Origin of the sequence: Proteus sp. FZP2095, from assembly GCF_023701425.1 — a bacterium.
Classification (GTDB): domain Bacteria; phylum Pseudomonadota; class Gammaproteobacteria; order Enterobacterales; family Enterobacteriaceae; genus Proteus; species Proteus cibarius.
Genome location: NZ_JAMQBJ010000004.1, coordinates 57,672 through 260,289, shown reverse-complemented (window position 1 = coordinate 260,289; position 202,618 = coordinate 57,672). Strand labels below are relative to the sequence as shown.

The window sequence follows — 202,618 nt, the reverse complement described above, 5'->3', positions numbered from 1 at the left end:
AAACGTTGTAGCGCCGATGGTAGTGTGGGGCCTCCCCATGTGAGAGTAGGGAACTGCCAGGCATTAAATAAGACGAGAAAGCCAACCCAATGGGTTGGCTTTTTTGCGTTTGGAGGTTTAGCTACTCCGAATAAAAAACTATTATTGTTGTTATATTCCTCAATAAAATAGCCACTCTTAGCGCTATTAAACCCTATTTATGGTACTTCATTGATGCGGTTATCCTTTCCTAACATCACTTAATTTGATACCTAGCATTCTGCTCTTTTCAACTCTTGTCATCTCAGATAGATCTTATTAGAAATAGATAATGAGGATATAAATACACTTTTTATTATTAAGTGTATTTCGTATTTAGATATTTTGGGGTGAAGATATTATTGTGGTTCCTGCTCTTCTGAACTTAATAAATCATAGTTTAAGAGGTTTTTATTCCCATCAATAACCGTTATTGGTGATTTAGGCTGATAGCATTCATTTAATGGTGAATGGCATTTTTGGGGTGAATTATGTTCTATCCCAAGCCAACTACTTAATAGCCAATAGTTATTTACCGTTGAATAAGGTTTATTCACTGCATCATCATTAATAATAGGTTTAATAGATAATCGGCTATACCAAATAAATAGCGGTATATCATAAGCTTCTTTTCGTGGTGTATTTACACCATGATGATAACGAACCTCTCTATTTTTATCGAGACGCTGTAAAGCGTGATCTGCAAAGTAGAGAATAGAAGCTGGCTTGTCTTTGACTCTCTCAATAATGTCATTAATTAATTTATCTGTATAAGCGATAGAGCTGTCATAGCAGTTATCATCATCTTCTTGCGTGAATTTCTTTAAATATTGATTTGGAAATCGATTACAGGCTGGTTCATGGCTACCATATGTATGTAAGATAATTAGTTTTTTCTGTGTAGAAGGTTCATTGAGAGCCTGATCTAAATAAGGAAGTAGTTCTTCATCATAACCGATAAACTCATTCCACTTTTTATTTTGAGCCATATTAGCAATGACAGAAATAACACTGGTTTTTTGATTACCTTCACCTTGGTTACTTAGCCAATATGTTTTAAATCCGGCGTGATTAGCGAGAGAAACAATATTATCAGCATAATGACTTTTATCTTGTAATTGTTCCAATCCTATATTTGAGAGTGAAATGGGTACAGAAAGAATAGTTACTGGAGCTGGAGAATAAACTCGATTGAATAGAATAAGATTACTCTTTTCTTTCATCAAATTAGGCGTTGTATCGTACTGATAGCCATAAATTCCTAGATGATCTCTACGAACTGATTCCCCAAGAATAAGAATATAAACTTCTGTATTATCATTACTTTTATTATATTGATACTCTACTTTCTGATCTGCAATTTTTCTAATTTGGCGATTTTCATGGAAGGTTCGGACAAGTGCTGCAGCATTATAAAAAGGGGTATTTAAAAGAGTATATTCTGCAAGTAATTTACTTTTCTCATCGTTTCTTAATGCTAAGTTTTTATATATTGGAATAATGGCGATTAACATAACAAATGCAATCACACTTTTTTTTGCTGTTTTTAGATCAGAGACTCGAGCCGTTTTATGAATGAGAAAATAGTAAATGGCAAAAGCACATAGGTAAAATAAGACATAGTACTTATTATAAGAGAGCATACCAACAGTTTCACTACCATTAGTATTAATAAAAGTTTCAGCAATAGATGATGAAAAAGCAATATCGTGTTCACGATGGAAAAACAGAGAAATAGAAAGATTTAAAGCCCATAATGCACTAATAATAAAGGTTATTATTTTTCCAAAAAAAGAACGATAAATACCACTACACATCAGCATAAGTAGCCAACCAATAAGAACAATATAGATTTTTTGTTCTATATACAGCGTTGAGCCACCCAATATTGCTGGTGCCATAGATAAGAAAAATAAAAGTGCGTAATGAGTTAACTGAGACATAACCTATTTAAAAACTATCACCTCTTCTTATGTAGAATAAAAAGTTAACCATTTACTTTTTGACAATACAAGCCTTGTTTGGCGGAAGTGTGTCTGAAATTGCTATTATTATGGTTATTCCTCACTATTTTGGGCTTTTTGAGTTTATTAATAAGCGATATAGCAAATAAATTATGTTTGTTTTTATTTTTAATTAATTGATTTTAATTTAATTTATCTTTCTATTTAAATAATCGTATAGATATGTAGTTAAAGCTTAAAATTATTCTAAATAAGTAAATGATAGAAATATAATCGAGATTCTTATGGTCATTGATAAAAAGGTTAAAAATGAATAACCCCAAAGTTGAAAATCACTTTGGGGTTACTTTTATTTAGAAAGATAACATTATTTCAGGCTGTTAGTGTTGTTTACCTTGTTCGATGCCTAAGCCAATTTGAGAACGAATAAATTGTGCTTGGAATTTTGCCTTCTCTTGCTCACCTAAAGATGATTTATCTGTAATAGAGAAAAGCCACGAGACAATAAAAGCAATAATTATTGAGAATAATGCTGGATATTCATAAGGATAGATAGGTTTTTCATGGCCTAAAATACTTACCCAAATTGTTGGTCCTAAAATCATCAACGTGACCGCAACTAATAGACCAGACCATCCTCCCGCTACAGCACCTCGCGTTGTAAGTCCTTTCCAATACATAGATAACAATATGATTGGGAAGTTACAGCTTGCCGCAATAGAGAAAGCTAATCCCACCATAAAGGCAATATTTTGCTTTTCAAATAAAATACCTAAACCAATAGCGACGACACCTAAGATAACTACAGTAATTTTGGATACTTTAAGCTCTTGTCTTTCATCCGCATGACCATTTTTAATTACATTGGCGTAAAGATCATGTGATACCGCAGATGCACCCGCCAAAGTTAGTCCTGCAACAACGGCTAAAATAGTGGCGAAGGCAACAGCTGAGATAAAGCCTAAGAAGAAATTACCTCCAACAGCATCTGCTAAGTGAACAGCCGCCATATTGGTTCCACCAATCAAAGCGCCAGCGGCATCTTTGAACACAGGATTAGGGCTAACGAGTAAGATAGCGCCGAAACCAATAATAAAAGTAAGGATATAGAAATAACCGATAAAACCTGTTGCATAGAAAACACTCTTACGGGCTTCTTTTGCATCGCTAACAGTAAAGAAGCGCATGATGATATGAGGAAGTCCTGCTGTACCAAACATAAGTGCAAGACCTAAAGAGAGTGCAGATATAGGATCAGAAACCAAACCACCTGGGCTCATGATAGAGAACCCTTTTGAGTGAACACTAACGGCTTCTTTAAATAAGGTGTTGAAATTAAAATCGACGGCTTTCATAACCATAACAGCCATAAAACTTGCACCTGCAAGTAATAAAATAGCTTTAATGATTTGAACCCATGTGGTGGCGAGCATGCCTCCAAATAAAACATATAGCACCATTAGAATACCGACGAGCACAACAGCAATATGGTAATTTAAGCCGAAAAGGAGTTCGATTAATTTTCCGGCACCTACCATTTGTGCAATTAGATAAAGAGCAACAACAACCAGTGATCCAACAGCAGAGAGTGTTCTAACGGGTTTAGGGCTTAAGCGATAGGAAACAACATCAGCAAAAGTATAACGCCCTAAATTACGTAAGCGCTCAGCAATGATAAAAAGAATGATAGGCCAACCAATCAGAAATCCAATTGAATAGATAAGTCCATCATAACCAGAGGTATAAACTAGTGCGGAGATCCCTAAGAAGGAGGCAGCAGACATAAAGTCACCTGCGATCGCCATACCGTTTTGAAAGCCAGTAATTTTTCCGCCAGCAGTATAGTAATCAGCACGAGAACGGGTGCGTTTAGATGCCCAATAAGTGATGTAAAGTGTTAATCCTACGAATATTAGGAACATTATAATGGCCTGAATATTCATAGGTTGTTTCTCTCCTCCTTCTGTTATTGCGCTAGCGTAAGCAATTGTTGAGGAGAGGAAAAATAAGCTTATTGCATAGAGTAACTTTCTCATTTTTCTACCTCTTCAATAATTTCAGCGGTAAGTTTGTCGAACTCTGTATTGGCTTTAATAACGTAAACGCCTGTTAATAGAAATGAGGCGATGATTAAGCCCATACCAATAGGAATACCTCGTGTAATGTAGCTTCCTTCATACAGAGGCGTGCCTAACCATTGTGGATAGAACGCAATAAGTAAAATAAATGAGACATACATAACGAGCGTAATAATTGAAAGTGTCCATGAAAAACGACTACGTTTTTTAACCAGTTCTTTAAAGCGAGGGTTGTTTTCTATCTCTTGATAAATATTGGCATTCATCAGAGTTCTCCTCTATATAATTGTTTGGTTTATCACTTGATTTAGAGGTTTCAATCCCCCGCATTTCATGATTTTTAGGTAAGAGAGCCCAGCAAAGGCATTTTCATGCCTTTGCTTTGTCGTATTACGTTTTTTTAAATGACAGCTATTTGTTGTGTATTAAGCAGTAAGTGATAGAGACTGTTTTTCTTCTAACAGTTTCTCTACAACACCCGGATCGGCGAGTGTTGAGGTATCCCCGAGGTTAGTTGTGTCGCCAGAGGCAATTTTGCGCAAGATACGGCGCATAATTTTCCCTGAACGTGTTTTAGGTAAGGAATCTGTCCAATGTAGGATATCTGGTGTGGCTATTGGTCCAATTTCTTTACGTACCCAGTTGCGAACTTCAGTGTAAAGTTCAGGTGTTGGTTCTTCACCGTGATTTAAAGTGACATAAGCATAAATAGCTTGCCCTTTAATATTGTGAGGAATACCAACTACTGCGGCTTCCGCAATCTTAGGATGTGCAACAAGAGCGGATTCAATCTCTGCTGTTCCTAAACGGTGACCTGAAATATTCAAGACATCATCAACTCGCCCTGTTATCCAATAGTCACCATCTTCATCGCGACGAGCACCGTCACCAGAGAAATACATACCTTTAAAGGTTGAGAAGTAAGTTTGTTCAAAACGATCATGATCGCCAAAAAGTGTTCTTGCTTGGCCTGGCCAAGAATCAGTAATCACTAAGTTGCCTTCACAAGCCCCTTGCTGTACTTCTCCCATATTGTCGACAATTGCTGGCTGAACGCCGAAGAAAGGGCGTGTTGCTGAACCAGGTTTTAGATCCATAGCACCTGGTAATGGGGTTATCATGAATCCCCCGGTTTCTGTTTGCCACCATGTATCAACAATAGGACATTGGCTACGCCCCATCTTCTGATAGAACCATTCCCATGCTTCTGGGTTAATAGGTTCACCTACAGAGCCTAGAATACGCAGAGAGGTGCGTTGAGTGCCTTCAATCGCCTTATCACCTTCAGCCATTAATGCACGGATTGCTGTAGGTGCAGTATATAAGATATTGATTTGGTGCTTATCAACGACCTGAGCCATACGATTAACTGATGGATAATTAGGAACACCTTCAAACATAACAGTAGTAGCACCATTTGACAGAGGGCCATACAGTAAGTAGCTGTGTCCTGTTACCCAACCTACGTCAGCGGTGCACCAATAAATATCGCCTTCATGATAATCAAAGGTGTATTTAAAGGTCATTGAAGCATAAACGAGGTAGCCTCCTGTTGTGTGCAGTACACCTTTAGGTTTACCTGTTGAGCCGGAGGTATACAGGATAAAGAGTGGATCTTCTGCATCCATAACTTCAACATCACATTCTGTGCTGACACCTTGAATGATTTCATCCCACCAAACATCACGTCCTTCAATCCATTGTTCGGTATGTCCTGTTCGACGAAATACCACAACATGATTAATAGGAGGGATATCAGCGTGATTTAAAGCATCATCAACATTTTTCTTTAAAGGGATGGCACGACCCGCACGTAATCCTTCATCAGCTGTGATCACTAATTTAGCTTTTGAATCAATGATCCTACCAGCGACAGCTTCAGGAGAGAAACCACCAAAAATAACAGAATGAATAGCTCCAATACGAGTACAAGCGAGCATAGCAACCGCTGCTTCTGGCACCATTGGCATATAAATCGCCACAACATCGCCTTTTTTAATACCTAAGTTTTTTAATACATTAGCGAACTGGCAAACATCTTGATGGAGTTGTCTGTAAGTAATTTTTTTCGACTCATTAGGTGAGTCACCTTCCCAAATAATGGCGACTTGATCTCCTCGTGTTTTAAGGTGGCGATCAAGACAGTTTTGGCTGATATTTAGCTGACCATCTTCAAACCAGCGAATGCGTACATGGCCTGGGTCAAAAGAAGTATTCTTTACCACGGTATATGGTTTTATCCAGTCAATGATTTTCCCTTTATCTGCCCAAAAGGCCTCCGGGTTTTTGATGGATAATTCATAATCTTTTTGGTATTGCTCTTTATTGATCAGGGCATGTTCTGCAATGCTTGCAGTAATATGATGTTGGTTTATTTTTGTCATAATAGTTCTCCTCACTATTGTTAATACTATGTCAAAAAGTCGTTAACAAAAGAGGGTAAATAAAGATTGTTTCTTTTTTGCGCAGAAGATCACGAATTAATGGAAATGCTTTTCATGGAATGTTCAATTAGTGCTAAAGCTAGCATGGCATTATTTATCTACTATTTTCTTGTTTAATAGGATTATCGTTTAATAGAAAGCTTTTAAATTAAAATAATATACTGTGAAAATTAATTTAACCGTGCTGGATAAAAAAACCACAAAAATAATATGGATATGATAATGATTTTCATTAACGTTTTTTTCACTATAATGAAATGAAAAGATAAATCACATGGTGTGATCCAAGATAAAACAGCACTGGAGATTAATATGAGCTATACATTACCTGCACTGCCTTATGCTTATGATGCATTAGAGCCTCACTTTGATGAGCGTACAATGGAAATTCATCATACTAAGCATCATCAAACTTATGTGAATAATACCAATACAGCATTAGAAAAATTGCCTGAGCTTGCTGGCTTAGAAATTGATGAGTTAGTTAAAAATCTTCATAAAGTCCCTGCTGATCAACGTACTTTTCTACGTAATAATGCTGGTGGTCACTCTAACCACTCATTATTCTGGAAAGGTCTGAAGCTAGGCACTCAATTACAAGGCTCACTAAAAGACGCGATTGAACGTGATTTTGGTAGTGTTGATGCTTTTAAAGAGTTATTTGAAAAAGCTGCGGCTAGCCGTTTCGGTTCTGGTTGGGCTTGGTTAGTATTAAAAGACGATGGCAAACTTGCGGTTGTTTCTACTGCAAACCAAGATAGCCCATTAATGGGTGAAGAGTTAGCTGGCGCATCAGGTTACCCAATTGTAGGGTTAGATGTGTGGGAGCATGCTTACTACTTAAAATATCAAAATCGTCGCCCTGATTATATTAAAGCATTCTGGTCAGTGGTTAACTGGGATGAAGCGCAAAAGCGTTTTCAGAGCAAGGCATAATTGAGTTAATAACTTCCTTTCTTTTTATATTTTTAATGCCGACAAATGTCGGCATTGTTTCTTTTGAACACTATCTTTACTATGAGTTATTCTTTTCTGTATAGGTAGTGAGCTATGCGTTATTTTCCTAGTGTTTTTATCGGTAATGTCACAACAACATCTAATGGATTTACCAGTGCGATCACCAAAAGGCTGGTGGATGGTCATATCAAATTAACATCACTGGGATTAGAAGGTGATGAGCAAGCAGAAAAGAGTTTTCACGGTGGCCCTGATCGCGCACTTTGTCACTATCCTAAAGAGCATTATCTTTATTGGGCTGAGCAATTCCCACAATTGACAGATTTTTTTCATGCCCCTGCATTTGGTGAAAATATCTCAACAACAGGTATGACAGAAGAGAATGTTTTTATTGGTGATATTTATCAGTGGGGAACAGCATTAATCCAAGTTACTCAACCTCGCTCTCCTTGCTATAAACTTAATACTGTGACAGAAGTCAGTAACTTTTCGCAAATTATGCAAGATAGTGGCTATTGTGGCTGGTTATATCGTGTTGTGAGTATAGGTGAAACAGGCAGTCATCATCCTCTTGTCTTGGTTTCAAGAAACAGCGATGTCTCTGTTAAAGAAGCGATTTCGATTGCTTTTCATATGCCATTCGATGAAGAGCTTTATCATCGTCTATTAAGTGCCTCAGGATTATCAGCAAGTTGGAGCAAGACTATGCAATTAAGACTGCAAAATCAAACCATTGAGAGTTTTAATCGACGGTTATTTAAAGAGTAAATAGTTAACTTATTAATAATTAATATTATTATTAATAAAAATTAGCTTGTAGTATTAAGAACCCAATAATTCCTCTTTACTAAAAAACACCTCCCTAAAAATAGGCGAGGTGTTTTTATGTATTAATGAAAAATTACGGATGTGCAATAAATCCGATTGCGTCATAAACCTTGTCTAAGGTTGCTTGAGCGCGAGCTTTGGCTTTATCAGCACCTTCTTTCATGATTTTATTGAGCAGTGCTTCATCATTACGGAAAGTGTTAAAACGTTCTTGAATGTTGGTTAGCATTTCAGATACTGCATCAGCGACAGCACCTTTTAGATGACCGTACATTTGGCCTTCAAATTCAGCTTCTAATTCAGGGATCGTTTTACCTGTAACACCCGCTAAAATATCGAGTAAGTTAGAGACACCTGCTTTGTTTTCAAGATCGTAAATAACACGAGGTGGCTCTTCTGAATCTGTCATTGCACGTTTGATCTTTTTAGCCGCTGCTTTTGGATCTTCTAGCAATGCGATAACGTTATTGCGGTTATCATCAGACTTAGACATTTTTTTAGTCGGATCTTGTAATGCCATCACACGAGCACCGCCTTTTGGAATAAAAGGATCTGGTACAGTGAAGATATCGCCATAAATAGCGTTAAAGCGCTGAGCAATATCACGGCTTAATTCAAGATGTTGTTTTTGGTCGATACCAACAGGCACTTGGTTTGTTTGGTAAATCAGAATATCCGCTGCCATTAATACAGGATAATCGAATAACCCTGCGTTGATATTTTCAGAGTGACGTGCTGATTTATCTTTAAATTGAGTCATTCGGCTCAATTCACCAAAATAGGTATAGCAGTTAAGTGCCCAGCTTAATTGTGCATGTTGTGGAACATGTGATTGAACAAAAATAGTGCTTTTTTCTGGATCAATACCACAAGCAAGATACAGAGCCAGTGTATCTAAGGTTCTTTTTCTTAGCTCTTTAGGATCTTGGCGTACTGTAATGGCGTGTTGGTCAACGATACAGTAAATGCAATCGTAATCATCTTGCATTTGTACCCATTGACGCAGTGCACCCATATAGTTTCCGATAGTTAATTCACCAGAAGGTTGTGCACCACTGAATACAATTGGCTTTTGTGCCGTTTTTTCTACTGAAGTCGTCATTTTAATTCTGTTCCACAGTTGTCATTGGCGTGATATCGAGGATAGAAAGCAAGTCAGCAAAGTTATCGAGAGTAAAATCAGGTTTGCTGTCTGCAATAGATACGCCGTAGTTATAGCCGTAGGTTAAACCTACGCAAGGGCATTCAGCCACTTGTGCTGCAATAATATCGTTGCGAGAATCCCCAACAAAAAGGAGTTCTTCCTTTTTAACACCAAACGTGCCCATTGTTAAATATAATGGTGCTGGATGCGGTTTTTTTTCTTTCACATCATCGCCACCTAACACTAAGGAAAAATATTTTTCAATTTCCAGCTGTTGTAGTAATGGTGCGATAAATGGTGTTGGTTTGTTTGTCACGATCCCCAGAGGAATATCGTGTGAAGCTAATACTTCAAGGGTTTCTTTAACGTGAGGGAATAAATCACTGCCTGTTTTGACTGAGGTTGCATAATGTTCATCAAAAAGATCACGCATCTCTTTTAATAAGGTATCAGTCACATCTTCAACACCCGCATTGTGCAAAGCGCGTGTCAGTAGCATATCCACGCCGTTTCCAACCCAAATAGTAACATTATGTTTGCCAGCTGGCGGGAAGCCTTTTGCTTTTAATGCATAGTCTGTCGCTTCTGTAAGACCAACAGCGCTGTCGGTGAGAGTGCCATCAAGATCAAAGGCGATAGCACGGATACCTTTGAGTTTTTTATCTGTCATTACGATACCTTTTCTAATTCACGGCGCATATTGTCGATAACATGCTTATAGTCTGGCTGATTGAAAATAGCAGAGCCTGCAACAAACATATCAGCGCCAGCTTGCGCTATTTCAGCAATATTATCGACTTTGACACCGCCATCAATTTCTAAACGAATGTCATAACCACCATCATCAATCATCTTACGAACTTGGCGTAATTTATCGAGGGTATTAGGAATAAATGATTGCCCACCAAAGCCTGGGTTAACAGACATCAGCAGAATAAGATCCAATTTATCCATAACATAGTCGAGATAGTTTAATGGGGTTGCTGGATTAAGCACTAAGCCTGCTTTACAACCACAATCTTTGATTAATTGAATAGTACGATCGACGTGGTCACTGGCTTCAGCGTGAAATGAGATATAAGTTGCGCCCGCTTTTGCAAAATCGGGGATGATACGGTCAACGGGTTTAACCATTAGATGAACATCAATAGGTGCTGTAATACCGTAGTTACGCAGAGCCTTACAAATTGGCGCACCAAATGTCAGATTAGGAACATAGTGGTTATCCATAACATCGAAGTGGACAACATCTGCACCTGCTGCGAGCACTTTTTCAGTATCTTCACCAAGGCGAGCAAAATCAGCGGATAAAATAGAAGGGGCAATCAGAAAATCTTTCATCGCATTCTCCAGACAACACTCCCATTGTCGGGAGGTGTTAACGATTATTTATATAAGGCAAGTAATTCGTTCACTTTGCTACGACCGAGTGTGTTGCTACTAATTGTTCTTCTGACTTTCACACTGTGTAGCTCTTTTGCGTCTACATACCACTCTTTTGTTAACGCAGTCTCATGATTTGATATTAACACGGGTATCTGTCTCTCGTAAGCCAGCATTGAGGCAAGTTGAGCCAGATGTTCCTGCTCTTGAAAACTAAAGCTATTTGTATGGTATGACGTAAAATTTGCAGTCGGTGATAATGGTGCATAAGGAGGATCGCAATAAACAACGGCGCCTTTTTCTGCATTTGTCATAGTTGATGAATAGCTTTGGCAAACAAATTCGGCTTTTTGGGCTTTTTCAGAAAACCAGATTAGCTCTGCTTCAGGAAAATAAGGTTTTTTATAACGACCAAAAGGGACGTTGTATTCACCTTTTGAATTATAACGACACAGCCCATTGTAGCAATGACGGTTAAGATAGAGAAATAACACACTACGCTGATAAGCGTCCGTTGAACGATTAAATTCTTGTCGTAGCTGATAAAACTCTTCTGCGATATTCATTTGAGGGATAAATAATAAGCGGGCATCCTTCATAAATTTTTCAGGATGTTGCTTTACCGTATTATAGAGATGAATTAGATCACTATTTATATCGGCAAGAATATATGAATCGTATTCTGTATTCAAAAAAACAGAACCGGCACCCATAAAAGGTTCAATTAAACAATTACCCTCAGGCAGATGACGTTTAATGTCATCTACCAAAGGATATTTACCACCAGCCCATTTTAGGAATGCGCGTTTTTTTTTCATGCCGTCCAAATTTCTCAATCGTTTCAGAGTCGCCGATTGTACTCTGTTTCAGACAGCATATCAGCGGTGAACTTCGTCTTAATTATTTTTTTAGATCCTGATGAACATGTTTCATCGGTCTAACCCAAGGTTGTTTTGCTTGTACTGGCGCTGGTAAAGAAGAAACGGCCTGTTTGGCTTCGCTTATATTACGATAATTTCCATAGATGAGTACATACCATGGATTACCATTACGCTGTGTTTTGTAAATAGCGTAGTTTCCATTGAGGTTCTTTTTAGCGAAAGCCTCTAAGGTATCTTGGCGACTTGCGCCACTTAATTGCAATGTATAGTTAGTGGCAGGAATAGCATTTAAATTACCTGCTGATAATGAACCTGAAACAACAGGTTTAGTCGTTGTTGGTTTAGGTTGCGTTGTTGCTGGTGGTGTCACTGGTTTTGTCGGTGGTGTTTTTACTTCAGCCGGTTTTTGTACAGGTTTGGTGACAGGAGGTTGTGTAACAGGCTGTACCGGTTTTGGTTGTTGAGCATTTAACTGCTGACTAGTCGCTTGATTAATACCCGATTGTTGTTGATTTAATGAATCAACGATATCTCCAGGGATCTCAACTCGTTGACCTTGCGAATCAATCATTGAAGGTAAATTTTGTGAAGGTGGTGTCACTGGCTGTATATCTTGCCCAGAAATAGATTGAGGTGTTGATAGCTGACCATTTTCTGAAGGCGTAACGGATGACGGTTGTTGAGACAGATCGATATTTCTTTCTGTATTGGTCGGAGATGTAGGTTCAGTTGTTTCTGGTGATTTTAATGCTGAACTTATTGCGATAATTAGTAGAATAAGGACTAAAACACCTACACCAATCATCATCTGTTGACGGGATACAGAGAATCGTGCGTTTTTTAATGGATTGCTACGAGGTCGGTTAGTTCGACGTTCAGGTCTATCCGATGTATCAGGTTTGAGTGAATTATCACCCTTGGTTTCATTGTCAGGTTTGAACTCGTCCATTATGCCCTCCGTCAGAGCGTCAAAAAGCGAAAAATATTCTATTCAGCCTTAGCCATTACCTCATAGTATAAGGATGAAACGCTTTTTCTGAAACGTTGCATTTGACAATATTAACCAGAATTTTCCTTAAATGAATATTCTGGTTTATTTCTTGTCAGGTAATGGGATGCTTAATTTGCATTAATGCAAGATGTTATCGCTTTGTGGACTTGTTCGCGAGTAATATCGGCACGCAATTCAGATTGGCCGATACCTTTTGGTAAAACAAGGTGTAATTTGCCGCCAGATACCTTTTTATCTCTCATCATATGAGGTAAATAGTCATCAGGTGTCATTTCAATAGGGCCATTGACGGGGAGATTGGCTTTCTCAAGCAATTGAATAACACGTTGAGTCTCTTCTTCCGTGAATTGACCAAGCGCTTGAGATGTTCTTGCCGCCATTACCATACCTGCGGCAACGGCTTCACCATGCAACCAAACACCATATCCCATATGAGCTTCGATAGCGTGTCCATAAGTATGGCCAAGGTTGAGTAGTGCGCGTAAACCACTTGTTTCTTTTTCATCAGCAGCCACGACGTCAGCTTTTAGTTCACAGCAACGACGGATACAAAATGCCATGGCTTTAGGATCAAGAGCCAAGAGTTTATCAATATTATTTTCAAGCCAGATAAAAAAGTCTTTATCTAAAATGATGCCATATTTAATAACTTCAGCTAAACCCGATGAAAGTTCACGAGGCGGTAATGTGGCTAGACAATCGAGATCGATAACAACAGAAGCGGGCTGATAAAACGCACCAATCATGTTTTTGCCAAGAGGGTGATTAACTGCAGTTTTGCCACCAACAGAAGAATCTACTTGAGATAACAGTGTGGTTGGTACTTGGATAAAGCGAACACCGCGTTGATAACTTGCAGCGGCAAAACCCGTTAGATCACCAATAACCCCACCGCCTAATGCGATAAGTGTTGTATCTCGATTGTGATTTTTTTCTAATAATGCAGTAAAGACATCATTCATGATCTCAAGCGATTTATATTGTTCACCATCAGGTAAAATCACGCTATCAACCAAAACACCCTGTTTTTTTAAGGTGTCTGTTACCTTTTCTAAATAGAGTGGAGCAAGCGTCACGTTTGTGACTATCATAACTTGCTGCCCTGATTTTAAAGGTAAAAAGGTATCTTCTTGATGAAAAAGGCCAGAAGCAATGGTAATGGGATAGCTTCTTTCACCTAATGTGACAGTGATTTTTTCCATAACAGTGGCCTTCTTCTTGTTGTCTTTACTTAACCTTGTAAATAGCTGAATTTATTAGTTTTGTTCTAATAATTCAATTATTTGATTGGCTACAATTTTTGCACTCTGATCATCAGTATGAATAGTGATGTCAGCAATCTCTTCATAAAGAGGATTACGTTCTTCAGCTAATGTCTCTAATACATCGCGCACAGGTTCAACACCTTGCAATAAAGGACGTTTTTTATCACGTTGGGTACGAGCGAGTTGTTTTTCAATATTGGTTTCTAAATAAACAACCACACCACGTGCAGATAGTCTGTTACGGGTTTCTCGCGATTTCACCGAACCCCCACCTGTAGCAAGTACAATGCCTTGTTTTTCAGTAAGTTCGTTGATTATTTTCTCTTCTCGTTGACGGAAGCCTTCTTCGCCTTCAACATCAAATACCCAACCTACATCCGCACCTGTACGCCGCTCAATTTCCTGATCGGAATCATAAAACTCCATACTAAGTTGTTGAGCTAACTGACGACCAATAGTGCTTTTGCCGGCACCCATAGGCCCAACCAGAAAGATATTACGTTTCTCTGCCATGTTTTTGGTATTACTAAGATATTCGTTAATGATAACCCGCCCCGCCAAATTCATTCAGCGACGGGACCTAAACTGAAATTTATGAGTGTTTATCTAATTCACACCTGATAACATTTGTTATCTACTCTCATAATAAGACTGAGTTCTTTCAGTAGATCGCTATAAAATAACCACATGCTGTCATAAACGACAACATAGGATAAAAATCCCTTTGCCCACAGTACATAACAAAAACTACTAAAAAAGTAATTATCTTTGTTGGCAACGCGGAGATTCTAACACAATTTAGTCGGAAAACCGCATCTGATAATATTGTCTTTTTCGTCATCAATCGATCAATATTACATATAAAAAGCCCTACCTCCAAGAATAGAGGAAGTGCATAAAATGTATCCGTATTTTTATTGTGATGTTTCAGGTTCACTCAAATTAGCTAACCCTTGTAAGCTAAATCGTCCTCATCGTCAAATCTATAAATACTGATTATAAGAAAAAACAATGAATAACTCTAAGTTTAATCCTAGTAAAAAACATATAGTGCTTTGTATTTTATGATAAAAATATTTATCGCATAAAAAATTAGATTAATTTGGGTGTAATAAAAATAACCAATTCATGGCGACTGTGTTGATCTCTTTTATGACTGAAAAGTACCCCTAATAATGGAATTGAGGATAATAAAGGGATCTTTGCCGTGTGTTCTTGCTGTTTTTGTTGAAATATTCCTCCTAACATAATGGTTTCTCCGTCACGAATAGTCACTTCTGTGCTGATCTCTTGTTTATCGATAGATAGATGTTCACTTCCACCTTGAACAAGTGCAATACCCGGTGTGTTTTGACTAATTTTAAGTATTAATCTTATCTTTTTATTTCTTTGGATCATGGGTGTTACCTCCATACCCAAGACAGCCTCTTTAAATTGAACTCGTGTCATTTCATTATCCCTACTGACATAGGGGATCTCCGTTCCTTGTTTGATGGATGCTGTTTTTTCATGAGCAGTCATTAGCCGTGGACTTGCAATAATAGATAACTGTTTTTCTTGCTCTAACGCGCTTAATTCAAGCTCTAATAGACGTCCATTAATTCTGGCAATATTAAATGCAATATAGTGAAGGGGATTTTTGGTGTTTTGATGGAGTGATAAAGCAGAAAGTGAAGGGGTTGATAACGTTGAATTAAGCGAAGAGGTTGTTGGAATAGCATTAGGTGTTGTAGATGCGTTTTCGGTTTGTGTTTTTAATGCTTGTAATCCCCATTGAGTGCCTAATTCATTTAAAGCATCCTGACTGCTACTCACAATATGTGCGGTGATATGAACTTGTTGTTGGGGAGTATCCCGTAATTTTAACCAATCCTCAATTTCAGACAGTGTCTTACTATTATCAACTATAGAAAGGCTATTTGATTCACTATCTACAATAACGCGTCCCTGCTGACTAAGTAATGGAATGGTATGATTACTTAGTTGTTCACCTAATTTATCAGCATCAGCATAATTTAAAGAATAAAGTTGGTGATATAATTTTTCGGGTTGTTCTGTGATTGATGTTTGCTCTTCAATAAAGGTGGATGATATTTTTTCATCATCGCTATTCTCAGGAAAGAAGGGATCTCTGGTATGAGCCCAAATGTTGGTTGTCATACATAAGATGACAATTAAAATTCCTATCTTCATGATATATCACCTTGTATTGCGCTAGGATAACTTAGCTCCGTAAGGCTCATTTGTACTGAAATTAAATGGGTTTCTATTGGAACAATATTCAGAGAAATAAGCGCTAAGCTCGTTTGATTAAGATATTCCAATAGTGTTAAAAACTGTGAGTAAGACAAAGTAAAAGTCAGTTTATATAAAGAGTTAGGCATGACTTCCCAAATCTCTGGTATAAAGTGATAAGTCATCAGTAAGCGTTGTAATTGCTCACTAACTGGTGAGCTATTTAATGGGATGTCATAATCTATTTGCTGTGTGATCAGTGAATTAATAGAAGGCATTGTCTCTAACGTATTTTGATGGTGATTAATGCGCTTTAGTCTTTGTGCCATTTCTATATGTTGTTGAGTTATCTCTTGTTGGTAATCTGTGTAGATAAAGAGGTAATAAAATAGAAAGGCAATAAAAGGTATAATTAAGCTCAGTAAAGTGAGTTTCCACTTAGGTAAAAATGCAATAAATAACAACCATTGTGTATTTATTTTCATTGGCTTCCCTTATCTTCTTCATTTTCGTACCCTCGACCTTGTTCCTCTGATTTTCCGTTTAAATATACTTCTGTATAAGACGGATTAGCTTTGCTTTGTTTTAAATAACTCAATGTTAAAGAGGATAAAATAGGGTGACTTTTAAGGTTGGTAATAAAGGAGAGTGATTGTGTATTGGGGAGAGTGAGATACAGGGAGCGTTGATTATCTGCTTCATTATAGTGGCTAATCCAACCTGCTGAAGGAAGATGCGTTTCGATAGCTCGAAAGAAGCGAATGTAATGTAAATAGCGCAGCCAGTTTTGATAATAGAGTGAATAATTTTGATAGTGTAAAAGTGTCTGTTTTCTTTGTTCTTGATATATATCGAGCTGTTTTAGTAATAAATCTTCTTGTTGTTGTGTTTGACGTTGTTGCGTTGTTATGAGCGTTCGCTTTTGTGTCAGATGGTAAGTGTAATAGCTACAAATAACGAAAGTGATTGTGACCAATGATAGCGTTTGAGAAAGCCATAACAATGCTTTCTGTCTAAATAACCTGTGACGCCAAGGTAGGTAATTTACTTGATACATAACACCTCTTCAGGGCGTAATGCCAAACCCAAAGCAATAAGTGGAATGAGATCTTTATTTGACGTTATTTTAAATAAGTCGTGGGAATGATTGGGCCAAATAGGCATTAACTGGTTAAAATATTCCTCATTATCACCCGTTAAGTAACAGTGCTCTAATGACCAATGATATTTTTCTATTAACTGGTCAATACATGCTTGTTGTTCTTGTTGGTTTTCATAGGCGAGAGAGCCGTAATGGGGCATATTTTCATCAGATGATACCCAAAGTAGCATTTTGTTTTTACAGTATAAAAGTGGATCTTGAGGTGAGATATCAAGGTAAGTTGCTAAGTAGCGTAGTGCACATGCAGGGGTATCAATTGCAGTTATTGTTAAGTTTATTCGAGAAAATAAGTCAATATATTTATCTAAAATTGGTTTATGGCACAGATGAATAGCGAGTTTCCCTTTATTTTGCCGATAATCAAAATTAACAGGGATTTTCGTGTTTTGTGTGTAAGATGTGGCTCGTAGTTGCGCTAACCGATAACATGCTGCTGATGTAAGGGAAATAGCATGAGGTAGTGGGATAATTTGATAATTTTCATAAATATCCGGTAGAGAAAGCGTAACATTATTAACAGAGGGTAATTTTTTACGCCAATCAATTAGGATTTTTCTTAATTTTATATCATCCAAATCGTCATTAAGAGGTAAAGGGAATTGCCAAAATGCACTGATCTTCCATTGATTATTCTGCTGAAATACCAAAACTGCATTGATATGATGAGTGTTAATTTCAATACCAATCTGGTAATTGTGTGTTTCCATAAATGATATCCATATCTATTGATGAGTAATTGCCTATTTTCAAAGAGGCGTTACCTTTATACTACGTACTGTTTGTTTATAAACTGCCCAATTCACACTACATGGGAAATTTAAGGTGAAGTTCTTAAAATATTTTTTCATCTTCGTTTTTGCTTGCATAATTTTGGGAGGAGCCTCGATATACGGTATGTATAAGTATGTTGAGCCTCAGTTACCCGATGTCGCGACATTAAAAGATGTTCGTTTACAAACCCCTATGCAGGTATTTAGTGCAGACGGAGAGTTAATCGCGCAATACGGCGAAAAACGTCGTTTACCGCTAACATTGGAGGAGATGCCTCCTCAACTTATTAATGCCTTTATCGCAACAGAAGATACTCGTTTTCGTGAACATCACGGTATTGACCCTATTGGGATCACTCGTGCTGTTGTCGTGGCATTAACATCAGGACAAGCCTCTCAAGGCGCAAGTACCATCACGCAACAATTAGCTCGAAATTTCTTTTTAACACCTGAAAAGAAATTAATGCGAAAAATTAAAGAGGCCTTTTTGGCGATCCGCATTGAGAAAGAGCTGACTAAAGATGAAATTTTAGCGTTGTATCTAAATAAAATTTATCTAGGTAACCGTGCTTACGGTGTGGGTGCTGCAGCTTATGTTTACTTTGGTAAAAGTGTTCATGAGCTTAGTCTAAATGAAATGGCAGTGATTGCTGGTTTACCAAAAGCGCCATCGACACTTAATCCGCTCTATTCTTATGATCGTGCTTTAAAACGTCGTAATGTCGTTTTACAGCGTATGTATGAAGAGAACTATATCACTCGTGCACAGTATGAAAGTACAAGAGCAGAGCCGATAGTTGCTAAATACCATGCACCGCAAATTGATTTCTCCGCACCTTATCTAACAGAAATGGTGAGAATGGAGATGTATGAGCGCTATGGTGAAAATGCTTATACAGATGGCTATAAAATCTACACTACGGTTGTGCGTAAAGATCAACTAGCAGCAGAAAAAGCGTTGCGTGACAATGTTATCGACTACGATATGCGTCATGGTTACCGAGGTGCTCAAGAAGTTTTATGGAGTGAAGGGCAAACGCCATGGGATAACGAAGCTATCAACAAGAAATTAAAAGGGATCCAAACTTATGGTCCTTTAATTCCGGCTGTTGTGTTATCCGCGGATGCTAAAGAAGCCAAAGTTATCTTAAAAACGGGTGACAACATTACGCTAGATTTAAAAGCAGTTCGTTGGGCTCGTAAATTTATTTCTGACACCGCTCAAGGTGCAACACCGACAAAAGTTGATGCCGTTGTCCATGTCGGTGAGCAAATTTGGGTACGCCAAAATAATGAAAATAACTGGGTATTAGCGCAACTTCCGGGTGTTAATGCTGCATTTGTTGCATTAGACCCAATCAACGGAGGGATTATTGCGCTTGTTGGCGGTTTTGATTTTGAGATCAGTAAATTTAACCGAGTTTCTCAATCTTTACGCCAAGTCGGTTCAAACATTAAACCTTTCTTATATGCTGCGGCGTTAGATAAAGGGTTGACGTTATCAACACTGCTTAATGATTTACCTATTAGCCGTTGGGATGCTGGGGCAGGAACAGATTGGCGCCCTAAAAATTCACCGCCAACTTACGCAGGTCCTATTCGTTTACGTCAAGGTTTAGGTCAGTCTAAAAACGTAGTGATGGTACGTGCAATGCGCGCAATGGGTGTGGATTATGCTGCTGATTATCTATTACGTTTTGGTTTCCCTAACCAAAATATTGATAGAACAGAATCTTTAGCATTAGGATCACCATCATTTACACCAATGCAAATGGTACGAGGGTTTGCTGTTATGGCAAATGGTGGATATCTCATTGAACCTTACTATATCCAACGTATTGAAAATGCTGATGGTGAAGAGCTGTTTACTGCAAAACCAAAAGTAGCCTGCCCAGATTGTACTGATATCCCTGTTATTTACGGCGATACTATGCGTTCTATTGCATTATCTGATGACTATATGGAAAACATTGCTCAATCTCATCAGTCTCAGTCTGTCAATGTAGCTCCTGACATTGAATTAGAACAAGCACCATTGGCTGAGACTGTAAAAGAAAGCCCTTATGCACCACACGTTATCAGTACACCACTGGCTTACTTAATGCATGATGCATTAAGAACAAACCTTGTAGGTGAACCGGGATGGTCTGGTACAGGTTGGCGAGCTGTTCGTGATCTTAAACGCCAAGATATTGGTGGTAAGACAGGAACAACAAACAGCTCTAAAGATGCGTGGTTCTCTGGATATGGCGCCAATATTGTTGCTACCGCTTGGATTGGCTTTGATGACAGTAGCCGCAACTTAGGTAGGACTGCGGCTAGTGGCGGTGAAGCGGGTGCTAAAACAGCACAACCTATTTGGAACGACTTTATGAAAGTGGCTCTCGATGGTGTACCAGTGAGTATGATGCCTGTACCACAAGGTGTCGTGGCTGTTCAAATTGATAGAAAAACAGGAAAGCTGGCGGGCGATGGTGCTTCAATGAAAGAATATTTTATTGATGGAACCCAACCGACAGAAAGAGCAAAAAATGAAGTAGGAACTCAGATTTTTGAGGATAATGGCGAATCTAACGAGTTATTCTAATTAATCGAAAATAAAAACCGGATGTCAAAGTCCGGTTTTTTATTATCTATTTATTATGTAATAGATAGCGGTGTGCAAAGAAGAGAGCACTGACGCTGCGAGCTTCAGTGAAGTCTGGATGGTCGAGTAAGTCCATCATTTTTGCGATAGGCCAACGTATTTGAAGCAGTGGTTCAGGTTCATCACCTTCAAGTTGCTCTGGATAAAGATCATGTGCAATAACAATGTTCATTTTGCTAGAAAAGTAAGACGGTGCCATAGAAAGCTTTGCAAGCTCTATTAATGAGTGAGCACCATAGCCAATTTCTTCTTTTAGTTCGCGGTTCGCGGCTTGTAGGGCATTTTCACCAGGATCGATAGCGCCTTTGGGAAAACCAAAATCGTAATTTTCGATACCTACGGCGTATTCACGAATAAGAATAAGATGGTCATCAATAATAGGAACAATCATAACGGCTTCACGATTAGCAGGTTTCATTCGCTCATAAGTACGCTTTTCTCCGTTACTAAACTCTAGATTAACGGATTGGATCTGAAATAATCGAGAACGGGCGATGTTATCAACGTTTAATATATTGGGTTTTTTTAGTTTTTTCATAACAGCCCCTGGCAGAATAGAGATTAACCTGAATTTAACACATTAATGACAAAATAAATCTAACAATTAGATTTAGCTTTTAAAGGAAAATTGAGTACACTCCGCTATCAAATCTTGTTATTTATTGATTTTTTGAGAATATTATTATTTATTGATTCGCTATTTTACCCGAAGATAGCATTGTTAGCAGATATAAACTTGATAAGAGATATAAATTATAACGCGACAACAAGAATATAATCTATTGTATTTAAATAAAAAATAGAACAAAAGAATAGGAATTGCCTTATGTTAGGCAGGGTTTTAAATTTGTTATTGTTACTACGCAGCATCAGTATAAGCATGGGGAAAAAATGAGATTATCAGTCATTATATTGGCTATCTTTATGATAAGCCTATTTATAATGGCCGCCTTTCTATTCTTTAAAAGAAGGCGGCTTGATGGCTCACATCATCTCCCATCTTTAGCTAAACCTACTTATCGCAAGCTCACTTCTGATGACTATGGGCTTATTAGTGATTATTTATCTTATTTTGGCACATCTGATTTCTCTTCTGGCTATTCATTACAAAACTTCCCCGACATGCCAATTAAAGGTGAAGTCGTTACTACATTAAGAAATATCGTTAATCGCTTTGCGGGCTCTAGTGAAGGATTAAATCATTGGCGTTACTATATTGATGCCGTAGAAATTCATATTCCCCCACTGCTTGTTCCTTATCTTCAGCAAGAAAACGTTCTTGATGTTGTCTGCACCCCTTCGATCCCCATCGTGGTTGGTGTGAATGGCCATTTCTTAAAAGATGAAAAAATTCATTTTTCTGCTTTAAGTTTAAAGCAGCTTTCTGAGCCTATATTGGCAAATGGTTCATCAACAATTCAAAAGAACGAAGGTGATGCTGCTCACTTATTACAAATCAGAGAAGAAACAAACGAAGAATATCGATTACATAACTCATCTGGTTTTTGGGATGGCTCTTTTGTTTGTCTTGGGTTGACGCTGTGCTTAACAGCCTTAATGATGCCTCAAGTTTTTCTTCCTTGGATCCTAGCTACCGGTGGTGCTTTTTTGGCTGTTGGTGTTTTTCTGATCCACAATCCTTTAATCAAGCCACGTAAACAAGAAATCCACTGCTTTAAGGGGCGTTTAAAGCGTTGGGGGCTTTTTGGCAACTTTGATCATGGACAGGTAAAAAATGTTTCTTTAGGGGGGATTGATCTCGTTTATCCGCCTCATTGGGAGCCTTATATTCAAAGTGATATTGATAAGGTAACTTATTTAGAAATGTATCCAAATCATCATGTAGTAAAGCAAGGAAACTACCTTTCATTGCATGATGAAGAGAAAAATTATCCATATAAACGCTATATTAAAAATATTATCTTCGTTTTTTGGAGCCTGTTTATTATTGGCATGTTGTATCTTTATCAACCTCTTTCTCTTTCAATGAAACTCAGTTTTTCATGGTTTAAAGATACAGAACCTCATTTAGTCACTAATTTTACTGAGTTAGAAACAACGGATTTGCATGTAGGAGACATTATTCAAGCGAAAGGGGTTGGGATGTGTTACATGCCACCTAATTTATCAAGTAAGAATAATAAAACTATTTTTGCACCTTTTGATTGTTCAGGAATTTACTGGAATAACAGTAATCCAATGCCAATGCCTGAATCGAGCACGATAGAAAAAGCTGCCGCATTATTGCATATGGTTGAAGAACAATTACATCCCGTTTCTAATAACCGAGTTAACCCGAGTTTAGGCCAAGCGATTACTAAGTCCGGGATGAATCTGTTAGATAATTTTGATGGCATTGTGTTGAAAACACAGGATTTATGCCCAAGAGAAAATGAGTGTATTCGCCTTAAAATGGCGTTAGTTAACTTAAGTAATGTCAATGATTGGGCTGCATTAGTTCAACGAGCTGAAAGTGGTAAATTAACTGGAACCAATGTTTTATTACGTGCTGTGAGTGCTGAGGCCTTGGAAAAGCTTATCGACACCACCACATCTTCTTTTATCTACCGAGAAATAGATAAAGCCGCAATACTGCTAAACAGTCCTCCACCGGGTGGCGTGCTGTTAATCAGTGATGAAAGAAAACAGCTTGTTGATTACGCTTCAAGTTCAAACTCCGTGTTTGAGCCTACTCCGTTAGAACAGTGGCGCGAACTACAACGTTTATCCGATATTTTATTACATACACCTTTTGATACAGGTGGCGTAATAACCGGCATGGTTATTGATGCGAATGGCACATTACAGATATTTTTACATAGCCTGCCCGATTCAATGACAATGTTATATTACATCGGGAATACGTTATTATTGTTTATCGCTATTGGGTTCTTAATATTGAACCTATTTCTTATCATCCGGCGTCGGCGACAAAATAACCAACGCATGAATAAAATCAGTCTCTACTATGAGCACTGTTTTTATCGCCCTCCTCAGTAAGTCCCTTGTTGTGGAAGGCTATGTGTTTACACTATCGCCTTCATAAAGAAGTTGAAGTTAAGGAGAAAGGGATGAGTCAACCATCGCAAGAAAGTGGCGTCCGTTTAGATAAATGGCTTTGGGCTGCACGTTTCTATAAAACGCGCGCAATCGCTCGCACAATGATTGAAGGTGGCAAAGTTCACTACAATGGTGTGAGAGGTAAGCCAAGTAAAATCGTTGAAGAAGGCGCAGAAATACGCCTACGACAAGGTAATGATGAACGGACAGTAACCATTCTTATGGTCAGTTCACAACGACAAGGTGCTACCCAAGCTCAGGCACTTTATTGTGAAACACCAGAGAGTATTGCTAAAAGAGAAAAAATTGCTCTAGCAAGAAAAATGAATGCGTTAACTATGCCTCATCCTGAACGTCGCCCTGATAAAAAGGAAAGACGCACCTTACTTCGCTTCAAACAGACAAATTTACAAGAATCGGATTAACCGATTCCCTGAAATGAGAGAAAATCATGTCTAAAAAAGACTCTTTATCACGTTTTTTATTTGAAAAAAACGCGGTACGTGGCGAATTGGTCAATGTGACTGAAACCTATCAATCAATGCTTGAGAATCACCATTATCCTGAGCCAGTTCAACACCTTCTGGGTGATTTACTGGTGGCTACCAGTTTGTTAACAGCTACGCTTAAATTTGAAGGTGATATTACGGTTCAAATACAAGGTGATGGCCCTGTGCGATTGGCAGTGATCAATGGAAATAACAATCAACAAATGCGTGGTGTTGCGCGTATTGGGGATGATGTTAAAGCGGGTAGTACCTTAAAAGAGATGATCGGGAATGGTTTTATGGTCATTACGGTAACACCTGAAAAAGGTGAACGTTATCAAGGTATTGTTGCTCTTGATGGTGAAACTATTGAAGCCTGTATTGATAACTACTTTAAGCAATCAGAACAGTTACCTACGCGCGTATTTATTCGTAGTGGTATGCAAGCGGGCAAACCAGCTGCTGCGGGTATGTTATTACAAGTATTGCCGGCATCAGAAGAGTTCACCGCAGAAAATACTGCTGAACATTTTGAATTGCTCACACAGTTAACACATACAATCAAAGCTGAAGAGCTATTTACGCTAGATACTAAAGAGATCTTACATCGCTTATATCACGAAGAAGATGTCACTCTTTATGATCCTCAAGTTGTTGAATTCCATTGCACTTGTTCGCGTGAACGTTGTGAAAATACATTAGTAACATTGTCGAAAGAAGATGTGAACCACCTGTTGCAAGAACAGGGAAATATTGATATGGAATGCGAATATTGTGGAACACATTACATCTTCACTGAGAATGATATTAATAATATCAATAAGTTGGATGGCTCTGAATTGCACTGATTCGATTTAGCAAGACTATTTTATCTAAAGGACGCTATTTTGCGTCCTTTTTTATTCAACAATTTTTCTGTAGTTTTGTGCATTAGCTCTCGTTCTTAACATAAAAAAATTATAAATTTTCAAAATATTGATAACAATCGCTGTTAATTACTCGTAACACCTTAATATTATTCGTAGAAAGGTCTATTTATCAGGAGCGAAACTATGAGCGTTAAAGGTCTTACCCCTAAGGATCTCCAGCAGTACGGTATTAAGGACACGAGCGAAATCATTTATAACCCAAGCTATGAGCTGTTATTTGATGAAGAAACCAAGCCAGGATTAACAGGTTACGAGCGAGGCACACAAACCTCGTTAGGCGCTATTGCCGTTGATACAGGTATATTTACTGGACGTTCTCCGAAAGATAAATACATTGTTCGTGATGATGTTACTCGTGACACCGTATGGTGGGCTGATCAGGGTAAAGGTAAGAACGATAATAAGCCACTTTCACAAGAAGTGTGGACTGACTTAAAATCATTAGTCACTAATCAGCTATCAGGCAAACGTTTGTTTGTTGTTGATGCGTTTTGTGGTGCGAATGCTGACACGCGTTTAAAAGTGCGTTTTATCACAGAAGTTGCTTGGCAAGCGCATTTTGTTAAAAATATGTTTATTCGTCCTGAACAAGAAGAGCTGGAAAATTTTACACCAGACTTCATTGTGATGAACGGAGCGAAATGTACAAATCCAAATTGGAAGGCACAAGGTCTGAATTCAGAGAACTTCGTTGCTTTCAATTTAACTGAACGCATTCAGTTAATTGGTGGTACTTGGTACGGTGGCGAGATGAAGAAAGGTATGTTCTCTATGATGAACTACTTCCTTCCTCTTAAAGGTATGGCTTCTATGCACTGCTCCGCAAACGTTGGCGAAAGTGGTGATGTTGCTATTTTCTTTGGTCTATCTGGTACAGGTAAAACAACTCTTTCAACCGATCCTAAGCGTAAGCTAATTGGTGATGATGAGCATGGTTGGGATGATGACGGTGTGTTTAACTTTGAAGGTGGCTGTTACGCAAAAACAATCCACTTATCAAAAGAAGCTGAACCCGATATCTATGGTGCAATTAAACGTGATGCACTGTTAGAAAACGTGGTTGTGTTATCTGACGGCTCTGTTGATTTCGACGATGGCTCGAAAACAGAAAATACCCGCGTTTCTTACCCTATTTATCATATCGATAATATCGTTAAACCTGTTTCCAAAGCAGGTCACGCTAAGAAAGTTATTTTCTTAACAGCGGATGCTTTTGGTGTGCTACCTCCTGTTTCACGTTTAACACCGGAACAGACGCAATACCACTTTTTGTCAGGTTTCACCGCTAAACTAGCGGGAACTGAACGTGGTGTGACAGAACCGACGCCAACATTCTCTGCTTGTTTTGGTGCAGCATTCTTATCTCTGCATCCAACACAGTACGCTGAAGTATTGGTAAAACGTATGCAAGCATCAGGTGCAAAAGCCTACTTAGTTAATACAGGTTGGAATGGTACAGGTAAGCGTATTTCAATTAAAGATACACGTGCGATTATTGATGCCATCCTAAATGGTGATATTGATAAAGCACCAATGAAAACATTACCAGTGTTTGATTTAGAGATCCCAACTGCATTGCCTGGCGTTAACAGCGAAATATTAGATCCTCGTGATACTTATGCGGATAAAACCCAATGGGATATCAAAGCAGATGATCTTGCCGATCGCTTTGTGAAAAACTTCGATAAATATACGGATACCCCAGCAGGTCAAGCATTGACTAAAGTTGGACCAAAACGTTAATTACTATTAACGTAAATAAAAATATAGTGTGAATAAAAACACCAAACTCATAGGATGTGATTTTGGTGTTTTTTTATTTTTGAGATTTTAGAGAAAAAAAATCCCTGAAATGCGAGAAGATTTCAGGGAATAGAAAAATAAAGTGAAATAGGTTATTAGAGAAAAAGTGGCTTTAGAGGGTGATAACCCAACTATGCTGTTACAGGAGGTAAGTCAAACAGCAAGATTTCACTATCTTCATCACCAACGAAACGGATCATATCTTCATTAGCAATGGCTACACCATCACTGGTGGTCGCAATAATGTCATTAATCGTTATTTTACCTTTCACAACTTGTAGCCAAACATGGCGACCAGCTTCGGCTTGATATTGTGCTTCTTCACCTTTTTTCAGGTTCCAGCGCCATAACGTCATATCTTGGAAGACTTTTAAGGAGCCATCACGGGCATCTGGCGATAAAACAAGCTGTTTGCTTACTGTCGTATCAAAACGGCGTTGATCGTAACGTGGTGTGATACCGACGGTGTTTGGCATAATCCAAATCTGGTAAAAATGCAGTCCTTTATCACTATTCGGATTATATTCTGAGTGAGTAATACCTGTACCTGCACTCATTATTTGAAACTCACCCGCAGGAACATTTTCTTTATTACCCATGCTGTCTTTATGCTCGATATTACCTTCAAGCACATAGGTTAAAATTTCCATATCTTTATGTGGGTGAGTACCAAATCCTTCACCGGGTATGACGCGATCTTCATTAATAACTCGTAGTGCAGAAAATCCCATAAAGTCACGATCGTAATAATTTGCGAAAGAGAAGGTATGCCAGCTATCTAGCCAACCATGATTAGCGTGTCCTCTTTCATTTGCTTTGCGTAGATAAATCATAATGTGTTTCCTTCTCTGAAGTTGTTGAACACAGTTTACTCAATAGCGCAAAGTAAAAAAGCGGAGGAATTTAACCTGAAGATCCAAATAATTTGAATAAGAGGAAACAAAAACATCGAATAAGTTCTAGAAAAGAAAAAGCCAGCACCCGGCTGGCTAAAGTAAAACACTGGAAGCAATGTGAGCAATGTCGTTCTTTCATATGACCCTGAAGGTGGTGCATCTGAAAGTGCTATTAATGATAATGGTTCTCAGTATCATTTGTAAAGCCATTTTTTTAAGCAAATTAGAAAAAAGAGTCAAAAAAGTCTTAACTCACTGATTAACGAGTTATTTTATTTTAATAATTTTTTAAAATATTAATATAACCAAATAGTTAACAATATTCTTTATAGGGTCATTTATAGGAAAAAGAAGAGAAAATGCGGCATAAAACCAGATAAAACGAAGGGATATAAGGTATTTTTAATCATTACTAAGAAATACAAGTAGGAAAAGCCATCACTGATTGATGATGGCTGGTTTTTATTATGTATGACTTATAAGTTTAAAGAATTATGAAGCCAATATTTATAACTTTACTATTTGCAAATTTATTCATTATTGCTCAACAAAAGTCGATTTTGGTGTAGAAATAAGGCTCTGTGCACAGGCATAAGCTGAACTCCATGCCCACTGGAAGTTATATCCTCCTAACCAGCCTGTTACATCGACCACTTCCCCAATAAAATAGAGTCCTTTTACTTTTGTGGCTTCCATTGTTTTAGAGGATAGGGCTCGAGTATCTACGCCACCCAGTGTGACTTCTGCGGTACGATATCCCTCAGTACCATTGGGTTGCACTTGCCATTCTTGTAGTAACGTTGCAATTTGCGTAATACGATCGTTATTAAGTTGAGTCAGAGAAACATCAGGTAACTGTTTATTTTCTATCATTATTTCAATAAAGCGCTTTGGTAATAAGCGAGAAAGCGTATTTTTTAATGATTGATTTGGATGCTCTTGACGTTTTTCTTGTAGAAAGCTTTCAAGATCAGTATTCGGAAGTAAGTTAATACTCACATACTCACCTGATTGCCAATAATTAGAGATTTGCAAAATAGCAGGGCCAGAAAGACCGCGGTGAGTAAAAAGAATGTTCTCTTTAAAACTCGTTCCATTCTTTGCTGTCACAATAGCGGGTACAGCTACGCCTGATAGCTGACTTAATTGCTCAAGTTGAGGTTTATGCAATGTAAAAGGAACCAATCCTGCGCGCGTTGGTAAAACTGAAAGCCCAAATTGCTCTGCAACTTTATAGCCAAAAGGGGTGGCACCTAAACCGGGCATAGAAAGACCTCCACTGGCAATAACCACCGAAGGTGTCGTAATAGCTTTTCCATCAACCCAAACAGTAAAGCCTACATCTGTTTTCTCTACTTTCGTGACTTCACTACGTAAGCGAACACTTACTTTTCCTTTTTGGCATTCAGTGAGTAATAAATCAACAATTTGTTGTGCTGAATCATCACAAAATAGCTGCCCTAGCGTTTTTTCATGGTAGGCAATGTTATGTTTTTGCACTAATTCAATAAAATCCCATTGTGTATAGCGAGCAAGTGCTGACTTACAGAAGTGTGGATTTTCTGATAAATATGCCGAAGGTTCGATATACATATTGGTGAAATTACAACGTCCACCACCTGACATTAGAATTTTACGGCCTGCTTTTTTACCATTATCGAGGACTAAAACAGATAATCCTGCTTGTCCTGCTAAAGACGCACAAAAAAGCCCTGCGGCACCTGCACCTATAATTACTGTATTGTATGATCCCACAATGATGTCTCGTTCTTGGTTTTCTCTGACTACTTAATCAATGATTTTCGCGTAAGATCAGAGTGTTTTTGTAAAATTATATGGAGAAATCTGCATTTTTCACCTAAATTCGTATTAGCAAGGAAAAAAATTGTCAGAAATTTACTTTTTTTTATTTTTATTAATTAAATGATATATAAGGAATTATCTTAAAAAGGCTCTGATTTTCTTGGTTATCAAATCAAAAAAAGGTTAAATTTCGCTTCCACCGTTCGCATTTGTCGCTGATAATGCGCCGCGTTCATGTCCAACTAACTGGCTTAACGTCTATGCTACATTTGTTTACTGACCTAGAATTTCATACAGGTTTAATGTTGGTTCTAGCACTGTTATTTGTGCTATTTTATGAAGCTATTAACGGCTTCCATGATACCGCAAATGCGGTAGCAACTGTTATCTATACTCGTGCTATGCGTGCGCAATTTGCGGTCGTGATGGCGGGTGTATTTAACTTCCTTGGAGTTTTGCTCGGTGGATTGAGCGTAGCTTATGCTATCGTTCACTTGTTACCGACAGATCTTCTGCTGAATGTGAGCTCGGCTCATGGCCTTGCCATGGTCTTCTCGTTGCTGTTAGCCGCCATTATCTGGAACTTAGGTACATGGTATTTCGGTATTCCAGCATCAAGTTCACATACGCTGATAGGTGCTATCATTGGTATTGGTTTGACAAATGCTATCGTGACAGATTCGTCTATCGTTGACGCATTAAACATACCAAAAATGATCAGTATCTTCCTATCACTCATTCTTTCACCAATTATCGGCTTGGTTATTGCAGGCGCGATGATTTTCTTACTACGCCGTTACTGGAGTGGTACGAAAAAACGTCGTCGTATTCACCTGACACCAGCTGAACGTGAGAAACAAGATGGTAAGCGTAAGCCGCCATTTTGGACTCGTACTGCACTGATTTTATCTGCAGTTGGAGTAAGTTTCTCTCATGGTGCAAATGATGGGCAGAAAGGTATCGGTCTTATCATGTTAGTATTAATTGGCGTAGCGCCTGCGGGCTTTGTCGTCAATATGAGTGCGAGCGGATACGATATCACCAAAACTCATGATGCAGTTGTACACTTACAACAATATTATGAGAAACACCAGCCAGCGCTACAGCATGCTATTGAGAATACACCAGTAGTACCAGCACAAGCTGATGCTAATGATACAGATTTCCATTGTAATAGCGCAAGAACGCCAGTTGTTCTGAATCAAACAGAACAAATGCTTGCAAATATTAGCTCTTATGATGAGCTAACAGCAGACCAGCGTGCTCAAATGCGCCGATTACTTATGTGTATCGCTGATACCGCAACAGAAGTGGCTAAACTACCAGAAACTAGCACCCAAGATGCACGGTTCTTAAAAACATTGAGTCGTGACCTGCTAAACACAGTGGAATATGCTCCAATTTGGATCATTATCGCAGTGGCATTAGCGCTCTCTATCGGGACAATGGTAGGTTGGAAACGCGTTGCAGTAACAATTGGTGAGAAGATCGGTAAAAAAGGTATGACTTACGCTCAAGGGGTTTCTGCTCAGGTAACAGCAGCAGTTTCCATCGGTGTAGCAAGTTATACGGGTATGCCTGTATCAACAACACAAGTTTTATCATCTGCGGTTGCAGGTACCATGATTGTTGATGGTGGTGGTGTTCAATCGAAGACAGTGAAAAACATTGCACTGGCTTGGATCTTAACATTACCAGTTAGCATTGGTTTATCAGGTTTACTTTATTGGATATCACTGACATTTATTGTGAATAGCTGATAGCAGTAATTTACCCAAGTTTGTTTATAAACGGTGACTTTTAGTCACCGTTTTTTTGTTTTTGTCACTACCAGAAAAGCATCGCAATTAAACTTGCGACAGCCAAAATACAAAAACGGCTAACAAGATAAAATTGCCGATAAATTCGCTCGCAACGCATAATAACTTCAGGATTATGATGGTTGATGTATTGGCGTTGGTTAATATAGCGGATAAGTCGCAACTGTTTTGAAAATTGCCCGTGCATAGTAAAAAATCCATTGCCATCCACCGATTGGTAGAGTAAAGGATCAGATTGGCGCAATATGGTGAGTAATACCCGAATAGATGAGAAATAACGCACCATATTAATCAGGCAAAGAATACATAGCGCCCAAAAGACAACAATGACATTAAACATAATCCCCTCCCTAGAATAATAGATTCTGAGATGAGAAAACCTTTACCAACAAAGGTTACTTTTTTCTCTAATTTAAGTTTAGGTGAAATTAAGCAATAAACAAAAGTGACTTTTTCAAGTTGTTTCCTTTTTCAGAAAAAAAGATAAAAAATAACTCTAAAAGGGTGTTTTTGTTGTTTTTTATACTCAATTCTCATTATTATGATGATATTGTCGGTGAATGACATCGTGCTAATCTAAAATGGTGTATATTGTTATTTATCGATAGATGCTTTCTTGATGAATTTGACATAAGTTGTGATCAAGGCGACATCTAACTTTCATCTTAAAACGTTATATTTAATACATAGGATTTAGGCTTAACCGCCTTTCCAACCGATTAATCAGCTTATGGAAGGAGTTCACGATGGCTTATAAGCATATTCTAGTGGCAGTTGATTTATCCCCTGAGAGTAACGTCTTAGTACAGAAAGCTGTATCTATGGCAAAACCCTATAATGCCAAAGTTTCCTTAATTCACGTTGATGTTAACTACTCTGATCTTTATACCGGTCTAATTGATGTCAACCTCGGTGATATGCAACAACGTATTACTGATGAAACCCGTAACGCGTTAAAAGACCTCTCTGATAAATCAGGTTATGAAATTCAGGAAACCCTGAGTGGTAGCGGTGATTTAGGTCAAGTTCTGGTTGATGCGATTAAGAAATACGATATGGATTTAGTCGTTTGTGGTCATCACCAAGACTTCTGGAGCAAATTGATGTCATCAGCACGCCAACTAATTAATACTGTGCATGTTGATATGCTAATTGTTCCTCTGAAAGATGATGAATAATAATTGCTTGCTTGTTTAAGCAAAAAAAATGCCTGCATATGCAGGTATTTTTTTTGCCTAAAATACCCATTTTTCCTGCTGTTAAATAGAGTCAACCTTTTTTTTTTGTCTAATTATGAAAAAAATGTCTTGAAGTGTGAATACATTTTAATGATATATTCAAGAAGCAAAACAACATCGACCTCACAAAACCCAAAAATATTCCGAATAAATGAGGTTATGCCAACATCACATTACACAAAAAAGGAATAGCTGAATGAATATATCTGGCTCATTGTCTTCGTTTTTAGAAGGGGTAGAAAAATACAACGCTCATCAGCCTGAGTATCATCAGGCGGTTCGTGAAGTTTTTACCACTTTGTGGCCTTTTTTAGAGAAAAATCCACAATATCGTGAACAATCATTACTTGAGCGCTTAGTTGAGCCTGAACGTATTATTCAGTTTCGCGTTTGTTGGTTAGATGATAAAGGGCAAGTACAGGTTAACCGCGCATGGCGCATTCAATTTAACTCAGCCATTGGACCTTACAAAGGTGGTATGCGTTTTCACCCTTCAGTGAACCTTTCCATCCTAAAATTCTTAGGTTTTGAGCAAACATTTAAAAATGCATTGACCACATTACCGATGGGAGGAGCCAAAGGAGGTTCTGATTTTAATCCTAAAGGTAAAAGTCATGGGGAAGTGATGCGTTTTTGTCAGGCACTAATGACTGAACTTTATCGCCATTTAGGCGCTAATACGGATGTTCCTGCCGGCGATATTGGGGTGGGGGCACGAGAAGTTGGCTTTATGGCAGGCATGATGAAAAAGCTGTCTAATAGCAATGAATGTGTATTTACAGGTAAAGGCCTTTCATTCGGAGGCAGTTTAATCCGCCCAGAAGCCACTGGGTACGGTTTAGTTTACTTTACTAATGCGATGCTTAAACGTCATGGTATGTCTCTTGAAGGAATGCGTGTGGCGGTTTCTGGCGCAGGTAATGTTGCACAGTTTACTATCGAAAAATGTTTAGAATTAGGTGCAAAAGTCATCACTGCATCAGATTCAGGTGGTACTGTGGTTGATGAAGCTGGATTTACTACTGAAAAACTAGCTCGCCTCACTGAAATTAAAAATAATTACGGTCGTGTTGAAGAGTACGCAAAAGAATTTGGTTTAACGTATCTTGAAGGGCAACAACCTTGGGCTGTGCCTGTTGATATTGCTTTGCCTTGTGCGACACAAAATGAGCTAGATTTAGAAGCAGCCAAAGTACTTATTAAAAATGGCGTTAAAGCCGTTGCTGAAGGCGCAAATATGCCAACAACAATCGCAGCAACCGATGCCTTTATCGAAGCAGGTGTCCTTTTTGCACCAGGTAAAGCAGCTAATGCGGGTGGTGTTGCAACTTCTGGTTTAGAGATGGCGCAGAATGCGGCACGTTTAAGTTGGAAAGCAGAGAAAGTGGATGCTCGCTTACATCACATCATGTTAGATATTCACCATGCTTGTGTGAATTACGGCGGTGAAGGTAAGCAGACTAATTATATTCAAGGCGCGAACATTGCAGGGTTTGTTAAAGTCGCTGATGCAATGCTGGCACAAGGCGTACTGTAATTTTACCTATTCTGAACGGGTGTTAAACACCCGTCAGATTTCAAATCTAATTTATTTTCTTCTAATGTGTAAGTGGTTACACACAAGGATAAATATCAAAACGGTGATTTTTGGTTGTTACATTGGCATGTGCAGGCTGATTATTTAATGGCTCTGCATAATCGGGACGTTTTACGACGACACGTTTTTTCGCCAAAGTGATTGCTGGTTCAAGTAATGCATCTGCATCTTCATCAGCACCCACTAAAGATTGAAACACTCGCATCTCTTTTTTTACTAACGCACTTTTCGCCTTATGCGGATACATCGGATCAAGATAGACGACATCAGGAGGCGGCGTGATCTCAGTCAGTGCTTGGGCAGAAGAGGCATGAATTAACGTCATTCTCTCTTGCATCCATTCGCCAATATCAGCATCAAGGTAAGCACGCTTTAGTCCATCTTCAAGTAATGCAGCAACGACAGGGTGACGCTCTACCATTCTGACTTTGCAACCAATAGACGCTAATACAAAGGCATCTCGACCAAGCCCTGCTGTCGCATCCACAACATCGGGTAGATAGTCTTTTTTGATCCCGACAGCTTTTGCTACCGCTTCACCTCGGCCACCGCCAAATTTACGACGATGTGCCATTGTGCCTTCTACGAAATCCACATAGATGCCCCCTAATTTAGGTTCATCTTGTTTACGTAATTCAAGGTGAGTAGGCGTTAACACTAAAGCCATGATTTGCGTTTCGTCGTGAACTAATCCCCAACGTTGCGCTAAATCAGATAAGGCGCTGTTATCAGCGCCTTCTTCACAAAGTAAACAGATATTCACATATCATCCTTTAATGCCGTAGCCTTTGAGCATAGCATCAAGTTTTGGCTCACGACCACGGAAGCGTTTGAACAACTCCATTGGCTCTTCTGAACCACCACGAGTTAAAATATTATCAAGGAATGATTGACCCGTTTCGCGGTTAAAAATACCTTCTTCAGAGAAGCGAGAGAAGGCATCAGCAGCTAGGACATCCGCCCATAAATAGCTGTAATAACCTGCGGCATAGCCACCGGCAAAGATATGGCTAAAGGCATGAGGGAATCGCGCCCAAGGAGTTGAAGGAACAACAGAAACTTGTTCTTTCACATCATTTAACGTTTCCATCACTTGAGCTCCCTTAGCGGGGTCATACTCTGCATGTAAACGGAAATCAAACAGACCAAATTCTAATTGGCGTAATACAAACATTGCTGACTGATAATTTTTTGCTTTAAGCATATTATCAAGTATTGCCTGTGGTAATGGTTCGCCAGTTTCATAATGACCAGAAATAAAGGCTAATGCTTCAGGCTCCCAGCACCAGTTTTCCATAAATTGGCTTGGTAATTCAACAGCATCCCAAGGTACACCGCTAATACCTGCAACATCAGCGGTATCAATTTGCGTTAACATGTGATGTAAGCCATGACCAAACTCATGGAACAGTGTGGTGACTTCATTATGAGTAAACAGTGCAGGTTTATCACCTACTGGCTTATTGAAGTTACAGGTGAGATAAGCAACGGGGTTTTGTAGTCTGCCATCGGCATGACGCATTCTTCCCATGCAATCATCCATCCAAGCACCGCCACGTTTGTGTTCACGCGCATATAAATCAAGATAGAAGCTACCACGTAAGGTGTTGCTTTCATCATAAAGCTCAAAGAAACGAACATCATCATGCCAAGTGTCGATGTCGTTACGTTCTTTAGCTGTTAAACCATAGATACGATGAACAACTTCAAATAAGCCACTTAAAGCACGTTGTTCTGGGAAGTAAGGACGTAGTTGTTCATCATCGATTGAGAACAGGTGTTGTTTTTGCTTTTCGCTGTAGTAAGCCAGATCCCATGACTCTAATTTATCAACGCCATAGTGTTCTTTTGCAAATTGAGTGAGTTCAGCTAACTCTTTTTCACCTTGCGGATGAGCTCGTTGTGCTAAGTCAGTTAAAAAGTTAAGGACTTGCTCTGGAGACTCTGCCATTTTAGTAGCAAGTGACTTTTCAGCGTAATTTTTAAAGCCAAGTAGTTGAGCAAGTTCGTGGCGTAATGCGAGGATCTCGGCAATAATTTCGCTATTATCCCACTGACCCGCATTTGGACCTTGATCAGAGGCTCGCGTGCTATAAGCGATACTCATCTCTTTTCTAAGTTCACGATTATCCGCATAGGTCATTACAGGAAGATAGCTCGGCATATCAAGTGTTAACAGATAACCATCTTGCTCTTTAGATTGTGCGATAGCTTTTGCCGCATCAATGGCACTTTGAGGCATACCTGATAAATCTTCTACATCAGTAATTAGTTTAGACCAACCCATTGTGGCATCTAATACATTATTACCGTATTTAGCACTTAACTCAGACATACGCGCACTGATTTCACCAAAACGCTGTTGTTTCTCTTTTGGTAAACCGATGCCTGATAATTCAAAGTCACGTAATGCATTTTCAACCGCTTTTTTCTGTGGTTGAGTTAACGCATTAAAATCAGCACTTTCTTTAATTGATTTATAAGCTTGATATAAGCCTTCGTGCTGTCCCATCCATGTACTGAATTCAGATAGCAACGGTAAACTCTGTTCATACGCTTCACGTAGTTCAGTACAGTTTTTAACAGAATTTAAATGGCTAACAGGGGACCAAACACGAGAAAGTTTATCACCTGCTTCAGCTAATGGTTGGCAAAGGTTATCCCAGTTAAACTGAGTATTATCAGCCAGTAATTTTTCAACTGTTTCACGATACGTGGTTAAAACTTCTTTTAGTGCAGGAACAACATGTTCTGGTTTGATAAGGGAAAATGCAGGTAATCCCGTTGTGCTAAGTAATGGATTTGACATAAAAAACATCCTGTATTTTGGTTTGCAGTGACGTAAAACACACCACTGAGTTTATTCGTTATAGATAGTAAGATGAGGATGAAACTATATAAGTTCAATAGTATCGCGGTAATTATCGGAGGTTTTACTCAAAAACGGGATTATTTTATTTGAAAGGGGTTTTATTGATTTGATGCACTTGGGATTAAAAATAATTCAGCGTATAATCATCTCGTTATTTCCTTTTGACCCATTCAAAAATGGAAGATCATCGTCCCCGGTGGGGCGGCTGGACTTCAAATCCAGATGGGGCCGCCAGCGGTCCTTGGCAGGTTCGACTCCTGTGATCTTCCGCCACTTCTTGTTTTATCACTTTCCAATAAAGCCTCTAATCAATGCTTTCTCTGAGAGGAAAATTGCCCAAAACACAACCATCCGGAAATTCCGGATAGTTCGATTAGAAGGTAATTGGCTTAGCTGTAATATACTGAATTACAATCTCTCAATGACTGCGAAGTGTAACGAGGTGTTGGTGGTAGTAGTAAGAAAGCTACGGATAACTGACGGTTCATAACAACAAAAGTGTATTAAGAACCTTTCAGTATTAGTCGAACATGGCAGGTTTTAGTTGAGGGCATTTTCTCACTAGAAATCAGTCTTAGAAAAACCGGTCATTCCCTCTAGCTCCATTTCGCGCCCTAATGCTGTCATTGGATGGACAATTATCAATCCTCGTACGGCTTTCTTCAGCTTGCCAATATCAGCTTGTTCTTTCTTAGTGATGAGGCGTTTGAATGGCATACTCTCTAATTTCTGGGCTTCTTTACTGAGTTTATTGTTACGTACTGCTTTCAGACGAGCGATTTCAGTTTCCAGTTCTGTTTTTTCTTTTTCAAACTCTGCATATTTTTCCGCTTCGTCTGATAACGAGAGGCTTGCCATCTTGTGACGAATAAAGTCTAAACGGTCGCTGAGGAGTTTGATTTTTGCTTTTTCGTTTTCTTTCATTATTAATTAACCATGAACAAATTTATGGTTGGCAAGTATACACTATTCTGCGTAAGAGCGTGAAAAGGGAGCCGGTTGGTTGCACCAAAGCTGACATTATCTTCACTATTTTTTCTTATTGAGCATCGACTTTAAATCAGCAAAAGGATTATAAGTGGCTGCACCGACATCATCTTGTGCATCTTCACCGGCAACAACCGTTGTGCCGTATTGGTCTGCTTCTGTGTATTTAGAGTGTTCATGATCATGGCAAAACAGACACAATAACTCCCAGTTACTGCCATCCTCTGGGTTATTGGTATGGTCGTGATCAATATGATGAACGGTGAGTTCACGTAAGTTCGAATAGACAAATTCACGCGCACAGCGCCCACATACCCATGGGTAGATTTTCAGTGCTTTTTCACGGTAGCCACTTTCTAACCGTGCATAGTTTTTTGGGATCAGAGCCATTGTTAGTATTACCTGTTATAAAAGAAAGTTTGATAATAGTTTTTCCAATATACTCTGAATGCGTGGATAGGTTCAAATTTCACAAGTCCAATTTCTCTCAATAAACCACCAATCTTACAATCTGATGCACTCTTGGAAATTACAGGTATAATTTCAAAAATTATTTAGCAGATTTAGGTATAAAAATGGCAAAACTTACCTTACAAGAGCAAATGTTAAAAGCAGGGCTTGTGACCAGTAAAAAAATGGCAAAAGTCCAAAGAACGGCAAAAAAATCACGAGTTCAAGCGCGAGAAGCAAGAGAGGCTGTAGAAGAAAATAAAAAAGCGCAACTTGAACGCGATAAACTGCTTAGTGAGCAACAAAAACAAGCCACTTTATCTAAAGAATATAAAGCGCAAGTTAAGCAACTTATTGAGATGAACAGAATTACGCCAGCAAAAGGCGATATTGATTTTAATTTTACTGATAATAATGTTATTAAAAATATCGTGGTGGATAAACTGACACAATCTCAATTGATCAGTGGGCGTCTTGCTATTGCTCGTCTGGATAATGCAGATAAAACGGAATACGCAATTATTCCAGCCAGTGTTGCGGATAAAATTATACAAAGAGACGTGGACTGTATCTTGTTAAATAACGCACTGAGCGAGACAGAACAAGATGAAGACGATCCTTATGCTGATTTTAAAATTCCAGATGATTTGATGTGGTAATAAGTAACGTCGCTTATTACCTCAAAGGCATAGTCTGTATACGCATTGTGCTTTATACTGCACCTGAAAATTTTTGTAGATAAACGATTGAGTAGGCGATAATGGCAATGAACGGAATAATCACAAAGTGGTTTGAAGATAAAGGTTTTGGATTTATAAAAGATGAAAACGGTGATAACCGTTATTTTCACGTGATTAAAGTTGCCAACCCTGCTTTGATAAAGACAGATGCTAATGTTACGTTTGAACCGACCACCAATACCAAAGGCCTGTCTGCGTATGCGGTTAAAGTGATCCCTGATAGCAAATATGTTTATATTGCAGGTGAGCGAGTTAAACTGGCATCCATTAAATCATTTCGTATTTATAGTGAAGATGTGTCCGCAGATACGCATATCAATAAAGAAAACACCGTACTTTCTGTCGGTACGTTAATGAATAGTATCAGACCAAAATCAGCGGATGGTGCTAATAATATGCGTACATTGAGAAAGCTTGCGATCATTACGATGCACGGAACCGAGATAATTTTTACTGAAGATGAAATTGATATCGATGAAACAGTAAAAGCACTTAAGTTGTAAATATCGACATTTAAAACGGGCTTTCGCAATGCGCTTTTATTGGTGCTTGGCTAATGGGGTGAACAAAATGAAGTTCACTAGCATGAAGCATAAGTCGCGGAGTCCGTTTAGTTCTTTCCATTCCTTCAATTAAGCCTCCATCACACCCACCATATAAATCACAACCTAAAATAGGATGCCTTATAAATTGGCTGTGAATACGAAGTTGATGCGTCCTTCCAGTTTCAGGTACAAATTGCACCCGTGTTAAAGGCAATAACGTTCCATCTTCTAACGTTTGATAAAAACGCTCAATAACGTGATAACGAGAGCGTGCTGGCTTACCATTAATCGGGCAAATTGACATGCGTGGGAACAGAGCTGGATCTTTTGCAATTGGCGCATCGATTATGCCTTCATTATCATCCAAATGCCCACACAGTAGTGCATGGTATATTTTGGTTACACTGCGCTGGCTAAATTGCTGACACAAAAGGGCATTGACTGCTTTATTGCGTGCCACAACCATCAACCCAGACGTACCAAAATCAAGTCGATGCACAAGAGTGCACCCCGGAAATAGTTTCACTAATCGATAATGTACGGAGTCTATATTTTGTGGATTTTTTCCTGATAAGCTCAATAATCCTGTCGGTTTATTGATAAGGACTAAGTGCTCGTCTTGATAAAGGATCTCGATTTCATCATGGCAAGGTGGAGCAATAAAAGTATCGATAATCGTAGACATTAGCTTATCCGCAAAAAAAGAAGGAAGTGGATAATAGCGAATTTTAGGTTAACAGGCGAATGTAGATATATACTCTTAGTTATTCGAATATGGAGAGTATAAACGTTAATTCTTGGGGACAACTTATGAACAATGAAATCCACTTTAAATATTATGATATGGTCGAAGAGTATTCACTGGAATCAACCGATCCTGTTGCTGAGAAAGAAGAAGATGCGCTTGCTCTCTATTTCCAGCTACTACTCACCAGATTAATGAATAACGAAGAAATTAGTGAGGACGCGCAGCAAGAAATGGCAAAAGAAGCGGGTATTGATAAAAAGCGCATTGATGATATCGCCATGTTTCTTAATCGCTGGGGTAACGAATAACACACGTATTGAGCTCATTAAAAAATGGGCTCAATATTATCCTAATTCACAAAATATCACTCTGATCCTACATAACTGTATGATTTAACGTATACTCGTTATGCACTTTATTTCACATAAACTCGCAAAAAGAACAGAACTGCTTTTTTGATATGTGCTGTTTTCATAAGATGTTTTAGATTAATTTATTGGGTGAGATATGCTGGATTTTTTAAAAAATTATGACAATTTAACCATCAGCGAAAAGAAAGTATTAAAATATCTCACCGATAATATTACGGATATCCCGTATTTAAATATTAATGATTTAGTTGCCAAAACCTTTGTATCAAAAACGGTTATCATTAATTTATCGCAAAAGTTAGGGTTTAGTGGATTTAAAGAGCTTAAATTCCAAATTAATAATTATATTTTGACGAGAAATAAAGTCGAAAAAACTAATGCGGCGTCTTATAAAAAACAATTAGAAAAAAATATTCATAAAACATTTACTTTAATTAATGAAGAACAAATTCAGGAATGCGCGAAGACTTTACGCCATTCTAGAAATATTTTTATTGTCGCAAGAGGTACGAGCAAAGCGGTAGGGTATTACCTTGAACATCTATTGTTTGCATTAGGTCTACATTGCTTTTTTATTAATGATTACAACTTATCTGATTCGTTTACACGCCTTGTTAATGAAGATGATACGGTTATCTTTATCTCACTTTCTGGTGGTACCAAGAAAATTATTGAGACAGCAAAAATTGTGCAGTTAAAAGATGCCAACATTATTAGCATGACAGCATTTAATACTAATGAATTAACCACTTATGCAACTCATGCTCTATTTTGTTTTGCTGATAATCATGATACTAAAAAAGATGATACCAAATCGCGTATTGGATTTTTTATGCTGGTGGATTTACTGATTAATGAGCTGGAAAATCTACTTTAAAAAGAGATAACAGCGTCTATATGATTTACTAAATACCCTTTCTAATGATTAAATCGTGAAGAGTATTAATATATTCTGTTAGATTAATCATCATTTATTCTAAAATAGCCTTTCTTTTCAATCTTACTTCTAAGTCCTAAAATAAATATTATTTAATAAAATAAAAAATTTTATTCATTGTTCTTTATTAAATCGATTTCTAATAAAAAAAGACCTAAGTCATAAAGTATGACCTGAGATAATATTTAAAACCAGCGCGTCATTCATTTCCTATAATCCCTAAGATAGAGTACCTCGGTAATTCTTTTATATTCGAGAAGTCATAAGGAAAAAAATATGGCCAGGAAAAAGTTCAGCGAATCTATTCAGCGCTTTGGTAGAACCCTACTTCTACCTATCGGCGTATTGGCACCTATTGGTATGATCTTAGGGATCAGTGGTGCTTTAGTTCAGTCTTATATGATTGCACGCTTTCCTTTTCTAGGAAATGAAACAGTTAATGCTCTATTAGTTAGTATCCGTACTATTGCCGGCGTGGTGTTTGATAATATTCCACTCTTATTTGCAATGGGTGTGGCATACGGTATGAGCCACAAAGATAAGGGGATAGCGGTCTTTGCCTCCGTTGTCGGCTATTTGACCTTGATAAGTACTATCAATATCTGGCTAGTATTGACAGGAAAGCTTGCTGATCCTGCGATTATGACGCAGGTAGGGCAAATCAAGGTGCTTGGTATACAAACCATGAATATCAGTGCTGCAGGGGGGATTATCACCGGATTAATCGCCGCATGGGCAACGGATAAATTCTATAACCTTGAATTACCGACGGCATTTGCCTTCTTCTCCGGGAAAAAATCTGTCGCCATTATTATGGTCGGATTGATGATCTGTGTAGGTGCATTACTACCATTTATTTGGGAAGTATTAGTCATGGGCTTAACTAAGCTCTCGGCTGTCTTCTTAAGTCCTGTCGGACCTTTCTTTACTGCGGGGGGTGAACGTCTATTTATTCCATTTGGTTTACACCACGTTTGGAACGTTCTGTTTAGATTTACCGAAGCGGGTGGTTCTTATGTGATTGACGGGCAAACCTATGTGGGCGTTGTTCCCGCAATGACAGAAGTGTTATTTAACCAAGGACCAAGCAGTGAATATTGGGCAATGATGCCAAGCCTAACGCGTTTTATGGCTCAACAACAAATGTTGGTTACGCTATTCCTGTTCCCAGCAATTGCATTAGCGATTTATAAAACCTCGAAAAAGGAGAACCGCGCTGAAGTTAAATCAATGTTGGTGACGATGGTCTTAACTGCAATGTTAGGTAACGTTACTGAACCGCTTGAATTTACCTTTGTCTTTATTGCACCGTTACTTTATTTAATTTACGCGATTATTGTGGGCATTGGTGCAGTTCTGCTCTCTTTTGCAGGTGTTGCGATCGGTTATATCCGAGGCACCGTCTTTGACTTCACTATTTTTGGTTTACTGTACGAACACACTAACTGGATCTTCTTAGTGCTGATTGGTAGTGCATTGGCTGTGGTGACCTACTTCATTTTCTACTGGGCTATCGTCAAGTTTGATATCAAAACACCGGGTAGAGAAGAATCAAGCAATATGAAAAATACGCTAATCAAAGAAAAACGTTATGGCGAAATTGCAGAGATCCTAATTAAAGCCTTAGGTGGTAAACAAAATATTCGTAATGTTGATAACTGTATTACACGATTACGTATTGATATTAGTGAAGTTAATCAGATAGATAAAGAATTAATGTTGGAGTCTGGATGTACAGCATTCTTCTTTCCGGCAGCAAACCATGTCCATGTCGTTTATGGCCCTAAAGTCGAATTTGTTCGCAATGCTGTTGATGAAGCAATGAAGAAATAAAAGGATACATGATGAGAGCGTTATACGATTCTAAAAGCAAAACAATCGACGATCGCGGTATTAAAAATCTGCTGTCCAATGAAGCTAAATATTCAACTTGGCTGATGTTTGAAGCAATGTTAGCGCAAGCACAAGCTGAATACGGTTTTATTCCACAGTCTGCTGCTGATGAAATTAAAGAAAAGGCGATTATTGAGAATATCGATTTCGAAGAGATGAACCGCATTTATCAAAAAATCGGTCATGGCTTTGTGCCTTTCTTAAAAGTGCTGGTAAATGCGTGCTCTGAAGAGAGCGGTAAATACGTGCACTATGGCATTACCACGCAAAACATACAGCAAAGTTCACAGCTGTATATGATGAAAACTGTACACAATAAGTTCATGTTATTGTTGAGCGAAATTATTGAAAACTTATCAAATCTTGCTGAAAAAACAAAACATATGGTAATGGCAGGTAGAACGCACGGTCGTCATGCTATTCCTATCACTTACGGATATAAAGTTTCAGTGTGGATCAGCGATTTTATTGATTGCTACCAGCGCATGAAAGAGAGTGAGAAACGTGTATTCACCATTATGATGGGTGGCGCAGTAGGTGCTTTTAACTCAATGCCTGAAGTAGGGATGAAAGTACAAAAACGTGTTGCTGAATTAGTGGGTATGCAGGCAATGGAGGTACCATCACGTAACCTCAGTACGCATAAATTAGAGTACATGATGAACTTGGCACTGATGGCAAATATTTGTCATAAAATTGGTGAAGAAGTTTATAGCACCACATTAGAAGAAATTGCTGAGGTTTCTGAAGGATTTACAAAAGGTACTGTGGGAAGTAGCACGATGCCTCATAAAATTAATCCAAAATTAGCCAAAGGTATTATTGCTAACTCACAGAAACTGTACTCATTACCTAATGTGGGCATGTACTCTGCGGTAAGACCTTATGAAGGTGACAGCAGTTCTTATATGTTATTCGATGGCTTAATTGAAGAATCGTTAGAATTAACAACAGAAATTTTATTAAGAACGGAAGAGCTTTCAAGAACCATCGTTCCTCATGAGGAGAGAATGCTACATAACGTGATGAGAAATAAGGGATTAGATAATACCGAATACGTTATGATGAAAATGGCAGAAAAATTAGGTAAAGATAAAGCGCATTCACTGTTATATGAAGAAGCTATTAAAACGGCTGCAGACGGTGAAGATTTTTATACTAACCTGATGAAGAATGAAACCATTACGGCGGCCTTTAATGCTGATGAAATTAAGGCAATGCTTGATCCTCGTTCTTATATCGGTTTATCCGTTGAACTTGCTGAAAAAGAAGCAAAACGTGGGTTAGCAATTTCTCAAGAAATTAAACAAAGTTATAAATAAATAGTAAAAACCATCAAGTATCTATAAAAAATCATTATCAGTTAAGTTAAGAGCCACTCAATTTGAGAGGCTCTTTTTTAATTAATAAACTGTTTTTGCAGGGAATTTGTTTAGCCAATTAATCCATGAACTAAAATAATACCGATACAAATTGGACCAATATAACGCCATACTAATAATAAACTTTGGCGTTTTAACCCAGTGATATTTTCAGGAATAAATGCGTTCGCTCTACTTGACCAACCAAAGATCAAACACATTGCAATACCAAACAGTGGCATCAAAATATTGGAAGTCAGGTAATCCAACAAATCAAAAACTGTTTTACCACCTAATGTCACATCACTCATAGGTCCAAAAGATAATGAAACCGGAATACCCATCAGCATAATAGAGGCTGTAACGACTAATCCTGCACGACGGCGAGTCCACTGAAAACGCATCTGTACATAAGCTACGATATGCTCAAGTAATGAAATTGCAGAGGTTAACGCCGCCATTAATAACAATACAAAAAAAGTTACTGCTAAAATATTACCACCGGGTAAGTTGGCAAAATAAACCGGCATCGTCATAAAGGTTAAACCGGGGCCTGCATTTGGCTCTAAGCCTGCGGCAGATAATGCAGGGAAAATCATTAATCCGGCAAGGACACACACCATACAAGATAAAATAACCACCCACATACTGGAGTTAGCGATCCCTTTGTTATCCGCCAAATAAGCACTGTAAGTGATGTGAATACCTAAACCGATAGACAGTGAGAAGAAGGCTAACCCTAACGCATCTAATACGCCTTGAGGGGTTAACTTACTGAAATCAGGGTATAAAAATAATTTTAAACCTTCAGAAGAACCGGGTAAACTGATACCAACAATAATCAATAAAATCATAATGATAAATAACATTGGCATCATGATTTTAACCGCTTTCTCTAATCCACGTTGTACACCCGCTAAAACTACAAAACAGGTTAATCCAGCAAAGGAAAGGTGAGCCAAAATAGGCCATAACGGATCACTAATAAAGCGGGTAAAAATACCTGTTAATTCAGCGCTATCTGTAATATTCAACTGACCTGTTGCCGCCATAACGGTATAGCCAATTGTCCAGCCACCGACAACGCTATAGAAGCTATAAATACACCATGAACTGAATACACCAATAACGCCAATGATGACCCAATTGCGTCCCATCATTCTTTTAAATGCGTTAACAGCTTCAGCGTGTGTACTACTGCCCAAAATATTCTCAGCCAGTAATACTGCAAGCCCGATAACAAAACTAAATAACAAGAAGACAATTAAAAATGCACCACCACCATTATTGGCTGCGACATAAGAAAACTTCCAGATTGCGCCAATACCGATTGCAGAGCCAGCGGCTGCTAAGATATGACCGACTCGTGATGTCCATTGTTGGCTCATTTTGCCCCCTGTGTTATCGAGTGAATGATAGAGGCTATTGCCATGCAGTGGCTTATTGGTAAGACGTTGTAACTCATCATCCTAATGGTGAAACTAAACATCATAGAAACTCCCCTAAAAAACAGTTCCACCAGTTGGGGCACAACAAAAAGCCACCTTACTGGTGGCTTTTGCAAAAAAATGAACGTGCTCGGCCACCTAACGAAGGAGTAGTAGGTTTAGGCCTAAGAGTCGGTTGTTGGTGTTCATATTCATCTTTTTGCTCTTTATTGAAATGGATATAATCGCAATGCAATATGAAATATTGTTTTTCAAAATGCGTATTTATTATTTATATCATAAATTCAAACTAAAGAAATAAATTTTATTAGAATTCAGTATTAATTTTTATTTCAAAATGTTTTCCTGATGCTAATCACTTAACTCCGTAATAAGTTCGAGTATTAACCCTATTTGTGCATGGTAATCATCGACAAAAATGACGAAACGATTATCAAATATTATTTTATTTTTATATCTCATTGATTATATTTTGAAAAACAATTGGCATGCTTCCTGCTTAGTTGAATGTTCTTTATGACTCTTTTACTCCCTAGTTAGGGGAAAGGATATCAAATGAACAAAATCAACTCCGTCTGTCCTTACTGTGGCGCTGGCTGCAAAATCAATCTCTGTGTCGAAAATGGTCGCATAATCAAAGCTGAAGGTGCCAATGGTGTCACCAATCAAGGAGAACTTTGCTTAAAAGGGCTCTATGGTTGGGATTTTCTTAATGACAATAAATTGCTGACAGCCAGAATTCATGAACCCATGATCCGCCGACAAAAAGGGGCTGATTTTGAAATTGTAAGTTGGAATGAAGCGATTCAATATACGGCAAAAAAATTACTGGAAATCAAAGAAAAATACGGTGCGAAATCCATCATGTGTACAGGATCTTCTCGTGGTACAGGGAATGAAACCAACTTTGTGATGCAGAAATTTGTTCGCGCGGTATTAGGTAATAATAATGTCGACTGCTGTGCTCGTGTCTGTCATGGCCCTTCTGTTGCGGGCTTACAAGAAACACTCGGCAATGGTGCTATGAGCAACTCGATTGCGGATATTGAAGATTCAGATTGCTTATTAGTTTTTGGCTATAACTGTGCTGACTCTCATCCTATTGTGGCGCGCCGTGTGGTTAAAGCGAAACAAAAAGGTGCGAAAATAATCGTTTGTGATCCTCGTAAAATCGAAACAGCCAAAATTGCTAATCAATATTTACCATTAAAAAATGGGACTAATATGGCGTTAGTCAATGCCTTTGCGTATACGCTAATTGATGAAGATCTTTATGATAATGATTATGTCAGCCGCTATACCGAAGGTTTCGAAGAATATAAAAAACAACTCGCAGACTATAGCCCTGAAGCGGTACAAGATATTGTCGGTATTCCTGCAATGGAAATCCGTAAGGCAATGCGTACTTATGCGGGCGCTAAAACAGCCACGATTATGTGGGGAATGGGGGTAACACAATTTGGCCAAGCAGTTGATGTGGTTAAAGGCTTATCTGGTCTTGCATTATTAACGGGTAATTTAGGTAAACCGCATGTTGGTGTTGCACCAGTTCGTGGACAAAATAATGTTCAAGGTGCGTGTGATATGGGTGTTTTACCCAACATGTTCCCAGGGTACCAATATGTTACCGATGAAAAAACACGTAAAAAATTTGCTCAAGCGTGGAATATTCCTGTTGAACAACTCGATCCTGAAGTGGGATATCGGATTACTGAAGTACCGCATTTAGCCATTGAAGGCAAAGTAAAAGCGTATTACATCATGGGCGAAGATCCACTCCAAACCGAAGCTGATTTAGGCTTGGTGAGAAAAGGCTTTGAAGCGCTCGATTTTGTGGTAGTTCAAGATATCTTTATGACCAAAACTGCAGAGCAAGCTGACGTGATATTACCATCAACAAGCTGGGGTGAACATGCTGGCATCTTTACCTGTGCGGATAGAGGATTCCAACGTTTTGAAAAGGCCATTGAACCACGCGGCAATGTAAAACGTGATTGGGAAATCATTAGTTTACTCGCCACTGAAATGGGCTACCCGATGTCTTATGAAAATAATGAAGAGATCTGGAATGAAGTCAGAGCATTATGCCCACTGTTCTTTGGTGTCACTTATGAAAAACTAGCAGGTTTAGCACATATTCAGTGGCCTTGTACTGATATTGAAGATAAAGGGACACCTTATTTATATTCAGGTAACCAATTCACCACTCCATCAGGCAAAGGTCAGTTGTTCGCGACACCATGGCGAGCACCTGCTGAATTACCCGATGCTGATTATCCAATGATTTTATCTACAGTGCGTGAAGTGGGGCATTATTCTTGTCGCTCTATGACGGGTAACTGTAAAGCATTGGCATCACTTGCGGATGAACCCGGTTATGTTCAAGTTCACCCTGATGTCGCCAAAGAAGCCGGTATTGGTGATCAAGAGATTGTTTGGGTTGAATCACGTAGAGGTAAAGTGATGTCTCGTTGTAATGTGAATGAGACAATCAATAAGCAAGCGATTTATATGACTTATCAATGGTGGATTGGGGCATGTAATGAGCTAACTCAAGATAATCTTGATCCTGTGTCTAAAACGCCAGAAACTAAATATTGTGCAGCTAGAGTGATTAAAATTGAGGATCAAAAATGGGCAGAAAGCCAAGTTTCTCAACACTATCACACAATGAGAAGCCGCTTAATAAACTTAGTGGAACAAGCAAAAACCGCGGCACATTAAGTTAATTGTTGATTAAAAATAGAAATGGAGGCCATAAAGCCTCCATTTTTTTCTCACATCTATTTTATAGAAAAAAGTAGTCTATTATTTTTGGTTTAATTTACTTTCTGCTTCTTTTTTCTCTTCTTCTAAAATCTCACGATACCAACGTGGATGGTGCTTTTTCGCCCAACCCCGAGTTACCCAGCCTTCAATCATGCTACGAATCGAACCTTTTACCCAAAACGCGGCGTAAGCATGAACAATCACCGTTATGATAAGTAAAATAGCGGACAGTGAGTGAGCCAGTAAGGCAATGCGAATAATGGGGATTGAGAAATAATCCGCAAAATAAGGACGCCAGATAATCACACCACTGATGGTAAGGACGATAAGGCTAAGACTTAATGTCCAATAAATCCCTTTTTGACCTAAGTTATAATGCCCAATATCACCAGCTTCTTCGTTTTGTAGCACTTTATGGATATTCTTCGCCCACACTAAGTCGTCTTTATCAACAAAGTTATGCTTTAAGTATCTAAAAAACATAAAGATAAAGAAGAATACCATCGCGACACCCGTAAATGGATGCAGTAAACGCGAAAGCTGTGGTGTGCCTAAAATATTCATAAACCAGTTTAGAGATGGGAAGAAAAAGCCCAATCCACTAAAAGTGGTAAAAATAAAAAAAATCGCCACAACCCAGTGATTAATACGCTCTGAGGCAGTATGACGAAGGATTTTATCACTTTTCTTCTTCATTATTTCTGCTCCTCTTTATTCACTGAATTTTGTGATGCTTCCATCTCTTTTTGTGCCTCTTCTTCATCTTCTTCTGTGGTGTGGTTAGGGCCAATACCTAAATAATGGAATATTGCACCCGCAAAAGTGGCTGCAAAACCCACTGCTGCTAATGGTTTCCAAATACCTTTCCAGAATTTAACCGTTGAGCTAATTTCTGGATTTTCGGGTAAGCCATGATACAAATTAGGTCTATCTGCATGATGAAGTACATACATAACGTGAGTTCCGCCAACCCCTTGAGGATCGTATAAACCGGCTTTGTCATAACCACGGGTATTAAGTTCAGCAACGCGCTCATTGGCAAGGTGAGTCATCGCTTCTTTAGAGCCAAAATGAATCGCACCTGTTGGACAGGTTTTTACGCAAGCTGGCTCTTGACCAACTTCAACACGATCAACACACAATGTACATTTATAAGCGCGGTTATCTTCTTCATTAATACGAGGGACATCGAAAGGGCAACCCGCAATACAATAACCGCAACCAATACAGTGTTCTGATTGAAAATCGACAATACCATTAGCGTATTGAATGATGGCACCTTCTGCGGGACATGCTTTTAAGCAACCCGGATCAGCGCAGTGCATACAGCCATCTTTACGAATTAGCCACTCCAGCTTGCCGTTTTCTTCGACTTCAGAAAATCGCATTACGGTCCACGATTTAGCGGTTAAATCCATCGGGTTATCATAAACACCGACATTAAGACCGACTTTATCGCGAATATCGTTCCATTCAGAACAGGCAACCTGACAGGCTTTACAGCCAATACAGGTTGTCACATCGATAAGCTTTGCCACTTCTTCTTTAAAGTCACGTACTTGTGGTGCAGGCGTGAGAGAATTGGTAGCAGAACGACGAATAATATCTTGAGATTGCAATGACATTAGTTTCCCCTTATGCCTTTTCGATATTGACTAAAAACGCCTTATATTCAGGTGTGAATGAGTTCGCATCACCCACAGATGGCGTTAATGTATTGGCAAGGAAACCTTTACGAGTTGCTCCCTCAAAGCCCCAGTGACAAGGAATGCCGATGGTATCAACGACTTTGCCATTGATCGTTAGTGGTCTAATTCGCTTAGTCACCACGGCTTTGGCTTTGATATAGCCACGTTTCGCGCTGACTTTAACTTCATCACCTTGAACAATGCCTTTGCGTGAAGCAAGTTGTTCACCAATCTCAATAAATTGATCAGGTTGTGCAATAGCATTAATCAGTGAGTGTTTTGTCCAGTGACGGAACAATTCAGTAATTGAATAGGTTGTTGCCACATAAGGGAATTCAACTGCTTTACCTAAATGTTCGGCATCGTAGCTATATAAACGTGCAACAGGGTTACGAGAGACTTTTGGGTGCAGAATATTATCTTCTGTTGGCGATTCAAACGGTTCGTAGAATTCAGGGAATGGACCATCAGCCATTTTATCAACAGCAAATAAACGTCCCATACCTTCTGGTTGCATAATGAACGGGCCTACACCGCTATTAGGCGCTGCATTGCTATAATCGGGTACATCAGGGCCAACCCATTGATTACCATTCCATTTGATAAGCTGACGCTTTGCATCCCAAGGCTGCCCTTGTGGATCAACTGATGCGCGGTTATATAACACACGACGGTTTTGAGGCCACGCAAAAGCCCAACCCGGTGTACAACCTAGCCCAGATGGATCGGCGTTATCACGGTTCGCCATTTGGTTGCCTTTTTCAGTCCAGCAACCAGAATAAACCCAACAGAAACTCGCAGTTGAACCATCTGATTTCAGTTGATGGAAGCCATCAAGTTGTTGTCCTTTTTTAAACAACAATTTGCCTGTTTCATCAAAGATATCTTGCATGGCTTGACCATTCGCTTCTTTCGCCACTTCTTCAGGTTGTGGATCGTAAGGGTCAACGTAGTTCCACGAAAGGTTCATTACGGGCTCAGGGCAAACGCCACCTTCTTCACGATAAAGCTCGCGCAGACGCATTAATAAATGCCCTAAAATTTTACCATCATGCCATGCTTGTGCTGGTGGTTTTGCGCCCGCCCAGTGCCATTGTAACCAGCGACCTGAGTTTGCAATTGAGCCATTTTCTTCAGCAAAACATGATGAAGGTAAACGGAAGATTTCAGTTTGAATATCTTTTGGTGAGACTTCATTCATCTCGCCGTGGTTTTGCCAGAAATTAGATGATTCAGTCACTAAGGGATCTATGACAACCATATATTTTAGTTTGGCTAATGCGGCGCTACATTTATTTTTATCGGCAAAAGCGGCTAATGGGTTAAAACCTTGAACGATATAACCATTCATTTTTCCATCGATCATCAATTGGGTTTGCGCCATGATGTCATAGCTTTTATCCCATTTTGGTAACCAGTGATAACCCCATTCGTTTTGTGCCGTTGCGTGCTCACCCCAGAAGCTTTTTAGTAAGCTAATAAAGAAATCAGGGGTTCTTTTCCAGTAGTTAACTTGGTCTGCAACCATGGTTTTCGGTGTTACCTGAGATAAATAAGTTTCTAATGATGTTTGTTTTTCATTAGGAAGAGGCATATAACCCGGTAGGTTTAATGATAATAAACCCAGATCACTATAACCTTGAATATTCGAGTGCCCACGTAACGCATTCACACCACCACCTGGCATACCCACGTTACCTAATAATAACTGGATCATACCTGCTGCACGGATAGTTTGAGCACCACCGGTATGGTGTGTCCAACCAAGGGCATACAAAATAGTTGAGGTTCTGTCTTTTACACTGGTAGACGCAAGCGCTTCACAGATATAGGTGAAATCTTCTAAAGGTGTGCCACAAAGAGTGGTAACAATTTCAGGGGTATAACGTGAAACGTGCTGTTTTAAAAGATTCCACACACAACGAGGATGTTGCAGTGAATTATCTCTTAATGCTAAACCATTCTCATCAAGTTCATAGTGCCATGAGGTTTTATCATAGCTTTGATTTTCTTTATCAAACCCACTGAAAAGACCTTCATCAAAGCTAAAATTTTCACGAACAATCAAAGAAGCATTGGTATAGGCTTTCACATATTCATGCTGAATTTTATTGTGTTCAATAAGGTAATGAATAACACCTAATAAGAACGCAGTATCAGAGCCTGCACGAATAGGAGAGTAGAGATCGGCAACCGCAGCACTACGGTTAAAACGAGGATCGACAACGATAACCTTCGCATTGTTCTTAATTTTAGCTTCGATAACCCATTTAAAACCGACAGGGTGCGCTTCAGCAGGGTTACCGCCCATGATCAGCACAACGTTAGCGTTTTTAATATCAACCCAGTTATTGGTCATTGCACCACGACCAAAAGTTGGAGCTAATGCTGCAACGGTTGGCGCATGGCAAAGTCTTGCCTGACAATCGATAGCAATCATGCCTAATGAACGAGAAAATTTATTATCTAAAATTCCGGTTTCATTACTAGCAGCAGAAGAACAAAGCATACCGGTGGTGAGCCAGCGGTTAACTTCCTGCCCTTTTTCATTATGGGTAACAAAGTTTTCATCACGATCTTTTTTCATCAGACGGGCGATTTTATCAATCGCTTCATTCCATGAAATGCGCTCCCACTTATCAGAGCCAGGTCTACGATATTCAGGATATTTCAGGCGATTTTCACTATGGATATAATCGACAAGCCCAGCACCTTTCGGGCATAAAGAGCCACGGCTAACGGGATGATCAGGGTCGCCTTCAATGTGATAAATACTTTTATCGACATTCTTTGCGCCATCCCCAAGGCTATACATCAAAATACCGCAACCTACAGAGCAATAAGTGCAGTTATTACGAGTTTCAACGGAACGTAATAATTTATATTGGCGAGCGTTCGCAATAGATACTTCAGGTGCCAAGCCTAGTAATGCAGCAGATGTGCCAGCCATACCGCCTGCACAGATCTTAAAGAAAGACCTACGACTGATTTGCATCAGTGTCTCCTCGATAAATTGATAAATAACATCCGTACCGGGCGTTTAAAAAACGTCCAGTAAAGATACGATTTCATTTTTCAATCATTCAAGACAGACCTGAGTATCGTTTTATGAACTCAATGTGATGAACTACTACTTAAAATGACGTTGGTGATTATAACGAGGAAAAAAAATAAATCCATGCTAACAATGCGGATACAAAATATATTAAAAAATAACAATTTAGTTTGATTTCCATCATGTTAAATAACCAATTTTTCAATTAACACACAAGGTAAAAATGAGGATGTAATCTATTAAAAAGGTGCTTGAAATAAAACTCCATTTTTACCTGTGTCATAAAAATTTTTTACTTTAAAAAAAGTAACATTATATTCTGCATAAAATCTCAATAATAATTTATTGAGACTGTATTTTATTCTATTGTCAGATTTTTATTCCTAAATTTGATTTAAAGAAAGTTGTAAAAATATAAGATTAAAAAATAGACATTTTGATCGCCTTCACAATTCAGAAAAGATCAATTTGAAGTTTAACTCCGAAAATAATTATATATTGGAGTGATATTTAAGATACAAGAAAAACCCCTACTTGATGACAATAATAAGAGCTAATAAGTATGAACAGAATAAAGAAAATATCTTACTCCTGTCTTTCTGTAATGCTAGTGTCGGCAATATTCACGTCTACTAGTTTTGCAGAAAAGCTGCCTAATTTACCAGTAACATTTAAAAGTGGCGCTGGAACAATTAGCGAAAATATTATTTATGTTGGTTTAGGTACAGCGGGAAAATCATGGTATAAGCTTGACCTGAATAGTTCGAAAAAACAATGGGAAAGAATAGCAGACTTTCCTGGAACACCAAGAGATCAAGCTATTGCTCTAGAGCTAAATAATGATATTTATATTTTTGGTGGAGCAGGAAAAGAAAATGAAAATAGCGAAACAATTAGTGCGCTGACAGATGTTTATCGCTATTCACCAAAAGAAAATAAATGGGAAAAGATCAACACTCGAGCACCTTACGGATTGGTTGGGCATACAGGAGTTAGTATTAACAATGATCAAGCTATTATTCTTGGTGGTGTTAATCAACAAATCTTTGACGGTTATTTCGTTGATTTAAACCGTACTAAATCGAATGAATCTGAAAATAAAAAAATTATTAGTGATTATTTTAATAAGCCTGCTGAAGGTTATTTTTTTAATCGAAATATAATGGAATATAATGCTGAAAATAATCAATGGAGATTATTAGGTATTACGCCATTTAATGGAACAGCAGGCTCTGCATTAGCTTATGATGGCAATAAAATCACTTTAATCAATGGTGAAATAAAACCAGGGGTACGCACCAGTGAAGTGCAAACTGCCACATTAAAAAATACTCAATTACAATGGGATTCTGTTGCTCAGAAATTACCCGACCCTACGCCTAATCAGCCACAAGACGGTTTAGCTGGTGCATTTTCCGGTTACAGTATGCACACTTTACTTGTTGCTGGCGGGGCAAATTTCCCGGGAGCACAGGCAAACTATGCACAGCAACATTACTTTGCGCATCAAGGATTAGAAAAGACATGGCATAAAGAAATTTATGGTTTTATTAATAATCAATGGAAAGTCATTGGTGAATTACCTCTTCCTCTTGGCTATGGTGTTACTGTTTCATATGATAATTCACTTTATTTAATTGGAGGCGAAACAAATAAAGGTGAAGCTGTTAATTCAGTTATTACTTTAACAATGAAAGATAAACAATTAATTATTGAATAATCTCTTCCTAAATATAAATTAAAATAATTCATCAAGATCTCCTTTGTTAATTCAGGGGATCTCACCTTTTTGGAAAAATATTATGCTAAATAAAAAGAAGAAACTTTTATTGTCATGCTGTACTTTATTAATGTCATCTCAATTATATGCGACTACATTAGACTTTCGTCATGAATATGCAGACTCTACTCGAATTAATAAAGATAGAGTTGCATTTATTCACTCTTTTTCAAACGGTGTTGGTTTCTATATTGATGCTAGCGTTAAATCGGGTGGTGTTGATGGTGAGAAAGATAAACTATTCAGTGATGTTGTTAATAATGCTATTGAAATGGGATTAAGTTATAACTATAAACTAAATAACTATATTACATTACAGCCTGGTCTTATTTTTGAAACCGTAACAGATACTTCTATATATAAACCCTATTTAAAAGCACAATATAACTTTGATAATGGTTTATATATTGCAGGGCGTTATCGTTTTGATTATGCCCGTAAAACAAAACAAGGTGTTGATGATGAAAAAACAAATCGTCTTGATGGTTTTATAGGTTATAAATATAACAAATTTAAAGTGGAATATGATTATACTCAAATGTATAGCGACGCCATAAAATATGATAATAAGAAACGCAATTACGAGCACAATGTCGCTTTTTCATATCAAATCAACAGCACTTTCACTCCCTACATTGAAGTTGGCAATATGGCTGTAAGCCCTCTTAGTGATGATCGCCAGACACGTTATCGAGTTGGGTTGCAGTTTCATTTCTAATTTAAGTTAAGTAACGCGGAATAAAAAAGAGAAAGAGTGGTGGAAACATCACTCTAATTTTTATTTAGTTTATTTATCAGTTGGTTAGAGACTGTTGATTATTGTTTGATCTTCTTCACAAATTACTGTTTTTTTGATTGAGAAATTAAACTCCGTAAAATACTATAATTTGGAGTTACATTTCAAATGAAGAGAATAGTGAGTCAAAATGACGCTAATTGAAAAGATGACTAAAGATATTCAACAAAAAGGTGGACTGATTGTGTCTTGCCAGCCTGTTGATAATAGCCCAATGGATAAGCCAGAGATTGTTGCTGCAATGGCTCAAGCAGCGGTAAATGCAGGAGCAATCGCTGTGCGTATTGAGGGAATTGATAATTTAAGAGCAACTCGTCCTCTTATTGATGTGCCGATTATTGGCATTGTGAAGCGTGATTTACCTGATAGCCCTGTAAGGATCACTCCGTGGCTTAGTGATGTTGATGACTTAGCTAAAGCGGGCGCCGATATTATTGCTTTTGATGGTACTGATCGTGTGCGTCCTATACCAGTGAAAACACTATTAGCTCATATTCATCGTTTAGGAAGATTGGCGATGGCAGATTGTGCCACCTTTGACGAAGGTATGTATTGCCAAGAGTTAGGCACTGAATTTATTGGCTCAACGATGTCGGGTTATACCGGTGGTGAGATACCAAAGCTACCTGATTTACAACTTGTTACCGCATTGGCCGAAAAGGGATGCCGAGTGATTGCCGAAGGGCGTTATAACACACCAATGATTGCCGCAAGAGGAATGCAAGCGGGTGCTTGGGCTGTCACAGTAGGCTCTGCATTGACGCGTCTTGAATATGTCTGTGATTGGTTTACTCAGGCATTAAAGTGGCAGCAGGAGTTAGATAAATGAATACATTAGCAATTGATATTGGAGGAACAAAAATCTCGGCGGCACTAATTAGTCGAGATAACCAATTGACACAACATACACAGATAGCCACACCCGCAAGTGCATCACCAACGCAACTTTATGAAGCTTTAGTTGCTATTACTACACCACTCAAAAGCGATGCAGATAGTGTTGCTGTCGCATCAACAGGGATTATTTGTAATGGCATTTTGACCGCATTGAATCCGGATAATTTAGGTGGACTAAAAGATTTTCCTTTAAAAGAAACACTTGTCTCACTTACAGGATTGCCTTGTTGGCTACTCAATGATGCTCAAGCGGCCACATGGGCTGAATATGATCATCGCCGTGAAACTATTTCCGATATGGCATTTATCACCGTATCGACAGGTGTTGGCGGTGGCGTAATTCAACAAGGACAGCTCTTTACAGGAAAGCGAGGTATTGCAGGTCATTTAGGTCACACGCTTGCCGATCCTCATGGCCCACTTTGTGGTTGTGGTCGCTATGGTTGTGTTGAAGCAATCGCTTCTGGTCGTGCAATTGCATCACAAGCGACACAGGAGCTTGCTGGAAAAGATGCAAAAGCGATTTTTGCTGCCTTTCATCAGGGAAACTTACAAGCAAAATCAATTATTGAACGTTCAGCAAACACCATTGCAAATTTGGTGACTGATATTAAAGCAACAACAGATGCTGATTGTGTCGTTCTTGGAGGAAGTGTTGGGCTGGCAAAGGGATATATCGAACTCGTTCAAGCCGCCCAGATAAAGCAACCAGTTGCATTACAAGTGCCGATATTATCGGCTCATTATCATCATGATGCCGGGCTCTGGGGCGCAGTCCTTTGGGCTAGAGAGCAATAAAAAAACTGTCGTAAAACTTACCTTTTACCCTACATATGGCAGGACTAAAAAATGCAATTACATGATTTTGGTTTTATTAACTATGCAGTGCTATTTGGTTATTTAGCTGCAATGTTACTCGTGGGTGTTTATTTCTCTAAACGCCAAAAAACAGCGGATGATTATTTTCGTGGAGGAGGTCGGGTTCCTGGTTGGGCTGCAGGGGTTTCTGTTTTTGCGACTACGTTAAGTTCTATTACTTTTATGTCGATCCCAGCAAAAGCCTATACCTCCGACTGGACTTTTATTATCGGGCAATATTTAGCTATCGCTATTTTGCCATTAGTTTTTTATTTTTATATTCCTTTCTTTAGAAAATTAAAAATCACTTCGGCTTATGAATATTTAGAAGCACGTTTTGATGTACGCAGTCGTTTATTTGCCAGCCTTTCGTTTATGTTATTCCATATTGGTCGGGTTGCTATTATTACTTATTTAACTGTACTTGCTTTACGTCCTTTTATGGGTATTGACCCTGTTGTTTTAATCGTACTGATTAGCTTGCTCTGTATTATTTATACTTGGATGGGCGGAATTGAAGGTGTTATTTGGACGGACGTTATCCAAGGGTTATTGCTTTCAGGTGGTGCAGTTCTTATTTTTATTATGATCTGCTTTAAAGTTGATGGCGGAATTAGTGAAATTTTCACTGCAACATCACAAGCTGATAAATTCTTTCCTACGACTCAATTTCGTTGGAGTTGGACGGATAGTACTATTCCTGTTTTGATGATCGGATTTTTATTCGCTAATATTCAACAATTTACAGCAAGTCAGGATGTCGTACAGCGTTATATCGTGACAGATTCTATTGAAGAAACAAAACGTACACTGATAACAAATGCGAAATTAGTTGCCATTATTCCTATCTTCTTCTTTGCTATTGGATCTGCCTTGTTTGTGTATTACAAACAGAATCCTAATTTCTTACCTGAAGGCTTTAATACAGGAGGTATTCTGCCTCTGTTTATTGTGACTGAAATGCCTGTTGGTATTGCTGGATTAATTATTGCAGCTATTTTTGCTGCGGCTCAATCCAGCATTTCGAGTAGCTTAAACAGTATCTCAAGCTGTTTTAATTCTGATATCTACACTCGTTTAAGCAAATCTGAACGCAGCGCTGAACAAAAAATGAAAGTCGCAAGATTAGTCATTATTGTTGCTGGTGTCTTCAGTAGTTTAGCTGCAATTTGGTTAGTTTTATCTGATGAATCTGAAATTTGGGATGCCTTTAATAGTCTGATTGGTTTAATGGGTGGCCCAATGACCGGTTTGTTTATGCTGGGTATTTTTGTCAAGCGTGCTAATGCAGGTAGTGCAGTTGTCGGGATTATTGTCAGTATTATTGCTGTATTAGCTGCTCGTTATGGCAGTGATCTTAATTTCTTCTTCTACGGAGTGATTGGTGCGATGTCTGTTGTTATAGCAGGAACAATTACAGCACCGCTTTTCGCATCAGCAAAACAAATTTCATTAGATGATAGTGAAACGTCAGGAAACTAATAGGGAATAATCTATGTTATTTGGACACATATCAGATTTGGCTACAATGCCAGAAATGAATCCCGCGTTGCGTGACGCAATGGAAAAAGCATTAGCACTTGATCCTGCTTCACTTGCTCCGGGAAGTTATAAGATTGATGGTGAAACGCTATTTATGAATGTAATGACGTTTGAAACACAACCTCGTGAACAGAAGCGAGCTGAGTTACACCAACGTTATATTGATATTCAAATATTGCTTAGTGGCGAAGAAATTATTGATTTTGGTATACAAGGCTCAGCACAAGACGTGACGCCTTATAATGAGGCTGATGATTACCAACTAACCGATACAATAATAGGTCAACAGACCTTAACGCTTTCATCAAGCATGTTTGCTGTTTTTATGCCTTATGAACCTCATAAACCAGGAATTTCGGCTGAAAAGGGTGCAAACACACTGAAAAAAGTTGTTGTTAAGTTAGATGTCACCGCATTGACCGACTAATAATTACTATTTTTATTAAGCGCTTTATTTCTGATGTATCAGTAAGTTGTATTCTGATGCTATTAAGGAATAAAGCGTTTTTTATTATCATATTATTGTATGAGCAAGGCTTTTTTTAACCTGTTGGAATTGGTACTCTTGTTGGCAGAATTTTTTTCCGTGTATCTTCTGCAACCAAGGATAATCTCCATGACAGAACAGGCAACGACTCGATTAAAGCCGGGTAAAATACTTGATACGCTAGGCGCAATGAAAAATAGTCTAACGCGAGTATCACAGCGCATTGCAGACTATATCCTGTTCCATCCTACAGAAGTTACTCAACTCTCTATTGCTCAACTTTCACAAGCAACAAAAGCGGGTGAAGCGACGGTTGTGCGTTTTTGCCGTACATTGGGTTATAAAGGGTTTCAAGATTTTAAAATGGATTTGGCGATTGAAATGGCGACCTCTGATAATGAAGAGTCACCTATTCTTGATGCAGAAGTGACCCATCAAGACGATATCCATACCATTGGTTTAAAACTTCAAGCAACGATTAATAACGTATTATCAGAGACATTAAATCTGCTCGATATGAAGCAAGTTCAAGGTGCTGTAAATGCTTTATTATCAGCAAATTATATTTTTATTTGTGGTGTTGGCTCTTCAGGAATTACAGCAGAAGATTTAAAAAATAAACTTATGCGAATTGGCTATCGTGTTGATGCTGTTACAAATAACCACTTTATGTATATGCAAGCTTCACTATTAAAACCAGGCGATGTGGCTATTGGAATTAGCCATTCCGGTAATTCTCCTGAAACGGTCCATGCTCTTAAATTAGCTAAAGAAGCAGGAGCCAGCACGATCGCATTGACTCATAATTTAGGCTCACAAATTATGGAGTATGCTGATCATCATTTAATTAATGGTAACCGACAAGGGAAACTGCAAGGTGACTCTATTGGTACAAAAACCGCACAACTCTTTGTATTAGATCTTCTTTATACGCTATTAGTGCAAGCTCAGCCTGATATGGTTAAAGAGCAAAAACTGCGAACATTGAATGCGCTAAAGCAGACTCATTCCGCATAAGTTTATCTCTACATTGTGTGATTTTTAGTGAAAATTGGCTAAAGATCACACTTTCATTTTTCTCTTCCTTTAATGCTCATTTCGTTATTGCGTTCTGAAGTATTGCTCCCTAATATAGAGTTAAGCTCCATAAAATTAATAGAAAAGAAATTAACCTCCAAAGGAAGTTATCATGAACAAACTCTCTGGACTGATTGCCGCACCTCATACTCCTTTTGCAACTGATGGTAGCGTTAATTATCCTGTCATTGATGAAATAGCTAAACACCTAATTGCAAGTGGTGTGACAGGTGCTTATGTATTAGGAACAACAGGTGAAGGTATTCATTGTTCTGTTGAAGAACGTAAGAAAGTGGCTGAACGCTGGGTTAGTGCCAGCCAGGGTAAGCTTGATCTTATTATTCATACAGGTGCATTAAGTATTGCTGATACGCTAGAACTTGCTCGCCATGCTGAAACCTTAGATATCAAAGCAACATCCGTTATTGGCCCTTGTTTCTTTAAACCGGGCAATGTTGATGATCTTGTTGAATATTGTCGTTTAGCGGCTGCAAGTGCGCCATCTAAAGGTTTTTACTATTATCACTCCACCATGTCAGGCTTAAGTATTGATATGGAGAAATTCTTACAAGTAGCGGGTAAAGCAATTCCAAATTTATCTGGTATGAAATTTAATTCTCCTGATATGTATGAATTCCAGCGTTGCTTACGCGTAGATGGCGGAAAATATGATGTGCCATTTGGTGTTGATGAATTTATTCCTGCGGGATTAGCCTGTGGTGCATTAAGTGCAGTTGGTAGCACATATAACTATGCTGCACCATTATACCTTGAAATTATTGAAAAATTTAAAGCTGGTGATCATGAAGGTGTTACTGCTTGCATGGATAAAGTGATTGCGATTATTCGTGTTTTAGTTGAGTACGGCGGTGTTGCAGCAGGAAAAGTAGCAATGCAACTGCATGGTATTGATGTTGGTGACCCTCGTCGCCCATTACGTCCAATGACGGCAGAGCAAAAAGCTGATGCTTTAGCGAAGTTTAAAGCAGCTAATTTTCTGTAATCGATTTGACTTTGATTGATAATTTTATAGATAGACCCATATTTCAACATCTCCCCCTTTGATGTGACAGTGGCTTTTAGAATAAAGCCACTTTTTTATTATTGACTCTAAAACTTGATTTTAAATGCCACTCAAACCAAAGTACGAGTTACTATTTTATTCTTATTAAGGTGTACGGATGGCATACGAATTCCTGACACAAGCAACACTCAACAAACTAGCAACTGGCGAAATTTGGCAACGACAAATTAATGATGAAAGTATTATTGATGTCAGCTTAAATGCAGGGCAATTAATAATTTCTCAGCCTGAAGTTGAGGAAAGCTTTATTCCTTTTAGTCAAAAACTAATAGCTTATTGTGAACAGCTTGCGCTTAAATTTCCATTTATTGAATTTACTCAATCACAAGAATTTCATTCCACATTATTAACGATTTTTAATCAACAAAATGAGCAATTTAAACTGCAACGGCCTGTATTATTATCGTGGTGTCATGAGATTGCAAAAATCTTTAATCAAATAAAAAGTATCGAAATTTTATTTAATGACGTTGTCCTAACATCCAATGGTAGTCTGATATTAACGGGTATTTCAGAGGAATTAACACGCTTTAGGCAACAGATTTATCAGCAGATCCCAATTGAAAGTGAACTTCATAAAGACATTATCCATATTACGCTTGGGCGATTACGTGATAGTACGTCATCAGCAGATATAAAGAAGCTTTATGATGAGCTAGAGCAAAACCGATCATCATTAATACATTATGCAATTAACACCCCTATCATTATCCGACATCCAAAATTTGTGGTAAGCAAAGGTTCGCTTTCAACAGAAGTACAGATGGGGTTAACGATGGAATTTAATCAGTTATGGCCATTTAGGTGTTATTAACCGTAAATATTAAATTGTACTCATCTTTTTGTGACTAAAGTGATATGGCTAATTAGTATATAATCCAGCGATTCTTTTTATTCGGATTATTTGTTTGAATTATGAATGTAAAATATCGTGCTGATGTAGATGGTTTAAGAGCGGTCGCTGTTATTCTGGTTATCCTTTTTCATTTGGATAATCGTTTAATTCCTTCGGGATTTATTGGCGTCGATATTTTCTTTGTGATCTCTGGTTTTTTGATTTCGCTAATAATTAAAACTTCATTGTCACAAGGTAATTTTTCATTTCGTGATTTTTATAATCGTCGATTATGGCGATTACAACCACTTTATCTTTTTGTATTAATTGCGGTTCTAGTGATATCTGGGCTTTTTTACCTACCTAGCGATTATTTAGATATTACAAATAGCGAGAAATATGCCTCAGCCTTTCTCTCTAATAAATATTTTGCGAGAGCAACAACTAGCTATGCAGCGCAAGATGCACTCTTTTTACCGTTATTGCATACGTGGTCTTTAGCTATAGAGTGGCAATGGTATCTTTTTTTACCTTTTACACTTTATTTTCTACATAAAATCAATGTAAAAGAAAGGGTTAATAGTTTTTATCCTGTGGTGTTAGTCACTGCTATTTCATTTATTCTGGTGTTTTATTACCAAAAAGATCAACCGAAAAATTACTACTATTTTAGTACGCGGATCTTCGAATTTATGTTGGGAGCTTGTGTTGCCTACTTCCCAACAAAGATAAAACCTAATCGAAGAATAAACGATGTTATTAGCTTAATTGCGCTAGGTATTATTCTTTGGATCGCATTCCAAAACGATATTATTGCAGGTTATCCGAACCTTAATACGTTGTATGTTTGTCTTGGTGCTACACTAATTATTTATACCGGACAACATGGGAGTATCATTGAAAAAATACTCTCGTTAAAGCCAATCGTGATCGTTGGGTTATTATCTTACTCACTCTATTTATGGCACTGGCCATTATTTGCTGTTGCACGCTATGTTGGTGTGTTTAATACAGAACTGCAAAAGGGATCACTGTTAGCATTAACCTTATTGCTATCGATTAGTTCTTATTTTCTGATTGAAAAACTGTTTAGAAGAAAGCGTTTAGCCTTTAAATATTCCATCACTCTCTTGTTAATTGTACCTATTTTATTCACTTTGGGGCTAAATGCATTGAATGAAAAATATAAAGGTATTGGAGCGAGGCTTGGGCAAAATTACGTTAATTTAGAAACAAAATTGAATCAATTTGATTATCCCAATCGAACTAAATGTATGAATTTTGAAGCCTCAGATCCAGATAAAATGTGTCATATTGGTGAAGTAGGAAGCCAGAAAAAAGCCTTTTTATTTGGTGATTCTCATGCAAATCATTATTGGGGCTTTATGGATATTTTAGGCAAAGACGCCAAAATAGATGTATATGCACAAGCAACTTCATCGTGTATTACGCTTCCTAATATTTATCTTTATGACTGGTCTAATCATAAAAATACAGTTTATCAACGTTGCTACGATCAAACGGCGAAATATTATCAAGTTATCAAGAATAACCACTTTGATTATGTAATATTTGGGCAAGTTTGGAATAATTACGCGTCAAATCATGTCATTAATAAGATAGGTGATGTTAGGACCGTTGAAGAGTCTCGCAAACGCGTTGAGAAAGCGATGCGTGAAGCGCTTGATATTATTATTGCCACAGGGGCTAAGCCTGTTTTTATAAAAACAGTTAATTCTATGCCAAGTGGTTTTATGACTTGTTTTTATGAAAATGCAAAATTAAGAAAGGATTTTGCAGATAATAACTGTAACCCCAAAAACTATAAAGGTGAGGGAAATACATGGATGAATCAGTTATTTGTTAAGCTAAAAAAGGACTATCCAAGCTTAATTATCATCGATCCTAAAGATGTGCAATGTGATAAAAATGTCTGTCTAACCGATATAGAAGGTGTGCCAGTTTATCGTGATGTAGGACATATTACAGATTATGCTTCAACAATTTTTGGCATGATGTATTTAGAACGTTTTGGTAATCCGTTAGTCGTGAATAATCCTTAATAAGACAATTAATCGATCATCAAAATAATAAAAAAGTGCGCAGTTATCTAAGATAGTGCGCACTTTTTACTTTTGAATATATTAATGATCCAAAGAAACAGAATGAACATGTTCAAGCTGTTTTAATGAGCAATAAAATTCGGGTAAGGTAATTTTTTGCCGAACTAACAGTTTCAAGTTCACTTCAACCCGTTCTTTTTTAATATCGCGAATAGTCAGGTTTTCAATCACATCTTTATGGCTTTTTAAATACTCAATTAATAGGGGAACACCACTTTCATGAGTAAATAACATGCGTACTTTAATCTTACCTAAACGTTGGTTTTTCATCTGAAATAGCACCACTTGTGGGCTAAGTTGAATAGCCATAAAAAAGAGAACAGTCACAATCATGGCATGCCAATAAAAACCTGAGCCACAAGCAATCCCAACACCAGCTGAAGCCCACACTATGGCTGCGGTCGTCAGACCTGAAATGGCATCATCACGTCGATGCAATATAACGCCAGCGCCAAGGAAGCCGACACCACTGATAATTTGTGCTGCTAATCTCATGGGATCACTACGAATATTGTCTGAAATATTGGCGTAATATTCCGCAGATTGAATAGAGACAATGGTTAATAAACAACTGGCAACAGCAATAATGACACAGGTTTTAAAACCGACAGGTTTTCCCTTTGATTCACGTTCTAAGCCAATAAGGCCGCCCAAAATAAAGGCGACCAGTAATTTAGCGATACTTGATAGTGATAAAGGGCCAATGCTGCCAACAAACTGAATTAATGCGTCCATGGTTTGCTCCTAACGTTGGCCTATTATTCTAAGACTAAAGAGTTACTGTACCTTCTGGTGCTTTCTTATCTTCGTTATTTTTCTTTTTACTCACATCATCTTTAAAGAAGAAGATAAAGAATAGGCTTACAACGGCAGCAACGATTGCTGGATATACCCAGAATGTTGACCACTGTGGTAATGCAGCATCACCTGTTTCTGTTACGGTTGAATTAAAGATTTGACCACAAATAGTGGAAGCAAATAATAAGCCGAAACCATTAGAGACAATAAAGCGTAAGCCTTGTGCTTGGGCACGAATTTCCGGTTTGGCTTTGCGGTCAACATAGATATCACCAGCAGTAAAGAAGAAGTCCCAACATAATCCCTGTAGCATTAATCCGATAACGATAAAATAAAACTCTGTATTTACCGCTGCATAAGAGAAGAATACCGAGCGAATGATCCAGCTAACAGCACCTAAAAGTAATGTAATTTTGAAGCCAAACTTCATTAGGAAGAATGACAATACAAACATAAACAGAACTTCGCAGGCTATACCTATTTGCATGATAGACGCCGCGTTATTAAAACCTAATGCTTTAATAAAAACGGGAATATAAGCGGAGTATGCTGTTTTAGGGATCATTAAAATAAAGATACTAAACATTAAGATAGCGAAATAACGATCTTTAAATAATGAAAGCGCATCTAAACATAAAATATCACGAGTAGAGAATGGCTTGCCTTTCGCTTTCGGTGGTGTGTTAGGTAAGGTAAAGCAATAGAAACCAAGTAAAACACCCACTGCAGAAGCGATATACCAAGTCATCGTACTACCAGAGAAGCCCATTTCACCTAATATAAATCCGATAGCCATAAAACCAAACGTACCGAATACACGAATAATAGGAAAATATTTCACACCATTAATATGGGAGAAACTAATACTATTTGAAAGCGCAGTTGTTGGATAAAACAATAATCCAATAATGAAAATTAAGAATAAAGTCATGCCACTGTTTTGTGCTTCAATAAATTGAGGAACACAAATAATGACTGCTGCATTAATTAAATGAAGGATGCCCATGACTTTTTGTGAAGCAAAGAAACGGTCAGCCACCATGCCAATAAATAATGGGGAAATAATTGTAGCGACACCTAATAAAGCGTAGGCATTACCAATGATGCTTGCCATACCATAGGTACTTAATACCAGTCCCATGGTCATATTCCATGCACCTTGCATGAAATATTGCACAAACATCATTATCAGTAAGCGAGAGGTTATTTTCATATCCATCATCGTTCTCCTCTTAATTTGTTTCTAACGTTAATCCGTCGTAGGCAACGCGGATATTATGAGGAGCACAAACAGCTTCTAATTCGTGATGAAGCAATTTGCCGCTATGTGAAACATGCGAAACGGCAATTTGTGTATCTTGATGTAAACAACCTTGCTGTTGCAGTTTTTCTTTTGCTGCAAATACGGTTTCTAAGCTCATATGATTATCGGTACGATCTTTACCATTGAGTCCATAAGTACATTCAAAAACAACGATATCAAGTGGTTTGTTTTCTAACCATTTCCATGTTAATTCAGGGAACCAACCAGAATCATGTCCATAGAAAATAACCTTGCCATCTTTCTCAATATGATAAACATAGCAAAGTTCCCATTTCGCATGATTAGCGAGTAATGGTGTAATTTTATAGCCATTTCTTTCGACAGTAACAAAAGGAATTAAGCAGTGAAAAGCAAAACGTTCTTTGCTGTAGCCAGGTAAAACTTCGATGCAACCATTAATCGCGCGATCATTACCAAAAATATGAAGAGGATGGTTAATTTCAAAACCATAACCTTCCATTCGGCTAAACAGATCGCCAACATTGAAATGATCCGGATGAGTGTGAGTGAATAGAAGGCTTTCAAAGTTGGTAGCATCCATTCCATCACGCATTAATTGATAACTAAATGTAGGTGATACGTCGATTAACATAATGTCATCAACAATGGCAGAAGAGTGAGTTCTGATATCTTTCCCACCAAGTTCTCTTGCTTTCAGGCAGTGTTCACAACGGCAGAAGGGATTGGGTATGCCTTCTGAGGCAGCCGTCCCTAAAAAATGAAGTTTCATAAGAAATCCCCTTATCCTATTGTTTTATTATGATTTTATTAATTATCTGGTGTTGGCTATCTATAAGCTATAGATTAATTTGAACGTTCCAATGATAAAATGATGAAGATTATTTGCCAATAAATGAAGATCAGATCAGTGATCTCATTCAAATTAAATTTCTTATCATATTGATTAATATTGATATATGTTTTAATTGATATTGATAATCATTTATTTCTGATAAGTAACAAGCGCTTGTTTTATAAACAAATTAAAAATGGAACGTTCAAATTAATTAGCAGTAGTCGCGATAAATAATTCAGGTATGCTAGTGAAAGCAGAAATTGAGATGGAAAAAGATCAATGGCAACGATTAAAGATATTGCAAAACTAGCTGGTGTCTCTCATGGAACAGTTTCTAACGTATTGAATAAACGTGGGAATGTGAGTGTTGAGAAAATTGAAGCTGTGTATCAAGCCGCCAAACAAATGGGCTATCAATTAAATACGCAAGCTCAACTGTTAAGAACTAATAAAAGCCATAAAATTGCCATACTTCTCCCTCAATTAGTTTCTGAAAAATATGCCGTTTTCTTTAATTCCTTAAGGCAGTCTATTGCTCATTTTCCTGAGGTCACTTACGATCTTTTTTTAACCGATGATCTTGAAACCACCGAATTAGAGGCATTACAGAAAATTGCTGCAGGTGGCTATAAACAAGTGATCACCGTTAGCTGTCTTAAAGATGCGAATATCTATTTTGACACGTTAAAATTACCGCCTTCTCAAATAGCATTTGTTTATCGTGAACCACTAAATACTCAACGATATTTCACACTCGATTTTGCTCAAGCCGCAGAAGCTATTTGCCAACAGATAGCCAAAACCACAGGTAAATTAGTGGGTATTTTTATGGGGAGTAGCGACTATTTAAATAATCAAAACTTTGCCAATGAATTACAAAATCGACTTTTAGAGAATGCACCCAATAAAAAAAATGTGGTGCTTTGTGCGTCAGATGAAGAGAGTTATAAAATTGCGTTTGATTTCTTTTCTATGGAGCAAATCCCAGACATATTTATTGCTCAAGATATAGAGAAAGCTCGTTATTTAACACAAGCCAGTTATTTCGGTAGCCATAATGATTGCCCTCCTATTTTTGCATTGAGCGACAATATTCCACCTGTATTAAAAGGATTGTATTACTTTCCAATGAATTACGCTCAACTTGGATTAGAAGTCATGGATGCATTAATGCAAGAAGAGGATGAAAGTGAAATAACTGAAAAGAATGTGACTTGTGTGCGTAATCAAAGCGATCACCTTTATACTTTAACGCCAGCAGTTGTCAGTGAGGATAAAGCAGATATAAGTCTTAACTTATTGATTTTACCTAGCCCGTCAACCAGTGCATTAAAAAAGCTGCTACCTCATTTTTATCGCCAAACAGGCATTAAAGTTAATTTAGCAATACATCCATACGACGAAGTTTATCAAATATTAAGTCAGTTACATTTACATCCATATTATGATTTATTGCGTATTGATATGGCTTGTTTTCCTTGGTTTGCGGAAAGGATATTACAGCCATTAGATAAAATCGGTAACGGATTAACCGACTTATTAAATAATTTTTCACTGCCTACTCAGCAGAAATTTAGCTTAGTGAATAATGTTGCTTATGCCATGCCTTTTGATGCCAGTGCGCAACTCCTATTTTATCGAAAAGACTTGTTTGAAGATCCTATTCTAAAAAGAATGTATTACGAAAAAACTGGTAATGAATTAACCGTACCGACGACATTTGAAGAATACGATAATGTGACGCAGTTTTTTACTGAACAACATGAAGAAGGGCAATTAAGTCGTCCAATGGGAGCTTCAACAACATTGGGTAGTGCAGGATTGATCGCAACAGAGTATCTATTACGTTATTACGCAAAAGGCGGGTGTTTAATAGGAAGCCATAATATTCCTAGATTGGAAATGCCTTTAGCAGGTGAAATATTAGAAGAATATTTAAAACAGTTGTCGATCACTGAGAATATTCATAATAAGTGGTGGAGTGAATCGGTTAGACAATTTGAGCAAGGGCATCTTGCTATGCTTATTGCTTATATGAATTTATTTAACGATGTTGCTCATAGCAATATTTTACCTAAAACAGGTTTTGCACCTGTACCGGGAAGTATTCCGCAATTAGGCGGTGGCGTATTAGGGGTTTCACGTTATAGCCAAAAATCACGATATGCAGAGCAATTTTATCGTTGGCTTTATTCCCCAGTGGTTATGGATCACCTTATTTTATTAGGTGGAAACAGTAATCATCAAAATTTCAGCCATAATCAAGAAATTAGCCATCGTTACCCGTGGATGACATTGGCTTATCAAGAAATTAATAAGGGAATACGAGAATCATCAGTACCAAATGGCAAATTATTTAATTTACGCCAAGCAGAAATTATTATCGGGCAAGGTATTACGAATGTCGTTAATAATATTATGACGATAGACGAGACTATCGAATATATAAATCAGCGTTTGTTAATAGATACTCAAGGTGAGCGGTAGGATTTACTGATTGTTATAAAAATGGCAGGGGATGATGAAATCCCCTGTATGTACACGACTACTCGCCTGCTAATGCTCTTGGAAATAATAAGTTATTTTCTAAGCTAATATGATTCATTAAATCATCGATAAATTCATTAATACCATTATAAAGCACTCGCCATGTGGTGCAGGCTTCAGGTGGTGGTGTGACGTTTTTGGTAATAAATTTAATTACTTCAACAATTTCACCCGCATCATCATGTTCATGTTCCATAACACTAATAGGTGCCCCTGCTTGGCTTCCTAATCCATTTTTTATCATAGGAAAGAGAATGCGTTCCTCTTTCATCATATGACTGGTTAGTTCATCTAATAAAAGTGTTAATTGACGAGCTAATCCTTTCGGGACAGTCGGTTTTGCTTCATGGACTCGTTCTACTTTTTCTGCTTGTAGAATAAGCTCCGGTAATTGTGCTCTATGCTTGTCATGATAATGAACAATAATAAAATCAATAATTTCACTCAATGGTGCTTGTCGCCAATCTTTTTCTAATGGCTGTTCTGAAAGGGCAATTAATTTACTTTCAATTTCATCAATATTGAGCCCTGCTTTCTCTGCAGATTTGCTTAATGTTCTTTTTCCACCACAACAAAAGTCGAGGTTATATTGACGGAATATGGCACTGGCGCCAGAAATAGATAGAGCCAGTTGGCCTAGTGGTTGATCACGTAAGTTCATAGTTTCACCTGTTTATACTCGTCATACTTCAAGTTGTAGCGTTGTTGACTGCGTTCATTCGCACTAGTCACATACTTATGTATGCTCCTAGCGACTCGCTCACTTGTCGCCTAGCTACACCTCGAATTATTTAGAGTATCTATTTGTGTTTATTTAAGTTGTAGCGTTGTTGACTGCGTTCATTCGCACTAGTCACATACTTATGTATGTGACTAGCGACTCATTCACTTGTCGCCTAGCTACACCTCGAATTATTTAGAGTATCTATTTGTGTCTATTCAAGTTGTAGCGTTGTTGACTGCGTTCATTCGCACTAGTCACATACTTATGTATGCTCCTAGCGACTCGCTCACTTGTCACCTAGCTACACCTCGAATTATTTAGAGTATCTATTTGTGTCTATTCAAGTTGTAGCGTTGTTGACTGCGTTCATTCGCACTAGTCACATACTTATGTATGCTCCTAGCGACTCGCTCACTTGTCACCTAGCTACACCTCGAATTATTTAGAGTATCTATTTGTGTTTATTTAAGTTGTAGCGTTGTTGGTTTTGTTTAGCGATATCACCATTAAAATTAAGCGGGCAGTGCTCTTAATAAAGCAAAAGCTTCTCTTACTTGCTCTTCTGTAACCACAAAGGCACGTAATACATTGTTATCATCAAAGCCTTTAGCGATAACACCCGACTGTGTTGTATTAATATTCCACGTTAAGTCATTACGCGCAGTTTCACCGGCAAGATGTAGTGGCATTAACGGTGTTTTCACTCTAATAATCATCGGTGGCAAATTAAGAGGTGCATTGTTTTCACCTACAAGTGATTTTGCTAAATGCATCGCACTTAATTGTATAGGTTGCAAAAATGGCAATAAGTTACCGTTGATTTGTGCACAATCACCTAATGCATAAATATCGCTATTACTGCTTTGCAGATATTCATTCACAATAATCCCACGATCAGTATGTAAACCCGCAAGATGAGCAAGCTCTATATTCGGCGTGAGCCCTGTGGCGGCAATAACACAATCAACCGTTAATTGATGATGCTGATTAAATGTCGCTAAAATACCGTTATCGACTTGTGTTAATGACTGTAACGGTGATTTCAGCATTAATCGGACACCAATTTCAGTGAGGCTAGATTGTAAACGACCACTAAGATCAGACGGGATCAAGGAGGATAATAATTGCCCTGAAATATCTGCAAGGATCACCTCTTTACCTGCTCGACTAAAATCCATGGCTAATTCAGTGCCAATTAAACCCGCACCTAAAATTAATACGCGCTTAGCTTGGTGAATTTGTGCTTCATAAGTTCGGTACTCTTGTTGACTATTAAGCGTAAACATTAACTCATGACCTGAAATAGCAGGGCAATACGTTTTAGCGCCTGTCGCTAAGACCAATTTATCGTAATACCATTGTTCACCTTGAGTACTCTGAATACGTTTTTCATCCGTATTAATATCAACAATTTGTGTATAAGGATAAATGGCTAGTTGATATTGTTGTGCAAAGTCTTCAGCTGTTTGCTTTGTTAGATCATCCGCATTTTGAGCCTGACTAATAACATGGCTTAAATCCGGCTTGTTATATTCATCAATGCTGTCTGAGGCAATAAGGGTAATGGGAATATCTGCATTAAATTTGCGAATGTTTTTGACTAATTGGCGCGCGGCAAACCCCGCGCCAATAATCACAATCCCATTATTGAGAAGATCTGTACTCATTTTGCCTCCTTTGCAAGTGCATCAAAGACATCTTTTCCTAATGAGCATTCAGGACATAAGAAGCTATCAGGTACTTCACTCCATGGTGTATTAGGTTGAACATTTTGCATTGGTTCACCTATTGCCGGATCGTAAATCCATTGGCACACACTGCATTGCATACGTGGACCTAAATCGATAGCTTCAACACGTGTGGTAACTTCAGGTTGTGATGAGGTTGTACAACAAGATTGAGTCGCAGGAAGTGGCGCTAATGCCCATTGACGTGCAATTTCGCGGCCATACTCACGACAAATCTCTTGGGCTTGCATGTCTGGACGCCATTTGGTTTTTAGCGCTAGTGCGGTTTCAAATCCAGCATCCATCAAGCGAGTTTGAATGCGGTCAACAGCACCACCATTCCAGCCATAACTCCCAAAAGCAGCTGCTTTCTTATTACGAAAACGTAAGCCTGTCATCTCTTCAAGCATGGCGGCAATTTTTGGCATCATGACATTATTCATTGTTGATGAGCCAACAAGTACGCCTTTAGAACGAAATGCACTGGTGATAATGTCATTTTTATCACTTTTGGCGACGTTATAGCTTTTTACAAACACATTAGGGTCAATTTCATTGATACCTTGTGCAATGGCATCTGCCATCATACGGGTATTGTTAGACATGGTGTCATAGAAAATAGTGATGCGGTCTTCTTGATAGTCAGCAGCCCATTTCAGATATAATTCAACGATTTGTGTTGGATTATCACGCCATACCACACCGTGAGAAGTAGCAATCATATCAACAGGTAAATTGAAGCCTAAAATTTCATTAATTTTTGGTGTCACAAGGCGGCTGAATGGGGTCAAAATATTGGCGTAATAGCGTTGGCATTGCTCAAATAATTCCGTTTGGTCAACTTCATCGTTAAACAACCGTTCATCACAATAGTGCTGACCAAAGGCATCATTACTAAATAAAATCGCATCGCCTGTTAAATAGGTCATCATGCTGTCAGGCCAATGTAGCATTGGTGTTTCAACAAAAATCAGTTGCTTGCCATTGCCAATATCAAGGCTATCGCCTGTTTTAACGATATTAAAATTCCATTCAGGGTGATGGTGATGACCATTGATTGAATCAATCGCATTTGCTGTGCAGTAAATTGGAGTATTAGGAATAAAAGACATCAGCTCAGTAAGTGCGCCAGCGTGATCTTCTTCTGCATGATTAATAATAATGTAATCAATCTCTTCGAGATTAATTTGAGCTCGTAAATTTTGCACAAACTCGCGACTAAATTTATGGTCAACTGTATCAATAAGGACATTCTTTTCTTCACGTATTAGGTAGCTGTTATAGCTACTTCCTAATAATGTTTTATATTCAGTGCCATGAAAATCACGAACTTCCCAGTCACGTTGTCCAACCCAATTAACATTATTTTTAACATGAATAGCCATTTTGTATTGTTCCTTCTCATTAATCTTTTTATAGGGATATGTATAGATATAATCAAGAAGCGTGCCAATTTTTATCTTATTGTTTTAAAATGATTTTTGTTTTTGTGGTGATTTAAATATTGTCAATATGACTATCTTTATCATGTCAAAATGACCATAATAACAGTCATAATGACTATGAGGTGTTTTTATGGGCTTTTCCGTTGATGTGTTGGCTAAAATTGCCATTGAATTACAAAAAGATGTGGGTCATCAAGATAGGTTTCAGCGTCTGGTAACCACGCTTCGGCAAGTGCTAAATTGCGATGCAGCAGCGTTGCTTCGTTATGAGCCCCATCAATTTATTCCATTAGCCATAGATGGCCTTGTACCTGATGTTTTAGGTCGTCGATTTTTACTTGAAGGGCATCCTCGCCTTGAAACTATCGCGCGGGCAGGGGATGTGGTTCGCTTCCCTGCGGACAGTGATTTACCCGATCCTTATGATGGACTTATCCCAGATAGAGAACATTTAAAAGTGCATGCGTGTGTGGGATTACCATTATTTGCTGGGCAAGACTTAATTGGTACGTTAACACTGGATGGAATGGACCCTCATCAGTTCGATACTTTTAGTGATGAAGAATTGCGTTTAATTGCTGCATTAACCTCTGGTGCATTAAATAATGCGCTATTGATTGAGCAACTCGAAAATCAAAATATGTTATTTACGCCAACCAATACGTTTAAGCCCACAGTAAAAACAGAGATTATTGGTTTATCGCCTTCGATGATGCAACTGAAAAAAGAGATAGAAATTGTTGCACCCGCAGATATGAATATTTTAGTGAGTGGCGAAACGGGAACGGGCAAAGAGCTGGTGGTAAAAGCTATTCATGAAATGTCTAATCGTGCAGATAATCCGTTAGTCTATTTAAATTGCGCGGCACTTCCTGAGAGTGTGGCAGAAAGTGAATTATTTGGGCATGTGAAGGGGGCTTTTACCGGCGCAATCAGCCATCGTAGTGGTAAATTTGAAATGGCAGATAACGGAACTTTATTTCTTGATGAAATAGGGGAGTTATCATTATCACTTCAGGCCAAATTACTGCGTGTCTTACAATATGGCGATATTCAACGCATTGGTGATGATCGTAATTTACGCGTTAATGTGCGTGTATTAGCGGCAACGAATCGTGATTTATGGGAAGAAGTATTAGCGGGAAATTTCCGTGCTGATCTTTTCCATCGATTAAGCATTTTTCCTTTGCATGTTCCACCATTACGAGAAAGAGATGAAGATATTTTGCTATTAGTGGGTTATTTCTGCGAGCAATATCGTCAGCGTTTTAATCTCACTCAAGTGATTATTAGCCCTGAATTACGCCTTTATTTATTACACTATTCTTGGCCGGGTAATGTGCGTGAATTAGAACATACCATTCACCGAGCCATTGTTTTAGCAAGAGCTGGAAATAAAACCGATAGCCTTATTTTACAAGTTAGTCATTTTGCTTTAGGGGCTGAAAATCCCGTTCACTCTGCTTCTCAAACATTACCTTCTGAAGAAAAGAATTTAAAAGAAGCAACGGATGAATTTCAGCGAGATTTAATTAAACAAGCATTGCTACGTAATAACCAAAATTGGGCGGCAACGGCGCGAGAATTATCACTCGATCCGGCTAACTTACGCCGTTTAACAAAACGCTTAGGATTAAAGTTGTCATAATTTAAAAAGAGAATGTCTTAAATGAAAAAAGGTAATTTGGGTGCGTGGTCCAAATTACCTTAAATAATTATGTTAGGATGATAAGTTGTTAATAAATTTCTATTTTCTGAATGCGTTCACCGTGATGGTTACCAGTTCTGTTAAGGTGCTATAAAATTGGCTATACCCACTCATTTTTAATTTATTTAAATAGTGAGGTAGCCATGTGGTCAAATGAAGGGATAATAATTCATTAACCGCTTCTTCTCTGTTTTCCGATGCCAATATCGCTGCTTGAAATAACATCAAACCGATATGATCAACAGGCTCTGGAAAAGGCGTATTTACTTTTAAACGTTCCCGTTTTAAAAACTCACTCAGTGCAAGGGTAGAATCCCCTTGTAATAAGCCCTCAGGATCTAAATAGACTGAACCCCAAGGAGGAGCGGGTAATGCATTAGGGCCAACAAAAAGATTTTGCCATTGGGTTTTTAATTGCTCTGTATCGATAGAAACAGAATCAATTAAACGTTCACACAAGCGGTTTTCAATTTTACAAGGCCACTGTGCTGCAAAATCCCCTGTTTTAAAAAAGTTGAGTGCAGTTTTATTGGTGTCATCATCAGGTGGGAATAAATAACAAATTCCCAATAAATTAAATGCAGCCGCATAATAAGAGAGTCTGCTCATAATTTTTGATACTTCCTTAAACAAACCCCAATTAATGAGGTTTGTTTTTTTATTATTTAAACAACAAGCTCAATTACAATTAGTGAATTGAGTAGAAAACATAGCGCAACATAAAGTCAGCAATAATTGCGATCACACAACCAAGTGAAAAAATAGACTCTGTTGATTTACTTTGATTTTTAGGTGCTAGGAATTTCACTAAACTATAACCACAAGCTAATACTGCAAAGGTTGCTAAGATCCAGCATGTAGTGCGTAACGAGCCAATGGAGTAATACACTTGAATAGGTGATAACGGGAATGTCACCGATTTTTGGCTATAGAGCGTGCTAGTTAAATATTGCTCATAAAAAGGTTGATACAGTAATCGACCGATTAAGCTAAATGTCATGATCCCCCATAATTGCCATTTCCAGCGTATTGGGAAAGAGCCTTGTGGTATTTCAATTCCTAACTTACTACCTATGCGTTGTAATACTTTGATCAGCAAAAAGAAAATAGCCACACCAAGCGTTAACATCGCACCGAAGAACATCACGTAAGTATTAGGGTCCATCCAGGTTAAAATAGAGGTATGGCGATAAATCGATGCCATGCAATAAATATCAAATAACCCAATCAGAATACTGGCACTTAATAACAGCATTGAGAGTTTGCGAGTGCGCCAGAGCCATAAAAAGGTTAATCCTAGGCAACCGACAAAAATAGCAGTGACGACAACTTCACGACTTAACCAAGCAGAAAAAACATTTCTAATGGCATTAGGGGCATTTAATGGCACACCTAAGTGAGTAATTGAAGCGATAGAGCCTAAACCCGCTAATCCACAAATAACAAATAAGGCTAACAGCATAAAGCGATAGTAGCTTTCTGCATTGAGATAATGAGAAAGGCGACGAGCAAAAAGCCCTGTTGTTAGCGCAAGACCGATGGTCGCATTCATCATAAATGTGAAGATTAATAATGACCATTCATTCATTTTCTTTCTCCCTTATTATTAATTCCGTCATTATTGGCACCCTGATGTGGGTTAATAACAAGGTTTGGATGCGTTATTTCAGGGGAAGGTAAACCTGTGACATAATCTAAATCGCCATAGCGTTCACGCAACTCATCAATAGGACCAAATTGGATCGCACCTAGCGGGCAAGTCGCAACACAAACGGGTTGTTCACCTTTTTGCTGTAAATCGATACAAAAGTCGCATTTTGACATCTGCTTGGTTTCTGGATTCATTTGTGGCGCGCCATAAGGGCAAGACCACGCACAAGCACCACAACCGACACATTTGTCTGTATCTACCATGACGATGCCGTCGCCTTCACGCTTATGCATTGCTGTTGTTGGACAGTTTTTAACGCAAATTGGGTCATCACAATGGTTACAAGAGATAGATAACGTGTAAGCAAAGACATTATTGACTAGTGCACCTTTAGGATTGCGGGTATAACCGCCACCCGTGATTTCATAAACACGACGAAATTTGCGTCCGACATCAAGGTTGTTTTTATCTTTACACGCAACCTGACACGCCTTACAACCTGAACAGCGAGCGCTGTCGATATAAAACCCTAACTGTTTGTTGCTCACTGCGGGATAAACGATAAATTTACTCATGCTTTTGCTACCTCGACCAATAATGTTTGGTGAGCATTGCCGTGTGCCATTGCGGTGCTACGGGATGATGTTAATACGTTGGCACATCCACCTTGATCTATGCCTTTTGCATCAGGTTGCCACCAAGCACCTGCTTGCAAGGCGACGACACCAGGCATAATTCGTTGTGTTAATTTGACGGGAACCATCGTGATCCCACGATCGTTATACACTTTGACTTTTTCGCCTTCTTTGATGTTTCTATCTTGAGCATCTAACGGGTTTAACCAGAGTTCTTGGCGCTGTACTTCTTGCAGCCAAGGGTTGGCAAATTGCGTTGAGTTTGCGCGGTTACGCCCTTTCCATGTGATAAGTTGTAGCGGGAATTTATCCGTTAACGTGTCTTCAGGGCCCTCAATGGCGGGTACATAATGAGAGAGTGCAGGAATATCGACATTATTCATGTCATATAAACGCTTAGAGAATATCTCAATTTTGCCCGATGGCGTTGGGAATGGATTATTCTCGATATCTTGAATATTTTTCTCAAACGCCACATTTTGAGTATGAGGACGATGTTTTAATAGATGACGACGTTTAACTAACAACTCTTTAAAGGTTGGAATACCGTCTTCAGGGCGTTTAACACTCGCATCATCGACTAAATATTCAATCCAATCGCGATCAGTCTCTTTACCTTCGCTAAATTGTTCACCTACACCTAATTTATCGGCAACTTCTCGTAACCAATCGTAGTCAGTACGACGCTCAAACTCAGGCTCAATAACTTTTTCAGAAAGAATAATGTAGTCGCCATAGCTCCATGTACCACCGATATTCCAGCGTTCTAAGAAGCTGGTTTCTGGCAGTAAAATATCGGCGTATTTTGCACTTGGAGTTAGATAGAGATCACTACAAACGATAAATTCTACTTTTGATTCATCTTCAAGTACTTTTGCGGCATGAAGAATATCGGTATTTTGGTTTGTCATGTAGTTACCCGCCATTGAGAAAATCATCTTGATTTCAGTATCAAGTTTCTCGGCGTTCAGTAACCCATTTTGTGGCGTGACTAAATTTTTATCTTCACACGCTTGTACCCAGTTGGTGATATTGATTTTCGCTTTTACTGGGTTAGTTAATAGGCTTGGCCCCGAAATAGTTTTACGTAATTCAGAGTTTAAAGCCATACCATAGCCGGCAGCCCAACCACCACGAACACCCACATTACCCGTGATAGTCGCAAGTAATGTCGCGCCACGCGCCGTCCGTTCACCACAAATATGACGTTGAGGACCCCAACCTTGCATTAATGCAGCCGGTTTTGTCGATGCGTATTCACGAGCTAGTTGTTTAATAGTATCAGCAGGCACTTTAGTGATGGTTTCAGCCCATTCTGGGGTTTTCTTAACACCATCTTTTTTACCCATTAAATAGGCAACTAAAGACTCATTTTCACCCACACCTTCAGGCATTTGGTGTTCATCAAAGCCAACTGTATATTTATCGATAAAGGCTTGGTCGTGCAGATTTTCGCTTACGATGACATACATCATCGCATCCATCATCGCGTTATCTGTTGTTGGCAATAACGGGATCCACTGATCAGCTAAAGAAGAAGCGGTATCTGAATAACGTGGGTCAACGACAATAAATTTAGTGCCGTTTTTCTTCATTTTTTGGAAGAAATGGTTTGAATGGCCAAAAATAGTTTCGTTAGGGTTATGACCCCATAAAATCACAAGAGGGGTATTTTCTAACGTATCGAGGGTGCTACCACTGGCAGCTGTGCCATAAGTATAAGGGGTGACCGCAAGGGTATTACCGTTACTGACTGAGTGATAGTTTTCCAGAAAACCGCCTGTGATATTAAACAGACGACGTAACATATTCGCACCAGAGAAAATACCGCCAGTAACGCCTGTACTTAAGCTGACAAAGCGAGATGCTGGACCATATTGCTGGTTAATACGTTGCATATTTTGTGCAATAAGGGTGGTTGCTTCTTCCCAAGTGATACGTTCGAATTTTCCTTCGCCACGTTTACCAACGCGTTTCATTGGGTATTTTAAACGGTCTGGATGATAGACAAATTTACGATAACCACGGCCTCGTACACAGGCACGCATAATTGGCATCTCTTCATCTAAATCAGCATCTGGACGTGTGCTAATACGGGTAACTTTGCCATCTTTTACATGGGCACGAATGTCACATTTACCGCCACAGTCAAAGCTACTGCAAGTTGAAACAACGCGCTCACCCTCTTCAGTTGTTATTGATTTTACTGGGATAGCGTTATCTGTTGTCGCAGCAAAAGAGTTTGATGCGAGAAAAGGGAGGGTGACTAATGCTGAGCTCGCTTGAATAAAGTGACGGCGGCTAACATCGTTGAGAATGCTCTTTGTATCACTATCGTGATCGGACTGATTGCTCATAATGAACTCTACCTTAAACATAATAGGCGGATCCCGATATACCCGATACTTGATATAAAGAATGTGCGTGATTTTTCTAGGCTATGAATAAAGGGAATGTCTGGTATCCGCTGCATTATTATTGAATGCATAGATAATTGCAGAAGGCTCGAAATAACCTCTGCGAGAGGGATAGTAGTTGATTAATCTTTTGCCAACATTCTAAAACCAGACAATGACATTTGAATTTCAGCCTATTTACTAGGAGTGTTAAAAGCTCGTTTTTTGATTGTTAATGAGGTTTATTAAATAGATATCAAGAAGGTTGAAATTTCACATAAGACACCCTCGTTGCTCATTTAAATATATAGCGATTTTAATTATATAGCTCATTATTTGCCAGTGTGTAGAGTGCGTGAGAACTGCTATATTAAAAAGGACGAAAATAAAAAGAGAGTGACCTAAACTGTGAGAAATGTACCGTTAAAAAGCGTTGATTCACTTGACCGAGATGTTATTGCGCTGGGTACAGACTATTTGCCCAATACATTGTTAGAAACGCATCAACATCGACGTGCTCAATTTTTATACCCGGCTACGGGATTAATCGAAGTGAGCACAGATGATGGCGAGTGGGTTATTCCGCCGTCTTGTGGTGTATGGATCCCACCAGAAACAGGGCATGAAACTCGTATGTTAGATGTGAGTACGCGAAGTTTATATATCGAGCCTTCTGCAGCACCTCGTCATAGCAAACAATGTGAAGTTGTCAGTGTTTCTCCTCTTTTTCGCCAACTCTTGCTTGAAGCTGTAGATGTGCCTGCAAAATATGACAAAAAAGGGCGAGATGGTCTTTTAATGCAGTTAATCCTATGTGAATTAGCGAAAGCAAAACCATTACCGTTTTTTGCACCTATTCCACAAGACAGTAAATTAGCTAAATTATGTCGTGATTTTATTCGTAATCCAAAAATAGATTCTTTACCGCAACAGTGGGCAGATAAATTACATAAAAGTGAACGCTCTTTTAGCCGTTTTTTCCGCCAACAAACGGGAATGTCATTTTCACAATGGCGACAACAAGTCTGTTTATTGAATTCATTAACACAAATCTTATCAGGACGCGGTATTACTGAAATTGCCTTTGATTTGGGTTATAACAGCGCCGGTTCATTCTCGACGATGTTTAAAAAACAGATGGGACAATCGCCTTCTCACTTTAGTATGGATGCTCTGGATATCGATAGGTTTTAGTTGAGTACGCTACCGTTATAAAAACGCGCCACTTAGACGCGTTTATTTTGCAAAAATCACTCCATAATTTAAGTTATTTTTGTCCTTACGGAATTATGCAAGCAATAAGGCAGAACCACTAAGCTAAGTGCGGTAATAATTGCTGTCGCGGTTAATACTACGAAAAAGGCATTTTCAAAGGCCATATTTGCTTGAGATATCACGAGAGAAGCCACTTCATTTGGTAACTTCTCTGCCACAATCAGAGCTTCGTCTAAACTGTCATAGACTGCATCGTTGATAGCTAATGAGTCAGGTAGTACGAGCTTTAAGGTGTACACGGTGCTCATCAAACTGCCCATAAATGTCACCCCAATCACACTGCCTAGCTCATAAGCTACATCTTCAATTGATGCAGCCATTCCAGCTTGTCTATCTGTCACACTCAACATAATTGATGTCGATGCTGTGGTAAAAATAATACCTAAACCAAAGCCGATTAAGAATAAGCTACCAATTAACACCATTGGAGATGTTGTTTGATAAACGGCAATTAACCACAGATTTCCCACTAAAGTAAGCATAAATCCGGTAATAATTAAGCGAGCTTCACCTAAACGCACCAAGAAATAACCTGTCAATGGAGAAGCAAGTACAGAGCCAATAGGAATGGGTAAAATCACCAGCGCCGCATTAAGTGGGGTGAAACCTGCAACAAGCTGTAAGCGTTGGCTGAGCAGTAATTCAATACCCACAATGATCACCATAGAAAGCACAGCCATTAAAATACCGATACTAAAAAAGCGGTTTTTAAATAACCCAAAATCAATCATTGGGTGAGTTTGTTTACGCTGACGTAAGGTAAATAGAGTGAGAAAGATCACTGCAATCACTGTGGCAATTGTGGCTTCACTCCACTGTATATAAGGTTTTCCTATCTCTTTTAGGGCATAAATGGCGCTGATCAAACCGACTAAAATCAGTACTGAGCTTAAATAATCAATTTTATGGTTGCCATGTCCAGCAAACTTAGGAATAAGCCAAATAGAGAATGGTAATACCAAAAGAACAATAGGGACGTTAATTAAGAAAACAGAGCCCCACCAAAAATGTTCAAGCAACATTCCACCAATTAAAGGCCCTAAAGCCGCACCGCCTGAAGCAACTGCAGACCAAATACCGATTGCAACCGCACGCTCTTGCGGATCGCTAAAGACTTGTCGCACTATCGACAGAGTAGCTGGCATACTCATTGCTGCTCCCACAGCTAAAAAACCACGAGATGCAATTAAGGTCATCGCTGTGGGAGAAAAAGCTGCACACAAAGAAGCAAGAGCAAATAATGGTAACCCACAAATAAAGAGTGTTTTATGGCCGATCCTGTCTGTGAGCATACCCGCTGCAGGTAATAATCCAGCAACAATTAATGGATAGGCATTCATTATCCAAAGTTTTTCTGATGCACTTGCGTTTAAATCATGAGTTAAACGTGGCAATGCGGTATAAAGCACTGTTACATCAACAACAATGAGAAACAGCATGCTAGATACCAAAAGTAAGACTATCCAACGTTTATAATCTTTTATCATAGAAATCTCAGTTATTTTTATGTGTATTATTTTTACTAGCAGCTATAATATAAATCCATACGACCGTATTGAAAAGAGGTTTTTTTATGGGACGTCAAAGAACCATTGATAGAGAAAAATTGCTAGAAGCTATCTTCGACATTGTGATGGAGCAAGGCGCGGCAGCATTAACGATTGATACTGTCGCAAAAAAAATGGGGATCTCAAAAGGGGGGGTTCAATACTGCTTCAACAGCAAAGAAGCAATGATTGATGCGATGTTTGAACACTGGGAAGGCAGTTATGAAACTAAATTTAACGAGATAGTTAAAAATGATAATTCGCCTGAAAATCGAGTAACAGCACATATTCGTGCTATTCATACGCATGATAAGGTTGCTTTTGCTAAAGGTGCTAGTTTGATGGCTGCATTGTTGCAAACACCAGAATATTTACAAAGTACAAAGGAGTGGTATCAACAGCGATTAACGGGGGTAGATACAACAACAGTCGCTGGAAAACGCGCTAGATTGGCTTTTTTGGCGGCAGAAGGTACTTTTTTACTGCGTTATTTTGGGTTGATGGATATTAATGATGATGAGTGGGACTCTATTTTTGAAGATATTGATTCAGAGTTTCTTCAGCAAGGGAAAAGGCAATAAAAAAGCATGCTGTAATGAGAAGAACAACATGCTTTTTATTAAAGATTATCAGGCTAATTAGAATTAGTAATACATGGCAATTAGCTTATTATCGAGCTCTTTAACGTCAACAGGAGTGTCGAAAATATCTTCGATAATATCCGCTTTCATGATCTCTTTGGGTGAACCGTGATAATACAGTTTTCCGTTACGCATGGCTAAAATATAGTCAGAGTAAACAGAGGCAAAATTGATATCATGAATAACGATAATAATGGTTTTTCCTAATTCATCTGCGGCTTTTCGCAGCAGTTTCATCATTATTACCGCATGTTTCATATCAAGATTATTCAGTGGTTCATCAAGCATGACATATTCAGTATCTTGACATAGCACCATAGCAACATAGGTACGCTGACGTTGCCCACCCGATAACTCATCTAGATAACGATGACGAAATTCAGTCAGATTTAAAAAGGCGAGTGACTCATCAATCACTTTTTTATCATCAAGTGTTAAACGCCCTTTGCTATAGGGATAACGCCCAAAACCGACTAATTCTTCTACGGTTAAACGACTAACAAACTGGTTTTCTTGGCGTAATATTGAGAGATTCTTGGCAAGAACATCACTATTAGTTGCAGCAACATCCATACCGTTAACGCTTACCATGCCACTTTCAGGAAGTAATAAACGTCCAATCACAGAAAGTAATGTGGATTTACCTGCGCCATTAGGGCCAATGATCGAAGTAATACCGCCACGTTGAATTGTTGTTGTTATATTATCGAGAACAGTTGTATCTTGATAACGTTTTGATACTTCGCTGATTTCAATCATATTAAAGTCTTCTTAACACCAAATAGATAAAGAACATTCCACCGACAAACTCAATCACAACAGAAAGTGTTCCTGTCATTTTTAAACCATACTCTAAAACCAGTTGTCCACCAATTAAGGCGATAGTACCTAGTAGGAAGGCGACAGGCATCAAGAAACGGTGCTGACTGCTACCACTGATATGATAAGCAAGGTTAGCCACAATTAAACCTAAGAAGGTTAGCGGGCCAACTAAAGCGGTAGAAACCGCAACTAAAACAGAAATCAGCAACAGGATATAAGTGGTCTGTTTGCGGTAATTGATACCAAGGTTAATGGCATTCGCTTGCCCTAATGCCATCACATCAAAGCTATAGCGCATACGCCAAAGTAAAACACCAACAACCACAATAATCGCTAAGGCACAAAAGATAAGATCAGGAGTGGCACGGGTGAAGGTGGCAAACATGCGACCTTGTAAAATGGAGAACTCATTAGGATCCATCAAACGTTGTAATAGTGTGGCTGAACTACGAAATAGTGTCCCTAAGATAATCCCAATCATTAAGACTAGATTGATGTTAAAACGTACTGAGCTAAACAACCAACGGTAGAGTACAACGGAAAATAGCACCAGCAATGTCGATTCTAAGAAGAACTTTGATAGATTCAGCATCCACGATGCAGGCATATCGCCTTCAAAGAAGACAAACACGGTCTGTAGCAACACAAACAGGGCTTCTAACCCCATAAGTGACGGTGTCAAAATACGGTTATTCGCGATAGTTTGGAACAGTATTGTGGAAACACCAGCGGCAAACGCCACTACAATCATGGTGAGAATAATGTAAGCGCGGTGAGTCAGAATATAAGAGATATTGCCATTTAGGTTTATCGTCATAAATAACACAATGGATAATAACGATGCCCCTAATAATAACCAGATACGAGACATGGGTGAGAGGCGCGTTTTCTTATATTCGACAGCGCCAGTACATTTGCTAATTATGGATGAATTAACTTTTTGCATAACGTTGCTGCTTTAGTAGTAAGAAAAGGAAAATAATGGCACCCACTGCCCCTAAGATAACACTGGCAGGTATTTCAAATGGGTAGCGAATAAGGCGACCAATCACATCGCACAGTAAAACAATCGCGCCACCACTTAAGCAAACCCAAGGGATAGTTTTACGGATATTATCCCCCATCACTAAGCTCACCAAATTTGGCACAATCAAACCGAGGAAAGGTAATGCACCAACAACAGAAACCACAACACCACTGATAAGCGCGATAATCGATAATCCTATTATCATTACTTTGCGGTAATTCAGCCCCACGTTAATGGAGAACTCTCGCCCCATTCCAGCCACAGTAAAGCTATCTGCAACCCAACACGCCATGATTGCCAGTGCGCCAACAAGCCATAAAAGCTCATAGCGACCTTGTAATACACTTGAAAAATCGCCACTGGTCCAAGCATCTAATGATTGCAGTAAATCGAAATATACCGCTAAGAAGATGGTGAGTGCGCCAATAACTGCACTGAGCATAATGCCGACTAAAGGTACTATCAGTGTTGTTTTTAAGGTGATCCTTTGCAGAAGTAGCATAAACAACAAAGTGCCAAGCAGAGCAAAAACAGTGGCGACCATCATTTTGGTAAAGATACCCGCTGCAGGAAAGAGCAGCATAACGACTAATAATCCAAGGCTTGCTGATTGTGTTGTTCCTGCAAGAGAAGGCTCAACGAAGCGGTTTTGAGTGAGCAGTTGCATTATTAAACCTGCAACGCTAATGGCACCACCAGCGAGTAATAATGACAGGGTTCTTGGAACACGGCTGATAAAGAAGATATCGCGCATATCGGGATCAGAAAAAAGCGAAGCAGGAGTAATATCTCCTGCGCCGACAAATAGACTGATCATTGAGAGGATAGCGATACCTCCTATCCCCAATGATAAATGGAACGTTTTCATTCAGTTACTTTATTTTTTCTGATCCAATGCCTGATTAATTGTATCCATTAAGCGAGAGTAAGTTTGGATCCCGCCAGAGATATAAATGGAACTTGCATCAAGATAAATAACTTGGTCTTTATTCCAAGCATTTACTTTTCTTACCAGAGCATTATCAAGGACTTGTTGAGCTGGTTGTGAATCTTCACGACCAATTGCTGCATCACGGTCAATGACAAACAGCCAATCTGGATTAAGTTTTAACAGTAATTCAGAGTTGACAATGTTGCCGTGTGAACCTGGGCTATCAAAAACATAAGCTGGTTCAAAACCTAATACATCATAGATAAAGCCAAAGCGAGAGCTTGGGCCATAAGCCGAAATTTTACCGCCACTGACTAAAACCACCATTGCTTTACCTGCGTCTGGTGTTTTGGCTTTTACGGTATCAATTTTGCTATTGAAATCAGCCAGTAATTTTTTAGCTTGTTCTTCTTTGCCAAAAATTTGACCTAATGTTGTGGTGCGTTCAGCAAGGCTTTCAACGAAACGCTTCGGATCGATATCCATTGAAATCGCAGGTGCAATTTCACTTAATTTTGCATACGCATCACGAGCACGGCTACCACTTAAAATTAAATCAGGTGCTGTTGTGCTGAGCTTTTCATAGTTCGGCTCAAATAATGCACCTTCATTGATATAGTCGTTCGGATTGGTGTACTTCTCTAAGAATTTTGGTAAATGAACATTTGTTTGTGGAAGACCAACAATAGAAACACCCAATGCATCAATAATATCGAGGGTTTCCATATTCATCACAACCACTTTTTGTGGATGTGCAGGGATTTCAGTTGTCCCTTGGAAATGTTCAATCGTGAGAGTTTGTTTCTCTGCTGATTGTGCTGTTGATGTGTCTTGAGCGTTATCACAACCAGCGATAACAAGTGAAGAAAGCAGTAAAAACAGTGGGCTTAATGACTTTTTAAACATTCTCTTTCCCATATTGTTGCAACACGAAATAACACGGATCTTTACAGCAGTGGCCTAAATGTCGATCCACAAAGAAGACGATAATACCATCAAAAGTATAAAGAGTAATGATACTAATTCACATTCTCATAATAATAAAGGATTAACTTGACTAAAATGGCGAAATTTTGCGAGAGATCATTAAAGGAAAATAGAGAACAAATTTTGTGACGTGAAAGAACTCTTCAGATTATTTGCTCAATTTGTGAAGAGTGTCAAAAGAGTAGGTCAAGGAGAGACAATTCTTAATCTATAAGAAATATCGTTAATTAGTATCATTGCGTATACTTCATTCAAGCAGAAACAATCTTTATTTTAATCTTACTTCGGTTTCTGTACTGACACAGTAATGAATGCACAAGAGAAAGCCTTGTTATCTCTAGGGTAAATCGTTGCCAACTCAAGAGGGTTTTATGCAAAAGAAATATATTTACTTATTTTGTTCTGCTGGCATGTCAACATCTCTTCTCGTGACCAAAATGCGAGCACAAGCAGAAAAATATGAAGTGCCTGTGGTTATTGAAGCATTTCCTGAAACCTTAGCAGCACAAAAAGGACAGGATGCAGATCTGATTTTACTTGGTCCACAAATTAGCTGGATGTTGCCTGATATCCAAAAATTGCTCCCTAATAAGCCGGTCGAAGTGATCGATTCTTTGTTATACGGAAAAGTAGATGGCTTAGGTGTGTTAAAAGCCGCTGTCGCCTCTATTAAAAAAGCATCTGCAACAACAAATTAATTTTATTTTTTTATTTTTTTATTATTTCTATTCCAGTCAAAGAGCGAATTTTTCAGCAAGCCGAGCAATTAGCGGCATTTTAAGGGTATTTTTCTATGAGTAAGTTTATTGGTTCACTTGAAAAGGTACTCCTTCCTTTTGCGGTTAAAATTGGAAAGCAACCTCACGTTAATGCGATTAAAAATGGCTTTATTCGTTTAATGCCGTTAACCCTTGCAGGGGCAATGTTTGTACTTATTAATAACGTTTTTCTTAGTTTTGGTGATGGCTCCTTCTTTTATTCTTTAGGTATCCGCCTTGATGCATCAACGATAGAAACGCTCAATGGTTTTAAAGCCATAGGGGGGAATGTCTATAATGGTACATTGGGGATAATGTCGTTGATGGCACCGTTCTTTATCGGAATGGCATTAGCAGAAGAGCGTAAAGTTGACCCGATTGCGGCAGGTTTACTTTCTATTGCTGCCTTTATGACAGTCACACCTTATAACGCAGGTGGTGCTTATGCAGTAGGCGCTAATTGGTTAGGTGGAGCAAATATTATTTCAGGTATCATTATTGGTCTTGTTGTGGCTGAGATGTTCACCTTTATTGTACGTCGCAACTGGGTTATCCGTTTGCCTGATAGCGTACCGGCTTCTGTTTCACGTTCATTTTCTGCATTAATTCCAGGCTTTATTATCTTATCGATTATGGGGATTATTTCGTGGGGATTAGCGACGTATGAAACGAATTTCCATCAAATTATTTTAGATTCTATCTCAACACCATTAGCATCAATGGGCTCAGTGGTTGGTTGGGCTTACGTTATTTTCACTTCTCTACTGTGGTTCTTTGGTATTCATGGATCACTTGCACTTGCTGCACTTGATAGTGGCATTATGACCCCTTGGGCGTTAGAGAACGTCTCTATTTATACTGAATACGGTTCAGTGGAAGCTGCATTGGCAGCGGGTAAGACGTTCCATCTCTGGGCAAAACCAATGTTAGATTCCTTTATCTTCTTAGGGGGTACAGGGGCAACACTGGGGCTTATTCTTGCTATCTTTATCGCATCTCGTCGCGCCGATCATCGCCAAGTGGCAAAACTGGCACTGCCAGCAGGTTTATTCCAAATTAATGAACCGATTATTTTTGGTTTACCTGTGATTATGAATCCAGTGATGTTTATTCCTTTTATTCTTATTCAGCCTATTCTTGCCGCTATTACTGTGACTGCTTATTACTTAGGGATAATCCCTCCAGTGACAAATATTGCGCCGTGGACAATGCCAACAGGGCTAGGTGCCTTCTTTAATACCAACGGTAGTATTGCAGCACTGTTATTAGCACTATTTAACTTGGGGGTTGCTACACTGATTTATCTTCCTTTCGTGATTATTTCAAATAAAGCTCAAACTGAAATTGAAAAAGAAGAAAGTGAAGAAGATATTGCCAATGCATTGAAATTTTAAGTTATAGAAAAAGAAGTGCAGAGGTTTCTCTGCACTTCTTAGAGTCAAAGAGGATATATCATGTTAGATATTGAAAATGCAGTTGATAGCAGTGTTACAGAAGATGAATTTGAAGAGATCATCATGGGGCTTATCATTAATTCAGGCCAAGCCCGTAGTGTGGCTTATGGCGCATTAAAAAAAGCCAAAGAAGGTGATTTTGATGGCGCTAGAAAATTAATGGAACAGTCTCGTGAAGCATTAAATGAGGCGCATAAAATACAGACTCGCTTAATTGGTGATGACCAAGGTGTTGGCAAAACCAAAGTCAGCTTGGTATTAGTCCACGCGCAAGATCATTTAATGACTTCAATGTTAGCAAGAGAGTTAGTGACAGAATTAATCGAGTTACATGAGAAGATAAAATAAGATGAATACGGTGGTGGGATCATTGAGAGCACAAAGTGAAATACGCATGGTCTATGAAGATCAGCTATTTAATGGCAAAAATTTTCATGTCTTTATTTATAATAAAACAGAAAGTGTCAGCGGGTTGCATCAACATGATTATTATGAATTCACCATTGTTTTAACAGGGCGCTATTATCAAGAGATTAATGGTAAAAAGGTTTTATTAGAGCGGGGGGATTTTGTTTTTATTCCCATAGGCTCTCATCATCAAAGTTTTTATGATTTTGGGGCAACACGCATTTTAAATGTGGGAATTAGTAAAGCCTTTTTTGATAAACATTATCTCTCGTTATTGCCTTCTTATTTTATCGCTTCGCAAGTTTATGAATTAAAAAATGAGTTTCTTTCCTATATTGAATCGGTTATTGGCTCATTAAATTTCCGCCATACCGAATTTAATGAATTTATTGAAATTGTCACCTTTAATGTGGTGAATAGATTACGACACCATCGAGAAAATAGAACGCAAGATGATATTCCTTTATGGCTAAGAGACACTGTTAGCGAGATGCATGACAAACAAAAATTTGGCGAAAATGCACTGGTTAATATGGTAATGCTATCAGGGAAATCACAAGAGTATTTAACCCGAGCAACTCGGCGTTATTACGATAAAACACCAATGCAAATTATTCATGATATTCGAATTAATTTTGCGAAAAAACAATTGGAAATTACAAACTATTCGATAACGGATATTTCTTTTGATGCGGGCTACAGTAGTCCAAGTTTATTTATTAAGACATTTAAGAAAATAACTTCGTTGACGCCAAATAGTTATCGAAAAAATTTGTGCAGTATTAAAGAAACAAACTAATTCATTATTAAGCGTAAGAAATTAATCAACAATAAAGATTAATTTTATTGGAAATAGAGAGAAAGAAGAAAATAAGCTTATTTTCTTCAGGGCTCTTTACGCTTTAATTTCGCCATTAATACACAAATAACAGCACTATTACGCTGTATGGGAGTATTTTATGAGTCATAAATTAAAAGTTGTTACCATTGGTGGTGGAAGCAGTTATACGCCTGAATTATTAGAAGGTTTTATTAAGCGTTATCATGAACTACCAATCACAGAATTATGGTTAGTGGATGTTGAAGAAGGCAAAGAGAAGCTTGATATTATTTTTGAGCTTTGCCAACGCATGGTAAAAAAAGCAGGTATTCCTTTAACCATTTATAAAACACTTAATCGTCGTGAAGCATTAACAGATGCTGATTTTGTCACAACACAATTACGTGTTGGTCAATTGAAAGCAAGAGAGCTTGATGAATCTATTCCTTTAAGTCATGGTTATTTAGGACAAGAAACCAATGGTGCTGGTGGTCTATTTAAAGGCTTGCGCACTATTCCTGTTATTTTCGATATTATTAAAGATGTTGAAGAAATTTGCCCTAATGCGTGGATCATTAACTTTACTAATCCAGCAGGCATGGTAACAGAAGCGGTTTATCGTCATACCAACTTTAAGAAATTTATTGGGGTTTGTAATATTCCAATCGGTATGAAGATGTTTATTACAGATGTTCTGAAGCTGACGGAAAAAGATGAACTCTCTATCGATTTGTTTGGCTTAAATCATATGGTGTTTATTAAAGATGTCATTGTAAATGGTCAATCCCGTTTTCCTGAATTATTAGAGGGTGTGGCTTCAGGAACATTAACCGCAGGCTCTGTGAAAAATATTTTCGACCTACCATTTAGTGAAGGATTGATCCGCTCTCTTAATATGCTGCCATGCTCTTATTTGCTGTATTACTTCAAGCAAAAAGAGATGTTGGCGATTGAGATGGGGGAATACTATAAAGGTGGTGCTCGCGCTAAAGTGGTGCAAAAAGTCGAAAAACAACTGTTTGAATTGTATAAAGATCCTGATTTAAATATCAAACCGAAAGAGCTGGAATTACGTGGCGGTGCTTACTATTCTGACGCAGCCTGTGAAGTGATTAATGCTATTTATAATGATAAACAAGCTGAGCATTATGTGAATATTCCTCATCATGGTCATATCGATAATATTCCAGCAGATTGGTCAATTGAAGTAACGGCTATTTTAGGGCGTGATGGCGCTAAACCTCATCCTCGTTTAACGCATTTTGATGAAAAGGTAATGGGATTAATTCATACCATTAAGGCCTTTGAAATCGCAGCCAGCAAAGCGGCTATGAGTGGTGAATTAAATGATGCTTTATTAGCGATGAATTTAACACCACTGGTACTTTCAGATAAAGATGCAGAAGTACTTACGCGTGAAATGTTGTTAGCGCATAAGGCACATCTACCGAATTTTGCTAAAGCGATTGCTGAGTTAGAAAAAGTCTCTCATTAATTGTCGGTAGAGAAAAATAAGTAATAAGGAGACAGAATGGCTGGTTTATTAATTGTGAATGCGGATGATTTTGGGCTTAGTAAGGGCCAAAACTACGGCATTGCAGAGTGTTTTCGTCATGGTGTTGTGAGTTCAACAACGGCACTTGTCAATGCCGAGGGAATTGAACACGCAGCACAATTGCGTCATGAGTTGCCCGGTTTAGGTGTTGGGCTTCATTTTACTTTGACGATGGGTAAACCGCTGTCTCCTTTACCTTCTTTAACGCGTGAAGGTGTGTTAGGGAAATGGGTATGGCAAATGGCAGACGAGGGTGATTTACCGCTTGATGAAATTCGTGTTGAGCTTAATGCACAATATCAGCGTTTTATTGAGATCTTTGGTTGTGCGCCAGACCACATTGATAGCCACCATCATGTACATATGTTTAAGCAAATTTTTCCTATTGTGGCTGAGTTTGCCAAAGAAAAATCATTACCGATGCGAGTTGATAGGCCACTTGCACATAAAGAAGGGATTGATACTCAAGGTGTGATTAGTAGTGATGGCTTTGATAGCCAATTTTATGGAGATGAAATCACTCAAGCATTATTTTTAAAGGTGCTTGATGAATCGAAAGCGCGTCATGAACATTCTATTGAAGTGATGACACATCCTGCTTTTGTGGATAACCCATTGCGTGCAAGTGGTTATTGTTTTCAGCGTTTAACAGAGCTTGAAGTATTAACAGATAGCGCATTAAAGCATGCGATTTTGGAAAGAGGTTATCAGCTAGGAACGTATCAAGATTTAATGTAGTGGGTTTTTAGACAATCGGTGTCTGTGTTATGCCCTGGTGTGGGTCTTTTTGAATTATTTTGCCTCTATTTTTATAAAGTAGAGGCATTTTTATTTTGAATAAAATCAAAACCGATAACCAATACTGGAGATAAATGTTTTGCTTGGATAGCTTTTTCCTTCCATTTTGAAATAATTGCCTTCATAGCCTAAAGTAAGTGTAATATTTTGTGGTGATGTTAACGTGATGCCTGCTCCCCAACTTACTGATTTAGAAGAATGATCTTTATTGATATTTTCTGATGTTTGGTAACTCACACCACTTACCCCGATAATACTGTATAGTTCAACAACAGGTGTTAATGAGTAAGTTGGGCCCATTGTAAGTGATGCATAACGTAATCTGCCATTATGAGATAATGCTTTCTGTGCCATCGTTCCTGAAAATTGAAGAGAGGTTTTTTTATAAGTATTGGGATTAATTTGGTATTTAATATTTATTCCGTTCACAGTAGGTAAATCTTTTATTTTAATATAAGCGCAGCCAGCAGAGATGAGTGTATTACTATCACTATTTTTTACATGGAGTGATGAGGTGGAAAATAAAAACAATGGTAAATATATTAATAATATTTTTTTAAAATAAAATTATAATTTAATAAAAAAGCACATACCATAAAATAATATGTGCTTAAATTTATTTAAAAACGATAACCAATATTGGCAACAAAGCCATCTAAAATAATTTTACTATCGGCGTCTTTAAATTTAAAACGGCTATTTTCATATCCAAGAGAAATAGAAACCATTTCAGCTGGGTTAATGATTAAACCTGCTCCCCAGCTAAATGCGTTTTTCTTTAATTTCTTTAATTCTGAACTTTGAGATTTAAACTGAATTTGGCTCATACCTGCTGTGCCGTAAACACTAATAAAATCATTTAAACGTATTGTAGGACCTGCCATAACAGAGTAATAACGTGCATTTACGTCTTTAAAGAAAGTATTAACTGGCTTATTCAGATCATATTCATTTTGAGCGTAAGTGGCTGTTGCTAAAACACCAAATTGTGAGTTTATTTCTTGGCGGATAGAAAAAACACCCCCATGCATTGGGTTTTGGCCTGCCATTTTGACTTGTGCATAACCTGCTGAAAGTGTGGTTTTCTCTAATTTAAAATCGTTTTTTGCATAAACAGAAGACGTCGCTAATAAACCAGTTATAAATAAAGTTGATAGTAATTTTCTTTTCATTAGTTATATCCCATAAGTAAAACAATAAGAACACGCTATTAAGCGGAAGGGATTATAATAATGTGTCTGTTTTTAATGGAATAAAAAAGAGTGCTATTATTTAAATAAGGTTATTTTATTAAAGTAACCTGTTAACTAATATTAATATTATATTGTTAATTATATGACATTAATATAAATCGCTATGGAAATATATAAATAATAAGAATGAAAATAAAGAAAAAGGCCCTCTAAATAATAATAGAGGGCCTTTTTAGGTTTATTTAAGCCCTAAATCACTTTGCAAGCTAAGCACTTGATTTTGTAAGTTATCTAATTCAAGTTGCTTTTGCATGACCGATTTTGAAGGATTATTTTGCGTTGCCTTCATTTGTCTATCAATTTCATTGATCTGTTTTTGAATATCATTTTGCCCTTTCGTTTTTTGGCGAATTTGATTTAACAGATTATTCATTGATTGATTTAAGGCTTGTTGGCTTGCTTGCTTACTCTTGAGAGAGGCATTAGTTTGTTGCTTTTCTTTCTCTATAGCCGCAAGAACCGCTCTAAACTCAGTATTTAATGCTTTCTCATTAGCGAGAATAGCTTGTTTTTGCTCAATGCGATTGTCATAAGTCCCTGAATAATTACAATTAAACTTAGTAATTATACTAACATCACCGGTTGTTGGATCACAATCTGCGGGATTGGTGACACAACCACTTAATAGTAATGTCATACCAACAAGAGAAAGAGGTAAAAATTTCATTATCATCCTTTTTAACGTTAACTAAGTTTTATTGCTGTACGCTGAGTATAAAGGCTATCAAGCTCTTCTTGTAAAGAGGATACTTGTTTCTTCATCCCATCAATTTGTTTATCAAGTTGAGCGGTTTTTAAGCCATCTTGACGACTCTTTGCTGCGATATCACGCCATTCAGCTTCGCGTTTTTTCATATCCGCTAAACGAGAGCGTAGTGCTGCGATATTGGCATCAATACCTTTCAGTTGTTTCTCAGCAGCGACTTTATTGAGACGTTGTTGTTTCATGTCTTGCTCAATTTTTGCCAGTGCTCTCTTATCGTCATTAATAACGGCTCTTGCTGTATTTGATGCTCGTTGTAGATGCTGATTTTCTTTTTTCACATCGTCTATCATTGAGTTGAGCATTGATTCTTTAGAAGCATAGTTTTGGCGTTTGTTATCTAAATAGGCATTGGCACCAATACCGACACCACAACCAGCGACTGCCGCAATGAGCATACATGCGCCTTTATTGCTCGAATTTGAGACTAAACAGCCTAATGCACCGATAGCCGCCCCTCCTGCACAAGCTGTAATACCTGATTTACTGAAAAATTCCATATCGCTGTTATTTTTCAAACGGGGATCAGCCCCACTGTTACTTTGACATCCTGATAAAGCAAGTACGGCACTAATGCTAAGTACCGCCATAAGTCGTTTATTCATACCACACCTATCCCAAAGTCTCTGTTATTGTTTTTTGCACGCTTCAAGCCATTCGTTCCGTGAAACTTTACCGTTAGCCCAATATCCTTGGAGTCCCTGCATATACGTTGAAAGGTACGTATTTAAATTTGATTTGCCTCTGGCTTCCATTAACTGACGCACAACATCAATTTGAGGTTTTACTAAGGAAGCATCATACGTTGTTGCCATATCCACCAATGTGTCTGCGTAATAACTTACAACAAAGTCGAGGGTTTTCTTATGTTCGTTGACTTGCTCTTGGCGTCGTTCACATGTGGCATCTTTTGTGCCCGCAGGGCAGTTTTTCTCATGCAGTGCAATTAATCGATCATAGAATTCGCCATCATCTTTTAATTTTGTACATAAAAAAGCACCTAATTGCAGTGAAGTACGGATAGCCTGATCACGTTGCTCATCACGCAGTTGTGCATTGGCTCGTAGTGTATTTTTTAATTCAGCTAACTGTTTTTTCAGCGCTTCATCTTGTACTTGGGTTGAGAGCGTATTTAGGCTATTAATGGAATTATCGCTATTGGTTTTTGAATTATTGTTTGCTGGCTTCTCATTCCCTAATTGTTGCCACTCTTTTTCTATCTCTTTAATTTTGTCGCGTGATGTCAACGCAGGGGCAACAATGGCTAAACGAAAACCTGTGTATTTGTTTTTATTTGCGCCAGTGTTGGTGTAATAAGGCTCTTCTTGACGCCATGAACTGCGTATTTCGCTTTCTGGGGTGAGGTAGCTACCACCGCGCACAATAAAGCCACCCGCTTGCCCGTGTAGGCGATCGAGTTTATTTAATCTAAAAGGCTCAAACATCATTTCAGCGACATTACCTAACATGTCATGTAAACCCAGAGGATTAGGTGATAACAAACCGGTGAGTTGTAATGAGCCATTAGCAGATTGGCTACCCGCTGACCAAATGTAGTTTTTGGTACCTTCTGGCATAGGAAAGCGGAGATCACGAAACTCTGAAGCCGAAACTTTTAAGCCACCTCTTGCCGCAAATTCCCATTCCGTTTCTGTCGGTAATCGTGCAAAACCTTTGGCGCCATCTTCAACAGGTAACGCTTCGGGATGATTGCTTCTTAGCCATTGGTTGTATTGATCTGCAAATTGCATCGCTTCATACCAACTGATATTCACTTTTGGTAAACGTAATTTATTTGAAGCAACGGGGCACTCTTTACCGTTAATCACGCTCTGCATGGCGTTATATTGCAGATCGGTAACGGGATATTTTGCCATAAGGTAGTAACGGCCTTTTTCTTTGCCTTTTAATGGAAAGCTACCCGCAATATGTTCTGCTCGAGATTGTTCTAAATAGCCCCATTCATCACCTTCTTGCCCTAAAGTCACACTGTAATCTTGTAATGGCTGGCTTAAGGGTATGGTGACTTGGCGAAAAACCATTGAACCTTCACAAGGGAAAGGCAAGGTAACATCATCTGGCAACGCTTTTGGGTTAACAAATTTATCGTCCCATTTGGCAGATGCGGTAAAACTGCTAGATAACAGCGCGAATGATAAAGTTAGAAGCGATAAATTAAATTTCACGTAAGCTCTCCGCAGGTTCAATCGAAACGGCACGTAGTGCACCAATACTTGCCACTACTAAGGCCACCAGTAAGGCACTGCACATGGCAATCAATAAATCCCAAAACGTTAACTGACAAACAAAAGCTTGTTCAGGTAAATGTGTGCCTAATAATGTGGTGAATAAGGCGCTACCGATGCCATAAAGCCCAAGGGCTAAAATAAAGGCAACACTTGTTAATAACAGTGCTTGCAACACAATATATAAAGAGACTGCAAATTGACGAAAACCCAACAGGCGTAATACCGCCATATCTTTACGTTTACGGTCAATATTGGCAAGGAATGCGCCAATTAAAGAGGCAATACAGCCTAATAGTGATACCCAAGCAATTACGGAAAAAATAACATTAAGGACGTAGCTGATTGCTTTTACAGAGTCTATTTGGCTTTTTTGTGTCATCACATCAATGTGTTGTTGTCTAAACCAATCATCAAGTGGTGCAATGGCATCTAAATTTTTGGCATAAAGACGAGCTTTAGCAAACTGGGTTCTTGGCTTCGCTTCAGTGCCTTCTGTTACGCCAAAAAAAGGCGCTTGATAACCATCTCGGTAATCTTCCATTGCCACTAAAACATCAAGAGAAACAAAGGCTGCTGCTCTTGAGAATTTGCTATCACTGATAATGGCGCCAACAGTAAATGTACGTTTGGCTCGTTCATTGACGCCATTTAGTTTACGGCTAATAAATAAGCGCACACTATCGCCTACATTTGCCTGTAATTTTTGTGCCGCATTAGCAGAGAGTACTAAGGTGTCTGCATTTTGGGGAATGGCGACACCTTCTAATAAAGGATCGTTTTCTGCTGTTGGGATAACTTCAGCATTATCAATAAAATGTTGTCCATCAATCACAATATCGGCTTGAGTGTTTAAGCTGCGTGTTAATGGGATAACAAATCGAACCTCTTCTTTGCGTGCAATATCATTAAACCAACTTTGTGGATAATTACCATTGCCTAACATACGTATTTCAAGGTTACGCGGATCATTTAGCAGTTGATTATGAAGCTGCGTCACAATGCCATTCTTTAATCCAAACAGCAGTAGCAGTGGTGCAATAACCGAGACTAAAGAGAACACAATACAGAGCGCAACTTTGCGATCATAAATTAAGTCACGCCAAGCGAGTGAACTGAGTAAGCCAAGGCGATTGGGATTAGTGTTATTGTTTGATAAAGACACTACCGTCCCCTTGTAGTTGTGCGTGATAGTGGCTAAATCCAAAACGCTCGACTAAAGACCAATCGTGACTAACAACCAGTGCAGAGATATCAAGTTGTTTTACCATCTCTACAATGAGTGCATACAGCGCTTGTGCATTATGGGGATCGAGAGCAGCAGTAGGCTCATCAGCAAGTAATAAAGCAGGTTCATGGGCGATTGCACGAATAAATGCTGCGCGTTGGCGCTCACCAATGGAGAGCTGGCGAGGAAAACGACTAAGTAAAGGGCGTAGTTGCAAATGGTCAATGGCGTGATCAAGCCAAGCAGAGTGCGGTGTTAATCCTAGCATTTTACGAGGTAATTGAATATTTTGCATGACGGTTAAAAAGGGGAGCAACCCGCCACTTTGGAGCATAAAACCCAATTTCTCAGCACGTAATGATGCGAGCTGAGCTTGTTCATTACTTAGCACTGCTTGTGTGATAATTAAATCATCACCGAGTTGAAAATCGGTTAATTCATCTGGGCGTAAGATTAAGCCTATCATTTCCAGTAAGGTGCTTTTACCGGAACCACTTAATCCGGTTAGTGCACCAATTTCCCCTTTTTCAAGGGTCAATGAAGGAAGCGCAACACGAAAACCATGTTGCGCATCACCCCGCGTAATTGCCATGCCTTCAATCTGGATCATTAAGGCAAATTTTCCAGTGGAACAGGGTAAACGTGATCGCGAGGATCGCTTTGTGGTGCAAGAGATATCCAACGATCAACATCTTCATTATAACGTTGATAGTATTGCAATTTCGTATTTAGACGACGGATAAATTTTTCTTGCGCAAGACCATCCCAGCTTTTCCATGTCTCTTCATCTAAGCCAAGCACTTCACTTAAATAAGGGAGATTCTCGACATATTCACCCAGTAAGCCCATTTCACCTAATTTGGTTGCTGAACCTTGTTTGATTTGATTTGGATCGTTCCCCATCGTGGCGGCAATGGAGCGTAAATCAGCAAACATATTGTCAGGAGAGATCAAACCTTCATTCGCTGCATTAACGATTTTTTTCATCACATCACTTAAATCGCTAAGCTCACTTTTGGTGAGTAAAACCTGCACTTCTGTCGTTGGGATATTTTGCTGTAATAAGTCCCGATCACTTATCCAAGCTTTAAAGACAGGAGGCGCTTTTGTCCCTTGTTTTTCACCTAAATAAGCTAAACGCATTGCATAGCCTAAATCGTGTGCATCACTCAGTAAGGCATCAGTCTCTTTATTTTTGCTATAAGCAGGATCAGCATTCAACGCACTACCTACGGTGGCTTCGCCACGATAAGCCGTTTGAATTTGCGTGGTTACAGCCGTGGCTAAACTGTCTACCATACGACCAAAACTATTTACATCCCCTGAGTTGATAGGGTAGTAAAGGGATTTGTGTAAGAACGGATTAAGCGTTAATGCTTCATATTGCGCTTGTGCAGATGCGTGATTTTTTGCACCTGATGGTGTTTTTAAATGCAGTGTATAAAGCGCAACACCGCGATAAGCTGCTTCTTGGCGAATTTGTTCCGCATCGAGTTTAGTGGATGAAAGAGGATCATCTCCCGTTAATGCACCTGCATCGGTGATTAAAATAACGTAACGTGCACCAAAGCGTGTCCAATCAACATCATCAAGCGCTTGCATTACACCGGCATACGCATCCTCATCAAAACGACTACTTGAGACTTTGGCTTGGCGTAATTCTTTAACTTTATTTAGGAAATCAGGGCCGTCTTTTACATCATTGGGATTGACAAACATTTTGCTGTCGTATTCCAATGCAGGGACGGCTTTGATATTAGAACGAAACGCCACTAAACCAAATTTTACCTTATCCAACATATTGTCTTTTTCGACTTGTGCATAAACCTTTTGGATCGCTTCTTTGGTTCTATCAATGTAAGGGTCCATTGATATGGTTGAGTCGATAACAAATACCACTGCGGCAGAAAAACCTTGCATCATATTGTCAGCATCTTTGCTGTTAGGTGTTGCAGGTTTTGGATTATTTGGAGTTACATTTGCATTTTGTGCGTCTTTGCTGTCTTTAGTTTGAGAAGAGACAGAAGCCACATTGAGTACTCGCACTTTATAGCCTGCATCAGTAAAGACTTCATCTGAACCTAATACAGGTAGCAGATAGAAATTACTTTTCTGATCAATCATATAATCTGGCTCTTTTGCTAACACAGCCGGATTCACTTTCTGGTTTTTGATATCTGCTAAAAAGGGTTTGTACTGTTTTTCAGGGGTTGGGTTTTCAAGTAAGCCTTCAACCGTTTGCTTATCTTTGAAAAACAGCATTGGATTACGACCCGCAGGGTTAGTAAATGCGAGTGTTAGCTGCATTTTCCACTCTGATGTGCAACTTGCATTCATCCAACCACTGATATGGCCTAAGCTATCAGGACCAACTTGTAGCCATTCATTAGCACCTTGTTTTTGGCGTTGATAAACATAAAAACGGCTAAATGCAGGTTGCTCTTTACCTGTTGCGCCAATTGTGTCTGCCACTTGGCAACCCGGATAAGTTAATACACGTTGATAGAGAGTCTTTTTACCCTCTTGTAATAACGGCTTTTTCTCTTCAGCACTTGCTGGCGCTGTCAGAATTAAACCGCTGAGAATAAGAGTAAGCCAATGCGCCTTTTTCATGCGACTTTCCTATTTTTTCAAAGCTTCAAGACGCGCTTTTGCGTCACTGTTTTGTGAGTCGTGATTAAGAACCGCTTCGTACCAATAAATGGCCGTTTCTTTGTCTGCACTAAAGCAACCTTGTGCTGATGCGGTTTCTGGATCGTATTCACGAGCGTAATTCAGTGCGATATCAACATCACCTGATTGTGCTTTATAAGCATATAAACGCTGAGCAACATCACATTGATTGTTCTGTTTCGCTTGTTCAATCGTTGCAAGAATAGTTTTGCTATCCGGTTGGCTCTGTATACAGCTTTGTACAAAGGCTAATGCAGTGCCAGATTTCATATTTTCAACACTGCACACACTTGGTGTTGATGGCTCTGATGTCGGTTGTGGTGCAGGTTCGCCAGCAGGATTGCCTCTTAGTAAGAAGAACCACGTTAAGATACCCGCTAAAATTAAGATCAAGATGATGGCTAAAATTAAGCCAATTTTAGATTTTTTCGGTGCTGGTGGTGTCGGTTGTTGTGGCGGTTCATCTGCCTTGATTTCAGGGATAATCGGCTCTATTTCTTCAGGTTCAATTTTGAGTGGCTCTGGCTCCGGCGGAGTTTCTTCAATAATAGGAGCTGGCGGAACTGGCTGATTATCTAATGTCGCCGTTGATTTTAATGCTTCACTCTGACCTTGTGCTTGTGAGGCTAATACGCCATCACGAATGCGTAATCGTCCGATATCTTGTGTTTCGTTATCGTCTTTTAGCGTAAATTGATATGCCATCTGTAAGTTGCTAACGAGGGGATCAACGAGCGTTTTATCAAGAACGATTTGATAACCATCATCAGCATCTTCAAGTGAAAGTTGGTGGAAAAAGGCATTACCTACCCATTCCCCTTTATCATTTAAGAAATAGCGATCTTGGTTACGCTGAATACTTAAATAAACAGGGGAAGCGTCACCTTCCCAATTACGAATACTTAATACCGCAAAGCCGGGACGAGCAGGTTGTACGGGTTTTAATTCTGGATTAAACACGAATTATGACTCCACGACGGATGATTTCATGGTTTGAATTATTTGGCCTAATAGTGCGTTTTGCTCAGCACTGATCTCTCTTCCTGCAGAATGCCCTGCATTCTCAGTAATAACCGCTGATAAAGCGATAAGCCAATCAATTACAAATAAAAGGGTATAATTAACAGGGTTGGTAGGTAAGCGAACTAAACGCTCATCATCCCCCCATTGCACGCTAGCGCTATCGGGTCTTTCAAAGATCTTATGGCCTGCATTGATTTTGCTATCAGGTTTCTCAACACCGTTATCTTTGAAATTAAACCAAGTAATAAAATCACCCAGCACATTATAAACACGGGATGATTGCTGCTCAGCTAAGTCATCACGACGAGCAATGGCTTCTGTCCCTGCAAGGGTTTTCAGCATGCGTTGTTCAACACCAAGGCGGTTAATAGCAGTGATCAGTTCATCAACTAACAGCACCATAATTTCTTGATCGATGCCTAAATAGGTTAACAAAGTACTGTTATCAGGCAGGCTACGCAGATGGTTTATCCATAATGCCATCACTTTTTTAGGATAAGTAACCTCATTGCCGTGACCTTTAGGGGCTTCATCTTCTTCTGGTACTAGAGAGATTGGCTCATCACTAAAGAGATCAAAAGCGGGTTGTTCCATAGCTGCAAAGGCGGAAACAGGGGCTTGTGTTGCCTTCTTGTCTGAAAGTGTATCGATAACCTCTTTTTCCTGCATATACAGGTCGTAGAGTGATTTGCGAGACGGTAACAGGTAATCCAGTAACGCACCTTGTAAATAAGGGCGACTTTGCATAAAGCGTAAAATAGTGGCGGCATTGCGGCGTTTTACCTGTAATTCCTCTTCACCGCCTGATTGATACCATTTTTCAAGATGATGACCGATCAAATCACGTTGAATTTCTTGCAGTTGCTCATTGATACGTTCAAGTTTTAATGATTTTAAGGCAACGGTTTCAAGGTAGTTGGCAAGGCGTTGCATACCACCATCGTTAAGTGACAACATGGCATCCCATGCTTGGTCTGGCTCACGAATATAGCGTTGGACGGTTTCATCTTCAGCAAAGGTTTTTTTCATCAAATGTAATTGTGAAACACTGTCTTCATTTAGAACTGTTTCTTTACCATTACTGATTTGAATAAACGGAGTGGGTACGCCCGGTTTACGTACTAAAAAGGTGTTATTAAACGCTTCACCGTTGATCCAATCTGATGACATCCATTCATATTGACCAAAGCGCTCTAACATCGCCATTTTGATCATGCCACCTTTACCCCATGATTGGCGTAATAACGCTTCATTCATGGTTAAGGAGTTAGTAATCCGCATATCAAACATGGTCATTGCCCAAATCAAGCCAGAAGGGCGTTTAGCACGAGTTTGTGCATCTTTACCTTGCGTGTTATTGATCCATTCTGTGAGGACTGCACCGACTTCTTTTACATCGGATTGTTTGTTTGATGCGGTACATACCACTAACACATTCATCTCTTGGTTATCGGTATAACGTTCAAACAGATAGGCAACTTTACCCCGTAGAATAAGCTGTGCCAGCGGATTTGCACTGTCATCGTTAACTTGACGACGTACATCTGCCATGGTTTCCACCCCTAAACGACCGCGATAGCCAGGAAAATCGAGCAGTTCAACGTGTTCAAACAGGGGTTTACTTGGTGCATCTAATAACGGAACGACTAATTCAACCGTCAGCGCAGTTAACTCTGCTAACGAAAGAGTTACAGGGGCATCGATACGATCACCATGAACAGGACAAATGCTGATCTGGCTATCATTGGCAGTATTGAGACGCTCTAACATATCCACGTTCATAATACTGTCTTTTTGTACTAACACGCCATCTTGCTCTTTGACTAAAGAAGAGAGCGGAGCCAAAACAACAGATGCATTACCTAAAGAGGCAAGTGTGGTGCTAAAACGTTGATAAGCGGATGTCAGCTCTGCAATATCGCCCCATAAAACAGAAAAAAGTTTAGCTCGTTGCGCAATGTTGAGATAAGGCGCTAATTCAATCGCCTTAGGCCAATAGGTTGTTGCTAATTTTTTCTGGCTTTTTTCAGCATGACGTTGCAGATAATCCCATAATGAAACGACGTCATCATGAGTAATGCCTGCAACGGGTGTGGCGTTGCATTGTGTGCTTAATGAATTGATTAAACGGGAAATTTTCTCGTCATCTAATTCAAATTCAATTTTTTCCTGATTGAAGTCATACAAGTAGGCATTGGCGAGAATTTTAACGATCTCAATTTCGCTGAAAAGATGTAGCTCAACAGGAAACTCTTGCGTACCTTTTGAGGCGTTGCGACTAAAGCGAGTCACTAAGCCTGTCGCCTCTTTACCACCACCCGGTGGGTTGATATGGTCGATAAAATCAAGGGTTTTACCTGACATACTAGTTCTTAAGCGACCGTCTTGTCCTGCGGCAAGAGCTGAAATCAGGTACGATTTTCCTGCTTGAGAGAGCCCAAAAAAGCCCACAGACATTGGGCGTTGTGTCGCTAAACTGAGATTTTTTGCCATGTTACGGCTACGGCGTAGACGATAGATAAGGCTATCGGCTTCGGTATTTAAACGAGGAGCATTACCTCTTACTGCCGTTACCCAATCAATGGCTTTACCCGCGCCTTGATAAATGGCATCCCATTTGGCTGTTAACTGTTTTTCATCCATCATATTCATTTACCTAATACACTCCCGCTATCCAGCCAATAGGATGTTTCACCAATTCCACTATCTGCTAACGTATTGAGTTTGAAGCTTAAACCGTTCTTATTAACGCCACCTTTGCCATTAATAAGCTCCATCTCTTCAATACGTAATTTTTCAGATTTATTGTCATCATTATGGCCAGAAGCGCCTCTTTCTTCTCCAAGCTTGATATGCAATACGCTGTCTTCTTGGCTAAGTTGCTGTGCCAATTTCGGATTTTTAATGCGCAAAGTATAAAGTGGAGAGGCAGGCCAACGGGCATTATCTAATTGACGGAAGCCTAAACGTATCCCGCCTCTGACTTCAAAATAGGTATCAGGATCAGGCTCAAATTTATCCTGAATATCACGGTAGTAAACGTCATTATCAGAAATGGTATTGTTATTATCCAACATTCCTAAATAACGTACTGTTGAGTAAGTTTTAAAGTTACCTGTCGAGAAGTAGAAGTTGAGTAAACGTGCATTTTCAGCCATTAAACACAACATTGCACCAACCGCTGCTGTTGATTTTGGATCGTCAATACGGCCTTTTTTGTTGAATGGATACCAACCACCCGTTTTGTAGCCATGTAATGGCAGAATACGAGAAGGCGGTACCGGCTGTAATACTTTTAACAGTGCTTGAATACCTGGTAAGCGAGAAGGACGGCCGGTCAGTAATAAAACATCACAGGAGTAGTAATAAAGCACTTCACACAGGGCTTTTAAACTACGGGTGATATTAATGCGTTCACCTGAAATAAATTCGGCGTGCAATTGCGCAAAGTTAATTTGTACAGGCACATTTAAAATGGAGAAACTCTCGCCACCACCAAGCTCTTTATTGGTTGCGTCATCAATATAACGACGTACATGCTCTGTCGGTAGAACGTTAAGTAATTCCCCAAAAGTACTGTTAATGCCTTCATGTGGAACTAATGGATCGTAGTTTTCATACTGGCTTAAAATCTTTAACCCAATCGGATTAAAGATTTGTAGGGTAAGTTGTTGGCGCAACACTTGTTGCCCAGCATCTAAACCTTCACTACCAAAAAGAGAAGACATCAGAGCATCGGCATCAGAAATACCTGCATCCGTTAATGCGGTGCGTAATGCCGGTAAAACACAAATCTGGATGATATCTAATAAAATATCATCGCCCGCAATTTTGAATCCTTCACGGAATAATTGTGTTGGAATAATTTTGACGTTGCTACCTGTGCCCGTATCCAGTTTATAACGTGTGATAACGAGATCGGTTGTTCCACCACCAATATCAATTGAGGCAATTTTTAACGTGCTATCACCCGTTAATGCGCGGTTATCTTCACGCACTTGGCTGGCAAAGAAGGCTTCAGTACGTTCACCAAATTTAATTTGTGTTTCGTTGTAGAGGTAAACTAATTGGCCACAAGTGGCTTCATCCCACTTCACATGGATGTTTGGCATTGGAATACGACATTGTTCATCTTTGCCATCAAAACGCAGTTTTTCGTCAGTTGGGTCCCAATTCATGGCTTTCCAAATGAGTCCTAATGCATTTTCCATGCACGTTTCAAAAATGGCACGCTCTGGTTTTGGCATCGCTGGTGGAATAGTCAAAATGATATTGCGCAATTGACGAGGCGCACTAGCGTGACTCATTTTAAGGCGTTGAGCGGGGCTATTCATTTGCGTTAATGCCTGCGCTAACACTTCGGTTAACATCATGGTCATTAATGAACTACGGGTATAGTTTGGTGTAAATACCGGCATGCGAAAGTCAGGCTCTAAACGGAATAACGGCTCACCGTGATCGTTTAGAAGGTATGTCATCGGAACTGCGGTTGCCAGTGGCTCTCTGTCTGTCTGACCAAAAGAGCGACTAAAGCGCCAACCCGGAGAATACGGGGAATCATCCCATAAGTAGCGTTTAGGGCTTGAAATACCCGTTGAGCCTTCAGTACCTAAGCGTTGCGCAGCCATGCGGTTGGCTTCAGGGCCAACACGACCAATTGTTGGCCACATAAAGGCATTATTGCGACCGCTATTTACTGAGAAATCTTGTTTACCAAATTCAGCTTGCGCAAATTCAACACGGCTTTCAAAGGGTTCATTATAGATTTGATAAGGGTGGCTTAAATCACGCAGCGTCATTTCATAGAGTTGCGTTAGCCCTTTATTATCATTGATATGATCTTCAATTAAGATCCCACAGGTGCGTGAGTTACCCACATCAAGAATAAGATCAACTTCAATCGCGGGTTCTTGTGGTTTAGTTTCGTTAATTTTGATTTCAGGTAAGCGTAGCTTCTCACCTAAAATATTGAGTAAATTGAGATAATGTGCCTGATGTTGAAACTCTTTAAGCGCATCTTCAAGTTCATCATGGTACATTTTGGTCACAGCTAGTGCTCTTTCGCTAAAGACTTCCTTTAACCAACCATCAATCCACGGTGTTTCAAGGAAGTTCTCAACTTCATAGCCCAAATAAGCTAACGCAAAAGCGACACCCGAACGAACATCTTCTTCGTTTGGCGCCAGATAAGCTGTATTGGCGCGATTCGGTTCAATTCGAGTATCAAATGCCACAACAACGCGGTGTGTATGTCCATCTTCATCTGGCTCAGGCAGTTGATGGAACATCATTCTTACCCAGTTATCAGGGCCTTGAGAAAATGCGCGTGGTGGATTAAAACGGAAGAATGGCACCGGTAGCCATGTGTCATTTAATAGGGTTAATGACTCTTCAAGGGAAAAGCTAAATTCAGCCTCTCTCGGTGTTTGAGGCTGGTTTTTAGGTGCTGGGTAAAGATAGTTATCATCTCGTTCATTATAGATGAGTCGCATTAACGGGCCGTTTTCGCCTTTTTTAACAAACTCACCGTACTCTTTGCGCTGTGGTAGCGTAAAACCGAAATCCAGAAACTGAATATTGCTGTCACGGATAAGGGTAATTTTATCTTTATAATCGGTCAGTGGCGCTAACATGAATTAATTATTCTCCCGCTTCATTGATAATGGGAATGGCTGATTGTTTTCATATTTCCCTTGGCAATCAGCAATATTTTGGCTTCCTGGTTGGCAAATAATATTTGGCATCAAATAGTTTGAACCATCACTACACAGAGCCTGACCTTGGTTATTAATATTTAATCCGCCTTGATTGACGGCTGCACTGACAGGCGCTTTACAGGTCACGCCATCACTGCGTGTCATGACGACTTGCCCTTTGCCATTATCTAATTGATAGTTCAGGCTCAGTGGTTTACCTGTTTTTTGATCTTGAATTCCCGCACCTGCTTTCCATTGGCCATTAAGGAATTGGGTTGAGCCATTCGCTAACGCATTTGCGGGAATAGTCAGTGGTGTTGTGTTATCAGCTGTGGCTGGTGGGGTGACATCTGGTGGTGCATTGGGATCAACAGGAGGGTTAGCCGTGTTGTTCTCATTCCCTGTATTTTGATTGTTATCTGTTTTCGGTTGCTCATTTTGTGTGGCTGGATCAACCGGAGGTACGTTAGGCTGTTGCGCATCGTCGGGCGTTGCTCCTTCAGGTAAAGCACCTTGGTTATTATCTATTTGAGGATCAACTACAGGTAAACCAGTAGTAGGATCAACGACGGCGCCGTTATCACCCGTGCCATTAATCACATTCCCATTGGCATCAACGGTGCCTAATGTTCCTGTGTGAACTGTATTTGTTGGTACACCAACGGTGTGGCCGTTAGTAACCACTGTGGGAATTTTCGGTTTTTCAAGCGTAGGGTCGGGCAATTTAGGCGCTTCAATATTTGGCGTTTTAATATCAACCGTAGGCAGTGCTGGCGTTGAAAAACAGCCTCTTAAGAAGAAAATTGCGAGTAGAAGTAATAATAGAGGTAACAGCCACCATAAGAAGCGCCACCAAGGGCGCTTAGTTTCAGTAATAATGACTTTTTCTTGCACTGGTGGAGCCACGGTTGATGTGGGTGCGATTGGCGCTACAGCCGGTTTTAAGCAAGCAACAGGATCAACTCTAAGTTGTTGATTAGCGCTGACAAAACCCCAGAAGGTAATAATAGGTTGGCCATCAACAATAAAAATATGGTTTTCGTCAGGAAATTGGATAGTTTTGCTGAGCAGGGCACCAAAAAGCTGACTTTCTTTATTTCCAGCTCTTTGCTGTTCTTGTTCACTAAAGGCGATTAAATCATCTTGATTCTTTTTCAGTTGCGCATAAGCGGCGGTGCGTTCTTCTTCTGAAGCAGCAGACCAAGGAATAACAGAGCCATCAATCGGTGAATACCAGTCAATGCGCTCGCCAGTTTCATTTGGCTGAGGAATAGCAAGACATTGAGAAATATGTGCTTTTCCTCTTAAACGCAGGGTTTCACGTAGCTGCAGTGCAGAGATATAAACAGCCTGTCCATTTTCTCCCATAGGGAGGTAACTTTCTAATTTACCACTTCGTAAGAATGCTTTATTCACGACGATCATTCCGCTAGGCAAGATTATCTATGGGTAAGTTGGCTTATCCGTAAATAGGCTTTAAGGCTAAAAATAAAGATATAAAATTTATATTCATTTTATATTATCAGAAATTGGGTGTCTATCTAGCGGATTATTTAGGGTTAGTTAACTGATTATTATTAAAGGATTTTTTATTTTTCTTGAGTGAAAGAGGGAATATTAAGGTGACGATGATGATAATGAAATAATGATATTACAGGTTGCGCTATATTTTCTTAAATATATGGATTAAATCACCGATATATTAGCTTTTACATTAAAAAATAATGAGATAGAAGAAAAAAAAGACAAAATATAAAGGGATAAACTATTAATGAGTATCTCGTCATTGTGATGGTAATCACAAAATAGGTTTATTCTGAATAATGAGAGAATAAGAAAAGAAAAAAACAGACAATTAAGGAATGGTCTTAAATAGATAAGATATAGAGCTCGTCAGTGCCAATATAATAATAAAATACACGTAATACGTGAAAAACTCACCCTCAATGTGAAACCAAAGAGGGTGAATTAAATATTAGAAACCGTAATCAATCATTATTTACAGTTCTTTGGAATATAATCTTCAATTGCTTTTCGAGTCATTAAAGTAACTTCATTAGCATTACGCGCTGTGAAGACTTTACCTCCAGTGGCGCTCGCCACACAGTTACCCGCACCTGTACCTAAAATATCAACCACATTAATGACCGCGCGAGGGTGAGCGCGTTTTAATGTACGCGCTGCTGCGCATGGATCTTGATCGCAAGACTCTAAACCGTCAGATAACAAGACAATAATCGTGTCACGATTATTCCCTTTGATAAGAGAGCCTGCTCGTTGAATAGATTCGGCTAACGGTGTACCACTATCAGGTTCAATTCGTTTAATGTAACTAAGCAATTTTGAGCGTTCATTACCACCATATGCAGGGCTTGATTTCACTACACCGCAGTCTGATGCTACAACAGTAGTAATTTTCATATCGGAAGGAATACTATTAATAATCTTAGTCGCTGCATTTCTTGCTACTGTGATACGACGAGGTTCGGCATCATAGCCCGCGAAGAGTTTTCCTGTGCTTGAAATAAAGTCTAAGTCGTCTTCCGTTAAACTCATACTCAATGCCATTGAGCCTGAAGCGTCAAAAATAATGATCACTTGAGGTGCTAACTCTGCTGGGCGTTCAGCTGGGCACATTTGTTTTATTTTACTGGCTAAGCGATTTTCACAGGTTGCATTTGCTGTTTTCTCTGTCACTCCCGATTTTTTCAGTTCATCTTGCACACAAGCTTCTAGTGGCGTGAGTTTTTTCACTGGCACAGGTTTAGGTGCAGGTACAGGTACTGGAGCCGGTTCTGGTACAGGTTCAGGGATAGGCTCCGGCTCTGGTACAGGCTCCGGCTCTGGTACAGGCTCTGGAACGGGTTCAGGAATAGGCTCTGGCTCAGGTGCGGGCTCTGGTTTTGGTGGTATGACAACGGCAGGTTTCTCTTCAACCACAGGAGGAACCACTTTCGGATCAAAACAGCCTTTTAGCCAAGATGCCAGTAAGAGTAAAAATAGTAAGAATAATAGTAGTAATAACCAACGTAGCCAGCGATTACGTGTTTTGGCGGGCACATCGGCCAGTGCGGCACCCGCAGCAGCGGCACTTGCCCCCGCGGTAACTTGTGCAATAGGGGGTGGCAATGGTGTGGTGCGTGGCCACCATGTAATAACGGGTTGCCCATTAATAATATAGACACTTTCGCTATCAGGTAGCGTTGATGCCGTATCTAAAAGATGGCGCTCTTCATCCGTGATCCTGTTTTGTGATGCTAATAGTGCCGTTTGCGTTTTAATATCGTTAAGGCGTTCATCTAAAATACGTCTTATTTCTTGTTGTTCTTGTCCTTGTAACGAAGTTAAAGCGACAGGATTACCAGAAACCGGAGAATACCACTCAACCACATCATCCGATTTTTTCTCTGGCGTCGCAAATAGAGAGCGGTACTTAGTCGGAAAGTGTTGAGTCAGCAATTGAAGTAATTGCTGTTGATGCGTTAAGGCAAAATCGGCGCGGGTAATATCAGCCGTTAATCGTGAGATTCGATTCATATTTTAGAGAGCCTTATGTGACGGCCATATTCATTTAAAGAAAGAAATTTAAGATAGCAATATTATTGACTATAACGGCTTTATAAAAAAGGTGAAATTAAAGCGTTCACTTTTTTAATATAAGACAAAATTAATTTTTATTTCTAAATTCGCTCAATTTATTTCTCTATTTTAACAGGGAAAATAATCCATTTGCTTATTTATCTTCACACCCATTAGGATGGCGTATTTATGTTAAAGAGGGAGATCGCAAATTGGCAGATCTTCCTTATTGAGTACTGGTGAATATTGATATAGCACATAGAGCATCTTGGGGTTACAGGGTATGTTACCCACACTAAAAAATAGCCAAATCATTCGCTTTTAGGGGAATTTATTCCTCTCTTTACGTTGATATAACAGCAGGTTTCTGATGACAAATAAAATAAATAATAACCAACTACTTAATGATGTAACTCGTTACTGGAATATCCGAGCTGAAAGTTATAGTGAGTCGAATCAACAGGAATTGCTGAGCGAAAAACAACAGAAATGGCGTCATCTATTATTGGGGCATACCAAAGTAGGTGAAACCTTAAAAGTGCTTGATATTGGAACGGGGCCTGGTTTTTTTGCCATTTTATTAGCGTTATCAGGTCATGAGGTTACGGCAATTGATGCAACGGAAGGCATGTTGCTGGAAGCTAAACAAAATGCGCAAACACACAAAGCAAATATTCAATTTGTTCGCGGTGATGTACACCAATTGCCTTTTGCCAGTGAACAATTCGATTTAGTAGTCAGTCGTAACGTGACATGGAATTTAAAAGCACCTCAAAAAGCGTATTCGGAGTGGTTTCGAGTATTAAAACCGGGTGGTAGTTTAATTAATTTCGATGCTAACTGGTATTTACATCTCTTTGATGAAAGCTACTGGCAAGGTTTTGTGGCGGATAGAGAGCGTTCAATTGAAAAGCAAGTTGAAGATCACTACGTCAATACAGATACCAAAGAGATGGAACGAATTGCTCGCCAATTACCATTAAGTCAAATTAAACGTCCGCAATGGGATATAAACACCCTGTTAGAAGTCGGTTTTAGTCGATATATGATAGATACTCGTATTGGTGATTTCGTGTGGAACGAAGAAGAAAAAATCAATTATGGTTCAACACCGATGTTTATGATCCACGCACAAAAACAAAGAATAGATAATTAAAGGAGAATAACGTGAAGCCCTTACTTTCAGTGTTCCCAACGCTATTATTAACACTGGCATGTGCTTTTCCTGCATTAGCAGACAAAAGTAATAATATGTTGGATTATGCCAGCACAAAAGATATTCGTGATATCAACCCGCATCTCTACTCTGGTGAGATGGCAGCTCAAAATATGGTATTTGAATCCCTTGTATTAAATACCGAAAAAGGTGTTGCACCTTATTTAGCGGAGCGTTGGGATATTTCTCCTGATGGTAAGAGCTACACTTTCTTTTTACGCCATGATGTGACATTTAGTGATGGTGAGCCTTTTAATGCTAAAGCAGTAAAATTAAATATTGAAGCGGTACTAGACAACTATGAACGTCATGCGTGGTTAGAGTTAGTTCGTCAGATTGATAGCGTTGAAATTGTTGATGAGTTCACTGTTAAATTAAATCTAAAAAACCCTTATTACCCAACATTAACGGAATTAGGTTTGACTCGCCCATTCCGCTTTATTTCGCCGAATTCTTTTATTAATGGCAAAACCAAAACAGGTGTTGCGAACTATGTGGGTACAGGGCCTTGGGTATTAACTGAGCATAAAAAAGACCAATATGCTGAGTTTAAAGTTAACCCCAATTATTGGGGAGAGAAGCCGGTATTAAATGGTGTGATATGGAGAGTGATCCCCGATAGACAAACCATGTTACTTTCTCTGCAAAAAGGGGATATTCAGCTTATTTTTGGTGCAGATGGCGATATGTTAGATATGGATTCATTTGAAGCTCTTATGGCATCAGATAAATTCAAAACGGAAATGAGTGCACCGATCGCGTCTCGTGCCATTGTGCTCAATAGTAGCCGAGCAATGACATCTAGCCAAAAAGTACGCCAAGCATTGCAATATGCGGTTGATAAAGAAGGGATTGCCCAAGGTATTTTAGCGGGTAGCGAAAAAGTCGCTGATACTTTAATGGCGCGTAGTGTGCCTTACTGTGATTTTTCTTCCCCAACCTATATTTATCGTCCAACAAAAGCGATTGATCTATTAGAGTCTGAAGGTTGGGTATTACCAAAAGGTAAGACTATCCGTGAGAAGCAAGGCGAAAAATTACAGTTATTGCTCTCTTATAATGTGAATAATGCTGTTGAGAAAGAGATAGCTGAACTTATTCAAGATGACTTTAAAAAGATTGGTGTTGGTCTGACGATTTTAGGTGAAGAAAAACAAGCCTATTTAGATAGACAAAAAAATGGTGATTTCGATTTGCAATATTCGCTCTCATGGGGAACACCTTACGATCCGGCTTCTTTCGTTTCATCATTTAGAATACCTGCTCATGCGGATTATCAAGGGCAAAAAGGATTGGCAAATAAAGCTCAATTAGATGCCATGATTGGTGAGTTGTTAATTACACCTAATGAAGCGCGTCGTCAGGAATTATATAAAACCTTGTTTACCTCATTAGCAGAGCAAGCCGTTTATATTCCATTAACTTATTCACGTACTAAGGCTATCCATCGTAGTGAATTAGAAAATGTGGGCTTTAATCCATCTCAATATGAAATACCGTTTGAAAAGATGCGCTTTAAGCCTTAATTAATGCATTAATGAGGTCAACTAATATAAGTGTGGCTCGTAATATCAACGTGCCACACTGATCAAACCTTATGCTACGTTATATATTCTGGAGAGTGCTGGCTATCTTCCCACTGGCACTGATGATTTCATTTATTGCCTTTATTCTGTTGGAGTTAGCCCCATCTGATCCCGCGGAAGTCGCGTTACGCGTCAATGAAATAGTACCAACACCTGAAGCCATTGAAGGTATGCGCCATGAGTTAGGGTTAGATAAACCTTTTTTTACGCGTTACTTTTTATGGTTAATGGCTGGTTTACAACTCGATTTTGGTACTTCTTTTCTTACAAGAACTCCTGTTATTCAAGAGATGCTAAGGGCGTTGCCTCCAACACTTTGGTTAGCCTCAACAGCGCTATTCTTTACGATTATTCTGGCATTACCTTTAGCATTATGGTGTGTGGCTAAACCTCAAAGTTTTACGGATAAATGCATTCGTTTCATTGTATTTGTTTTAACAGCAATTCCTAATTACTGGTTAGGGTTGCTTTTAATTTGGGGGGTCGCAGTTTATTTAGATTGGTTGCCTGTCAGCGGGATGTTATCGCCACAGTCTGTTATTTTGCCTGCACTGGCACTCTCTTTAGGGTATATCGGCACTTATTTGCGGTTATTACGCGGTGCGATGTTAAATCAATGGCATCAGCCTTATGTCTTTTATGCCAAAGCGCGAGGATTACCCGATAACCTTATTTTACGTCGTCATATTTTACGCAATTCGCTGTATTCCAGTTTAACAGCATTGGGAATGAGCATTCCGAAGCTTATTGCTGGTACGGTGGTGATAGAAAATATTTTTGCTTGGCCGGGGATCGGACGACTATGTATCAGTGCTATATTTGGTCGTGATTATCCGATGATACAAGCTTATATTTTATTGATGTCACTGCTATTTCTCTTTTTTAATTTTCTGATGGATGTCATTCAAATGATGACTGACCCACGGTTAAGGAGATAGTGATGTGGCAACTGTTTTGGCAACGACTTGCAAAAGATAAAAGCGCACAGCTGTGCTTATCGGTGATTATGATTGTGATTATTGCAGGAATATTTGCCCCTTGGTTGGCACCACATGATCCCACATTAACCTCGATACGTTTGAAATTTAAGCCTATGAGTTTTGATTATCCGTTAGGTACGGATAATTTAGGGCGCTGTATCTTTTCAAGATTATTGTTTGGTGTAAGAACCACGGTATTTTATGCCTTATTAGCCATGAGTGTGACATTAATAATTGGTTGGTTAATGGGCATGTTAGCCGGGTTTTTTCATGGCAAGACAGATACATTAATTATGCGGTTATGTGATGTAGTTTTGTCATTTCCAGCAGAAATTATGATCTTAGCGTTAGTGGGAATAATGGGGCCGGGTATTGGTAATATCTTAATTGCCGTTATTTTAGTGAAATGGGCATGGTATGCCAGAATGATCAGAGGGGTTGTTCGCCAATATTCTCATCGTAATTACATTGCATATGCACAGGTCATTGGCGCGCCGTCCAGTCATATTTTACGGCGACATCTATTACCTGTTACCTTTGCTGAAACTATTGTCTTAGCATCAACGGATATTGGCAGTGTTATTTTAATGATCTCTGCGCTCTCTTTTTTAGGGTTAGGCGTACAACCACCCACGCCAGAATGGGGAAATATGCTCAGTGAAGCAAAAAATGTCATGGTATTACATCCAGAACAAATGTTGCCAGCGGGGATTGCTATCACTCTTGTCGTTACCGCATTTAATTTTTGGGGTGATTTTTTACGTGATGTGTTTGATCCCGATAATCGCCAGTCAGTAGGAGAAAAGCATGAACAACTTACTGACGCTTGAGCATGTTTCTATTTTTCATCAAGAAAGTGGAAAAAAACTGATTGATGACATCTCTTTCTCGATAAAACAAGGACGTACATTAGCGATTGTCGGAGAAAGCGGTAGTGGTAAAAGTTTGATGAGTAAAGCCATTATGGGATTGCTACCTGAACAATTAGCGATGTCAGGAGAGATTTTCTTTGAAGGAAAGAAAATCAGTCATGAAACACTTTCTCAACGTCGAGCTTTATTAGGAACATCTTTAGGTGTGATTGTGCAAAATGGTATGAGTGCCTTCGATCCCTTGATGAGAATAGGAAAGCAATTTTGCCAAACTTTAACCTACCATTTTTCCTATTCTAAAAAGCAAGCCATAGAAGAAACACAGTTGGCATTATCTCATGTTTTTCCTCATCAATTTCAATCTATTATGCAGGCGTTTCCTCATCAACTAAGTGGCGGACAACTACAACGTGTGATGATTGCGATTGCGCTCGCTTTATCACCGAAATTATTAATTGCGGATGAACCGACAACGGCGCTTGATGCACCACTTCGCCAAGATATTTTAAAATTGCTTCATCATGTCGTCACAACTCATCATTCAACACTGATTTTTATTTCTCATGACTTAGGGCTAGTTAATGAAATTGCCGACGATATAGTCGTCATGCAAAGAGGGAAAATGGTTGAATGTGGCGATAAAACAACCGTTTTATCACATCCAACACAAGAATATACGCGTTATTTAATTAATGCACGCCGGCAGCTTTCATTACGCTTCGAGCAATTGATTAATAAAAAAATAGATTAATGCCATCATAATAAAAGAGGGTTTATGTTATTAAGTGTTGAGAATATTAGTAAGTTTTATACTCAAAAAAATAACACACTATTTGGTGAAAAAGTGAAGGTTATCGATTCACTCTCTTTTAGTATTAATTCAAGTGAAGCCTTTGGTTTAGTGGGTGAAAGTGGCAGTGGGAAAAGCACGTTAGCGCGTTTAATTTGTGGATTAGAATTACCTGATAGTGGTGCTATTTCTTTAAATAATAAACCCGTTACAAAACGACTTCATCGCCAAGGTATAATTAGTATCGTTTTTCAAGATTATATGACTTCCGTTAATCCGACATTAACGGTAGGCGAAATTATTGCTGAGCCGATTAAAATCATTAATCCAAGTATTAGCTATCAAGCATTGAAAACACTTATTTTTGCTTTTTTAGATAAAGTAGAATTACCTAAAAGTTGCTATACACGTTATATATTTGAACTGTCTGGTGGGCAGGCTCAACGAGTCTGTTTATGTCGTGCATTAGCGTCTTATCCAAAACTTATTGTATTAGATGAAGCACTTAGTTCTTTAGATATTCCCACTCAAGTTCAAATATTAGATTTATTAAAACAGTTGAAAGAAGAGTTTACACTCTCTTATCTTTTTATTAGTCATGATATTCAAACGGTGGCTTATTTCTGCGATAAAGTGATGTTTTTTTTACAAGGAAGGAATATTGAACTGTGTGAGATAAATAATTTAGGCAATGTTTCTCATGATTATTCTAAAAAGCTTATTCAAGCTGTTATTTAATCAATAAACAGCAATGCCTTTTAGCATTACTGCTTGTTGAATTTAATGTATTTAGAGATTATTCATTAAGTGTTCTTGAACCGCTTTTGCATCATTTGCAGCATTGAAATCAATACCAAAATTCAGCGTGCCTTCTTTAAGTTCAATACTACGAGGTGTTGCTTTAGAACAGGTAATATTCTGTATTTTTTCTTTTACTGTTTCTTGTGCTATTTTCGAGCTCTCACAAGTATTAATTACGCCTTTTAATCCTTCGCTACAATAACTATCAACACCTATTGTTTTTAAATCATCAGCAGTAAATGCAGGCCAATCAAAAGTAACTTTTATATTGGCATCACAGCTTTTATTTAAATCAACAACACGGGACTGAATATTTTCTTCGAATTTTTGGTGTAATTCTTTTTCTGCTAATGTCGCTGAAAAAGCAGAAGAGGAAATAAACAGCAGAGAAAGACTGATAGCAATATTTTTCAACATAATTAAATGCTCCAAAAAAAAATATATAAATTTAAGTTAACTTATTAAAAATAAAGTAATAGCGCGTTATAGCAATAGGAATATTATTGTTTTTCCTTTTTTCATTATTTTTTGAATAATATCTCTCATTATTAGTGAGATATCTTTTTATAAAAGGATATTTATTGTTGAGATATTGATATTTTTATAAGTGATTTTACTTATCTAATTAATTAAATGTTCGTTAGTTTCATAACGAACATAATCGATTCAGTACATCACTTAAATAACCCACAAAGCCAAATAAATAAATTTCCATTAAAAACATATAATTACGTTATCTATGTAGATCTGCATCACAAAGTAATCTTATTGTGATTGTTTTTTCGTCATGTTCGAATTAACTTGCTAACTCGAAGTAGCAAAAATTAGCATAGCGTTAGCAAATGATGAGGGTTCGCATGGAACAACAATATTTTATTGGCGTTGATGTTGGCTCAGCCAGTGTCCGTGCAGCGGTATTTGATAGCAATGGAAAGCGTTTGGGCTTTTCTGTTCGCCCTATTGCTCAATTTCGCCCAAAAACGGATTTCGTTGAGCAATCGTCTACCGATATTTGGCAACAGGTTTGCACTACCGTAAAAGAGTCGGTGGCGTTATCTGCGATTGATCCTATCCATGTGAAATCTATTGGTTTTGATGCCACTTGTTCTTTGGTTGCGGTGGATAAAGACGGTAAAGGGCTTTCTGTTTCACCAAGCGGTAAAGCTGAACAAGATATCATCATGTGGATGGATCACCGTGCTGTACAAGAAACAGTCACTATCAATCTCACCAATGATCCTTCACTGCGATATGTTGGTGGTGAAGTCAGTATTGAAATGGAATTGCCAAAAATTCTGTGGTTAAAAAATCATTATCCAGAGCGTTATGAGAATGTATGGCGATTCTTTGATTTAGCTGACTTTTTAGTTTGGAAAGCAACATCAGGGGATGTAGCAAGTACTTGTACATTAACCTGTAAATGGAACTATTTAGCACATCAGGGGCAATTTAGTGAGAGCTTGTTAGCCGATGTCGGTTTGGATGAATTATTAGAAAAAGTACCACAAACCATTCTTGCGTTAGGTGAACAAGCAGGTTGTTTAGACGAGTCGGTTGCCAATGCGTTTGGCTTGCACACGGGTGTCATTGTGGCTTCAGGCATTATTGACGCACATGCGGGTGGTTTGGCATTAACGGCATCACAACCTGAAGGGAGCTTGGCAATTATCAGTGGTACGTCTAACTGCCATATGATTGTGAGCCAATATCCAATTATGGTACCCGGTGTTTGGGGGCCTTATTTTGGCGCGATGTTACCCGAATTATGGCTAAACGAAGGTGGTCAAAGTGCTGCTGGTGCGTTAGTTGAATGGTCTATCCGCCGTCATGAATCATGGGCTGAATTAGAGCAAGAGGCGAATGAAAAAGGCGTTAACTACTATGCCTTATTAAACGAAGCTGTCGCTGAATTGGAAGAGAATGAACAATATCCAACAGCACAGTTTCATGTTTTAGCTGACCATCATGGCAATCGTTCTCCGCGTGCAAATCCTGCAGCCAAAGGCATGGTAAGCGGATTAACGCTGGAAAGTGGTCGAGTTGCGTTAGCTCGTTATTATCTCGCGACACTGCAATCTATTGCTTATGGTACACGCCATATTATCGACACGCTTGAAGATGCTGGACATCAAATCAATCGCATCGTGATGTGTGGTGGTGCAACGAAAAATCCATTGTGGCTACGCGAATATGCCAATGCAACAGGTCGTGAAATTCATTTAGCACAAGAAGAAGATGCAGTGAATTTAGGGGCTGCATTATTAGGTGCGGTGGCATGTAAAGCCTTTGATGATTTCTCTAAAGCTGCCAGTGCAATGGTGCGAGAAGGTGGCATTATCACACCAGATAGCGACACGTTTGCCTTCCATCAGGCCAAATACCAAGTTTATTTGCAGATGTATCAAGATCAGCAGCGTTATAACGAAATGATGTCAGATTGTTGACCACTAATTTTTCCGATTATGAACCGAGTTTACCTTACCAGGGATATCTTATGTTGAACTTAAATCTACCAAAATTACCGACAACCATCACAGCAGGTCAGAAAGAGATCCTGATGGTCACCAACGCAGACTTACGCGAGCCTGCAAACGTAACGTGCTGGCCTGTACAGAAAAAATTTGAAGATAAACTGGCTGCAGCATTAGAAGCTCAAGGTTACAAAATGAAGCGTGCTCATGAAATTAATGAAGCTCGCGGTCATGGTTTTATCAGTAGTCAGCGTGAAGGTTGCGATATGTTTGCTGCAATCGATCCTGATGCACCGGTTATTGTGTTATTAACCGCTTGGCAATATTCACACCATATTGCCTCTTCATTAGCACACCATCGTGGCCCTATTTTACTGCTGGCTAACTTTGATGGTACATGGCCGGGTCTTGTGGGCATGTTGTGTTTAGCGGGTACGATGACTAGTTTAGGTAAAAATTATTCACGTTTATGGTCAGAAGAGTTTGATGATGAATTCTTTGTAGATAGTTTAGCAACTTGGTTAAAATATGGTTATGTAAATCATAAGCTTAGCTATCTTACAGATATTGCGCCAACACACAGGGTAATGGCGACAGAAGCCGGCGAAGTGGGTCGTAAAGTCGGCGAATATATAATTAAAAATAAAGAAATAATAGGTTTGTTCGATACATTCTGTATGGGAATGATTAACGGGGTCTTCCCACAACAGGCAATGATCAATATTGGTATGCCAATTGAATCCCTTTCTCAATCTGCGTTACTGGTCGAAATGGCGAAAGTACCGACAGAGTTAAGAGAAGCATGTTTGCAGTGGTACGAAGATAACGGGATGACGTTTATGTTCGGTCAAGATGACACAACTGAACTCACTCGTGAACAAGTGATGGAGCAGTGCGCCATGATGATTGCAATGGCGCGTTTCGTAAAACGTTTTGGTCTAACAGCAGTAGGTGTGCAATATCAGCAGGGCTTAAAAGATTGTTGCCCTGCGTCTGACTTTGCTGAAGGTGCGATTGGTTCAACCGCGCGTTTCCCACTGCCAGATGAAAACGGCGAGATTATTTGCCCTAACACACCAATTCCTTGTATCAACGAAGTGGATATGGGTACGGCTATTCCTCAAACGATGTTATGGCGTTTATTAACATCATTAGGATTACCTGCTGAAACCACGCTACATGATATTCGTTGGGGTAGTGAGTATGAAGGAACATTCTACTGGGATATGGAAATTTCAGGCTCTGTTCCTTTTGAACACCTCAAAGGTGGCCTAAAAGGTGCAACAGGTTATCGCCAACCTCCGATGTTCTTCCCTAAAGGGGGTTCAACTATCGCAGGTCAAGGTAAAGCAGGGCGCTTATTATGGGGCCGTGCACACTATGAAGGTACTGATGTGATTATGCATATTGGTACAGGTGTGGCTGTGGAGTTACCTGAAGCAGAATTTGAACGTCGCCGTAAAGCAACTAACTACGAATGGCCATTATTGAACTGTACGTTAGATGGCGTAACTCGTGATGACCTTATGGCGGGACATCAAAGTAACCACATTACTGTGGCTTATGTTGATGAAGATAAATTGGCGTTTGTGCTAAAAGCATTTGTTGCTCAAGCACTGACTCAAGGTATCCAAGTGAAAGTGGCAGGCGATGCCATTAACTTACTGTAAGGAATTGATGATGAGTCAGCAAAAATACGTCGGTATTTGGCCTGTTATGCTAACCCCTTTTGATGCCAAAGGGGAGATTGATTGGGCGTCATTAGAGCGCCTTGTAGACTGGTATATCGATTCTGGTGTACATGGACTCTTTGCCGCCTGCCAATCAAGCGAAATGTTTTATTTAAGTGATGAGGAAACTCTAGCACTCACCCGTTTTATCGTTGAAAAAGCAGATGGAAGAGTACCTGTAGTTGCTTCTGGTCATACTGCAACAGCATTAAGTCAGCAAAAAGAACAATTGCAGGCAATGGCTGGCACAGGCGTCGATGGCGTCATTATGATCAGTAATCGCTTGGCTCTAGTCGGGGAGTCGGATGATAAAGCGCTGGAAACACTGCAAGTCTTAACCAATGTGGTACCAAAAGAGATTGATTTGGGTATCTATGAATGCCCTTATCCTTACAAACGTTTGTTATCTGAAGAAATTGTAGAGTGGTGTGCTCAAAGTAATCGCTTTACCTTTATCAAAGATACGTGCTGTTCTCTTCCGATGATAGAACGTCGTTTGGCATTATCAAAAGGGACCCGCTTGCATCTTGCAAACGCCAACAGTCAAACGCTATTAGCTTCATTCCAAGCTGGATGTCAGGCATATAGCGGTGTAATGGCAAACTTCCATCCAGAGCTTTATGTTTGGCTTTATGAGAATTGGAAGGATAAACCAGAGCAGGCTGCGGTATTAGCAGATTATTTATCAACAGCAGCGATGACCGAAACACTGGATTATCCAGCATGCGCGAAATATCATCAGCGCCTGATTGGTAACTTCAGTACGCTGGTCTGCCGTTCCCGTAACAGCAGTCAGTTTGAAAACTCATTTTTCCCTTCTGCCGTCAATAGCATGACTGCATTGGGTGAGAATATGAAGAAGTGGCTTTCGTTAGATTAATTTAGGACACAGGAGTAGGAATATGCCTTTCGTGATGAAGGAAACCCAGTTTGTGCTTGATAATGCACATTCACTTTTTAATCACTGCCATGCTTCAACGATTGTGCGTGTGCCTAACTCTGAGCGTTTGTTAACCGCTTTTTTTGCTGGCGATAAAGAAGGTAGCGGTAATACCGCTATCTGGCTAGTGGTGAAAGAGGGTGAACATTGGCAACACGCTCAACCTGTTGTTAAAAATCCGGGTGTTGCGCACTGGAATCCAGTTTTACATGTTGACCCATCAACAGGTAATATCTGGCTGTTTTATAAAACGGGTCCCGACGTACATAGTTGGACAACCCAATACGTTATCTCGAAGGATGGCGGAAATAGCTGGAGTTTACCGAGTGAATTGGTTTCTGGTGATGTAGCACCTAGAGGTCCTGTGAAAAATAAAGTGTTAGTGATGTCGAATGGCGAGTGGTTGGCACCAGGGTCGGTTGAGGATGACCAGTTCTGGGATGCGTTTGTCGATATTTCGAGTGACAACGGTCAACACTGGTTGCGAGTAGATATTCCAATTGAACATTATAAAGGTGAGCAAGCGGAACATGAAATCTGGCAGGGTTTAAAGGACGATGCCTTATGGGAGACTGATCTACAACGCGTTTTTCAATGGGATGGCGTGATACAGCCAACACTATGGGAATCCCGGCCTGGGCATGTGCATGCCATGATGCGGAGTACGCGCGGTACTATTTATCGTAGCGATTCAACGGATTATGGGCGCAGTTGGTGTCCAGCTTATGCAACAATATTACCAAATAATAATAGCGGCATTGATGTCGTCTCCTTCGCAGATGGTCAACTGGCATTGGTGTATAACCCGAACTCAGGTAACTGGAGTCGTCGTTATCCTATTTCTGTCAGTCTTTCATCCGATAATGGCAGTACTTGGTCTGAACCATTCGATTTACTCGATGGGGAAGGCGAATTTTCATATCCGGCTATTATTGCTGAAAACAATACCCTACACGTGACCTTTACTTGGAATCGAAAAAACATTGTTTATCAGCAACTAATGGCTACTCAATAAAAATGTGGAGAAAGGGTTTTATGAAAAAGAGTCTACTCGCAGCGTTGGCGATTACGATGACACTGGGCATGGGGAACGCAGTTGCCCAACAGTTAACGTATCCTACAAAAAATATTGATGTTGTCATCCCGAAAAACCCGGGCGGTGGTACTGATACTTCTGCACGTACTATCATTGAATTTGCAAAAGATGTGATGCCAGCTGGACGTATTTTCGTTCCTGTGAATAAGCCTGCTGGTAATGGTTTAACGGGTCTGATTGAAGTGGCTAATGCACGCCCAGATGGCACGAAGTTAGTGATGACAACCGTTGAATTGGCGATGTTCCCACACCAAGGAAAATCACCAGTTACTTATAAAGATTTTACCCCAATCGCAACAACTATCGCTGATCCAGTGGTGTTAGTTGTTAATGCAGAATCACCTTATACCACGTTACAAGAGTTTATTGAGGGTGCGAAAGCGAACCCGGGTAAACTGAAAGTCGGTAACTCAGGTATGGGGGCTATTTATCACTTAGCTGGCGTTAATATCGAACGTACCACTGGTGCTAAATTTAACCATATCCCTTACAACGAAGGTACAGGCCCTTCAATTGCTGCTTTAGTGGGCAACCACATCGATGGCGTATTAACAACTCCGGGTGCAGTTAAATCTCAAGTTGATGCCGGTATTCTACGTGTTCTTGGTGTAATGGATGAGCGTCGTTTCCCATTATTCCCAGCCGTACCGACTTTCAAAGAAGCATTGAAATTAGATACTAACGTGAAAATGCGTGCTTGGGCTGTATTAGCAACAACCGCTAATGTGCCTGATAACGTGAAGAAAGAGTTAGTTGATGCATTCTCTGAAGTAGTTCAAAAACCCGAATACCAAGAAGCACTGAAAAAACAAGGTATCATGCCTGTGTTTATTACGGGTGATGATGCTTACCAAATGATGAAAGAAGACCACGAGATGTATGCTGAGTTAATTGCAGCAACCCTGAAAAAATAACTTTTCTAATATTATAAACCACCCTACCTGTTACGGCAGGTAGGGTCGGGGAGATCCCGACATGACAAAAATCAATACAATCATCGGTGCGATTTCAGTGGCTTTCGGGGCACTAATTATCTATCTCTCCCGTGATATGAGCATGTTTGATGATTATGGTGTGCCTGGGGAGCGTTTTTGGCCTTATGGTCTTGCCATCTTATTTATTTTACTGGGGATTTTTCAATGGATTAGTATCGTGGTTGATAAAATCAAACATGTACATAAGTCTGTTGACCTGAGTTCTACTGCAGTTAAACGCGCTTATGGTTTAGGCATCTTTATGTTGGTCTATGCCACTGGTCTGCACTTTTTTGGCTTTATTATTCCGTCACTGCTTCTTATCCCGGTCATTATGTGGCTGATGAATGAAAGAAAACCTATTGCACTGGTTGTTATTCCGGTTGTGATGGTTGCCGCCGTTTATGTCTTTTTTGACATTATCTTTAATTCACCTCTGCCAACCTCCGTCTTTTTTGAATAAGCGGTAAAGGAGCTTTGAGATGGAAATACTAGACGCTTTAATGGTCGTTTTCACTCTGGAAACGATAACGATGATCCTGTTAGGGGTATTCGCGGGTATTATTATCGGCGCATTACCGGGCCTAACAGTAAATATGGGGATTGCATTACTTCTCCCATTAACTTACTCCTTCCAAGGAATGACAGGGATCCTCCTATTATTAGGAATGTATTGTGGTGCCGTTTACGGTGGCTCAATTACTGCGATATTGATTAGTACGCCGGGTACTCCCGCTTCTGCTGCAACGGTATTGGATGGTTATCCAATGGCGAAAAAAGGTGAAGCAGGACGCGCGCTGGGTTTATCTACGATGGGTTCTATGTTTGGGGGGATCTTTAGTACGATTGCCCTGATTGTAATAGCGCCTCAATTAGCAAAAGTGGCAACAGGTTTCTCTGCAGCTGAATATTTTGCACTCGCGGTATTTGGCATAAGTATTATTACCAGTGTATCATCGCAATCGATTGTGAAAGGATTGATGGGCGGTGCGATAGGTTTAGCGATTGCAACAATTGGACTTGATCCAATGACATCTGGGCCTCGATTCACCTTTGATACTGTGTACCTAATGGGTGGGGTTTCATTTATCCCTATCTTGGTTGGTTTGTTCGCTTTCTCTCAAGGCTTGATCAGTTTTGAAGAAGAGTATCGTGAGCGCAAACAAAAGAAGAGTGAAAAAATTAATGCGCGTATTCACCGTGTATTACCGACATGGGCTGATTTTAAACGTGTGTTACCGACTTATTTCCGTTCATCTGCTATTGGTACAACGATTGGCGCAATTCCGGGAACGGGTGGAGATATCTCATCATTTATCTCTTATAACGAAGCAAAACGTTGGTCTAAACACCCTGAAGAGTTTGGTCACGGTTCACCAGAAGGTGTTTCTGCACCAGAAGCCGGTGCAAACTCAGTAACAGGCGGAACCATGGTGCCTTTAATGACTTTAGGTATTCCGGGTGATGGCGCAACCGCCATTATCATGGGTGCATTTATGGTTCAGGGATTGGCATTAGGGCCTCAGCTCTTTACTGACAATCCAGTTGAAGTTAACAGCATCTTTATTGGCTTGATGATGGCGAATATTTTCCTCGGTATCTTAGGTTTCTTATGTATGAAACTCTTTGTTCGAGTGATGGATGTTCCGCGTCGCGTATTAGTACCAATTATCTTTGTATTATGTAGTGTAGGTGCTTATTCTGTGAACCATAGTATCATTGATGTATTCGTGATGATGGGAGCAGGGTTACTCGCTTACATTATGATTAAGCTCGATTTCTCTATGTCTCCTGTGGTTATCGGGATTATCTTAGGGCCGATGGCGGAATCAAATTTACGTCGTGCTTTAATGATGTCTCAGGGTGATTTATCTATTCTGTATACACGCCCAATTACTGCGACATTCTTAGGTATTGCGATACTAACGTTGATCCTACCCATTATTGGACCTTCGTTAAAAGCAATGTGGAAGAAATACCGAGCTAAGCCTGCTCAGTAAAGGTTAACTGGCCCTCATCATCAAGGTGAGGGCAATATCAATATGGAATATTAATGGCAAAAACAGTTGAACAGATTGCAAATGACCTGAATTTGTCTATTACCACAGTCAGATTGGTATTAAATGGCAAAGGTGATCAATACCGTATCAGTGCAAAAACGCAAAAAAAGATCGCGGACTATGTTGAGGTGTTTGGTTATACCGTCAATCATGCGGCTAGAAGTTTAAAGCTTAATAAAACAGATACCTACGGATTGGTTATCCCTCGCCTTTCTAACCCATTCTTCGCCGCTTTGGCTGAAAAATTAGAGATGCATTGTCACCAAATTGGTTGTCAGCTAACGATTAGTTGTACCTATGGTGATATCAAAAATGAAAATAAACTCGTTAAATCAATGGATGAGCGTAATGTTGATGGTATTTTCATTGTGTCATCAAGCCGTAAAAATCAGCTACATCATGTGAAGCATCGCCAAAAACCATTGGTTTTTTTAGATAGAGATTTCTCTGTCAGTGAGGCTATTTGTGTCGCTTCAGATAACTGTGACAGTGGTGCTCAACTAACAAGAGCGATGATAAAGCTAGATGCGCCAATTCATTTTTTTGCGGGTGATGCATTATTACCCACCATCGCAGCGCGTTTGCGCGGTTATGTGCAAGCTATAAAAGGACATTATGGTGATGATAACCGAGTGACTGTCTCTTATGCTGAGCATAATACAACCAAAGATGGTGAGCTGATGATGAAACAGTATTTAGAGCAACATCAGCAAATACCCTCTCATTTTATTGCCTCATCATTGCCTATTCTTGAAGGTTTATTGAGTGTTATTCGTCAGCGTGAAGGAAGTATTCCGGCTCATCTTCATATTGGTACCTTCGATGATCATGTGATGCTCAGTTTTTTACCTAATAATGTGTGGTCAATGAAGCAAGATGAAGCTTTATTGGTCGAAAAAGCTTTTGAAATCATGTCTGCAAAGATAGCAGGCACCGCAGTTAAATCCCCTGCATTAATAAAAACACAGCTTATCGAGCGCCTAATTTCTACTCAGTGAGTCAATTAAACCGCTTATTCGCCTCACTTTGTGAGTAGATTAGGCTTTCTATTCGCCTCACTTTTTGAGTAGAATAGAGTTTATATTTGACTCATGAGGTGATTTATGTGGATTTGGCAACATTCAAACTGGACTCATTTCAGATTTAACAACAATACCGTGATCCCTTTACTTATTGATACTCGTTTTGTTCAAGGGATGCTCTATGGCCAAAGCCAAATGTTGCCTGAAAACAGTACATCTGCCTTAGATTCTATTTTGGCAAATATTATTTATTCGAGTGATATTGAAGGTGAAAAGCTAAATGTATTTTCTGTGCGCTCTTCACTAGCGACTCGTTTAGGTATTGTAGAAGAGAAAACATATCCAACTGATGAAAAATCAGAGGGTTTTGTGCGAGCTGCATTAGATGCTATTAATAACTTAGATGAACCATTAACTCATGAACGTTTATTTCAATGGCATAGTCTATTGTTTCCTGAAGGACATTCTATTTTAAATCCTATTACTTCAGGGAAATACCGAACAGGTATTGTTCAGGTCGTTTCAGGTAAAAGAATTGATAAACCTATTGTACATTTTGAAGCTCCGCCACCTGAATCAATAGAAACTGAGATGGCATTATTTTTGGATTGGTTTAATAAAACAAGAGTTCATTATGAGCCTAATTTGATTATCAGAGCGGCTATTGCCCATCTGTGGTTTTTAACTATTCATCCATTTGAAGATGGAAATGGGCGAATAGGCAGACTTATTATGGATTTAGCATTAGCTCAAGCTGAAAATAAAACAGTCAGATTATATGCGATGTCAAAAACGATTAATGAGCATCGCCAAGAATATTATGACGTCATCGAAAATACCCAAAAAGGTGATGGTGATATTACATTATGGCTTCAATGGTTTTTACAAATGCTTCAATTATCTATTTTGGAAGCTACACATGAAATTGATAAGACAGTAAGAGCAACTAAATATTGGCAAACCCATGATCAAGCGTTGTTGTCGCCAGAGCAATCAAAAGTTATCAATAGAATGCTTCAAGGGGATTTTGTCGATGGAATTAATAATAGTCAATATAAGAGTGTGGCAAAAGTAAGTCGAGCAAGTGCAACAAGACATTTAGCATTTCTTGTTGAGCAGGGTTTTTTAGCAGACAGTGGGGCTGGCGGGCGAAGTGTGAGATATATTTTACAAGACTAAATTATTATTATTTAGCCACAATAGGAACATTAGTCTGCTCGTTTTATTGTTATTCTTTTTTTTACTTTTATAAATGAGCGCTACTCTACTTATCTCGTTTTAACAAAAATAGGGGCTCTTGATTATCTGCAATCAGAGGCTCATAATTTAAGCGGATAGTTCCATTTTATTAATATAAAAGGATATTAAAGAAAGATGAACGATGATGTTGACCGATGTCCTGAGTGTGAAGTAAGGGCATATTATACGAATGATTTTGTTCGTGTTTATCAAGCCTATTCAAATACTATTGCTCAGAGCGCAGTCGCAAACGGAACATTTGTTTCGCCCCCTTTTAGTATGACCCGTATGACTTGGGTAAAACCTTCCTTTCTTTGGATGATGTACCGTTCTGGTTGGGGACGTAAAGACGCTAATCAAGCTTCTATTCTTGCGGTTGATATTACGCATGAAGGCTTTCAAGAGATGCTGACACAAGGTGTTGTGAGTCATTTTGATCCAGACCGCTATACTACTGCTGAAGCTTGGAAAGAAGCGTCAGAAACCAGTAATATCCGCATTCAGTGGGATCCTGAACGTGATATTTATTTGAATCGACTCAGTTATCGTACCATCCAAATTGGTTTGCGAGATCAAGCAGTTGAAAAATATTGCAAAGAGTGGATTGTGAATATTACGGATATTACCGATAAGGTACGTAAAATTGATGCTTGTATTGCTAATGGTGATCTCGACACCGCATACAGCCTATTACCGATAGAAAAACCGTATCACTTTGGTGAGTAATTCATCAAGATGTCACCCCGCTTAATTGGCGGGGTAATTGTAAGATTGGATCAGGCTTGCACAAGTTCAGGACGAACACCTAACGTATGGCAAATAGCATAGGTTAATTCTGAACGATTAAGTGTATAAAAATGGAAGTCTTTGACTCCTTCACGGCTTAAAATCTTCACCATATCAATAGCAATTGAAGCACCTACCAGACTACGGGTTTCAGGATCGTTATCTAACCCATCAAACATTTTATGCATCCAACCCGGAATTTTTACATTGGTTAAACCTGCAAAGCGTTTTAGTTGTTTAAAATTCGTGACCGGTAAAATTCCCGGCACAATCTCAACATCAATACCCGTTGAAACACAGCGATCACGAAAACGTAAATAGCTTTCGACATCAAAGAAAAATTGCGTGATCGCGCGATTTGCTCCCGCATCTACTTTTCTTTTTAAGTTAATTAAATCGGCTTGTGCACTTTTGGCTTCAGGATGCACTTCAGGATAAGCCGCAACAGAGATATCAAAATCACCTACACCTTTGAGTAAGTGAACTAAATCTGTAGCGTACATATCGGGTTTTTGAGTGTTATCTGGCAAATCGCCTCGTAAGGCAACAATATGGCGGATGCCACTTTGCCAATAATCTTGCGCGATATGTTGTAGCTCTTCATGGCTAGCATCAACGCAAGTTAAATGCGGTGCGGCTTCTAATCCTGTGCGCTCTTTAATTCCTTTAATAATCGAGTGCGTTCTATCTCGCTCGCCTGAGTTTGCACCATAAGTCACAGAAACAAAACTCGGTTTTAAGGTATTTAAGCGCGCAAGAGATTGCCAAAGAGTATTTTCCATCTCTTCGGTACGAGGCGGGAAAAACTCAAAGGAAACTTGGATCTGACCATCAAGTTCGGCAAGATTTTGATTTAATGCTTCATGTTGGCTTGCGTGATAAAAGCTCATACCTGTACCTCATCAATCATGTCACTGTGTTGTTATTCTTATTTAAGTATCACTACTTATTTACCCATCTAACCATTTAGACGTCTAGATGTAGATTCTCTTAATTCGGTTATTTAGTCAACAACTATTCACCCTGTTTTTGATGAGGATAATTCAATAGAAATGAGAGAAAACTTCATGTTGAAAAGGGCTCTATGATGAAAATGAGTGTATTGAGAGGCCAATTCTCTCATTTTTCTTCTACAATAAAGCTAACTAACGTATTGATGAGGGGCGAAATGATCACTTGTAAACGTGTTTATGATGATAAAAACGGTGAGCATGAAGGTTATCGTGTGTTAGTCGATAGGCTATGGCCAAGGGGCGTGAAAAAAACAGACTTTCATTATGATGAATGGAATAAAGGTGTCGCGCCTTCGACTGAATTACGAAAATGGTTTCATGGCGGAGGGGGAGATTTTACTGAATTCACGCAACGTTATACGCAAGAATTAATGGCTACACCTGAGCATTGGCGACCTCTTCTTGTAATAGCAAAAGAGCAACCGCTAGTATTACTTTATTCAGGTAAAGATAAGCAACAAAATAATGCAACCGTGTTAAAAGTTTTTCTAGAAAAACAGTTAGCACACTGTTAATCATGAATAATTTGAGCGTTTTGGTAAAAAAAAGCAAAAAAAAGTGGCGCGGTATTAGGCGCCACAAAAATTGCTAATAAAAACATCGAACAGAGTCAGAGAATATTTTTACTACTCTTATGCAGTGTGTGTATTTGCCACTAACCATTGACTAATACGTTGTTTTTGTTCGTCATTTAGCCACATGCCGAGTTTGGTACGACGCCAAATAGCATCATCAACTTCGATAACCCACTCATGTTTCACTAAATAACGTAATTCTGCTTCATACAGATTATGACCGAAGTTTTCACCCATACCTGCTAAATCAGTAATACCTTCAAGCAGTAATTCAGTGTTGCTACCGTAAGTGCGAGCAAAACGCAGTGCCAGTGCTTCTGGTAACCAAGGGTGACGTTGACGGATTAAACGTGAATAACCATCACGATCACAACCTTCTAAATTACCACCTGGTAATTGACCATTTTTAGTCCACGGTTTACCCATGTTAGGGAAGTAAGCAACAAGTTTATCAACAGCGTGCTCACCTAATTTACGATAAGTCGTTAATTTACCACCAAATACAGATAACAGTGGTGTTTGACCATTATCATCATGTACATCTAAGGTGTAGTCACGGGTAATCGCTTGTGGTGAATCTGATTCATCGTCACATAATGGACGCACGCCAGAGTAATCCCAAACCACATCTTCTTTCGTTAACTGCTTCTTAAAGTGATCGTTATAGACTTTCAGTAAATACTGAATTTCGTTGTCATCAATAGCGACATCTTTAGGATCACCGTTGTATTCAACATCCGTAGTACCGATGATAGAGAACTCATCCATCCAAGGAATAACGAAAACAATACGGTTATCTTCGTTTTGTAAAATATAAGCTTGTGGTTCGTTATGAGCGCGAGGAATAACAATATGGCTACCTTTAATTAAGCGGATGCCATAAGGTGATTTCAGTTTTAAGCCTTCATCAAACAAGGTTTTAACCCAAGGGCCTGCTGCGTTTACTAAGGCTTTCGCTTGGTAGAGAGATGTTTCACCAGTACGTAAATCTTGTGCTTCTACCATCCATAAATTATTTTCACGCCAAGCACGGGTTACTTTTGTGCGAGTGCGCACTTCACCACCACGACGGACGATCTCTTGTGCGTTGAGCACCACTAAACGTGCATCATCAACCCAGCAGTCTGAGTATTCAAAACCGCGTGTTAATTCTGGTTTTAAAACAGAGTTTGCACCGAATTTAATGCCTTTACTGCTTGGTAGGCTGACACGTTTTCCTAAATGATCATAAAGGAATAGACCAATACGGATCATCCAAGCTGGGCGTAAGTGTGGCTGATGTGGCAGGCGAAAGCGCATTGGAAATGCGATATGTGGTGCTAAGCGTAATAATACTTCACGCTCCGCCAGTGCTTCGCTAACTAAGCGAAACTCATAATGTTCTAGATAACGTAAGCCACCATGAATAAGTTTAGAGCTCGCGGAAGATGTCGCACTTGCTAAGTCTTGAGCTTCCAGCATAAGTACTGAAAGGCCTCGGCCAGCTGCATCCGCCGCAATTCCAGCGCCGTTTATTCCGCCGCCGATGACAATCAAGTCTTGAGTTTTCATAACATCCTCCTACGAATGCGCGAAACAATTCTTTAATGTTCGTTTTCGCTCATAATTGTAATGAAGTTTGATGAAAATGCCAACTATATAACTGATAAAAAACATAACCGCGTGATATGGATAACAATTTATTATCATATCCACATGTTTTGTGGGTTTATTAAAAATAAACAACATTGTTAATGTGTTAATAAAAAAAGAGAGTCGGTATATCAGAAAAGAGAGCAAATAGAGTGAGTTAACTTAATTTTAGTAGAAAATAGGCGAAAAAAAAGTACCTAAGAAGGTACTTTTTGAGGAATTTATTCAGTTAACATAATTCGAGTTGAACGTTGTGTTGCTCAACAATTTTTTGGATCCCTGCTGGTGGTTCTTGATCGGTAAATAAGTAGTCGATCAAATTCATATTGCCTAAATTCACCATTGCATTACGACCAAACTTAGAATGGTCAGTCACCAACATTACACAGCGTGAGTTTTCGATAATTGCGCGTTTAGTTCGAACTTCATGGTAATCAAACTCAAGTAGAGAACCATCCATATCGATGCCACTTATCCCTAAAATACCGTAGTCAAGACGGAATTGAGAGATAAAATCAAGTGTGGCTTCACCGACGATGCCACCATCTCGTGTACGCACTTCACCACCTGCAAGAATTAAGCGAAAGTCTTCTTTGCCCATCAGTAACGTTGCCACATTGAGATTGTTGGTCACGATACGTAGGTTTTTGTGGTTAATTAAAGCATGCGCAACGGCTTCAGGTGTTGTACCGATATCAATGAACAGTGTTGCACCATCAGGAATTAAGCTTGCGACTCGTTGTGCTATACGTGATTTTTCATCAGACCACATGATTTTACGATCATGATAAGCCGTATTCACTGAGCTTGAAGGTAATGCAGCACCACCGTGATGACGTTGGATTTTGTTCTTTTCCGCTAATTCGTTTAAATCACGTCGGATTGTCTGTGGGCTGACTTCAAAATGCTCCACCAATTCTTCAGTGCTGACATAGCCTTGTAGGCGTACCAGTTCAATGATGGCATCATGTCGTTGCGTTTGCTTCACAGGTATCCCCTAATGTTAAAAATATCATGTTAATTTTATTATGATCTACGAGATAATTGATGTCGATTATCCCACAAAGCCATCAATAAGCCGATAAGGAAGCCTGCAAAATGTGCAGTATTTCCGATAGAGTCACCTAAAACGCCCATGTAACCCGCAACAATCCACAAAATCGAAAAGCCGATTAAGCCTGTTGGAGCACCAATACCTTTTTCTGGATTACGTATTCCTGTTAAGCCTACATAACCAATTAATGCGTAAACAACACCAGAAAGCCCACCAAAATTAGAGTCTGTGAATAGTGATTGTGCCCAATTACTAAAGAGCGCAGAAACGAGCATGATGACAAATAATTTACCCGTACCTAATCGTTGCTCTGTTTGACTTGCGAGATACCACCACATCGCAAGGTTAAAGGCAATGTGCATGAGTGAGAAGTGAACAAACGCAGGAGTGATGTAGCGCCAAACTTCAAAGTTCAGGCTCTCTTTATAAGGCCACGCCAGATGGAGCATAACGTTATAATCGCCTACGACTTGTTGCCAAATAAAAATAAGGACACATAAAATGACCACCAGCACCGTTAATGGGCCTGAGCGTTGCACCATATTTTTTATCGAAAAGGCAGGACGATATTTTATACCCGTGTTTTTCGGATCACCGGTTTGCCAACTTGCTGCTTGGTAACGTGGGTGAAAAGGCTCACGTAAAAAAGTATTTAGTTCTTTTTCAACCATATCCAACTGATGTTGGTCTTCTAACCAAAGTGAGATCTGTTGATTTTCATTTTTTGCGTGAATTCGCACACCTTTTGTTGTCATATAATTGACAAACAAATCAGCAGCTTGAGGGTTAGAAAGCGTAATAATGTGGATCATTAACAAAACTCATCTGTAGTTATTGCAGAGAAGTTATCGCTTGTGGAAACTCTCTTAGCCATGCTTCAAAACCCCCATTGATACTATAAACGGTTTCAAAGCCCATATTGACCAGATATTGAGCTGCGCCTTGGCTGCTATGACCGTGATAACACATCACCATCACAGGAACATCAAAGTCAGCATCTTGTAAAAATTGGTTTAGCGTATCATTGGTGAGATGAAATGCGCCGGTAGCATGACCAATGCGGTAACTCTGAGGATCTCTAACATCAACTAAGATTGCTGATTGAGATGCCCAGAATTGATAGGCTTGTTCAATGCTGAGAAACTGAAACTTATCCATAATTGTCTTATTTATTATATTGTTAATTGATTTATTTGTTCTGAGCGAGAGAACGATACATTTATCATAACGTCAAATGAGTAAAGATGACGTTACACTTTGTAAATCATTATTTTAATAAACAAATCCCCCATGATATCAGTGTAGGTGAGTATCATAGGGGATGTGATACAGAGAGATCAGTAGTAGGAGTGTTCGCCGCGTTGGTGTTCAGTTAAATCTTTCACACCTTTCAATTCACCTGGGAACTGGTTTAACAGCTCTTTTTCGATACCATCTTTTAATGTGACATCAATCATGGAACAACCGTTACAGCCACCACCAAATTGTAAGATAGCATAACCATCTTCAGTGATTTCCATCAGACTAACGCGACCACCATGACCGGCTAATTGTGGATTAATTTGTGATTGCAGTACGTATTCAACGCGTTCAATTAACGGTGCATCAGCATCGACTTTACGCATTTTTGCGTTAGGTGCTTTCAGCGTTAATTGTGAGCCCAGTTGGTCAGTGACAAAGTCAATCTCCGCATCTTCTAAGAAAGGAGCGCTGATGTCATCAACATACGCAGAAAGTTTTTCGAACTTAATTTCAGTATCGTTTGGCTCTACGGCATCAGGTGGGCAGTATGAAACGCCACATTCAGCATTAGGTGTACCTGGATTGATAACGAATACACGAATTTGGGTGTTGGGTTCTTGGTTAGCCAGTAGTTTGGCAAAATGCGCCTGTGCGGCATCAGTAATAATAATCATATCGTCTTGCTCAATAGTTGACTGTTCTGGTTGGTTATCATACGCCCAATTGGCGGTTAACTACAAGGTTCGGCAAATCGCCCATACCTCAACAGAGCGTGCTCCCGCACGAAATAACAAGGGTACAATGCTCTTTAATGTCGCGCCTGTAGTGATAACATCATCAATTAGTGCCAGATTTTTCCCTGATACCGACACTGTGTTATTTAATACAAATGCATTCTTTAAATTTTGTTGCCTTTGTTTGGCATTAAGATGCGTTTGCACCAGTGTAGCACGAGTTCTTATCAGGGTATCCGGTTGATAAGCACAATTTAGCCACCTTGCCAAAGGCTTAGCGATAGCTTCTACTTGCTCAAAGCCTCTAGACCAACGGCGATGATGATGCGAAGGAACGCTAATAATTCTGTCAGGTTTTTGCACCAAATTTTCTCGCCGATGTGAAAGCCATCGCAATAGAAAAAGTCGTGCAAGACATAAAGCTATTTGAGGGCGAGGTTGGTATTTATAAAGGTGTAATAATTTATTTAATGGCGGTTGATAGTCCGTGACTGTCAACATGTGTTTCCATAATGGAGGCGATTGCAAGCAGTGTCCACAAAGCATCATAGAGTGAGATGAGGGATATAAACAGCATGGGCAGCGGTTATGCTGTTTAGGTAAATGTCGAATACAACTCGAACAAATACCTTTAGTATCATAATGTAAGGGTTGGCGACATAACCAACAATATCCTGCTATTGTTATCCACATAATGAAAATCCCTGTACTAAGAGAAGAGAGCATAACAATGAATAAATTGTATTGGCAGACAATGGGTGAAGGAAAAACGCATCTTGTGCTATTACACGGGTGGGGATTGAATGCAGAGGTCTGGCAATCATTAATACCGCGACTAAGCTCGCACTTTACACTGCATCTTGTTGATCTCCCAGGATATGGTCGTAGCCAAGGTTTTCCTGTTCTCACATTAAAAGAGATGGCTGACATTGTTTTTGCTAAAGCTCCTGATAATGCCATTTGGTTAGGATGGTCTTTAGGTGGATTAGTCGCTAGCCGTGTTGTTTTAGATAATCCCAATAATGTGCAAGCGCTGATTACAGTGGCTTCTTCACCTTGTTTTGGTGCTCATGAGGATTGGCCGGGTATCAAACCTGAAGTGTTAAAAGGGTTTGAGCAGCAGTTAAACGAGAATTTTCATCGTACAGTTGAACGTTTTTTAGCACTACAAACATTGGGTACGCAAAGTGCGCGTGAAGATATGAAGGCATTAAAGTCAGTAGTATTAGAGCAACCACTGCCTTCTGTCGAAGTACTTAATGGTGGACTAGAAATTTTGCGTACTGAGGATTTACGAGAAGAGTTAAAAACGTTGAATTGCCCTTTTATTCGTTTTTACGGCTATTTAGATGGTTTAGTTCCTCGGAAAGTGGCTGGGTTATTAGATGCTATTTATCCACATTCACCTTCTGTTATTTTCCGTAATGCGGCTCATGCGCCTTTTATTTCACATCCAGATGAATTTACTCAAGCGCTAATTGAGGCTTGTAATATTCGTTCGTGATTATCTTAAAGATCTGCCTTTATTTAAATTAAGGGCAGATTTCTTTATGCAGATATTATTTATTCAATTTCAACAAAAGTATGAAAGATCGGGGCATTTTTGATGGTATCTGAAAGTGGACAAGTGTGTTCAATAAAATTAATAAATGTCTGTATTTCCTCTTTTGTATTATCAGCTTGAATAAAATAATGTGTTGAAATACGACTTAAACCGATTTTTACACGCTTATTCTTTCCCATATATCCATCAGGATCGATCTCACCTTTCATCTCAATACGGATATTTTTAAGGTTAATACGGTGAAGCCGTGCAAAACTCTTAGCAACGATTCCTTTACAGGCGCCAATTGAGGCGAGTAACGCTTCAATTGGATTAACACCACTGTCTTCCCCCCCATAAGCAACAGGCTCATCAATAATTAACGTAAATTGTCGTGAAGCACATTGCATTTGTAAGGGAGAAGATGCGTCATTAGTGATAACAGATGAAAACTCAATAATTGGCATAATATTATCCTTTAAAAAGGGAATGTTATTTTTATCATCCAATAAGTGATATTACTTATCATGCCAATTAAGCGTAGGTTATAGCCTAAAAATAGCGAGTTTAGAGCACATTTTTCGATAAAGTTAATTCTTATTTTATGTCAGCTGTAACAATGCCGCCCTTTTATTAAGGGCAGCAATAACGACATGATTATGCGATTATGTTTTCGAGATGAAATGACGTTTCTAGGATCGGTGCATTTTTTATTGTGTCTGCAACAGGGCAAGTGCGTTCAATAAAAGCGATAAATGCAGCGATCTCTTCCTCACTATTATCTGCTTCAATAAAGAACTCGGTCGTAATTTTGCTAAAACCAATTTTGGCTTCTTTATTTTTTCCGGTAAAACCATCGGTATCTAATTCGCCTCTGACTTCAATACGAATATTTTTAAGATTAATTTGGTGCATACGTGCAAAGCTTTTTGCCACGATACCTTTACAAGCACCTAGTGTACCTAATAGTGCTTCCACAGGGTTCATTGCACTGTCTTTACCTCCCAGTGATACAGGTTCATCAAGTAAAAATTGAAATTGGCGCGACGCGCATTGCATTTGTAATCTGCCTTGCTCGCCTGTGGTGATCGTTGATGAAAATTCAGTTATTGGCATAATTTTTATATTCTTATAAAGTGAAATTAAATAGACGTCTTTACGTCTATAGTTAATGGATTATGCCGTGATAGTTAGGAAAGTAAATCATTAAATAGGAAGATGAAAATGATTCACCTTGTGCATTAGATAAAAAAATCCCCTACACAAAGTAAGGGATTTTCATGATGGTATTTATCAATTTGTTAGGCTATTTGATAAAGCTTTGTCTGGCAGGCGGTGGCTTCTGGGCAACTTTTACAGCTACCCGTAAGACAATCCTCGACATCGACTTCTTGAAGCTTACCCATTAATGTGAGCCGCTCTAACATTGCTTGCACCAACGGTTCAGGCATATTGAGTTGATGGCTGATAAGACGGGCATCGGCTCGACCATTAAGGGCGATACAATCACGTACTTCTATCAAACTGGCCATCTTACTTTTCCTTTGTCACTTAGTGACAGCTACCTTTTGAACAACATTGTTTAGCCAATGATGGCTTATTGCTTAAGTTAATTGTTAGACGATTACGAGCATTACGCAACAAGATAAATAGAATTAAGTTAAATATCACAACCGCAGCAATGGTGATTGTACTGCTTTGTGGATGCTCGCTAAAGGTTGCGACTTGATAGAACAGCGCAGCCAGTGAGTAAGCAATATTTAATCCCCAAAGAATAGAGAAGGTCATCCAGCCACGACTGGTTTCACGAGCAATAGCACCCATTACTGAAACACAAGGTACATACAGTAAAACAAAGATTAAGTAGCTATAAGCAGCAGTGCCTGAGCCAAATTTAGCACCCATGGTTCCCATTGTGCCAGTATCCATTTCACCATCACCTTTACTAGCTTCAATTGGGTTAGAAAGTGCAGCTAAAGTGAAGGTCTCTTTTAAGCTATCCCATGTTTCACCAAAGGCATCACCAATTTCTCCCCATAGGTCGAATTCTTCAGGGTCAAATGGCTCATTAACAATGCTTTCTGCGGTATAGAGGGTATTTAATGTTCCCACAACCACTTCTTTTGCCATCGCCCCAGTAACTAAACCAACCGTTGCTTGCCAGTTATCATTGTGAACACCAATAGGTTGCAGTAGTGGTGTGATCACTTTACTGACAGACGCTAATGCAGAATCATTGATGTTATCCGCTGGTTTACCAGAGAAGGTAAAGCTATTTAGCGCACCAATAAACATACTCGCAATAATGATGACTTTACCTGCACGTACAACGAAACCTTTTAGACGTTGCCATGTTTGCATGAGTAACGTTTTTAGGTGAGGAACGTGATAAACAGGCAGTTCCATCACGAAAGGTGACGCTTCACCGCGCATAATGGTGTGTTTTAGTAGTAAGCCTGTGAGGATAGCAACCACAATACCGAGAAGATAAAGTGAGAAAACAATACTCGCACCATTTTTACCAAAGAAAGCTGCCGCAAATACCGCAAAGATAGCTAAACGAGCACCACAAGACATAAACGGTGCCATTAATACCGTGATTAATCGTTCTCTTGGTGCATCAAGAGTACGCGCACCCATAATAGAAGGTACGTTACAACCAAAACCGACAATCAGTGGTACGAATGATTTACCCGGTAACCCCAGAGCCTGCATCAATCTATCCATAACAAACGCAGCGCGAGCCATATAACCCGAGTCTTCAAGGATAGATAAAAAGAGATACATCATCCCGATTTGTGGCACTAATGGAAGAACCGTATTGATACCACCACCGACACCTTGAGCAAGGAAAATTGTCAGCCATTCAGGGAAGTTAAAAGTTGCACCAATCCATTGAATACCATGAATAAAGATAGCTTCAGAGCCACCTTCAAAAGCAGGTTGTAATGCACCACCGATATTAATTGCGAGTACGAACATTAAATACATGACAAATAGGAAGATAGGCACGCCTAACCAACGGTTTAATATCACTTTATCGATATTTTGTGTCAGGATATTGGGCTTAATGGATTCCATATTAATCACAGCATGACAGATGCGCTCAATATTTTGATAACGGGCATCAGCAATGACTAATTCTGGTTCATTATTATGTTCATCTTGAATTCGTTGACGAATGGCTTTGATATCTTCACTGGTGATTTGAGCGCGTTGATGGGTATAGATATCCCCTTCTAAACACTGTAATGCCATCCAACGACGTTGCTGTAAATTAAACTCATCATGATTAATTTTTTCAGCAAGTGTCTCGACTTCATTTAATAACCATAGTGGATAAGAAGTCAGTAATTCTTGTGGTTTTTTCTTTTCAGCAGGGAAGGTATCAATGGCTTCTTTGAGTTTATCAATACCAGATGCTTTGGTTGAAATCATCGGAATAACAGGGCAACCCAGTTGCTCTGAAAGTGCGTTGATATCAATTTGCATATCTTGGTGTTCTGCAATATCGAGCATGTTTAATGCCACAATACATGGAATGCCAAGCTCAAGCAGTTGCAATGTCAAATAGAGGTTACGCTCAAGATTTGATGCATCAACCACATTAATCAGCATGTCTGCTTCATTACTTAAAATGAAATGGCAGGCAATTTGCTCATCAAGAGATGTCTGTTCTGAAATTGTCGTTAAAGAGTAAGTCCCGGGTAAATCGACGAGCTCAATTTTATGATTTGCAGTAGTGAAACGACCAACTTTGCGTTCGACCGTTACACCTGCCCAGTTACCCACACGCTGACGAGAGCCTGTTAACTGATTAAAGAGTGTTGTTTTACCGGCATTGGGATTGCCGATAAGGCCTATAGTGAGAGGAGTCATAATAGTGATGCCAATAGTTGTCTTGCCTGGTTGAATGAGAAATAACGATTATTTTTCGTTATGAACCACTTCGCTAAGGTTAATGAGTGCGAGATCTTTTTTTCTCAAAATTAGGGATACTCGGTGCGTTTCTATTTGAATAGGATCACCCAGTGGTGCGATACGGATAACGTTAAACACAGCGCCGGGTAACATACCTAAAGATAATAGTTTCTGTCTGTATGCCGGGCTAATCTGAGGTGAGTAGCTCAAGATTTTATAACTGTGATTTGGGATCAGAGACATAATCGTCCTTCCACGAATATTGATACAAAAAATAATGATACTGATAGTTATTTACACGTATGAGGTTCATACCGTCATGGTCAGATTAATTATAATAAATATTTTTAATGCTAATGAGAATTATAATTATCTTTATTGGGTATAATTTAGCCTAGTCTGAGCTTATCTGCACTTGATTTAAATCAATCTGAGAAAAGATATTGAGATGAAATTAGACTGTTTATTTTATCTGTTACTGGACAAAAACAGAATGTGAAAAGTTGAAATGCTCATGTAGCAACAAAATAACAATCAATTAATAATGTTAACGGATGATAATATAAAAGTAGATTTCAAGAATATGAAGAACGCGAGCTTAAGTAAAAAGCTCACGTTGTCATGGTGAATACCCGCTAATTAGTGGGTTTGCTGGTGGCTAAAAAGTTGGTAAATATTGTTAGGGGTATAGCTATCAGCTTCGTATGAAACGACCCAATCTGTTATTAGTGTAGTGTTGATAGGATAGGTTTCACCTTCTTGCATATCCTCAACATAAAATGGCACGTTGAGTAATTTTGCATAAATCGTGTCTCCATCTCTAGACTGTGGTACAAACCACATATGCTCTAGCTCTTTTTCTTCCCCTTCACCATAAGGAATGCCGAACTTGATCATAAACTGCCAAGGGTTTTCGGTCTCTTCAGGTTTGTCTTTTCCTAATAACTTAGAGAGAAAACCACTTTTTTTCTCAACAGGCGGTTGATTGTAGTTATCAAACATAGAAACGAAGTATTCCCAGCGTCGCTTGGCTTTTTCAGACATCTCGTAGGTTTCTTCATTACTGCGCAGTAGCATCATCGCTTGTTGTTCTTCATAACCTCTAAAGAAGGTTTCTAAAACAGGGTTTTCTTCATTGGTTCTAAAGAGCATAGAAGAAGGATGTTGATGATATTCATCACGATCAGCTAAATCACCCAAGAAAATACCATTTGGTGCGCCTTCCGTGTCATAACGCATCTCTTCTAAAGGTCTAAGGTTTTCAAGTGGTGTTGATTGATTAACATGGCGAATACCTTCTTCAAAAGGTAATGCGACAAGATACTCCAAGCCTGATGATGTTTGACCACAAAGCATCGGTTCACCAAATTCGATTTGACGATGATTAATACTGTTGTTAACAAAGCAACGGAAGAGATCAGGAATACCATAGTAAGACTCAAGCATACTGGGAATAACTAAATCGACTTCGGTTAAGCCGCAGCGTGCTAATCCATGAGTGTGGAACCAGAACATAGTCGGTGGTTCATTTTCTGTGTCATAGGCAGCATGAATAACATATAAGCTTTCTACTTCGGGATAGAGATCTGGGGTCTCTAATTGAAAGCGTATCCACTCAGGCGTTAATGCCTTACCTGCCGCTGATTCATCTAATGCTAAGACCATTTCAGGTGCGATGATATTGAGAAAGTTCAGTTGATGGCGATAACTTGCCAAAGGATGCAAGGCTTCAGTAAAGAGTGTTTCTAATAATAAATCTTGAGTTGTCGCATTTGCATGTGCGAGTAGTTGTGGTGTGAGTTCGTCAGTCGAATACATTGGACGTATTTCGTAATCTTCATCACGAGGGTAAAGACAGACGAAAAAATGTAACTCGTCATCACCATGTTGGCAGCGATAGAAAAAACCGTCGTCAATATTTTCACTTAGATAATTTATCTCACCATCAGTGTAATCGGTTTGCTCTTCTAGGCGTTGTTCAATAAGCGCATAGTTTAGTGGCTGTGCAGGGAAAGCCACTATACGAGAGGGCACTTTTTCTCCTTGCCCGGCTGCGATATCTAAGTACTGCTGTCTGTTATCCATATTTTTTATCACTCGTATATTAAAGATAGAAAAATAGAATATCAGGGATAACAAGAGAGGAATAGATGGAGTTATCTGAGCTTGGGGTAGTTAATTGATCTATTGTTAATAGTGAGGATTAATGAAAAATAAAAAAGCGAGTGTCTTATAAAAAATAACGGATATCAATAAGTTATTGATATCCGTTAGATGTAAGGTAATTAAGGCGAATGATTAGCCTTTTGATTATTTACCTTTCAGTAATTGCATGATGTCTTCAGTTTTTTCTTCATCGTCATCATCTTCAAACTCAATACCTAGCTCAACCATTAATTCGTCAATACGATCAAGGGTTTTCTCAGTATAAGCCTGTTCTTCTGCATTGAGTTTTTCACCGTTTTCAAGACGAGACAGTAATTCATCTAAACGTGTGTCGTTTTCTAACAGGTCTAATTCTTGTTCAGGCGTTAAACGAACTGGCTCAGCTTTAACTGGCGCAGGTTTTTTCTTCACGACTTTTGGTGCATCGCCCACAATCAGAGGGATCGGTTTTTTGCTACCAATACGTGGATCTTTCGGTGCTGTATTTTGAGCTTGCTGTTTATTTTCCGCTTCCTGCTGACGGTTACCGGCAGGATTGCCACGGTGTTTCTTTTGACGTTTACGTTCACGTCCTTCCGCGTTCAGCTCTTCACGTGATTTTTTACGTGCTTTAGCTGCGGGCTTTCTTTTAATCATATTCATAATGGTAACTCGATAGTGATCTTCTTGGTTGCGCAATCTATCAGAAACAAATTTTCAATAAAAGCGCAAATTTAAGACAATTTAATTTTTGCTCACGTACAATGTGCGGTTCGTTTCACTATACTTTACTGTGTTGAGACGTCAATTAATGACCAAACTAAATTAATCAACTTAAATTTCTATTTATTATGACATTATCATCTACACAATTACGTAAACCAGTATATTGGTGGGTTATTGGTTATGCAGCACTTTGGATCTTAGTGAGTTATCTCTTTGACCCTACTGTGCCTTATGATGCCGTAGAGGCTGTCAATTGGGGCACTAACGGAGGGTGGGGTTCCCCTAAAAATCCTTGGTTTGTTGGCTTTATAATGACACCTGCTATTTACGGCGGTATCGATTTTAGCTTTTATTGGTATTTTATCCACTTTATTATCATTGCTATTGGATTATTAGGGGTTTGGAACTTAGCTTATAAATTGACGCAAAATACTAACTTAGCTTGGTTTGCTATGTTGGCGCTTAATTTATCTGGTGTTATCAACTTTGATATTATCCCTTATAACGATAACTATATTCTAGTTGGTTGTTGGGCATGGGCGTTCTATTTTTTCCTTTGTGCTATTAATGATAATCAAAAATATTGGATTGGTTTTGCGATTACGATGGGTATTGCCACAATGGGGAAATATTCATCATTAGCTTTTATTGGTTCTGTATTTTTATCAAGCCTTTTTGTACCTAAAGTTCGAGCAAGTTATTGTTCACCTTATTTCTATTTAGCATTGGCTATTTGGTTTGCTTTTGTTATTCCCAACTTTATTTGGTTATGGCAAACCGATTTTGCGGCGTTTAAATGGGTCGATTCTCAAATAGAGAGCCGTTTTAATTTGCGTACGACGCGTGCTGCACTGACTGTTTTTTACCCTGTGATTTTAATGTGGGGGATTTTACGTTTTTATGGTGGACGTGTAAGTTGGTCTGCTTCTAAAGATAGCCAATTACTCAATTTTATTTTTCTGTTTCCATTAACGATTATTTTTATTTGGTTTAGTTTTCATGAAGGGGGGCGTATCACTGAGTGGTTGCAACCTTTTATGTCAATTGCGACTGCACTTTTTGTGGGCTCAATTAGTGTCATGCCCAAACGTTCATTGCGTGGTGCGCTGTATGGTTTAGGTGTTTTTGGTATGTTAGTTGTTTCTGGTTATACCGTTGTTCAAGCCGCTAATGTGCGTAATGCAGGTCAAAAATTTATCGGTATAAAAACCTTTGTGCAAAATGTTGAACAAGCTTGGCATCAGCATTATCACACACCGTTAGCGTATGTTGGGGGGGAATATATGCATGAATGGGTCACTTTTTATGGTAAAGATAGGCCTCTATCTTCACAGCCTTGGATATTAGAAGAAAATGTGCAGCCTCCGAATATTTATAATCGACATATTACGCTCCAACAATTAGAGGAAAAAGGTGTCGTATTGGTGGGTAAAGTTGGCTATTACTGTGAAAAAGCCCATTTTGATGAAGGCTTAAAGCACTGGCCGAGTTTAAAAATAGCCGATACTCAAGAGATCATGTTTCGTGCTGAACCCGATGCTATTGCTGAGCCTGTTTGTATTGCTTTTGTGGCCCCAAAAACACATAAGGAAAAGTAGAGATGCGTTATGCTGATATTCAGGTTGAAACAGAAAGATTAAGATTGCGTCCTTTTGAAATGGGGGATGCTGAAGATTGGTTTAAGATCATGAGTTCAGCTGAAGTGACGCGTTATTGGAGCCATCTTCCTTGGCAGTCACTGCGAGAAGCGCAAGAAGATATTATTCAAGATATCACGCATATGGAAAGAAAAGAGTATCTGCGCTTAGCGGTGATAGATAAAGCAACAAATGCACTGATGGGCATGTGTGTTTTCTTTAATCATTACCCAAATTCACGACGTGGTGAAATTGGATATTGCCTTGATACAGCTTATCAAGGCAAAGGTGTTATGAAAGAAGCGATGGTTGCGTTTATCACGTATCTTCAAACACATCTATCTGTTCGTCGTTTAGAAGCGGATATCCACCCTGATAATAAAGCATCTGCTGCGTTGTTAGCGAAATTAGGTTTTGAGCAAGAAGGGTATTTAAAACAGCGCTGGATAGTCGGTGATGAAGTTTCTGATTCTATTGTTTTTGGTTTGCTGTTGCCCACAAAAGCAGAGTAATTGCAGAAAATAGAAAGGCACAAGTGGCATATAACACTTGTGCTTTTAGCTACTTAGCCAAAAAACAGGCTTGATTTTTTAAGCTTAAAGCTTGGTTTACTGCAAAAATATCACCACGTACTTCTGGAATACCAAACGATTTTAACCGAGCGCTGTGTTTTTCTAAATAAGCTTGAGCATTTTCTTTTGAATCAAAAAGATAAATCCCACCTGCTTTTTGGGTTTCTTTATTTTCAGTCCAAATTTTCCAAATAAAGCCAGGCTCTTGATTGATTGATGCAGATAATGCATCCATAGCTTGTGTCATTTCATCACCGAAAGGACCATGATAAGGGAAATCTACTTGTAAAAGTACGTGCATAATCACCTCTTTTCTTATAAAAAACGGCACGTTATTGGTGCCGTTTTGTCTGTATCATGATGATCTTAATTTATTGAATATTAGAATAAAGAATTCAAATCAATCACATGAGTATCAATGAGTAATATTTTTAAAATAAATAGCAGTGAAACAATCACAACACAGAGATTAATTTCTTTCCAGCGGAAAGTACCCACTTTCATAACACAGTAAGCAATAAAGCCTAGTGCGATACCTTCTGTGATGGAAAAGCTAAATGGCATCATGACCGCGGTGATAAAAGCAGGAACGGATTCTGTTAAATCATCCCACTTCACGCGTGTAAGGCTGGATGTCATTAATACACCCACATAAATCAGTGCCCCTGCCGTTGCATAGCTTGGCACCATACCTGCTAGTGGTGACAAGAAGATAGCGAGTAAGAAAAGAATACCCACAACAACGGCAGTTAAACCTGTACGACCACCAACAGAAACCCCGGAAGTACTTTCGATAAAGGCAGTTACAGACGATGTACCCATTGCAGAGCCTGCAACAGAACTTAAGCTATCGACATATAACGCTTGTTTCATTCGTGGAAACTTGCCTTTGTCATCAGTTAAACCTGCTTTATCAGTGACACCAATTAATGTGCCTGAAGAGTCAAATAGGTTAACCAACATAAAAGCAAAGATCACGCCAGAAAGACCGATATCTAAGGCGCCCATAATATCAACTTTACCAACAACGGTTGTGATAGAAGGAGGAACAGCGAAGATACCTTGATATTGAACATCACCTAAAAGAAGACCAATTACAGTGGTGATAACAATTGAGATAAGAATTGCGGCATGAATATTACGAGCAGCAAGAATAGCGATAATAAAAAAGCCTAATGCACCTAATAATACGTTATGAGAAGCAAAATTACCGATAGTAACGATGGTATCGTTGTTAGGAATAATAATACCGGAGTTTTTTAAGCCCATCATGGCGATAAAAAGACCGATACCGCTAGTAATACCAACACGTAAACTCAGTGGAATATGGGCAATTATCCAGTAGCGAATACGAAAGAGAGTCAGCAAAAATAGCCCTACTGCACCCCAAAAAATCGCCCCCATAGCGACTTCCCATGAGTAACCCATAGCACCAACGACTACGAAGGCAAAGAATGCGTTTAAGCCCATCGCAGGCGCAACAGCAATAGGTAAATTTGCTACTAATCCCATTAAAATACTGCCGAAAGCTGCAATTAAGCAGGTCGTCACGAAGACGGCTTTGATATCCATATTGGCAGCAGCAAGAATTTGAGGGTTAACGAAGATAATATAAACCATCGTTAAGAAAGTCGTGATACCCGCAATCAGTTCGGTGCGAGCGTTTGTGCCGTGTTCTTGTAGCTTAAACAGGCGTTGGAGCAAACCCTGTGATCCAGAATTTGGTGATGACATGCTCATAGACAAAAGATCCCAAAAAAAATGTTTTTCGCTTTATCCTACACAAATAAAACAATAACTGCACCTAAAAAAGTAATCGATTGCGTAGAAGGAAAATCTAAAGCTTAAAAATACTTTGAGATCCTTTAAGAGTTAAACTGGATAAATGTAAGGAGGCTAATAGTGGTATCGACATGATGCAATTTCTATAGCGGAATCAGTAATACGGTAGATAAGGCGATGTTCATCAGTGATCCGTCTTGACCAAAAACCTGCTAAATTATGTTTCAAGGGCTCTGGTTTACCTATTCCGCTAAACGGTGTTCTTTTAATATCTTTTATGAGTTCGTTAATGCGTTTAATTATTTTCTTGTCTATTTGTTGCCAATAAAGATAATCACTCCATGATTGCTCAGAAAAAATTAATTTCATTCCGTTATATCCTTTTCTATACCTTTACCTTGGTTCAGTTCATCAATAGAATCGAGCAAATGGCGCGCATTCGCTGGAGATCGTAACAGATAGGCAGTTTCTTCTAGTGCTTGGTATTCATCAAGAGATAAAAGAACACATGGAATACCCTTTTGCCTTGTGATCATGATGGGTACTCTATCATCAATTGTTTCATTCATAATTGAAGTTAAGTTTTGTCTTGCTTCTGTATAATTTATCGTTTTCATCTTGTTATCCAGAGAGTTATATCTACTTTGGTCGAATTATACACGATTTAGTATTTAAGTACAGAAGTAAGTACTTGATGGGTGTGTGTGGAGATTATTTAGTAAGGCATGATGATAGGTATTTAGTTTTGTCTAGCAAATAATAATTAAAGCCAACACACTAATTATATTGGTAATTTTACTTTTTTCTATTATTTAAAGAAGGCCAAATATTTTTAGCCTTCTTTGCATTAACCTAAACTCTTCTCAACAAATTGTCTCTTTTTTATCGGCAACACCATTTGCCAAAAAGGGCGTTTCTCTTTTTGTGTTGAGAATAATTTAGCCACTCTATTGGCAATAATTTCCAATGAAAAACAGAGAATAAAATAGATAAAAGCAACGAATAGAAAAACTTCCATTGGATAAACCATACTGCGGTTATTAACTTGGGTCGCTAAGAAAGAAAGCTCACCCACACCCACTACATAAGCTAGTGAAGTATCTTTAATTAAGGCTATCCACTGATTAATAAACGAAGGTACCATCATGCGTAATGCTTGTGGTAATACGATATACCACAACACTTGCCAGCGATTAAAACCTAGCGATAACCCTGCTTGCCATTGCCCTTTTCCAATCGCCAAAATACCGGCTTTAACGCCATGCGCAATATAAGACGATGTAATTAAAGCTAACGCACAAATTACCGTGGTGATTTCAGGTATTTCCATCCCTAATATAACAGGCAATAAAAAATAGACCCAAAATATCAACATAATGATGGGAATTGCACGGAAAAAACCTAAAAAAGCCGCAAAAAGGTTAACCCAGACGCCCCTAAGCATAGCCAAAGCAATGCCACCTAATGTACCCAAAATAATTGATGCAATACCAGCAATGATACTGATAAAGATGGTCAGTGCTGCACCTTCTAAAGGCCCGTCAGGATAAGCACCAAAGAGTAAGTACTGCCAGTTATCAGCAATAACAGTAAAGTCCATATTAATACCCTTGTGCTAGTTTACGTTGCTGATGCCATTGTCCCCAAGCTTCCATCAATGCGATTGCTGCAATATAGAGAATCGTTGCAACCCCAAAGGCTTCAAAGGTGCGTAAAGACTCTGTTTCGACTTGTCTTGATGCGTAAGAAAGCTCCGCAACACCTATAGCCATAGTCAGTGATGAGTTTTTTATTACATTCATGTATTGACCCAATAATGGGGGCAGAGCAATACGAAAAGCTTGGGGTAAAATCACATAACGCATAGATTGCCATTGCGTTAGACCTAATGCTAAAGAGGCATATTTTTGCCCTTGTTTAACACCTTGAATACCGGCTCTTAGCTCTTCGGCAATAAATGGCGTTGAGTAAAATGTCAGACCCACAATGCCCGCTAAAAACTCAAAAGAAGGCCAAGAAAGGGTTACACCTAAAAATGCAATCTCATGAGGCGTGTTTAACCATATCATGGCGCTTTGTGGCAGAATTTCGCCTGATGCGAAATACCAAAAGAATAACTGTACTAACAGCGGAGTGTTACGAAACAGCGAAGTATAAGCCGTGGCTAACCAGCGTAATGGTGTAAAAGCACTATCTCTTGCAGCACTAAGGGCAAAGCTCATTAATGTTGCAATGACAATAGTCCAAAAAGAGATAAGCAAGGTGATTAGAAAACCATTCCAGAGCCAACTTAAATAGTGTGGCTCAAGAAGGTAATGTGAAAGAAATTGCTCAAACATATAATAGGCCTATTGTAGACACCAAACCCCGCAAAGGCGGGGTAGGTGTTTTAATAAAGGAATAACTTTTTTTTGATGAAAGAAGAAAGTTATTACGCTTTAACGATCAAGATTGTGGTGTTTGCTCTGATAGTGGGGCAAATTTAAAATCACCACGAGGTTGAGCCGATTTTGTTTCAGGACCAAACCAACGATTGTAGCTCTCGTCTGCCTTACCTTCTTTTTCTAATCTTAATAGAGTGTTATTGATTTCGTTAATTAAACGCTCTTCACCTTTAGCAGCTGCAACTGCTTGGTATTCACGGGTGATACTAAATGATGACACTTCAAAATCGGCTTTAATGGCATCAGGAAGATTTGCTAATAAACCGACTAATTTCGCATCGTCTTGTGTGATAGCTTGTACGTTACCGTTACGTAATGCAGCGAAAGCCAGTGGTGTATCGTCATAAGAGATAACTTTGGTGTCAGGATAGCGTTCACGTAATGTGATTTCTTGAACAGTACCTTTATCTGCACCAATACGCAGTGAGTGGATTTGTTCTGGATTAGTTAAAACCCCTTTACGTGCAATAAATTTTTGTCCGGTTGCAAAGTAAGGAACAGAGAAATCAACTTGCTTAGCGCGTTCATCGGTAATGGTGAAGTTCGCCGCGATTAAATCGACTTTTTTAGAGCTTAAAAGTGGAATACGGTTTGCTGGGTTTGTTGGACGCAGTTCCAGTTTTACACCTAGATCTTTGGCGATCTCATTGGCGATATCTGCATCATAACCTGCAAGTTTTTTGGTTTGAGGATCAATAAACCCAAACGGAGGATTACTGTCAAAAATCGCGATACGTACTACACCTGCTTTTTTTATATCATCAAGTTTATCTGCTTTTGCAATACCAGAGAAAAGCACAGAGCCTGCAATTAATGCTGTTGCCAAGACACGTAATTTCATTATTCACCCCAAAGAAAAGAATTATCATCGTTATGTTGGATATCACGCTATCAAGTTGATCTAAGTTCATAAAATAATAAAAATTGATATGAATATGCTTTTAAGGAATAAGATGAGAAAAAGTGTTGAGCTAGAACGGTATTCATTTATGAGTGAATAAAAAAAACAGCGACAATTATGTCGCTGTTTTGAAGAGAAGAAAAAGAGAGAGAAATTTATTTAGAAGCGTTACTGTCGTCACTTCTTGTTAGCATTTTTTCTACTTGGTCGCCTCCTAAATGGCGGAAATCATGACCTTTTACGTAATAGAAAATAAACTCACAAATGTTCTGACAACGGTCGCCGATACGTTCAATAGAACGCGCACAAAATAGTGCGGTGAGTACACTAGGAATGGTGCGAGGATCTTCCATCATATAAGTCATTAATTGACGGACGATACCTTCATATTCGTTATCAATTTTAGCGTCTTCACGATAGATACGTACTGCTTCATCTAAATCCATACGCGCAAAGGCATCAAGAACATCGTGAAGCATTTGTATAGCGTGTTGGCCTAAAGATTCTAAGCTCACGAGCAGTGGTTGATGCTGGTGTGAAAACTTTTCAAGTGCGGTTTTACAGATTTTTTCAGCAACATCGCCAATACGTTCTAGTTCAGCGATCGTTTTTGATATCGCCATAATTAAACGTAAGTCACTCGCTGTTGGCTGGCGTTTAGCAATAATTCGCATACACGCATCATCAATAGCGACTTCCATCATATTGACGTTATGGTCACCTTGAATAACTTCGTTTGCCAATGCTTGGTCTTGATTATGCATTGCCATAACAGCTTTTTTCAGTTGCTCTTCAACAAGCCCACCCATAACCATCAGCTCAGTACGGATATGCTCTAACTCAGCATTAAATTGACCAGAAATATGCTTATTGTGATTTAAATTATCCATTTATTGCCTCGTTATCAGCCATAACGCCCAGTGATGTAATCTTCAGTTTGTTTTTTTGCAGGACGCGTAAATAACGTATCCGTATCGCTAAATTCAATTAACTCACCTAAATACATAAATGCTGTGTAATCAGAACAACGTGCTGCTTGTTGCATGTTATGTGTCACGATAACTACGGTATATTCTGATTTGAGTTCACTGATAAGTTCTTCAATACGACCTGTTGAGATTGGGTCAAGTGCTGAACAAGGCTCATCAAGTAATAAAACCTCAGGACGAATAGCGATACCGCGTGCTATACATAAACGTTGTTGTTGACCGCCAGAAAGACTATATCCACTCTGATGTAATTTATCTTTAGTTTCATTCCATAATGCGGCTTTAGTCAAAGCCCACTGAACTCGTTCATCCATATCAGCGCGAGACAATTTTTCGAATAAACGTACACCAAAGGCGATGTTGTCATAGATTGACATCGGGAAAGGGGTTGGTTTTTGGAATACCATTCCGACCTTGGCGCGTAATAACGCAATATCTTGTTTATCTGTCAGGATATTGTTGCCATCTAGCAGAATTTCACCTTCTGCACGTTGTTCACCATAAAGCTCATACATTTTATTAAAAGTACGCAGTAAGGTTGATTTACCACAGCCAGAAGGGCCGATAAATGCAGTTACCTTATTTTTGGCAATATCTAAAGAGATATTTTTCAGCGCATGGAATTTACCGTAGTAGAAGTTCAAATCACGAACTTGAATTTTATTTCCTGCGTTATCATTAGCCATAATCATTCAACGTCTCTCTTGCTTAACTTTCTGCGTTAACCGTGCTTGCGTTTAGCAAATAGCACGCGCGCAATAATATTGATAAATAGAACACAGAGGGTGATAAGTAATACGCCAGCCCAAGCAAGTTCTTGCCATTCAGCGAAAGGACTCATGGCGAACTTAAAGATAGTCACAGGTAGGTTAGCTATCGGTTCGTTTAAGTCTGTGCTCCAGAATTGATTTGATAGTGAAGTAAATAACAGTGGTGCAGTTTCGCCTGCAATACGCGCAATCGCTAATAACACACCTGTGATAATGCCTGAAACCGAGGCTTTTAAGGTGATTTTAGAGATCATCTTCCACTTTGGTGTTCCTAATGCGTAAGCGGCTTCGCGTAAGCTATCAGGCACTAACTTCAACATATTTTCAGTGGTGCGAATAACAATAGGAATTTGCAGTAACGCTAATGCGATAATTCCTGCCCATCCTGAAAAGTGCTGCATCTGTGCGACAACAATGGTGTAGACAAAGAGCCCGACAACAATGGATGGCGCTGACAGCAAGATATCGTTAATAAAACGTGTGGTTTCAGCAAGCCATGAGCGACGACCATATTCAGCAAGATAAATCCCTGCAAGAATGCCTAATGGTGTTCCAATCACGGTTGCCCAAAGGATGAGTAATCCACTACCGGCAATAGCATTTGCCAATCCACCACCTTCCGTATTAGGTGGCGGAGTCATCTCTGTGAAAAGGGCTAATGACATACCATCAAAGCCTTTGGTGAAGGTGGAGAATAAAATCCACGTTAACCAAAAAAGACCAAATGCCATGGTTGAGACAGACAAAAACAGTGCGATACGGTTTTTTTGACGGCGCCAAAGTTGGCGTTTATGGCGTACACGCAATTCGTTTTCTGTTTGAACTCGCAATGAAGAAGAGGATGTTTTAGACATATCAGCGCGCTCCTTCATTTTTTGATAAACGTAATGTCATAAACTTAGAAATCGCAAGGACGATAAAGGTGATGACAAACAGGATAAGCCCTAATTCCATTAATGCGGCAGTGTGTAATCCCGTTTCTGCTTCAGCAAATTCGTTCGCTAATGCAGACGTAATACTGTTACCCGGCATAAACAGCGAGGCGGAGTCTAATTGGTAGGTATTACCGATGATAAAGGTTACTGCCATAGTTTCACCTAAGGCGCGTCCTAATCCCAACATCACACCACCGATAACGCCATTTCGGGTATAAGGTAGAACGATATTCCAAATCACTTCCCATGTTGTACAGCCAATGCCGTAGGCAGACTCTTTCATCATAACAGGCGTTTGTTCAAACACATCGCGCATTACAGACGCAATATAAGGAATGATCATGATAGCGAGGATAACGCCCGCAGCTAAGATACCAATACCAAAAGCAGGGCCTGAGAAAAGCTCGCCAACGATAGGGATAGAAGAAAGCACATTGCCTACAGGCTCTTGGAAATAGGTTGCAAAGAGCGGTGCGAAAACAAATAGCCCCCACATACCATAGACAATACTTGGAATAGCCGCGAGTAACTCAATAGCGATACCTAACGGTCGTTTTAACCAATTAGGGGCTAATTCAGTTAAGAAAAGAGCGATACCAAAGCTGACAGGAACGGCAATAACCAGCGCGATGATTGACGTTACAATGGTGCCGTAAATAGGCACTAATGCCCCAAACTCCTGAGCAGGAGGATCCCACTCTTTCGACCATAAGAATGAAAGGCCGAATTGTTGAATACTTGGCCATGAGGCGAAAATCAGTGAAACAATGATACCTGTTAAAAGCAAAAGTGTAATCAACGCAGCTAGACGAACCAGTGCGCTGAAAATAACGTCCCCTCGTTTACTAGGGGCCTTTATTACCGTTGTATGCTCGGCCATAAAGCCTCTTTTAATTTATTACCCCCTGTTTAGCAGGGGGTGAACGTTAACTTATCTCTTAATGGCTACCGATTTTATTAGTAAATCGGCTTACCATTACTGTCTTTAATACTAGTTTTCCATGCTGCACGAATTTGTTCTACAACTTCGACTGGTAATACGGCGTAATCTAGATTTTTCGCTTCTTGATTACCTTTGTCGTAAGCCCAATTGAAGAAATTCAGCACTTCTTTACCTTTTTCTGCATTTTGCTGTTTTTGATGCACTAAGATAAAGGTCGTTGAAGTAATCGGCCATGCATTTTCACCTTTCTGGTTAGTTAGGTCTTGTGCAAAGCTTTTGCTCCAATCAATTTTTCTTGCTGCGGCACTAAAGCTATCTGCTGTTGGTGCAATTACTTCGCCATCAGCTGTGACTAATTTAGTATAAGCAAGGTTGTTTTGTTTCGCATAAGCATATTCAACATAACCAATTGAACCTGGTACACGTTGAACGAATGCTGCGATACCATCATTCCCTTTTCCACCTAAGCCTGTCGGCCACTTAACAGTAGAGCCAGCGCCTACTTCATCTTTCCATGCGCTATTTACTTTTGATAAATAACTAGTGAAAACGAAAGATGTTCCTGAACCATCAGCACGGCGAATAACCGCGATATTCTGGTCTGGTAATTTTACGCCCGGATTGAGTTTGCTAATGGCAGGATCGTTCCATTTTTGGATCTTACCTAGATAGATATTACCGATAGTATCGCCGTCTAAGGTCAGTTCACCTGATTTGATACCAGGAATATTGACTGCCATAACAACGCCACCAATCACGGTAGGGAATTGGAATAAACCATCAGCTTGTAATTTTTCGTCTGTTAATGGTGCATCAGAAGCACCAAAATCAACAGTATTTGCATTGATTTGTTTAACACCACCAGAGGATCCAATGCCTTGGTAGTTAATTTTGTTACCCGTTTCTTTCTGATAGGAATCTGCCCATTTAGCATAAACTGGGGCAGGGAACGTTGCGCCAGCACCAGTCAGCGAGGTCGTTGCCTGTGCAGAAAGAGCGGTCATTGAAAACGCAGCGGCAATGACACTAGTCAGGGTGGTACGCATCAGTTTCATAATCCCTCCTGTGGGATAGGTAGAATAATTTTCGACATCTATCAACTTCGGTTACGGTACGCACAGACAATAGGTCAGTTTGATGACAATTAAATGTCTTAATTGTGACAGTTTTATGACAAAGCAAAAAAATGATGAAATATTTGTAGGAGGAGAGAAATTAGAATGGAAATGGCGTAATAAAAAAGCACTTCAATACTTGAATAGAAAGGACTAATCGTCCTCATCATTGCGCTCTTTTAATGGGAAGTTAGCACGGATAAGTAATCCGCCTTTAACGCTATCATCAAGCTCAACATAACCGCCGTGGGCATCCATAATACGGCGAATAATAGATAATCCTAAACCCGCACCTGTTGAGCTACGCGCTTGTTCACCTTGAACAAATGGTTGGAAAAGACGTTGTCTATCTTCTTGTGGAATGCCGGGACCATCATCTTCAACTTGGAACCAAGCATACTCTTCATTTTTTCCACTTGAAACGCTTATCCAGCCATTACCATAGCGAGTGGCATTCACAATCATATTGGCGAGTGCTCGTTTTACTGCAATAGGGTTAGCTGTGATATTAATAGGCTCAGGATGAAGATGTTCTTCGCTGATTTTTCCCGAATTAGATTCGGCTGAAATGACTTCTTGTAATAGATTATTCATATTACATAGTTCTAAAGACATCTCTTTACCTGTGCGCATATAGTCTAAGAATTGCCCAATAATGGCATCACAATCTTCAATATCTTTATTGATAGAGTCTGCGAGGTAGCTATCTTCGGGACTCATCATTTCAGTTGCCAGACGAATTCGCGTCAATGGTGTACGCAAATCATGGCTGACACCTGCCATAACGAGTGTTCTATCATTATCTAATGAGCGAATTCCTGATGACATCTGGTTAAAGGCTCGAATAATTGAGCGCATTTCAGAAGAGCCAGATTCAGGAATGGGAGGAGGAATAACCCCTTTTCCAATGCGACGCGCTGCATATTCCACTTCATTTAGTGGGCGATTTTGAAAACGGCTATAGAGCCAGAAAAAAGCGACAACGATAATAATAAAAATGATCGCTTGTCGATAAACAGGGAGTAAGAAATTTTGCCCTAATTCAGTCAACGGAACACGTATCCAAAGCGAGGGCGACATATGCGTATTGACCCATAAAACAGGGTATTCCAGCGTGTTTTCGATCCAAATTTCGGTTTTTCCCCCCAGATGTTCAGTCATCTGCTCACTTAACTCATCATCTATTTTTGCCCAATAAAGCCCTTCTTCAAGTGCTGCTTTTTTATCAAAGAAAGAAATGCCTAATTCGTTATAGATTTTATTACGTAAAGCAGGGGAAATTTTTAGTGGGGTACCATCAACGAGGATCAGTTCCTCAGGCATTAAAGCACGTATTTCATACGCTAATACTTTATTAAATTGCTGAAGGCTTGGCCCAACAATAAGGTGTTGCACAACGATATAACTGGCTATCAAGCTAAAAAAGAGGAGCGAGATAACCAGAAATAACGAGCGTGTTAGTTTATTGTGAGGAGAAAGCCTCAGCCTTCTCATTGAGCACTGGTTCCATCAGGGACAAAGACGTAACCAAGACCCCAAACTGTTTGAATGTAACGAGGGTGTGTTGGATCTTCTTCAATCATGCGACGTAAACGAGAGATTTGAACGTCAATTGAACGCTCCATAGCACTGTATTCTCGACCACGAGCAAGACTCATTAATTTGTCACGAGAAAGAGGTTCACGAGGGTGTGATACCAGCACTTTCAATACAGCAAATTCACCACTAGTCAGAGGCATATGCTCTTCTTCGTGGAACATTTCACGTGTACCCAGATTTAGCTTGAACTTACCAAAAGTAATAATGGCGTTATCTTGCGAAGGTGCGCCAGGTAATTCATTCGCTTGACGACGAAGAACGGCACGAATACGTGCGAGTAATTCTCTTGGGTTAAATGGTTTTGATATGTAATCATCAGCACCAATTTCAAGTCCAACAATTCTATCAACCTCTTCCCCTTTTGCTGTAACCATAATAATAGGGATAGGGTTGTTTTGGCTTCTTAAGCGACGGCAAATAGATAGGCCATCTTCACCTGGAAGCATTAAATCGAGCACAATAAGATGGATAGATTCGCGAGTGAGCAGACGATCCATCTGATCGGCGTTTGCAGCAGTACGGATTTGAAAACCCTGCTCTGTCAAATAGCGCTCTAAGAGTGAACGCAGACGTAAATCATCATCCACGATTAGCACTTTATAACTTTCTTGCATTTTTTAAGCTCCCGAAGTGCAAATGCTTTTATTAGCGAATTCTATCATCGTTAAGAATATTAAACCAAAACCAAAGAATAAATGTTAATAATTTATAGATAAAACTTGTTCATTCGCTTTACTGAAGGGGATAAAACTATTTATTTATCTTATTCCGAATAATATTTGATAGATAATACGCAGTAATTAACTTCACCACCTGGTGTCTGCACACAAATTTCATCGTCAACTTGCTTACCAATAAGCGCTCTGGCAACAGGGGAATCAATAGAAATCCACTGTTTTGCTGGATCAAACTCATCGGGACCCACAAGCCTAAAGGTTTTGACGTTTTCGTCATCATCTTCAAGTGTGACCCAAGCACCAAAATAGACTTTTCCTTCTTGGCGAGGATCAGGATCAACGATTTTTAATTCATCAAGACGTTTTGATAAAAAACGAACACGTCTATCAATTTCACGTAATCGCTTCTTTCCATAAATATATTCAGCATTTTCTGAACGGTCGCCCTGAGCAGCTGCTTCTGAAACCGATTGTGTAACACGCGGTCGCTCTTCTTTCCAAAGATATTTTAGCTCTTTGTCTAAGGCATACCAGCCATCACGAGTAATATAGTTACTTTTTGCCATTACGAATAAAAACTATCATCAACATTGAATTTCATAAAGGTACTATAGCGTGAATGTTAAAATAATCTGTTAATTTCCTCATAATTGTCGAGCTAGATGGGAAATTTGCCAAATTTTTTTAGTGCTCTGCGTGTATAATAGGCATCTTTTTTAATTATTCCTCTCGGTAGGTAAATATTTTATGAATGAATCATTAAGCCGAATTATTGCAGATGAGCTCTCGGTTAAGCCCCAGCAAGTCCTTTCGGCCATAACGTTACTGGATGAAGGGAATACGGTGCCATTTGTTGCCCGTTATCGTAAAGAGGTCACAGGCGGATTAGATGATACGCAATTACGTCAATTAGAAACTCGCCTCGGTTACCTACGGGAACTCAATGATCGCCGCCAAACTATTTTAAAATCAATTGAAGAACAAGGAAAACTGACACCAGAATTACGTTCTTCAATTAATGAAACTCAAAGCAAAACAGAATTGGAAGATCTCTATCTTCCTTATAAGCCTAAACGTCGTACCCGTGGCCAGATTGCGATTGAGAATGGATTAGAACCCTTAGCGGATTTACTGTGGAATGAACCACAAAATAATCCAGAAGAAACGGCAACCGCTTATATCAACACAGAAAAAGGTGTTGATGATACGAAGGCAGCTTTAGATGGTGCGCGTTACATTTTAATGGAGCGTTTTTCAGAAGATGCCGGATTATTAGCAAAAGTTCGTCAATATTTATGGAAAAATGCGCATCTTGTTGCCAAAGTGATTGAAGGCAAAGAGGTCGAAGGAGCGAAATTTAGTGATTATTTTGATCACCATGAGCCTATCGCGAATGTTCCTTCTCACCGTGCATTAGCGATGTTTCGTGGTCGAAATGAAGGGATCCTTCAATTATCACTGAATCCAGATCCACAATTTGAAGAAGCGCCTAAAGAGAGCTACGGTGAACAACTGGTCACGGAACATTTAGGATTACGTTTAAATAATCAACCTGCTGATAGCTGGCGTAAAGCTGTTGTTAGTTGGACTTGGCGCATTAAAGTTTTAATGCATATTGAAACAGAATTGATGGGCCAATTACGAGAAAAAGCGGAAGAAGAAGCGATTAATGTTTTTGCTCGTAATCTTAATGATCTACTGATGGCGGCTCCTGCTGGTATGCGTGCCACAATGGGGCTTGATCCTGGTTTACGCACCGGTGTTAAAGTTGCGGTTGTTGATAGCACTGGTAAATTAATTGCCACAGATACTATTTATCCACATACAGGACAAGCAGATAAAGCGGCGGCAAGTGTCGCTGCGTTGTGTATTAAGCATAATGTTGAACTGGTGGCGATTGGTAATGGTACGGCATCTCGTGAAACAGAGCGCTTTTTCGCTGAAACAGTAAAACGCTACCCAGAAGTCAAAGCGCAGAAAGTGATTGTCAGTGAAGCAGGTGCATCGGTGTATTCAGCGTCAGAGCTTGCGGCTAATGAATTCCCTGATTTGGATGTTTCTATCCGTGGTGCGGTTTCTATCGCGCGTCGCTTACAAGATCCCTTGGCTGAACTTGTGAAAATTGATCCTAAATCTATTGGGGTTGGCCAGTATCAGCATGATGTTAGCCAAACATTATTAGCGAGAAAACTTGATACTGTCGTTGAAGACTGTGTGAATGGTGTTGGTGTTGATTTAAATACAGCATCAGTGCCGTTATTAACGCGAGTTGCTGGACTTAGCCAATCTATTGCTCAAAATATCATTAGTTGGCGTGATGAAAACGGTCGTTTTGTTGATAGAAAACAGCTGCTTAAAGTGGCGCGTTTAGGGCCGAAAGCCTTTGAGCAATGCGCTGGTTTCTTACGTATTCGTGATGGTAAAAATCCACTAGATGCCTCAACGGTTCACCCTGAAGCATACCCAGTAGTTGAAAATATCCTGCAATCTACACATCAAAAAATTGATGATTTGATGGGCAATAGCGCCCTAATTTCACAAGTAGATGCTAGAGCATTTATTACAGAGCAATTTGGTTTACCAACAATTAATGACATCTTAAAAGAGTTAGCAAAACCAGGGCGTGACCCACGTCCAGAGTTTAAAACTGCAACCTTTGCTGAGGGTGTCGAAACGATGAATGATTTAGTCAGTGGGATGATCCTTGAAGGAACTGTGACTAACGTGACTAATTTCGGTGCATTCGTTGATATTGGTGTACACCAAGATGGCTTGGTTCATATCTCTTCTTTAGCCGACCGATTTATTGAAGATCCACACACAGTGGTGAAGACGGGCGATATTGTTAAAGTTAAAGTTCTAGAGGTTGATTTAGCTCGTAAGCGCATTGCACTGACTATGCGTTTAGATGAAGTCGCAGGTGATAGTGATAAAAAACAATCATCATCAAATAACACGAATTCAGCTAGAAACAACAAAGGACAGAAACCAACTCGTAATAACCGCCAGTCAATAAATAATGGTAATAATGCGGGAAATAGTGCAATGGGTGACGCTTTAGCTGCGGCATTTGGAAAAAAACGCTAAGAGCGCATTTATTGCTACGGTATTAGTTGGTAAAAAGGATGAAAATAATGAGCGTGATATAACCAATATTGGTTATATCACGTTTTTATTACACGTTATTTAGATATTTTTTTAGATAAAGATATTTATAAAAACTAATTAAATAGCAACATTGTACAAATTCTTTTTCATTTTTTTATCAGTTCAATTTTAAACTGACTTAAGTGATATTGATAAAATAATAGATAAAGGATCCTCTATTTTATCTCTATATTTATTTGTTATGATTTTTATCACTTATCTTCTATTCTCCCCGTCGCTGATTGCCTTTATATTATAAATAAGAGTTGACTTATCTTTTAACCTTATTATTACTGAGGTTTATAAGTTTGGGCTATATGAGCTAAAACTGAAAATTATTATTTCCGTTTATATCAACTCTATTTCAATTAATAGAATGAATATCTATGGGTTTATTTCACCTTTATTGGGTTATTAATATGAATTTAAATAAATTATCGCTTGGTTTGATCTTGGTTTCTGCATCATTACTTGCAGGGTGTGCATCAGAATCTTCACGCTCTTTAGAAGTGGCTAAAGTTGCAACCTATAACACAACTTATACGGGCACTAAGAGCGCTATTTCTATTGGTAAGTTTGATAACCGTTCTAGTTATATGAATGGAATATTCTCTGATGGAGTAGATAGATTAGGAAATCAATCTAAAACGATTTTAATGACGCACTTACAGCAAACAGGGCGTTTTAATGTATTAGATAGAGCTAACTTATCTGAATTAAAAGAAGAAGCTGGCATTAAAGGACAAAGCCAACAGTTAAAAGGTGCAACATATGTTATCACTGGCGATGTCACTGAATTTGGCCGTAAAGAAGTTGGTGACCGCCAATTATTCGGTATTTTAGGCCGAGGTAAAACACAAGTTGCTTATGCCAAAGTGAATTTAAACGTTGTGAATGTGAATACCTCAGAAGTGGTGTTCTCATCTCAAGGTGCGGGTGAATACGAGCTTTCTAATCGTGAAATCATTGGGTTTGGTGGAACAGCAAGCTATGACTCAACACTTAACGGTAAAGTGCTTGATTTAGCTATTCGTGAAGCGGTTAATAACTTAGTTGCAGGTATTGAAAGTAATGCTTGGCAGCCTTCAAAATAATGCACATTTTATAAGGATATAACGATGTCTAAATCATTAATAAGCCTTGTTTTGGGGGCATTATTGCTGACGGGCTGTGCAAGTGGCCCTAAACCACTTTATAACTGGGATAGTTATCAACAAGTGGTGTATCAGTACTATCAGCAAAGTGAAAGTGATCCTCAAGCACAAATCGATGCATTAAAGAAAAGTATTGAGCTTTCTCGTGCCAAATCATTGGGTATTCCACCAGGATTACATGCACATTTAGGTATGTTATACGGTGCAACGGGTGCGTTAGATTTAGCTATGGCTGAATTTAGTGAAGAGAAAGCACTTTACCCAGAATCAGCGGAATTTATGGATCGCTTGATGAAAAATAAAGGAATGCAAAAATGAGTCGCTTATTCACTTTAATTTGTTTGGCCTTTGCGCTGATATTAACGGGTTGTGCCCAGCCTGTTAAAACAGATTACTCCGCATTTAAACAGAGTAAACCAAAAAGCATTTTAGTCTTGGTGCCTCAAAACCATACAACAGAAGTTGGAGCTGGACACAGTTTCTTATCTCAAGTGACATATCCATTGGCGGAAGCAGGATATTATGTGTTCCCTGTAGCTGTCGTTGAAGAGACATTTAAACAAAATGGCTTATCAATGGCTGGGGATATTCATGCAGTAAGTCCTAATAAATTACGTGAAATCTTTGGTGCTGATACTGTTTTATACTTAGATATCACAGAATTTGGAACGTCATATCAAATTATTTCTAGTGATACGAGAGTTACTGTTGCTGCTAAGCTTGTTGATCTTCGTAATGGTGGTGTGTTGTGGAGCAGCTCTGCAACGGCATCAAGTACAGAAACAGAAGGTTCATCGAGTAGTTTAGTCGGGATGCTGGTTTCAGCGGTTGTGAATCAAATCGTGAATACAGTATCAGATAAAAGCTATCAAATTGCAGGCATAACCAGTGTCCGTTTACTTTCTGCTGGAAATGCGAATGGTATTTTGTATGGCCCTCGTTCTCCTAATTATGGTAAAGAAGCAGAATAAATAAATGCTATAAAATAAGCATAATAAAGAGAAAGGCTCTGCTTATTAACTTTAGAATAAGTAGAGTCTTATTTTATTTATAAGTAATAAATAATAATTATTCTTATTTGATGCTAGGTAATACTACATATATTTATTGTAAGATAAACGTCAAATAGAAGAGTGAATAAAAGAGATGAATTGTTATTGAAGAGATAAACCATCCTTGGTTGCTAGTCCGTTTCCTTCCGTGGTTAATAATCCATAATTCGGGTATATAAAAGAGACTGATTAAATAAGAGAAACGTCAATTAGAATAAGATAAGGTATGGGGGATGCTATCTTTCCTTGTAATATAGCGACCTTTATTCTTTAAATGAGCCTCAAATTTAAATCAAAACACGACTTAGTTGGATATTAATCAATGTTTGTCTCTAGGATATGTAATATTATAATTTAGGTAAAGATATAATTGTTACTATTATTATAATCATCGAATTAAGAGGGAATAAAAGAATAATAAAACTAATATAACGAGATATTTAATTAATTTAAATCGTATTTTGAGTAATATATCGTTTTAAACTCGGCGTAAAAGTTTTCTTCTGATATTTCAGTATGAATTGAAATTACTAACATATTGAATAAACTTAATTTATTCATGAATTTCTTTAATGGATAAGATTATTTTTACATAATGTGATTTACATCACGTCGTGTATTTGAGTGTTATCGCCTATCAATAAGAAGAAAGGGATTTATACGATACCCCTTTCGATCATATTCAGTTCCTGATTTATTGGTTACACTACTCTTTCAGATATTCATAATGTCTGTTAGCTGGTATGAAATATCAGCGGTTCACTTTTGGAAGGTAGAGGCATGTCAGAACAAACAATTATTTGGGATCTTGACCTGATCCATAAGTATAACTATTCAGGTCCTCGCTATACATCATACCCAACAGCATTAGAGTTTAATCAGCAATATGGCGATGATGATTTTATCAAAGCGACTCAACGTTATCTTGAGCGCCCTTTATCGCTTTATATTCATATTCCTTTCTGCCATAAGCTGTGCTATTTCTGCGGCTGTAATAAAATTATCACGCGGCATAAACATAAGGCAGATGAATATCTTGATGTTTTAGAAAAAGAAATTATTAACAGAGCTCGTTATTTTAAAGACAGAAAAGTGACTCAGATGCATTGGGGTGGGGGTACACCTACTTTTCTGGATAAGCAACAAATTAGCCGATTGGTTTCGCTATTACGCCATCATTTTCATTTTGTTGATAATGCAGAACTCTCTATTGAAATCGATCCTCGTGAAATTGAGCTAGATGTTATCGACCATCTGCGTCATGAAGGATTTAATCGCCTAAGTATGGGTGTGCAAGATTTCAATAAAGAAGTACAACAAAAAGTCAATCGAGAGCAAGATGAAGCGTTTATTTTTGCATTGGTAGAGCGTGCGCGTGAAGTGGGTTTTCACTCCACTAGCATTGACTTAATTTATGGTTTACCTAAGCAAACTAAAGAGAGTTTTGCCTTTACATTAAAACGCGTTATTGAATTATCACCTGATAGATTGAGTGTTTTCAATTATGCACATTTGCCTAATTTATTCGCCGCTCAGCGTAAAATTAAAGATGAAGATCTCCCTTTAGCTGAAGAAAAATTAGAAATATTACAAGAAACAATTTCTACGCTGACAACAAACGGCTATCAGTTTATTGGTATGGATCACTTTGCTAAACCTGATGATGAATTAGCAGTTGCTCAGCGCAAAGGTATTTTACATCGTAATTTCCAAGGCTATACCACTCATGAAGAGTGTGACTTATTAGGTATGGGAGTTTCTGCAATAAGTATGTTAGGCGATAACTATGCGCAAAATGAAAAAGTATTGAAAGAGTATTATGCGCGTGTAAATAGTGAAGGGAATGCACTATGGCGAGGTTTATCTCTGACTAATGATGATTGTATTCGCCGAGATGTAATTAAAACCTTAATTTGTAATTTTAGTCTGCATTTTTCAGATATTGAAAAAATGCACAATATTGTCTTCCATGACTACTTTAAAGAAGATTTAGAATTACTCGTGCCAATGAAGGATGACGGTTTAGTTGAAATAACAGCAGATGGTATTCAAGTTACACCACGAGGACGTTTGCTTATTCGTAATATCTGTATGTGTTTTGATACTTATTTACGAAATCAAATGCGCCAACGCCAATTCTCGCGTGTTATTTAATCGATGAAGAGGGTAGAGGATCAATATTCCTCTATCCCTAACTCTTTTAATTTACGGGTTAATGTATTTCTACCCCAACCTAATAATCTTGCTGCCTCTTGTTTATGCCCTTGTGTGTATGCCAAGGCACTAAGTAATAGCGTGCGTTCAAATTGAGGTAGGGCATCTGTTAAGATGTTTTCTTTCCCTTCCCCTAATGCTTCATCTGCCCATAATGAAAGATGTTGTGACCAATGTTGAGAAGATGCAATTCGACTGATATTTTTGGCTTTCTCATCTGGTTGGCGAATTTCTTGTGGTAAATCTTGAGGCATAATCTCTTGGCTTGCCGTCATTACGGTTAACCAGCGACACACATTCTCTAATTGTCTGACGTTACCTGACCAGTTGTATTCCATCATTATTTGCAAACTTTGCTGATGAAGCACTTTGGTTTCGACACCTAATTCTTTAGCTGTTTTTTGTAGAAAATAGCGCGCTAGGCTGGGAATGTCTTCGGTTCTATCGCGTAATGGAGGTAACTGAATGCGTATTACATTGAGCCGATGATAGAGATCTTCACGAAAATCGCCTACTTGAACTCGTTTTTCTAAATCTTGATGTGTAGCGGCAATAATACGCACATCGACTTTTACAGGGGCATAACCACCGACTCGATAGAATTGCCCTTCAGCAAGAACCCGCAGTAAACGTGTTTGAATATCGAGAGGCATATCGCCAATTTCATCAAGAAACAATGAGCCACCGTTCGCTTGTTCAAATCGGCCTTGACGTACTTGAGAAGCCCCTGTGAATGCACCCTTTTCGTGACCAAAAAGCTCTGATTCAATCAAATCTTTAGGGATGGCTGCCATATTTAAGGCAATAAAAGGAGAGGAAGCCCTTGGGCTATGGCGATGTAATGCATGTGCCACTAACTCTTTCCCTGTCCCTGATTCCCCATTAATCAGTACACTAATTGAAGAGCGAGAGAGCCGACCAATAATACGGTAAACTTCTTGCATTGCAGGAGCTTCACCAATCATATCTGAAACTGATTGCAACGAAGTTTCATTGGTATTCGGTTGTTTTTGCTCACGATAATGAGTAATGGCGCGATCAATTAATGCCAACGTTTCGTCGATATCGAACGGCTTTGGTAAGTAATCAAATGCCCCTTGTTGATAAGCATTAACAGCAGCATCGAGATCAGAATGTGCTGTCATAATAATCACGGGCAGAGTTGGGTATTGTTCTTTAATTATTTTTAGAAGAGATAAACCATCAATATCAGGCATGCGAATGTCTGATAACAATACATCAGGTATTTCTGCATTAAGTGCATTAAGTACATCATTCGCATGTTCAAAGGTTTTACATGACAGACCTTCACGAGAAATAGCGCGTTCAAGTACCCAGCGAATAGAGCTGTCATCATCAACAACCCATACATTTCCTTTTTGCATTGGTTATCTCCTACTTAATTGGTAAATAAATAGAAAATTCAGTATTTCCGGGCCAACTAGTAAATTCAATTTTACCAGCATGCTGATCCACTAAATTACGTGCAATAGATAACCCCAACCCATTGCCACCTTCTCGACCACTAACCATGGGATAAAAAAGTGTATCTTGCAGATGAGGAGGAATACCATCACCGGTATCAATCACATCAATGCGAGCAACAAGGCGATGGCGTTCGCCATGAAGTGTGACTTGAAAAGCAGTACGGGTACGTAAAATAATCGTCCCTCCTGTTTTTTCAACGGCTTGTAACGCATTACGTGTAATATTTAGGAGTACTTGTTCTATTTGATCTGGGTAATGAGATAACTCAGGTAAGCTCGGATCGTAATCTTTTAGTAAGGTGACATTTTCAGGGCATTCAAGTGAAATAAGCTGAGCAACGCGCTCAACAACATGGTGAATGCTCTGATGTGTTTTTGTCCCTGGATGTTGAGGGCCGAGTAATCTGTCCACCAGCACACGTAGGCGATCAGCTTGTTCAATAATGACTTGCGTGTATTCCGTTAATGCTGGATCAGGTAAGGATTTTGCCAGCAACTGAGCCGCGCCTCGTAATCCTCCTAATGGATTTTTTATTTCATGTGCCAGCCCCCTAACCAATTCCCTAGCAGCCATTTGCTGGGCTTGTTGGATCTGCTCTTGGCTTAACCGGCGTTGACTATCCATAGGCGCCAGTTCCAGCAAAATATGTTGCTCGGAAATAGGTTGGGCACTGAGCGACATTGTGTGTGATTGGTTATTGACAACCAATATCACTTCATTGTCGGTAAAGCTTTGTCCATTCGCTAATGTTTCACGCATTAAATCAGCATCAAAAGAGTAATAGCTGAAAAGGGCAGTGAAAGGCGTTTCAAATAATTTTCGACGGCTTTGTGCTAAAACCTGTAACGCAGAATGATTTGCGTAGCAAATAATAAACTCTTTATTGATAACTAATACAGAGTGTATCAGTGAGTCTAAAATTAATGTGTTGTCAGGTAAGTCTGCCGTTTCCATATTGAATACCCCATTGCACCATTTTAGTGCATCTTACCTTTATTACATTAATGAACCAATGCGTAAGTGAAAAGACTGACTCCTTAAGTGGGAGAAAAGTGCCCATCCGAAGATGGGCAAAATAGCTTCACGGCAAAAAAAACAGTTTTACATCTAGGCTTAAGTGTTTATTAGTAAAAATAGTCTTAAGCGCTGTAATACATTTCAAATTCAAGAGGATGCGGAGCCATACGTACACGTTGAACATCCGCTCGTAATAACTCTAAGTAAGCATCAATAGCATCATCAGTAAATACGCCACCGCGAGTTAAAAATTCACGATCTGCATTTAATGTATTTAATGCTTCTTCTAATGAACCTGCGACAGTTGGGATCTCTTTCGCTTCTTCTGGTGGTAAGTCATAGAGGTTTTTATCCATAGCATCACCAGGGTGAATTTTATTGATAATCCCATCAAGACCAGCCATTAACTGCGCAGCAAACGCAAGGTAAGGGTTTGCTAACGGATCTGGGAAACGTACTTCAATACGGCGTGCTTTCATGCTAGCAACAACTGGAATACGAATTGACGCTGAACGGTTACGTGCAGAGTAAGCCAGCATTACAGGTGCTTCAAAACCTGGAACTAAACGTTTGTAAGAGTTAGTAGTTGGGTTAGTAAATGCATTTAATGCACGAGCATGTTTGATAATACCGCCGATGTAATACAGCGCCATTTCAGATAATCCGCCGTATTTGTCGCCTGCAAACAGGTTTACGCCGTTTTTAGACAGTGACATATGGCAGTGCATACCTGAACCGTTATCACCAACTAATGGTTTCGGCATAAAGGTCGCGGTTTTACCAAATACGTGAGCGACGTTTTGTACCACGTATTTATAAATTTGGGTTTCATCTGCTTTTTTGGTCATAGTATTAAAGCGGGTTGCCACTTCATTTTGGCCAGCAGTTGCTACTTCATGGTGGTGAGCTTCAACAACTAAGCCCATTTCTTCCATAATGTTACACATGGTAGAACGAATATCTTGTGATGAATCAACAGGTGGCAGTGGGAAATACCCCCCTTTAACCATTGGGCGGTGCCCTTTGTTACCGTCTTCATATTTCGTGTTAGTGTTCCAAGCCGCTTCAATATCATTGATAGCGTAAGAAGCACCTGAAATATCGTTTTTAAAACGAATATCATCAAACAGGAAGAATTCTGGCTCTGGTCCAAACAGCACTGTGTCTGCGATACCACTTGATTTTAAAAAATCTTCAGCACGTTTTGAGATAGAACGTGGATCGCGATCGTAACCTTTCATTGTGCCAGGTTCTAAAACGTCACAACGAATAATCAGGGTTGGATCTTGGAAAAATGGGTCAAGCATTGCGGTTGTTGCATCTGGCATCAGTACCATGTCTGATTCGTTAATGCCTTTCCAGCCACCAATAGAAGAACCATCGAACATTTTTCCTTCTTCAAAGAAATCATCGTTAACCTGATGAGCCGGAATAGTAAGGTGTTGTTCTTTACCGCGGGTATCAGTGAAACGTAAGTCAATATATCTAACTTTATGTTCTTCAATCATGGATAATACATGTTCAAGGGACATAGGAACTCTCCTGGCGAATGGTTTTATTGAGTGCAGTGGCCTTACACATTTTTCGGTGAATTTTTTGCTCACCTAAATTCTATTGCGAAAAGCATGCCAACTTATCTAAAAAGGGATATATACTGTATTGATGAAGTTTAGTGTAGAATATCTCCTGTGATTTTTTAATTATTGCACAAAGTTGGTGCAAATTAAGCCTAATTAGTTGCACTGTTTTGGTGCAATCGAACGGATGCTACTAAATTCTGAGGCGTGAAAAGGATCACAATTCAATTAATTGCATATTGTTAAGCAATCATTATTGTGATCTTGTTTAGTCTCTCGTCTAAAGCGTGTACAATACTGCGCTTATTTCTACAATGCCTGAGGCAAATTTTGTGATCGAAAACTTGCGTAATATCGCCATCATCGCCCACGTTGACCATGGTAAAACAACTATCGTCGATAAATTACTACAGCAATCTGGTACGTTCGGCGAACGTGAAACCGTTGCTGAGCGCGTGATGGACTCAAATGATCTCGAAAGAGAGCGCGGAATTACTATTCTTGCGAAAAATACAGCGATTAAATGGAATGACTATCGTATCAATATCGTAGATACCCCAGGACACGCCGACTTCGGTGGTGAGGTAGAACGCGTTATGTCTATGGTAGACTGCGTTCTATTGCTGGTTGACGCGATGGATGGCCCAATGCCACAAACTCGTTTTGTGACACAAAAAGCGTTTGCTAACAACTTAAAACCAATTGTTGTTATCAATAAAGTTGACCGCCCTGGTGCGCGTCCAGACTGGGTTGTTGATCAGGTATTTGACCTGTTCGTAAACTTAGGCGCAACTGACGAACAACTTGATTTCCCAATTATCTATGCATCTGCATTAAACGGTATTGCGGGAACAGATTACAATGACATGGCTGAAGATATGACTCCGTTATATGAAGCTATTGTCAAATATGTAGAGCCACCAAAAGTTGATCTGGAAGGCACATTCCAGATGCAAATTTCTCAGTTGGACTACAACAACTACCTAGGTGTTATCGGTATCGGTCGTATCAAGCGTGGTAAGGTTAAACCTAACCAGCAAGTGACTATCATCGATAGCGAAGGTAATACTCGTAACGGTAAAGTCGGTAAAGTGTTAGGTCATTTAGGCTTAGAACGTATCGAAGTAGATGTTGCTGAAGCTGGCGATATCATCGCAATCACAGGCTTAGGTGAACTGAATATTTCTGATACGATCTGTGAAACAGGTGCTGTTGAAGCATTACCTGCATTAGCCGTTGATGAACCAACTGTTAGCATGTATTTCTGTGTTAATACTTCACCTTTCTGTGGTCGTGAAGGTAAGTTTGTGACTTCTCGTCAGATTTTAGATCGTCTGAAAAAAGAGTTAGTCCATAACGTAGCATTACGTGTAGAAGAAACTGAAGATCCAGATGCATTCCGTGTATCAGGTCGTGGTGAGCTTCACCTGTCAGTTCTGATTGAAAATATGCGTCGTGAAGGTTACGAATTAGGTGTATCTCGTCCTAAAGTTATCTTCCGTGATATTGACGGTCGTAAACAAGAGCCTTTCGAACAAGTTACTATCGACATTGAAGAACAACACCAAGGTGATGTGATGCAAGCGATGGGTGAGCGTAAAGGCGAAATGCGTGATATGCAACCAGATGGTAAAGGACGTGTACGTTTAGACTACATTATTCCTAGCCGTGGTCTGATTGGTTTCCGTACTGAATTTATGACTATGACATCAGGTACTGGTTTACTGTATGCAACATTCAGTCACTATGATGATGTTCGCCCAGGTGAAATCGGTCGTCGTAATAACGGTGTTATGATCTCTAATGGTCAAGGTAAAGCCGTTGCTTACGCACTGTATAGCTTACAAGATCGCGGTAAATTATTTGTTACTCATGGTGCAGAAGTTTATGAAGGCCAAATCATTGGTATTCATACTCGTTCTAATGACTTAACAGTAAACTGCTTAACAGGTAAAAAGCTGACTAACATGCGTGCTTCTGGTACGGATGAAGCGACAACACTGACGCCGCACATTAAGCAAACGTTAGAGCAAGCATTAGAATTTATTGATGACGATGAGTTAGTTGAAGTTACTCCGCAGTCTATTCGTCTGCGTAAGCGTTATCTGTCAGAAAACGATCGTCGTCGCGCTTACCGTAACAAAGACTAATTCGTTATTCTGATAACATAATTCTTAGGGCGCGTTAGCGCCCTGAGTTTATACTCGTCATACTTCAAGTTACAGAATTGGCTGCGCTTAATTAGTCGCCTAGCTGTAACTTAAATTATTTAGAGTATATGGTACTAGTTGTACTATAAGACGAATGCGGTGGAAAATTTGCCACCGCATAAGTTTTTCTCTTCTCTTCTTTCATCTCTTTTCTTATCTTTTATTCCTCAACTTACATTTACAACTTAAGTGTTTTTTTCTGGTATCAATATCAAAAGTCATCATCCACCCTATTATGCATCATGGATAATGATGCTTTTAGTCTCATTTTTCATCTTCACCTATTCTGGTTTTATGTTTTACAAAAAAATTAAGTGTGATTATTGTACTTTTTAGCGTTTAAGCCTGTTCAGTAAAGCGATTTATGATTAAAGTAAAATGAGTTTTCTATTATGGAGAGGATTTATGCTTTATATCTTTGATATGGGTAATGTGATTATTGATATCGATTTTAACCGGGTATTCGCAGTATGGAGTAAACTCAGTGGTGTTCCATTAGCGAACATAAAAAAGAACTTCACCACAGGAGAGATCTTTAAATTACACGAACGCGGTAATATTACAGACATCGAATTTGCAGAAGAAATCAGTTCAGAATTAGAAATGAATTTAAGCTTTGAACAGTTTGCAGAAGGATGGCAAGCTATTTTCGTCGCATTACGCCCTGAAGTCATTGATATAATGAATAAGTTAAGAGAGCAAGGACATCGGGTTGTGGTGTTATCAAATACTAATCGTTTACATCAAAATTACTGGCCTGAACACTATCCTGAAATAGCAGCCTCCGCCGATTTCCTCTATCTATCTCAAGATATCGGTATGAGAAAACCTGATCCTGAAATTTATAAGTATGTTTTACAGTCTGAAGACATTGAAGCACAAGATGCCGTTTTCTTTGATGATGTGAAAGCCAATGTTGATGCAGCTATTGCTGTGGGTATGAAAGGTGTACATGTTATTGATAAACAAACAGTCATTGATTATTTCAAAGATTATGATTTTTCTCTCCCTGTAGAAGAATAATGCTATTGTAAGGATAACAATGGATTGAATTTGTTATCCTTTTTTATTGATTTATTTTGGAGAGAGTATGATCGCGTTAATTCAACGAGTGACACAGGCAAAAGTAGATATTGCTGGTGAAACAGTCGGCGCTATTAATCAAGGTTTGTTGGTTTTATTAGGTGTAGAGAAAGATGACAACGAACAGAAAGCCAAAAGATTATGTGAAAAAGTGTGCGGTTATCGCATATTTAGCGATGAAAACGATAAAATGAACCTAAATGTGCAACAAGCAGGTGGTAGTTTATTAGTCGTCTCTCAATTCACACTGGCAGCAGAAACACAAAAAGGAATGCGCCCTGGTTTTTCGAATGGTGCGCCCCCTGAATTAGCGAAAAACCTCTACCACTACTTTATAGAACAATGTCAGCAACAAGGTTTAGAAACACAAACAGGCCAATTCGCCGCGGATATGCAAATCACACTGACTAATGACGGTCCAGTCACCTTTTGGTTGCAGGTATAACGTCGAACATATAGTGATGTTAAAAGGAGCTCTGATATGTACCATTTGCGAACCCCAAAAACAGAGGCGGAATTTGATTCCTATTATGCTTTTCGTTGGGAAATGCTTCGTAAACCTCTACATCAACCAGAAGGCTCTGAAAAAGACGGTTATGATACCTTTGCTCATCACCAAATGGTTGTCGATGAAACTGGACAACCTGTCGCGATTGGACGGCTTTATATTAATGCGGATAACGAAGGCGCTATCCGCTTTATGGCAGTACGTACCGATGCACAAGGTAAAGGCTTAGGCACTCTTGTCGCTATGGCGCTAGAATCATTGGCTCGCCAAGAAGGTATAAAACGGATCGTGTGTAGTGCAAGAGAAGAGTCTGTAAACTTCTTTGAAAAATTGGGTTATGAAAATTGTGGTCTAGTCACTGGCCCTCAAACCACACCCATTAAGCACTTTTTTATGAAAAAAAGCATTGAGTCTTTAGATGACATTCTTCATCGACCAGATTGGTGTGCTGAATTACAAAAACAGTGGCACCAACATATACCTTTAAGTGAGAAAATGGGATTACGTATTACTCAATATACGGGAACTCGTTTTTATACCACTATCCCAGAAGCGGGAAACCAAAACCCTCATTACACTATTTTTGCAGGAAGCCAATTTTCACTCGCAACATTAACAGGTTGGGGATTGATTTGGCTATTAATGCGAGAGCATAAGCTGCAAGGCGATATTGTGCTGGTGGATGCTCATATTCGTTATCGCAAACCTGTATCAGGACGCCCTGCAGCTGTTGCAGATATGGAAAATTTAAGCGGGGATTTAGGGCGATTAGCGAAGGGCAGTAAGGCCCGCATTAAGCTAGATGTTGATATTTGTGGTGATGAAGGTGTCGGTGCTGTTTTTAGTGGGACTTATATTGTTTTACCTACACAAAATAAGCAGTGTTAAATGTGTGTTTTGTAATTTATTGAATTTAATCTATTTTTTACCATTCTTACAGACATTTTTGTTATTTTTCTTACGTTAAAGTGTGGGGATAATCAATCTATACTTTGATGCTTATTTTATAGTGTTTCTATCGCTATCCAATTGATGTATATTTCGCAGTTTACGGAGGGAAGCATGGACACCAATTTATCTACTCGTCTTAATAAATATATCAGTGAAAGCGGGATCTGCTCACGCCGTGAGGCTGACCGTTATATTGAGCAAGGACTTGTCCTTATTAATGGCAAACGCGCCAGTATTGGCGACCAAGTATTTGCTGGCGATGAAGTCAAAGTCAATGGTCGATTGATTGAAGCACAGGATAACTCTGAGCTGGTTTTGATTGCACTGAATAAGCCAGTGGGTATTGTCAGTACCACAGATGATGGCGAAAAAGATAATATTGTTGACTATGTTAACCACAGTACTCGTATTTTCCCAATTGGACGTTTAGATAAAGATTCACAAGGATTGATTTTCCTGACCAACCACGGCGATTTAGTGAATAAAATCCTACGTGCAGGTAATGATCACGAAAAAGAGTACCTTGTGACAGTGAATAAGCCGATCACAGATGAGTTTATTCATGGAATGGGTGCTGGTGTTCCTATCATGGGACAAAAAACCAAGAAATGTAAGGTTAAGAAAGAAGCGCCGATGGTGTTTCGTATTACCTTAGTTCAAGGATTAAATCGTCAAATTCGTCGTATGTGTGAATATTTTGGTTATGAAGTCACTAAGCTTGAACGCATTCGTATTATGAATGTGAGTTTATCGGGATTGCCTGTTGGTGAATGGCGTGATTTGACCGATGATGAACTAATTACCTTATTTGAAGCGATTGAAAAATCAACTTCTGAAGCACCACCAAAGCCAAAGCAAAATAAGCCGAAAAAACAAATCAGTAGTAATGCAAAAGCATTGGGTATTCATATTCCTCAAACAAAAACCAAAGAAACGGAAAATAATTCCCGTAAGCGTTTTGTTCAGCCTGGCCGTAAAAAGAAAAAACGTTAAGTTCATTTTTGAAGACGCGATAAAACAAAAAACATCTGAAAGGGTGTTTTTTGTTTGTTCTATTTAAGACAAATTATACATCGATAAGATTAGTCTAAATCAAGTTCATCTAATTTATTTTGGCGACGTTCAAGTACGATCGCTGCAAGTTCAGCATCCATAACTCGTTCAATCAATGCATCGTAGTCTTCTTTAGAAAGGCAATAGAACAACGGAGTTTTGTTGTCATCACACACAAGCAGTGTGCTGTTATCTTCAAGTGCAGTTAAAGGAGATTGTTGAAACGCATTTAAAGATATTTTTTCAGGGGAAAAATCTTCGTCAGACATGAAAACTCCACAATAAAGAAAAGGGCAATAGCGCATTGTAACGCTTTTTATAAAGGGAGCAATCCGTGCTCCTGCGAAAGATCAATATTATCGGTGATTAATTATTTCGCCATTTTGTATCACTGAGTTGAGTATTTGTTGCTCACCTTTACTTCCAGTTAATGTACCATTAAGTGTTGATTCCACTGGGCTTGAGCGTAAATCACCTTTCAGTTTTAGTGAGAATTGGCCTACTTCGTCAGAGTAGGTTGTTTTGAAACCTAATGTGTAAGGTATTGATAAAGGAACATTGAGTCCATTAGCAATAAGTGAAAATTGGCGCTGTTGGTTAGATTGCACTAAACCGGCTGAACCTCGAACAATGCCATCACCAATAAATGCTGAATATTGCTCAACGATAGCGTTGTCTTGTTGAGTGATAATTTTTAAATCAGGGCGGCGTAATTCAATACGATTTAATGTACCACTATCAGCATTAAATACTGCAGAGCCTTGCCATAATCCCCATTCACCTTCTTTTGCAATCATTAAATTTTGCAATTTTCCTGTTAAGTTAGTGAATTGGAATGGAAATTCTGGCGTGATATCAATCAAAATGGATTGATTGATAGATAACTGTTCGATAGTGATATTTTGAATATTACTCTTATCATCTATTGGTTTAGCTAAAAAAGTGAGCCAATTTTCAGGTAGTGTATATAAAAAGCCCGATAATGTAGCGTCTTGGATCGTGATGCTTTTGTTGTCTTTATTCCAATGGCCAGCAAGTTTAATTAAGCCTTTCTCGTAGCGTAGGCTGAGGCTATCTAGATTGAGTTGATTGTTCTGCTGGTTGAGTTTTGCAATAAGATCAGTGAAGTGTTCATCTTGAAAAACAACATCATTTGTATTGAGTTCACCAGTTGTAAATGAAAGAGCGTTATCCCAACTAAACTGAGAAAATTGCCCATCAAAGCCACTGACTGCCCACTGTTTTCCTTCAGCAGTAAAATCAACAATATTAAGTGCTCTTATACTAATACGAGGATATTCAGAGAGAGACTGAATTAATTCATTAAAGGTTTGCGAGGATTGCCAGCGCAACCCATTCATATAAACCTCATCAAATTTCCATTGATTATCTTGATATTGCCCACTCAAAGATAGTGAGCCATTAAGTAGGCGAGTACCTAATTTCTCTATTTGAATACTATTGGGCTGATATTGCCCAGAGATAATAAAATTACTGAATTCATTATTATTTATCATGCCGTTAGCAATAGAAAATTGGAAATGGCCTGCCCCTATCAAGTCAGTTGATGTTGGGACCCATGGCGTAATACCACCTGTTACTTTCTTGGCATCAAAAGAAAAATTATTTTTTTTACTGTTTAGCGCCATATTTTTAAATTGTAAGATATCGGCACTTAAGGGGATTGAAGGTGTTTTGTCTGCAAACTCAATATTGCCATTTTCTAATGTGATTTTTTGCAGATGAGAAGGCGTGGTAAAAAATTGCCAATTAAATCGAATTTGTGCTGATTTTGCCGATACAGTGGCTTTGTCTTGTTTAGGATTAACGAGGAGATCATGAACAATGACTTGCTCAGGTTGCATAAGATCATGCTCAATACCTGAGAAGCGAATATCATAGTCAGTGTATTGTGTCAGCCATTCACTGGTTTTCTGCGCGCCCCACTGAGTCTGAATAAAAGCGTAAATTATAATAATAAATAAAATAACGATAAGTATCAGAGATACCAAACTTTTCATCAGCCAGCGCATAATCCTTCTCCCGTTTTATACTCCATCAAAACATTATACAGTTATGCCTGAAAACTAGGCGATGCTCAAGTATTCATCGGATAAATCAAAGAGATTCAACTTGTTTGTTTGTAGTGTCCATATGACAAGCATAAAAAAAGCGCTATTTTCATAATCAAAAATAGCGCTTTACTCGTTTATTGCTAATTAATAATTATTTTTCTGGTGGGAAAATCAGATTTAAAATAATGGCCGTTAAACCGCCCGCAGCAATACCTGATGACAGCAATGTTTTTAGCCAATCAGGGGCAAACTGTAATATTTGAGGCTGTTGCGAAACGCCTAACCCTACCGCAAGTGAAATAGCAAGGATCATGATGGCTCGGCGGTTTAATGCTTCTTTAGAAACAATACGTACGCCGGATGCAGCTATTGTACCGAACATCACTAATGTGGCGCCGCCTAATACTGGCTCAGGAATTCTCTGTACAAATTCAGCAACGAATGGAAATAAACCCAAGATAACAAGCATTGCTGCAACAACATAACCTACGTAGCGACTGGCAACACCCGTTAATTGGATCACACCATTATTTTGGCCAAAACAAGAGTTTGGGAAGGTATTGAAAAATGCTGAAACCATGGAGTTAATTCCATTAGCTAATACACCTCCTTTAATGCGCTTCATATACAAAGGACCACTGACGGGTTGCTCTGAAACATCAGAAGTTGCCGTGATATCACCAATGGTTTCTAGTGAAGTGATCATAAACACTAGCATTAAAGGAATAAGTAAATGCCAATCAAATGATAGGCCATAATAAAATGGTTCAGGGATCGTCATCAGCGGTGTTTCTTGATGTTCTGCGGGGGTGGGTAACATATCTAAAGCCCAAGCAAGAACATAACCTACAGCCATTGCAATAACTAAAGAAGCTACTCGTAAGTAAGGATTTTTTTGTCGATTAAGTAAAATAATAACGATAAGAACAGAGCCTGCTAATAACAAGTTTTGTGGTGAACCAAAGGTATTATTCTCGATGGCTGCATAACCACCACCAATAGAGGTTAATCCAACTTGAATTAAAGAGAGGCCGATTATCATCACCACGACACCTGAAACTAACGGCGTAATGATACGTCTTGCCAAGTGAAGTACACGAGAAAGAATAATCTCGGTTAATGAGGCAACCATTAGAGTACCAAAAAGGGCTGCCATCATTGTCGGAATATCTGCACCACCATTTTTAAGTGCTAATCCCCCCATAATAAGTGGAGCAACAAAGTTAAAGCTTGTTCCTTGAATTGATAACAATCCTGAACCTATTGGTCCCCAAGCTCGAATTTGAATAAGAGAGGCAATGCCTGATGCAAATAAAGACATGCTGATAATGCGTTGAGTATCGTGTGCAGGTAATCCTAATGCTTGGCAAATGAGGATCGCGGGCGTGATAACCGCGACAAACATAGCTAAAAGATGCTGGCAAGCAGCAAAAAGTGTTTGTGGTAATGGCGGTTTCTCTTCTAAAGCAAAAAGAAGTTCGCTATTTTTTTTAATTGAAACGTCACTATTTTTAGGCAATTTTTGATTTTCTGAAGTAACCATGGTGTGAATTTCTTATTCGGCAAAAACGGTATTTTAATGATCTACGCCACAAAAGCAATCGTTTGCGTAAAAATGATGTTATCAAAATGCATAAGAGGTGCTCACATTTTTATATGTTTTAACTTGTGTTTGTCTCCGTTTTTTTTTCTAATCGGGGATACCTGCTTTTGGCGTTGTTTATGGATGAACTTAGCGTCGTAGTATTTTTATATAAAATTAACAAATAAGACGGGGTACATAAATGTATCATCTTGATGTTTATGGCACGCTGGTTGCGGCCACTTTGGTTCTCTTGATCGGACGTAAGTTAGTGAAATCTGTTCCTTTTTTAGAACGGTACACGATCCCAGAACCTGTTGCAGGTGGGCTACTTGTTGCAGTTCTTCTATTAGCATTCAAATCTTTTATGGACTGGGAAGTGAGTTTTGATCTATCACTTAAAGATCCGTTAATGTTAGCCTTCTTTGCAACAATTGGGTTAAACGCAAATCTCGCGAGCTTAAAGGCCGGAGGAAAAGCGCTTTTTATTTTCGTCTTTGTCGTTGTTGGGTTGTTGTTAGTGCAAAATACCGTTGGTATCGCGCTAGCAAAAATGTTAGGTCTTGATCCATTAATGGGATTACTGGCAGGCTCGATTACATTATCGGGTGGTCATGGTACAGGAGCGGCTTGGGGTAAAACGTTCGTTGAAAATTATGGCTTCATGAGTGCATCTGAAGTGGCAATGGCGTGTGCAACCTTTGGTTTAGTTTTGGGAGGATTGATTGGTGGGCCTGTTGCGCGCTACTTAATCAAAAATATTCCAACGCCAGGATTAGGCGCTGACGACCATGAAATGCCAACAGCGTTTGAGAAGCCCACTACAGGCAGAATGATCACGTCAATGGTCTTGTTAGAAACCATTGCGATGATCGCGATTTGTTTAATGGCGGGTACATTCCTTTCTCAATTATTAGAAGGTACTGCATTCTCATTACCGACCTTTGTGTGTGTTCTATTTATTGGTGTTATTTTAAGTAATAGCCTTTCAATGCTTGGGTTCTACCGAGTTTTTGATAGAGCGGTGTCAGTCTTAGGTAACGTGAGTTTATCGTTATTCTTAGCGATGGCATTAATGAGCTTAAAATTATGGGAGCTTGCGTCGCTGGCGATACCAATGCTGGTTATCCTTGGTGTTCAAGCAGGTGTAATGGCACTGTATGCAATTTTTGTGACTTTCCGTGTCATGGGTAAAAACTACGATGCCGCGATTTTAGCAGCGGGTCACTGTGGTTTTGGTTTAGGTGCTACGCCAACTGCGATTGCGAATATGCAAGCTGTAACAGACCGTTTTGGGCCGTCTCATCTTGCGTTCTTGGTCGTACCTATGGTCGGTGCATTCTTCATTGATATTGTGAATGCAATAGTGATTAAACTGTATCTGATGCTACCGTTTTTTACACCTATAGTTGTAGGGTAGTTTAGCTACTATAAATTGAAATAGTTTCAAAAACGTTAAAGAGCACCTCAATGTTGAATATCGACATTGAGGTGTTTTCCTATGGAGTACTTAACGTATTAATATTTCGAAATTAATTTAAAGCGAGTTTGAACGCACGCTAAGTCATGCAAAAGAGTAATCTTAAGCTTGGCTATATTGTGTCTTGGCAGGTAGCCAGCGTTCGATTAAGGCTTGAGAATGCTTAGGATAGTGCTGATGTAGGTAACGCGCGATGCGTTGTACTTCAGGAATAAGTCCTTGGTCACGTAATAAATCAGCGACCTTAAATTGTGCATTACCTGTTTGTTTAGTACCTAAAAGCTCACCGGGACCACGAATTTCGAGATCTTTTTGCGCAATGACAAAACCATCATTGCTATCCCTTAATACCTGCAATCGCAAACGCGCTGTTTGAGTGAGTGGTGTTTTATACAACAAGACACAATGAGAGGCGATAGCACCTCGACCTACACGTCCACGTAATTGGTGTAATTGTGCTAGCCCTAACCGTTCTGGGTTATCAATAATCATCAAACTTGCATTAGGTACGTCAACGCCAACTTCAATCACTGTTGTTGCAACTAAAAGTTGGAGCTCATTTTCTTTAAATGCCGCCATTACAGCTTGTTTCTCTGCGGGCTTCATTCGCCCATGTACCAATCCTACTTTGATTTCAGGGAGTGCTATTGTAAGTTCATCATAGATAACTTGGGCAGCTTGCGCTTCAAGTACTTCAGAATCTTCAATTAAGGTGCATACCCAATAGGCTTGTCGATTCTCTTCTGTGCAAGCTAGTCTGATGCGTTCAATAATGTCATTACGGCGAGTATCAGGGATAGCGACAGTAGTAACAGGTGTACGCCCCGGCGGTAATTCGTCGATGATAGAGGTGTCCATATCAGCATAAGCGGTCATCGCTAATGTTCGTGGGATAGGCGTTGCTGTCATCACCAATTGATGAGGGTGAAAGCCTTGTTCTTCACCTTTTTTCCATAAGGCAAGGCGTTGATGCACACCAAAACGGTGTTGTTCATCAATAATCACTAAGGCTAGAGAGTGAAATTTAACTTGTTCTTGGAAAATCGCATGTGTTCCAATAATGATCGATACTTCACCATTTGCAATGGCATTTTGCTGTGTTTCGCGGGCTTTCCCTTTCTGTTTTCCTGCTAGCCAACCTACTTGGATACCAAAAGGCTCAAACCATTTTCTAAAGGTTAATGTATGTTGCTCTGCTAACAATTCTGTTGGTGCCATTAAAGCCACTTGCTTACCATTAGCAATAGCACGTAACGCACTTAATGCGGCAACTAGCGTTTTACCTGAGCCTACATCTCCTTGGATCAATCGCATCATTGGATAGTCTTTTTCTAAATCTGTTTCTATCTCATTGACGACACGTTGTTGTGCATTAGTCGGGGTAAAGGGGAGAGAGGCGAGAAATTGCTGACGTAACGTTGATGTATTTGGCATAAACAATGGCTCTGCACGATAAGATTGTGCACCAGCTCTTGCATTGAGCATACCTAGATTGTGAGCCAGCAATTCTTCAATAATTAGCCTTTTTTGCGCAGGATGCTGTCCTTTCTCAAGTTCAGCAAAAGCGATATCAGGAGGCGGATTATGCAGTGTACGTAATGCTGTGGCTAATGGGGGTAAACCGTGAATAAATTGCTCAGGTAATAATTCGTTAATAGCGCAGGTATCAAGTAATTCTAATGCTTGTTCTATTAATTTACGTAATGATGTTTGGCGTAAGCCTTCTGTCGTTGAATAGATGGGAGTGAGTGTTTCTTGCAGTTTAACTTCAGAGCCTGCAACTTTGATTTTATATTCAGGGTGAATAATTTCAGGGCCCCGACTTCCTCGTTTAACTTCGCCATAAGCTGTGACTTGTTTACCTTGAGCAAGGTTATTTTTCATCGCCGCTGTAAAGTTAAAAAAGCGAAGTGTTAAAATTCCAGAGCCATCAGAAATTTGGCAGGTCATCATTTTACGCCGACCAAAACTGACTTCAGTTCTTAAGATTTCGCCAGAAACAGTGGCAGGAATACCGGGAAGGAGATCACTGATAGCATAAAGGTGCGTTTGATCTTCATAACGCAAAGGAAGGTGGAGTAACAAATCCTCAATAGTCACAAGCCCTATTTTTGCCAGCTTGTCTGCCTGACTTGCACCTACGCCGTGAAGAGTGGTTAAGGGGATTGCATCAAGCAGTTTTCCTTTCATGGGATCAATACTCCGTCTTTTTTAATTTCCTAAGTTGTTTTTGTGTCATTTGCATTTCCGCCCACCATGACTCTGGCGCTTCAATTTCACCGCTACCATTAATATAAGGGCGAGGCAGTCCTTTACGACGAGAAACTTCTGCCAATACCGGGTATCCGCCTTCAAAGAGAAGAATTTGTTGTTCTTCTTCTGTTAAGGTGCTCTCTGTTCGATTATACATACCTGCAGCCTGACGTTGGCGTTGTGCTTCATATAAAATTAGTGCACTGGCGACAGAAACATTCAGCGATTGTACCATTCCCATCATCGGCACAATAATATCTTGATCTGCAAGTGCGATAGCATCTTGTGAGATCCCCGTTTTTTCTTGTCCCATAATAATACAAGTTGGACGAGTGTAATCAATCTCACGAAAATCAACTGCTTTATCTGAGAGATGAGTCGCAAGAACTTGCATACCTTGGGTACGAAAGGCGTTAACCGCTTCTGTGATAGTAGGATGAGTTTCTACATTGACCCAGCTATTACTTCCTGCTGCGGGGGAAACTAACATCCGCATTTTTTCTTCAGGCCAAATAGCATGAATTTTAGGAATGCCTACAGCATCAGCCGTTCTTATAACGGCTGCAACATTATGGGATTTATGCACTTCTTCAAGGCAAACGGTAAGATCAGGTTGCCGCATCGCCATCATTTGGCAGATGCGGGCATATCGAATTGAATTCATGACTAGTTTTTATTACGGCTAACGCGCAGAACGTCTGGCATGATGCGAAGTTTACGCATGATATTGGCTAATTGAATTCTGTCCTTCGCAGTTAAGCGAATAAAAGCACAATACACACGACCATCTTTCTCTTCTGTATTCATGCTTTGAATACTTGAGTTAGCATCATTAATTGCTGCGGTTAAGTTTGCTAAAGCGCCTTGGTGGTTGATCATATCGACTTTAATTTCAGTAATGAAATCGCTGTTGATCTCTTTATCCCACTCGACAGGCATGAATTTTTCAGGCTCTTTTTGGTAACCACGAATATTACGACAAGATTCATGGTGAATAACCAAACCTTTACCTGGGCTAATATGTGCAACGATAGGATCACCCGGAATAGGGCGGCAACATTTAGCGAAGGAGATTAATACGCCATCGGCGCCTTTAATTGGGAGTTTAGGTGTTTCATCATTGGTTGTTTCTGTTTGTGCGTTTTCATCTTGATTTTGACTATCAATCAATAAATTACGCGCAACAACAACGCTCATGGTATTACCTAAACCAATTTCAGCCATTAAGTCGTCGATTGAATGAAGTTTCATACGCTTCAATTCGCGCTCAATATTTTCAGCTGAAATATCAGCAAGCTTGTGCTCACCTAATGCGTGATTGAGTAAACGACGACCTAAATTAATAGAATCTTCACGTTTTAAGTTTTTCAGCAGTTGTCGGATTTTAGAGCGTGCTCTTGAACTGACGACAAAGTTTAGCCAAGCAGCATTGGGTCTTGCACCTGGAGCGGTAATAATTTCAACCGTTTGTCCGGTGCGTAGCGATTGTGAAAGTGGGTAAGGTTGTCTATCAACCCTTGCACCCACACAGGCATGACCGATATCAGTATGTACAGCATAAGCAAAATCGACAGGAGTAGCACCCGTTGGCAATTCAACAATGCGACCTTCTGGCGTGAAAACGTAGATTTCATCAGGAAAGAGATCTGATTTTACGTTCTCAATAAATTCAAATGAGCTACCTGCACTTTGTTGCAATTCAAGTAAACTTTGCATCCAGCGTTGAGCTCTAACTTGTGCAGTTGTGCCAGGTTGCTCACCTTGCTCTTTATAAGCCCAATGTGCAGCAACCCCCATTTCTGCCATTTGATCCATATCTTCAGTACGAATTTGCACCTCAACAGGCACCCCATGAGGGCCAATAAGTGAAGTATGAAGAGATTGATAGCCGTTGGCTTTTGGGATTGCAATATAGTCTTTAACTCGACCGGGGCGCGGTTTATAAAGACTGTGCATTTGACCTAAAACGCGATAACAGGTATCGACTTCTTTCACGATCACGCGAAAGGCGTAGATATCCATGATCGAGTGAAAACGTTGCTCTTTTAACAACATTTTCCGATAGATAGAGTAAAGGTGTTTTTCACGACCGTTAACTTTGCATTCGATATGTGCTTCTGTCAGGCGTCCTTCAATTTCAGAGAGGATTTTATTAATCATCTCTTTACGGTTGCCTCGAGCTGCTTTAACGACTTCTTTGATTACACGGTAGCGATTGGGATGTAGTGCCTCGAAACCCAGCTCTTCAAGCTCTGTTTTGATATGATGTATACCTAAACGGTGTGCGAGAGGACTGTAAATTTCGAGTGTTTCGCGAGCAATACGGCGACGTTTATCTGGGCGTAATGATCCCAGTGTGCGCATATTGTGAGTTCGGTCTGCCAGCTTGATCAAAATGACGCGGATATCTTTTACCATCGCCATAATCATCTTACGGAAGTTTTCAGCCTGAGCCTCTTTTTTGTCTCTAAACTTCAATTTATCAAGTTTAGACACCCCTTCAACAAGATCGGCCACCGTACTACCAAAGAGGCTTTCGATATCTTGGAAGGTTGCAGGTGTATCTTCGATAACATCATGCAACAGCGCCGCCATCAGCGTTTGCTGGTCTAATCGCATATCTGCGAGGATACACGCAACCGCAACAGGGTGAGTAATATAAGGCTCACCACTTGAACGAGTTTGTCCCTCGTGGGCATTTCGGGCGACGATAAAGGCTTTTTTAAGTTGTTCAACTTGCTCCGATGGCAAGTATTTTTGAACGATTTGATTCAGGCTTTCAAACAGGTACAAGGCAGACCTACCCCTATTTTATAAAACGATTAACGACGACCTTCCGCAATCGCTGAAACAGCTTGTAATTCTGCTGCTTCTTGCTCTTGCTGCTCTTGACGTTCACGAGCATCAAGAATTTTACCGTTAATCAGGCCTTCTTCGATTTCACGTAGCGCGATAACAGTCATTTTATCATTTTCTTCTGGAACTAAAGGATCTTTAGCGCCAACTTGTAACTGACGCGCACGACGTGCTGCGACCAGAACGAGGTCAAAACGGTTACCAATTTTCTCTACAGCGTCTTGAACGGTTACGCGTGCCATATTTGTGTTACTCCACCATTAACGAAATGACTGGGCATAATACTGAAAGTTAACTCAGTCTGCCAATAATTTGCTGATTAAATCACCATGTCGTAGCGTTTGACGATCAAGGCGTAATTTTTCTGAACGAATAATTGATTGTAAATCAGCAAGCGCAGTATTGAAATCATCATTAATCAGCAAATAATCATACTCATTAAAATGTTCCATTTCCGATACAGCTTGCGACATACGTTTTGTAATCACTTCTTCGCTATCTTGCCCACGTCCACGAAGTCGGCGGTAAAGCTCTTCTTTTGACGGTGGCAGAATAAAAATACTACGAGCTTCAGGCATCGCTTTACGCACTTGCTGTGCGCCTTGCCAGTCGATATCTAAAAAGACATCTACACCACTGGCTAAGATTTCTTTGATAACTTTGCCGGATGTTCCGTAATAGTTACCAAAAACACAAGCATGTTCGAGGAAATCCCCGCTGTCTATCATGCTTTTAAATTCTTCTTCAGTAACAAAGAAGTAATGTTCACCATGGCTCTCTCCCGGTCGCATTGGGCGGGTTGTATGAGAGACAGAAACCTGAGTGTCATATAAAGGCTGTGTTTTTAACAGCGCTTGAATAAGACTTGATTTACCCGCACCGCTTGGAGCGGAAACAATATAAAGTGTTCCTTGGATCATGATGACTTTCTGAATTTGACTGGAGAATTAAGTATAAATACATGTTTAGGGAGCAAATCCCCCGTATAGTATACACATACAATGAATGACATACAGTGCCCATGTTTAATACAGGGCCATTTTTTTCTTATTACATTCTATTTTCTGAATATAGAAACAAGAGAAAAATTAAACTATGTCAATATTAACATACAATTAAAGGCTCAGTGATAGGAATTACCTTTTATCACAATAGCGAAAAGAGATTATATTTTGAGATACCCCACAGAATCAAAAAGAACCGCTGTCGTTAAAACAGCGATTCGTTAATCTTGATTCTCGTAATTAAAGACAGGTAAGCCCAATTTATAACGAATAGCGAGAAGTCGAGCGGTTAACCCTGCAATTAGGGTAATGATGATAATGACGTCTCTTGGTAACGGTGTATAAAACAGTAATCCCATATAAAGCCAAGCAGCACCAAAAGCGATACCGGCATAAATTTCTTTTTGGAAAACCAAAGGAATGGTATTACAAAGCATATCTCTTAATACACCACCAAAAGCGCCCGTAATCACCGCAGCAATAGCGGCAATAATTGGGCCATACTCCATATCGAGTGCGATTTGTGCACCAATGATAGAGAAAACCATCAGACCGATGGCATCTAAGATAAGGAAGAGTCGCTGTAAGTGTTTCATCATAGGTGCAACCCACATGGTGATCACAGCAGCACATGCAACAGTGACGATATATTCAGGGTGTTTTACCCAACCTAATGGATAATGGCCGAGTAGAATGTCTCTGACAGAGCCCCCACCAATGGCTGTTGCAGAGGCGATAATAATTACGCCAAAAACATCCATTTTACGACGGCCAGCAGCAAGCGCACCCGTCATGGCTTCTGCAGTAATACCAATAATATAGAGAACACTAAGTAACATGATTTTCTAATTTTCTGACTATTTAGTGAGGATAGAGTAATTACCTTGCGAAAAAGTCTCGACTGAATTTTTTTAGTGCCAGGTAAAATTAATTAGTTTTTATAATGTGGAAATTTATTTCCCGATAAGGATAAATATGTCTTTTCAGGAACACCAGATTACGTTTGATAGCCGTCATCATCAGCTAACTAATATAAATGTTTGGACGCCAGATAGCCAGTGGTTAGTCTATGATGTACGTCCCAATGGGGGATCTTTTACAGGTCTAACCATAGAAAAAATTCATGCGAAAACAAAACAGCAACAGATCATTTACACAGCAACACAAGGGGCACATGTAGGGGTTGCGACAGTAAGCCCAACAGAGCCTGTGCGTTACGCCTTTATTCATGGGCCAGAAAATCCGGATAATGAATGGCATTATGATTTTCATCATCGTCGAGGCATGATTGTTGATGAGTCAGATAATAATCGTGCATTTAATATCGACGCTTGTTCGTTGACATCACCTTATCAAGCCGGTGCATTACGTGGCGGTACACATGTTCACGTTTTTAGTCCTGACGGTACGCGTTTAAGCTTTACCTACAATGATCATATTATGCATGAACTTGGTGGCGAATATGATCAACGTAATGTGGCTGTTGCGGTGCCACTAAAAGCGGTTAATTTCGCTAAAAAACACCCTCGTGAATATGACGGTGAATATTTTTGCACTGTAGTAAGCCAAACTGTTGCTCATCCACAAAAGGGAAGTGACGAAATTAATAAAGCTTATGAAGAGTGTTGGGTTGGTACTCAAGGTTATATAAAGACTGATGGTTCGCAACAACGTTGGGCTATTGCATTTATCGGCGATACCATGAGTGAAAATGGCGATAAAGTTGCTGATATTTTCCTAGTGGATTTACCTGATGATAATCAGGCTTTCAGTGTTGAAGGTGATAAACCTTTGGCAGGAACCGATACAACAATGCCAGCAGTAGCTAAAGGCATTCATCAAGTTCGCCTAACAAATACAGCAAATAGAAAATATGCCGGTGTTTTAAATCAGCCTCGTCACTGGTTAAGAAGTTCCCCACAAGGTGATGCGATCGCTTTCTTAATGAAAGATGATAACGGTATTGTGCAGTTATATACCGTATCGCCAAGTACGAAAGAGATAAAACAAATCACTTCGCAGGATTGGGACATTCAGTCAGCCTTTACGTGGAATAGTAATGGACAATATCTCACCTTTATTTGTGATAACAGTGTGATGTTATGTAATGTGAAAACAAGTGAGTTAACTCGATTAACAGAAAAAACAGCACAGGCGCCAAGTAGTGATGCCGTTGTGTTCTCTCCAAATGACCAATATATTGCATTTATGCGTGATGTTGATGGTTATCGTCAAATATTTACTGTAGAGACTGGGCTGTAAAGTTTTATCGTATATAAATAAGGTATCTTAAATAATGAGATACCTTTTTATTTAATAAAAAATAAAATAGAGAATAAAATAAGTATAGTTGTCGAAAAACTAGAAGTGATCACTAATAATAAAATTAAAGTATTATTTAAAGATAATCATCATTATTGTCCTAAATTTATTAATAGCGAAAGGCTTATTTATGTTGATAAAGTAAATGTAAGTGATAAGTCTGGGTTTATATTATTTGGTTATAGTTTTAGTAAAGTAAATGGTTTTCCTATTGAGGTAGAAACTGAACTTGAATCTTTTTATGCAGAAGATATTGATGATTTACTGCATATTATTGTGAATATCATTGATAGAGAATCGATAAGAATTATGGAACTTATTCATCATCCTCTAAAAGATAATTCAACTAAAAATAATGATGTTTGATAAAAAAAACCGGCGTTGCTTTCACAATGCCGGTTTATCTACTAACAAGTATTTAGTAGAAATAATCTTAGATTGAAATTGCTTTATTATCTATTAAATTCAAAAGTCTCAATGCAGCTCCATTGGGTTTAATTTCGTTCCGCTCCCATTTTGATACGCTCTCTTTTGTCATATTTAGTATTAAAGCAAGAGACGATTGCGAAATATTATTTTGCTCGCGAATTCTTTTTATATCTTCACCATTCATTGGAGTCAGGTGAGCATATCTTTCTTTTAATTCTTTGGCTTTTATTCTCGCTGCAATTCGTCTAGCCGATTCTCCATCGGTTATTCCCGCAACTTCCATTTCTTGTGCAAATTTCAGCATTTCTTGCATTTTATCAGTCATGTTTAACCTCCGTTAAAAGGCCTAGTGCAACCATCTTATCTATTTTATTTTTAGTTGCACTGAAGAGATCTTTTGCCAGATCTTTATAGGATTCTAGTTCATCATCTGTAATTTCTTTAGATTTTTTAGCGCTCAAGTGAGATTTTTTCCATCCATCAGCAAAGAATAAATTACTTCCCTGTTTATAAAATATAATTGTTCTAATTCCACTACTCTTTCCTTTTCCATGGATACAGATCCGTTTTTTGATAATCCCCCCACCTAAGTCAGCTTCAAAGTGTCCTGCATATACTTCGTTGGCAATATCTATTAAAGCAGCATCATTGATAGGCATTTTCTTGAAACTGTTTTTGAACATCTTTGTTTTATAGATAACCATCACTTCCCCTGTGGTAGTTTTTACTATGGTAAATTTTACCACTATATTTCCCTGTGTAAATAAATCTTTTTTATGTCAATCCTATTAAAAATGAATAAAAAAACCGGCGTTGCTTTCACAATGCCGGTTTCTGTTTTCTGTAGTTTACAACTTATTGTAAAACAGAAATATCCGCGACTTTTAAGAATAGTTCACGCAATTGACTTAACATGGTTAAACGGTTGATACGAACAGCTTCGTCTTCATCCATTACCATGACTTTGTCAAAGAAGTTATTGACCACATCACGTAATGAGGCCAGTTCAACTAATGCTTCTTGGTATTTGCGCTCTGCAAATAATGGTGCCAATTTATCTTGTAATACAGAAAGATTAGCTGCTAGTTGAACTTCTTCTGGGGCTTTTAAGACGGAAGCTAAAACGGTGTCATTCAGTTTTACATCAGCGGATTTAGCTAAGATGTTAGAAACACGTTTATTAGCTTCTGCTAATGCAGAGGCCTCGTCTAATGTACGGAAGTAAGTTACTGCTTTAACGCGAGCATTGAAGTCAGCAGGCTGTGTTGGGCGACGTGCTAATACAGCTTGAATAGTATCAATGCTATAACCCAGTTCTTGATACCAAGAACGGAAACGACCTAACATAAACTCAACCACATCACTGACCACATTTTTATTAGTCAGTTTGTCACCGTAAAGGCGAACCGCTTCTTGTGTCAGCTCTTCAATATCTAATGGTAAATCTTGCTCAACGATAATACGTAAAACACCCAGAGATGCACGACGTAGAGCAAATGGGTCTTTATCGCCTTTAGGATGTTGACCAATACCGAAAATACCTGCAAGTGTATCCATCTTCTCTGCAATAGCGAGAGCGCTAGCAACAGGATTAGAAGGTAATTCATCACCCGCGAAACGAGGCTGATATTGTTCTTTCAATGCAACCGCGACTTCTTCGGCTTCACCATCATGACGAGCATAATGCATACCCATAACACCTTGGGTATCTGTGAATTCGAACACCATATTGGTCATTAAGTCACATTTTGACAGTAAACCTGCACGGGTTGCTTTATTAACATCAGCACCCATTTTGCCAGCAATAAAGCCAGCTAATGCTTGAATACGGTCTGTTTTATCACGCAGTGTACCTAAATCTTTCTGGAATAATACGGTTTCAAGGCGTGGTAAGTTATCTTCTAAACGTTGTTTACGGTCAGTTTTGAAGAAGAACTCAGCATCCGCTAAACGAGGACGCACTACTTTTTCGTTACCACTAATGATCTGTTGTGGATCAGAAGATTCAATATTAGTGACGAAAATAAAGTTAGGTAATAATTTGCCTTGCTTGTCATAAACAGGGAAATATTTTTGGTCACCTTTCATCGTATAAACTAGCGCTTCAGCAGGAACTTCAAGGAATTTTTCCTCAAATTTTGCTGTTAACACAACTGGCCATTCAACTAATGAAGTGACTTCTTCGACTAAGCTATCGCTTAAATCTGCGATACCGCCAAGTTTTTCAGCAGCAAGACGGGCATCATGAAGAATAATTGATTTACGCGTTTCGTAATCAGCGATAACTTTTCCGCGCTCATAAAGAATTTCAGGATACTGGTCTGCATTATCAATAGTGAATTCAGCTTCACCCATAAAACGGTGACCACGAATAATGCGATCGCTTTGGATACCTAAAATTTCACCATCAATAACGGTATCACCTAATAATAAGGTGACGGTATGAACAGGGCGTACAAAGTGAGTGTCTTTATCGCCCCAGCGCATTAATTTTGGAATTGGTAATTTTGATAATGCATTGCTTACCATGCCAATCAGTAATTGGTTAACAGCTTCACCTTTTACTTCTGCACGATAAAATAACCATTCACCTTTATCTGTTGATAAACGCTCTGCTTGGTCAACAGTAATGCCATTACCTCTTGCCCAACCTTCAGCTGCTTTTGTTGGTTTACCGTCAGCGTCAAATGCTTGAGCAATTGCAGGACCACGTTTTTCAATGGTTCTATCTGCTTGTGATTTCGCCATATTAGCTACTTTAATAGCTAAACGGCGAGGAGCTGCAAACCAAGATACATCACCATGAGTGATATTTGCGTTATCCAGTTCAGCAGTAAAATTAGCAGCAAAAGATTCGGCTAAAGAACGAAGCGCTTTCGGCGGTAATTCTTCTGTGCCGATTTCCACGAGGAAAGTCTCAGTTGTCATGATAGCCTCTTACTTTTTACACATAGGGAAACCAAGCGCTTCACGAGAAGCATAATATGCTTCAGCAACCGCTTTGGTTAAAGTACGGATACGTAAAATATAACGCTGGCGCTCTGTCACAGAGATAGCTTTACGTGCATCCAATAAGTTAAAGGTGTGTCCTGCTTTTAAAATACGTTCATAGGCAGGTAAAGGCAGAGGTTTTTCTAACTCTAACAACTCACGAGCTTCTTTTTCATATTGTTCAAAGCAAGAGAAGAGGAAGTCTACGTCGGCGTATTCAAAGTTATAGGTTGATTGCTCAACTTCGTTTTGATGATAGATATCGCCATAAGTGGTTTTACCTAATGGACCATCACACCAAACTAAGTCATAAACGCTATCAACACCTTGAATATACATGGCAAGACGTTCTAAGCCGTAAGTGATTTCACCCGTAACAGGTTTGCACTCTAATCCACCTACTTGTTGGAAATAGGTAAATTGCGTCACTTCCATGCCGTTGAGCCAAACTTCCCAGCCTAAGCCCCAAGCTCCTAAAGTTGGGTTTTCCCAGTTATCTTCCACAAAACGAATATCATGAATTGTTGGGTCTAAACCTAATTCTCTTAATGAGCCAAGATAAAGTTCCTGAATATTATCAGGTGATGGCTTAATGATAACTTGGAATTGGTAATAGTGCTGTAAACGGTTAGGGTTTTCACCATAACGTCCGTCTGTTGGACGACGAGAAGGCTGTACATAAGCCGCAGCGATAGGCTCTGGGCCTAATGCACGTAAACAAGTCATTGGGTGTGATGTGCCTGCACCCACTTCCATATCTAATGGTTGGACAATGGTACAGCCCTGGCGAGCCCAGTAATCCTGTAGTGTCAGGATAAGACCTTGAAAGGTTTTGGTATCAAACTTTTGCATGTTATATCCGCATGGCGATACATAGAATAAAAAGAAAGGTTTCAGTATACCTTCTAGACGAAAGATATACAGCAAGGAATGCGGGCAATTTTCCCTCGATCAAAAAAATAATCCCTTAATTGACTTTATGACTATGCTCAAAGAATTAGATTGAATTTTTTTTCACCCATTTACATGTATATTTATACAGTATATAAAATGGTGATATTACAAGTTATTGGTAACAAGGAATGAGAAAATGAATAAACAGCGTTGCGATTGGGTAACTAATGATCCTGAATATTTGGCATATCATGATGATGAATGGGGTAAACCTGAACGAGATAAATATAAGCTTTTTGAAATGATTTGTCTTGAAGGTCAACAAGCTGGGTTATCTTGGTATACCGTACTTAAGAAAAGAGAAGGTTATCGTCGCTGTTTTTTTAATTTTTCACCCGAAAAAATTGCCAAAATGACAGATAAGGATGTTGAAGCTTTATTGCAAGATCCCGCAATTATTCGTCATCAAGGAAAAATTAACGCCATTATTAATAACGCCCGTATTTTTATGGCAATGGAAGAACAAGGCGAAGATTTCAGTCAGTTTATTTGGCAATTTGTTGATAATAAACCCATTATTAATCAGTGGATTAATATTTCTCAAGTGCCCGCGTCCACTGAAATCTCGGATAAAATGGCAAAAACGTTGAAGAAAAAAGGCTTTAAATTTGTTGGTACAACAACTTGCTACGCTTTTATGCAAGCTGTTGGCATGGTTAATGACCATATTCTCTCTTGTTTTTGTCGCCAAGAAGAGAGTGAAAACGCCAATAAAAAGTAAAATATGAGTTGAGTTATCTTTAATGTAGAGTGTTATTGGCTTTATATTTCAATATTTAAAATCATATTAATATTACTACTCTATCATTTCGATTATAACTATTGATGCAGGTTAAAGCTCGCGGTATGGTATTTCTTAACGAGAAAGCAACATAGAAGATACCTGCAAAGATGACTCAATTATCACAATTTGGGCAAAAGTTTGCTCAGCACTCAGGCATTGCTCGCTTGATGCAAGACTTAAATGAAGGAATACGTACACCCGGTGCTGTGATGCTAGGTGGTGGGAATCCTGCCCATATTCCTGAAATGGATAACTATTTTAGCCAATTACTTAAAGAGATGACCGAAAATGGCTCATTAAGTGATGCGGTTTGTAATTATGATGGCCCGCAAGGCAAAGATACCATGTTACAAGCGTTGGCGGCATGTTTAAAACATAAGCTAGGCTGGAACATTTCGGCAAAAAATATTGCGCTAACTAATGGTAGCCAAAGTGCTTTTTTCTATCTATTTAATTTATTAGGTGGCACAACCAAAGATGGGAAGAAACGTAAAATTCTTTTCCCAATTGCCCCTGAATATATTGGTTATACTGATTCTGGACTAGAAGAAGATCTGTTTGTTGCGAATAAACCAACAATAGAAATGTTGCCGAATGGGCAATTTAAATATCATGTTGATTTTGCTCATCTTGAAATTGGTGATGACATTGCCGCTATTTGTGTTTCTAGACCAACTAATCCAACGGGTAATGTAATTACTGATGATGAAGTTGAAAAGCTAGAGGCTTTAGCTAAACGGCACAATATCCCTCTGATTATAGATAACGCTTATGGCGTGCCTTTTCCGGGTATTATTTTCACTCAAGCAACACCTCGTTGGAATGACAACACTATCCTTTGTATGAGCCTGTCCAAGTTAGGCTTACCGGGTGCACGTTGTGGCATTATTATCGCCAATGAAGAGCTGATTTCAGCCATTACAAATGTTAACGGCATTATTAGTCTTGCACCCGGTGGAATTGGACCTGCAATGGCATTAGAAATGCTAAAACGCGATGATTTAATGCGGTTATCTCAAGATGTGATAGGGCCCTTCTATCATCAACGAGTACTTGAAACTATTAATATTATACGTCGCTACTTACCTGAGGAACGTTGTCTTATTCATAAGCCGGAAGGTGCGATCTTTTTATGGCTTTGGTTTAAAGATTTACCAGTTTCTTGTGAAGAGCTTTACCGCCGTTTGAAAAAACGTGGTGTATTAATGGTGCCGGGACATTACTTCTTTCCGGGATTAGAAGATTCATGGGATCACGCTCATCAATGTATGCGGATGAATTACGTACCTGAGCCTGAATTGATTGAGAAAGGAATAAAAATTCTGGCTGAAGAAATCGAGAACATCTATCAGCCAGTGAATATCTAATAAAAATGCCCCTTCAGCGAGAAGAAGGGGCAAAGACAATAACGAGGACTTTTGAGCATAAGTTTGACGGAAAGAAATTGATCACTAAAAATTTAGCAATCCGTCTCAATCTAAATTTCTTAGCACGAGAACTATTAAAACAGACATTTATAAAATCTATGGCTTAAATAAGAGCCATTCATTGCCTTAATTATCCCTCTGCTAAGCCAAATGTGGATTTTGATAACAAATTTGGTTCAACTATTTAATATATTTATTATTTTTACTACAAAGTCCATATAATAAGTGCCATTAATTGTGGTGTTATGATTCGTAAAAACATTGCTAAAGGGTAAACTGTGGCATAGGAAAGCGCAGCAGCCCCACTTGAGCTATGAATTGAGTTTGCGAAGGCTAATGCAGGAGGATCGGTCATTGAACCTGCCAACATCCCGCAGAGACTTAAATAATTAAGCTTAAAGCAGATTCTGGCAATCACACCGACAATCAATAACGGTAATAATGTAATCAAAATACCATAACCAATCCAACTCAAGCCTTGACCATAAATTAAAGTTTCGACAAATTCACCACCGGAGTTTAACCCTACCACGGCAAGAAACATGACAATTCCCAACTCTCGCAATGCCAAGTTTGCACTTGGAGGCATAAACCAATAGAGCTTACCAAATGTACCAATACGCCCTAAAATTAAGGCAACAACAAGAGGACCACCAGCTAAACCTAATTTAAGTGCCACAGGAATACCGGGAATAAAAATAGGAATAGAGCCAAGTAAAACCCCTAAGCCTATGCCAATAAAGACAGGAAGCATTTGGACTTGTTCTAATTTCTGGCGAGCGTTACCTAACAGGACTGTAATGGCTTCAATAGATTCAGGGCGTCCAACAACATTAAGAATATCCCCAAATTGCAACATACTATTATTGCTCGGAATAAGTTCAATACCCGCGCGGTTCAATCGCGTCACTACAACATCGTATTTTCTTTTAAGATCCAGATCTTTTAAACGTTTACTGAGCACAGAATCATTCGTTACGACGACTCGTACTGATTGAAGTAAATTTGTTGATGTTGAAAGTGAAGCATCGACCTCCTCGCCAAGTACTAGACGTACTTTATTGAGGTCTTCTTTTGAACCCACAATATGCAGTAAATCCCCTAACTGAATAATCGTTGAAGGCATAGGTACCATAATGTTATCTCCACGCTTTAAGCGGGAGCAGACGATGGCATCTTCATTGAGCAGAGGAATATCTTGCATTAATAAGCCATCTAAATTGGGATTTTTAATCGCAATATTAATGGTATGTAGGGCATCTTTAGTACTGTGTTGTTGGTTACTAAAGGCTTTTGCTTCTTCATCAATATTGATTTTAAAAAACACACGAATAAGCCACATAACTAGCAGAATGCCACAGATACCCATAGGATAAGCCATGGCATAGCCCATCCCCATTTGCCCCACAGAAGCCGGATCAACATGCAGATCAGTCAGTATTTGTTGCCCAGCACCTAAAGAAGGGGTGTTGGTGACAGCACCAGAAAAAACACCCAAAATAATAGGTAAAGGAACGTCAAATAGACGATAAATAGAAGCGGTTATGACTGAGCCCAGAAGAATAATTAAGATGGCGAAGGCGTTTAGTTTTAAGCCTGAAACACGCAGTGAGGAGAAAAAACCAGGGCCGACTTGGATACCAATGGTATAAACGAAAAGAATAAGTCCAAATTCTTGAATGAAATGAAGGGTTTGTGCATTCAGCGAAAAGTTATAGTGCTGAGCAAAATGACCAATAATAATTCCACCAAAAAGAACGCCACCTATTCCTAGGCTAACTCGATAGATTTTGATATTGCCAATCCAAAGACCTAGAGCGCCTGCTAATGACAACATCACCATTGTTAATGCAATATCACTCATAAAAAAGATCCTGTACCCAAAAAAATAAAAATGAGAAAATTTGAGCTAAAACGATAAACCTATTTTGGCAAAGAACCATGAAAGTCGCTGTGTCTTATCGCACAGATTCAACATATATAGAGATCAAAAAAACAAGAAAGATAAATATAGAGTTAAAGTGTTTATTTAAAATAATGAAGGTTGAATTTTAATATCTTCGAAACATAATAATTAATAATATTATTATGTTTTTTTTATTAGGTAAATTGAAACATTCTCACGCTAGGCTTATTTATTTAATGACTAAAAAATTAAGCTTTTTTATATCATCTTTCTCTTGTCCTGTAAGAGAAAACAGGTTTAACTATATGATAAAAAGTGTTGACTACGGATCTCGTTTTATAGGTGCCCTATGATATTCAGAATGACAAGTAAAAATTTAGCATTAGTCACATTTTTGACGACATTACTGACAGGTTGCTCAAGCGTTATGACCCACGCAGGCCCGAATAAAGAATTTTATTCAGGGACAAAAAATAACATGACAATGCTAAAAGATGATGAAACCGGATGGGCAATGAAACCATTAGTTATTCTCGATCTCCCTTTTAGTGCCGTATTAGATACTTTATTATTACCTTACGATTATTATACTCAGGGTGATGATAAAAGTGATAATTCCCCTAAAGAACGCATAAAAAGATTGGAAAGTACAACGGCGAATAATAATCATGAAAATAAGAATTAATATCAAATTAATGACTAAATAATAAATAAGTAATTATATTTAGTCATTATCTGTTTGTTTGATTATTTATTTAGTACCGTTTCTTCTTTAGGTCCAAACATTTTATTCAAACTATTAAGCTCTTGCATTTCCTTATCACATATTACTTTTTGTTCTGTCAGAGGCGCTGTCATTATCTGCTTTTTGCTTTGCTCGAAGTTAGCCTTAATCTCCGGCATATTATGTTTTAGATCTTCTCTTTGAGAAATGTACTGAATAAATCTATCCGCTTCTTTAAAGTACACTCGGCAAGCATGAGCTGTAGATGCTTGAGCTGGAAGTGTGGTTGACAATAAAAGTAATGTGACACCCCACCAACATTGTTTCATTCTCTAAACTACCTACCTTATTTGACATAAGGGAATTATATAAAAAGCACACTAATTAGACGATAATAATTGAGAATAAATTTGTTATTTTTTTTCATGTTTTATGGGTAACGTAAAGAAAGCCATAGTAAAACGAAGATAGATAGGTAAGTAGGTGTGTTACAATGACGCTAAAACTCACCTCTTTTTATGATAAAAAAGTTAAAAATCAACCATTTTGGTTGAAAACCATACGAACAGTCAGGAGATACTAAAAAAGTATTGACGGAGTGAGTTTCTGGCAGTAAGATGCACCTCGTTTTCGGCGAGTAGCGCAGCCTGGTAGCGCAACTGGTTTGGGACCAGTGGGTCGGAGGTTCGAATCCTCTCTCGCCGACCATATTAAGAAACCCCGCTTTAAAAGCGGGGTTTTGTCGTTTTAGCCTTATCAAAAATGTCTCACTCTTATTTTTGATTTCACCATAAAAAGTATTTTTTCTCGATCATCTTACTTTTACCTCATCTCTCCCACACATTCCAAACTCCCATGCAACTCAGAAACAGAGAACCGTGGAAATATTTTCCAAGTCAAGATAAATATTGGCTGAAAATGCAGTGGATTTAGCTGGCCCATAAAGTCGTTTAGGCATTAAATTATTTTAGAAATTTTTTAATAAACAACCTAAAGAAGTCTGTAAATTTTCTTCCAACGCCACTTTTATGGACGATAGAACTTCTGATAATGCTTAAATAATATAAATTTTTCACTATGAAAGAATTAAAATCATTAATAACAGACTGAATTTCATGGTCTTATCTAGTTAAGTGATTTGCTAAGAGCTAAAAATTGATATTTTTCACTCTATTGCCTGATTAAAACTAAAATCAGAGATCCTCTAGCAAGGTGACTATTTTTCTTCCATAACAGAATAAAGCACCAAGTTCTTTGTTTCATTTCAAAATATTCGTTCAATATTTAAGCGGTTAATCACAAATTATGGCTTTTTTTAAAATAGTCATTTCACTTAAGGATTTCTTAATGTGTGGTTTTATTGACTAGATATTAGTCAAAGACTTATTTTTTTATTCTGAGTTTGTTCGATATTCGTTTCATTTGTGTTTATAACTTGTTCTTTTTACCTTCCAACACCTTATTGACGTAAGGGAGTACAGTTGGTTAATTGAACAATGACAAAATAAAAAGGTATTCCGTTTTTAAACAGGAAACCAAAACACAACAGAACAATTTCGGAGAGTAATGATGAAAAGCTCCAAAAAACAGACAGGAATTTTGACCGCGACAATTGGATTACTCGCATTAGCTGTTTCTGCTGGTGTGCAGGCGAAAACATTGGTGTATTGCTCTGAAGGCTCACCTGAAGGATTTAACCCTCAGTTATTTACCTCTGGAACAACCTATGACGCAAGTTCAGTACCTATTTATGACCGTTTAGTTGAGTTTAAACTAGGTACAACAGAAATCATTCCAGGCTTAGCTGAAAGCTGGGATGTGAGCGATGATGGCAAAGTGTATACCTTCCATTTGCGTAAAGGCGT

178 protein-coding genes and 2 tRNA genes (1 of these 180 running past the window's edge) are annotated in these 202,618 nt (G+C 39.0%); 76 read left to right on the top strand and 104 right to left on the bottom strand.

What is annotated here, in order from left to right; genetic code table 11:
- Window positions 1-377: 377 nt before the first annotated feature.
- From NBG71_RS15920 to acs, 4 genes are all read right to left on the bottom strand, one after another.
- Window positions 378-1,961 (bottom strand): phosphoethanolamine transferase, encoded by a 1,584-nt coding sequence (locus NBG71_RS15920; protein WP_099659254.1) that lies wholly within the window; start codon window positions 1,959-1,961, stop codon window positions 378-380.
- Window positions 1,962-2,362: 401 nt separating this feature from the next.
- A complete protein-coding gene (locus tag NBG71_RS15915; RefSeq protein WP_075672607.1) occupies window positions 2,363-4,018 on the bottom strand; it encodes a cation acetate symporter in 1,656 nt (551 codons plus the stop codon).
- Window positions 4,015-4,326, bottom strand: coding sequence for a DUF485 domain-containing protein (locus tag NBG71_RS15910; protein ID WP_075672606.1), 312 nt, complete (start codon window positions 4,324-4,326; stop codon window positions 4,015-4,017). The genes NBG71_RS15915 and NBG71_RS15910 overlap by 4 nt, the downstream gene beginning before the upstream one ends.
- A 159-nt stretch (window positions 4,327-4,485) precedes the next feature.
- Window positions 4,486-6,444 carry an acetate--CoA ligase gene (acs, locus tag NBG71_RS15905; protein ID WP_075672605.1) on the bottom strand — a complete coding sequence of 653 codons (1,959 nt, stop codon included), beginning with the start codon at window positions 6,442-6,444 and terminating at the stop codon, window positions 4,486-4,488.
- A 372-nt stretch (window positions 6,445-6,816) separates the two neighbouring features.
- Between acs and sodA the strand changes: the two genes are divergently transcribed.
- Entirely contained in the window at window positions 6,817-7,440 is a 624-nt protein-coding gene (sodA, locus tag NBG71_RS15900) for a superoxide dismutase [Mn] (RefSeq protein WP_075672604.1), read from the top strand.
- A gap of 114 nt (window positions 7,441-7,554) precedes the next feature.
- Window positions 7,555-8,229, top strand: coding sequence for a 6-hydroxyaminopurine reductase (gene yiiM, locus NBG71_RS15895; RefSeq protein ID WP_075672603.1), 675 nt, complete (start codon window positions 7,555-7,557; stop codon window positions 8,227-8,229).
- 133 nt (window positions 8,230-8,362) lie between these two features.
- Here the strand turns inward: yiiM and trpS are convergent, their stop codons facing one another.
- From trpS to NBG71_RS15840, 11 genes are all read right to left on the bottom strand, one after another.
- The gene (gene trpS / locus NBG71_RS15890; protein WP_075672602.1) at window positions 8,363-9,391 is read right to left on the bottom strand and encodes a tryptophan--tRNA ligase; all 1,029 of its coding nucleotides are present in this window, start codon (window positions 9,389-9,391) and stop codon (window positions 8,363-8,365) included.
- Between the two features lies 1 nt (window position 9,392).
- Window positions 9,393-10,103: a phosphoglycolate phosphatase gene (locus tag NBG71_RS15885; protein ID WP_250917008.1), complete on the bottom strand. Its 711-nt coding sequence runs from the start codon at window positions 10,101-10,103 to the stop codon at window positions 9,393-9,395.
- Window positions 10,103-10,774, bottom strand: coding sequence for a ribulose-phosphate 3-epimerase (gene rpe / locus NBG71_RS15880; protein ID WP_075672600.1), 672 nt, complete (start codon window positions 10,772-10,774; stop codon window positions 10,103-10,105). The genes NBG71_RS15885 and rpe overlap by 1 nt, the downstream gene beginning before the upstream one ends.
- 44 nt (window positions 10,775-10,818) lie before the next feature.
- Window positions 10,819-11,634, bottom strand: a complete 816-nt coding sequence (gene dam, locus NBG71_RS15875; protein ID WP_250917007.1) for an adenine-specific DNA-methyltransferase — start codon at window positions 11,632-11,634, stop codon at window positions 10,819-10,821.
- A gap of 82 nt (window positions 11,635-11,716) precedes the next feature.
- On the bottom strand, window positions 11,717-12,646 hold the full coding sequence (locus tag NBG71_RS15870) for an SPOR domain-containing protein (RefSeq protein WP_109420408.1): 930 nt from the start codon (window positions 12,644-12,646) through the stop codon (window positions 11,717-11,719).
- Between the two features lie 170 nt (window positions 12,647-12,816).
- Window positions 12,817-13,911: a 3-dehydroquinate synthase gene (aroB, locus tag NBG71_RS15865; RefSeq protein WP_072065037.1), complete on the bottom strand. Its 1,095-nt coding sequence runs from the start codon at window positions 13,909-13,911 to the stop codon at window positions 12,817-12,819.
- 54 nt (window positions 13,912-13,965) lie between these two features.
- A complete protein-coding gene (gene aroK, locus NBG71_RS15860; protein ID WP_036914409.1) occupies window positions 13,966-14,487 on the bottom strand; it encodes a shikimate kinase AroK in 522 nt (173 codons plus the stop codon).
- Between the two features lie 579 nt (window positions 14,488-15,066).
- On the bottom strand, window positions 15,067-16,167 hold the full coding sequence (gene pilQ / locus NBG71_RS15855; protein WP_250917006.1) for a type IV pilus secretin PilQ: 1,101 nt from the start codon (window positions 16,165-16,167) through the stop codon (window positions 15,067-15,069).
- The gene (locus tag NBG71_RS15850) at window positions 16,164-16,694 is read right to left on the bottom strand and encodes a hypothetical protein (protein ID WP_099659247.1); all 531 of its coding nucleotides are present in this window, start codon (window positions 16,692-16,694) and stop codon (window positions 16,164-16,166) included. Before NBG71_RS15850 ends, pilQ begins: the two co-directional genes overlap by 4 nt.
- Window positions 16,691-17,266, bottom strand: a complete 576-nt coding sequence (locus tag NBG71_RS15845; RefSeq protein WP_099659246.1) for a PilN family protein — start codon at window positions 17,264-17,266, stop codon at window positions 16,691-16,693. The genes NBG71_RS15850 and NBG71_RS15845 overlap by 4 nt, the downstream gene beginning before the upstream one ends.
- A complete protein-coding gene (locus NBG71_RS15840; protein WP_075672594.1) occupies window positions 17,254-18,078 on the bottom strand; it encodes a hypothetical protein in 825 nt (274 codons plus the stop codon). The genes NBG71_RS15845 and NBG71_RS15840 overlap by 13 nt, the downstream gene beginning before the upstream one ends.
- A gap of 115 nt (window positions 18,079-18,193) precedes the next feature.
- Between NBG71_RS15840 and mrcA the strand changes: the two genes are divergently transcribed.
- On the top strand, window positions 18,194-20,728 hold the full coding sequence (mrcA, locus tag NBG71_RS15835; protein ID WP_099659244.1) for a peptidoglycan glycosyltransferase/peptidoglycan DD-transpeptidase MrcA: 2,535 nt from the start codon (window positions 18,194-18,196) through the stop codon (window positions 20,726-20,728).
- Between the two features lie 46 nt (window positions 20,729-20,774).
- Here mrcA and nudE read toward each other — a convergent pair whose 3' ends face one another.
- Window positions 20,775-21,326, bottom strand: a complete 552-nt coding sequence (gene nudE, locus NBG71_RS15830) for an ADP compounds hydrolase NudE (RefSeq protein ID WP_075672592.1) — start codon at window positions 21,324-21,326, stop codon at window positions 20,775-20,777.
- 353 nt (window positions 21,327-21,679) lie between these two features.
- Here nudE and umoB point away from each other — a divergent pair, with 353 nt between their 5' ends.
- From umoB to pckA, 4 genes are all read left to right on the top strand, one after another.
- Window positions 21,680-23,788 carry a flagellar biogenesis regulator UmoB gene (gene umoB / locus NBG71_RS15825; protein WP_075672591.1) on the top strand — a complete coding sequence of 703 codons (2,109 nt, stop codon included), beginning with the start codon at window positions 21,680-21,682 and terminating at the stop codon, window positions 23,786-23,788.
- A gap of 71 nt (window positions 23,789-23,859) precedes the next feature.
- Complete coding sequence (gene hslR / locus NBG71_RS15820) at window positions 23,860-24,273, top strand: ribosome-associated heat shock protein Hsp15 (RefSeq protein WP_072068950.1); 414 nt, start codon at window positions 23,860-23,862, stop codon at window positions 24,271-24,273.
- A 26-nt stretch (window positions 24,274-24,299) separates the two neighbouring features.
- The gene (gene hslO, locus NBG71_RS15815) at window positions 24,300-25,184 is read left to right on the top strand and encodes an Hsp33 family molecular chaperone HslO (RefSeq protein WP_250917005.1); all 885 of its coding nucleotides are present in this window, start codon (window positions 24,300-24,302) and stop codon (window positions 25,182-25,184) included.
- Window positions 25,185-25,388: 204 nt separating this feature from the next.
- On the top strand, window positions 25,389-27,008 hold the full coding sequence (gene pckA, locus NBG71_RS15810; RefSeq protein ID WP_075672589.1) for a phosphoenolpyruvate carboxykinase (ATP): 1,620 nt from the start codon (window positions 25,389-25,391) through the stop codon (window positions 27,006-27,008).
- Between the two features lie 191 nt (window positions 27,009-27,199).
- On the opposite strand, the gene NBG71_RS15805 is transcribed toward pckA, so the two are convergent.
- Complete coding sequence (locus NBG71_RS15805; RefSeq protein WP_159242155.1) at window positions 27,200-27,901, bottom strand: pirin family protein; 702 nt, start codon at window positions 27,899-27,901, stop codon at window positions 27,200-27,202.
- Between the two features lie 600 nt (window positions 27,902-28,501).
- Window positions 28,502-29,719 carry a BaiN/RdsA family NAD(P)/FAD-dependent oxidoreductase gene (locus NBG71_RS15800; protein WP_075672588.1) on the bottom strand — a complete coding sequence of 406 codons (1,218 nt, stop codon included), beginning with the start codon at window positions 29,717-29,719 and terminating at the stop codon, window positions 28,502-28,504.
- A gap of 308 nt (window positions 29,720-30,027) precedes the next feature.
- On the opposite strand from NBG71_RS15800, the gene pitA reads away from it, so the two are divergent.
- Window positions 30,028-31,527, top strand: a complete 1,500-nt coding sequence (pitA, locus tag NBG71_RS15795) for an inorganic phosphate transporter PitA (RefSeq protein WP_075672587.1) — start codon at window positions 30,028-30,030, stop codon at window positions 31,525-31,527.
- Between the two features lie 67 nt (window positions 31,528-31,594).
- Here pitA and uspB read toward each other — a convergent pair whose 3' ends face one another.
- Window positions 31,595-31,927 (bottom strand): universal stress protein UspB, encoded by a 333-nt coding sequence (gene uspB, locus NBG71_RS15790; protein ID WP_075672586.1) that lies wholly within the window; start codon window positions 31,925-31,927, stop codon window positions 31,595-31,597.
- Window positions 31,928-32,333: 406 nt separating this feature from the next.
- Here uspB and uspA point away from each other — a divergent pair, with 406 nt between their 5' ends.
- A complete protein-coding gene (uspA, locus tag NBG71_RS15785; protein WP_023583131.1) occupies window positions 32,334-32,765 on the top strand; it encodes a universal stress protein UspA in 432 nt (143 codons plus the stop codon).
- A 256-nt stretch (window positions 32,766-33,021) separates the two neighbouring features.
- Window positions 33,022-34,362, top strand: coding sequence for an NADP-specific glutamate dehydrogenase (gene gdhA, locus NBG71_RS15780; RefSeq protein ID WP_075672585.1), 1,341 nt, complete (start codon window positions 33,022-33,024; stop codon window positions 34,360-34,362).
- Window positions 34,363-34,438: 76 nt separating this feature from the next.
- On the opposite strand, the gene rsmJ is transcribed toward gdhA, so the two are convergent.
- Entirely contained in the window at window positions 34,439-35,185 is a 747-nt protein-coding gene (gene rsmJ, locus NBG71_RS15775) for a 16S rRNA (guanine(1516)-N(2))-methyltransferase RsmJ (protein WP_075672584.1), read from the bottom strand.
- A gap of 3 nt (window positions 35,186-35,188) precedes the next feature.
- On the bottom strand, window positions 35,189-37,231 hold the full coding sequence (gene prlC / locus NBG71_RS15770; RefSeq protein ID WP_250917004.1) for an oligopeptidase A: 2,043 nt from the start codon (window positions 37,229-37,231) through the stop codon (window positions 35,189-35,191).
- A 241-nt stretch (window positions 37,232-37,472) separates the two neighbouring features.
- On the opposite strand from prlC, the gene NBG71_RS15765 reads away from it, so the two are divergent.
- Window positions 37,473-37,567 (top strand) — tRNA-Sec (locus NBG71_RS15765).
- Between the two features lie 288 nt (window positions 37,568-37,855).
- Here the strand turns inward: NBG71_RS15765 and NBG71_RS15760 are convergent.
- Both NBG71_RS15760 and yajD read right to left on the bottom strand, forming a co-directional pair.
- Window positions 37,856-38,218, bottom strand: coding sequence for a YibL family ribosome-associated protein (locus NBG71_RS15760; RefSeq protein ID WP_075672582.1), 363 nt, complete (start codon window positions 38,216-38,218; stop codon window positions 37,856-37,858).
- A 105-nt stretch (window positions 38,219-38,323) separates the two neighbouring features.
- Window positions 38,324-38,671, bottom strand: a complete 348-nt coding sequence (gene yajD, locus NBG71_RS15755) for an HNH nuclease YajD (protein ID WP_006534437.1) — start codon at window positions 38,669-38,671, stop codon at window positions 38,324-38,326.
- A 185-nt stretch (window positions 38,672-38,856) separates the two neighbouring features.
- On the opposite strand from yajD, the gene NBG71_RS15750 reads away from it, so the two are divergent.
- Both NBG71_RS15750 and NBG71_RS15745 read left to right on the top strand, forming a co-directional pair.
- On the top strand, window positions 38,857-39,390 hold the full coding sequence (locus tag NBG71_RS15750; protein WP_075672581.1) for a DUF2058 domain-containing protein: 534 nt from the start codon (window positions 38,857-38,859) through the stop codon (window positions 39,388-39,390).
- A gap of 107 nt (window positions 39,391-39,497) precedes the next feature.
- Window positions 39,498-39,974, top strand: coding sequence for a cold-shock protein (locus tag NBG71_RS15745; RefSeq protein ID WP_164530208.1), 477 nt, complete (start codon window positions 39,498-39,500; stop codon window positions 39,972-39,974).
- 10 nt (window positions 39,975-39,984) lie between these two features.
- Here the strand turns inward: NBG71_RS15745 and NBG71_RS15740 are convergent, their stop codons facing one another.
- The gene (locus NBG71_RS15740) at window positions 39,985-40,701 is read right to left on the bottom strand and encodes an RluA family pseudouridine synthase (protein WP_075672580.1); all 717 of its coding nucleotides are present in this window, start codon (window positions 40,699-40,701) and stop codon (window positions 39,985-39,987) included.
- Window positions 40,702-40,826: 125 nt separating this feature from the next.
- Between NBG71_RS15740 and NBG71_RS15735 the strand changes: the two genes are divergently transcribed.
- The 4 genes from NBG71_RS15735 to NBG71_RS15720 all read left to right on the top strand — a co-directional run bounded on the left by NBG71_RS15735 (window position 40,827) and on the right by NBG71_RS15720 (window position 45,287).
- Complete coding sequence (locus NBG71_RS15735) at window positions 40,827-41,072, top strand: DUF2543 family protein (RefSeq protein WP_075672579.1); 246 nt, start codon at window positions 40,827-40,829, stop codon at window positions 41,070-41,072.
- Between the two features lie 199 nt (window positions 41,073-41,271).
- Window positions 41,272-42,012 carry a MurR/RpiR family transcriptional regulator gene (locus NBG71_RS15730; protein ID WP_075672578.1) on the top strand — a complete coding sequence of 247 codons (741 nt, stop codon included), beginning with the start codon at window positions 41,272-41,274 and terminating at the stop codon, window positions 42,010-42,012.
- Between the two features lie 336 nt (window positions 42,013-42,348).
- Window positions 42,349-43,905 (top strand): PTS transporter subunit EIIC, encoded by a 1,557-nt coding sequence (locus tag NBG71_RS15725; RefSeq protein WP_075672577.1) that lies wholly within the window; start codon window positions 42,349-42,351, stop codon window positions 43,903-43,905.
- Between the two features lie 11 nt (window positions 43,906-43,916).
- Window positions 43,917-45,287, top strand: coding sequence for a class-II fumarase/aspartase family protein (locus NBG71_RS15720; protein WP_075672576.1), 1,371 nt, complete (start codon window positions 43,917-43,919; stop codon window positions 45,285-45,287).
- 110 nt (window positions 45,288-45,397) lie between these two features.
- On the opposite strand, the gene NBG71_RS15715 is transcribed toward NBG71_RS15720, so the two are convergent.
- Window positions 45,398-46,714: a sodium-dependent transporter gene (locus NBG71_RS15715; RefSeq protein ID WP_250917003.1), complete on the bottom strand. Its 1,317-nt coding sequence runs from the start codon at window positions 46,712-46,714 to the stop codon at window positions 45,398-45,400.
- 615 nt (window positions 46,715-47,329) lie between these two features.
- Between NBG71_RS15715 and fdhF the strand changes: the two genes are divergently transcribed.
- Entirely contained in the window at window positions 47,330-49,498 is a 2,169-nt protein-coding gene (gene fdhF / locus NBG71_RS15710; RefSeq protein ID WP_250917002.1) for a formate dehydrogenase subunit alpha, read from the top strand.
- A gap of 84 nt (window positions 49,499-49,582) precedes the next feature.
- Here the strand turns inward: fdhF and fdoI are convergent, their stop codons facing one another.
- The 3 genes from fdoI to fdnG are packed head-to-tail and all read right to left on the bottom strand — an operon-like array spanning window position 49,583 to window position 54,226.
- Window positions 49,583-50,242 carry a formate dehydrogenase cytochrome b556 subunit gene (gene fdoI, locus NBG71_RS15705; protein ID WP_109419375.1) on the bottom strand — a complete coding sequence of 220 codons (660 nt, stop codon included), beginning with the start codon at window positions 50,240-50,242 and terminating at the stop codon, window positions 49,583-49,585.
- Complete coding sequence (gene fdxH / locus NBG71_RS15700) at window positions 50,239-51,168, bottom strand: formate dehydrogenase subunit beta (protein WP_099659236.1); 930 nt, start codon at window positions 51,166-51,168, stop codon at window positions 50,239-50,241. Before fdxH ends, fdoI begins: the two co-directional genes overlap by 4 nt.
- Before the next feature lie 10 nt (window positions 51,169-51,178).
- The gene (gene fdnG / locus NBG71_RS15695; protein WP_250917001.1) at window positions 51,179-54,226 is read right to left on the bottom strand and encodes a formate dehydrogenase-N subunit alpha; all 3,048 of its coding nucleotides are present in this window, start codon (window positions 54,224-54,226) and stop codon (window positions 51,179-51,181) included.
- Window positions 54,227-54,848: 622 nt separating this feature from the next.
- Between fdnG and NBG71_RS15690 the strand changes: the two genes are divergently transcribed.
- From NBG71_RS15690 to NBG71_RS15645, 10 genes are all read left to right on the top strand, one after another.
- On the top strand, window positions 54,849-56,006 hold the full coding sequence (locus NBG71_RS15690; RefSeq protein ID WP_250917000.1) for an N-acetylneuraminate epimerase: 1,158 nt from the start codon (window positions 54,849-54,851) through the stop codon (window positions 56,004-56,006).
- Between the two features lie 82 nt (window positions 56,007-56,088).
- The gene (locus NBG71_RS15685) at window positions 56,089-56,784 is read left to right on the top strand and encodes an oligogalacturonate-specific porin KdgM family protein (protein ID WP_075672569.1); all 696 of its coding nucleotides are present in this window, start codon (window positions 56,089-56,091) and stop codon (window positions 56,782-56,784) included.
- A gap of 208 nt (window positions 56,785-56,992) precedes the next feature.
- Window positions 56,993-57,691, top strand: coding sequence for an N-acetylmannosamine-6-phosphate 2-epimerase (locus NBG71_RS15680; RefSeq protein ID WP_250916999.1), 699 nt, complete (start codon window positions 56,993-56,995; stop codon window positions 57,689-57,691).
- Entirely contained in the window at window positions 57,688-58,557 is an 870-nt protein-coding gene (gene nanK / locus NBG71_RS15675; protein ID WP_075672567.1) for an N-acetylmannosamine kinase, read from the top strand. Before NBG71_RS15680 ends, nanK begins: the two co-directional genes overlap by 4 nt.
- Before the next feature lie 51 nt (window positions 58,558-58,608).
- Window positions 58,609-60,099 carry a sodium:solute symporter family protein gene (locus NBG71_RS15670; protein ID WP_098941598.1) on the top strand — a complete coding sequence of 497 codons (1,491 nt, stop codon included), beginning with the start codon at window positions 58,609-58,611 and terminating at the stop codon, window positions 60,097-60,099.
- 13 nt (window positions 60,100-60,112) lie between these two features.
- Window positions 60,113-60,586 (top strand): N-acetylneuraminate anomerase, encoded by a 474-nt coding sequence (gene nanQ / locus NBG71_RS15665; RefSeq protein WP_075672565.1) that lies wholly within the window; start codon window positions 60,113-60,115, stop codon window positions 60,584-60,586.
- A gap of 189 nt (window positions 60,587-60,775) precedes the next feature.
- Window positions 60,776-61,663 carry a MurR/RpiR family transcriptional regulator gene (locus tag NBG71_RS15660; RefSeq protein ID WP_088494247.1) on the top strand — a complete coding sequence of 296 codons (888 nt, stop codon included), beginning with the start codon at window positions 60,776-60,778 and terminating at the stop codon, window positions 61,661-61,663.
- A gap of 172 nt (window positions 61,664-61,835) precedes the next feature.
- Entirely contained in the window at window positions 61,836-62,726 is an 891-nt protein-coding gene (locus NBG71_RS15655; protein ID WP_250916998.1) for a dihydrodipicolinate synthase family protein, read from the top strand.
- Window positions 62,727-62,904: 178 nt separating this feature from the next.
- A complete protein-coding gene (locus NBG71_RS15650; protein ID WP_250916997.1) occupies window positions 62,905-63,621 on the top strand; it encodes a hypothetical protein in 717 nt (238 codons plus the stop codon).
- Window positions 63,622-63,722: 101 nt separating this feature from the next.
- Entirely contained in the window at window positions 63,723-65,705 is a 1,983-nt protein-coding gene (locus NBG71_RS15645; protein WP_250916996.1) for an acyltransferase family protein, read from the top strand.
- An 81-nt stretch (window positions 65,706-65,786) separates the two neighbouring features.
- Here the strand turns inward: NBG71_RS15645 and NBG71_RS15640 are convergent, their stop codons facing one another.
- Genes NBG71_RS15640 through NBG71_RS15630 form a run of 3 tightly spaced genes read right to left on the bottom strand, consistent with a single transcriptional unit; the run spans window position 65,787 to window position 68,617 of the window.
- Window positions 65,787-66,500, bottom strand: a complete 714-nt coding sequence (locus NBG71_RS15640) for an MgtC/SapB family protein (RefSeq protein WP_075672558.1) — start codon at window positions 66,498-66,500, stop codon at window positions 65,787-65,789.
- A 34-nt stretch (window positions 66,501-66,534) separates the two neighbouring features.
- Window positions 66,535-67,782 carry an MFS transporter gene (locus NBG71_RS15635; RefSeq protein ID WP_075672557.1) on the bottom strand — a complete coding sequence of 416 codons (1,248 nt, stop codon included), beginning with the start codon at window positions 67,780-67,782 and terminating at the stop codon, window positions 66,535-66,537.
- A 13-nt stretch (window positions 67,783-67,795) separates the two neighbouring features.
- On the bottom strand, window positions 67,796-68,617 hold the full coding sequence (locus NBG71_RS15630) for an MBL fold metallo-hydrolase (protein WP_075672556.1): 822 nt from the start codon (window positions 68,615-68,617) through the stop codon (window positions 67,796-67,798).
- A gap of 345 nt (window positions 68,618-68,962) precedes the next feature.
- On the opposite strand from NBG71_RS15630, the gene NBG71_RS15625 reads away from it, so the two are divergent.
- A complete protein-coding gene (locus NBG71_RS15625) occupies window positions 68,963-71,170 on the top strand; it encodes an extracellular solute-binding protein (RefSeq protein ID WP_159242143.1) in 2,208 nt (735 codons plus the stop codon).
- Between the two features lie 58 nt (window positions 71,171-71,228).
- On the opposite strand, the gene ytfE is transcribed toward NBG71_RS15625, so the two are convergent.
- From ytfE to norV, 3 genes are all read right to left on the bottom strand, one after another.
- Entirely contained in the window at window positions 71,229-71,891 is a 663-nt protein-coding gene (ytfE, locus tag NBG71_RS15620; protein ID WP_250916995.1) for an iron-sulfur cluster repair protein YtfE, read from the bottom strand.
- Window positions 71,892-72,466: 575 nt separating this feature from the next.
- Window positions 72,467-73,621 (bottom strand): NADH:flavorubredoxin reductase NorW, encoded by a 1,155-nt coding sequence (gene norW, locus NBG71_RS15615; protein ID WP_075673992.1) that lies wholly within the window; start codon window positions 73,619-73,621, stop codon window positions 72,467-72,469.
- Window positions 73,618-75,066, bottom strand: a complete 1,449-nt coding sequence (gene norV / locus NBG71_RS15610) for an anaerobic nitric oxide reductase flavorubredoxin (RefSeq protein ID WP_099659226.1) — start codon at window positions 75,064-75,066, stop codon at window positions 73,618-73,620. Before norV ends, norW begins: the two co-directional genes overlap by 4 nt.
- 190 nt (window positions 75,067-75,256) lie before the next feature.
- Here norV and norR point away from each other — a divergent pair, with 190 nt between their 5' ends.
- Complete coding sequence (gene norR, locus NBG71_RS15605; RefSeq protein WP_075673994.1) at window positions 75,257-76,774, top strand: nitric oxide reductase transcriptional regulator NorR; 1,518 nt, start codon at window positions 75,257-75,259, stop codon at window positions 76,772-76,774.
- 99 nt (window positions 76,775-76,873) lie between these two features.
- Here norR and dmsD read toward each other — a convergent pair whose 3' ends face one another.
- The 4 genes from dmsD to NBG71_RS15585 form a co-directional block, all read right to left on the bottom strand.
- The gene (dmsD, locus tag NBG71_RS15600; RefSeq protein ID WP_099659225.1) at window positions 76,874-77,443 is read right to left on the bottom strand and encodes a Tat proofreading chaperone DmsD; all 570 of its coding nucleotides are present in this window, start codon (window positions 77,441-77,443) and stop codon (window positions 76,874-76,876) included.
- Window positions 77,444-77,522: 79 nt separating this feature from the next.
- Window positions 77,523-78,422, bottom strand: coding sequence for a dimethyl sulfoxide reductase anchor subunit family protein (locus NBG71_RS15595; protein WP_075673996.1), 900 nt, complete (start codon window positions 78,420-78,422; stop codon window positions 77,523-77,525).
- A complete protein-coding gene (locus tag NBG71_RS15590) occupies window positions 78,419-79,060 on the bottom strand; it encodes a DMSO/selenate family reductase complex B subunit (RefSeq protein WP_075673997.1) in 642 nt (213 codons plus the stop codon). Before NBG71_RS15590 ends, NBG71_RS15595 begins: the two co-directional genes overlap by 4 nt.
- Entirely contained in the window at window positions 79,057-81,477 is a 2,421-nt protein-coding gene (locus tag NBG71_RS15585; protein ID WP_250916994.1) for a DMSO/selenate family reductase complex A subunit, read from the bottom strand. The genes NBG71_RS15590 and NBG71_RS15585 overlap by 4 nt, the downstream gene beginning before the upstream one ends.
- A gap of 447 nt (window positions 81,478-81,924) precedes the next feature.
- Between NBG71_RS15585 and NBG71_RS15580 the strand changes: the two genes are divergently transcribed.
- Window positions 81,925-82,710: an AraC family transcriptional regulator gene (locus tag NBG71_RS15580; RefSeq protein ID WP_075674011.1), complete on the top strand. Its 786-nt coding sequence runs from the start codon at window positions 81,925-81,927 to the stop codon at window positions 82,708-82,710.
- Between the two features lie 68 nt (window positions 82,711-82,778).
- Here NBG71_RS15580 and NBG71_RS15575 read toward each other — a convergent pair whose 3' ends face one another.
- Window positions 82,779-84,278, bottom strand: coding sequence for an MFS transporter (locus tag NBG71_RS15575; protein ID WP_250916993.1), 1,500 nt, complete (start codon window positions 84,276-84,278; stop codon window positions 82,779-82,781).
- Window positions 84,279-84,364: 86 nt separating this feature from the next.
- On the opposite strand from NBG71_RS15575, the gene NBG71_RS15570 reads away from it, so the two are divergent.
- On the top strand, window positions 84,365-84,919 hold the full coding sequence (locus NBG71_RS15570; RefSeq protein WP_075674000.1) for a TetR/AcrR family transcriptional regulator: 555 nt from the start codon (window positions 84,365-84,367) through the stop codon (window positions 84,917-84,919).
- Window positions 84,920-84,982: 63 nt separating this feature from the next.
- Here NBG71_RS15570 and NBG71_RS15565 read toward each other — a convergent pair whose 3' ends face one another.
- Genes NBG71_RS15565 through NBG71_RS15550 form a run of 4 tightly spaced genes read right to left on the bottom strand, consistent with a single transcriptional unit; the run spans window position 84,983 to window position 88,665 of the window.
- Entirely contained in the window at window positions 84,983-85,738 is a 756-nt protein-coding gene (locus NBG71_RS15565; protein WP_075674001.1) for an iron ABC transporter ATP-binding protein, read from the bottom strand.
- A 1-nt stretch (window position 85,739) separates the two neighbouring features.
- A complete protein-coding gene (locus NBG71_RS15560) occupies window positions 85,740-86,747 on the bottom strand; it encodes an iron chelate uptake ABC transporter family permease subunit (RefSeq protein WP_075674002.1) in 1,008 nt (335 codons plus the stop codon).
- Window positions 86,734-87,696 (bottom strand): ABC transporter permease, encoded by a 963-nt coding sequence (locus NBG71_RS15555; RefSeq protein WP_075674003.1) that lies wholly within the window; start codon window positions 87,694-87,696, stop codon window positions 86,734-86,736. Before NBG71_RS15555 ends, NBG71_RS15560 begins: the two co-directional genes overlap by 14 nt.
- Before the next feature lie 9 nt (window positions 87,697-87,705).
- The gene (locus tag NBG71_RS15550) at window positions 87,706-88,665 is read right to left on the bottom strand and encodes a siderophore ABC transporter substrate-binding protein (protein ID WP_075674004.1); all 960 of its coding nucleotides are present in this window, start codon (window positions 88,663-88,665) and stop codon (window positions 87,706-87,708) included.
- 452 nt (window positions 88,666-89,117) lie between these two features.
- Here NBG71_RS15550 and NBG71_RS15545 point away from each other — a divergent pair, with 452 nt between their 5' ends.
- The 6 genes from NBG71_RS15545 to chbG all read left to right on the top strand — a co-directional run bounded on the left by NBG71_RS15545 (window position 89,118) and on the right by chbG (window position 94,479).
- Window positions 89,118-89,444 carry a PTS sugar transporter subunit IIB gene (locus tag NBG71_RS15545; protein ID WP_069369489.1) on the top strand — a complete coding sequence of 109 codons (327 nt, stop codon included), beginning with the start codon at window positions 89,118-89,120 and terminating at the stop codon, window positions 89,442-89,444.
- A gap of 95 nt (window positions 89,445-89,539) precedes the next feature.
- Window positions 89,540-90,898 carry a PTS N,N'-diacetylchitobiose transporter subunit IIC gene (gene chbC, locus NBG71_RS15540; protein ID WP_075674005.1) on the top strand — a complete coding sequence of 453 codons (1,359 nt, stop codon included), beginning with the start codon at window positions 89,540-89,542 and terminating at the stop codon, window positions 90,896-90,898.
- A 60-nt stretch (window positions 90,899-90,958) separates the two neighbouring features.
- On the top strand, window positions 90,959-91,306 hold the full coding sequence (chbA, locus tag NBG71_RS15535) for a PTS N,N'-diacetylchitobiose transporter subunit IIA (protein WP_075674006.1): 348 nt from the start codon (window positions 90,959-90,961) through the stop codon (window positions 91,304-91,306).
- A gap of 1 nt (window position 91,307) precedes the next feature.
- Window positions 91,308-92,165, top strand: coding sequence for a transcriptional regulator ChbR (gene chbR / locus NBG71_RS15530; RefSeq protein WP_075674007.1), 858 nt, complete (start codon window positions 91,308-91,310; stop codon window positions 92,163-92,165).
- A gap of 160 nt (window positions 92,166-92,325) precedes the next feature.
- Window positions 92,326-93,681 carry a 6-phospho-beta-glucosidase gene (locus tag NBG71_RS15525; protein ID WP_075674008.1) on the top strand — a complete coding sequence of 452 codons (1,356 nt, stop codon included), beginning with the start codon at window positions 92,326-92,328 and terminating at the stop codon, window positions 93,679-93,681.
- A gap of 36 nt (window positions 93,682-93,717) precedes the next feature.
- On the top strand, window positions 93,718-94,479 hold the full coding sequence (gene chbG, locus NBG71_RS15520; protein WP_156734330.1) for a chitin disaccharide deacetylase: 762 nt from the start codon (window positions 93,718-93,720) through the stop codon (window positions 94,477-94,479).
- A gap of 105 nt (window positions 94,480-94,584) precedes the next feature.
- On the opposite strand, the gene NBG71_RS15515 is transcribed toward chbG, so the two are convergent.
- The 13 genes from NBG71_RS15515 to NBG71_RS15455 form a co-directional block, all read right to left on the bottom strand.
- On the bottom strand, window positions 94,585-95,070 hold the full coding sequence (locus NBG71_RS15515; protein ID WP_284737312.1) for an outer membrane beta-barrel protein: 486 nt from the start codon (window positions 95,068-95,070) through the stop codon (window positions 94,585-94,587).
- Between the two features lie 89 nt (window positions 95,071-95,159).
- A complete protein-coding gene (locus NBG71_RS15510; protein ID WP_250916991.1) occupies window positions 95,160-95,711 on the bottom strand; it encodes an Ail/Lom family outer membrane beta-barrel protein in 552 nt (183 codons plus the stop codon).
- A 259-nt stretch (window positions 95,712-95,970) separates the two neighbouring features.
- Window positions 95,971-96,459 carry a hypothetical protein gene (locus tag NBG71_RS15505; protein ID WP_223672652.1) on the bottom strand — a complete coding sequence of 163 codons (489 nt, stop codon included), beginning with the start codon at window positions 96,457-96,459 and terminating at the stop codon, window positions 95,971-95,973.
- A gap of 17 nt (window positions 96,460-96,476) precedes the next feature.
- On the bottom strand, window positions 96,477-97,160 hold the full coding sequence (locus NBG71_RS15500; RefSeq protein WP_250916990.1) for a hypothetical protein: 684 nt from the start codon (window positions 97,158-97,160) through the stop codon (window positions 96,477-96,479).
- Window positions 97,161-97,184: 24 nt separating this feature from the next.
- Window positions 97,185-98,741 (bottom strand): formylglycine-generating enzyme family protein, encoded by a 1,557-nt coding sequence (locus NBG71_RS15495; protein ID WP_171455353.1) that lies wholly within the window; start codon window positions 98,739-98,741, stop codon window positions 97,185-97,187.
- Complete coding sequence (locus NBG71_RS15490; RefSeq protein WP_075671159.1) at window positions 98,731-99,966, bottom strand: ABC transporter permease; 1,236 nt, start codon at window positions 99,964-99,966, stop codon at window positions 98,731-98,733. The genes NBG71_RS15495 and NBG71_RS15490 overlap by 11 nt, the downstream gene beginning before the upstream one ends.
- The gene (locus NBG71_RS15485) at window positions 99,947-100,639 is read right to left on the bottom strand and encodes an ABC transporter ATP-binding protein (protein ID WP_075671161.1); all 693 of its coding nucleotides are present in this window, start codon (window positions 100,637-100,639) and stop codon (window positions 99,947-99,949) included. Before NBG71_RS15485 ends, NBG71_RS15490 begins: the two co-directional genes overlap by 20 nt.
- Window positions 100,639-102,642 carry a vWA domain-containing protein gene (locus NBG71_RS15480; protein ID WP_075671163.1) on the bottom strand — a complete coding sequence of 668 codons (2,004 nt, stop codon included), beginning with the start codon at window positions 102,640-102,642 and terminating at the stop codon, window positions 100,639-100,641. Before NBG71_RS15480 ends, NBG71_RS15485 begins: the two co-directional genes overlap by 1 nt.
- Window positions 102,643-102,651: 9 nt before the next feature.
- Window positions 102,652-103,662, bottom strand: coding sequence for a hypothetical protein (locus tag NBG71_RS15475; RefSeq protein WP_075671165.1), 1,011 nt, complete (start codon window positions 103,660-103,662; stop codon window positions 102,652-102,654).
- Window positions 103,663-103,665: 3 nt separating this feature from the next.
- Window positions 103,666-106,371, bottom strand: a complete 2,706-nt coding sequence (locus NBG71_RS15470) for a putative virulence factor (protein ID WP_226891842.1) — start codon at window positions 106,369-106,371, stop codon at window positions 103,666-103,668.
- A gap of 2 nt (window positions 106,372-106,373) precedes the next feature.
- A complete protein-coding gene (locus NBG71_RS15465) occupies window positions 106,374-109,358 on the bottom strand; it encodes a virulence factor SrfB (protein ID WP_191901655.1) in 2,985 nt (994 codons plus the stop codon).
- Between the two features lie 3 nt (window positions 109,359-109,361).
- Entirely contained in the window at window positions 109,362-110,837 is a 1,476-nt protein-coding gene (locus NBG71_RS15460; protein ID WP_260280369.1) for an SrfA family protein, read from the bottom strand.
- Between the two features lie 579 nt (window positions 110,838-111,416).
- Window positions 111,417-112,958: a vWA domain-containing protein gene (locus NBG71_RS15455; protein ID WP_223672649.1), complete on the bottom strand. Its 1,542-nt coding sequence runs from the start codon at window positions 112,956-112,958 to the stop codon at window positions 111,417-111,419.
- A 412-nt stretch (window positions 112,959-113,370) separates the two neighbouring features.
- On the opposite strand from NBG71_RS15455, the gene NBG71_RS15450 reads away from it, so the two are divergent.
- The 6 genes from NBG71_RS15450 (at window position 113,371) to NBG71_RS15425 (ending at window position 119,182) form a co-directional block, all read left to right on the top strand.
- Complete coding sequence (locus tag NBG71_RS15450; protein WP_098941632.1) at window positions 113,371-114,156, top strand: class I SAM-dependent methyltransferase; 786 nt, start codon at window positions 113,371-113,373, stop codon at window positions 114,154-114,156.
- Window positions 114,157-114,167: 11 nt separating this feature from the next.
- Complete coding sequence (gene nikA, locus NBG71_RS15445; RefSeq protein WP_075671179.1) at window positions 114,168-115,742, top strand: nickel ABC transporter substrate-binding protein; 1,575 nt, start codon at window positions 114,168-114,170, stop codon at window positions 115,740-115,742.
- Window positions 115,743-115,813: 71 nt separating this feature from the next.
- Window positions 115,814-116,740, top strand: a complete 927-nt coding sequence (opp1B, locus tag NBG71_RS15440; RefSeq protein ID WP_075671181.1) for a nickel/cobalt ABC transporter permease — start codon at window positions 115,814-115,816, stop codon at window positions 116,738-116,740.
- 2 nt (window positions 116,741-116,742) lie between these two features.
- A complete protein-coding gene (gene opp1C / locus NBG71_RS15435; protein WP_156734320.1) occupies window positions 116,743-117,612 on the top strand; it encodes a nickel/cobalt ABC transporter permease in 870 nt (289 codons plus the stop codon).
- The gene (locus NBG71_RS15430; protein ID WP_156734318.1) at window positions 117,590-118,405 is read left to right on the top strand and encodes an ABC transporter ATP-binding protein; all 816 of its coding nucleotides are present in this window, start codon (window positions 117,590-117,592) and stop codon (window positions 118,403-118,405) included. Before opp1C ends, NBG71_RS15430 begins: the two co-directional genes overlap by 23 nt.
- 24 nt (window positions 118,406-118,429) lie before the next feature.
- Window positions 118,430-119,182, top strand: coding sequence for an ABC transporter ATP-binding protein (locus NBG71_RS15425; protein ID WP_075671187.1), 753 nt, complete (start codon window positions 118,430-118,432; stop codon window positions 119,180-119,182).
- 51 nt (window positions 119,183-119,233) lie between these two features.
- Here the strand turns inward: NBG71_RS15425 and NBG71_RS15420 are convergent, their stop codons facing one another.
- Window positions 119,234-119,662: a hypothetical protein gene (locus NBG71_RS15420; RefSeq protein WP_075671189.1), complete on the bottom strand. Its 429-nt coding sequence runs from the start codon at window positions 119,660-119,662 to the stop codon at window positions 119,234-119,236.
- A gap of 440 nt (window positions 119,663-120,102) precedes the next feature.
- On the opposite strand from NBG71_RS15420, the gene NBG71_RS15415 reads away from it, so the two are divergent.
- The 10 genes from NBG71_RS15415 (at window position 120,103) to NBG71_RS15370 (ending at window position 131,503) form a co-directional block, all read left to right on the top strand.
- Window positions 120,103-121,689, top strand: coding sequence for an FGGY-family carbohydrate kinase (locus NBG71_RS15415; protein ID WP_088494291.1), 1,587 nt, complete (start codon window positions 120,103-120,105; stop codon window positions 121,687-121,689).
- 50 nt (window positions 121,690-121,739) lie between these two features.
- Entirely contained in the window at window positions 121,740-123,386 is a 1,647-nt protein-coding gene (locus NBG71_RS15410) for a signal transduction protein (protein WP_250916989.1), read from the top strand.
- Between the two features lie 10 nt (window positions 123,387-123,396).
- Complete coding sequence (locus NBG71_RS15405) at window positions 123,397-124,326, top strand: dihydrodipicolinate synthase family protein (protein ID WP_099659213.1); 930 nt, start codon at window positions 123,397-123,399, stop codon at window positions 124,324-124,326.
- A 22-nt stretch (window positions 124,327-124,348) separates the two neighbouring features.
- A complete protein-coding gene (locus NBG71_RS15400; RefSeq protein ID WP_250916988.1) occupies window positions 124,349-125,401 on the top strand; it encodes a sialidase family protein in 1,053 nt (350 codons plus the stop codon).
- A 20-nt stretch (window positions 125,402-125,421) separates the two neighbouring features.
- Entirely contained in the window at window positions 125,422-126,396 is a 975-nt protein-coding gene (locus NBG71_RS15395) for a tripartite tricarboxylate transporter substrate binding protein (RefSeq protein WP_223672646.1), read from the top strand.
- A gap of 61 nt (window positions 126,397-126,457) precedes the next feature.
- The gene (locus NBG71_RS15390; RefSeq protein ID WP_075671202.1) at window positions 126,458-126,919 is read left to right on the top strand and encodes a tripartite tricarboxylate transporter TctB family protein; all 462 of its coding nucleotides are present in this window, start codon (window positions 126,458-126,460) and stop codon (window positions 126,917-126,919) included.
- A gap of 19 nt (window positions 126,920-126,938) precedes the next feature.
- Window positions 126,939-128,456 (top strand): tripartite tricarboxylate transporter permease, encoded by a 1,518-nt coding sequence (locus NBG71_RS15385; protein ID WP_075671204.1) that lies wholly within the window; start codon window positions 126,939-126,941, stop codon window positions 128,454-128,456.
- A 53-nt stretch (window positions 128,457-128,509) separates the two neighbouring features.
- Window positions 128,510-129,514, top strand: coding sequence for a LacI family DNA-binding transcriptional regulator (locus NBG71_RS15380; protein WP_075671206.1), 1,005 nt, complete (start codon window positions 128,510-128,512; stop codon window positions 129,512-129,514).
- A 105-nt stretch (window positions 129,515-129,619) separates the two neighbouring features.
- Entirely contained in the window at window positions 129,620-130,717 is a 1,098-nt protein-coding gene (locus tag NBG71_RS15375) for a Fic family protein (protein WP_109419336.1), read from the top strand.
- Window positions 130,718-130,912: 195 nt separating this feature from the next.
- A complete protein-coding gene (locus NBG71_RS15370) occupies window positions 130,913-131,503 on the top strand; it encodes a DUF4291 domain-containing protein (protein ID WP_159242132.1) in 591 nt (196 codons plus the stop codon).
- A gap of 50 nt (window positions 131,504-131,553) precedes the next feature.
- Here NBG71_RS15370 and metF read toward each other — a convergent pair whose 3' ends face one another.
- Entirely contained in the window at window positions 131,554-132,453 is a 900-nt protein-coding gene (gene metF, locus NBG71_RS15365; RefSeq protein ID WP_250916987.1) for a methylenetetrahydrofolate reductase, read from the bottom strand.
- Window positions 132,454-132,731: 278 nt separating this feature from the next.
- On the opposite strand from metF, the gene NBG71_RS15360 reads away from it, so the two are divergent.
- Complete coding sequence (locus NBG71_RS15360) at window positions 132,732-133,091, top strand: DUF488 domain-containing protein (protein WP_250916986.1); 360 nt, start codon at window positions 132,732-132,734, stop codon at window positions 133,089-133,091.
- A 117-nt stretch (window positions 133,092-133,208) separates the two neighbouring features.
- Here the strand turns inward: NBG71_RS15360 and glpD are convergent, their stop codons facing one another.
- From glpD to gntX, 6 genes are all read right to left on the bottom strand, one after another.
- Entirely contained in the window at window positions 133,209-134,702 is a 1,494-nt protein-coding gene (glpD, locus tag NBG71_RS15355; protein ID WP_075671216.1) for a glycerol-3-phosphate dehydrogenase, read from the bottom strand.
- Between the two features lie 310 nt (window positions 134,703-135,012).
- On the bottom strand, window positions 135,013-135,771 hold the full coding sequence (locus NBG71_RS15350) for a DeoR/GlpR family transcriptional regulator (protein ID WP_006534541.1): 759 nt from the start codon (window positions 135,769-135,771) through the stop codon (window positions 135,013-135,015).
- Between the two features lie 38 nt (window positions 135,772-135,809).
- A complete protein-coding gene (glpG, locus tag NBG71_RS15345) occupies window positions 135,810-136,649 on the bottom strand; it encodes a rhomboid family intramembrane serine protease GlpG (RefSeq protein ID WP_075671218.1) in 840 nt (279 codons plus the stop codon).
- A gap of 19 nt (window positions 136,650-136,668) precedes the next feature.
- Window positions 136,669-136,995: a thiosulfate sulfurtransferase GlpE gene (gene glpE / locus NBG71_RS15340; protein WP_075671220.1), complete on the bottom strand. Its 327-nt coding sequence runs from the start codon at window positions 136,993-136,995 to the stop codon at window positions 136,669-136,671.
- A 179-nt stretch (window positions 136,996-137,174) separates the two neighbouring features.
- The gene (gene nfuA, locus NBG71_RS15335) at window positions 137,175-137,753 is read right to left on the bottom strand and encodes a Fe-S biogenesis protein NfuA (protein WP_075671222.1); all 579 of its coding nucleotides are present in this window, start codon (window positions 137,751-137,753) and stop codon (window positions 137,175-137,177) included.
- Window positions 137,754-137,813: 60 nt separating this feature from the next.
- A complete protein-coding gene (gene gntX / locus NBG71_RS15330) occupies window positions 137,814-138,506 on the bottom strand; it encodes a DNA utilization protein GntX (RefSeq protein ID WP_075671224.1) in 693 nt (230 codons plus the stop codon).
- A 37-nt stretch (window positions 138,507-138,543) separates the two neighbouring features.
- Between gntX and bioH the strand changes: the two genes are divergently transcribed.
- Window positions 138,544-139,317 (top strand): pimeloyl-ACP methyl ester esterase BioH, encoded by a 774-nt coding sequence (gene bioH, locus NBG71_RS15325; protein ID WP_099659209.1) that lies wholly within the window; start codon window positions 138,544-138,546, stop codon window positions 139,315-139,317.
- Between the two features lie 59 nt (window positions 139,318-139,376).
- Here the strand turns inward: bioH and NBG71_RS15320 are convergent, their stop codons facing one another.
- The 7 genes from NBG71_RS15320 to yihI form a co-directional block, all read right to left on the bottom strand.
- Window positions 139,377-139,823 (bottom strand): OsmC family protein, encoded by a 447-nt coding sequence (locus tag NBG71_RS15320; protein ID WP_075671228.1) that lies wholly within the window; start codon window positions 139,821-139,823, stop codon window positions 139,377-139,379.
- 190 nt (window positions 139,824-140,013) lie between these two features.
- Window positions 140,014-140,472 carry an OsmC family protein gene (locus NBG71_RS15315; RefSeq protein WP_250916985.1) on the bottom strand — a complete coding sequence of 153 codons (459 nt, stop codon included), beginning with the start codon at window positions 140,470-140,472 and terminating at the stop codon, window positions 140,014-140,016.
- A gap of 185 nt (window positions 140,473-140,657) precedes the next feature.
- Window positions 140,658-140,888 carry a FeoC-like transcriptional regulator gene (locus tag NBG71_RS15310; protein ID WP_075671232.1) on the bottom strand — a complete coding sequence of 77 codons (231 nt, stop codon included), beginning with the start codon at window positions 140,886-140,888 and terminating at the stop codon, window positions 140,658-140,660.
- Window positions 140,889-140,907: 19 nt separating this feature from the next.
- Window positions 140,908-143,235 (bottom strand): Fe(2+) transporter permease subunit FeoB, encoded by a 2,328-nt coding sequence (feoB, locus tag NBG71_RS15305; RefSeq protein WP_250916984.1) that lies wholly within the window; start codon window positions 143,233-143,235, stop codon window positions 140,908-140,910.
- 48 nt (window positions 143,236-143,283) lie between these two features.
- Window positions 143,284-143,520: a ferrous iron transporter A gene (gene feoA, locus NBG71_RS15300; RefSeq protein WP_036914344.1), complete on the bottom strand. Its 237-nt coding sequence runs from the start codon at window positions 143,518-143,520 to the stop codon at window positions 143,284-143,286.
- A gap of 396 nt (window positions 143,521-143,916) precedes the next feature.
- A complete protein-coding gene (locus NBG71_RS15295; protein ID WP_250916983.1) occupies window positions 143,917-145,362 on the bottom strand; it encodes a DUF4026 domain-containing protein in 1,446 nt (481 codons plus the stop codon).
- Between the two features lie 225 nt (window positions 145,363-145,587).
- Window positions 145,588-146,085, bottom strand: coding sequence for a Der GTPase-activating protein YihI (yihI, locus tag NBG71_RS15290; protein ID WP_075671238.1), 498 nt, complete (start codon window positions 146,083-146,085; stop codon window positions 145,588-145,590).
- Between the two features lie 188 nt (window positions 146,086-146,273).
- Here yihI and NBG71_RS15285 point away from each other — a divergent pair, with 188 nt between their 5' ends.
- Entirely contained in the window at window positions 146,274-147,746 is a 1,473-nt protein-coding gene (locus tag NBG71_RS15285; protein WP_075671240.1) for a glycosyltransferase family 39 protein, read from the top strand.
- A gap of 2 nt (window positions 147,747-147,748) precedes the next feature.
- Entirely contained in the window at window positions 147,749-148,297 is a 549-nt protein-coding gene (locus NBG71_RS15280) for a GNAT family N-acetyltransferase (protein WP_109419323.1), read from the top strand.
- A 49-nt stretch (window positions 148,298-148,346) separates the two neighbouring features.
- Here the strand turns inward: NBG71_RS15280 and NBG71_RS15275 are convergent, their stop codons facing one another.
- The 15 genes from NBG71_RS15275 to greB all read right to left on the bottom strand — a co-directional run bounded on the left by NBG71_RS15275 (window position 148,347) and on the right by greB (window position 161,078).
- Window positions 148,347-148,658, bottom strand: coding sequence for a monooxygenase (locus NBG71_RS15275; protein ID WP_098941657.1), 312 nt, complete (start codon window positions 148,656-148,658; stop codon window positions 148,347-148,349).
- 80 nt (window positions 148,659-148,738) lie between these two features.
- A complete protein-coding gene (locus NBG71_RS15270) occupies window positions 148,739-150,097 on the bottom strand; it encodes an NCS2 family permease (RefSeq protein ID WP_075671246.1) in 1,359 nt (452 codons plus the stop codon).
- A 156-nt stretch (window positions 150,098-150,253) separates the two neighbouring features.
- Window positions 150,254-150,508, bottom strand: coding sequence for a Txe/YoeB family addiction module toxin (locus tag NBG71_RS15265; RefSeq protein WP_075671248.1), 255 nt, complete (start codon window positions 150,506-150,508; stop codon window positions 150,254-150,256).
- Entirely contained in the window at window positions 150,505-150,756 is a 252-nt protein-coding gene (gene yefM, locus NBG71_RS15260; RefSeq protein WP_072068851.1) for a YoeB-YefM toxin-antitoxin system antitoxin YefM, read from the bottom strand. Before yefM ends, NBG71_RS15265 begins: the two co-directional genes overlap by 4 nt.
- A gap of 230 nt (window positions 150,757-150,986) precedes the next feature.
- A complete protein-coding gene (locus NBG71_RS15255; RefSeq protein ID WP_250916982.1) occupies window positions 150,987-151,739 on the bottom strand; it encodes an amino acid ABC transporter permease in 753 nt (250 codons plus the stop codon).
- Window position 151,740: 1 nt separating this feature from the next.
- Window positions 151,741-152,478: an amino acid ABC transporter permease gene (locus tag NBG71_RS15250; protein WP_075671252.1), complete on the bottom strand. Its 738-nt coding sequence runs from the start codon at window positions 152,476-152,478 to the stop codon at window positions 151,741-151,743.
- A gap of 106 nt (window positions 152,479-152,584) precedes the next feature.
- Window positions 152,585-153,424, bottom strand: coding sequence for an ABC transporter substrate-binding protein (locus tag NBG71_RS15245; RefSeq protein WP_250916981.1), 840 nt, complete (start codon window positions 153,422-153,424; stop codon window positions 152,585-152,587).
- A gap of 215 nt (window positions 153,425-153,639) precedes the next feature.
- Entirely contained in the window at window positions 153,640-154,374 is a 735-nt protein-coding gene (phoU, locus tag NBG71_RS15240; RefSeq protein WP_075671254.1) for a phosphate signaling complex protein PhoU, read from the bottom strand.
- Window positions 154,375-154,388: 14 nt separating this feature from the next.
- Window positions 154,389-155,165: a phosphate ABC transporter ATP-binding protein PstB gene (gene pstB / locus NBG71_RS15235; RefSeq protein WP_006534565.1), complete on the bottom strand. Its 777-nt coding sequence runs from the start codon at window positions 155,163-155,165 to the stop codon at window positions 154,389-154,391.
- Window positions 155,166-155,194: 29 nt separating this feature from the next.
- Complete coding sequence (gene pstA / locus NBG71_RS15230; protein WP_109419320.1) at window positions 155,195-156,097, bottom strand: phosphate ABC transporter permease PstA; 903 nt, start codon at window positions 156,095-156,097, stop codon at window positions 155,195-155,197.
- A gap of 1 nt (window position 156,098) precedes the next feature.
- Window positions 156,099-157,058, bottom strand: coding sequence for a phosphate ABC transporter permease PstC (pstC, locus tag NBG71_RS15225; protein ID WP_075671258.1), 960 nt, complete (start codon window positions 157,056-157,058; stop codon window positions 156,099-156,101).
- A 77-nt stretch (window positions 157,059-157,135) separates the two neighbouring features.
- A complete protein-coding gene (gene pstS / locus NBG71_RS15220; protein WP_075671260.1) occupies window positions 157,136-158,176 on the bottom strand; it encodes a phosphate ABC transporter substrate-binding protein PstS in 1,041 nt (346 codons plus the stop codon).
- 213 nt (window positions 158,177-158,389) lie between these two features.
- A complete protein-coding gene (gene envZ / locus NBG71_RS15215) occupies window positions 158,390-159,730 on the bottom strand; it encodes a two-component system sensor histidine kinase EnvZ (RefSeq protein WP_075671262.1) in 1,341 nt (446 codons plus the stop codon).
- Window positions 159,727-160,449: an osmolarity response regulator transcription factor OmpR gene (gene ompR / locus NBG71_RS15210; protein ID WP_075671264.1), complete on the bottom strand. Its 723-nt coding sequence runs from the start codon at window positions 160,447-160,449 to the stop codon at window positions 159,727-159,729. Before ompR ends, envZ begins: the two co-directional genes overlap by 4 nt.
- A 149-nt stretch (window positions 160,450-160,598) precedes the next feature.
- On the bottom strand, window positions 160,599-161,078 hold the full coding sequence (gene greB, locus NBG71_RS15205; protein ID WP_075671266.1) for a transcription elongation factor GreB: 480 nt from the start codon (window positions 161,076-161,078) through the stop codon (window positions 160,599-160,601).
- Window positions 161,079-161,259: 181 nt separating this feature from the next.
- Here greB and NBG71_RS15200 point away from each other — a divergent pair, with 181 nt between their 5' ends.
- The 5 genes from NBG71_RS15200 (at window position 161,260) to hemN (ending at window position 168,019) form a co-directional block, all read left to right on the top strand.
- A complete protein-coding gene (locus NBG71_RS15200) occupies window positions 161,260-163,599 on the top strand; it encodes a Tex family protein (protein WP_075671268.1) in 2,340 nt (779 codons plus the stop codon).
- Window positions 163,600-164,078: 479 nt separating this feature from the next.
- On the top strand, window positions 164,079-164,753 hold the full coding sequence (locus NBG71_RS15195; RefSeq protein ID WP_075671346.1) for a CsgG/HfaB family protein: 675 nt from the start codon (window positions 164,079-164,081) through the stop codon (window positions 164,751-164,753).
- A 24-nt stretch (window positions 164,754-164,777) separates the two neighbouring features.
- Complete coding sequence (locus tag NBG71_RS15190) at window positions 164,778-165,131, top strand: DUF4810 domain-containing protein (RefSeq protein WP_075671270.1); 354 nt, start codon at window positions 164,778-164,780, stop codon at window positions 165,129-165,131.
- A complete protein-coding gene (locus NBG71_RS15185; RefSeq protein WP_075671272.1) occupies window positions 165,128-165,784 on the top strand; it encodes a DUF799 domain-containing protein in 657 nt (218 codons plus the stop codon). The genes NBG71_RS15190 and NBG71_RS15185 overlap by 4 nt, the downstream gene beginning before the upstream one ends.
- An 861-nt stretch (window positions 165,785-166,645) precedes the next feature.
- Window positions 166,646-168,019 (top strand): oxygen-independent coproporphyrinogen III oxidase, encoded by a 1,374-nt coding sequence (gene hemN, locus NBG71_RS15180; protein WP_075671274.1) that lies wholly within the window; start codon window positions 166,646-166,648, stop codon window positions 168,017-168,019.
- Between the two features lie 20 nt (window positions 168,020-168,039).
- On the opposite strand, the gene glnG is transcribed toward hemN, so the two are convergent.
- The 3 genes from glnG to glnA form a co-directional block, all read right to left on the bottom strand.
- The gene (glnG, locus tag NBG71_RS15175) at window positions 168,040-169,464 is read right to left on the bottom strand and encodes a nitrogen regulation protein NR(I) (RefSeq protein ID WP_075671276.1); all 1,425 of its coding nucleotides are present in this window, start codon (window positions 169,462-169,464) and stop codon (window positions 168,040-168,042) included.
- A 10-nt stretch (window positions 169,465-169,474) separates the two neighbouring features.
- Window positions 169,475-170,521 (bottom strand): nitrogen regulation protein NR(II), encoded by a 1,047-nt coding sequence (gene glnL / locus NBG71_RS15170; RefSeq protein ID WP_075671278.1) that lies wholly within the window; start codon window positions 170,519-170,521, stop codon window positions 169,475-169,477.
- Between the two features lie 185 nt (window positions 170,522-170,706).
- Window positions 170,707-172,116: a glutamate--ammonia ligase gene (glnA, locus tag NBG71_RS15165; RefSeq protein WP_075671280.1), complete on the bottom strand. Its 1,410-nt coding sequence runs from the start codon at window positions 172,114-172,116 to the stop codon at window positions 170,707-170,709.
- 359 nt (window positions 172,117-172,475) lie between these two features.
- Here glnA and typA point away from each other — a divergent pair, with 359 nt between their 5' ends.
- The 5 genes from typA to rluF all read left to right on the top strand — a co-directional run bounded on the left by typA (window position 172,476) and on the right by rluF (window position 177,906).
- Entirely contained in the window at window positions 172,476-174,311 is a 1,836-nt protein-coding gene (typA, locus tag NBG71_RS15160; protein WP_250916980.1) for a ribosome-dependent GTPase TypA, read from the top strand.
- 465 nt (window positions 174,312-174,776) lie between these two features.
- The gene (yihX, locus tag NBG71_RS15155; protein WP_075671284.1) at window positions 174,777-175,394 is read left to right on the top strand and encodes a glucose-1-phosphatase; all 618 of its coding nucleotides are present in this window, start codon (window positions 174,777-174,779) and stop codon (window positions 175,392-175,394) included.
- A gap of 67 nt (window positions 175,395-175,461) precedes the next feature.
- Entirely contained in the window at window positions 175,462-175,899 is a 438-nt protein-coding gene (dtd, locus tag NBG71_RS15150) for a D-aminoacyl-tRNA deacylase (protein WP_072064855.1), read from the top strand.
- Window positions 175,900-175,935: 36 nt separating this feature from the next.
- Complete coding sequence (fabY, locus tag NBG71_RS15145) at window positions 175,936-176,850, top strand: fatty acid biosynthesis protein FabY (RefSeq protein WP_250916979.1); 915 nt, start codon at window positions 175,936-175,938, stop codon at window positions 176,848-176,850.
- A 174-nt stretch (window positions 176,851-177,024) separates the two neighbouring features.
- Complete coding sequence (gene rluF / locus NBG71_RS15140; RefSeq protein WP_075671297.1) at window positions 177,025-177,906, top strand: 23S rRNA pseudouridine(2604) synthase RluF; 882 nt, start codon at window positions 177,025-177,027, stop codon at window positions 177,904-177,906.
- 89 nt (window positions 177,907-177,995) lie between these two features.
- Here rluF and NBG71_RS15135 read toward each other — a convergent pair whose 3' ends face one another.
- The 3 genes from NBG71_RS15135 to NBG71_RS15125 all read right to left on the bottom strand — a co-directional run bounded on the left by NBG71_RS15135 (window position 177,996) and on the right by NBG71_RS15125 (window position 181,584).
- Window positions 177,996-178,235, bottom strand: a complete 240-nt coding sequence (locus tag NBG71_RS15135; protein WP_075671299.1) for a hypothetical protein — start codon at window positions 178,233-178,235, stop codon at window positions 177,996-177,998.
- 87 nt (window positions 178,236-178,322) lie between these two features.
- Window positions 178,323-179,999 (bottom strand): AsmA family protein, encoded by a 1,677-nt coding sequence (locus tag NBG71_RS15130; RefSeq protein WP_196563627.1) that lies wholly within the window; start codon window positions 179,997-179,999, stop codon window positions 178,323-178,325.
- Window positions 180,000-180,192: 193 nt separating this feature from the next.
- Window positions 180,193-181,584: a uracil-xanthine permease family protein gene (locus tag NBG71_RS15125; RefSeq protein WP_099659200.1), complete on the bottom strand. Its 1,392-nt coding sequence runs from the start codon at window positions 181,582-181,584 to the stop codon at window positions 180,193-180,195.
- Between the two features lie 241 nt (window positions 181,585-181,825).
- Between NBG71_RS15125 and gltS the strand changes: the two genes are divergently transcribed.
- Window positions 181,826-183,043, top strand: coding sequence for a sodium/glutamate symporter (gene gltS, locus NBG71_RS15120; RefSeq protein ID WP_250916978.1), 1,218 nt, complete (start codon window positions 181,826-181,828; stop codon window positions 183,041-183,043).
- Window positions 183,044-183,205: 162 nt separating this feature from the next.
- Here gltS and recG read toward each other — a convergent pair whose 3' ends face one another.
- The 6 genes from recG to NBG71_RS15090 all read right to left on the bottom strand — a co-directional run bounded on the left by recG (window position 183,206) and on the right by NBG71_RS15090 (window position 190,055).
- Window positions 183,206-185,293: an ATP-dependent DNA helicase RecG gene (gene recG / locus NBG71_RS15115; protein ID WP_156734297.1), complete on the bottom strand. Its 2,088-nt coding sequence runs from the start codon at window positions 185,291-185,293 to the stop codon at window positions 183,206-183,208.
- Between the two features lie 4 nt (window positions 185,294-185,297).
- Window positions 185,298-186,020, bottom strand: coding sequence for a tRNA (guanosine(18)-2'-O)-methyltransferase TrmH (trmH, locus tag NBG71_RS15110; RefSeq protein WP_075671310.1), 723 nt, complete (start codon window positions 186,018-186,020; stop codon window positions 185,298-185,300).
- Window positions 186,021-186,022: 2 nt separating this feature from the next.
- Entirely contained in the window at window positions 186,023-188,149 is a 2,127-nt protein-coding gene (spoT, locus tag NBG71_RS15105; RefSeq protein WP_075671312.1) for a bifunctional GTP diphosphokinase/guanosine-3',5'-bis pyrophosphate 3'-pyrophosphohydrolase, read from the bottom strand.
- 29 nt (window positions 188,150-188,178) lie between these two features.
- Window positions 188,179-188,454 (bottom strand): DNA-directed RNA polymerase subunit omega, encoded by a 276-nt coding sequence (gene rpoZ, locus NBG71_RS15100; protein ID WP_004246820.1) that lies wholly within the window; start codon window positions 188,452-188,454, stop codon window positions 188,179-188,181.
- A 54-nt stretch (window positions 188,455-188,508) separates the two neighbouring features.
- Window positions 188,509-189,132, bottom strand: coding sequence for a guanylate kinase (gene gmk / locus NBG71_RS15095; protein ID WP_006534608.1), 624 nt, complete (start codon window positions 189,130-189,132; stop codon window positions 188,509-188,511).
- A 305-nt stretch (window positions 189,133-189,437) separates the two neighbouring features.
- Complete coding sequence (locus NBG71_RS15090) at window positions 189,438-190,055, bottom strand: trimeric intracellular cation channel family protein (RefSeq protein WP_006534609.1); 618 nt, start codon at window positions 190,053-190,055, stop codon at window positions 189,438-189,440.
- Between the two features lie 136 nt (window positions 190,056-190,191).
- Between NBG71_RS15090 and NBG71_RS15085 the strand changes: the two genes are divergently transcribed.
- Window positions 190,192-191,478: a YidR family protein gene (locus NBG71_RS15085; protein WP_075671314.1), complete on the top strand. Its 1,287-nt coding sequence runs from the start codon at window positions 190,192-190,194 to the stop codon at window positions 191,476-191,478.
- A 105-nt stretch (window positions 191,479-191,583) separates the two neighbouring features.
- On the top strand, window positions 191,584-191,904 hold the full coding sequence (locus NBG71_RS15080; protein ID WP_075671316.1) for a hypothetical protein: 321 nt from the start codon (window positions 191,584-191,586) through the stop codon (window positions 191,902-191,904).
- 67 nt (window positions 191,905-191,971) lie between these two features.
- Here NBG71_RS15080 and NBG71_RS15075 read toward each other — a convergent pair whose 3' ends face one another.
- From NBG71_RS15075 to glyQ, 4 genes are all read right to left on the bottom strand, one after another.
- Complete coding sequence (locus NBG71_RS15075) at window positions 191,972-192,292, bottom strand: helix-turn-helix domain-containing protein (protein ID WP_075671318.1); 321 nt, start codon at window positions 192,290-192,292, stop codon at window positions 191,972-191,974.
- Complete coding sequence (locus NBG71_RS15070; RefSeq protein ID WP_223672638.1) at window positions 192,285-192,713, bottom strand: type II toxin-antitoxin system RelE/ParE family toxin; 429 nt, start codon at window positions 192,711-192,713, stop codon at window positions 192,285-192,287. The genes NBG71_RS15075 and NBG71_RS15070 overlap by 8 nt, the downstream gene beginning before the upstream one ends.
- Window positions 192,714-192,822: 109 nt before the next feature.
- Entirely contained in the window at window positions 192,823-194,895 is a 2,073-nt protein-coding gene (gene glyS, locus NBG71_RS15065; RefSeq protein ID WP_075671322.1) for a glycine--tRNA ligase subunit beta, read from the bottom strand.
- Window positions 194,896-194,904: 9 nt separating this feature from the next.
- Window positions 194,905-195,810, bottom strand: coding sequence for a glycine--tRNA ligase subunit alpha (glyQ, locus tag NBG71_RS15060; RefSeq protein WP_004246832.1), 906 nt, complete (start codon window positions 195,808-195,810; stop codon window positions 194,905-194,907).
- Between the two features lie 238 nt (window positions 195,811-196,048).
- On the opposite strand from glyQ, the gene NBG71_RS15055 reads away from it, so the two are divergent.
- Together NBG71_RS15055 and NBG71_RS15050 are read left to right on the top strand one after the other, a co-directional pair.
- Window positions 196,049-196,633 carry a DNA-3-methyladenine glycosylase I gene (locus NBG71_RS15055; RefSeq protein ID WP_075671324.1) on the top strand — a complete coding sequence of 195 codons (585 nt, stop codon included), beginning with the start codon at window positions 196,049-196,051 and terminating at the stop codon, window positions 196,631-196,633.
- 170 nt (window positions 196,634-196,803) lie between these two features.
- The gene (locus tag NBG71_RS15050) at window positions 196,804-198,063 is read left to right on the top strand and encodes a valine--pyruvate transaminase (RefSeq protein ID WP_075671326.1); all 1,260 of its coding nucleotides are present in this window, start codon (window positions 196,804-196,806) and stop codon (window positions 198,061-198,063) included.
- A gap of 265 nt (window positions 198,064-198,328) precedes the next feature.
- On the opposite strand, the gene NBG71_RS15045 is transcribed toward NBG71_RS15050, so the two are convergent.
- The gene (locus NBG71_RS15045) at window positions 198,329-199,987 is read right to left on the bottom strand and encodes a putative transporter (protein ID WP_075671328.1); all 1,659 of its coding nucleotides are present in this window, start codon (window positions 199,985-199,987) and stop codon (window positions 198,329-198,331) included.
- Window positions 199,988-200,390: 403 nt separating this feature from the next.
- Between NBG71_RS15045 and NBG71_RS15040 the strand changes: the two genes are divergently transcribed.
- Window positions 200,391-200,714, top strand: a complete 324-nt coding sequence (locus tag NBG71_RS15040) for a YceK/YidQ family lipoprotein (RefSeq protein ID WP_075671330.1) — start codon at window positions 200,391-200,393, stop codon at window positions 200,712-200,714.
- A 62-nt stretch (window positions 200,715-200,776) separates the two neighbouring features.
- On the opposite strand, the gene NBG71_RS15035 is transcribed toward NBG71_RS15040, so the two are convergent.
- Window positions 200,777-201,082 (bottom strand): DUF5339 family protein, encoded by a 306-nt coding sequence (locus NBG71_RS15035; protein WP_075671332.1) that lies wholly within the window; start codon window positions 201,080-201,082, stop codon window positions 200,777-200,779.
- 302 nt (window positions 201,083-201,384) lie between these two features.
- Between NBG71_RS15035 and NBG71_RS15030 the strand changes: the two genes are divergently transcribed.
- Both NBG71_RS15030 and dppA read left to right on the top strand, forming a co-directional pair.
- A tRNA-Pro gene (locus tag NBG71_RS15030) sits at window positions 201,385-201,461 on the top strand.
- Window positions 201,462-202,322: 861 nt separating this feature from the next.
- Window positions 202,323-202,618, top strand: partial view of a dipeptide ABC transporter periplasmic-binding protein DppA gene (gene dppA / locus NBG71_RS15025; RefSeq protein ID WP_075671334.1) — the start only. The gene runs 1,312 nt beyond the window's last position; only the first 296 of its 1,608 coding nucleotides appear in the window; it begins with the start codon at window positions 202,323-202,325; the stop codon falls past the right edge of the window.

Bases quoted from the DNA above. Each gene is read 5' to 3' on its own strand.
- NBG71_RS15920 (WP_099659254.1), bottom strand. From the start codon at position 1,961: ATGTCTCAGTTAACTCATTACGCACTTTTATTTTTCTTATCTATGGCA.
- NBG71_RS15915 (WP_075672607.1), bottom strand. From the start codon at position 4,018: ATGAGAAAGTTACTCTATGCAATAAGCTTATTTTTCCTCTCCTCAACA.
- NBG71_RS15910 (WP_075672606.1), bottom strand. From the start codon at position 4,326: ATGAATGCCAATATTTATCAAGAGATAGAAAACAACCCTCGCTTTAAA.
- acs (WP_075672605.1), bottom strand. From the start codon at position 6,444: ATGACAAAAATAAACCAACATCATATTACTGCAAGCATTGCAGAACAT.
- sodA (WP_075672604.1), top strand. From the start codon at position 6,817: ATGAGCTATACATTACCTGCACTGCCTTATGCTTATGATGCATTAGAG.
- yiiM (WP_075672603.1), top strand. From the start codon at position 7,555: ATGCGTTATTTTCCTAGTGTTTTTATCGGTAATGTCACAACAACATCT.
- trpS (WP_075672602.1), bottom strand. From the start codon at position 9,391: ATGACGACTTCAGTAGAAAAAACGGCACAAAAGCCAATTGTATTCAGT.
- NBG71_RS15885 (WP_250917008.1), bottom strand. From the start codon at position 10,103: ATGACAGATAAAAAACTCAAAGGTATCCGTGCTATCGCCTTTGATCTT.
- rpe (WP_075672600.1), bottom strand. From the start codon at position 10,774: ATGAAAGATTTTCTGATTGCCCCTTCTATTTTATCCGCTGATTTTGCT.
- dam (WP_250917007.1), bottom strand. From the start codon at position 11,634: ATGAAAAAAAAACGCGCATTCCTAAAATGGGCTGGTGGTAAATATCCT.
- NBG71_RS15870 (WP_109420408.1), bottom strand. From the start codon at position 12,646: ATGGACGAGTTCAAACCTGACAATGAAACCAAGGGTGATAATTCACTC.
- aroB (WP_072065037.1), bottom strand. From the start codon at position 13,911: ATGGAAAAAATCACTGTCACATTAGGTGAAAGAAGCTATCCCATTACC.
- aroK (WP_036914409.1), bottom strand. From the start codon at position 14,487: ATGGCAGAGAAACGTAATATCTTTCTGGTTGGGCCTATGGGTGCCGGC.
- pilQ (WP_250917006.1), bottom strand. From the start codon at position 16,167: ATGAAGATAGGAATTTTAATTGTCATCTTATGTATGACAACCAACATT.
- NBG71_RS15850 (WP_099659247.1), bottom strand. From the start codon at position 16,694: ATGAAAATAAATACACAATGGTTGTTATTTATTGCATTTTTACCTAAG.
- NBG71_RS15845 (WP_099659246.1), bottom strand. From the start codon at position 17,266: ATGTATCAAGTAAATTACCTACCTTGGCGTCACAGGTTATTTAGACAG.
- NBG71_RS15840 (WP_075672594.1), bottom strand. From the start codon at position 18,078: ATGGAAACACACAATTACCAGATTGGTATTGAAATTAACACTCATCAT.
- nudE (WP_075672592.1), bottom strand. From the start codon at position 21,326: ATGAAAAAACTAAAAAAACCCAATATATTAAACGTTGATAACATCGCC.
- umoB (WP_075672591.1), top strand. From the start codon at position 21,680: ATGAGATTATCAGTCATTATATTGGCTATCTTTATGATAAGCCTATTT.
- hslR (WP_072068950.1), top strand. From the start codon at position 23,860: ATGAGTCAACCATCGCAAGAAAGTGGCGTCCGTTTAGATAAATGGCTT.
- hslO (WP_250917005.1), top strand. From the start codon at position 24,300: ATGTCTAAAAAAGACTCTTTATCACGTTTTTTATTTGAAAAAAACGCG.
- pckA (WP_075672589.1), top strand. From the start codon at position 25,389: ATGAGCGTTAAAGGTCTTACCCCTAAGGATCTCCAGCAGTACGGTATT.
- NBG71_RS15805 (WP_159242155.1), bottom strand. From the start codon at position 27,901: ATGATTTATCTACGCAAAGCAAATGAAAGAGGACACGCTAATCATGGT.
- pitA (WP_075672587.1), top strand. From the start codon at position 30,028: ATGCTACATTTGTTTACTGACCTAGAATTTCATACAGGTTTAATGTTG.
- uspB (WP_075672586.1), bottom strand. From the start codon at position 31,927: ATGTTTAATGTCATTGTTGTCTTTTGGGCGCTATGTATTCTTTGCCTG.
- uspA (WP_023583131.1), top strand. From the start codon at position 32,334: ATGGCTTATAAGCATATTCTAGTGGCAGTTGATTTATCCCCTGAGAGT.
- gdhA (WP_075672585.1), top strand. From the start codon at position 33,022: ATGAATATATCTGGCTCATTGTCTTCGTTTTTAGAAGGGGTAGAAAAA.
- prlC (WP_250917004.1), bottom strand. From the start codon at position 37,231: ATGTCAAATCCATTACTTAGCACAACGGGATTACCTGCATTTTCCCTT.
- NBG71_RS15760 (WP_075672582.1), bottom strand. From the start codon at position 38,218: ATGAAAGAAAACGAAAAAGCAAAAATCAAACTCCTCAGCGACCGTTTA.
- yajD (WP_006534437.1), bottom strand. From the start codon at position 38,671: ATGGCTCTGATCCCAAAAAACTATGCACGGTTAGAAAGTGGCTACCGT.
- NBG71_RS15750 (WP_075672581.1), top strand. From the start codon at position 38,857: ATGGCAAAACTTACCTTACAAGAGCAAATGTTAAAAGCAGGGCTTGTG.
- NBG71_RS15745 (WP_164530208.1), top strand. From the start codon at position 39,498: ATGAACGGAATAATCACAAAGTGGTTTGAAGATAAAGGTTTTGGATTT.
- NBG71_RS15740 (WP_075672580.1), bottom strand. From the start codon at position 40,701: ATGTCTACGATTATCGATACTTTTATTGCTCCACCTTGCCATGATGAA.
- NBG71_RS15735 (WP_075672579.1), top strand. From the start codon at position 40,827: ATGAACAATGAAATCCACTTTAAATATTATGATATGGTCGAAGAGTAT.
- NBG71_RS15730 (WP_075672578.1), top strand. From the start codon at position 41,272: ATGCTGGATTTTTTAAAAAATTATGACAATTTAACCATCAGCGAAAAG.
- NBG71_RS15725 (WP_075672577.1), top strand. From the start codon at position 42,349: ATGGCCAGGAAAAAGTTCAGCGAATCTATTCAGCGCTTTGGTAGAACC.
- NBG71_RS15720 (WP_075672576.1), top strand. From the start codon at position 43,917: ATGAGAGCGTTATACGATTCTAAAAGCAAAACAATCGACGATCGCGGT.
- NBG71_RS15715 (WP_250917003.1), bottom strand. From the start codon at position 46,714: ATGAGCCAACAATGGACATCACGAGTCGGTCATATCTTAGCAGCCGCT.
- fdhF (WP_250917002.1), top strand. From the start codon at position 47,330: ATGAACAAAATCAACTCCGTCTGTCCTTACTGTGGCGCTGGCTGCAAA.
- fdxH (WP_099659236.1), bottom strand. From the start codon at position 51,168: ATGTCATTGCAATCTCAAGATATTATTCGTCGTTCTGCTACCAATTCT.
- fdnG (WP_250917001.1), bottom strand. From the start codon at position 54,226: ATGCAAATCAGTCGTAGGTCTTTCTTTAAGATCTGTGCAGGCGGTATG.
- NBG71_RS15690 (WP_250917000.1), top strand. From the start codon at position 54,849: ATGAACAGAATAAAGAAAATATCTTACTCCTGTCTTTCTGTAATGCTA.
- NBG71_RS15685 (WP_075672569.1), top strand. From the start codon at position 56,089: ATGCTAAATAAAAAGAAGAAACTTTTATTGTCATGCTGTACTTTATTA.
- NBG71_RS15680 (WP_250916999.1), top strand. From the start codon at position 56,993: ATGACGCTAATTGAAAAGATGACTAAAGATATTCAACAAAAAGGTGGA.
- nanK (WP_075672567.1), top strand. From the start codon at position 57,688: ATGAATACATTAGCAATTGATATTGGAGGAACAAAAATCTCGGCGGCA.
- NBG71_RS15670 (WP_098941598.1), top strand. From the start codon at position 58,609: ATGCAATTACATGATTTTGGTTTTATTAACTATGCAGTGCTATTTGGT.
- nanQ (WP_075672565.1), top strand. From the start codon at position 60,113: ATGTTATTTGGACACATATCAGATTTGGCTACAATGCCAGAAATGAAT.
- NBG71_RS15660 (WP_088494247.1), top strand. From the start codon at position 60,776: ATGACAGAACAGGCAACGACTCGATTAAAGCCGGGTAAAATACTTGAT.
- NBG71_RS15655 (WP_250916998.1), top strand. From the start codon at position 61,836: ATGAACAAACTCTCTGGACTGATTGCCGCACCTCATACTCCTTTTGCA.
- NBG71_RS15650 (WP_250916997.1), top strand. From the start codon at position 62,905: ATGGCATACGAATTCCTGACACAAGCAACACTCAACAAACTAGCAACT.
- NBG71_RS15645 (WP_250916996.1), top strand. From the start codon at position 63,723: ATGAATGTAAAATATCGTGCTGATGTAGATGGTTTAAGAGCGGTCGCT.
- NBG71_RS15640 (WP_075672558.1), bottom strand. From the start codon at position 66,500: ATGGACGCATTAATTCAGTTTGTTGGCAGCATTGGCCCTTTATCACTA.
- NBG71_RS15635 (WP_075672557.1), bottom strand. From the start codon at position 67,782: ATGGATATGAAAATAACCTCTCGCTTACTGATAATGATGTTTGTGCAA.
- NBG71_RS15630 (WP_075672556.1), bottom strand. From the start codon at position 68,617: ATGAAACTTCATTTTTTAGGGACGGCTGCCTCAGAAGGCATACCCAAT.
- NBG71_RS15625 (WP_159242143.1), top strand. From the start codon at position 68,963: ATGGCAACGATTAAAGATATTGCAAAACTAGCTGGTGTCTCTCATGGA.
- ytfE (WP_250916995.1), bottom strand. From the start codon at position 71,891: ATGAACTTACGTGATCAACCACTAGGCCAACTGGCTCTATCTATTTCT.
- norW (WP_075673992.1), bottom strand. From the start codon at position 73,621: ATGAGTACAGATCTTCTCAATAATGGGATTGTGATTATTGGCGCGGGG.
- norV (WP_099659226.1), bottom strand. From the start codon at position 75,066: ATGGCTATTCATGTTAAAAATAATGTTAATTGGGTTGGACAACGTGAC.
- norR (WP_075673994.1), top strand. From the start codon at position 75,257: ATGGGCTTTTCCGTTGATGTGTTGGCTAAAATTGCCATTGAATTACAA.
- dmsD (WP_099659225.1), bottom strand. From the start codon at position 77,443: ATGAGCAGACTCTCTTATTATGCGGCTGCATTTAATTTATTGGGAATT.
- NBG71_RS15595 (WP_075673996.1), bottom strand. From the start codon at position 78,422: ATGAATGAATGGTCATTATTAATCTTCACATTTATGATGAATGCGACC.
- NBG71_RS15590 (WP_075673997.1), bottom strand. From the start codon at position 79,060: ATGAGTAAATTTATCGTTTATCCCGCAGTGAGCAACAAACAGTTAGGG.
- NBG71_RS15585 (WP_250916994.1), bottom strand. From the start codon at position 81,477: ATGAGCAATCAGTCCGATCACGATAGTGATACAAAGAGCATTCTCAAC.
- NBG71_RS15575 (WP_250916993.1), bottom strand. From the start codon at position 84,278: ATGATAAAAGATTATAAACGTTGGATAGTCTTACTTTTGGTATCTAGC.
- NBG71_RS15570 (WP_075674000.1), top strand. From the start codon at position 84,365: ATGGGACGTCAAAGAACCATTGATAGAGAAAAATTGCTAGAAGCTATC.
- NBG71_RS15565 (WP_075674001.1), bottom strand. From the start codon at position 85,738: ATGATTGAAATCAGCGAAGTATCAAAACGTTATCAAGATACAACTGTT.
- NBG71_RS15560 (WP_075674002.1), bottom strand. From the start codon at position 86,747: ATGCAAAAAGTTAATTCATCCATAATTAGCAAATGTACTGGCGCTGTC.
- NBG71_RS15555 (WP_075674003.1), bottom strand. From the start codon at position 87,696: ATGAAAACGTTCCATTTATCATTGGGGATAGGAGGTATCGCTATCCTC.
- NBG71_RS15550 (WP_075674004.1), bottom strand. From the start codon at position 88,665: ATGTTTAAAAAGTCATTAAGCCCACTGTTTTTACTGCTTTCTTCACTT.
- NBG71_RS15545 (WP_069369489.1), top strand. From the start codon at position 89,118: ATGCAAAAGAAATATATTTACTTATTTTGTTCTGCTGGCATGTCAACA.
- chbC (WP_075674005.1), top strand. From the start codon at position 89,540: ATGAGTAAGTTTATTGGTTCACTTGAAAAGGTACTCCTTCCTTTTGCG.
- chbA (WP_075674006.1), top strand. From the start codon at position 90,959: ATGTTAGATATTGAAAATGCAGTTGATAGCAGTGTTACAGAAGATGAA.
- chbR (WP_075674007.1), top strand. From the start codon at position 91,308: ATGAATACGGTGGTGGGATCATTGAGAGCACAAAGTGAAATACGCATG.
- NBG71_RS15525 (WP_075674008.1), top strand. From the start codon at position 92,326: ATGAGTCATAAATTAAAAGTTGTTACCATTGGTGGTGGAAGCAGTTAT.
- chbG (WP_156734330.1), top strand. From the start codon at position 93,718: ATGGCTGGTTTATTAATTGTGAATGCGGATGATTTTGGGCTTAGTAAG.
- NBG71_RS15510 (WP_250916991.1), bottom strand. From the start codon at position 95,711: ATGAAAAGAAAATTACTATCAACTTTATTTATAACTGGTTTATTAGCG.
- NBG71_RS15505 (WP_223672652.1), bottom strand. From the start codon at position 96,459: ATGAAATTTTTACCTCTTTCTCTTGTTGGTATGACATTACTATTAAGT.
- NBG71_RS15500 (WP_250916990.1), bottom strand. From the start codon at position 97,160: ATGAATAAACGACTTATGGCGGTACTTAGCATTAGTGCCGTACTTGCT.
- NBG71_RS15485 (WP_075671161.1), bottom strand. From the start codon at position 100,639: ATGATCCAGATTGAAGGCATGGCAATTACGCGGGGTGATGCGCAACAT.
- NBG71_RS15480 (WP_075671163.1), bottom strand. From the start codon at position 102,642: ATGAAAAAGGCGCATTGGCTTACTCTTATTCTCAGCGGTTTAATTCTG.
- NBG71_RS15470 (WP_226891842.1), bottom strand. From the start codon at position 106,371: ATGATGGATGAAAAACAGTTAACAGCCAAATGGGATGCCATTTATCAA.
- NBG71_RS15465 (WP_191901655.1), bottom strand. From the start codon at position 109,358: ATGTTAGCGCCACTGACCGATTATAAAGATAAAATTACCCTTATCCGT.
- NBG71_RS15455 (WP_223672649.1), bottom strand. From the start codon at position 112,958: ATGAATCGAATCTCACGATTAACGGCTGATATTACCCGCGCCGATTTT.
- NBG71_RS15450 (WP_098941632.1), top strand. From the start codon at position 113,371: ATGACAAATAAAATAAATAATAACCAACTACTTAATGATGTAACTCGT.
- opp1B (WP_075671181.1), top strand. From the start codon at position 115,814: ATGCTACGTTATATATTCTGGAGAGTGCTGGCTATCTTCCCACTGGCA.
- opp1C (WP_156734320.1), top strand. From the start codon at position 116,743: ATGTGGCAACTGTTTTGGCAACGACTTGCAAAAGATAAAAGCGCACAG.
- NBG71_RS15430 (WP_156734318.1), top strand. From the start codon at position 117,590: ATGAACAACTTACTGACGCTTGAGCATGTTTCTATTTTTCATCAAGAA.
- NBG71_RS15425 (WP_075671187.1), top strand. From the start codon at position 118,430: ATGTTATTAAGTGTTGAGAATATTAGTAAGTTTTATACTCAAAAAAAT.
- NBG71_RS15420 (WP_075671189.1), bottom strand. From the start codon at position 119,662: ATGTTGAAAAATATTGCTATCAGTCTTTCTCTGCTGTTTATTTCCTCT.
- NBG71_RS15415 (WP_088494291.1), top strand. From the start codon at position 120,103: ATGGAACAACAATATTTTATTGGCGTTGATGTTGGCTCAGCCAGTGTC.
- NBG71_RS15410 (WP_250916989.1), top strand. From the start codon at position 121,740: ATGTTGAACTTAAATCTACCAAAATTACCGACAACCATCACAGCAGGT.
- NBG71_RS15405 (WP_099659213.1), top strand. From the start codon at position 123,397: ATGAGTCAGCAAAAATACGTCGGTATTTGGCCTGTTATGCTAACCCCT.
- NBG71_RS15400 (WP_250916988.1), top strand. From the start codon at position 124,349: ATGCCTTTCGTGATGAAGGAAACCCAGTTTGTGCTTGATAATGCACAT.
- NBG71_RS15395 (WP_223672646.1), top strand. From the start codon at position 125,422: ATGAAAAAGAGTCTACTCGCAGCGTTGGCGATTACGATGACACTGGGC.
- NBG71_RS15390 (WP_075671202.1), top strand. From the start codon at position 126,458: ATGACAAAAATCAATACAATCATCGGTGCGATTTCAGTGGCTTTCGGG.
- NBG71_RS15385 (WP_075671204.1), top strand. From the start codon at position 126,939: ATGGAAATACTAGACGCTTTAATGGTCGTTTTCACTCTGGAAACGATA.
- NBG71_RS15380 (WP_075671206.1), top strand. From the start codon at position 128,510: ATGGCAAAAACAGTTGAACAGATTGCAAATGACCTGAATTTGTCTATT.
- NBG71_RS15375 (WP_109419336.1), top strand. From the start codon at position 129,620: ATGTGGATTTGGCAACATTCAAACTGGACTCATTTCAGATTTAACAAC.
- NBG71_RS15370 (WP_159242132.1), top strand. From the start codon at position 130,913: ATGAACGATGATGTTGACCGATGTCCTGAGTGTGAAGTAAGGGCATAT.
- metF (WP_250916987.1), bottom strand. From the start codon at position 132,453: ATGAGCTTTTATCACGCAAGCCAACATGAAGCATTAAATCAAAATCTT.
- NBG71_RS15360 (WP_250916986.1), top strand. From the start codon at position 132,732: ATGATCACTTGTAAACGTGTTTATGATGATAAAAACGGTGAGCATGAA.
- glpD (WP_075671216.1), bottom strand. From the start codon at position 134,702: ATGAAAACTCAAGACTTGATTGTCATCGGCGGCGGAATAAACGGCGCT.
- glpG (WP_075671218.1), bottom strand. From the start codon at position 136,649: ATGATCCACATTATTACGCTTTCTAACCCTCAAGCTGCTGATTTGTTT.
- glpE (WP_075671220.1), bottom strand. From the start codon at position 136,995: ATGGATAAGTTTCAGTTTCTCAGCATTGAACAAGCCTATCAATTCTGG.
- nfuA (WP_075671222.1), bottom strand. From the start codon at position 137,753: ATGATTATTATTACTGATGCCGCACAGGCGCATTTTGCCAAACTACTG.
- gntX (WP_075671224.1), bottom strand. From the start codon at position 138,506: ATGTGGATAACAATAGCAGGATATTGTTGGTTATGTCGCCAACCCTTA.
- bioH (WP_099659209.1), top strand. From the start codon at position 138,544: ATGAATAAATTGTATTGGCAGACAATGGGTGAAGGAAAAACGCATCTT.
- NBG71_RS15320 (WP_075671228.1), bottom strand. From the start codon at position 139,823: ATGCCAATTATTGAGTTTTCATCTGTTATCACTAATGACGCATCTTCT.
- NBG71_RS15315 (WP_250916985.1), bottom strand. From the start codon at position 140,472: ATGCCAATAACTGAATTTTCATCAACGATCACCACAGGCGAGCAAGGC.
- NBG71_RS15310 (WP_075671232.1), bottom strand. From the start codon at position 140,888: ATGGCCAGTTTGATAGAAGTACGTGATTGTATCGCCCTTAATGGTCGA.
- feoB (WP_250916984.1), bottom strand. From the start codon at position 143,235: ATGACTCCTCTCACTATAGGCCTTATCGGCAATCCCAATGCCGGTAAA.
- feoA (WP_036914344.1), bottom strand. From the start codon at position 143,520: ATGTCTCTGATCCCAAATCACAGTTATAAAATCTTGAGCTACTCACCT.
- NBG71_RS15295 (WP_250916983.1), bottom strand. From the start codon at position 145,362: ATGGATAACAGACAGCAGTACTTAGATATCGCAGCCGGGCAAGGAGAA.
- yihI (WP_075671238.1), bottom strand. From the start codon at position 146,085: ATGAATATGATTAAAAGAAAGCCCGCAGCTAAAGCACGTAAAAAATCA.
- NBG71_RS15285 (WP_075671240.1), top strand. From the start codon at position 146,274: ATGACATTATCATCTACACAATTACGTAAACCAGTATATTGGTGGGTT.
- NBG71_RS15280 (WP_109419323.1), top strand. From the start codon at position 147,749: ATGCGTTATGCTGATATTCAGGTTGAAACAGAAAGATTAAGATTGCGT.
- NBG71_RS15275 (WP_098941657.1), bottom strand. From the start codon at position 148,658: ATGCACGTACTTTTACAAGTAGATTTCCCTTATCATGGTCCTTTCGGT.
- NBG71_RS15270 (WP_075671246.1), bottom strand. From the start codon at position 150,097: ATGAGCATGTCATCACCAAATTCTGGATCACAGGGTTTGCTCCAACGC.
- NBG71_RS15265 (WP_075671248.1), bottom strand. From the start codon at position 150,508: ATGAAATTAATTTTTTCTGAGCAATCATGGAGTGATTATCTTTATTGG.
- yefM (WP_072068851.1), bottom strand. From the start codon at position 150,756: ATGAAAACGATAAATTATACAGAAGCAAGACAAAACTTAACTTCAATT.
- NBG71_RS15255 (WP_250916982.1), bottom strand. From the start codon at position 151,739: ATGGACTTTACTGTTATTGCTGATAACTGGCAGTACTTACTCTTTGGT.
- NBG71_RS15250 (WP_075671252.1), bottom strand. From the start codon at position 152,478: ATGTTTGAGCAATTTCTTTCACATTACCTTCTTGAGCCACACTATTTA.
- NBG71_RS15245 (WP_250916981.1), bottom strand. From the start codon at position 153,424: ATGAAATTACGTGTCTTGGCAACAGCATTAATTGCAGGCTCTGTGCTT.
- phoU (WP_075671254.1), bottom strand. From the start codon at position 154,374: ATGGATAATTTAAATCACAATAAGCATATTTCTGGTCAATTTAATGCT.
- pstB (WP_006534565.1), bottom strand. From the start codon at position 155,165: ATGATTATGGCTAATGATAACGCAGGAAATAAAATTCAAGTTCGTGAT.
- pstA (WP_109419320.1), bottom strand. From the start codon at position 156,097: ATGTCTAAAACATCCTCTTCTTCATTGCGAGTTCAAACAGAAAACGAA.
- pstC (WP_075671258.1), bottom strand. From the start codon at position 157,058: ATGGCCGAGCATACAACGGTAATAAAGGCCCCTAGTAAACGAGGGGAC.
- pstS (WP_075671260.1), bottom strand. From the start codon at position 158,176: ATGAAACTGATGCGTACCACCCTGACTAGTGTCATTGCCGCTGCGTTT.
- envZ (WP_075671262.1), bottom strand. From the start codon at position 159,730: ATGAGAAGGCTGAGGCTTTCTCCTCACAATAAACTAACACGCTCGTTA.
- ompR (WP_075671264.1), bottom strand. From the start codon at position 160,449: ATGCAAGAAAGTTATAAAGTGCTAATCGTGGATGATGATTTACGTCTG.
- greB (WP_075671266.1), bottom strand. From the start codon at position 161,078: ATGGCAAAAAGTAACTATATTACTCGTGATGGCTGGTATGCCTTAGAC.
- NBG71_RS15200 (WP_075671268.1), top strand. From the start codon at position 161,260: ATGAATGAATCATTAAGCCGAATTATTGCAGATGAGCTCTCGGTTAAG.
- NBG71_RS15195 (WP_075671346.1), top strand. From the start codon at position 164,079: ATGAATTTAAATAAATTATCGCTTGGTTTGATCTTGGTTTCTGCATCA.
- NBG71_RS15190 (WP_075671270.1), top strand. From the start codon at position 164,778: ATGTCTAAATCATTAATAAGCCTTGTTTTGGGGGCATTATTGCTGACG.
- NBG71_RS15185 (WP_075671272.1), top strand. From the start codon at position 165,128: ATGAGTCGCTTATTCACTTTAATTTGTTTGGCCTTTGCGCTGATATTA.
- hemN (WP_075671274.1), top strand. From the start codon at position 166,646: ATGTCAGAACAAACAATTATTTGGGATCTTGACCTGATCCATAAGTAT.
- glnG (WP_075671276.1), bottom strand. From the start codon at position 169,464: ATGCAAAAAGGAAATGTATGGGTTGTTGATGATGACAGCTCTATTCGC.
- glnL (WP_075671278.1), bottom strand. From the start codon at position 170,521: ATGGAAACGGCAGACTTACCTGACAACACATTAATTTTAGACTCACTG.
- glnA (WP_075671280.1), bottom strand. From the start codon at position 172,116: ATGTCCCTTGAACATGTATTATCCATGATTGAAGAACATAAAGTTAGA.
- typA (WP_250916980.1), top strand. From the start codon at position 172,476: ATGCCTGAGGCAAATTTTGTGATCGAAAACTTGCGTAATATCGCCATC.
- yihX (WP_075671284.1), top strand. From the start codon at position 174,777: ATGCTTTATATCTTTGATATGGGTAATGTGATTATTGATATCGATTTT.
- dtd (WP_072064855.1), top strand. From the start codon at position 175,462: ATGATCGCGTTAATTCAACGAGTGACACAGGCAAAAGTAGATATTGCT.
- fabY (WP_250916979.1), top strand. From the start codon at position 175,936: ATGTACCATTTGCGAACCCCAAAAACAGAGGCGGAATTTGATTCCTAT.
- rluF (WP_075671297.1), top strand. From the start codon at position 177,025: ATGGACACCAATTTATCTACTCGTCTTAATAAATATATCAGTGAAAGC.
- NBG71_RS15135 (WP_075671299.1), bottom strand. From the start codon at position 178,235: ATGTCTGACGAAGATTTTTCCCCTGAAAAAATATCTTTAAATGCGTTT.
- NBG71_RS15130 (WP_196563627.1), bottom strand. From the start codon at position 179,999: ATGCGCTGGCTGATGAAAAGTTTGGTATCTCTGATACTTATCGTTATT.
- NBG71_RS15125 (WP_099659200.1), bottom strand. From the start codon at position 181,584: ATGGTTACTTCAGAAAATCAAAAATTGCCTAAAAATAGTGACGTTTCA.
- gltS (WP_250916978.1), top strand. From the start codon at position 181,826: ATGTATCATCTTGATGTTTATGGCACGCTGGTTGCGGCCACTTTGGTT.
- recG (WP_156734297.1), bottom strand. From the start codon at position 185,293: ATGAAAGGAAAACTGCTTGATGCAATCCCCTTAACCACTCTTCACGGC.
- trmH (WP_075671310.1), bottom strand. From the start codon at position 186,020: ATGAATTCAATTCGATATGCCCGCATCTGCCAAATGATGGCGATGCGG.
- rpoZ (WP_004246820.1), bottom strand. From the start codon at position 188,454: ATGGCACGCGTAACCGTTCAAGACGCTGTAGAGAAAATTGGTAACCGT.
- gmk (WP_006534608.1), bottom strand. From the start codon at position 189,132: ATGATCCAAGGAACACTTTATATTGTTTCCGCTCCAAGCGGTGCGGGT.
- NBG71_RS15090 (WP_006534609.1), bottom strand. From the start codon at position 190,055: ATGTTACTTAGTGTTCTCTATATTATTGGTATTACTGCAGAAGCCATG.
- NBG71_RS15085 (WP_075671314.1), top strand. From the start codon at position 190,192: ATGTCTTTTCAGGAACACCAGATTACGTTTGATAGCCGTCATCATCAG.
- NBG71_RS15075 (WP_075671318.1), bottom strand. From the start codon at position 192,292: ATGACTGATAAAATGCAAGAAATGCTGAAATTTGCACAAGAAATGGAA.
- glyS (WP_075671322.1), bottom strand. From the start codon at position 194,895: ATGACAACTGAGACTTTCCTCGTGGAAATCGGCACAGAAGAATTACCG.
- glyQ (WP_004246832.1), bottom strand. From the start codon at position 195,810: ATGCAAAAGTTTGATACCAAAACCTTTCAAGGTCTTATCCTGACACTA.
- NBG71_RS15055 (WP_075671324.1), top strand. From the start codon at position 196,049: ATGAATAAACAGCGTTGCGATTGGGTAACTAATGATCCTGAATATTTG.
- NBG71_RS15050 (WP_075671326.1), top strand. From the start codon at position 196,804: ATGACTCAATTATCACAATTTGGGCAAAAGTTTGCTCAGCACTCAGGC.
- NBG71_RS15045 (WP_075671328.1), bottom strand. From the start codon at position 199,987: ATGAGTGATATTGCATTAACAATGGTGATGTTGTCATTAGCAGGCGCT.
- NBG71_RS15040 (WP_075671330.1), top strand. From the start codon at position 200,391: ATGACAAGTAAAAATTTAGCATTAGTCACATTTTTGACGACATTACTG.
- NBG71_RS15035 (WP_075671332.1), bottom strand. From the start codon at position 201,082: ATGAAACAATGTTGGTGGGGTGTCACATTACTTTTATTGTCAACCACA.